Origin of the sequence: Vibrio mediterranei, assembly GCF_900088415.1 — a bacterium.
GTDB lineage: Bacteria > Pseudomonadota > Gammaproteobacteria > Enterobacterales > Vibrionaceae > Vibrio > Vibrio mediterranei.
This window is the reverse complement of the sequence record NZ_FLLQ01000005.1, coordinates 1-230,686: the sequence shown is the minus strand read 5'-3', so window position 1 is coordinate 230,686 and position 230,686 is coordinate 1. Positions and strand designations below refer to the sequence as shown.

The following is a 230,686-nucleotide window of genomic DNA, read 5'->3' as shown; positions in this document are numbered from 1 at the left end:
ATGCCCTAATTGAAGGCTTTATAGTGACTTAGAAGAACTAATAGTTTGCGGTGTATTCCCTGCATATTAAAAGACATTCGTAAAACTCTTAACAGGCATTTGCTGTGACACAACAAGCACCTTGCCATCAGTATAATAATCGTGACTGTCGTTTTTCGCTGTCACAGTAGCAAGCTTAAGATTCTCAGCATTCCATTGAGCGTTTAGTCGAAATACATCTTGCTTAAGCTTGTCACGCTCGGAGTCGACGTCAGGAGCCACGCTGTGCAAGATGGTGATAATACCGCCATATGGTGTGATTGTTAGGCCGTTATCATAGCTAAGTGCACCCACCCATACAGTTTCTCTGGTTTGTTTGTCTATACCTGCATTCCACCATCGAATATGCGAGCGTTTAGTTAGCGTTCCCGGTAATTGAAACGCAAGGTCTTGTGGCTGCCCGTTCCACATCAAATCAGAGACTGGTGGTGTTTTGGTTTTCAGCAAATTGACGTAGTCGGAGAATTCAAGCTCGCTGCGTGAAAATGTTTTATTTTCAATCCACCCTAGCTGCTGCATTAGGTTCTTGGGAGTTTCACCCAAATAGACCACGTTTACGGCTTGAGCTGAGTAAATCGACGACTGACCAGCGAAAACCTTAAAGTTTAGTCCTTTGACATCAACCACTTTGTTTTGAGTGTCGGTAGTGGTGGTGACGACGGTATCGTCGCTGAACCAAAAAAAATGCGAGTAGTTGAGTGCTAACATGCCTACTAGCAAAAAGCTGCTCGCTTTCAGCCAAGCATAACGCCACTGCTTTTTAAGACCAAAATAGAATAGAGCTAAGGACGCTATGCTTAGCCCTAACGTGTATTTGTGTTCTGAGATGAAGGTCGCCATCTCACCTAACACTGGCACATTGTCCACACCAGCGGCTAACAGGTAGCCCCAAACAACAAATTGCCCCACACCTAACAATAAACCTATCAAGGCATACAGAGAAAATTTACGCCAACGAATATGGTTGGTCCCTGCCATAAATGGCACAACCCAAGCGATAGGGCCTAGTAGCCTTGCAAAGGCAATCACCCAGAATGAATTGCGGTTCATAAGAAGGCGACATCGAGCTAGCGGTCTGCGTATTTTTGGCTGCCAGCGAAGGAGCTTCTTTTGTGCGCTAAAACCGTAATGACGACCAATGAAGAAGCTAAGTTGATCACCGAGCAAGCCGCCAATTAGTACCGCGATAACAGCGAGATATCCACCGCTATAAAGTTGATATCCCGCGGCAATCATAAAGGGTTCTCCCGGAACCACGAGGTTAGGGCCAATGACTGCGTCAAAGAAAGAGCCGAGAAACAGTCCCAATGTCTCAAACATAACGATTCCTTACGTCCTTAGTTTTTGCCGTTTTGATTGGATTTGTATGATTGGTTACTGCTGTTGGTAGTGACCGAACTTGTATTCCATCTCGTTGTTGCGCATTTCGCCAAAGAAAAATCGGCGAACATTGGCTTTGAAATAAGTGAATCCCATTTTGAAGAAACCATCTTGCTCAAGGCGGCGTGGGTCAAACTGGAAGCTCAGCGGTAAGAATCTAAAGCGCCATGTCTTAGCGGCTTTTTTGACGTAGTTACAGTCTTCGCATAGCACGATACTTTCATCAAATCCGCCAATTTCCTCATGAGCACGTTTGGTAGAGAAAATACATGCACCCACGGCGGTTGGGAAAAAGAACTGTGTGGTAAATAACCCTGCATTGAAGACTCCGTAACCTGCTTTGTAGGCGGGAGCAAGCTTACGTGAACCCATATAAATGCCCGCAACTTCAAGCTTCTCTTCTTCAAGCTTGGTCATTGCTTTCTCTATAAAGTCTTTGTCTAAGCGGACATCAGCATCTAAGAATAATAGTCGTTCATGTTTGGCTAACTTAGCGCCGGTATTGCGTCCTAAGCTGACACCACGTGTTTCCATTGTGTGAACAGTCAATTCAGGAAGGGCTGGACGATATTTTTCGGCCACTTCACAAGTGCGGTCATCACTGTTGGAGTCAACGACAATCACTTCGAAGTTTTGGTAGGTTTGACAGCTTAAGTCACTGAGTAGGCGAGCGATTCTTTTCTCTTCGTTAAGAGTGATAATAACAATGCTTAGTGGTTTCATAATCCAGTCCCTTTGTTCATTAGGTGTTTGTTGATGATTGGATTATGAAGTGGCTGTGCTTAACCTTTGATGAGAAGGCAATTCATATTCGGTTAATTTTCAGAGGGCTAGTTGAGGTCTGACAAATTTAATTACATATCTTGTTGGAATATCCATAATTCCTCAATCAATACGCTTGGCTTTGCTATAAAAGAATCAACAGACAAAGGAGCTCATGCTGAATGAAGTATTTAAACCTTACATTGACATTTTCCTGTTATCTGGTCTTTTTCTTCTTTTTTATGTTTCGTTTGAGTTCGTTGTAAACAATGGAAGAGCTCATAACTGAAGCTTTTATGAGCTCTAAGGAAGTGAGAGAGATTTTACCTCATCCAACACCCATGGGTTTGCTATCGCCCCTTTGTTTTTGACTTGCTGCCCATGAAGTGTTTGTTTCACCGCCAACTCCACTAATTTGCCTGATTTGGTGCGTGGTACTTCACTAATGGTATAAATTTCAGAAGGAACATGGCGAGGGGAGCAATGTGCTTTTAAACGTTGTTTAATCTGTTGTTTAAGGTTGTCGTCTAATGTCTCAGTATCTTTGAGCTGCACAAACAACACCACGGTTTCGTTACCATCTCGGTTTCTACCAACGGCAATTGAATCGGTCACCTGCTCAAGTTGATTCACTTGCTGATAGATTTCAGCTGTGCCGATCCTTACGCCCCCTGGATTTAGAGTAGCGTCACTTCGACCAAAAAAGGTCATACCGCCAGTAGGACTTTGCATTACATCGTCGCCATGATTCCAAACTCCTGGGAATTCAGCCCAATACGCATGGTGATAGCGTTCGCCCTTATCGCTCCAAAAACCGATAGGCTGATTGGGAAAACTGTTGCGACATACCAGCTCTCCACGCTGTTCAATCACGCTATTACCCTGTTCATTGAATACTTTTACATCCAGCCCTAGTCCCGGTGCTTGGCATTCTCCTCTGTAGACTGGGGACACAGGGTTACCCAAGACAAAACAGCCACAAATATCGGTTCCCCCTGATATAGAAGCCAGATGCAAGTCTGGTTTTATCGCCTCATAGACGAAATCAAACTGTTGCGGATAAAGGACGGAGCCTGTTGAACACAGTGTTTTGAGTTGTGGTAAAGCGAAGTGTTCGTTGGGTTGGTAATGGAGCTTTTGTAAAGTCTCAAGGTACTTTGCAGATGTGCCAAACAGAGTGACCTCAGTTTTATGAGCGAGTTGCCAAAGGGTGTTTACTTTGGGATAGACAGGGCTGCCATCAAATATCACCAATGTTGCCCCCGATGCCAAGGCAGAGACTTGCCAGTTCCACATCATCCAACCACAAGTGGTGTAATAGAACACGCGGTCTTGGGGCTTGATATCACAATGGAGTTGATGTTCTTTCAAGTGGTTGATAGTAGTGCCACCGACAGAATGAACAATACATTTTGGTTTGCCTGTTGTCCCCGAAGAGTAGAGAACGAACAAAGGTGCATTAAACTTAACGCGATGGAAGGCGACTGGCGTAGGCGAAAAACGCCGTGCTAGGGAGTCCCAATCCACGGCATTTTCCATTTGAGTATCGTGCTGGTCAGAATAGCGAATCAGGCAAGCTTGGGTAATCGAAGGCAGAGCGTCGATAAGGCTTTGGTTTTTCTCAATCATTCCGAAAGCCTTGCCATTGAAATGGTAACCGTCGCAGCAGAATAGGATTTTAGGTTCAACTTGCCCAAACCTTTCGATGACACTGTCCACGCCAAAATCGGGAGAGGTGGAAGTCCATATCGCACCTAAACTGGTTGCTGCGAGCATGGCGATAACTGTATGAGGAATATGTGGCAAATAGCCCGCTACGACATCGCCTTCAGCAATACCCAACTCAATAAGCCATTGTTGGACGATGGAGACCTGCTCAATTAACTGCTGCCAAGTAAGGTGAGACGACTGATGATTTTCGTTCTGAAAGTAAATAGCAAGTTCAGAAGGGTGAGCCTTGCCGTAAGCTAGGAGATTTTCGGCATAATTTAATGTCGCATTGGGGAACCAGAGCGTGTCTCTAGCGACGACAGGTTTGTCCCATTTTGGCGAACCTAACTGGCAGCTCGGCGCATGCCTGTCTCCAACTACGCCACAATAATCCCATACTTCATTCCAAAAGGACTCTGGCTGGCTGATGGACCACTGATGCAAATGAGCATAATCACTAAAGCTGAGCCCTTGTTGTTCCAGTACTTGCATAAAGGCTTTGAGATGAGAACCCTCGACTCGCTCGGGAGAAGGCGACCAGAGTGGGATGTGATCCATGTCGTTATTTGGCATGCGCTTCCTTTGTACTTAATGCGATGAATTGTGATTAAGTTTTGGTGCGAATCCTCAATACGTCAAATTGAGGGAGCTGAAAACAATATATTGATAAGTCGAAAGAATTCGTTCAAATGTAAATAAATTGTTACACCGCGATGCGCATTAGAGTCTGATTGAATTATTGTCAGCAAATTTCTCCGCACATAGGCTTAATGTAACAAAGTTGTTAATGGTGACGAGATGACTCAGTACGTATCAAAACCTGTGAACGAGCTCGGTTTTGTGGAGTGGAGCAGCGAGGAAGATCAGATATGGCATGACTTGGTTGTTCGACAGCTCGATTTGGTGAAAGAGAGAGCGTGTAAGGAGTATTTGCACGGCCTAGACTTGTTAGATCTACCCCTTGATCGTGTTCCGCAGCTACCTGAAATTAACCGAGTGCTACATAGAGAAACGGGGTGGCAAGTGGAGCCAGTACCGGCGCTTATTGATTTTGACCGATTTTTCGCGTTATTGGCCGACCGCAAGTTTCCTGTTGCGACGTTTTTGCGGTCGAGAGAAGAGTTTGACTACTTACAAGAGCCCGACTTCTTTCATGAGGTATTTGGTCATTGTGCCATGTTGACCAATCCGCAATTTGCCGAATTTACTCGAATCTACGGCAAGCTAGGCAGTGATGCTGACGCCAAACAGCGAGTATATTTGGCTCGACTGTACTGGTTTACCGTTGAGTTTGGTTTAGTGGAACAAAACGGTCTAACTAAAATTTACGGCGGTGGAATTCTCTCTTCACCGGGAGAAACTCTCTATGCGTTAGATGATGAACGAGCACTGCGCCAAGCTTTCGACTTGGATACCGTGTTAAGAACTCCGTACCGCATTGATATCATGCAGCCGACCTACTTTGTACTGGACGATATTGACCAACTATACCAACTACGATCGGGCGGTCTCACCGAATACGTTAATCGAGCGATGAACGCTGGATTGTTGCCACCACTATTTGAACCAAAGGATAAGACTCATGCTTAATGAACTGCGCTGTGAAGCGTGTAGTAGCGATGCACTGGCATTAACGAAGGAAGAACAGCAACAACTACTGACAGAACTGAACGGCTGGAGCATTATCGAGAGAGATGGCATTCCTCAGTTAGAAAAACAGTTTAGTTTTAAGAACTTTAAGGTGGCTTGGGCCTTTTCTAATAAGATTGCTGAGCTAGCAGAAGATGAGTTTCATCACCCTGCAATTCTTTTGGAGTGGGGGAAGGTAACCGTGACTTGGTGGAGCCACTCAATAAAAGGATTACACCAAAACGATTTTATCTGCGCGGCTAAATGTGATTCGCTGTCGCACTCATAATCCCATCGAATGAATCTAGTGTAGAAGGTATGTTGTGATGCATACCTTCTTGTTCTTATTGCTGCTCTTCACACAAACACAGAAAAAGATGAGGTTTCCTTACAGTTTCTCTAGCTGAAATTACGTACAATAATCAAAGCAGAAGAATATAAATCAAGGGAAGCTATGTTCAAGCGCAGTATTAAATGGATTCTACCATTCGCGATTTTAGGTGTGGCCGCTGGTGGCTTTATGCTAGTGGAGCAAACGGCTCCAGAAATTGAAGACCAAAAACAAGTCGATACCGTCCCAAGAGTTAAAACCCAAATCCTAAAAGCCGAAAATCATCAGGTGCAAATCTCAAGTTTTGGTGAGGTAGTGCCACTTGAGCGTACTGCGTTATCAACACAAGTTTCCGGTGAAGTTACCAGTTGGCATCCGAACTTTGTGGCAGGTGGCGTGGTAAAACGCGGCGAAATTCTTTTCACCATCGAAAAAGATAACTATCAAGCATCGGTGCTGCAAGCCCAAGCACAACTCGCGCAGGCGCAAGCGGCCTTAATTGAAGAGCGTGCTAAGGCGAAAGTTGCCGAAAGACAGGCAAAGAAAATTAAAGATACCCAAGTCTCGGACCTCTATCTGCGTATTCCTCAAGTGCTAAGCGCAGAGGCCAGCGTTAAATCGGCGCAGGCTGCATTGCGCAGAGCCAATCGTGATCTTGCCAACTGTGAAGTTGAAGCGCCTTATGATGCGTTGGTGGTCTCCAGAAGCATCGGTGTTGGTCAGTACATTACTTCGGGCGCACAAGTTGCGGAGCTGAACAACATTGAATCAGCAGAAGTGATGGTACCTATTGCAGGCTTCGACGCGCCTTTCTTACCTGACAATATTGTAGGAGTGAAAGCCGACGTCATTTCTAAAGGTCGCACTAACTCGGTTCGAGATGGTGTGATTATGCGAGATCTAGGAGTGGTAGACAGTGCTACGCGTATGGCAAACCTAGTGATTCGAATCAAGGACCCTTATGCGCTGACAACGGATGCCAAACCATTACCTTTTGGTTCATATGTTGAAGTGGTCTTCAACGGTAAACAGATCCCAAACCTGTTTAAAGTGCCGCAAGAGTTGGTCACTGATGAGCGAGTCTGGATTGTTGATCAAGAAGACAAGCTCGTCCCTAAAAGTGTCCATGTTTTGCGTGAAGAGCAGGCAAACTTCTTTATCGATTCTGGTGTGAAAACAGGCGATGAGCTGGTATTAACTGTGCCCGAGTTCCCGCAAATTGGAATGTCGGTGATTCGCTCGAATAGTAATTCAGAGGTATTGGTGAACCAAGGAGAAGCCAGTGAGTAAGTCCACTCAACGCGGCATTATCGCCCTTTTTGCCAATAACTCGGTAGCCGCCAACCTTTTGATGGCGTTTATCTTGATCATGGGAACCGTCAGTTACTTTCTGATTCAGCGCCAGATGTTTCCAAATTTTGAAATCAACTACATTAATGTGACTGCATCCTACCCAGGGGTTTCTGCTCAGGAAATAGAAGAGACGATCCTAATCAAAGTGGAAGAGTCTCTGAAAGATGTCACCGAGATTAAAAAAGCGGTGACTGACGCTTATCGAGGTGGCGGTGCGGTAACCTTGGAAATTGATACCAAGGCAAACCTAATGGAAGTACTGGATAAGGCAAAGCAGCGAGTCGATGCCATAGCTAGTTTCCCCAAGGCGATGGAGCCGATTAAGGTCACGCAGATAGAGTTTAAGCAAGACGTTATTGGTATGGTGCTGTCAGGCAATACGTCGTTATCAGAGCTGAAAACCATTGCGAAGCAGGTAGAGAAAGAACTATTACAGCTTAATGACGTTTCTTTGGTTGAAGTCAGCTCTCCTCCCGATGAAATCGGTATTGAAATTCACCCAGATGAGCTACGAACCTATGATCTAACGCTTGACGATGTAGTAGCGGCGATTCAAAAATATTCGGCAAATTTCTCCGCAGGACAAGTCAGGACTAGTACGGGTTTAGTGTCGATTCGAATTGAGAACCAGTACTACGATGGTTTTGAATTTCGGCAGATACCCGTCAAAGTCGGCGCCAATGGCTCCAAGGTCTTATTGGGTGATATTGCCAAAATTAAAGACGAGTTTACTGAAGGTCAACACTACTTTAAGTATTCAGGTGAGAACGGTATCTATTTGACGGTTAAGGCAACCAAAACCCAAAATATGGTGCCTGTCGCTGAGACGGTGAAGCGCTTTATTGACGCAAGAAATCAAACGTTGCCTCATGGTATTCAGCTCAACACCTTAATGGATATGACGTTCTATTTGAATGCTCGACTGGATATGATGCTCAAGAACCTATTGCAAGGTGCGGTTTTGGTAGCGGTTTTGCTGACGATTTTCCTGCGATTCCGCTTAGCTATGTGGGTTATGGTTGGTTTACCGGTCTGTTTCTTAGGAGCGGTTATGCTGATGCCGCTGTTTGATGTCAGTATCAATATCATCACACTGTTCGCGTTTATTATGGTGCTCGGTATTGTGGTAGATGACGCCATCGTCATAGGAGAAAGTGTCTACACCGAGGTTGAAAAAGAAGGTGGAGGGGTCACTAATGTCGTGCGTGGCGCTCAGCGTGTCGCAACCCCTGCAACATTTGGGGTCCTGACAACTATTGCTGTGTTTGTTCCGTTCTTATTCTCGACAGGACCAGAGAAGGCTTTTTTCTATGGTCTTTCTATCGTTGTTATTTTCTGTCTGATTTTCAGCTTGATAGAGTCAAAACTCATCCTGCCAGCGCATTTGGCTCATACCAAATTTACTCCGGTCAAAGAGAACAGTTATCGTGCCCGTTTCAATCGCTCATTTTTCCGTTTTGTTAATGGGCCTTACAAGCGCACCGTGTCGTGGTGTGTGGAGTGGCGTTGGTCTGTGATGGCTGGCTTTATCGCAATTTTGGTTATTAGTGCGGCAATGCTGACTTCAGGCCATGTGCGTATGATCCCCAGCCCTAAAGTTCCGTCTGACTTTCCAATGATCAAAATTGAGATGAACAGCAATGCGTCCGATGAACAAACGATTGATGCCTTACTCACCCTTGAAAAAGTGGTGAGTGAGGTCGACAAGGATATAGAGCAAGAGTACGGGCAGCCTGTTATTCGTGACATGATGACGATTAATACTAGTCGCACCGAAGGCATGATCATCCTTCCTCTTGTTGATGAAGACGTGCGTCCAGTCGATGCGTTTGAGCTGTCTCGTCGTTGGCGTGAAAAAATGCCGACGATTGTCGGCCTGAAATCCATTGTTATTAACGATAATGTGGCTGGTGGCGAAGAGGGCGATGAGTTTGGTTATTTGCTGTATGGCCCTGATATGGAAGTGCTGAATGCCGCTGGACGTGAGCTTATTTCAAAGCTTCAGCTCCAAACGGGGTTGTTTGATATCAGCTCCTCGATGGATACGGGCAGTCGCGAAGTACAACTTTCGCTAAAACCTGTGGCTTATGATCTCGGACTGGATCTCGCTAATGTAGCGTCGCAGGTTGGAGGCAGCTTTTATGGTGGAGAGGCGCAGCGAGTACTTCGGAATACTGAAGAAGTCAGGGTAATGGTTCGCTACCCTAAGTTGACCCGAGAAGCGTTCTCTTCACTGCGCTATGCCTTGATTAATACCCCATCAGGCAAAAAAGTGATGTTGGGCGATGTGGTTAATATCACCAGTAAGCCGGGCATCAACCAAATACGACGAGAGAATGGTTTTAGAACGGTTTATATCTATGGTTCTATTGACGAAGCGGTGATTGAACCCGATAGAGCAGTGAAGAATATTGAAAATAATGTGCTTCCGGAACTACGCGCTCAATTCCCTGAAGTGAAAACTGAGTTAGGTGGCACCATTGAGGAACAGCAAAAGCAAAAAGCAGAGCAGATAGTGTTCTTTATCGCAGGGATGATAACGGTTTACATTCTATTGGCTGTGCCATTAAAAAGTTATGCCCAGCCGTTTATCATTATGTCTGTTATTCCGTTTAGCCTAACAGGTGCGATATGGGGGCACTATTTCTATGGCCTTGATATGAGCATGATGTCCACATTTGGTTTGATTGCGGCGGCGGGAGTTGTGATTAATGACTCGTTAGTGATGACTGATTACGTCAACCAAATCAAAGCGCGGTGTGATTGTGCGAAGCAAGCCGTGGTTGAAGCTGGCTGCTCGAGGTTTAGGGCGATAACGCTGACCTCTATCACTACGTTCTTTGGGGTGTTGCCCATCATGTTCGAGACCAGTCTTCAGGCGGCGTTTGTTAAACCTATGGCAGTTGCTTTAGGCTTTGCTGTGATGTACGCCACCGTCGTAACTCTCATTGCCGTTCCGTGCTTATATGTGATTCTTGAGGATATAGGCAAAGCTTTTAGCAAACTGAAACGAGTGTACTTTCCAGTTAAAGATAATCAAAACACAACAGCAGTATGATTGTTGTGATGGTTTTCGATTTTAATTCATTGTAATCATTAAAACTAACCTTTCCCTTTGGTGCTGTATGCCAGAGGGAAAGGGTTGATATTTCCTACCTTACTACTTCCTCTTTTCGATTTACCTATTCGATATTTATATACTAATCACTTTGATGTACTTCTACTCAGCGATTAAAGTTCGCTCTATCAACAGGTGACAAAACACGGTTTTGCTACCGTGAACATATTAGAGGGTTGAAAATGAAGAAGACAATTATCGCGCTTACATTAGCTGCTACAGCATCAAGTGTACTCGTTGGAACCGCCAACGCATGTTCTCGCATCACGCTTGATACGCCATATGGTGTATCTCAAGTTAGAACACTTGATTGGGGACAGAAACTTGGTACGTATGCGATTATGTCACCAGCGGGTGTTGAGGTGGCAACTAAAGCGGTTCCATCGTACAAAACTGCGGCGAAATGGACGGTGAAGTATCCGACATTGAACTTAGAAGAACGTGCCGTGTTTGTCGATACATCGGGTGAAGCTATCAACAATCAAGGTTTATCTGCTTCAACTTTATATATGTACGATTCGCAAGCATTCATCAAGGATTATAAGGACACCGGTGCACCGGCAGTTAACTGGGGTGATGCAGCTGCTTTCATGGCGCAAAACTTTAAAACGGTAGAAGAAGCGGTCGCTGCGTTTGAAGCAAATGAATTCCAGTTTGCTTGGGCCGATGGTATTCATGGTACCCAGCATGGCTTGCATATTTCAGTACAGGACAAATCTGGTGACATTGCTTTGTTTGAGCTCAATGAAGGCGGCAAAATGATGGTGCATCGCGGTTCTGTGAACGACAAACTGCGAGTAATGGCTAACGCCCCTTTGCAGCAATATCACGATGAGAATGCAACAAAAGTAGGTGACTTTAATCATGTCGAAAATGGCCATAACATCGGCTCTACCATCTCATCCCCAGAAAGAATGCTACGAGGCTTGTACAACTCTGCTCATGTTAAGTTTGACCCACAGGCTTCATGGGCACAGACAGAGGGTAAGCTCCAATCCACATTCGATTCAGGGAATCTAGTACCCCAAGACATTATTGACCCAGCAAACGGTGAAACATATGCCAGCTGGATTCAATATACCTACAACTTCGAAAATGGCTCATTCAAGATGCGCAACTTTGATACGTACAGTGAGATTCGCATCGACCTCAATCAGCTTAACGACATCAAAACCGTATCGTGCGCTGATTTAGTAGAACAAGCTGAGCTATCAAATATCGCTACCTTCTCTACGTGTAGTTAACCCTTCTTATCACTCTGGCAATGCCTTGTGAAATCCACGGATGACCTAATTAAAGGGATTTTTGTTTAATTAGGTATAAATATGAAAAACACTATAACTGCCATGGCTCTAAGTTTGATTACTGCGGGCGTTTGGGCAAATGAAGTGACATCGACTCACCAAAAAGATGTCGCTCCAGAAGCTTCGGTTCAAGATATTAACTATGGCGACCCGACGGCTCTATTCTCAATGGTTGGACTGTCTAGATCAAACGATCGTACTCAACTCAACAGTGTGTTTGGTTGGGGACAAGGGCATATGGTCTTCGCTGATTTAGGTATCGGTGACAAGAAAGATATTGAAGGCAAGACAGATATAGATTACCGCGTTCGCTATTTTAAGGTTAACGACGGCCTAGGTTATTCCTTGGATGTCATCGGAAATAGAAATACCACGACGACGCTAGCGGGTGCTATCTACAAGATCGAACTTACCCCTAATATCTCTGTGTTTCCAATGCTCTACGGCGGCTATATGGATAGCAAGCACGACATCGCGGTAGAAGGTAAATCGTCCTTTAAAAACTCGGCGTTAGTTCAAGGCGGTCTTTATGCGATGTATGGGTTTGATGCTGGTCACTGGCTCTATGCCAACCCTAAAGCGACATACATTACTCGCGCCAAAGAGTTTGTTCCACAAATAGAAATTGGCGGCGGCTATATGGTGACTGATTATGCGTCCATTGGTTTCAAAATTGAGCATACCGCGGACAATAAAGTGAGCAAGAAAGACACGGTCAGTTGGCTACAAGCAAGCTATTACTTTTAGTTGAGGTAAACCTGTGGAAGACACACTAGACATTGTTGCCATGTGTGTCATGGATGACCGCAGTTTTATTTTGGCGTTTCTAATCGGTGCGGCCTTTATGATGTTTTGGTTTGAACTTCGCCGCTGGAGTTCAGGCAAGAATAACGCTGAATAGTGTTCTAGCGACGATTAGAACAGGAGGTGCCTTTTAATTAAGGCACCATTTTTAATGACTGCCATGAATTAGCGAACGTTGGTATTGCTTTGGAGTTAGGCCGTAAGCTTTCTTAAACAGTCTTATGTAGTGAGAAATATTGTCATATCCGGCTTCATAGGCAGCATCAGTAACACTCAATTTGTTGAGGCATTGTTTTGAGGACTGCAGTCTAAGTTGAGTGAGGTATTGTTTAGGGCTTAGCTGTGTTGCTGCTTTAAATTTCTGTGAAAAACTCGACTGAGACAATCCCACTTCTTCTGCTACCTGAGCTAACGTCATCTTTAGTCCCATCGGTGAATTCATAATCCTAATCGCTTTACTGATTGGATGAGAGCGATGGTTCGAGATAATACTTTGGCAAGTATTATTGCGCAGCAACTCAAACACCAATTCTTGTCCGGTCAGGTCGATCAGAAAGTCCATGCAGGCTTCTTGTTCTCGAAGGATCTCTTGCATTCGAGTGTGTAGTTTGTCGATTCTTTTGTCGATGGAATTGACTGCGAAACTTTGTGATTCTAATGCTGTTGGTGAATCGACTTCTAGAGTATCAGCAACACGTTGACTGACACCTTCAATCATTTGTTCATCGAATTCATACACCAGTGCTTTGGTGTACTCAGGCATCTTCATGTAGATGTTCGAATTAGGTGGTAACAGAACAAATTGGTCACGGTTGTATTGGAAGCTCTGCGACTGATTGACACTCACCGATTTGGTGCCTTTTAAAATGGTACACAGGCGAGGAGCATCGTAAGAGCGGTACTCATCGTGAAAGTCTTTTGGAAGATCGTAGTAGAGTAAGTTTAAGCTACCGGTAGATAGTGCGTACTCACGTTCTGCCACTCGACTAAAGCTGTTTAGTTTATGCATAAATAATGCGTCTTTCTGTTTTCATCGCCTGAAAGCTAATAGTAGGGAGATGGCAAGAAGGTAACATTGATCTGAGTTAGGAAAGGCGGGAGCTTTTTAAACGCAAAAATGCAGGCAATCGGTTGGCCTGCATTTTTGTGATGTTGCACGTTAAACGTGTCAAATAATTACAGCGCTGAATCTAAGATGGCTACGATTTCTTCGTGGCTTGCTTGTTTAGGGTTGGTGAAACCACAAGCGTCTTTTAGCGCGTTCTCTGCAAGTACATCGAAGTCGTCGCGTTTTACACCAAGCTGTTCAAGACCAGCCGGAATGTTCACATCTTTAGATAGCTGACGAATAGCATCAAGACCTGCATTCGCGGCTTGCTCATCAGTCATGCCATTAGTATCAACACCCATGGCGCGCGCGACGTCAGCTAAGCGTGCAGGTACTACCTTAGCGTTATATTGCTGAACGTGTGGTAGCAAGATTGCGTTACATACACCATGAGGAAGATCGTAGAAGCCACCAAGTTGATGAGCGATAGCGTGAACATAGCCCAGTGAAGCATTGTTAAACGCCATACCTGCCATAAACTGCGCATAAGCCATGTTGTCACGTGCAGTTAGATTGTCACCGTTTTGCACCGCCTCACGAAGGTTTGCTTGCACCATTTCGATAGCTTTGATCGCAACGGCATCCGTGACTGGTGTAGCTGCGATAGACACATAAGCTTCAATCGCGTGCGTAAGTGCGTCCATCCCAGTTGCCGCTGTAAGAGACGCAGGCTTAGCCAGCATCAACTCAGGGTCGTTTACAGAGATAATTGGCGTCACATTCTTGTCTACAATCGCCATTTTGATGTGGCGAGCCTCATCTGTGATGATGCAGAAACGTGTCATTTCAGAAGCAGTGCCTGCCGTTGTATTGATTGAGATCAGCGGTAGCTGAGGCTTCGCTGATACATCAACACCTTCGTAGTCTTTGATTTCTCCGCCGTTAGTCGCAAGCAATGCGATACCTTTTGCGCAATCATGAGGGGAGCCGCCACCGAATGAAATCACACAATCACACTGATTGCCTTTTAGTAGCGCTAAGCCATCGTTCACGTTCTCGATAGTTGGGTTTGGTTTAGTCTCGTCAAACACAACCGCGGCTACGTTTGCACTATCAAGCAAAGTAGTGAGTTTACTTACTGCGCCCAGGTCGTTTAAAACCTTGTCGGTAACGATAAGAGCTTTAGTAAAGCCATGTGATTTGATAGCGTTTACCGCTTCTTCAAGACAGCCGACACCCATTAGGTTTAATGATGGAATATAGAAAGCGTTAGACATGCTCTACCTCGTTCAATGTTTAATAATATTTTTGACCGCACATCTCAAGAAACAGTGGCATTACCGCGGGGGCAGTAATGCACTCGTACTACCACTTTAGAGGTGCTTTTTATCGTTGATTGAAGAGTAACAGTAGGTTTGAATAGCAAACTAGCGCAGATTTTATAGAAATAGTCGAAATTTGATTAGTCTGAATGTTCTGAGAATATTTATATTATAAATTAGTAGGTTAGCGGATTAAAAAGAAGTGCAAAGTCGGTGACTAAGCGACTCTGCACTTCGAGGGGGAGGCGGTAAGGTGATACCGCCGATTTTTCTCTGTTGAAGGTGATTCAACAAATTGAGAAAGGGTTTACATCACGAGTCCGTTATCATTGCGCTAAAGCGACTTTCATCTGTTCGGCGACTTTGTCGACCTTTCCTAGTCCTATGATGACTTGAATACCGTTCTTACCAACTGGAACAACACCTGCGGCACCAAGTTGTTTGAGTTTTTCTTTGTCTACAATACCAGAGTCTTTTACTGATAGGCGTAGGCGAGTAATACAATTGTCTACTTCAGTAATATTGTCACTACCACCTAGGGCTTCAATATACTGGTGAGTTAAGCCTTCGATACCTTGATCACCGCCTACCGCTGTTTCTTGCTCTGGCGCCATGTCTTCACCACGACCTGGCGTTTTTAAGTTGAATTTCAAAATAGCGAAACGGAACACGCAGTAGTAAATGGCGAAGAAAACTAAGCCCTGCACAATAAGCATATACCACTGAACAGCAAGCGGGTTTTGACTAGACAGGACTAGGTCGACAAAACCGGCGGAGAAACCAAATCCTGCGATCCACTGCATACTTGCAGCAATATATAGTGAAATACCAGTCAGTACGGCGTGAAGTAAGTACAGACCTGGAGCTAGGAACATAAAGCTAAACTCTAGTGGCTCAGTAATTCCTGTAAAGAAAGAGGCCATCGCAGCAGCAAGCATGATAGAAAACACGGCTGATTTGTTCTTTTTATCTGCACAGTGGTAAATCGCCAATGCTGCACCAGGAAGACCAAACATCATGATTGGGAAGAAGCCCGCTTGATACATGCCAGTCACACCAACCGTAGCCGTTCCGTTAGCAATAGACTGAGCACCGCCTAAGAAGTTAGGAATGTCATTAATGCCAACGACATCAAACCAGAAAACAGGGTACAGGGCGTGGTGCATGCCAACGGTCAACATTAATCGGTTAAAGAAGCCAAATAGACCTGCGCCTAATGCACCCATAGATTGAAGTTTAACGCCGAACACGATAAGAGCGTCATACACCACAGGCCAGACATATAGAAGCACGAAGGCTAACAGCATACCCGCAATAGAAGTCAGAATAGGGACTAGGCGCTTTCCACTGAAGAATGCCAGCGCTTTAGGTAGCGTTACACCTGAGTAGCGATTGTAGATTTCAGCAGAGACTATACCGACAATAATACCAACAAATTGGTTGGAGATTTTGCCAAAGGCTGCCGGAACTTCGTCAGCACTAATACCTTTAAGTTGCTGCACGGTTTCTGGAGAAAGAAGAGTTGTCAGTACTAAGAAGCAGATAAAACCAGACAATGCAGCAGAGCCATTTTTGTCCTTGCTTAAACCAAATGCAACACCAACGGCAAACAACACTGCCATGTTATCGATGATTGCACCGCCGGACTTAATTAAAAACGCAGCAAGGGTACTGTCTGCTCCCCAACCTGTTGGATCCAACCAATATCCAACCCCCATTAAAATCGCAGCGGCAGGCAGGGTGGCCACTGGAACCATTAATGCCTTACCTACTTTTTGCATATAGCCGAGTATGTTCATTCAAACCTCTTTGTGTTTATTATTCACGGAACTTGCGCCCTGTACTTGCTTGCAACGACAGGGTGTTTATTCGTTTTCTAGTTGCTATTTGAAACTTATTTATCGATGCGAACAAACTAATTTTCGGGTACTATGGATTAAAATTTTTAATAAGTGGAGGCCGTGTTATGGCGAATGAACAAACCTTATTGAGGAATCTGCATACCTTCCATGTCGCAGCAAAAGTACTGAGTTTTACCCTTGCAGCGAAGGAATTGCACTTGACTCAAGGTGCTGTGAGCCATCGAATTAAGGTGCTTGAGAAGTCGCTTGGTTTTAATCTATTCACCCGAGGAACAAGGAAACTTGGGCTTACAGAGGAGGGCGAACGGTTTCATCAAACGCTTTCAAAATCGTTGTACTCCATTTTTGGTGAGATCGAAGAAATTAAATCGACGGATATGAGTGGGGAGATCACGATAGCCAGTTCGCCAAATTTTGCCTCGTCTTGGTTAGTACCAAGACTCAAAGATTTTAATCAGCGCTACCCCAACTTTAATGTAAATATTCTTGTCCACGAAGAGCAACAGAACTTCGAGAACGACCAAGTTGATATCGCGTTTTACTATGGCGATGACAAACCAAAGGACTGCTTCGTTAAACCTCTCTTTGGTGAGCGCTATATTCCTATTTGTTCGCCTGAATACGCTCAACGATTTAAGCTCTTTGAACGTGGCCTAGATGGACTGAAAGAGGTCAATCTTATACATGCATTAGGGTCAAATGTCTGGGAGCGCTGGATTAAATATCACGACTATGATCTCAATATCTTTAGACACTTTTATTGTGTTGGGCATCGAGGGTTAGACCTGACCGGAGCCCTGAACTCACTTGGCTTAGCGATGGGGAGGTATTATTTTGTTAAAGACTATATTGAGAGAGGCGAGTTGGTTTGCCCTTACCCTTCAATGAGCACTAGCCAAACTTATGATTTGGTATGTCTAAATGGTCATGAAGAAAGACCAAAAATCCGGACATTTATTCATTGGATCGATAGCCAACTATAGTGTTGGCTATCGGAACGAAAATTTAGAATGGATGATCAACCATAATCCAGAAGTTAGTGCTTTCTGGAGACTTAGCTAAATCGGCACGAACGACCAATCCGGCCATCAATGCACGAACTGATGCGCCGCCATCGTACTTGAGATCGGTAAGAAGTTCGTTCGCCGTGTAGGCAGAACCTACGCGACCTACCTCAACAAAGCCTACAAGTTGGATCCAGTCTACTCTCAAGAAATTCAACCAAGAGATATCTTTAATAGGGTTATAGGCCAACGTATAACGATATTCTGCAGAGCCATAAATCACGGCTTTGTCGTGGAATCTGTTATTGTCGTAACCACGCATACGAGTAAAGCCACCTAAAGTTGCCCCCTCATTATAAGGTGCATTTCCGTTTACAGACTGAGTGCCATTAGGGTTATCCGTCACTTCCCAAGTAGGTGAATAACCGGTCCAGAAGTTCATCGCGATAATTCGTTGTGATGCCCAATCCGACTTGCCGAGCGAAAAGTATTTGCTCATATCAAGTTCGTTGAACGACCACTGCTTTTTAGACTCAAACCAGCCCCAATCGTGAGAAGTTGCGATGTATTGTCGGCTACCGTAGGAAGGGTTGGGGGCAAAGTCGGTATTATCGTAGAGTATGCCAAACTCCATCGCATGAATCGCGCCGTCGACGTCCCCTTGTTGAAACTCAAAAGATTGGTATCGATTAAATTGGCGAGCTACAAAGATAGTTGAGCCGCTGGTCAACGGATTCCACTCTTTACCTCCGGAAGGCTCTGAGACTAACAAACCGTTGCGGATCTGATAGTCAACGAGTCCTTTGTCTCTGGTTACACCAATAGGAAGTACATACTCCATCTTGATATCAAACCAGTTAGATGCGCCATCCGCTTCCAAATAATCTAGATTAGATGAGCCATTGCTACCGGGACGAGGTGGGGTGTAATAGGCATTACCTGAAGTATAAGCACGTTGTTTTGGGTAATACCCAAACATGCCGTATGCACTCAAGAACACGCGTTCGGTTCCTGGAATCATGTAGTTCCAAACACCTCCAGCTAGTGCATAACTGGTTTCACCTCCAAAGACAGTGCCACCTATGGTCATCTGGTCTTGGTAGATACCTTTTATCATGCCGCCAACACCGACATTAAGCCCCATGGTTTCTGTACTAAACAGGTAAGGTAGTACCATGGATTCTCTAATTCTGTCTGGCGTTTCCTGTCGGTCAATACGCGACTTGACGTTAGTTGGTGTCGCTCCTTGCGCCACCACTGCAGTGAGTGAGCACGATATAGCAGCGATGACACTTATAATACGGCGATATGTCATACGAGTTAGACTTCCTTGTGAGATTTTTCATTCTTATTATGGTGTAACGATAAATAGCCTAACGTTATTTTAGGAGATAGAAAACACTAAGTGGTTATTTTGGCGGCTTTTTAACAATGGTTTTGTAAATTTGGTGGTTATTGGTGCAAATATAGAAAACCCAAGCCATGGCTTGGGTCATAGAGTATAAAGTCACGAGTGAAGATTACGACATATGCGCCTTTAAATATTCCAAAGCCCCAATGACAGACGCCACTTGAGCATCGTTACACTCTTGTGAGGTGACTTTTGGACTGTCTGGATAAACTTCAGTTGTGGTTGAGTACTCACAATCCGTCATGCCGGTGCAAAGGCTGAGCTTTTTCAGTGGGTAATTGATGACGCCATTCTGAACGACTTTAGAACCGATAATATTGCCATTTTGGTCTGGCGGGGCAATATGAGTCACTTTTTCTACATGTTGGATAATCGTCGCTTGAAATTCATCTGCGGGATTCTCGGTATTGCCGACAAGATAGAAACCGTCAGGAACATTGTCCTCGATGTAGTCGAGACCATCGCGTGCCGCTAGTGCAGGTCGAAACTCGCTTTCATCTGTATCCGTTGTTTCATGTAAATCGATATGTGCCCAAACAGTGGTATCTAACGATGCAACCATCGCCATGAGGTTCGCAGACTCTTCTGCTGGTGAATCTGTATAGAAAGAGCGATTAGGGTCGACAGCATTCGGGTTCCAACGATTGATCGTTTCATAACCCCAAGGACTGACACATGGTGCGATAACAATGTTGAACAGAGACTCGTAGTGAGAGGCGTTTTCTCTGGCGAACTGAAGCGCACCGTGGACGCCAGAAGTCTCATAACCATGAACACCACCAGTAACAAGAACCGTTGGCTTCTGTGAATCCCAAGATTTGGTTTTTAATACGAAGAGTGGGAATCGATCAACATCATATGAAAGCGCACCATATTGCTCAATATTGAAGGTATCTTTTAACGCTGCGATCTTTGGGAGTACATCTTCGCTGTACAGACGCTTAACAGTAGTCGATTCGCGCCATTGGATAACGTTTTCCTCAGTCCATTTCTGTCCTGGGGTACCGATAGGGTAGTGAAACTGATTTTTCATGGTTTCCATTCTCGATATTGTTTGTGCTGCAAGGATAGCTTTGCAAGGTTTAACGTGCAACGAGCATGGTGTGAAGATTGTGACAAATCATTTTCGGACCACTGAACTAGCGGTCCAAACGGTTCGTTTGATCGCGTTTAATCGCGGTTTGCTTGTTCAATCGCTGACATGAGTTTGTCAGAAATCAGGGCTTTTTGATTGGTGGTGAAATCAAACATGACGATCGTGGCTGTCCCCGTCGTGGTGACTTTGCCAAGCTTCTTGCTGACCACTTGATATTCCATCTTAAAGCGGTCTTCTTGTACCTCAGTAATTCGAGAGCCGACAAGTAATGTATCGGGGTAGGTGACAGGCAGTTTATAGCGGCAATAGGTTTCCCCAAGTACTGGGCCTATATTCGTGACTGCCATGTCTTCCATTAGATTAATGTGACTGAAGTAGTCGAGTCGCGCGGTTTCAAAGTATCGAAAATACACTGCGTTATTGACGTGATTAAGTGCATCCATTTCGCCCCAAGCGACAGGGATCTCTGTAACGACAGAGTAGTCCTTAAGTAACGATTCCATATTGTTATCCCTTATTAAGTTTGTGCATTTACTCTATTTTGGAATTAACAATAATGCAACGTCAACGGTGCGAAGTTGAGTACCCCGTTTGGGGGTTTATTCAATAGGTAGGGTTGAGAGGCATTTTCGGCACAAACACAGATCGGATTTTTCGATAGAAGACGTATCGCGCTTGTCCAGTTCAAAACACCAACAGGTATCGTGGCCCGCAGAGATGTCACAATAGGCGGCTTCTCCACATTTGGGGCAAACGTGTGTGGTTGCAGAACCTGCTAACTGCTCCATTTTGTCATCGCGTTCTTCTTCTTCCATTAAACGCCATGCAGACAACTCGTCCATGGTACGAAAGCAACCAGAACAAATGCCACCTTCGTTTTTACAGGCGGCTTTACAGGGAGTGGCGATAGCAATAGTTTTAGTCATAGATTTAAATCAATAGGTTGCACAGTTTGTTCTAGAGCGTTAGAATTAAATGGTAATAATTATCATTTGCAAAAATAAATGACGACACTCTTTTTAATTATTGGCGTGATGTTTATTCTCGCCTTAGCTCGCAAGCTTGCATTCTCCAACATAGCGCTCGCTTTGTTAAGTGGATATTTAGTGTTGTGGCTCTATTTGGATAACTCCACCCTAACGGCAATCTGTTTGCTGCTGTTTGCACTGTCACCAATTTTGGTGCGAGTAAAAAGCCGCAATATTAGTTTTATCTTGTTCATTCAAGCTTTAATTTTGCCAGTTGCGATTCATTTTGGGATGACGTCGCTGCCGATTCAGTAACGTTCCCTAATCAATAAAAAAGGCTCCCATTGAGAATGGGAGCCTTGACGATAAGTACATCAGTAAAAATTACTTCACTTGCCAGTTGACCGTTTCTCCGCCACGGATAGGTACAACAATGTCATTACCGAATGGCATGGTTTCTGGCACGTTCCATTCAGATTTCTCTAGCGTGATAGTATCTGTGTTACGTGGTAGTCCATAGAAGTCTGGGCCGTTGTGGCTTGCGAATGCCTCTAAATTCTCTAGCTTGCCTTCTTGCTCGAATACTTCTGCGTATAACTCTACTGCTGCGTGAGCAGTGTATGAGCCAGCACAGCCACAAGCGGCTTCTTTTTTGCCTTTAGCGTGTGGTGCAGAGTCAGTACCTAAGAAGAACTTCTTACTTCCGCTAGTTGCCGCTTCTACTAATGCTTGTTGATGCGTACCGCGTTTTAGAATTGGTAGGCAGTAGAAGTGTGGCTTGATACCACCAACGAGCATATGGTTGCGGTTATACATCAAGTGGTGTGCGGTAATTGTTGCTGCTACGTTGTCGTTGGCATTTTTAACAAACTGAGCTGCATCGGCTGTCGTAATATGTTCAAGAACAATCTTAAGGTTAGGGAAGTCGTTAACGATTGGAGCCAGTACCGTATCGAGGAACTCTTTTTCACGGTCGAAGATGTCAACGTCGTGAGTAGTCACTTCACCGTGAACCAAAAGTAGCATTCCAACTTCTTCCATTGTCTCTAAAACAGAGTAGATGTTCTTTGCTGAAGTTACGCCAGAATCTGAGTTCGTTGTTGCACCAGCTGGGTACAGTTTTGCTGCTACCACACCAGCCGCTTTGGCTTTACGAATTTCTTCTTGAGAGGTGTTGTCGGTTAGGTACAGCGCCATTAGAGGCTCAAACTGCTCAGATGGTTTTTCGGCCATGATGCGCGCTTTATACGCAAGTGCCATTTCAGTGTCAGTGACAGGTGGGATAGTGTTAGGCATGATCAATGCGCGGCCGTTGTAGCGACTGATGTCACGAACGGTATCTTTTAGTACTTCGCCATCGCGAAGGTGAACGTGCCAGTCGTCAGGACGAGTAATAGTCAATGTAGTCATTTGGGCTCCCACCAAGTTAGATTCTTCTTGAAACGGAGCCTAAACGGCCGCGAAAAATGTGAATGCAATCGCTTACGTTTAGGCGACAGGATGATAGAGGAAAACGACTTAGATTTCACTATGTTTCTGGGACAATGTGCAAAAAGGCGTTAACATTGTGCTCTGCAAATGGACATAACAACAAAAAGGGCTCAGTCGTGGCAAAATCTACTCTGCTTTCCCAAATCAATATCTATCCAGTTAAGTCAGTTGGAGGTATTTCTCTTTCCTCTTCATGGGTTGAAAAACAAGGGCTTTGTTTTGACCGTCGTTTTATGGTGGCATTGGCCGATGGTTCAATGGTGACCGCACGCAAATACCCTAACATGGTAAAAGTGTCATCCAGCCTTCTACCGACAGGTATTATCTTCACTTACCCTGGACTGCCTCCTTTAAAGTTGCAATACAGTACATTTAAAATGCAGGATACGGCCGCTACAGTATGGGCGGACAGCTTCTCTGCTTACACGACAACAGATGAAGCGGATGATTGGTTCAGTGAAGTATTGAATCAAAGGGTTGAGCTACTTTTCACTGGCGAGCAATCAAACCGGGTAAGAGAAAAACTGGGTCATAATGTGAGCTTTGCAGACGGCTATCCTTTACTTATCATTAGCTCCGGTTCACTAGCGGAATTGAATAAGCGAAGCAGTGAAGTACATAGTATGGAGCAATTCAGAACCAACTTAGTGGTTGACTCGGACGAGTCATTTATCGAGGACTCATGGAAGAGAATTAAGATCGGTGATGTAGAGTTTGAAGCTGTAAAACCATGTGAGCGTTGCATTCTGACAACAGTTGATGTCGAAAAAGCGGAATTCAGAGCCAGCAAAGAACCGCTAACGACCTTCTCACGCTTCCGTGCCAATGAACGCGGTGGCGTGTTCTTTGGTCAAAACCTTGTGGCAAAGAATGAGGGTATGATTCGCACTGGTGATGCTATCGAAGTACTGGAATACAAAGACAAAGAGTACTACGAGGATCTGGATGCGAATAAACAAGAATTTGTTTGTGTCGAGCGAGAGCATGTCGCGAGGAATTTTGAAACTTTTTGGTTAGAACCTCAGAAAGGTGCAATGCCAAGCTACAAAGCAGGCCAGCATTTACCGATAGAACTCAATATGGATGGTAAAGCGGTCAAGCGCTTGTATACCTTATCATCAAGTCCAAGTCGTCCTGGACGCTTAGCGATATCGGTGAAACGAGTTGATGGTGGAGAAGTATCGAATTGGCTGTTTGATCATTTTCAAGTGGGTGACACCTTGATTGCCGATAAGCCTAACGGTTCATTCCATATTGCCAACTCTGAACATGAGCCGCTGTTATTATTATCTGCAGGAAGTGGCGTAACTCCGATGATGTCGATGCTGCGCGACCTTACCGACCAAAACGATATACGAGATGTGGTGTTCTACCATCAATGTTCGACTTACGCTGATATCCCATTTGCGAATGAGTTGAAAAACCTAGAGAAGCAAAATAAAAATCTCACGGTGATATTGGCACTGACGCAACCATCAGAGGATTGGCAGGGATTAAAAGGACGTTTTAGTTTGTCCCATCTAAAACAAATTGCCGACCTTACTGAGAGACAAGTCTTCGTTTGTGGACCTGACGGCTTTATGCAAAAAGCAAAGAACTTGATGTTGAAGAAAGGACTACCTGAAGATCACTACCACCAAGAGGCTTTTGGGGTCGCTACTGCAACGGAACAAGTGGTTAAAACCGTACAAATTAGTTTAGATGGTACGGTGTTTGAGGGGGACAATCAGCAAACGATTCTAGAGCAAGCAGAAAAAGCCGGTCTTGCAGTTGCTCACAGTTGCCGTGCGGGGTTTTGTGGCGCGTGTAAGGTTACGGTAGAGTCGGGCCTAGTTCATCAGCCTGACGTACCGGCGATTCAAGACAGTGAAATTGCAGAAGGAAAGGTTTTAGCTTGTTGTGCGGTACCACAGACAGATGTGGATATTGTCAGTTAAATAGAGAATTGCGAGGCTGTTTGGTGCCAGTGTCCAACTGGCACCGACTTTCTATTTATTGCCTACTTTGAAGCACTCACTATACGTTGATGCAACGAATCTTTTAGTACCGCTCTATTGTGTTTCAGTTGATGCATTTCGGTATCTTCGATGGGAGAACCGTTCAGTTCTAACACACGAATTTCTTTATCCAGCGCGTTGTAGTTTTTCGTGTCAGCTGCAAAGCCTTCATCGCTTGCCGCAAGGGCATGAATAACGTCTTGATGCTCTGGAAATTCCTTCAGAAGAGAGTGATCTTCGCCTAACATAGCAACCCCTTTTATTGGTGAACAATAGTTTTCGCTTGGGCATTCGCACAAGTGACTCTGGGCGCCAACGGCACTTGTGATCACTAGTGCTGTTATAACAATGGCACATCTTTAAGCTGATTAAAAGTTGAGCGATGGCAAGATCTGATTTCAGAGAGGTAAATCACAGGGTTAAAAAAAGCCAGCAAATAATTGCTGGCTCTATGAAGGAAATCAACTTAGTCGTAGATCGTTGGGATTGGCTCGCGTTTATGTTGTGTTGCTTTATAAATGGCAACGAGGCGATCACTGACTTCTTGAGATACAGGCTTACCTTCGAGGAAATCGTCAATCTGATCATAAGTCAGGTTGAGCGCATCTTCGTCCGCTTTTTGTGGTGCGAGTTCTTCCAGATCTGCAGTCGGTATTTTCTTAACGAGTTGCTCTGGCGCGCCAAGGGTATCTGCTACTTCACGAACTTGGCGTTTGCTCAGGCCAAATAATGGGGCAAGGTCACAAGCACCGTCACCAAATTTGGTGTAGAAACCAGTAATGTTTTCTGCCGAGTGGTCCGTACCTAGCACCAACCCTCCCACGTATCCCGCGATTTCATACTGAGCAACCATGCGAGCACGAGCTTTTACGTTACCTTTTACAAAGTCGACCTTTGCGCTGTCTTCTGGTAGTAGACCTGTGCCTTCTAGAGCTATATGTGAAGCGGCGTGCAAACCGTCAACGCCCGCTTTGATGTTCACAGAAACAGAATGAGTTGGTTCAATGAAAGACAAGGCTAGTTGTGCTTCGTCTTCATCTTTTTGTTCACCATAAGGTAGGCGAACAGCGATAAAACGATAGTCGCTAGAATTACTTTCTTCATTCAGTTCATTCACTGCAAGTTGAGCAAGGCGACCACAAGTTGTTGAGTCAACACCACCACTGATACCCAGGACGATAGATTTGCAGCCAGATTGCTGAAGTTTTGACTTGATAAAAGCAACGCGGCGTTCAATCTCAAAGCGTGGGTCAATAGACGGAAGCACGCGCATCTCGTCTCGAATTAGTTGTTCCATGTGGGATCCCTTTTCCTGCAAGCAAAAAATATTTTCTCGTATGATACCTACGAAAATCGCTGAAAAAAAGTTACAGTTAGGGTCAATCTATGCAGAGAGACGATTTATTGAGATACATATGACAAAAATAGCGATATTTGGTAGCGCTTTTAATCCTCCTAGCTTTGGGCATAAGAGTGTTATTCAATCTCTGAATCATTTTGACAAAGTACTATTAGTTCCTAGTATCTCTCATGCATGGGGAAAAAGTATGCTCGATTACAGCATACGTTGCCAGTTAGTGGACATGTTTATCTCTGACATTGGACAAGCCAATGTTGAACGTTCCAACATTGAAGAGTCTCTTTACGAACCAGGAACCTCTGTGACAACTTTTGCTGTATTGGAGGCGTTAGAAAAAAGATACCCAGAAGCTGAACTAACTTTTGTTGTTGGTCCCGACAATTTCTTCAGCTTTAGCAAGTTTTATAAAGCGCAAGATATTGTTGAGCGGTGGTCCATTCTCGCTTGCCCTGAAAAAGTGAAGATCCGCTCGACGACGATACGATATAGTTTGTCACAAGGTTTGAATGTAGATCACTTAACGACGCTTAGCGTCGCTCAACATTTGGTCGCACATAAGCTATATTGATAAAGATTATAACAAGGACGAAAAATAAAAATGAAAGCAAGGTGGAGTTGTATTGCTTTAGTAGTAGTGGTGAATAGTCCTCTCGCATTCGCATTTTGTGAGAGCAATACGAACAAATCTGTTGTTTTAAAAGCGACGGAGGAAGAGTCGTTTTGCTCGCTTATTTCTAAACCCTTCAACTATATTGGCAACCAAGTTATTACGCTTGGTGGTTTAATAGAAGACGAACCTCCTATCAACTCTCTACAAGATTCTTATTGGGATCAATGGCTTCTTACGCAAGAATCCGAACCTGTGCTAACAGGTAACATAGAAAATAGTTTTGTTGGTATTGGTTTATGGGTACCTGAGGAAATCGCTCGTCATAAAGACGAAATGTCGATGCAAGAATGGCTGATGGCACAAGGGCTTCATTTCGGCGTTGGCTTTGGTGAAAAAGGTAAAGAACCACGTTTACGCTTGGACTACCGTTGGCATCAAGACTATCAAGGCGATATGATGATGCAGGTGGAAGTTCCGTTTTAACCAGTTTTAGAGAAGTAACGCTGTTCTGTGCTCTGTTTATCAGCTCCCACGCTTAGTCATGGAATATAAGTTGCTCGGTAATCCTAACTAAGGGTCTCCCCTCCGATTTAATGAAACCAAACTCTCGTCAGGCTTGGCATAACTCAAGCGATCAAGTCGTTGTGTGACATGGTAACTATCCAAACCAGAAATGGTTACTAAGTCGATACGTTCTAAATCAAGGTAACCGTCAGGCATAATGGCTTGTTCTGACATATGTATAGAAACCACTTCGCCTATGAGCATTTCTGTATTGTTACTTTTAATATGGATATGTTCTTTCAGAACCAAACCCATTTTCAAATTGCTCTCAAGTACAAATGGAGCAGGAAAAGAAGGCTCGTAATAGGGAGTAAGGCCGACAGCAACAAACTCGGATATGTGCTTTGGATATCTTGCGGATGTTTGGTGTGCTTGCTGGAAGAAGCTGGCAGCAACGGCATTGATCGTGAAATGTTTAGTCTCGAGTATATTTTCCAAGGTATGCCTGCGACTATTTCTTGGACGAACAACAAAGCCAAAGAGTGGTGGTTGGGAGCCAAGGTGAATGACAGAGCATACGATAGCGAGATTTTCATTGCCTTGTTGGTCGCAAGTGCCGATCAAATTTGCGCTTTTGTATCCAGCTAACGAGTTGATAAGACGAGTTCGATACCTAGATTCCATGTTATCGATATCTTTCTTTGAAAAGGTGATATTTTTCATAATGCATTGGAGGCTTTCTGCCATTCCCTTCGATATTTTTACGTGCTAAAAGAGGCAGAATTTCAACGATAACTGTATCAATAAATGTCTCTTTCAAAGGTGATAAAACAGCTATCTTACGCGTCAAGTCGGTTGGTCGATCAACCGCGTTTCTTGTGACTTGATAACCGAACGTGACGTGACAGAATACGTTGTCCTTCTTCTTTGACATCAAGTCTTTTTCGCCATGTCCAGAGTCTCTCCCTTGCTGTCTTTGCATTGGATTCCAAATCGATGATGGGGTTGAGGTAGGGGGTGGAAGAGTCGAGATCGTACATAATGGCTTCCATCGCTGTCATCTTCCAAGGCTCAAACAAAAGTGGCACAGGCACTTTAGACAACTCAGGCAGCCACTTGAGAATAAACTTACCCTCAGAGTCGTGCTCTTGAGCTTGTTTCGTGGGGTTGTAGATACGGATCGTATTTACCCCTGTGATGCCGGCCTGCATTTGAAACTGTGGGTAGTGAATACCGGGCTCAAAGTCTAGAAAAAGCTGCGCTAAGTGTGTGACGCCTGCACGCCAGTCTATATTTAGATGATGGGTTAGAAAGCTGACTAGCATGGCGCGCATTCGAAAGTTGAGATACCCTGTCCGGTGCAAGCAGCGCATACTAGCATCGACTAACGGTATGCCTGTTTTACCTTGTTTCCAGGCCTCTAACAGTATTAGATCTCTACTACTGTTGTGTTCCAGCAGTGGCTCATAGGCTTTGTTTAGGCAACGAAACTCCATCTTACACTCCGATTCGAATTTCTGCATAAAATGACAGTGCCAATGTAAACGAGAAGACAGAGCGACTAGACTGCGACGAAAACCAGTAACTTGCCAATGCTGTAATAGGCTTTGGTAAACTTGTCGAAGCGAGATGTTACCCCACGCAAGATAGGGAGAGAGGCGTGAGCACGCCACCCGAGACGCTGTAGGGCTAGATAAGGAACGATAGTATTCACGACCGCGTTGCTGGAAGAAATCATGTAGCGTCTCCCAAGCTAGCGAACTACCGCCAGTCTGCATACCCTTAAGTTTTGATTGCCAGTTTAGTGGTGGAGAAAAAGCATGATCAAGACTAACCGTGTCGAGAGTGGTAAGTGCCTTGTTATGGAGTTGGATATCTAAAATAGGCTCTCTCATTACTTTGTTCCAACGTTTATCCCAGTGAGTTCTGTTGGCAGCTCCTCGTATTACTGCACCGAGTTGGTATTCGTGCCACGGTATGTTGTGTTTTTGAAACCAAGTGGCTATGTTTTTATCTCGTTCAAAAGTACAGTTCAGGCCAAGCTCCTGATGAGAAAATACTGCATTAATATAGAAACGGTTGCTTATAGAGCGAAAGCACTCTAAGGCGTCACCGTGCATGATAGTGACATTGTGAGAGAGAGGGGCAAGCGTAGCGTTCATATCGGTTAGGGACTGCCAAACGAAACGCCAGTGTCGTTCAGAATAATGAGGGTTATCAAGCAGCATGGGTTCAAAAACATATAGAAGTACGGTTGGGAACTTAGACAACAAGGCTTGCTGCAAGGGCTGGTGATCGGTTAAGCGTAAATCACGCTTAAGCCATACAATATTAATGGTCTGCATCATTAACCTCTTTGGTTTCCTGAATCATGTCTACGTAAAGCGAGTACATATTTCTCAGAAGACCAATGGATTAATTCTAATAACGCTATTGAGGCGTCCTACATCAGCTTTACTACTATGTTTGAAGTAAGATCTTTATGAAGCCTAGTGCCAATCACTTAGGATTGTTATATTACTTCCTTAATAGTCAATAGTATTGAATAGTTGTCTGTTATTGAGATGTATCGTCTCTGATGATAGCCGTTCAACCAGAGACGCCAAGAAAAGTAGTAGGAAAAGTTAGAAATAGGTAGGGTGTGCTCTGCGGTCAATTAACGGAGGTCAGTGTTGCCCAATAAGCTTTGAGACAGTAATTGAAGTTGCTCTCTATTTCCTGCGAAAAGATTGTCACAGATAGCCTCTAATTTGATCCCTGATAGTCTTTGCTTTCGAGCTTCTCTTACAAGCAATGCGAGTGCGAGTTCGCCAGAAATTGTCTCACTGTTCGGTTTCCATTGACTTACTGCTAAGCATTCTTGAGTTTGTGATAGTTTTGGAGAAAGCTTCGTCACATCATGACGAATGACTTGAAGCAAGTCCTTGGTGATATCAACACAACTTTCAATAAGAAGCCTATCCAAGAGCGCGGAAGTAAGCGTGCTTACGTTGACCTGACCAGCTTGCTTGGGAAAAGAATCCGTTAGTCTGACAGAGAATTTCACTACACTCACGTGACTTGTTGGCAAGATGGTTAAACTCATCAAACAATCCAGTGGTAGCCAGAATGTATCACCGGCATTAAAGACATATTCATTTTTTCCAAGCTTCAACAACACCTTCCCACTCTCAACTCTGAACAGCTGATTATGTAGTGTCTTTTTACGAGGTGTAATAGTCAGCAAGTCGTAGCTGATGGATTGAAAGTCTATGGCGTGGTTCATGATGGTCTTTGGTAGTTAAACTGCGCGTAGATTACCGTGAGTGAATCCCAAATCCAACCTAAGATCGCACTTTTATGTGCGCTGTGCTGAACAATCATGCAAAAGTGTGGTCTGACCTTAACAAAAATAGACTTAAGTTAGCTGCGGTCTTTAGACACTAAGCGTAGAATAGTGCAGCTTTTAATTTGATGTAACAAACATGACAACACAAAACGACCCATATATTGATATTCGTCCGTACAACGACGAAGAGATTCCTGCAGCGATTGACCGTTTGATTAATGATGCAGAGTTTATAGATGCAATTTTGCAACATCGCTTTTCAAATCATGCCCCTTGGTTCAAAGCTCTAATGAGCCCAATGGTAAAAGTGTACTTGAAGTTTAAGTGGGCGAAACTGGATAGCGTTGAAGCTATTCAATTAGAGGTAAAAAAATACCTAGAGCAAACCTTGGATACGACAACGAAAGGTGTGGTGTACAAAGGTCTCGACAAATTAGACAAAAATACGTCGTACCTATTTGTCTCCAATCACAGAGACATTGCGATGGATCCGGCTCTAGTCAATTATGGTCTGCATGAAGGCAACCATAGAACAGTTCGTATCGCGATTGGTGACAACTTGTTGAAGAAGCCTTGCGCTACAGAACTAATGCGTCTAAACAAGAGCTTCATTGTAAAGCGCTCCTTGAAAGGCCCTCGTGAAATGATGAAGGCGTTGGGCACTTTGTCTTCATACATTAAGCACTCACTGGACACTGGCAATTCCATTTGGATCGCCCAAAAAGAAGGTCGAGCAAAAGACGGTAACGATTTTACTGATCCAGCTATTCTTAAAATGTTCCACGTAGAAGGGCGTAAGCAAAAGATACCTTTTGCTGAGTACATCCGTTCTTTAAAGATTGTTCCTGTTTCGATTTCGTACGAAAACGATCCATGTGACATCGCGAAAGCTAACGAGCTTTACGAGAAAGCGACGCATGGTAACTACGAGAAAGGAGAATTTGAAGATATCGAGAGTATCGTCCAAGGTATTGTAGGCCGTAAAGACAGCGTTCACGTTGTATTTGGTGACGTAATCGATCAAGATTTTGATACGCCAGAAGCGCTTGCGGAAGAGATTGATCGTCAGATTCACGAAAACTACACACTGTTTCCAATTAATAAGTTGGCGGCAGGTTTGGAAGATGAGTTTATCACTGGAACGACTCGCGCGACGCTTCAAGATAAATTGGATGCTTTACCAGAAGGTGCTCACCCGTTCTTAATTGATAGTTATGCGAACCCGGTAAAAAATATCATTAAAGAGCGCGAGAAACTCTCCGCTTAATTTTTGCTGTAGGGCACGAGTTCAAAGTTAAAAAAACCAGTCGTATTGACTGGTTTTTTATTTTCCGAAAAGCCAAGCGGCTAATTGACGCTTAGTGTCTTGAATAGATCGATAAAATTGGAAATTTGTTCCAACCAAAGTTAATGGTGAGAGAAGTGGTTTTGTTCGGACCAACTGATTCATGGAAGTCTTCAGCAAATATACGTTCGCCATTAGCCAAGATAGCAACTAACTGCGTTTGATTGATAGTACGTTTGGCTGAAGAAGTATTGGTTACGGTGACAACCGCCCACCGTTCTCCTGACTCGCTACTCATGAGAACATAGTTATTGATAGAGAAATCACTGCGATTGGGTTGGATGTTATCGCTATTTGGAAACGCCAATTCGGAATAGTGTATCGCTGGCTGGTCGATACTTAGTGTCTCATATTCCATCGACATAACTGGTAAGGTTACAGCAAGGCTCCATATTAGGAGTAGGGCTCGAAACATACTACAAATCTCCTTTCCCGTTAGGTGCTATTTTCTTATAAATCAATTGTTAGGAGTACAGGCTGCTCGCGCCCTCTGGACGTGTCTTAAACCGTTTATGTAGCCACATCCAACCGGGAATATCGCGCTCAATCATTCCTTCTAGTTCCTTGTTTAGTACCTTGGCTGCAGTTTCAGGGTCACGCCTTGGAATTTGCTCGCTCAAATCCTCGCCAATATGCAACGTATAATGATTATCTTGTACGACAGTAACCCCTGAAATTACGGCACAGTTTGTGGCATCAATGAGGACGCTGGGGCCTGCTGTTACAGCAGCTTGCTGCACTGCAAAAAACGGTGCAAATACTGAGTTGTGATGACCATAATCATGGTCTGGCAAATACCAGAGTCGGCATCCCTTTTTAAGCGCTCTAAGCATGGTTCTTACATCTGTTCGGTCAATCATTTGATGGCCACTTCGGGTGCGACCTCTATGTTGGACGAACTCGTAAACCAGGTTTGAATGAGGTCGATAAACGCCAAAACCTTGAGCAAACTGACCGAATATTGAAGCGGTCATTTCTAGATTTAGGTGATGACTGCACACTACCAAGGTTCCTCGCCCCGCCGCCTCTTGTTCTAAAAGGACTTCCCTGTCGACAACGGAAGAGATTCTGCGTAGTCGCCATTCAGGCCAAAACCAAGCCATACCCGTTTCAAACAGTGCGATGCCAGTGCGTTTAAAGGTGTTTCTCAGTATTAAATCGCGTTGTTGAGCTGTGTAATGAGGAAAACAAAGTGCTAGATTTTGGGCGGCAACTTGGGACCGTTTCTTGAGTATTTTCATCGCCAATAATCCGGTTCCAGTGCCTAGTCCGCGCAAAAAGGAGTAAGGAAGGACGTTGACGATGAAAGCGAGAAATCCAAAGGCACACCAGATTCCCCAGTATTTAGGGGCTAGCATACGCACTGAAAATAACGGTCTTGGTACAATATTCATAATTAAAGTATTCGCGTTTAATTGCCAATGATCCCTATTGGTAATTCGGGCAATTTACAATGAATATAAAATCGAGCAGTTCAGTGAAGAAGTGACTCGGAGAAGCGTTGAATGCCGTCAGTATTACTAATACTTCTTGATGAGAGTTCGTTCCATTGATTGGTCGTTATTACTCTATATTTGATACTGATCCGCTATATAATTATAAAGATCTATTGATTGACTTGATGTCATGTAACGTAGTGATTTGTCAGTGGTTGTCTATAATCAAATCAAGTTTGTACATTTAGGTGACCTAATGAACTATCCCGAAGCATTACCCCATGGTGAATTGACTCAAGTATTGGAAAATATTTATTTGGTCACAGGGTCTGTTTCCATGAAAGCGCCACACCCTAAATGGGGACCGTTTAATCTTGTCTTTAGTCGAAATATGATTGTGATTAAACAAGGTGGAGACCTTATTTTAATAAACTCGGTGAGACTGAGTGACGAAGGCATCGCTGAGTTAGATGAGTTGGGCGACGTCAAACACGTCATTCGATTAGCTGCCTTTCATGGCTTTGATGACCCATTTTATAAAGAAACGTTTGGAGCAACCTTGTGGTCAGTGGATGCGCCTTATATACGAGGATTTTCAAGTGAAGAAAGTGCAGAATACTACCGTGCTGATCGAATTCTAAAGTCGGGTGATGATCTTCCTATTAATGGTGCGTCCTATCATGAGTTTTCCACCAGTACCCCCAAGGAAGGCCTGATTCTGCTGCATCGGGATAAAGGTATTTTGGTATCTGGCGACAGTATGCAGAACTGGTCCCGACCTGATGAATATTTCAATTGGTTTGCAAAGTGGGTGATGCCCCATATGGGTTTCATTTCTCCAAATAATTTTGGCCCTGGATGGCTAAAAATGGCTAAACCAACGGCCACTGAGCTAATGGAAAAGGCGATGTTGAACTATGATGCTTTACTACCAGCGCATGGCTTTCCCATTATAGAAAATGCACGTGAAGGATTTGTTTCAGCCGCTGAACGGCTACAGAATTGAATCAAAGCTATTAATATTTACTAACAATTGATTGAATCGGTGTCTTATGATGAGACGTAGCGCACAATAAAGTAGGCTGCCCTCCTTTTGACTTGGGGTCCGCTATGCACAGCAAATATCCATACATTGTTGCATTGAGTATATTGACACTGGCAGGTTGCAGTTCTTCCATTCCTCCAGAAGAGCGCCAAGCGGCCCGCAAAGAGATTAATGCTACATCAGATACACTGATTAATCAGCTCAGTGAACGTTACCCTGACTTACCTGAGCGGCTTGCCTATGCTGATGGTTACGCTGCTGTTTCTATGTCTAATGTAAAGATCCCTGTTTTAGGTGGTGGTACTGGAGTTGGTGCAATCTATGACCAACGAGATGGTTCCGTAACCTATATCAACGTCAACCGATACGAAGTGGGGGCTGGCCTTTCACTAGGTACTACTCAAGCGTTGGCTATCTTCAACGATGTTTCAACATTAAAGGAATATCGCAGTGGATCTTGGGAACCTTCAGTCGGAGCTGAGTGGTTTTTAGGTGAAGATGGCCAGTTTAGCAGTATGAGCTTAGCAGGTAGAGATGAAGACGTACCTATCTATCTTATTTCTAGTTCCGGTGGTGGTGCCGTCGGTAGTGCGAAGGTAGTGTCGGTTTCGGTTAACTACGACCTAACAGAGACAGGGCTTGGAGAAAATCGAGTACCAAATAAAGAGCCTATTACTGCCAGTGATGCGCCACCTAAGAAGTGGGACCGAGCGCTGCCTTTCTATGCTCAGAATGTTATTGATAAAGGGTTTAGCTTGCCAAAGCCATTTGGTATCAGTGTGATTTATGCCGATACATTCCAACAAATGCAGCTTAATGATTTAGAAGTTGGCTTTCGTGGTTCAAACAAAGTACCGATTGACTTCGTGTCGTTTGATAACAATACCAGCCATACACAAACTCCACAGTTAAAGCTAGATGCTTGGGTATTCCCGTTTATGAATGTCTTCGCGACGGTTGGTAAAATCAGTGGTGAAGCTGATATTCAATTTACTATTGATGGGAACGACTTTATCAATCAGGCAGGTATAGATTGTTCCAAACTTGCGAATAAGCCAGTGTGTAATAGAGTAGAAGACAAAGCACTTACAGTGCCCGTTGTCGCCGATCTAAGTGGTACCAATTATACCGTTGGCACTATCCTAGCTTCAGGTTGGAAAGATTACTTCTTCACAGTTCCAATTTCGGTCTCTTATGCGGACATGCGTCGCAGTGATGCTGAAGGGTTTGTTCTTAATATCTCGCCTCGTGTTGGTAAGCAAATTCCACTTAAAGGCACTCAATCCATTGCCATTTATGCTGGGGCAACCTATCTGGATAGCCGTTTAACCATTTCGGGGTCACAACCAATCCCAGGCACCAATGAGTCTATTGATTATAAGGTTGAGCAAGAGAATATTGATAAGTGGCTGGGGTTAGTGGGTGCCAACTATAACTTCAATCGAGATTGGTCTCTTTCTATGGAGTATGGACAGAATGGAAGTAAAAAGCGTCAGTTTATTTCGAGTCTAACCCGACGCTTTTAACTGAGGTTTGCTCATCCAAAGAGGTGACGATGATTAAGCCGGATTGGATTAGATAAACTAATCGACAATCCATAAAATTATTCGTAATTAAATTACTTAAAACATTTGACCTTCGTCACGAAATGAGTAAAATTCGCTCTGTCTTTTGAAATGTTATTACATAAGGTAGAGAAAATGAACGCAGCACTTCTATCAACATTGGACACTGAAAAAACTACAGAAGTAGAAAAAGCATCAAAATCTTCAACTTCTACTCTAGGTGAGATCGCAACTATCCTAACTATGTACCTTGCGACTTCAGCTGTAGTTTTGTTACTTAGCCTAACTTGGGTTATGTAACCAGCCTTTCAAGGATTTGAAAAGTAAGCGATACTCCCTAAAGCAGTTCATGTGAGTATCGCCTAAGCCCTCCTTCTTTAAGAGCTACGGCTCAACCACAACGTACTTACCATTGCTCACCGCAAGAAACCAATTTCCTCTCGAAACAAAGTACTGTTGTCCTCTTTTATTCACTGCTGTTGCCCCTTCAGGGAGCTTTTTCACCATTTGTCCTCGTCGGTAACGCCTCTTTGGTGGCTTCTCTACGATAATGTATTTGTGCTTCTCTTTTTTGTAGTAGTGACCATCAATCAACGCATAGGTAACGCCCGCGATGGCTAGCATAACGGTGGAGTCCGGCATTCTATGTGGCTCATAGTGGCGTACAATGTGAACTTCTTTCTTATGATGTTTGTGCTTTTTCCACGGTTTGTCGAAGTGTTTATGCCAAGGGTCAGCAAAGGTAGGGGAGGAAAAAACGCTCAAGAATAAGATGAGTAATGGCGTTTTTTGGGAGAATTTTTTGTTCATGAATGACCTAAGATATGTGTGTTCTCAGGTCATTGTCTATGTATTCACGATTGTGGAGTTAACCGCCTGTCAGCAGCTGGTAGGTTTTACATGGAGCGACAATAGGTTAACTTGCTTAAATAGTTATCATGAATGTACTAAGTCTGGATGTGATTGATAGTATTGATACAACGCATCAATATCAGGGCTACACATTACGGACATAACTTGTTTTAGTGTTTCTAGAGGCCAGTTCCACCATTGCATCTCAAGCAATTTATTGATCTGATCTTCGCTGAAACGTTTTTTGATCACCGTATTATGACCAACCACAATGGTATAAGGCTCTACGTCTTTGGTGATAACCGAACGAGCGCCAATGACCGCGCCATCGCCGATTTTGACTCCAGGCATAATCATCGCTTCACTGCCAATCCACACATCGTTGCCAACGATAGTATCGCCCGCTTTCTGAAAGCCATCTTTGACATCAGTACCGAAGGTTTCTTGTGAGAATGGGAAGGTAGAAATCCAATCAAGTCGATGCCCTTGGTTGCCCGCGAGCATAAACGTTGCCCCTGACGCAAAAGAGCAAAACTTACCGATGATCAGTTTATCGATATCGGTATAAGCACCGCTTTCCCAAAATTCTCTCGTGGGTTTGTCGCCCAGTAGGTACCGAACTGCAATATCTTCGAAGCTGTTGCCGTGGTAAAAGCCAGAGTAATAGGAGTAGTCGCCAACCTGAATATTAGGGTTAGTAACCTTGTCTTTGATGACTTCACCTTGAAGCCAGTTAGGAAATGTATTCATGTCTTTCGTTCTTTTTGGTAATGACTCACAAAATCTAGCACGACCTTTAGTCGCTTCCAATGAGCTTGTTGTAGAAGTTTGTATTGCCCACTAAGTTACTTATAACAGTAGACGCAATGAAAGGTGCAAATATGAAGGGATTTCATATTAGACAAATGAATTTGGAAGAGGTGCAGTTAGCGGTCGATTGGGCGGCGGAAGAGGGCTGGAATCCAGGGCTCAATGATGCTCAGCAGTACTTCCTTGCTGACCCGTCCGGCTTCTTGCTAGGGAGTTTAGACGGTGAGCCGATAGCGTGTATCTCTGTGATCAAATATGACCACAACTTTGGCTTCTTGGGGTTTTATATCGTCAAACCAGAGTATCGGGGGAAAGGGTATGGAATACAAATTTGGCGTAAAGGAATGGCTTATTTAGAGGGTTGCAATGTTGCTTTGGATGGCGTCGTAGACCAACAGGACAACTACAAGCGCTCTGGATTTGTCTTGTCACACCGTAATATTCGCTATCAAAGCCTAACCGCATCATCGCCATATAATCAAGAGACTATCAAGCCTTTGCATAGTGTAAGTTTGGATTTAGCTCAGCATTACTTGCTCCCCTTTTTCCCGTCACATCGAGAGGCGTTCTATCAATCATGGCTGTTTCAGCCAAACAGTGTGGCTTTATATGTTGGTACACCTTCTGATATTAAAGGTATTGGGGTTATTCGGCAGTGCAAAGATGGGTATAAAATAGGACCGTTATTTGCTGACTCAATGAGTATTGCAAATAGGCTCTATACTGGACTTACTTCGAGTGTTGAGTCAGGCCAACCGGTTTTTCTAGATGTCCCTGAAACCAATAAAGCAGCACTAAAGTTGGCATCAAATCATCAAATGACCGCCTGTTTTGAGACAGCGCGCATGTATACCAAGGGCAGTCCTGATATTGCTCTTAGTAGAACCTTTGGCGTGACTTCTTTTGAAATTGGTTAGCTGCCTGAAAGCTCATGTTAAGCGGTTGGTCGTGCTTCGCTATCAGTCAGATTGTTGACCCATCGATGACTGAATACACGCCAAGTAGCGGGGAAAGCTTTGACGATCTCTTCTGATGTCATCATTAACAATACTACCGGAAACGACCAGTCAAAGAACATCGCTCCCAAAGCGGTGAGTGGTACAGCCCAGACCCACTGGCAAACAAAGTCCATATTCATACAGAATTTGTTGTCTCCGCCGCTACGCAAAATCCCCACAATCAAGGTGATGTTGATGCTGCGCATCAAGATACTCAACGCGACAATTGGGAAGCTTAGTGCCATCAAGTCGATAACTTCTAGCGATAGCGCTCCATAGAGTTTCAATATGGCAGTTTGCATTATTAGTAATAGTCCGCCGAGTACAGCGCCCAGAAGAATGGCGGATTTGAATGCCCAGCGTGCGTAAATGGTGCTGAGTCCAAACTGATTCGCACCCAAACTGTTGCCAATCATGATACCGACAGCGCTAGATAAACCATGAGCCACAGAAAGTCCAATAGACTCTAACGGCGTAATCACAGCCATAGTCGCCAGTTCGGTTTCGCCCATGCGGCCAAGAATCAAGTGGAAGGTAAAGATCCCTGCGCACCAGATAAAGGTTCCGACGACAATAGGGTAAGTAATCGTGAAAAACTTACGAACCAATGAAGGTTTAAAAGCATTGGATATATGCTTAAGGCGGAGTGCTAGTGCTGGGTATCGATAATAGATAAGAGTAATGACGGCAATAAGACGAACACTACGCGCGATCACACTGCCGATGCCTGCGCCAAGTAAACCAAGTTCTGGGGCACCAAAGTGGCCGAAGATGAGTACGTAGTTCAACGCAACGTTCAGGCCAATCTCTATGATGGACAAGTAAAGATTGATTTGCGTTTGTCCAATAGAGCGCAGTGCCGTATCCGCAGCAATGGTTAATCCTGAGAGCAGGGTTGCGACGCCCAGCAGTTGTACATATTGGCTGGAGAGTGCAAGTACCTCGCGACTTGGATTAAACAGTTGAGGGAGTAACTGCGGCGTAAAAAAGCAGATAGAGAAGCAGAGACAGGCAAATATTTGGGTCACAATAGTGCCTAATGCAAGGTTGTTCTTTAGGCCATGCTCGTCTTGTGCGCCCCAATATTGCGCAAGTAAAATCCCCATTCCGGAGCTTAATCCCCAGATAAAAACGATAGAAACCCAAAATATTCTCGCACCAATACCCGCAGCGGCGACTTCCTGAGTACCTAATTGACTGATCATTAAACTATCAACAAACCCCAAGCTGCTCATCAGTAAGCTTTGCAAAGCGATAGGCACGCCAAGCATCAAAACACGTTTGATAAATTCACTAAAGGTTTGTTGTTGCATCACTTTCTCCCTATTGTCTGCCTTATTAAACTAATGAGAATCAACATGGTATGCAATCAGTTACCTTAGATGAGGTGTCGAGTTAGTCGCATTTTTCTTATATGGAAGCGTAAACCAAAGAGGTTTTTTAATAGCTTGAGTCTAAAGAACAAAGGCAGGAGGTAAATATTGCGAGTGATATCGCTATCTTGGTGAAAATCTACTTATGATTGCACCAATATGCAGCGCACCAGAATGAGCATTGAGATTCAATTCAGTGCTGGTTTGATATAAAAGCTTTAATATTCAATTCGTTGAGTCTTCGGGATTGTAATTGTCATATCTGGCACTCTTCTTGAAATGTGAAAGTTAGACATAACTATTCATAATAGGGAGATATCCAACATGAACATGACGTTCAAACTTAAGCTTGCTGCAGTGAGTGCTTCAATGGCTCTTGTATCGGGTATGGCAGTGGCTGAGGAAGAAACGATTAAAGTCGGAGTATTGCACTCATTATCTGGCACCATGGCCATCAGTGAAACCACGCTAAAAGATACCATCTTAATGCTGGTGGAAGAACAAAACAAAAAGGGCGGTTTACTCGGGAAGCAGCTAGAAGCTGTGGTTGTCGATCCTGCTTCCAACTGGCCATTGTTTGCGGAGAAAGCTCGCGAATTAGTGGAAAAAGAAAAAGTGGATGTAGTGTTCGGTGGGTGGACATCGGTCTCTCGTAAGTCGATGTTGCCCGTTTTTGAAGAGTTAAACAGCATCTTATTTTATCCAGTGCAGTACGAAGGCGAAGAGTCTTCGAAGAATGTGTTCTACACTGGTGCCGCGCCAAACCAGCAAGCCGTTCCTGCCGTTGACTACCTGATGACCGAACTGGACGTCGAGCGTTGGGTGCTGGCAGGGACAGACTATGTTTATCCACGCACGACGAATAAGATCTTAGAAGCTTACTTAAAAGACAAAGGTGTCAGTGAGAAAGACATCATGATCAGCTACACGCCATTTGGTCATTCTGATTGGCAGTCGATTGTTTCAGACATTAAGAAGTTTGGCTCTGAGGGTAAAAAAACGGCGGTGGTTTCTACGATTAATGGCGATGCGAATGTCCCCTTTTATAAAGAGTTAGGCGCGCAAGGTGTCTCTTCGGAGGATATTCCCGTAGTCGCATTCTCAGTAGGTGAAGAAGAGCTATCTGGGATGGATACGTCGGCGTTAGTCGGGCATCTGGCAGCCTGGAACTACTTTATGAGTGTCGACACGCAGGCAAATGAAGAATTTGTAGAAACTTGGCAGAAGTTTATCGCGAGTGACAAACGAGTGACGAATGACCCAATGGAAGCACACTACATTGGTTTCAATATGTGGACTCAAGCGGTAACCAATGCGGGTACGACGGATGCAGAACAAGTTCAAGATGCGCTAATTGGTGTTTCGGTGCCAAATCTGTCTGGGGGCTACTCGACTATGCTACCTAATCACCACATTACCAAACCCGTGCTGATCGGTGAGATTCAAGACGACGGGCAGTTTGATATCGTTTGGGAAACTAAGGGTTTAGTGGCTGGTGATGCATGGTCAAACTTTTTGCCAGAATCTGCAAAGCTCTATTCTAGTTGGTCTAAACCATTTTCTTGTGGTGCGTTCAACGTCGAAACTGGTAAGTGCTCAGGAAGCGCAAACTAGTTGCTAGACGGTATGGTGTTTTCACGGTTTCTCGTGAAAGCACCTTTTAGATCTTGTCCTCAATGTATTTCAACAGAGGGCAACGCAAAGGACGCATTTCATGAAAAACATAACTCAATTATTGAAAGTGGTCGTGTTCTTAATTTTGAGTACGAATGTCGCGTTGGCAAACGTAAGTGACCGAGAGTCTTTCACAAAAGTGCTCATAGGAAAAAGCACCCCTCAAAAACAAGCAGCTATGTCTTGGCTCGTGGACCACGAACCCAGCGATGTCGCTAAATCTGTGTTAACTGCTTGGCTACATGGCAATCTGTATTATTTCAATGACAAGTCGAGTGAGCAATACCAACAATTATTTCTATCCAGCGATATCCGCAATGCGGCTCAAGTAGTCAGTGCATGGAGCGATATTACGCTCGCTGTCGAGTCTTCTCGCCAGTTCAAAAAAGTTCGGGTGAACAACAAACTACGAAGCTTAATTCGTTTAGAAATTGCCTCGCTCGGGTTGGATCATGCCGATGCAACGATTCGTTTAAATGCAGTAACAGCATTAGTTGGGCAAACCGACGATGCAGTTATCTCCCGTCTTAGACAAAGAGCCAGTATTGAAACGGAACAAGAGATTGCAAGCCTGTTGCGTCTCGCACTATCCATTGATGACGTGCTAACAGGTAACACCACTGAGCAGCGGATTGCCGCCATTGATGTTCTATCTGACTACAAACAATCGGTAGTGTTATCAACGCTTAATCAAGTGCTGAAAACGGAAACTGACGAACTCGTGCTTACTGAAGCAGAGCGCGCATTAGACCGCTATCAACAAAGTCAAAAATTCTACTCAGGGGTTGAGACGGTATTTTTCGGGCTCAGCTTAGGGTCGGTTTTGGTACTCGCAGGGATCGGGTTAGCCATCACCTTTGGTGTGATGGGTGTGATTAATATGGCGCATGGTGAGCTGATTATGATCGGTGCTTACACCACCTATGTCATGCAGCAGTTAATGCCAAACCAAATTGGTCTAGCGTTGATTCTTTCTATCCCTATGGCGTTTATTGTCTCTGGACTAGTAGGTATTGCCATTGAGCGAAGCGTCATTCGTCATCTTTATGGTCGACCACTAGAAACCTTGCTAGCGACTTTCGGGATCAGTTTGATCCTGCAGCAAGCTGTGCGCTCCATTTTCTCTCCACTTAATCGCTCAGTGAGCACACCTGATTGGATGTCAGGTGCGCTGCAAGTCAACCCAATGTTGTCACTTACCTATAACCGTCTTTACATCATTTTGTTCTGCATCATGGTGTTTATCGGCTTGGTGATGGTGCTTAAGAAAACCCCACTGGGTTTGCAGGTTCGGGCCGTATCACAAAATAGAGCTATGGCGAGAGCAATGGGCATTCGTTCCGAGAGAGTGGATGCATTGACGTTCGGGCTAGGGTCTGGAGTAGCAGGAGTGGCAGGAGTGGCGTTATCCCAGCTCACCAATGTGGGGCCGAATATGGGACAAGCCTACATCATAGACTCGTTTATGGTGGTGGTGTTCGGTGGCGTTGGTAACTTGTGGGGAACGCTCGTTGCGGGATTAAGCCTTGGCCTATTCAATAAGATCCTTGAACCTTGGGCTGGGGCGGTATTGGCCAAAATCTTGGTATTGGTATTCATCATTTTGTTCATTCAAAAACGTCCACGTGGTTTATTTCCACAGCGCGGGCGAGCGGCTGAAGGTTAAGGATAACTGACACTATGCAATCTAAATCTTTCGTTCTATCGGCATTAAGGGGGGATAGGGGTGGTCAGCTTACCATTCTGGCTCTCCTAGTTGCTGTTGTTGTCGTGCCACTGGCGAACACCTTGTTGCCAGTAGGTCACCCACTTCATGTTGAAACCTTCACCATTTCACTTATGGGTAAGTATCTCAGTTACGCCATGTTGGCACTCGCTGTGGACTTAGTCTGGGGTTATCTAGGGATTTTGAGCCTTGGGCACGGGGCTTTTTTTGCTCTAGGTGGTTATGCCATGGGCATGTACTTGATGCGTCAAATTGGTGATCGGGGTGTCTATGGTAATCCTATTTTGCCGGACTTTATGGTGTTTCTAGACTGGCAAGCTCTGCCTTGGTTTTGGCAGGGCTTTGACCAATTCTGGTTTGCTTGTTTGATGGTAGTGTTGGTTCCTGGTGCTTTGGCTTACGTGTTTGGATATCTCGCTTTCCGCTCTCGTGTGTCGGGCGTGTATTTATCCATTATGACCCAAGCTTTGACCTACGCATTAATGCTGGCTTTTTTCCGCAATGAGATGGGATTTGGTGGCAATAATGGTCTCACTGACTTTAAAGATATCTTAGGTTTTAGCTTACAGCAGGATGCCACCAAAATTGCACTATTTATGATTACTGGCATCGCTTTGGTAGTGAGTTATGTGGTCTGTCGAACCATCATTAGTAGCCGATTAGGGCGTGTTTCGATGGCGATTCGTGATACTGAGTCACGAACCCGATTTATGGGCTATGACGTTGATGGTATCAAGCTTTGGATCTTTGTGTTATCGGCAGTCATAGCTGGTGTTGCGGGCGCTTTATATGTCCCACAGGTGGGCATCATTAACCCTGGTGAGTTTGCACCTCTCAACTCCATTGAAGTGGTTGTCTGGGTTGCCATTGGCGGTCGCGCTACCTTGTTCGGTGCCATTGTAGGGGCATTGGTGATCAACTATGCAAAGAGTTGGTTTACGGTCGAGTTTCCAGAAGTGTGGTTGTTTGCGTTGGGTGGGTTGTTTGTCCTCTCAACGATGTATTTCCCTAAAGGTTTGATTGGCTTCTTCTCCGACAAAGTTCAACAAATCCGCAAAAAGGCATCTAACCCGAAAACTAAGGCAGAGGAGGTCACAGTATGACGACGCTGCATCGAGCCCAACAACTGAAAAGCTCAGTTCAAGAATTGACTCGTCGAGACGAAGTGTTCTCTTTTTTAAAACCGGATCATCACCCCCTAATTGATACTCGTCATAACGTCCTTCTGTACGTGGAAGGGGTCAACAAAAGCTTTGACGGGTTTAAGGCCATCAACGATCTCAACCTATATATCAAAGAGGGGGAGTTACGTTGCATCATTGGTCCCAATGGTGCGGGAAAAACCACCATGATGGACATCATCACGGGCAAAACGAAGCCAGACACAGGGCAAGTCTGGTTGGGCTCTAATATTAACTTGTTAAAAATGAACGAGTCTGAAATTGCCAATGCAGGCGTTGGTAGAAAGTTCCAAAAACCGACCGTTATTGAATGTCTAACCGTCTGGCAGAACTTAGAGTTGGCTATGTCCGGCGTTCGCGGGGTTTGGGGGACGTTTGTTGCCAAACTGTCTGGCGAGCAAAAGGACAAGTTAGAGTCAGTCTTGACGCTGATTCATTTGCAAGCTCACTCCACGCTGACGGCTGGTAACTTGTCTCATGGACAAAAGCAATGGTTAGAGATCGGCATGTTGCTGATGCAAAACCCTAAGTTGTTGCTGGTGGATGAGCCTGTAGCAGGCATGACTCATCAAGAAATGGATCGCACCTCGGAGCTATTGAACTCGCTGGCGGGTAAACACTCGGTGGTCGTGGTAGAGCATGATATGGATTTTGTTCGCTCTATTGCCAGCCACGTAACTGTGCTCCATCAAGGACATGTCTTGGCGGAAGGAACCATGGATCAAGTGCAATCTCATCCAGAAGTAAAACAAGTGTATTTAGGGGAATAATATGTTGCAGATCCAGTCAGTGAACCAGTTTTATGGTGAAAGTCATACCTTGTGGGATTTGGATATGTCGATTCCGAAGGGTAAGTGCACCGTGCTGATGGGACGAAATGGCGTGGGTAAAACCACCTTACTTCAGTGTGTTATGGGGCTTGTGAAAGTCTCAAGCGGAGATATTCAATTAAACGGAGAGTCGCTACTTAAGCATGACGCAGAATCTCGACCTCGTATGGGTATTGGTTATGTTCCTCAAGGTCGACAAATCTTTCCCATGTTGACCGTTCAAGAAAACCTTGAAGTTGGTCTGCCGATTCGTGAAAAAGGCGATAGACGCATTCCTGAATTTATCTTCGATTTGTTCCCAGTGTTAAAAGAGATGCTACATCGTCGCGGTGGCGACTTATCGGGTGGTCAGCAGCAACAGCTAGCTATTGGTAGAGCTTTGGTCGTTAATCCAAAACTGTTGATTCTCGATGAACCTACCGAAGGCATACAGCCCAATATCGTCCAGGAGATTGGTGACATCATTAGAATGTTGAATGAAAAGCTTGGCCTAACAGTATTGCTGGTGGAGCAAAAACTGCCTTTTGCCAGAAAAGTTGGAGACCAATTCTGCATTCTGGATCGTGGCAGGCAAGTTGCGGCGGGTGAGATGTCGACCTTAGACGACTCGTTAATCAAGGAGTACCTAACAGTATGAATGCACCAGCGACAAATCAGAAAGAAATGGGTGTCAATCCAAGTACGGCGCTTCAGGGTTCGCTTGGACAAGTAATAGACGCTCACACTCAATTCGGTTGGAAAGCGAGTCTCGACTTAACCTTTATTGATCGCGGCGATAAAACGGTATTAAAACACCGCTCTCAACAAGGTCCACTTGCCATTCAGCGCCCTCTGTATCCAGAGGGCAACCCTTGTCATACTTACTTGCTCCATCCACCCGGAGGAGTCGTTGGTGGAGATACTCTACAGATCAGTGTGCATGCCATTCAAGGTGCCAAATCACTTATTACCACCCCAGGCGCGACCAAATTTTATCGTTCGGAATCTAAATACGCCAAGCAAAAGCAGACATTGCATGTTGCTAGCGGCTCTCGCTTGGAGTGGCTACCGCAAGAGAACATCTTTTTTTCTGATGCACACGTTCGTCTTGATACCGAAATCCATTTGGAGCGTGGTGCACAGTTTTTGGGCTGGGAAATGCACTGTTTTGGGCGGCCTGCACTAAATGAGGGATATAGTGCAGGTCATTTGCTTGGAAAAACAGAGGTTTATCTTGATAAGCAGTTGCTACTGACTGAAGGTTTGAATGTTCGTGGTAATGATAAGTTATTGAAAAATAGAGGCTTATTGAATTATCAAATGATGGGGACGGTTTACATTTCAATTGATGATGAGGATTTTTACCAATTGGTACAGACCTTGCTCAATAACATGCAACAAGAACACAAAGAAGGTGCAGTGTTGATTGCTGCGAGCCAGTTGGAAAATTTACTGGTTATTCGTGCATTGGGAAACTGGAGCGAAGTGATCTTGGCGTGCTTCGAAAAGATCTGGCAGTTGGTTCGCGAGCATTGGACTGGTGACTGTCCTGAGCCTCCAAGAATCTGGGCAACTTGATCGAAATTCAATATTCACAACATAAGGTTATTAAATGGAATTAACCCCAAGAGAGAAGGACAAACTGCTGATTTTTTGCGCCGGAATGTTGGCAAAACAGCGTAAAGAGAAAGGGCTAAAGCTTAATTATCCTGAATCGGTAGCGTTTATTTCAAGTGCGATTTTAGAAGGGGCACGTGAAGGAAAAACTGTCTCAGAACTAATGGATTTCGGACGCACTTTACTCACATCTGACCAAGTTATGGAAGGGGTACCTTCGATGATTCCTGATGTGCAAGTTGAAGCCACGTTCCCTGATGGGACTAAGCTTGTCACCGTCCACGAACCAATTGTTTAGGGGGACTTATGGCAGCGCCTAAAGCAAATTACTCTGGCTTTGTCCCGGGACAAATTGAAACCGCAAAAGGTGATATTGAGCTCAATGCGGGGCGAGATACCGTAACGGTGACCGTCGAAAACCTTGGTGACCGTCCGGTTCAGATAGGTTCTCACTACCATTTCTACGAAGTTAACAATGCACTCAGCTTTGATCGCGAAGCGACGCGAGGATTTCGTTTAAACATTGCCGCCGGTACAGCAACGCGTTTTGAACCCGGACAATCACGCACAGTGGAGCTGGTTGCCTTTGCGGGTAAACGCGAAGTCTACGGATTTCAAGGTAAGGTCATGGGCAGTCTATAAGACGCCTAACTCAAAACAACAAGGAAGAATAATGGCGAGTATTTCTAGGCAAGCCTATGCAGAGATGTTTGGTCCTACGGTGGGTGACCGAGTTCGTTTAGCGGATACTGATCTTTGGTTAGAAGTAGAAAAAGATCTCACGGTATACGGTGATGAAGTTAAGTTTGGCGGTGGCAAAGTCATTCGTGATGGCATGGGGCAAAGTCAATTGCCTAGCAGTCAAACGCCAGACCTCGTTATCACAAACGCACTGATCCTCGACTATTGGGGGATCGTTAAAGCCGATGTGGCGGTGAAAAATGGCCGTATCGCAGCGATTGGTAAAGCGGGAAATCCCGACGTTCAGCCCGGTGTAGATATTATTGTTGGCCCCGGAACCGAAGTGTTAGCAGGAGAAGGTTCAATACTTACTGCTGGAGGCATTGATTCACATATCCACTTTATCTGTCCGCAACAAATCGAAGAAGCGCTTGCATCTGGTGTTACTACTATGATCGGCGGCGGTACCGGGCCGAATACTGGTACTAACGCGACAACTTGTACACCGGGCCCTTGGAATATGCATCGTATGTTGGAGTCCCTTGACCAATTCCCAATGAATTTTGGTTTGCTAGGAAAAGGCAATGCCAGTCAGCCAGAGGCATTACGTGAGCAGGTAGCCGCAGGTGCGGTTGGCTTAAAACTGCATGAAGACTGGGGAACCACACCTGCTTCTATTGACACTTGTTTGAGCGTCGCGGATGAGATGGATGTACAAGTGGCGATTCACACCGACACATTGAATGAATCGGGCTTTGTTGAATCTACGCTTGGGGCGATTGGTGACCGAGTTATTCATACCTATCACACTGAAGGGGCGGGTGGTGGTCATGCACCAGATATCATTAAGGCGGCAGGAAAGTCTAACGTGCTGCCTTCGTCTACCAATCCAACCAGGCCTTATACCGTAAATACAGTGGATGAACATCTGGACATGTTGATGGTGTGCCATCACCTTTCCCCTTCGATCGCAGAAGATGTTGCCTTCGCTGAGTCGCGTATCCGCCGCGAAACGATTGCTGCGGAAGACATTCTTCACGATCTTGGGGCGTTCTCTATGATCGCCTCAGATTCACAAGCGATGGGACGAGTTGGCGAGGTGATTACTCGCACATGGCAGACCGCGCATAAGATGAAAGTACAACGTGGAAGTTTGCCGCAAGATTCAAGCTATAGCGATAACTTCCGACTAAAACGTTATGTCGCCAAATACACCATTAACCCAGCTATTACCCATGGCATGGCTCATGAAATTGGCTCAATTGAAGTGGGTAAGTTGGCTGATTTGGTGCTTTGGAAACCGGCTTTCTTTGGAGTTAAGCCAAGCGTCATTCTCAAAGGAGGCATGATTGCGATGGCTCCAATGGGTGACCCTAACGCCTCTATTCCTACCCCTCAACCTGTTCACTATCGTTCGATGTTTGGTAGTTACGGAAAGGCTTCTCAGCACACGTCGATGTTGTTTGTATCTCAAGCGGCACAAAATGCTGGAATAGCTGAGGAACTCGGATTGGGCAGCCTCATCGGTGTTGCTAAACAGTGTCGCACCATCAGTAAGGCTGACATGAAGCTGAATGATTGGCAGCCAAATATTGAAGTAGACTCCCAGACCTATCAAGTCCGAGCGGATGGCGAATTGTTGGTCTGTGAACCAGCGGATGTACTGCCAATGGCGCAGCGCTACTTCTTATTTTAATAAAAAACAGATAGTTAAGCATTGAGGACAACACAGTGATAGAGCTAGTAGAAATTACCCAACAACCCACGACTCGGCCTCATGCCTTCTTGAGTTTGCCAATTGACAGTCGAATCAAGAGTCGTTTGAAAGTGATTCTCGATGACGGTCGTGATGCAGGATTGTTTTTGCCCAGAGGTCACATTCTGCGTGGTGGTGAGCAATTAAAAAGCCGCTGCGGCTTAGTGGTAGAGGTTAAAGCAGCGCCGGAAAAAGTCTCTTCAATCTATTGTAGTGACCTACATCTGCTAACCCGCGTCGCTTATCACCTAGGCAACCGACATGTCCCACTACAAGTCGAGTTTGGTTGGGTTCGTTACCAACACGACCATGTGCTGGATGAAATGGTAGAAGGGTTAGGTGCAACCGTTTCAGTAGAGCTTGCTCCGTTCGAACCCGAAGGTGGGGCGTACGGTGGCAAGAGTGGCGGCCATCACCATCATCACTAATTAATACCTAATTAAGCCCAATAACAAGAAAAGGAATATTCAATGAAATCAAAGTTCGCCAATTCAGTTTTCAAGACAACAACAGCACTATCGTTTTTAACCCCAGCGTTTGCTTTTGCTCATCCGGGTCACAACTCAATGGCATTCACCAGCGGTTTGCTGCACCCCATCACTGGTGTTGATCACCTTATTATGCTTGTTGCTTTCGGTTTATTGGTTGGCTGTTTAACGGTAAATAAAGCTCAGAAGGTCGGCTTACTTGTGGGAGCATTGATAACTCTTATGGCTGGTTTACTCGCCGGGAAATGGTTTGGTCTAGTCTCTGGTGTCGAGATGGCCATTGTCGCCTCTCTGTTTGTCGTTAGTGCGGCCATCTGGCAAGTATTTAGCGCATCGCAGCAAATGGTGAAGCTGGCTGTCGGTTTGTGTATCGGCATGATGTTCTTTCACGGCTACGCTCACGGCGTTGAAGCGCAAGGCACGCTTGGTCAGTTTTCTATGGGAATGGCGATGGGTGCGACGGTGTTAATGGCTGTCGGAATTCAAATTGGCCATTTAGTCGCTTCACGTTGGATGGCGGTTGGTGTTGCGGCGCTGAGTTCTGCGTTCTTAATGGCATCTTAATGTATGGCCTCGAACGCAGCGGAAGATGACGCGATAGTGTCAGACAAAGGCACACCCAATGCAGAGGTTGTTAGTGGAGATGTCTCTAGTTACCGACTTTTTCAGCTAATAAGCCCATCACTGCCGATTGGCGGGTTTACATACTCGCAAGGATTAGAGTGGGCGGTAGAGGCGTGCTGGGTGACTAATCGTGAGTCAATGGAAACTTGGTTAGCCAACATGCTGTTTAACAGTGTTGCTACGTTGGAACTGCCCATCATTGAACGTTTGTATGCGGCGGTAGAGTCAAAAGATAGCGAACAAATACTGCGACTTACTGAACGCCTCTACAGCAGTCGAGAAACCAAAGAGTTACGGGCAGAAGAGAAGCAACGTGGCCTTGCTTTGAATACGTTACTCAAGCGTCTGGAAGTTGAACTACCAGATATTGAACTCAGTGACTACCCAGCGACACAGCTTCTCGGACTATGCCTCGCTGCGGTGTACTGGAATATCGAGTTAACCGACTTAAAAAAAGGCTACCTATGGAGCTGGGCCGAAAACTTGGTGATGGCTGGCGTTAAACTGGTACCACTAGGTCAGACCGATGGACAGTTGGCACTTATCAATTTATCAAACCATTTTGCTGAAACATTAGCAATTGCACAGGCGACCGAAGAGTGGATGATTGGCAGCTTCACTCCTGCGGTATCCATCGCCAGCAGCCTACACGAAACACAATATACCAGGCTGTTTCGTTCTTAGACGAAACAGCGGAGGAGATAGGAAAGACTATGGAAAGTTACAAACAACCGTTACGAATTGGCATTGGCGGTCCTGTTGGCTCGGGCAAAACAGCGCTACTAGAAGTACTCTGTAAGGCGATTCGCGATAAGTTACATATCGCTGTAGTAACCAATGACATTTATACCCAAGAAGATGCAAAGATCCTGACACGAGCAGAAGCACTGGAACCCGATAGAATTATTGGTGTAGAGACCGGTGGTTGCCCCCACACAGCAATCCGAGAAGACGCGTCGATGAATCTTGCGGCGGTGGAGGAGTTGGCAAAGCGCCACAAAAATCTTGATGTGGTCTTTGTTGAAAGTGGTGGCGATAATTTGAGTGCGACTTTTAGCCCAGAGCTTGCAGACCTTACAATCTACGTTATTGATGTCGCGGAGGGAGAAAAAATTCCCCGTAAAGGCGGCCCTGGTATTACGCGTTCAGATCTATTAGTTATCAATAAGATTGACCTTGCCCCCTATGTTGGAGCTTCACTTGAAGTGATGGAACAAGACACGCAAAGAATGCGTCCTGTGAAGCCTTATGTGTTCACTAACCTTAAAGAGAGCAAGGGGCTAGATACCATCATCGATTTCATTTTAACAGAGGGTATGCTTGAGTTTCATAGTTAAGAATTCGCTCCCTTAACCACGAACCGCAAAACGAAAATCCCGCATTATTGAGAGTTGTGACTTACACTTCTGATAGTTAGCTTCTCTAGCGGGATTTTTATGATACAAGCAAAATTGATGGTCTGGATTACGGCTCTGATTTTTTTTGGTTACGGTGTCTTGTTTACACTCTCTCCCAACACTCTATTCGAACGCGTCACTGATAGCGCTCTATTTTCTTATTCTGCCAGCATTGATGTTCGCGCAACATACGGAGGTATGTCTGTCGCAGTCGGTATCATTCTCATTCTGCTCGTCATAAAAAATGAAACACTGAAAGTGTCGGTGGTCGCTTCCACGCTGTTGGCGGGCTTTATGGCGCTAGCTCGCACGGTTGGTATCGCAATCGAGTCTCAACCCAACGACACCATGCTGCTGTACCTACTTGCAGAATCCTTTTTCACGCTATGGGGAGTATTTATTCTTTGGAAGCTGCCAAAGCGGAGGTTTTACTTTAAATAGTTGCGCATAATAAGGAGAGTCTTAGCTCTCCTTATTATGCTAACTTTCAGTTGGTGGGCGTTAGTTTCAAATGGCAACTGAATCGTTTACCTATTTGATGATCACTGACGCTCAGCTGCAACAAACGCAATCTCAACCAGCAAGTTAGGGTCTGCGAGCTCTACTTTCACACATGCTCGACTTGGTGCAGTGCCTTCAGCAAACCATTCATCCCATACTTCGTTAAATGCATCAAAATTGGCAAAGTCAGTAAGAAAGATGGTGGCGGATAGAATGCGTGATTTATCACTGTTCATCTGCGTTAACATCTGTTCTGCTTGTTCGAAAATCTGTTGTGTCTGACCTTTTACGTCGGCAGAGGTGTCCGCTTCTGCGACTTCCACAAAGTGACCGATTCCATTAAATACAGTGATATCAGACCAACGTTTACTTGGGTTTATTCTATTGATTGTCATGGTTTTTTCTCATATCAAAAAGACGTTGTATTGTACTTTAAAGTTACAAGTAGGCTAAGGTAATTTCCTGCCACTTATTATTTCCAATAATACCGATGACTTGATTTACAAAGGCATCCGGAAGGTTGAAGTCGTTGCCTGTTTGTAACAATGGGACGAGTGTATCGAGAGAGCTTTGATTCGCTTGTAGTTGCTCGTCGAGCGTTTGCCAGAACGCGGGACCTTTAACATAAAACAACGGGTAATATTGCATGTCGTTCTCGATGGATACTTTTTTACCCGCTTCTATCAATCCTACATTTCCAAGGTGCTGAAACTCTTTCGATGCCTTTTCCCAGTTTTTGACGGGCGAAGGCTTGTTGCTCAAGTCGGTAAATTGTAGGGATTTGATAGCGTAATATTCAGCTAACCCCTCTTCAGCCCATACGGGTAATGAGCGAGACCCCATGAAATGAACGGACTCATGGGCTGTCACTTTTGCAAGATGAAACATACTGTCCTTGGCAAAAGCCCCCTTGTCAGTGAGCACATTGCTTAAGAGGATATTGTGTCCAGCCGCGCCTGAAACATTTCGTTGGTTTTTGTCTTTAGAGAAATAGATGAGCTGCCACTGATGTGGTTGTTTGTCATTAAAGACAGTGCTCAGATAATTCAGCTGATGTGTTAAGTTTTGCAACCATGAACCGTTGGATTTTAGTAACGGCAAGGCATTACTTTTCACTACGACGGTAGAAGAACCGATATTCATACGCTCATAAGGCATACCCCAAACCACAAAAAGAGGCGGCTGATCTGAGTTAGGCATTGCGCTGCAGAAGTTGTTTGGGTCGCAAACTTCAATGTCTTGCCCTTGAATGGTGGGCAGTGAGTTCCATTCGCTCAAAAAGTGCCAGCCTTCATTTGGCTCATAGGTATTAACTTGTTGTGCAGGTTCAAATTCGTCCGATGTTTTTACTTCAAATCTGACAATCCAGGAAATTTGGCGACAGGAAATAGGAGAGTCAAAACTGACGGTTGTACTTTGTCCACTGTTTGAGAGGCACTGGATGTCAGGGACATCTGACGAGCTGGTGGTTCGTGGCTTGGAAAGTTGGAATGTTCCAATGTCAGAGGTATCCGTCTGAATCGTAACTTGCTTTGAGTCGGCGTCGTGAGTAGTTATTTGATACTTAACTGCGGCATGAGTAGAGAAGGAGAGCCACGCTAAGGTGACAATAAGTGAGCGTATCATTTTGAAGTCCCATTGTTTTTTTAAATGGGACTATCTAAGGCTATTTTGGTTCAGTCAGATTGACTAAAAGATACAATGTTTAGCGTAATCACTCGCTTCGTTCGCTGTCCAGTCGCCTTTTGGTTTTTCTTTCATGTCTTTACACCACGCTTCGCTGCCGACTTCAGTGCAAGCCATCAGCGGCAAAGTGAGCAAAAACATCAATACGATTTTCTTCATCATTCCCTCGTTTTTCTGAAGATGCCAGATTGAAAGGGATTGTAACTCAAAAAACAAAGGTAAGTCATGCTTGGGTCACTGTGGTTGCAGTAACAATACGTTTGTACCGAACTGTGAAAGATGATTACATTACAAATCACTAGACGACTGGTCTAATTGTTTGTATGGTAGCGGTATGAATGCAAAAACAAACGAATCAAGACAGCATATCCTTGATGTGGGGTATCAGTTAATACTATCGAAAGGCTTTACTGCGGTGGGCTTGTCGGAGTTATTGAAAGCAGCAGATGTACCGAAAGGGTCTTTTTATCATTACTTTAAGTCTAAAGAGCACTTCGGAGAAGTTTTGATTGCCTCTTATTTTGAAGGCTATATGGAACGTATTGAAGCTCTGTTCTGTAGTGAAAACGGCACCGGTTATGAACGTTTAATGAGCTATTTTAATCGCTGGCTTGATGTTGAATCAGGACGCTGCAATGCCCATAAATGCTTAGTAGTTAAATTAGGTGCTGAAGTCTCTGATTTGTCTGAAACCATGCGTTCGGAGCTACTGACTGGAGCGGAGCGAATCGTTGCAGCAATTGCAAAGTGTATTGAGTTAGGTACCGAGGATGGCTCTATTGCTGTTCAAGATAGCTTAAGCACTGCCAGTACCCTCTACCAGCAATGGTTAGGTGCAAGTCTGCTGAGTAAGCTCAGCCAAGACACGGCACAGTTAAGGGTAGCACTATCAATGACCGAGCAGCTGTTAAAGCATAAGTAATTAATTTATAGCCTGTTTATACAACAGGTTTTTTTATCAAACAAAACTAGACGACTGGTCTAATATTAAGAGCAAAGGAACAAAAGGGAATCAAGATGTCACAAGAAAATAACCGAAGAATTGTCTTAGCTTCACGCCCTGTGGGTGCACCAGTAAACGAGAACTTCCGTTTGGAGTCGGCGGTAATTCCTGAGCCAAAAGATGGGGAAATGCTATTGAGAGCGATTTATCTATCTCTTGACCCTTACATGCGAGGTCGAATGAGTGCTGCAGAGTCGTATGCGGATCCGGTTGCCTTAGATGAGGTCATGGTGGGCGCAACGGTTTGTCAGGTTGAGCAATCAAACCATGAAAACTTTGAGCAAGGTGAGTGGGTTTTGGCTTATACAGGGTGGCAAGATTACGCAATCTCTAATGGTGAAGGGCTAGTGAAACTGGGTAAGAATCCAAGTCATCCTTCATTTGCACTTGGTATAATGGGTATGCCTGGTTTTACCGCTTACATGGGCCTTTTGGATATTGGTCAACCTAAAGCGGGTGACACTGTGGTTGTGGCTGCCGCAACTGGGCCAGTTGGTGCAACGGTAGGTCAAATCGCGAAACTTAAAGGTTGCAAAGTCGTCGGTATTGCGGGCGGTGCCGAGAAGTGTCAGCACGCAAAAGAGGTACTGGGTTTTGATGAGTGTTTAGACCATAAATCAGATGACCTGGCGCAGCAACTTGCTGAAGCTTGCGGTGATGGCATCGATGTCTATTTCGAAAACGTTGGTGGTAAAGTATTCGATGCGGTGTTGCCATTGTTAAATACGGGTGCGCGCATCCCTGTATGTGGTTTGATTTCTCAATACAATGTAACGTCATTACCTGAAGGGCCTGATCGCATGTCAATGTTGGTAGCAACTTTGCTGATTAAGCGAATCAAGATGCAAGGCTTCATCATTTTTGATGACTACGCACACCGTTATGATGAGTTTGCATCTCAGATGGGACAATGGCTTGCAGAAGGTAAAATCAAGTATAAAGAACACCTAGTTGATGGTTTTGAAAATACACCAGAAGCTTTTATGGGCTTATTGGAAGGTAAAAACTTCGGTAAACTGGTTATCAAGATGAACGAGTCGAAATAATCGTTCGGCAATCAGATATGGTATCTAGCGCCTCTCATATTAGAGGCGCTATTTCATTGGAGCAAGACAAGGTAAACTAGGCTCAATCAGTAACTGCCACGTTTACGGTATTTTCAATGCACATTGATGCTTCTCGCTCCAGTCGATATTCCACTCTACTATTCAAAGCCTTACTGAAACGAATTGATGTCGATGCTATTACTTGTATTGGGCCGCTATCGCTAACCAATTCAAATTTCCATTTTGATACAGAAAAGCTTCAGCGTTATAAGGACTATTTCGGCTTTAGCAAAGGCTCCGTACCATTACCGTTTCTATTTGTTGCCACTCAAAATGAGCAATTGCAACTGTTCACTCATCCAAATACTTCTATTCGCCCTCTAGGGTTAGTTCATACCTATATAGAGTTTGAGCAGTTTGATGCGCTCGACGGTGAACAAAGTTACGAGTTTCAATTGGAGTTACAAGCAGAGCGAAAAACTGACCGTGGATTGAGTTTTGAATTGCATGGAGCTTTTTATCGCTCAGGGCAGATGATTGCGAGGTATCGATCTGGTTACTTGATGCCGACTAAACGAAAAAACGTGAGATCCAAAAATACTCCTCCTATGCTGTCGACTCCGTTGCCTGAGCTATCCACGTTTACTGTTATTGTCAGCCAAGCACGCGAGTACGCAAAACTATCGGGAGACTATAATCCAATTCATCTAGCTCGATGGTCAGCTAGACTGTTTGGATTTAATAGGCCGATCATTCATGGGATGTATATGGTGGCTAAACTTTTGACAACTGGAGCCGATTCAACCGCTCTTCGTAATGTGGGTTTTGCATTCAAGAAGCCGATTTTAATGCCAACGGAAGTACAAGTGGTTCAAGATAAAGAACAAATCTTATGTATTAACAGCGAAGGAAAATGCTTTATTGAAATGGTGCTTAACAAGACATGTAAATAGTCAATGTTAGTATTGATAGTAGCGACATTAACATACAATAACAGACAATAAACCGAGTAGACTTTTTGTAGCATAGCGTTCCCCATGTTGTATTCGGAAAAACTGGTATGGTACGCCGCATTGTGTTGCTCATTGTTCTTATCGCAACTAGCTTTACTGTGTTTGCGATAGAAAAATCTGTCAAAGAAGAAAATCATAAGGCTGATGAATGGAAAGGTGATGTTGACGTTACGTTTGCGGGTTGGACTGAGCACTTAACGTCTACGGGCAGAAACCAAGATAACTACATCGTTGGTGTTCGATACAAAAGATGGGAAGCATTTACGCTACTAAACAGTTTTGATACGCGTTCGTATATCTTGTCTTACCACCCTCAGTTCGACTGGACGCCTTGGGCAAAAGTTGGCATAAGATTGGGGGGGATTACAGGATACACAAAAGAGCAGAACAGCGTACAGCTTGGTGGTATCACTCCCGTTGTTGCTCCGACTCTAACATTACATTATAAGCATTTGGGATTTGAAACTGCCCTGTTTACAGATGTGTTGGTATTCTCTCTGAAAGTAATGATTTAAGTGGAGCGCTTGCTCCACTTTTTCAGGTGATATTCTTTTTCAGCGCCAGTGGATTTAGCGTGCCGCTTCAAAAGCCAGAGCTTTTTTCTCAACTTGTCTAAAGATCAAAGTAAGAATGCCATTTACCCCAAGATAGAAAAGCCCTGCCACGCTAAAGACGACGAGTGTATCGTAAGTTTGAGCATTGATACGCTGTGCGTAGCCCATGATATCCATGATAGTGATGGTACTGGCCAGCGATGTGCCTTTAAATACTAAGATCACTTCATTCGAGTAAGCAGGGATCGCTCGGCGAATCGCAAACGGAAGCAAGACACGTAGCGTTGCTTTCATATCCATCCCTAGTGCACGACATGCCTGCCATTGACCTGATGGAATCGCATTGAACGCGCCTTTAAATAGTTGAGTACTGTACGCCGCGGTGTTAAGTGCAAGGGCAAGCATGGCACAGAACCAAGGTTGGCTTAGCCATGCCCACAAAAAACTTTCTCTAATGACTTCAAACTGCCCCGGTCCGTAGTAGACCAGAAAGATCTGAACCAATAGCGGTGTACCAGTAAAAAGAGTGATGATACCACGCGTTAGCCAGTGAACTACTGGCGTTCGAAGAATCAAGCTAAGTGTCATCAGCAACGCAAGTAGGCAGCCTACGATTAGTGCTACAACAGTAAGCTGTAGGCTTGTTTGCAAGCCATCGACCATTTGCCAAACATGTTGTTGATTCATGCTGTGACTCCTTTGCTACCGACGGCCATTTCTTTTGAGGAGAACTTTTTATCTAGTACTTTTACTGCTTTTTGAGTAATCAATGTGATGACAAGATAAATCGCCGCTGCGGTCGCATACCAAGTAAACGCTTCATGTGTCGCCGCAGAGGTTAATTGTGCTTGTTTCATTAAGTCTGTAACGCCAATTAGTGAGACTAAAGCAGTATCTTTTAATAGTACGAGCCACTGATTGGTGAGTCCGGGTAGGGCATGCTTAACCGCTTGTGGCAGCACTATTCTAAAGAAAACACGTGCGCGACTTAGGCCTAATGCACTGCCAGCTTCTCGCTGGCCACTGGGTACTGCCTTTAGTGCTCCACGAATGGTTTGTGCTGCATAAGAGGCAAAAATCAACGAGAGTGCGATGACACCTGCTAAGAACGGGCTAACCTCAATGAAATCTCCCGTAATCAAAAACAAGACTTGTGTAGAACCAAAGAAGATAAACAGAACGACTAGAAGTTCTGGCAAGCCACGAATAATGGTGACAATTGCCGTGGTTGGCCAAGAGATGATTTTGTGACGAGACATCTCGCCACCAGCAAAAATGATCGCCAGTACTAAGCCAACCAAAAGGCTGACGAAAGCAAGTTGGATGGTTACCCAACTTGCCTGTACGAGTGACGCTGAGTAACCCGTTAAACCCATATTAATTCCCGAAGTACTTATCGAAAATAGCTTGGTATTCGCCGTTTTCTTTTACTGTTTTAAGTGCTGCATTTAGCTGGTCAACCAATGCTTGGTTGTCTTTGTTTACAGCGATGCCGAAGCCATTACCAAAGTATTTTTGGTTAGTGATTTGGTCACCAACGTAAGCCAGTTTGTCGTCTTTCTTAAACCATTCTGCGACAACTGCCGTGTCACCGAATACAGAATCAATACGACCATTTTGCATATCGATGAACGCATCTTGGTAACTGCCATAAGGTACGGCTGTTACGCCTGGCATTTGCTCTAAAAGGTAGCTTTGGTGTGTTGAACCGTTTTGAACACCTACACGCTTTCCTTCTAATACTGCTTGTGATGCAACCTTACCTGTCATCGCTACGAAAGCCGCTGAGTTGTCGTAATAAGCATTGGTAAAGCTTACCTGCTGCTGACGGGCTTCAGTAATGTCGATACCAGAAATCGCTGCGTCGTAGCGTTTGAACTTAAGTGCAGGAATTAAGCTATCAAAGGCTTGGTTATGGAAGCTACATTTGGCTTCAATCTGTTTACATAGCGCGTTAGCAAGGTCGACATCAAAACCTTGGATCTGGTTATTTTCATCGACATATTCGAATGGTGCGTAAGTCGCTTCCATTGCAAATTTGATTTCTTGTTGTGCCATTGCGCCGGTAGAAGCCAGACCAATCAGTGAAGCAAGTAACATTTTTTTCATAATAATTCTCCATGTCAGATTGCGATGAAAGGCAATCTCCATTGTTATTTAGTGTGTTAAGTAGTCAGCAAATGCTTGAGTAGCAGGTTTTTTAAATGCGTCTTTTGTCCCATGTTCGATGACTCGGCCTTTTTCGAGATAAAGAACATGACTAGCAATTTTCTTAGCAAAATCAACTTCATGTGTAACCACCACTTGGGTGATGCCCGTTTCGCTCAACTCATTGATAATATTGACGATCTGAGTTGTGATCTCAGGATCAAGCGCCGCTGTAGGTTCGTCAAAGAGCAAGACTTCAGGTTTCATCATCAATGCTCTTGCAATAGCAACACGCTGTTGCTGACCACCTGATAGTTGTAGCGGCCACGCATCGGCTTTATCAGCGAGTTGGAGTGTAGAAAGCATTTTTAAGGCTTCTTTTGTGGCTTGCTCTTTCGAGACGCCTGCAACCTTAGTGGGTGCTTCAATTAAGTTCTCCATTACCGTCATATGCGGCCAAAGGTTGTACTGTTGGAAAACCATCCCGACTTGCTTGCGAAGCGCTAGACCTTGTTTTTCAGATACTTGATGATCGAAATCGTAGTTATTATTCGCAATACTGAGCGCACCGCCATCTGCCATTTCCAGCAAATTTAACAAGCGAAGTAGAGAGCTTTTACCAGCACCACTCGGACCTAAGAGAACCAAGGTTTCACCCTTGCCGCAATGAAAGCTGACATCGTGCAAAACTTGAGTCGTGCCGTAGAACTTATTGAGGTTGTTTGCTTGAATACCCATGCTGATTTACTGCATTAAAAATCATTGTGTGAACTATACTATCAGAAGTGTTATTTATGCAATAAAAATGTATAAAAATTTTAATTGTTAAAATTATGTATCGATTTATGGTTGAACAGTAGACATCTCTATTGTGTGGGTCAGGGTGGATCTTAGGGCGAGTGGGTATAAGAAAAGCGCTTGGCTTTCAACCAAACGCCTAGGAATCAAAAGAATATTACTTCAGTTTCAATTGCTGAGTTAACCAGTCAGCACTTGTAGTTTGTTTACCTTGGCAGATAACGTAGTAGGGTGTTCCGGTGAACCAACTTTTCGACGCTACTTCTTCAACAAATATCTGAATGGAGGCTACATCATCCTTAGCGTAGTTCCACTTTCGGGTTAAGTGTTCTGCTGCTTCTTTACCATTATGGCTATCACCGTTACGTATGAAGTCGCAATCAGATTGTCGCATTTGGTTGATCAGATATCGTACATCTTCCTCAGTATTGGCGAAGGCGTTGGAGCCTATCAGTAGTCCACCTATCAGAAGTGAATGAATTAGCTTCATTGATTCCACCATTGCTTAACTGGCGCTGGATTGTGAATTTCCAAACGCTGTCCAATCTCTGGCGAGACCATAGTTACACCACGTTCCTGACTTATCTCTAGAGCTCTGTTCATCGGTTCATGCCAATCGTGCATGGACAAATCAAAAGTGCTGTTGTGAATAGGCATCATGACCTTACCTTTGACGTCGATATGGGCTTGCACGCTTTCTTCAGGGAACATGTGGATTTGTGACCACAACTTGTTGTAGGCACCAGTTTCAATCATAGTAAAATCAAAAGGCCCATATTTCTCGCCAATTTCAGCAAATCCTCCAAAGTAACCAGAGTCTCCAGAAAAGAACACGTTGGCTTGTTGACTGTTAATGACCCAACTACCCCAAAGGGTAGAATCACGGTCCGTTAAGCCACGACCAGAGAAATGCTGAGTCGGTGTCAGAGTATATGTGATACCGTTGACCTCATGCGATTCCCACCATGCAAGTTCGGTAATCTTGTTTTTAGGTACTCCCCATTTGACAAGATAATCACCTACTTTTAGTGGTACAACAAAGTGATTAACTTTATCTACCAGTGCTTTGACTGAGGCTTTGTCTAAGTGGTCGTAATGGTCGTGACTGATGATAACCACATCTATCTGCGGTAAATCTTCTAGGGATATTGGCGTCTTATGAAAGCGTTTAGGCCCAGCCCACTGCACCGGAGATGCTCTATCGCTGAAAACTGGATCTGCCATGACCAACTGGCCATCTAGCTTCATAATAACGCTAGAATGTCCAAGCCGATAAACCACATCTTGTTGCTCACTCAACAATTGTTCTGATGTCATCACATGTACAGGTAAATCGAAGGTCGGAGTTGGGGTATCGCGCTCAGTGGTGAAATAAGACTTCATGATCTTAACGATGTCGCTAAAGCTCGATTGGTATTCCAACTCAGTATTGACGTATTTATCTGGATAACGCTTGGGGTCTTTCTCTGTGTTGCTGCAAGCGGTTAAGGCAGTGGTACTCATTGCTAGAACTCCTATTGAGGCGATTAGTGACTTTCTCATGATATTTCCTATCGCGATTAAAAGACTGGCTGTAATGAGAGCGATAGCTGAAGTCTTTTGTAAACTAACCAGTGTAGTTTACTTTTAAAATGTGAAAAGTAAACTGATTAGTGTAAAATACGGGAAGAAAAATTTGAGTTGTCGAGTAACCCAATGACAGAAAAGAAAAAAACGCGAAGCGAAATGAAGCGCGAGGCTATTATTGAGGCAGCTAAACACGCGTTTCACGAGTTTGGTGTACATAATACTAGTATGGATAAACTCGCGGCGATGGCCGGTGTGTCGAAACGAACGGTATATAATCATTTCGAGTCAAAAGAAGTATTAGTTATGAGTTTGCTATCGGATTTGTGGCGACAATCTATGATGGATGTTGACTTGCAACCTTTGGCGTCGATGGATCTCAAACAGCAGCTAGTCTATTTACTGTCGCATGAGATAGGCATCTTGAACAATCCTGCTTATATTGATTTGTCGAAGGTTGCGTTTGGACATTACTTTTATCGACCAGAGGAACTGAAAGCCCAAGCGGACAAAATGTCGAAGCAAGAAACTGCCTTATACAAATGGTTAGAGCACAAGAATGATCAACAACAACTGACTATTCCAGATATTAGTGTGGCAAGCGTTCAGTTGCATAGCATAATTAAAGGTAGTTGCTTCTGGCCACAATTAATGGGAATGACGGACACGTTGACCGACGAAGTTGCTCAGCAACTTGCGCTATCTACTGCTGAGCTCTTCTTGGCTCGCTATCAGGTATAACGATTGATATATCTAGGAAAAGAACAGCCCTGTTTCTTGGACAAGAAGCTGGGTTGGTTTAGAGTAAATGTGTTGTTCCTTAGCACCCACAAGCTGTACTAGTAGAACCTTATCTGAAGCCAAGCACTGGCGTAGTACTCGCAATACCATAGCCACATCGAGCTTGTGCTTCTCTAGGTTTGAGTTGTGTCTCGAAATAGAAGGCAGATCGATGGTTACAACCAGTCTGTCGCAGTGACTGATAAATCGCGCAAGCTGCTCTTTTATCATTGCTCGATTTCTGTACACCACTTCATTTGAAAGAAGCCAATCACATCCCATATCTTCCGCGTACTCTAACTGTTTTTTGTTGCAGCGATTATTGTCGATGCCGATATGAAAAGCGCGGCACTCATTATATCGGTTAAGTGCGAAATGCAGCAATGAACCGACTGTGACATCAAGACATTGATCGAGTAGCAATTCTGCGTTGATGTTTACAATACCAATTTCATCTTTGTCGATCAGTAGATTGGGAATAATGTCGAGCAAGGTTTCGTGGCAATTGGTAATGATGAGCGGCATTGCACCAACCGCAAGTTGTTGGTTGAGTTGACCAGTGAAGTCGCGTTTCGCAACCGGGCTTTCGAAGTAAGGTCTTTCGGAGCAGTAACTACCCAGAATCGGATAATGGCCAATTTTTCTCATTGAATGAGAATTTTGTTGTAAGCTTAGCCAGTCGTAGGCGGTTTCTAGGAGGGAGTCAGCGTCTTCAAACTGGGCATTATTCATAGGCTTGATAGCTTCCGATACCGTGAATACGGAAAGTTGGCTCTCTAAAGCAGGATGATAACGACGTTTCCAGATTTGTTTGAAGACGTTGAGCATGATGAATTACCTTTCTGGTGGCAGCGCCCTTGCTGCTTGCAATACATGTAGAATGAATCTGTCCTTGTTGGCTTCTACACGATAGGCAGGAGCCATAATGGAAACAGCACCAATTAATTTCGAGCCCTTCATTACTGGCGCACTGATGCCCGTTACCCCGGGGTCGAACTCAGACGTACTGATGGCAAATCCCTGACGGCGAATCTGCTCCAGATCCTTATTCCAATCAGTGACGTTTTCATGTTCACCAAAATGACGCAGTATTTTTTCGCAACGAGATTCTGGTAAATAAGCCAGCATCACTTTAGATGAAGCCCCGCGAAGCAAAGGTTGGCTCTGTCCTCTTACATAGCTGCAGCGAAGTGCTTGCGCACTCTCTTGCAAGCTAACACATAGAGCACGATAGCCAACTGGTACCATGTAAGCTGACATCTCACCAGTCTGCTTTTGTAATCGGAACAATATGCTCTCTATTGCTTCTAGGTTGTGTGTACTCGACTGATAGCTGTGCATCAACATCAGAGCAGCTGGACCAACAATCAGTGTTTTGTCGTGTGGACTCTCTTCAATAAGATTCCACTCTTTAAGCAGCTTTATATGACGGTAAAGACTGCTGAGAGGAACGCCGAGTTGAATGCTTAAATCTTTTGCTGAAACAGGCATATCAGACACGGCAACTTGCATTAAAAGTTGCAGTGGCTTTTCATTAACCTGAGTAGTGGGTTGCTGTGTATTTCCCATATCTGTGTTATCTATTATCAAAACCAATTACGCAATTTATATTCCTACTGAATAAGAAAGGAAACAAAAATCTTGCGGCTCATTCTCATTAGTTGATAAATGCAGGGTCTGGCAAAGAATGGAAGCTTGCCTCACGTTAAGTTAGGTCAAGTACGGGCAAAGAAAGGTCCAGATGAGCCCAATATAGGCACACCACATTCGTCACCTATATATTTTTCAGTAGATGACTATGACCGTTTCTTCTTCCCCAATACTCGGTTTCGCTATCTGGGTGTTACTCCAGCGTGGATTTTATTGTCGAAAATGAAGGCTGGGCCGGAAGTGTAGGCGTTAGTCAGATTCTTCAGGTTGATTGAAGTGGGGCTACATCTATCTTCAAAGCGGGTTGGTCTTTTTAGGTCGATATAAATAAAAAGCCACTTCGAGGGAAGTGGCTTTGATCGTTGTTAAGCTAACTGACGTGTTTTGGATCGCTTAGAATTTGTATGATGCGCCTAGGTATAGAGAACCAACGGTAAACGTATCAGTGTCAAAACCGCCCATATCTACGTTGAACGCATCAGCTTCATACGCTAGGCGTACACCCAAACCATCGATTTGAGCTGGCATATATTCAACACCGATACCATAACGGAAGCCTGTTGCTGAATCACTTTTTGAGTGGTTGCTATATTTAGCTTCAGCATTTACTCGAGACAAACCTACCGTGGCAAACGGTCGAATACCGTTGTCGAATGTGTAACCAAGGTTAGCCGCTAAAGATGCTGCAGAAGGAGTGATTTTTAGACCCTTAAGATCACTATTGCTCAGACTACCGTAATTAGTATAACCACCCTCTAGTGATACGATACGGTTAAATGCATAACCGCCATAGATACGCCATGAACGCTCACCATCAAATGTAGGGAAAATAGATTTATCTTGGTTCTCAAGTTTACTTTCCATTAAACCAAAACCACCACCCACGTAAAAACCTGAGTCAGTTGCGCCTGCAAATGCGCTAGTTGCAAATAGACCTGTTAAAATGAGTGCCACTGCTTTTTTCATTCTGATACCTGTTCAATAGTCTTGTAAATTGTTTCGGGGCGTACTCTAAAGAGTTTCGAATCTGACGTCTGTGTAGGAAATGTCGTGAATTGTGTGGGAACTGTCTGGTTGTGTGGAGCATGAATATCTGTGAACTCCACTTTTCAAAAGCAAACGTTTAACCGCAAAAAAGTGAACTATCTCACTAAAAAATAGGCAGTTGAGGTGGCTTTGTATTAGATTAATCAGTATAAATGCTCTCCATTTCCTTGAGCTCTTCGACGTGGCTCATGTATGTTTATGTAACAAGTGCATACACTTGTCGCCTTTCTGCATGGAGCCGGAGTGAGTAAATGGAAGAATGAGGCTTATCAATGATTCCAAGAGAGGTAACGATGAACTATAAACAACTACCCAAAATCGACCTTCACTGTCACTTAGATGGCAGCGTGCGACCTGAAACCATCATCGAACTTGCCTCTATCCAAGGTGTTGATATTCCCTCTCAGGATATTGAAGTTGTTCGTGACTTGATGATTGCCCCTGAGACGTGCCCAAACTTACTCGAGTATTTAAAGCGTTTTGATCTACCTTTATCTGTGATGCAGACCAAAGAAGCCTTGGAACGTATCGCCTTTGAAGTCTATGAAGATGCGGCACTTGAAAATGTTAAGTATATGGAAGTTCGTTTTGGCCCTCTATTACACAGAGAGCAAGGTCTGAATATTGAAGAAATCATCAGCTCAGTAGTGGCTGGTATGAAACGAGCAGAAAAAGTACACGGCATTAAAGGCAACATTATTCTGTCTTTGCTACGCCATATGCCAACCGATGAGATTAATGATGTTATTGATGTTGGTGCTGCGTACCTAGGTAAAGGAGTAGCCGCATTTGACCTCGCGGGTGGAGAAGAGCTTGGATTCTGTGAGAAATTTGTTCCGTTTGCGAAATATGCAAAAGAGCAGGGTTTGAACGTCACGATTCACGCTGGTGAACAAGGCGAAGGGCAGAACGTTTACGATGCCATTACCATGTTAGGTGCAGAGCGTGTGGGACATGGCATTCATATCGCCACTCATCAACAAGCGTTTGACTTAGTGCATGAAAAACAAGTGGCGTTAGAAACGTGTCCGAGCAGTAATGTACAGACAAAAGCGGTGGAAAGCATGACGGTACACCCGATTGAGGATTTCCGTCAGCGTGGTATTCCAGTCACCATCAATACTGATAATCGCACCGTATCGAATACGACAATGACGAAAGAAGTTCAGTTGGTGATTGAGCAGTTTGGATTGTCCGAAGAAGACTATATGCATATCTATCGCAATAGCGTTAATGCTGCTTTTACTGACGATGCGATTAAGCAACAGCTATTAGCTGTATAGTTGCAGGTTCGAATGTAAAAAGCCCGCTTCATTGAAGCGGGCTTTTTTATTGCTCTGTGTTGTCAGCGATTAAAAATCGATTTCGTAACCTAGACTGAATGTGCGACCACGGCCAGAGAAGTAATACGCATTGTGGTGGCGTATCTGGCTAAAGTAGTTGATGTACTGCTCGTTCAATAGGTTTTCAATACCGACACTGATACGACCGTAACGCTGCATATCGTAGAACATAGACACATCCATCAAGCCATAGCCGTCAAACTGCTGTGCACTACCGGCATCGTTTTTCTCTTTACTTCGAGAGAACATATGGTTGTATTGTAGGCGACCATTCCAACGGTCAGAGAAGCTGTGGTTGACCGCCATCAATAGGCGATCAGGAGACAGGTTCTTAAGATCCATGTCGCTATCCACCGAGCCATCTTGATTGGTATCTACTTGACCTTCTACGTGAGCATACAGTGCCTGAATCTGTGTAGTAGGCAAAATATTGTAGGTCGCGGTAAACTCGTAACCTTTAATATCGGTGCGTTGGCGCACAACATCATAAGTACCGCCGCTGTTTAGGCTTAGGTTCGCACCATCTTTAGCGATAGACATATAAGTACTACCACTAACAAACCATTTGTCATCGCTGTAGCTTAATCCCACTTCGTAGTTATCCGTTACAACAGGTTTCACCGCCGGCATGGTGTTGAAGTCGATAGGTGCACCGCCTACAGGAGCAACGACGGTTGGGCCTCCGATCCAGTTACCACGCAGTACGCGTCCAATGTCTGGCAAGCCGAAGCCTTGGCTAAAGCCAACGAATGAACTGATGTTTGGCGTAAAGTCATAAACAGCGCCAGCATTAAAGACGGCTTGAGAAAAGTTTTGCTCTCCGCCAATAATATCAACCTGACGATGCCCTGCGTTACCATAGCCCCACAAGGTTTGACCATCTGCAACCGTTACTTTGGTATTCTCAAAGCGAACACCACCTGAAAGGCGTAGAGAATCGGTGACTAGCATATCGCCCTGAACAAAGGGAGCTAAGCTCTGGTACATCATATCTGGAGTTACATCTTTACCAGATTGAGTGAGTTTTTGCTTAGTGGTATCTTCCAGACCGTCTAGACCAACGACCCAGCTGTCATCCAAACCTAGAAGATCGGTTTTGACATAACTTAGCTTAAAGCCCTTTTTGGTCGATACGATAGCGCCTTGATCGTATTGTTTGCTTGCGGTGGGCCACCATGATGCTTCACCAAATACCGCTTCAAAGTCTTGGTAAAAGGCTTGGAATTTCAGCTCGCCACCAAAGAAGTCATAGTGGTCATAACCAAAGTTATACAGTTCCGCATAGTTTGACGTAGGATCGCCAGAAGGCGTACCCGGAACTACGGTTCCCGGAATGCCATTTTGCCAGTCGCCAGGAACACTAACGTAGTTCTGGTTGCCTTTTAGTTGGTAGCGACTAGCACTGAAGCTGACGCGTTGATTGCCGCCATCAAAGTTATAGCCGCCTTTAGCGAGAAAGTTTGTGGCATTGGAATCTTGCGTTTCACCTTGGATAGAGTTCATGCCGATTGGGTTGCCATTACCATCGTAATACAACCCTTGTTGCTCCCACGCACCGCCAATAAAGAGATCGTAATCTTCGTCATACTGACTTAGATTGTAATAGACTTTACCACCTGTACCATCTTCCTTTAGGTTTGAGGTTACACGTGTTCCAACGGTCTGCTTCCAATGGTCGCCTGGTTTAGCACTTTTTGTCACGTAGTTAATGATACCGCCAGTGGCGCCGTTACCTTGTACGGCACTTGCCCCTTGAACCACTTCCACACGCTCAAGCATTGAAGAATCTACGGTGTAACCGTTACGGTTACCATTGCGAAGTGGGTTATTTTGCGGAACACCATCAACCATAATAAGTGCAGTACGTCCACGAAGGTTTTCACCTTGGGTAGAGAGCTTTTGTCGACTTGGCGTCATGCCCGGAACTAGGTTGGCGATAACACTGGTTAGGTCATCGGATACCGCAGTTTGTTGTTCCAGTTCTTTTTCTGAAATGACATGAACTGAGCCTGGAATTTTATCTGTATCTTGACTATAGCGGGTCGCAGTAACGACCATATTTTCGTCAGTTTTTTGTTTGTTTGTTGGCTGTGATTCGTTTACTTCTTCTGTCGCAAATGCTTGTCCGATTGACAGAGCGAGAAGCGAAAGGGAGACGACTTTCTTCCCAGTTTGATTTGCCATGTGTCCTGATTACCACTGTGTTTCTCATTAGGGTGGCGATATTAATGCTTTTGATAATAGTTATCAATAACGTTATTATTATTAACGAATGGCGATCTATAACCTATTGATATAATTATCGTGCTACACACATAGGTGAACCAGAAATAGGGTCTTCAATCACCAACGCATCAAGGTCAAAGACTTCTTTTAATAACGATTGGGTAAACACGTCTTTTGGAGTGCCATGGGTTACGAGTTGCCCTTGCTTTAGCACCACCAAATGGTCGCAGTAACGACAGGCTTGGTTTAAATCGTGCAGTACCACAATCACCGTTTTTCCTTGTGCATGCATATCTTGCATCATCCGCATGAGCTCAATTTGATGAGATAGATCCAAATAAGTCGTTGGCTCATCAAGCATCACAATTTCAGTATCCTGAGCGACGATCATTGCGATCCAAGCACGTTGTCTTTGACCTCCAGAGAGCGCATCAATTGGGCTTTGTGCAAGTGTATCTACACCAGTTGCTTGCATTGCATTAGCTACAATCGCTTTATCTTCAGGGGACAATTTGCCCCAGTGAGAGGTATAAGGCGCGCGACCATACTCCACCAGTTTTTGAATCGTGATGCCTTCCGGGCTGGTATGGGTTTGTGGGAGCATAGAAAGACGTCTGGCCAACGACTTAGAGCCGTACTCATCTAAGGGCGTAGAATCAAGTAGGACTCTTCCAGATTTAGGCTTGTTTATCCGAGCTAACGTTTTCAATAACGTGGACTTTCCACATCCATTAGGACCAATAAGCGCAGTAATTTTGCCTTTCGGAATCGTCAAATTCAGATTTTCAATAATAGTGTTGTTGCCATAGGCAACGTTCAATTTCTCGACAGACAGCATTACCAGCCCTTGTAACGTTTGAGTAGGAAGATGAAATAGGGTGCGCCAATGACAGAGGTTAGAACGCCCGCAGGAAGTTCGATCGGCGGCGAGATCCCTCGAGCGATGGTATCGGCAGTAAGGACAAGAAGTGCACCAATCACAGCGGAGCCCATCAGCAAAGCTTTATGATTATGTCCGAACAGTAGCCTAGCGAGATGCGGTGCAAGAAGACCAACAAAGCTTATCGTTCCGGCGATAGACACACTCAAACTGGCAAGCATGACGGCGCAAATCAGCGCTATGGCTTGTACTTTGTTAAGTTCGACACCAAGGGAAATGGCAGATTCATCGCCAAGACCAATAATGTCTAGTCGCCATGCGAGCCACAATGAAAGAGGCAGTAAGATCGCAAGCCCCATCCAGATATAAGGCATCTGCTCCCAGCCTCGTCCCCATAGACTGCCGGTGAGCCAAATCATTGCAGTATTGATCTCGATGGGGTGTACCACTAGCAAATAATCGATGCCGCTAGCAAGAAAGGCACTGATAGCAATTCCAGTGAGTGCCATTCTGGCTGGTGGTAGTTGAACTGAGCGCGCGATGATGATCAGCAATAACCCCACAGATACGCCACCAATCATTGCGGCAACTGGCAGCATCCAAACTGGTGCATTGGGGAATACTGTCAACAAAAGTGTGGCAACAAACCCAGCACCAGCACTTACGCCGATTAAATCTGGTGAGGCGAGAGGGTTGCGGATCACGCCTTGGACCAACGCTCCGGAGATTCCTAATCCAGCGCCAACACCAATGGCGAGGAAGAGGCGTGGAAGTCGATAGTGATTGACAACGAAATCGTACTCGCCACCTTTGAAGGCTGTTACGGTTATTTGCGACAACGATAAGTCAGCGACTCCTACTAACAAACTGAAAACAGACAGTGCGAGGGTCGTCGAGATAAGGACTAGCCAAGTTCTACTCATGAGCTAAACCGACTTTTTACAGAAAGAAAAATGAAAAAGGGTGTACCTATCAGCGCAGTGACGATACCAACCGGCGTTTCCGTGGGAAAGGCTATACCTCTGGCAAGTGCGTCTGAACACATGACTAAGATTGCTCCCAATAATGCGCTAGCGGGAATGAGAGCGAAGAAACTGTGTCCGACAAGTTTGCGTGCAATATGAGGAATTAACAGACCGACAAAGCCAATAGGGCCTGCAATGGAAACACTGATACTGGTTAGTAAAATAATAGCCACGAAAGCCAGTAATCGAATCAAGCTGGTATTTACGCCCAAGCCTGTAGCGACATCGTTACCAAGAACTAGCAGGTTGAGAGGATGAGCAAGCGCCCACGCTAACGCTAACCCCACAACACTAATTGGCAATAACTGGTGTAGGGCAGACCAATCTAAGTTACTAATTGAGCCAATGAGCCAAGATTGCACGCTATAGGCTTGATCGTCAGCAAGAATAATCGTTGCGCGTGTGAGTCCAAGCAGCAAAGCGTTGATAGCGATGCCCGCCAGTACCAGTTTCACAGGGTGTGGACGATCATCAAAAGCGCCACCAAGAAACATAACTAACAGACCACTTAACGCGCTGCCTATCGCACCCATTACCGCGGTTGGCACGGATAAAGATAGGAAGCCAAAGCTACTCAACACGATAAATAGTGCCGCTCCAGAATTGATAGCAAGCACGGATGGTGAAGCGAGGGGGTTACGAGTCAATCCTTGCATGAGAGCGCCTGCAACAGCGAGGTTAGCTCCAATTAATGCACCGCTGAGTACACGAGGCATTCTTAGTGTTGCGATGATTTGATGTTCCATGCTGGCTGAATCAAAGTGTAGCCAGAAGCCCTGCAATGATTGAAAAGATAGGTCAAAGCTAGACCACGCCACTAAAGAGAGATTTAGGCTCAGCAACGTACCAGCAATAAGTGCAAGCCAGAGCTTGCACTGTGTTGATTGAAGCATATTGAATTAGTGCTGTTGATTAATAATATCAGAGAGGTTTTTGGCGATGCCTTCAGCTGCCAAAATACCTCGGTTTAATGACCAGAGCTGTGGAGAAACCTTCACTGCTTGCTCAGTTTTCTCTACTTTTAGCATTTTGCTTAATGGATTTGATTGCCAGTCATCATAAACAGTGTGAGGCTTATAAGGGCCAAGCAGCAGCCAGTCAGGGTTGATTTTTAGTAGTTGCTCAAAGCTGACTTCAATGTAGGCTTTATCGGTTTTTGGCACCGCTGGACCATGTAATCCAAGCGCAGTAATCACCCCCCCTGCATATGAGTTTGGGCCATGAAGCCACATACCTTTATCGGTTACAACAGCAAACTGAAACGACTCATTCGAAGAAAGCTTAGCCTTGTATTGGTCCATGATTTTATGGTGTTTTTCGATACGTGCTGCCATTTCATCGGCTTTATTGACTGCAATGCCAATTTTCATCGCAGACTGTAAATTCTCTTGGTAAGTTTCGCCGCGACTTTTCAACAAGATCGTCGGTGCGATGGCCATAAGATCGTTGTAAATCGTGCTATGACGCTCAGCATCAGCAATGATGAGATCTGGCTTTAATTGTGAGATAGCTTCTAGGCTTGGTTGAGGTCTTACGCCCACTGATTGCCAAGGTTTAATCAGTTCGCGTATCTCCGGAAGAATTCGCTCAATGTTCTTGTCATCAGCTACGCCTACCGGTGAAACACCAACAGCAGCTAACGCGTCCACAAACGAGTATTCAAGTGCGATGACTCGAGTTGGTGTTCCTTTGATGGTGATACTGCCTTGTTGGTCGGTTATGACGCGTTGGCTCTGTGCATGTGCAGATGCACCCATAAGAGCGAACGAAAGTAGAAAAACCGTGCTTAATCCTTTAGCGAGTAGTGATTTCATTGATTGGCTCATTCTGAAAGGGAGAAACAAAAGAGCGCAATCGTATCTCAAACAATAATGGTTATCAATACTATTATCGATAGCCTATGGTGATGAATGAAGTGTCAAACCAAACCAAACGTTATATGGGCTCGGAGATTGAGCCGAGCCCAATACAAGCTAAGTTAAAAAGCGAGATGGTAAGCGTTCTGGGTTTGGTTCAAATCAATAGTCCAGGTTTGCTCTTCTTCACTACTTGTCATCGGCACCCATTGAGCGTAAATCTTGGTCCAATTGTTGTTAACTTGCAATGTGACTTCATCGGTTTCGGCTGGATAAATGGTCGTCACTCGTGAAGTTGGCTCAGCAGCGACATCTCCATTTTCAAAAGTGTGTGCGGCTTGACTATAGATATGCAACGCACCTTTACCTGCGTTGCCTTTGTCAATTGACAGTGTGATGATCTGGCCTACATCGAATGAAAATGTTCTATCTGCCACTAGGTCTGCAGTTCGTTCAATTGGTGTTTCAGTCGGGGTTTCAACGGGTTTTGCCGGAGTGGTGTTCGCAGTATCTTGACCGCCACCGCCACCGCCACCGCCACCGCCACCGCCACCGCCACCGCCACCGCCACCGCCACCACCGCCACATGCAACAATTGAGGCTAGGACAGCGAAAAGAGTGAGAGGTTTTATTGGGTTTATCATAGGACACTCCTTACTGTTCCGAACTTGAGATTACTTGGTTTGCGCTCGCGTATTGGTACCAATCGCTATCTTGTTCGCCAGCACTCGTGACCCAGTTAGGAAAGTTAGGGTAGGCGACAGTAATATCAACCAGTTCCTTTGGGTGGTCCCATTGGTCACGAATATTAATAACCCAAGGCATATTGTTTTCTGATAGAAACGATTGTGCTCCGCCAGAGCGGTCATCATGAAGCCCGAATAAGGTGTTATCCATAAAACTTGTACCACCGAAGGCCTTCATGTGTGTTTGCCAAGTCATCCCTGGTGGTGTTTGAACAAAATCGCCATGATATTCTCCTTCAGAGGCAAATATAAACGGATCATAGGGTGGATAACCAATTAGGTCGCGCGACACAGGATTCGTTAATTCAACAGTAAGTTGATAAGACAAACTAATGTCCTGTTGCATTGCCAGACACGTGCTGTCTGTTTTGAAAAAATGACAACCAAGAGGCAGTCCCCCTAGCGCGGATAACTCTGCTCGTAAGTCTTCGGCTATGATTAAGATAGTTTCGTCGTTGGACGCTTGTTGAACAGTATGGCTGACGCTTTGTCCATTTCTTGTCAATGTAACCGAAGCAAGGTTGTTTGGATCGACGTTAGGTAATTGGAGCGCAAACCCATTAGAGTAGCCAGCACCCATAGCTTGCAGTGTGTAGTCGATGGTGATGTTGGTCAGCTCGCGTTGTCCATTGATTTGCTCGGTAATCTTATAGCTCCACACCACATCATTGAAATCGTAATCCCCCATTAATGGCCAGCGGTCTTCAAAAGCGATAGTGGCCATAGAATCTGAACTGGGATAGACCGAGGTGATAGAAATGTCAGGATCGTTTTCTTGCACAAGTGTTTCATATTTGGAGTCGGTCGTGCCATCATTGTTTACGCCATCAATGGCTTCAAAAGGAGTGACTTCAACGGTAAAGATGAGATCGTTGAAGTCGTTATCGCCAGATGGACGTTTTATATCTTCAAAACTCAATACCAAAAACTCATTTTGAACATCAAGGAAAGCAACGTTATGCCTTCTGTGTTCCATGGTAGTTTCTGGATTCAAAGCTGGGTAACTATAAAAAGGTGTTCCCCAATTCCCAAAGTTAGCAATATTGTTGTAGCTCCCCTCCCAGCCCCAGCCGTTCGGAATCAAGAAGAAGGCGAGTGTTTGATTGGCAGTCAGTTGTACGCCGAGGTCAATCGTATCCCCTTCTTGCATTTCTCCTTCTCCAGGTTTTGAGGCATTGGGAAAGACAATAATGTGGGCATCAATATCGTCTTTATCTGTAGGAGGGTTGTCAGTGTCGAAAACAAAATAGCCAAGGCTGTTTCGATATCCAGCACCTTCGTTAAGGAAGGTAATACGGGCGGTTGCATATTCTGCCCCGTTTAGTTCATCGTCAATATCGATGCTTGAGTATTTATCTGGTGCAATGAAAGCACTGTTGACGACACTACCCTCTGGAAGCATGGAGTAGACATTGGTCAATACGTCTTGAGGTAACGTGTCTGCAACAGAATATAAATTACTCGGCTTTCCCTTAGCTGAATAATTTGATGCGTCCGTGCCAGACTCGAAGGTTAAATCTGCTACAGAAAGAGCATAAACTTGCCATGGTAGGAGTAAACTGGCTAGTGTGATGACGTTCCTTGTTCTCATCGCTTATTCCTCTATTTTTATGTTTAAAGGCGAGTTATTCAGAGGTAAGCAAATTCGATGCCTAGTAATAAGCCTATATATTTCAATGCAATAGAATTGATTCTTGCGAAATTCGCAATGTGAGAACCATCGTGGGAATAGTGAGAACGATGGGACAATGAGAGATTGTGGCGATTATGCAGGTTCGCGGTAAGCAAAATGGCGTTTCTCGGTAGGTTAGACTAAACCTAACTAGGTCAGTGATCAGTTAGGAGAAAAAAATGATAGTCAGAATGGTAACAATGTTGTTGGCCTTCATAGTCGTGCTTCCAGTGCAGGCCGAATGGATGTTAGATGGCAATAACTCGTCATTAAAATTTGTGTCGACCAAGAAAAACAGTGTGAGTGAAGTGCATCACTTTTCCTCAATGACGGGGACCATCAGCGATGATGGTAAAGCTACGGTAGTCATTGACCTATCCAGTGTTGAGACCAATATTCCTATTCGTAACGAACGCATGCAAACAATGTTGTTTAATGTTGCAGAGTTTGCCAAAACGACGATCACCACTGTGGTCGATATGAGTCAACTGGACAACAGCCAAATTGGTGGAGTGTACTCAATTGTTAATGACCTTACCGTGGATCTACATGGCGTGCAGAAAACTTACGCAGCCAAACTAACGGTGATGCGACTGACTGAAAATAAGATTGCCATTGTCTCGACGGATCCTGTGGTTGTGCAAGCATCAGATTTTGGACTAGAAGTGGGCATTGAAAAGTTACGTGAGGTTGCAGGACTGCCATCAATAGCTACATCAGTGCCCATCACTTTTATCATGGTGTACAACCAAAAATAACTGAGATTATCAATTGATAATGAAAAACGCTCCATCTTAGATGGAGCGTTTTTTTTGGGGCTTTAGACCCGGAAGTAAGAGAGTTTGTGATTTAGCTCGTCAGATGCTGCTGCCATAGATTGAGATTGCTCCGCAAGGCTCTGACTCGCCTGGCGTATTTCACTAATAGACATATGGACGATGCTGACATTTTCGTTCACTTCATTCGCAACCGCTCCTTGCTGTTCCGCTGCTGCCGCAATTTGTGCCACCATGTCATAAGTATCGTTGAGCTTAGCGACAGCAGTATCAAGTTTGTCTTGAGTCTGTGAGGCAAGGTCCACGCTCTCTGTCACTTTGGTTTGGTTTGAAGCCATAACAGACAGCACGCTGTCTGTACGTTCGTTGAGTTTGTCGATGGTAGTTTGTACTTGAGCTGTTGACTCTTGGGTTCTACTTGCCAAGTTTCTGACTTCGTCTGCCACCACAGCAAAGCCGCGCCCTTGTTCGCCAGCTCGTGCTGCTTCAATCGCTGCGTTAAGCGCGAGCAAGTTGGTTTGCTCTGAGACCTCATGAATAACATTGACGACATTGCTAATATCATTGACGCCTTGTTTCAACGCTTCCATTAACTGGTAGGTACTGGATATGTCATCGGAGATCCCAGCTATGTTGTTAAGTGTATAACCCATGCTTCGGCTACCTTGAGCAGCAAAGTCTTTGCTTTCCTCTGTGGTTGCTGATGTTCTTTCAGAGTTACCCGCGATATCTTGAATGGTTGATGACATTTCATTCATCGCGGTAGCGAGTTGTTCAAGTTGTTGGCTTTGTGAATCTATGCTCGTTGAGGTTTCTTCACTTGCTGCCGCAATGCTACTGGATAATTGACCAGAGTAGTCCGCTGAACGTTTGGCAGCGCCAATAGTTTCTTTGAGCTTATCCATCATTCGACCCAGTTCGTTACTCAAATAACCTATTTCGTCACGACGCTCTGTTTGCATATCGACAGTGAGATCGCCATCTGCGACTTTATGAACCTGTGCTACGAGTGATTCAATGGGTTTGATGATGTTACGTGCAACAAGCAAGCAAATGACGATGAGCACAAGTGCTGCTACGGAGTCTACGATAAGTTCTTTTATAAGCTGGCTCTGAAACGCTTTATCAATATCAGAGGTTTGAACGCCTGAACCAATAATCCAGTCCCATTCCGGGATATAGTTTACGAATGAAATTTTTTCGGACTCCTCACCGTTCGGGCCTAGCCAGTAGTAGGTAAGAAAACCACTGCCAGTGGTTTTGGCAATGGATGACATTTCTTGCCAAAAGTGATTGCCCCTAGAATCTGTAAGTGTGTTTGTACTAGTGCCATTTAGTTGTGGCTGCGTAGGGTGCATTACAATTGTATTAGAAGCACTCGCTATCCAGAAATAGTTACTGCCGTCGTATCTAATTTGGCTAATTGCATCTATCGCAGCTTGTTGTGCAGCTTGTTTGCCAAGCGTAGATTCGAGCTTTTGATAATGTTTTGCAATCTCGTAGGTGATTTGAACATTTGAGCGAACTCGATCTTTTCTTTGATCGTAGCTAGCATCTTTTTGTATTAATAGATTAAATGTTCCAAGAGAAAATAGAATTAAAACTGCGAAGGCGACAATAGCTTGCAGCTTGGTACGAATAGACAGATTATTCAGTTTCACTGAAGGTTTCCTCTCCAACTTATAATTAGACCAAATTCCATTTGGCTGACGAATGAAAGTAGATTATTAATATTATTTACATGCATCTTAACGAACTAATAGATAGATTTCTCATTAAATATAATGTCTTACGTGTTAGTTGCGTTATTTTTAATCAATGGTGAGTTATATATGTGATGTAAGTTAAATTTTCTGTAGATAAATATAACCGCATGACTTCAGAGGTAAATGCACCTGCTGATAATATTGTTGTTAATTTGGAAGGTATTAAATAGAACAGAATATCATGCTATATGTGGATTATTGATAGAATGAGTCCTTTGCTATTAACCTAAACCTAAGAATATTTGACGTTACATAACATTCAGACTCGACTATTTTATAATTTGTCGAAGTTAATCTTTATAGCGACTATGCTCTTGAGTATCAGAAAATTGCATAATGGCATCACATAGTTCATCTTTCTTAAGTGGTTTGTGCAGAACACAATCGGCGCCAGCATCAATAAACGCTTGTTTTGAATCAGCGAAAACATCAGCGGTCCAACCAAAAATAAGTAAACCAGATCCAAACTGTTCGCGAATGCGCGTACAGGCTTCCACGCCATCCATAACTGGCATGTGATTGTCCATCAGAACAAGGTCGTAATGTTGTTCATTCAGAGCTTCTAATGCTAGAGCGCCATTAGTTACGGTGTTGGTAGTATGTCCCTCTAGTCCCAGCAGTTTGCAAGCAACAATAGCGTTTACACGATTATCTTCGACGATAAGAATATGATGAGGACGAACCGCTGACGGGTAATGCTGTTTATTGCCGACTAGTTTAATATGTTCACCATCGGTCACCGGCAGTTTAATCTCAAACTCAAACCGAGTTCCTTGTCCCAGCTCGCTAGTGGCATCAATGGTGCCCCCCATCTTCTCGACGAGTTGCTTCACAATAGCTAATCCAAGACCTGTTCCACCATATTCTCTTGTTGTTGAGGCATCAGCTTGTACGAAGGGTTCGAAAATTCTCTCCAAAGCACTTGTTTCAATACCAATACCACTATCCTGCACTGAAAACCTGAGTAATGATGGAGTGGTTGGATTATTGGTTATTTCTACTGTAACTCCACCGCGTTCAGTAAACTTAATGGCATTGTTGAGAAGATTGTACAGAACCTGCCTTACACGATTGCGATCGCCTAAAAAAGTCGTATTCGCATCAATATAGCATTCAATATTGAGTCTTATACCTTTCTCCTGACAGACAGCTTGGTAAGTAGAGCGCAGCGGAGCAATGATCTGCTCGATGGTAAAAGGACTACTTTCAAGCTCTATTTTATTCTGCTCCACTTTGGTTAGGTCGAGAATATCATTAAGAATAGATATGAGGTGATTGCCTGATTCTAGGATGAGTGAGAGGTTTTCCTTTTGTTTTTGCTCTTTTGCCTCGGACAGCATGACTTGAACCATCCCAAGGACGCCGTTCATCGGGGTTCTTATTTCATGGCTCATGGTGGCAAGGAATTGGGTTTTAGCGATATTAGCAGAGTCCGCCGCAACTACTGCATTTTCAAGCTTTCTCTGAAGTTTCTTCGTAGCAGTTATATCTCTTTCTACCGCAATAAACTTATCTAATTCACCATGAGAATTGAAAACTGGAGAAATCTCGATATCAACCCAATAGGGCTGCTTAGTTCGTGAAAAATTAAGGATCTCAACTCTTGTAGGTTGGTGCTCTTTGACTGCTTTTCTCAGTTTCTCAATCGCTTTTTCATTGGAACCTTCACCTTGTAATAGTGTGCCTGGCTTAATTCCTAAGATTTCATCCTTACGGAAGCCAGTCATACTTTCGAAAGCTTGGTTGACCCATTCGATACGGCCTTGTTTATCGGTAATCAACACTGCGTCTCTCGTATGTTTCACGACGTTGGCCAATCGAGTAGCTTCACGCTCTTTATTCATCAATAACTCAGCTTGTTGTGCTAACTGAGTTCTAGATTGCTCAAGCTTTTGGAAAGGATTGATAATTAACCTGCGACCAAAAAGATAGACAATAATTGAACTGATTAAGAGTGCGATAATAAGAGCAATAGCAAGACGACTTAGTAGCTCTTCTCGTTGCGCATTTGACGCATTGTTATTAATTGCAAAAACTAATGAAATGTTAGATTTAGCCAACTGAATACTCTCGACTTTCCAGTTGTCTCCTGGAGGTGTTTCTAGCCAGTTTGAACCGGGTTGTGTTAGAGAAAACCAACGAGAGTTATTGCTATTTAGCTTGCTGAAGAAGCTATCATTGTAAAAGGGAAATGCACCTACGACAACGCCTTGAATGTGGTCTTTGACATAAATGGGCTTATAGAACTTTATGATTTTCTGATCGTTTTGTTCTCTTAAGAGATAAACGGTTTCGTTGGTTGAGCTGGACTTAATGAGCTTCAACAATTGGAGACGTTGTTCAATAGGGCCTTCTTGAGGAAGTGTATTAAACACAACGATACCTTCTGAGTTAAACAAGCAAAATTTAACTTCAACATTTGAGAGGTGAAACTGATGAAGATGTTTGAAAACATCCGTGCCGCTTTGGTGTCCATGACTACCGTGTGAGTGGTTAGTGTTATTATGGGCTTGATGCTGATGGCTATTTATTTGTGCACCACCGCTTACGGCTCCAATGATGGCTGGTTCTTCGACAAGATGAGAGATGTGCATATCTGTCGCAATAAAAAATTGATCCATAAAGTTTTTAGCCGCTTGGATTTCAGTCTGTGCACTATTGGACTGTAGCTTAGCAATAGTTTTCTCGGCTTCACGATCGACAACCATCAGCACGACAATCGCAGTGATGCTAAATGTTATCACCATAAATATAATAAGAAGCGCTCGACCGGAATAACCGGCCGCCTTTGAGGCTTTCATCGACACATCTCCCTGAGGCTATAGTAAAACTGTACGAACCATTGGGAAATATCGCTAAGTTGCGAAGCCGCTAATAAGGGGAAGTCTTAATTATAAGAAGAAAGGCTTTACGTAAACGTAAAGCCTTGAGTCGGGTTTTAGCAAGATTCGTCGATACAACATTCATCTTGTAAGAAACTAATCACACCTTCTAAGTGTTCATAGTTGGCAACGCAATAGAGCGTTCTTCCTTCTCTGCGTTGTTGAATAAGGTTCGCCGAAGCTAGGCTTGAGATATGGTGTGACAACGTAGATCCTGGGATATTCAATCGATCTTGAATCTCACCTACAGGCGTCCCTTTGTGTCCAGCTCTCACAACCTGTCTGTATATCGCCAAGCGAGTAACGTGGCCAAGTTCTTTTAGGGCTTTCGCAGCGACTTCAATTTGCATACAACTCTCTCCAAAATCAGTATTTCGATAATAATGGAAATTTATAGCAGTCTCTAGCGATTTTTGATCTTGAACAGCACCTTGTCCAGTATGGGGTAGTGAGAAGGTATGATGATATAGAGGACAAGCCCAAATAACATCGAAGCAAATAGGTCGACAGGTCTATGCATGCCTAACCACAAACGGCTTGCTGCAACGCCAACACCCCATACTATGACCAGTGAAGCGAGTGCATAACGGCCTTGGCTTGCAAAAAGCCCACCAAAAAACAGCACGCATACAGAAACGAAAATCGTGTGGCCTGATGGAAACGAATAGTCAGTCTCTCCAATCCAGTGCTTAGTACGCCATTCACTAACCTGTTCATCCACTTGATGAATCCTGTCATTTTTCTCATCAACGGTGAGGTTGTAGAAACTCTGTGGTGAGTCGATGACATGAAGCTCAGTGAGTGTTTCTGTGTAAGGTCGCGGGCTTTGGGTAAACTCTTTAAGGAAGGTTTTTGCTCCAAAACTAAGAACAAGCAGCAATCCTAGCTGAATCAATAGATGTAGATTGTTAGTTGTGTGACGACGAAGCCATGCACTAAGTCCAACAAGGATAGCTAATGAAATCAGAAAACCTTGATGCCCAGCAGAATAGGTAAGGTTTTGCATCAGCGCTCCAATTGCCTTTGTAACAACGGAAGTGAGGTGACTCGGAAAAAACACCAGCGAAATGATGAATGTTAGGGAAGCAAATGCTGCAAGACAGAGCATGCCTGCGATCTTAGATTCTTTTATGGACGTTAACTTCATATTATAGGCTGGGTCGATTATAAAGGGCGCTATCATAGTAAATTATCAAGCGTTGTAATTCAGGGTTCTGTCATAATGTAATGCAAAGGCATTGTTTTTCACAGGCTTAGAGCGTTTAGGAGAAAAAGTTTCACCGATCCTGCTGCCCAAGTGCTATTTAGTTGAGAAATGCTCCCTAAGCGCCGAACGTCGATTTTGCCCTGGGTTATAGCCGTCCATCGGGACGGTGTGTTCATAGCCTTCAAAAATGAATCGTTGTGGGGGTAGAGCAGGGGAGATTCTGCGTAACTGCGGTGACCTGGGTGTGCCCACTCGTTCATAAACCCAAAGTCCACTGCCTGTTTTCAACTTAACGACTCGACCATCAAATTCGAAAGAAGTTGCGATCAACCTATGGTTGCGCAAGGCTCCATAATCAGTAAAGGTCAAAATTTCGGTGCTTTGTTTGGGAGCCCCAATTTCTATCCAATTCCCGTACACTCGGCTAGGCGAAATATGATTTTGATGGCTAGTGTAGAAAGCAAACCCCAAAGCTGATGCCAGCATAACCGAGATCAACAAAATGACAGTTAATACTAATGAGTCATTGTTGTTAGATGTTCTGCCTAGTTTTGTCATTCAAGCACTTCCTTGTGGGCTTTTTATTGGTATCGGCAACCGTGACGATTACTGAAGAATAAAACGCGCCGTTTTATAAATGTATTGATTGTTTGTAACACATTGTTGTTTGTGAGTTGGCACTTTAAAACTACTTGAGAATGTAAGGCGAAAACAAGCTTTGCACGTCCACCCTTGCTTTCAATCTCGCGGCTAAAAGATAGAGCCCACCAATTTTACGGTGCAAAAATAAAGCGTCAGCAGGCGGCGTGTGCCAATAGTCTTTTTCCATGCTAAGTACCGTACCAGCTTGACTCAAGCGCTGCGCTAAATTACTAGAACCAAAGTCATAGAGGCCATATGCCATTAACGGTTCACAAGCTAAGGTGACGAGGTCAAAGATGGCACTTTTCTGCTCTGGAAGAATGTCTTGATTGAAGAAACCAATCTGCTGCAACGCCGCGTCCAGTCGAGGGGTATCAGCGTCTAAAATCGCACTGAATGCATGGCGATATCCATTGCTAATATTGTCGCCATAGCTTCGAGTAGCACCAAAATCGAGTAACACGATTTTTTGTTGCTCCGAATTAAACATAAAGTTGGCAAAGTTTGGGTCAGTTTGGACCAACTTAAATTCAAATATCTCTCTGAACAGCAATTGCAACAGTAGCCGCATGGCTCGGTCACGCGTGTTTTGGTCTGCATTGATAAGAGACTCGATGGGCACACCTGATACATGAGTCATAGCCAGTACATTATCAGTGGTGAGGTTTCTTTGCACTGCGGGTAAGATAAAATCTGGATCGTCACCTAAATAGTCTCGATAGCGTTCTAGAAGCTCTGCTTCCAATAGATAGTCTGCTTCAGCATGCAGCTGCTTTTTTGCTTCTTCAAGTAAGCCACGATAATCGACGCCTTTCGGGATCAAACCGACGACATTGAGCAGAGTACCTACGTTGTCGACATCACTATCAATGCTTTTTTTGATGCCTGGATATTGAACCTTGATAGCCAATTTAGTGCCATCATCAGAGTGAGCCTGATGAACTTGGCCTATAGAGGCACTGGCTATAGGTTTAAAATTAAACTCAACAAAATTATGTTTCCAGTCGCTCCCTAGCTCTTGAGTTAGCACAGCTGCGAGTTGCTTGGCGGGCATCGGGGAAGCGTCGGATCGTAAGCGAGCAAGAATTTCTGCAAGCTCAGGACTAATGAGGTCGCCTGCGTCCATAGACATGAGCTGTCCTACTTTCATTGCTGCTCCTCGCAAATGCGCTAATTGGTCGGCCACTCGCTTGATATTGCCAGGGGTGAGCAATAAATCCTTTGCGACAGGGCGCTTACCTTGAGCTAATTGTTTTGCGCCTTCCGTCACCATTGCTCCCGTCACACGTGTGGCCAAAGACGCCAACTTTCCTAAGCGACTTATGCGATGAGTGGGTACTCGAGTTGCTTTGTCCGACATATCAAAACCTTGTTAAATCATGTTACTCGTTTATACCAATTGATCTTAGCAATTGATCATTCTCTTGTTTTACGGCAATTTGTGAGGTAAAACCATGCTTTTACGATGATTAACTAACAAGGAAGTCAAAAAAGATGATTAAAGAAAACACCTATTTCGAAGGCTCTGTGAAATCACTGGGTTTTACTCAAGCAGATGGCGACAGCAGTGTTGGTGTGATGGCTGCAGGTGAATACACGTTTGGGACGGCTGCCCCTGAAAAAATGACGGTAGTGAAAGGAGCGTTAACAGTGCGCCTTGCTGGAGAAGAAGAATGGAAGACGTATTCGTCGGGTGAACATTTTAATGTGGCTGGTGACTCTAGTTTTGATCTAAAAGTGGAACAAGCGACTGCATACCTGTGTGAATATCTATAGAGATTTACAATGTAAAGCACCAGTATCGCTGCGTCTGGCTCGATATTAAAATGCGTCAGAAAAAAGAACGCATCGACGATCTCGTCGATGCGTGACACATAGGCAGTGGATTAGGGTGTCAAATTAAAATCTTCAACTCGGATTGGTTAGTAAGTATCGAATACGCCTGAGTTATAATCATTAATCGCCTGTTGAATCTCTTGCATGCTATTCATGACAAAAGGTCCGTAGTGAACGACGGGTTCATTTATTGGCTCACCAACAAAGACTAATACCCCGGACTCGGAACTCGCTGTCATCTCCATTGCTTCTCCTTTTGAAACTAGTGCAAGTTCGCCTTCTTTCAAACTTTTATCCGCAACACTCACAGCTCCTTTGTAAACGTAAAGCATCATATTGTGTTCTGAAGGGACGTTTAGTCTTACCGAATCTCCTCGATTGCTGCGCCAGTCCGCCACTGTTGCAGGGACTCCAGTTTTCGTCAGTGGCCCAGCGAGTAGGGAGCCATTTACCCTGATTTCACCGGAGAGTAGACGAATTAAGCCACTCCCTTGTTGTTCATATTCAGTAATGGTCTCTGGTTGAAAGTCATGGTATTGCGCCGGTGTCATTTTATTTTTGGCTGGCTGATTGATCCAAATTTGAAATCCGTGTAGGTCACCTTCCTCCATGATTGGCATTTCACTATGGATAACACCTCGACCTGCTGCCATCCATTGTGCTCCGCCTGAGCGTAATTCGCCTACGTTGCCCATGTGATCTTTATGCTGAAAGTGACCTTTCATCATATAGGTTAGCGTTTCTATACCTCTATGTGGATGCGGAGGAAAGCCGCCCACATAGTCTTTTTTGTCATCGGACTTAAGCTCATCGATCATTAAAAACGGTGAAAATGCCGCATTATCGAAGCCGTGTACTCGGCGAATTTTTACACCATCACCATCTGATGTGGCATGAGATGGAATGACTTGTTCAATTGTTCTAACCAGTGTCATCGCTGACCTCCTTTGTTGATATCAACTATAGGCGGGTAATGAAACAATCTAGAGGGGGAAAAAATGAAAGAGTCGTTCAATAACTTCGAATGAGTATGCTTTGGTAATATCTATATAGTTTTAAAAATGAAAAGTATATAGTTTTTGTGACGACACCGAGGTTTTAACAGACACGTGCTTTAGATCCGCAATGAAATTTGATTAAGTAAAGTAAATCGCTGGGTTTAATTCGGCGCAATCTACTTTAGAGAGAATCCATCATGATCGTAGGACTGGACATTGGCGGCACTAAAATTGAAGGTGTTGCACTCGATTCTGCTAGTTATCAAACCATTGTGAAGCATCGCGAACCGACAGAGACTGGTTCGTATGAAGGCTTTCTCGCGTCTGTGATGTCAGTAATTAACACAGTATCAGAGAAGGGTGAAATAGAATCTATTGGTATTGGATGTTGTGGCTCAGTCGGTAATGACGGGCTAATGCAAGGCGCGAATGTCACTGTGCTAAATGGCCATGACTTTATCGGTGACATCCAAAGACAAATCGATGTACCAGTTGCCATTGCTAATGACGCTGATTGTTTGGCGCTATCGGAGTTTAAGGATGGGGCAGCCAAAGAGGCTAAGCACTCTTGTGTTGCCGTAATCATAGGTACTGGCTGCGGTTCAGGCGTTATTATCAATAACGGCATTGTCACGGGGCTAAATCGATTAGGTGGCGAAATCGGCCATAATCCACTGCCTAACTACAGTCCAGAAATTGATGGTCAACCGGTTAAATGTTATTGCGGGTCGATGAACTGTGCTGAGTCGTTTGTTTCCGGTACTGGGTTTGGTCGCACCTTCTCAGAAAAGCATTCGCCAGCAGATTCGAAGCAAATCATGGCGTTACATGCATCGGGTGATAGCAGAGCCATTGCGCACTTGGAGCTCTACTGTGACCAGTTAGCAAGGACACTCGCTAACGTGGTGAATTTTGTTGATCCCGAGGTAATAGTACTAGGCGGTGGAATGTCTAATGTCGATGAAATCTATCCTCTTGTCCAAGATAAGCTAGCTCAGTATACATTTACTAAATCGATAAAAACCAAGGTGGTGAAGAGTGTTCATGGAGACTCTTCCGGTGTTCGTGGCGCTGCTTTTTTACATTCGCTGTAATGCTTTGATAGGAAGAATTCGTTGATGACAGAACGCTATTATCTGGTCTTAGACTTTGGAGGCACATCGGTAAAGTGTGCGGTGATGAATCAAGAAGCAAAGATTTTCGAACGCTTCTCTTTGCCAAGTCGAGTGGCGTCTTATGACGTTTGGCTGGACTCTTTAGCTCCGAAGTTGCAACAGCTGAAACAAGATTACGCGATAGCAGGTATAGCTGTCAGCACTTGTGGTGCTGTGAACGTTGAAACGGGCGTGATCGAAGGCTCAAGTGCACTTGATTACATCCATGGTTTTGATGTTAAGTCGCTATACCAAGAACGCTTTGGGCTACCGACAGAGCTTGAGAATGATGGTTGTTGCGCTGCACTAGCAGAAGATTGGTTAGGCGCAGCCAGTGAGTCAAACGACTTTTGTTTATTGGTACTAGGCTCTGGTGTCGGCGGCGCCATTGTCAAATCAGGTCATATCCTAAAAGGACATCATCTTCATGGTGGAGAGTTCGGCTATAGCATTTTGCGTTTTGAACAAGGGAAACCATTAACATACTCTGATTTGGCCTCAACGCGGGGCATCATTGAACAAACCGCTCGCGCTAAAGAGATATCACCAAAAGAGTTAGATGGCCTTAAAGTTTTTGAGCTTTACGAACAAGGTGATGAGGCAGTTATCGCTGCCGTTGAGCAATGGTATTTTGACTTGGCAACCGTACTTATCAATGTCCAATACTCAGTAGATCCGCAATACATCCTTTTAGGCGGTGCTATCAGTCGTAGTTCGGGTTTGATCGACAAGCTTAATCAAAAGCTGGATGCCATATTGGCGCAACACCCTATAGCGAAAGTCCGTCCAAATCCAAAATTGACCCAATTTGGCAACGATGCCAATTTGATTGGGGCATTGAAACATTTTTTGAATACACAAGGTTAGCAACATGACTAAGTACACTTTTCCACAGAACTTTATGTGGGGCGCAGCTGCGTCTGGCATTCAGACAGAAGGCTCTACCAATAAAGCAAACGACTCTATTTGGGATCTTTGGCATCAAAAGAGCCCTGAGCGTTTTTACCGTGGAATTAGCTCAGAGACGGTGACGGATACGTATCACAGATACCAAGAAGATGTTCAGAACATGAAGAAGGTTGGTTTTAACTCGTTCCGAACTTCTATTCAGTGGTCTCGGCTGATCAAAGATTATGAAACGGGCGAAGTGTGTCAGGACGCAGTGGCATTTTATAACAACTACATAGATGAAATGATCGCGAATGGCATCGAGCCAATGATGAACCTATATCACTTCGATATGCCTGCTGAGCTGCAAGAGAAATTCGGTGGTTTTGAATCGAAAAAAGTGGTCGATATGTTTGCCGATTATGCCGAGACAGCGTTCAAACTGTTCGGTCATAAAGTGAAGTACTGGATCACGTTTAATGAGCCTATTGTTCCGGTAGAAGGCGGCTATCTGTATGACTTCCATTATCCATGTAAGAAAGATGGCAAGTTGGCGGTGCAAGTCGCGTTTAATATCATTCTTGCTCATGCAAAAGCAGTTCATCGCTTCAATGCGCTGGAGCTTGAGAACTCAAAGATTGGTATCGTGCTTAACCTGACGCCGTCCTATACGCGCAATGACAGCGAAGAAGACAAGAAAGCGGCATGGTATGCCGACCTACTGTTTAACCGCAGTTTCCTTGACCCTATGGTTAAAAATGAGATTCCGAAAGAGCTTTGTGAAGTTCTGGCGGAACAGGGCGTCACACCGGAAACGACGCCGGAAGAGATAGAACAGATCACGTCAGCAAAAGTTGAGTTCTTAGGTGTGAACTACTACGTTCCACGTCGCGTGAAAGCACGTGAAGCGAGCTATGACTTGGATTACTTTACGCCAGAAGTTTATTTTGAGAACTATGTGAATCCAGAAGGCCGATTCAATCCTTATCGTGATAATAACGAGATTTTACCAACTGCCGTTTATGATATTGCTAAAAATGTTCAGGAAAACTACGGTAATATGCCATGGTATTTAGCTGAAATCGGCATTGCTATGGACGTCGAGTCAGAAGGTGAACCGGGTGAGGATGGACTGATTGACGATTCATTCCGCACAGGGTTGATGAAAGAGCACTTAGTTCAGCTGCACAGAGCGATCCAAGAAGGTTCAAACTGCTTTGGTGTTCATCAGTGGACATTCATTGATAACTGGTCTTGGTTGAACTCGTTTAAGCGTCGATATGGCTTCTATCGTTTGGATTTGGAAACAGGTGATCGAATTCCGAAAAAACACGGTTTGTGGTTCAAAGAACTCGCGACAACAGGCAGCTTTGAAGACTAAGCTCATTGGTAGCAAGTTGATGAAAAACGGTGTCCAATGTGACACCGTTTTTGTTTGTCCGTCGCGACTATTGAACGTAAATGACGGTCGTGTACAATACCAATCGTTTGCTTCGTATAGCCCCAATGATATGGTTTGGGGGTCTCTACCAGCTCCCGCAAAGTGCTGATTACGAAGAGTCAAGATCACATTAGTGTCTTGCTCTTTGTATTGGCGTTCGAAAATTACCTCAAACTATTCCTATACTTAGAGTAAGTGCACCCACAACAATCATAATAGGTGGAATATGAACGCATTTATTCAAGATCTTCCCAAAGTAGAGTTGCACCTCCATATCGAAGGGTCATTAGAGCCAGAGCTTCTATTTAAACTGGCACAAAGAAACGGCATTTCACTCCCTTACTCATCACCTGAGGCGCTGCGAACCGCCTACGACTTTGAAGATTTGCAGTCGTTTCTTGATATCTATTATCAAGGTGCGAATGCTCTTATTACCGAGCAAGATTTTTACGACTTAACATGGTCCTATTTGGAGCGCTGTAAAGTAGATAATGTTATTCATACCGAGATCTTCTTTGACCCTCAAACACATACAGAGAGAGGGATAGCCTTTGAGACTGTGATTAAAGGTATTCACCGTGCACTGCAAGACGGTGAAACGACGCTGGGTATTACCTCACAAATCATTATGTGCTTTTTAAGACATCTTTCTGAAGACTCTGCCATCAAGACGCTCAAACAAGCTTTGCCACACAAAGAGCTGATTGTAGGGGTGGGGTTAGACTCGTCTGAGCAAGGCCATCCACCAGAGAAGTTCGCGCGTGTGTTTAAAATGGCTAAAGAACATGGCTTTTTGACTGTTGCTCATGCTGGAGAAGAGGGGCCAGCTCAGAACATCGTTGATGCTATAGAACTATTAGGCGTAAGCCGGGTTGACCATGGTGTTCGCTGTGTGGAAAGTGACGAACTCGTTGCGCGTCTTATTGAGACGAAAATGCCGTTAACCGTCTGCCCACTATCAAATATCAAGCTGTGTGTATTTGATGATATGTCGCAGCACAATATTGTGAGCCTACTTCGCAAAGGTGTCGCGGTTACTATTAACTCAGACGACCCAGCTTATTTTGGTGGTTATATGACAGACAATTTCAAAGCGGTAAGTGAAGCGCACGATATGACCCACCAAGAACTGGCGCAATTGACAATTAACGCCATTGACGCAAGTTTTATTGATGAGTCAACGAAGCGAGAGTATCGCAGCAGAGTTGCTGATTATGTGGCACGTTTTAGTTAAAGGGATTAATCGGTAGGAAAAGCAAAGTCGTCACTCCCGAAAAAGGTGGCAGCCTCAAAAAAGGAATGACGACTTATACAGTTACTCAATTGTCATTAGGGTAATTGAGTTCCTTATTTTTAGCGCGTTACTCTTTTGGCTTCAATAATAACTAGCACAATAATGCTGTTTTTCTTTACATTTGTGAAACATTTCAACTTCTGTATATCAAATTCGCTCCACTACTCGGATTGAGATCACGAGCCAAGTCTTTTCTCTCATTTACTTTATTCTCGAATGTGAGCAGGCAATCGTATCGGGTTCACACTATGCTTTTAGTGGTCTGTTCTAGTTTCATATGGAATGCAGGGGAACATGATGATGAAATATGGACTGTTGCTGTCGTTACTAATACCAATCAGCAGTTATGCGCTTGACCGTTCTTGGGATGAAATTACGGTTCCTAGTAAAGGCGCTTCCTCATCAATTGGCAGCTACGCCAACGGATGTTTAGCTGGGGGAGAAGAGCTCTCTCTAGATGGCACTGGATATCAGGTCATTCGTGCTCAGCGTAACCGTTATTACGGGCATCAAGATATGATCCGCTACCTAACCGATCTAGCTAGCAAGGTCGATCGGCTGGGCATGGGGCAACTTCTGGTGGGTGATATTGCCATGCCACGAGGGGGGCGATTCACATCAGGACATGCCAGTCATCAAACTGGGCTGGACGCCGATATCTGGTTGCGACTACCCAATGAGCCACTTTCAAAGCAAGAATTGCAAGACCCAGAACCCTATCCGGTGGTCGACATCGACAAGTATCGTTTCAAAAAGGATAAATGGACCAGTAATCACTCACTATTGATTCAGGTTGCGGCGGTTGACGATCGTGTCGCGAGGATTTTCGTTCACCCACTGATTAAAAAGCAGTTGTGTGAAGTATCATGGAAAGAACGAGACTGGCTGCGAAAGGTGCGGCCATGGTGGGGACACTATTATCATTTTCATGTAAGGTTGCATTGTCCGGAAGGGGATGAGCAATGCGTAGCGCAAAATGCGCCTCCACTTGGAGATGGCTGTGGTGCAGAACTCGCTTCGTGGAAACCGTATATTCCCGCGAAAAAAGCTTCGAAGCCCGAGAAAGTGGTAGTGAAGAAAAAGAAAACTCCTCCACCCAAATATAACGAATGTGTTGCGCTGCTTAGTGAGCCATAATGCAGAGTCAGGTTTCTAACTAAGCAGGTTGAAGGGGAGTGATCCCCTTCGGTGCTTGTTCCAGCCAGAAGACGGCTGGACATTAGTGCGTTGGAAACATTTAAATAACAATTAGATACGGTACTCTATCGTTACTTGATTTCCATCGACACGAATGTTGGTAATGTCGCCATCTACGGTAAGGCGAGTATTGAAAAGGCGATCAGTGCTAGACGCAGTCTCGACTGAGCCGCGAAGCGATGGCAGGTGGTACGTCGGATCAATGTGTAGAAGTTTACAAAATCGCTCTATAAAAGTGGTATCTAGTGGCACATTTCCATTAAGGCGGTTGGATAGTTCAAGTTGACTCAAATTCAAACGTTTAGCCACTTCCATTTGCGTGATGTGCATCTTTGCCTTTTGAGACATCCAGACCCGATAAAGCGCTTCGGTATCCTGTTGCGTAAAATTCATTATTTGTTTAACCCCTGCAATGCCGAGAAGGTATGTTCCCTCTTCATTTAATTGCCGCCTATTCAACCTGAGATGCCTAAAACGGTTGTCAATAATGTGCAAGCCAAGTAAATACTGCGTGCGAATAGTGAAAGGATTCTGCAATTTCGCCAGAAAGTGGATGCCGTATCAAAAGTCGAAGCAATAATTCGATCAATCTAATGACATATTTATTAGTGAGGTGGGTCTCATTTCTTACCAGTCGCAGACAAAACTGGACTATTTATTCTAGTATCCCTGAGTATATTCAATTTGTTTGGTGAATGAATTGATGTTGATTGATAAGGGATGGTAATTCGGGCGGTGGTTATGGATGCGTTTTCTCTCGATATGAGAACGCTTAATTTTATCATTATACTTTTTAGTTGTGTCTACTGTATCGGGCTCCTGCTCTATCAGCGTTCACAGCAAAAGGTTGCGGGTTTGACCATGTTTTCATTGGCTTTGTTGGTGATGGGGACGGGACCGCTTTTGATAAGCTTTCGTGGTCTTTTGCCAGAGTTTCTGACAGTCATTACGGCTAACATGCTGATTGCCTGTGCATTTCAAATGATACTGCACAGTCTATGTGAGTTTAGACAAGCTAAGCTGCAATACTCGTATTGGTGTATGACGATGATTCCCTTGGTGTTTTTGTCTTTTGTTTATTTTACCTATTACCAAGCGTCAATTGAGAACCGAATTGTGGCTATAACGAGCTATTTAGCTTTGGTTACTTTAGTGTCGGCGAGGGTTATGTCAGTAGGAAAGCAACAAGACTTACCTCTCGCAGTAAGAACCATGGTGTTGACGTTTGTGCTGTATGGCAGCTTCATGGTTTATCGAAGTTACTACGCCATTTCGGGGGAGGCGATCGCTCAGTTTATGGACGCTGGGTTTGTACACTCGATGGCTTTCTTACTTAGTATTTTTCTCATCGTTTCTATTAGCTTCAGTATGCTGTGGATGATCAACGGTAGACAAGTGAGTGCTATTAACGCGCTTTCTTATTTTGACCCCTTAACTCAGCTTGGTAATAGGCGAGCTCTTGAAGTTTACATTGAAGAAGACTTACCAAAGCAGCTTGCTCAGGGAACCAACGTGAGTGTCATTATGCTTGATATTGATTTCTTCAAGATGATCAATGACAGATACGGGCATATCGCTGGGGACAAAGTGATTCGCAAAGTGTCAGACATTATTCAAGATTCATTAAACGGCAGCAATACAACGTTTCGTTTTGGTGGGGATGAAATTATGGTGGTGCTTTACGATATGGATTTGCATCAAGCGCGTGCATTAGCTGAACAGTTGCGCAGTCGAGTGGAACAGTACGGAAGCATCAAGGGTGAAGATTTTTCCATTAGTTGCAGTTTTGGTGTTGCTCAGCTAGTTGATGATGAATCTTGGGACTCATTGGTTGGGCGAGCAGATAAAGCGCTTTATGAAGCTAAAGAGTCCGGGCGAAACAAGGTGTGCTCATGCACTTTGACGTCTTTGGACATGCGCTATGCGTAGTGGAATATAATTTAAAAAACGCCCCTCATTAGTGAGGGGCGTTTTGCTATTTAGTTTGGGCAACTTCATCCACCAAATAGAGGATGGATTGATAAGGAATACCGCTGTGATGAGACAGGCCAATTTCACAAGTAATACTGTTGCTAAAGCCTCGTGTGCATCCACTTGGAACTTGCTGCTTAAGCGGAGCAACCGCTGCTTCATTAAGCTCTGGAGTGGTAAACCCTTTGTCTCCTGCCCAGCCACAGCATTGAATGTGTTCGGGTAACACCACATCGCTGGCACAAGCCTTAGCGAGATTTAACATTGATTGCTCTAAACCCATACGTCTAGAACTGCAGGTAACATGAAGCATCACAGTTTCGTCTAACGGTGCCAATGCCAAAGTATCTAACAAATAATCGTGGGTAAACTTGACTGGCTCAACAATAGTCATAGGTTTGGTGAATTGCTCAATACTGCGTTTTGCGCATGGACTGGTGTCCATGAGAATAGGGTATGTACCGTTTTCGCTGGCTTCCCATAACGCGTCTTCAAGTTGAAGACTCTTTTGTTTTGCTATATCCACCATGCCTTTACTGTCGTAGGGCATACCACAACATTGGTCACTCAGCTTTTTAGGCGTAACCAATTCAAATCCAGCCTTTGAAATAAGTGACAGCGTCACCTCCTCTAGCGAGCGTTGATCCTTTGCTGCGGGTTGAGTTTGCATATTGCGACTTGCGCACGATGGGAGATATACGACTTTCTTTAATGTTGAATTTGAAGCAGGCTTGTCATCGAGCGCTTTTTCAAGATCGAAGTGACTTCCGTTTGGTGTCTCGGCGAGCCATGCAGGTGTGGCGTCTTTAGTGATTGAGCGCATTCCTTTGGCGATGTTCGCGACTCGCTGCGCCCCAAGGAGATTAGAGGCGACGTGACCGCTTTTAAGGCCAAATCTAGCGATAGTGGTTGTCGCACTAAAGTGAGCAGCTGTCCATTTTGCAATGGGTCGAAACTTCTCATATTTAGGAGCACGTAGTTTCTTCACTAGCTCCCCTGTATTGATACCCACAGGACAGCGATCAGCACATAAACCAGTTGCTGCACAGGTATCCAGGCCTTGGTACTCAAATACTTTTTCTAGCTCACTAGCTTGAGTCGATTCGCCATTGGCTCGGCGACGTTGCAGCTCACGGAATAGGACAATACGTTGTCTAGGAGAAAGGGTGAGGGTACGTGACGGGCATACGGGTTCGCAGAAGCCACACTCGATGCAACGATCAACAATATCGTCGGCCGCGGGCATAGGTTTGAGATTTTCGATGTGCGAATGCGGGTTGTCATTGATGATTACGCCCGGATTCAATAATCCTTGAGGATCGAACAAGGTCTTGATGCGCTGCATTAAGGCATAGCCTTCTTGTCCCCATTCAAGCTCGACGTAAGGCGCCATGTTTCGCCCTGTACCGTGCTCGGCTTTTAATGAACCTTGATACTTGACTGCGACTAAATCAGCCACATCATCCATAAAACCACCGTAGCGTTCGATTTCTGATTGGCTATCGAACCCCTGAGTGAAGACAAAGTGCAAGTTGCCTTCAAGCGCATGGCCAAAGATGATGGCTTCATCGTACTGATATTTGTCAAACAGTTGCTGTAGATCTCGAACTCCTGCGGCTAAATTTTCTACTGGGAATGCCACGTCTTCAATAATGACGGTGGTACCCACTTCGCGCACGGCACCAACAGCAGGGAACATGCCTTTGCGAATACCCCAGAGCGTTGCGACAGTATTCGGGTCAAGGGTAAATGGCACCGACTCAGTAATGGTGTAATCCGAAAGTGATGCCATTACTTTTGTGGTGTGAGCATCTAGTGTGGTTTTATCTGAGGCGTGGACTTCGATAAGCAGAGCGGTTGCTTCTAGGTCGAGTTGCTGAATAAAGCTTGGCATACCAGGTTTGTCGGCTACCGAACGCAGTGCTCTACCATCCATCATCTCCACGGCAGCGACTGGGGTACTCGATAGCGTTGTCACTGCTTGGCTTGCTTCTTCAATGTTAGAGAAGACCAGCAAAGTAGAGGCTTTGAACTCATGTTCTACAACAGTGTTGTAAGTAATTTCAGCAATGAAACCTAATGTACCTTCTGAACCAATCATAAGGTGCTCAAGGACTTCGATAGGATCAGAATAATCGACGAGTGCGTTTAAAGCGTATCCAGTGGTGTTTTTTAATCGGTACTTGTGGGCAATTTTACTAGCCAGTTCGTTATTGGCTTGCGTTTCTTCGGCTAATGTTTTGAGTCCTTCAATCAAACTCGGGTTGGTCTGTATAAAACTCTCAATACTTTGTTGACTCCCCGTATCCAAAATTGAGCCATCTGCGAACACTAATTTCATGCTCTCAACAGTACGATATGAGTTTTGTGCCGTACCACAACACATGCCGCTGGCATTATTAGCTGCAATTCCGCCGATTTTACAGGTATTGATCGACGCTGGATCTGGCCCGATTTTTCGTTGGAAAGGCAGTAGATATTTATTCGCATCAGCGCCAATGACACCAGGTTGCAGTTTTATTTGTGCGCCATCATTGATAATGGTATAACCGCGCCAGTCGTCAGTAAGAGCAATCAATACGGAGTCTGATACCGCTTGCCCTGAAAGGCTAGTCCCTGCCGCACGAAACGTGAAAGGGACGTTATGTTCTTTGCAGCATTGGATAGCAAACACCACCTCTTCGAGATCTTTGAGTCTTAGAACGATCTGAGGAATGAGTCGATAGAAACTGGCATCGGTACCATAAGCCAGACGTTGTGCATCGTCTGTGATGATGCGTTCGCTATCAATTTTGGTGGCGAGTTGCTGTTTTACTACTGAGTAGCGTTGTTCTTTGCTATTGAGTTCTTGTTGTGTCTTAGCGTCTACATGGCTCATTCCAGTGTCCTTTATTCTTATTCGTCTTCCAGCAGTAACACGATCAGCTGGCTTGGTCCGTGTGCGCCATAGGCGAGCGTTTGTTGAATATCTGCAGTTTTCGAAGGGCCAGATATTAATAGCGCGTTTGTCGGCATGTAATGATTCCAGTTGTTCTCTTGCATCACCTGCAAGAAATGACCATACAATGCTGATTTCTTAACGACAGCAATGTGGCTCGGAGGCACTAGCGATAGTGTTCTAGGCTCATGCTCTGTAGGCCAAAGTATCAAAGCACCAGTATCAGCGATACCTCCAAGGGTGTGTGTGATACCTACATCAATATCGTTAAACAGTTCAGATTTCCATTGCTCAATTTCTTTATTGAATGTGGTAACGTTTCGTGTGCTGGTGGCGACTTCAAAATCGTTGATGTATTCACCAGCCGTGCCAATTGCGATGTTCTGAAATTGATATTGCTCCATAACGGATTGTAAAGTAGGGCTTAAGTCCGCTCTTGTCGTGACTCGAACATCGGCGTGGTTTGCTGTCATCATGTCAAAGAAGCGTTGGGCTTTATCATCTGCCGTAATATCTGGGTGACTACCCCAAGGAAAAAACGCCATCTCTTCGGCTGTTTTGGGGGTTCGCTTTGCCTGTTTTAGACGCCCAAGAATGTTATCTTTCGCAAGTCTTGTATTCATGCTCATCTCCTCTGTTACTTCTTAGGCTCGGTCTTATTTTTCTCAACCATAATTTGATGCAGTGTTCTCTTAGCTGGTTTAGGGCTGGTTCGACATTGTGTCCAGGCACCCAGTTTATTTGGAATTAAGCTCTGCATTTTTGTCGCCATAAATGTCCCTGCATGGTAGAGATGGGATGAACTTGCGGCTAAAGCAAACCCTTTCATCGCCGCAGACTCCATTTTGCTGTGTGCTGCGTTCTGTCCGTTGAGTTCTAGGTTATCTTTACTCGCTTTGTTCTTCGCTTCTTTACGCAGGCGCAACAGCATTTCTGGAATAGGGATGCGTACTGGACACACTTCACCACACGCACCACATAGACTTGAAGCCGTCACGAGATCTTTAGTTTTATCGATTCCCAATAGGTGAGGAGAAATGATCTTGCCAATTGGGCCAGGATAAACGGTGCCATAGGCGTGGCCACCAATCTTGGTATAAACAGGGCAGTGATTCATGCATGCTCCACAGCGAATACATTGCAACGTTTTGCGTAGCTCTTCGTCTTGGAAGGCTTGGCTACGGCCGTTGTCGAGCAGAATTAAGTGGACTTCTTGAGGTCCGTCTTTCTCTCCTGCTTTACGAGGAGAGCTGATCATATTGAAGTAGGTCGTAATTGCCTGCCCAGTGGCAGAACGAGTCAACGCGCTATACAAAGGCGGCACGTCTGCGAGGTATTCAACGACTTTTTCGATACCGGTAATCGCGATGTGGACGTTAGGTACTGTGGTAGACATCCTGCCATTGCCTTCATTTTCTACCAAACACAGCGTTCCCGTTTCAGCTACGGCAAAGTTCACGCCCGATAAGCCGATGTCGGCTTCAAAGAACTTTTGTCTCAAGCGAGTACGTCCGGTCTGAATCAAGCTATCAACGTCGGTGGTAGGACTAAACCCCTCAAGATTTGCTTCGAATGTGTCACTGACTTCTTGCTTATTCTTGTGGATAGCCGGCATGATGATGTGCGATGGTTTGTCACCATCAAGTTGCACTATGTACTCGCCCATGTCGCTTTCAAGACATTCGATACCCAGTTTTGCCATCTCATGGTTCATCTCAATCTCTTCACTGACCATAGACTTACCTTTGATGATGCTTTTGGCGTCATGCTCGGAAGCAATAGAGGCGATAATCGCATTAGCTTGCTCTGGATTTTCTGCCCAATGGACTTGGATACCGTTTCGATAACAGTTGAATTCCAGTTGTTCGAGCAGCTCCGGTAACTTACTAAGACAGCGCTGACGAATGGCTTCGGCCAGGTCGCGGGTCTGCTTCTCTTCATCCAAATCAGAGAAGGCTGTTTTACGTTTATCGCGCAGGTAATCCATTGCGCCACGAAAATTAGCTCTAAGCTGCTTATCGGCTAAAGCATCTTTTGCTAGGGCGTGAAACTGTTCAGGAGTCTGGCTCATTATGATTCTCCTTGGGTTCGTTCTAGCAAGAATGAGGCTAAATGGCGGCCTTTGATGGCCTTGCCTTGATATTCAAAAGCGCCGTTAATGTTGAGTAAGCAACCCCAGTCAGCACTGACTAAAGTATCTGATGCTGTTGCTTCTATGTGTCGAGTCTTGTCTTCAACCATCGCTTGGGAAATATTTGGATGTCTGACCGAAAAGCTGCCACCAAAGCCGCAACACTCACTCTCGTAATCTTGCATTCTCAGTTCGACATTGGACAGTTGGCTGAGCAAGTCTGTGGCGGTAACGTGGACGTTCATTTCTCGCCTAGCAGCGCAAGAAGTATGCATGACAACACTCGTTGGTTGACCTTTATCATCTAGCCTCACACGGCAAACATTTACCAAGAATTCAGTGAGTTCAAAGACGCGGTCACAAAAGCTATCCACTTGAGCTTGGTTCTTATCGCCTTTGAATAATCGACGATAATGATGGTGCATCATTCCTCCACAGGAACCGGATAATACGATCACAGGAATCTCTTCTGAGAACAGGTCCATTTGGCTTTGCGCGACTTGCTTAGCTTCATTTTCATAACCTGAGGTATAGGCTGGCTGGCCGCAGCACGTTTGTTTTTCAACAAACTCTACATCGATACCTTGTTGCTTCAGCAATGTCATCGCATCAAGACCCGCTTCAGGGTCAAATACATCGACGAGGCAAGTGGCATAAAAATAAACTTTGCTCGGTTTTGAGGGATAGATTCGCATTGCTTTGCTCCAGCACCAGACCCATTTTTATGGGTTTATATTCTTATATAGACTAGATGTAACATTCTGAAAAATAAGCGCACTTACCTTCTTGAGATAATTCACAACTTCACTCAAAAAACGAGGTAAGTGCGTGGTTAATTGAACCTAAATCAGTTCATCAAGGCATCGGTGAAATGGAAGCCGTAAACCAGAGCCAATCCAATGAGACCGGTAACGACTAAGTAATAGAATGTGGGTATAACCGTCCTACGCAACGTTAGGCCTTCACGTCCCAGTAGTCCTACGGTAGCAGAGGCAGCGACGACGTTATGAATAGCGATCATATTACCGGCTGCTGCTCCTACCGCTTGCAATGCAATCACAGCAGTGGTTGAAATAGTAAGAGTCTGTGCAACTTCGAACTGGAACTGGCTGAACATCATGTTAGACACCGTATTTGAGCCCGCAATGAATGCTCCTAAAGCACCGATTGTGGCACTTAGCGCAGGAAAAGCTTCGCCAACCATGGCAGAGGCTAAGTTAGCCGTGGTCACAGGCATGCTCGCTAGATCGGCACCGTTTACCCCAGAGTTAATGAAGATACGAACCATCGGGATGGTAAACACAAGAACAAAGCCAGCTCCTATAAGCGTTTTGCTCGATTCACCAAAAGCGGTGGCCAGTGGTTTCGCACTGCGTGATTGAATAATGACTGCCAACAAGGCAACGAACACTAGGATTCCGCCCGGTAAATATAGAGGTTGAATAGCGGTGCTAATACCAGTCTCTCCGAGAATATTGCTGAACGATAGACTCACTCTGGTCAGGAAGCCTTTAAACTCAGAGCTGACTCGGCTCGCCACCAAGATGACGGCTAATAGCACATAAGGTAGCCAAGCGACGGCCATTGACATTGGCTTTCCGTTTGATTCGGAAAGATCCATTTTCAATGAACCTAGCCACTCAGTTGGCCATTTATCTTCGCTTTCAAAATCCCATTTTGATTTCGGTACTAGGAAGCCCTTTTTTGCCGCACTGACGACGATGGCTAGGCCGACAAGCCCGCCAATGAGTGATGGGAACTCAGGGCCGAGAAGAATGCCTGTAAGCGCATATGGAATAGTAAACGCAACACCAGCAAATAGTGCAAATGGCAGGATGTCTAGACCTTCTGTCCAGCTGCGATTCTTACCAAAGAAACGGGTTAACATCATTGCCATGAGAACTGGCATGAGGGTTCCAACACAGGCATGAATAATGGCAACGTTAGCCGTAATTTGCTGCAAATACATGTCCCATGAAGCGCCGTGAGAAACCAAAGACTCGGTGATATTGTGGGTATCTAGACCTTTGTTTACACCGACTATGATAGGGGTACCTACCGCGCCAAAAGAGACGGGTGTAGATTGAATCATCATACCCATTAATACCGCAGCTAGCGCAGGGAAGCCAATGGCGACAAGCAGCGGTGCTGCAATTGCTGCAGGGGTTCCAAACCCAGATGCGCCCTCAATGAAGGAGCCAAAGCACCACGCGATGATGATAGCTTGCACTCGACGATCGGGGGAAATGTCGGTGAAACCGTTACGAATTGTGGTGATGGCTCCTGTATGTTTGAGGGTGTTGAGCAAGAAAATTGCACCAAACACTATCCAGAGTACGGAGACGGTAATTCCAAAGCCTTGAAATACCGACGCGAGAACGCGAGTGACCGACATATCCCAAGCAAATAGGGCAATAATTACGGTAAGTCCAAATGCAACAGGCATAGCTTTTTTCGCGGGCCAATTGAGACCGACCAGTAAGATGGCCGCGACAACGATAGGCGAAAATGCCACGAGGGCTAATAGAGTTTCAGACATGGGTTACTTCCTTTTGTCTTAGCTCATCCACTCCAACTATGTGAATGGGCGAAGTTGTCTTTATTATTTTTGTAATAGGGTTGTTAAGGTGGGGTGAATTTATCCCTTTATTTTTTGTTGATATAGAGAAATAATGAAAATGATTATTTCCAAAATTGGCATAATGTGATGCGAGCAGATGACTTAATTCTGTTCTACCAGGTGGTAGAAACAGGTGCTTTTAGCCGAGTGGCAGAGCAAAATAACCTTACAAATTCAGTAGTTAGTAAAAGAATTGCGCGTTTAGAAGAAGAATTGGGTGTCCAATTATTATATCGAACAACGCGTAAATTAACGCTCACTGAGGCTGGTAAAGCACTTGTTCATGGTGCGAAAAATGTGAAGCAAGCCACCCAAGAGGCTATGGAATCAGTTTCAGGGTATGGTGAGAATATTAGTGGTCACATCAAAATGTCCGTGCCGTCTATCTCCGGTGATTTGATCTTAGCCGATGCTGTGGCCGAATTTTGTAACATGCACCCCGGTCTCACCGTTGATATGTCGTTAGATAATCGATTTGTAGACTTGGTGGATGGAGGGTTTGATCTTGTTATTCGTACAGGATATCTAGAGGACTCAAGCCTGATAGCGCGTCATATCTTGGATTCTCAGTGGGTAGTTTGTGCTTCTCCTTCCTACATTGCGAAAAACAGCAAACCTCTCAAGCCTGAAGATCTTACGCAGCACAATTGTTTGCAATACGCTTATCAAACCACCGGAGCTTCAGAGTGGGAGTTTAAGGCAAATAAAGGTAACTATATCGTGCGCGTTTCAGGCTCATTTTCTACTGATAATGCCACTGCACTGCGAAAGGCGGCATTAGGTGGGCATGGTATCGCGTATGTCCCGCGCTGCTTGGTATACCATGACATACGCAATGGTCAGCTGGTGGATATTTTTCCTGACCAAGTGGGTAAGCGTTTGGGAATCTATGCCGTTTACCCTTTTACTCGACAACCGCCAAACAAAGTGAGGCTGTTGATAGAACATATCCGAACCCGTTATTTAGCGATATCTCACTACTTCTGATATCTCACTATTTCTGAGTAAGAGCGAGTATTGACTTAGTGAGAATGTATCATTCTCTGTTTGATCCACAGTTTGGAAAAGTCGCACCAGCCAATGGAGTTGATTTCCACGCCTCGAATACGAGAAGGGATACTCAAAGAAAGATCTTCTGACTTAATAATCGTCAGTACATGGTTTTTGTGTAACCAGGTAAGCAACGCGTCGAGAATCTGCTTTTGCTTTGATGTGTCTGCCTCCGAGCGTGCGGCCGATAGGGTGTGCTTCAAGTGGTCTTGTTGTTTCCAGGTTAGGTTTGTTTGCCAATATGGATAGAGCATAAAAAAAGCGATTAGACTTGTGGTTCTATCTCCTTCTAAGCGAATGCCACCAATGGCTAGGTCTTGTTTAGGTGCTGGATGACCATAGACGACTTGCGTACCGTTTGCCGTAACGTCTTGCTGTTTGAGAGCACTAATGAGTTTGCGTGAAAACCAACGGTTTTCGTTGTTGTTTTCAAAACAAAAGTCGACATGTGTATCACAGGGGATCGGTGAGTCTAGTTGATCGTTAAATAACCTCTCCAAGCTGTGCTGAAATGACGAATTCTGTAGAGCTCTGTTATTGATGAGCAGGAAAAAGTAGCCAATATCAGAGGTTGACGCTGTGTATTGGACTTGCTCATCGCTAAGGAAGAAGAAATTTTCAGCGCATTTCTTATCTTCCGCCCACTCCTTGTGAATCCAAAGTTCGATATGTTCGACCAGAGCCGACTGACCACAAAAGTTCGGATTGCGTTTCAAGCGAAGCAGCTTCTCAGAACTCACATCCACCATAAAGGGACCTGAGCCTATCGGTTTGAAATGACTCTCTGCACGATAGATAAATTGCTTAGGCATAATGGATGCCTCGGCTCTACTCAGCAGCTTAGGTAGATGAGGGTCGGGGTGCTTAAGTGTTATCTGGATTTGGTTAGCAGCATGACTAGTAATGTCAGCGATATGATCGTACAGCGCACGCCAGTAAGGTGAGAGAGTTAGAGCTTTTAGGCTCTCTACTACTTCATTGCTGGTGACTGGAGACTGATCGTGAAAGACGACGCCGCTACGCAGATAAAAGACCCAGCTAGTCTTCTCATCATCGCTTTCCCAGGCGTGGGCGAGGTTACCACTTAACTCAGTTCCTCTGAAATTTACTAGAGTCTGAAACACCTCGTGAATGAGGTGACGTTCAGTACGCTCCATAGTGTGATGAGGGTGCAGCCAACTGAGCTTGCGATGAAAGGGAGCAAAAATGGTATCTTCGCTGGCTGTTGTCGCGTGCGTTAGATACTGCTTGAGGCCACTAGCGACATTGCGATTGTTGAAGCCAATCAGCTTATGCGCCATATCGTAGTTGCCTTCTACGGTCGCTTGTTCTACCTCTTTGTAGCAGGCTTCGATAGGTTCTTGTAGGCAGACGAGTTTGCCCTTCATTCCTCTGCCACGAAGAGGAGTCCAGGATAACCATTGCTTGGTTTCCATTTGATTAAGTAGCGTTCGCGCGTGTCGCTCGCTGCATTGAAAATACTCCGCAATTGTTCCGATAGTAATGCGATGGTCTCCCGGCCCTAATTGCTTAAAAAGGTTTTCGTAGAGCTCAAGTTTACGCCTGTCTGCTGCCATTGATTATTTAGTCTCGTTGTTCCGGTTTTTCTGTGATGGAGTCTTTATGTCGCTCTGAATATGTGGATATCCCCCAAAATGCATCAGTACCAAACAGCTCATTAAGTCGTTCGGCACGCTCTGCTGGAGAGACGTAAAACAGCTTTCCAAGTAAGCTATTATTGTCCTCATATTTATAGGTGGCTTGAAAGTAATTAGCAACGAAAGTGAAAAATGTCATAGTGTAAAGCCTCTGTCGTTTCGGTAGTAAAAGCTTACACTTGGTAGAATTTGAAAAACCGGAACAGATTTTTTCACTGTTCCGGTTTTATACATTAGTGGTTAAGTTAAGGCATTAACGAGCGACAGCACCGCCCAAGGTTAAGTCGCCAGGCCATTGAATAATGGTGTTGCCGCCTAGATAGATATTTCCTTTGACTGTGAGCTTTTCAGGAAAAGTGGTTATTTGCGAACCACCCAGATAAAGGTTGCCTTCAACGACCAAACCATTAGGCAGCTCAGTTAATTTAGTGCGGATGACACTTAGGTCGCCTTTGACATACATACCATTTGGTAATTTGGCTATGGGCGTATCTGTGAGGTTGATGTAGCCACCGGGAATAACACCAGCTGGCCAAGCTTTTAGCTGGCTTCCGAGAAAGTTAGCGTATCCTGTGATTTTGGTTCCTCTTGGCATGAATTCCACTAAACTATCTGAGGCATCTAAGCTACCTTTGATTTCAAGATTATTGGGTAGCATTCTAATAGGTGTCTTGGCGATATTGAGGTTGCCTTTTACGATGAGACCGTCGGGAAGTTTTGTATACGGCTTATTTCTCAGGTCAAGGTTGCCATAATTATCAAGATGGTTAAGTAGCTTATAATGATCGAGATCTTGTGCCACAGAGAAGGTGGTGAACAGAAAGGCTGCCGTAATTACAGCAAAAAAACGAATCATAATAATGAGATACCATACAATCAGAGCGACGTAGGTAGTTTGCAATGGAAATTAAGAGAAAACAATGGAAATCACTGGGCCTTGTGACCGCGATAGTGTGTGCTTTCGCCGTGCCCTCGTCGGCTAAAACCATCACCACGCCAGGAGCAGATGTTGGAGCTGCGGTATTATTATCGGACTCCAAACTCGGTAAGCGAGTCTGTTATTACAACGACAAAGCGTATTCGTTAGGATCGGTGATTAATGTCGAAGGGGTAGTATTGCAATGTGTAGCGGAGCAGGACTTTGAAATGAATGGTCAACTTAAGTGGAAGCAATTAAAAAGCGAGCAATAATGCTCGCTTGATGTTACGTAAGCTCTAGTTACCTAGCTAGAGAACGTGTTTTCAGTTCGAAGATCAGTTTTTCTGCACTGACTTCGAACTTGAATCGAGCTGTGAGCTCTTTTGAGCTTTCTTCAAGTGGTGAAACTTCAAACTCAACGTTCTTACAGACCGCTTGGGCAAGCTCAACATATTTTTGAAGTTCAACTTCTAACTGTGCTTTTGAATCACTGAATAGCTGTACCTCGGCGACGTCGTCGCCTTCTTTGATGATAAAGCCCATTTCACCAGCTACACCACATGCATCGCATACGGTTGGCTCTTCATATGTATTTGACATAACGATACCTCTTACAAAATCTGTGTTTATTCTATATCTGTGGAAATAAGGTATCCAGTAATAAATACCTGATCAAAGGATTAGGTCATTGCGTTAATATACGGTTTTGTAACAGAAATTTTCTAAACGTTAACTATTTTTATCTAATTAAGCGACAAGTGATATATCGAATTACTATAAGTCATTGCTTTTTAATATTTTTTTATTATGCAAGTAATAGTGCATCTTTGTGATCGGGTTCTCATAAATGAGACTTGCGCACTAGTGATGTAGTACAGACTAGTTTATCAATATCAGAGAAGTGTTAGACTTTATAACTTATTAATCAATGGTTTGTTTTTTATAATATTCTCAATGAAACGCATAGTGTTCATGAGTTTAGCTAATAATTCGCCTCAGGTGCCGTAAACTGAGTTTTAACAAATCGATACGTTAATGAATAGAAAACTATACCGAGTACTGCTTTAATTATGGTATAGCATACAGTGAACGCACATAACGATAAGAGAAGAGCTTTAAGATGCCAAAGCGTAGTAAAGAAGATACTGAGATTACGATCCAGAAAATTATGGAAGCGGTCGTTGATCAGATCATCCGACTAGGATACGACAAGATGTCGTACACCACTTTGAGCCAACAGACAGGTATTTCGCGAACCGGTATTAGTCACCATTTTCCAAAGAAAACCGACTTTACGGCAGCGCTTGATGGTCGCATTTTCAAGATGTTCGTGGAACACTTGGAATTTGAAAAAGGAATCACTGGTTTTACTGGCAGTTGGATTGAGTCGTTGAAGAATCCAGAATTCTTGGCGATCTTGAAGCTACTTTTCCATCATATTGTTACTTCTGAAAACTCGCATGAGTTTGCGTCGAAAGGTATAGATAGGCTGTACAAACTAGTAGAGTCTCAATACGGCGAAGGCAGTGATAAAGAACTAGAATGGTTGATTGGTCGTTCATTGATTCAGTTGTCAAAGTAACCAACGCTCGCATAAAAAAACCGCTTGTTCACAAGCGGTTTTTTTATTGCTGATGAAAACCAATAGTTGTCAGTCTAATCAACTTGCTAATACGACCGGAAAGCCAAGTTGCGGATGTCGAGTAATAATGGTTTTGTAGCCATATACTCGCTCAATCATCTCACTATTGATGGCATTTTTTGGAGCACCATCGGCTACCAATTTGCCGTTGTGTAAAATAACGATTCTATCGGAGTACTGAGAGGCGAGATTCAAGTCGTGCAAAACAACTACTACCGCAGTGTTGTGGTTGTCAGCTAGCTCACGGGCGATAGCTAATGTGTTGTGTTGATGCGCAAGGTCAAGTGCAGATGTTGGTTCATCAAGCATTAGGATCTTCTTGTCGCCAGAAAGATGCAATTGAGTTAGAACACGAGCTAGGTGAACTCGCTGCTTTTCGCCACCTGACAGCGAAGGATAGAGGCGATTCGCCAAATGTGCTACGTCGGCCTGTTGCATGTAATGTAAAGCAAGCTTTTTGGTGTCCTTATTAGCCATATCAAGCGGAATGGCTCCAAGTTCGACTACTTCCGAAGCAAGAAAAGGAAAAGATAACGTACTGTGTTGAGGCAATAAGCCCAAATGCTTTGATAGAGTTTTGGGGTTCCATTGTTTTCTTGATTGACCAAAGTAAGCGACATCGGCCTCAGATTCTGTTTCACCACAAAGCAGCTTTAACAAGGTGCTTTTTCCGGCACCATTCGGGCCTAGCAAAGTGGTAACTTCTCCCGAATTCAACTCAATACTTACGTTGTCCAAAATCACCCGCTCACCAAAGCTGACACTGACATCATTAGCAGATATGGCGGGGGATTTTTCTTTGGTTAACATTGAAGACTGTGATATTGCCATCGTATCTACCGTAGTAACACTCATAAGATTTTCCCTTTCTGCTGGAATAGTAAGTAGAGAAAGAAGGGGGCGCCGATAATGGCGGTCACGATCCCTACGGGTAGTTCTGCTGGAGCAACCGCAACCCGAGCAAACATGTCAGCTGCGGTCATCAGTAACGCTCCCAACAAAGCAGACAGTGGTAGTAAAGTGCGATGATCTGGGCCACACAACATGCGTCCTAGATGTGGAATGACTAGCCCGATAAACCCAATCATGCCCGAGACACTCACGGTGACACCCACCCCAACAGCAGTAAGCAAAATCAATTGACGTTTGAGCTTTTGAACTGGGATACCAAGGTGTTTTGCTTCTGATTCCCCAAGAAGTAGAGCATTTAACGACATTGCTTTTTTATAGAAAAAGTAAAATAACCCGATAAGTGTAACGGCTGATAAAGCAATTTTGCCCCAAGTTGCTCCTGCTAATGAGCCCATTGACCATAAGGAAAGATCGCGCAACATTTGATCGTCGGCAACGAAGTTAAGAAAACCGATACCAGCGCCAGAAAGTGCGCTAATAGCCACCCCAGCAAGCAACATAATAGTTACCGACGTTCCAAATTTGCTAGTGCCAAGTTTGTATACGAGTAGAGTTGTCAGTGCGCCACCAAAAAACGCGAAAACAGGCACGACAGCTAAAGCCATAAACTGAGGAAACTCAACACCGATTATTGAAAAACCTACAATCGCAATCGCTCCGCCAAGAGAAGCTCCGGCGGAGACGCCTATAATACCTGGCTCCGCAAGTGGGTTGCGAAACAAACCCTGCATGACCGTCCCACATACCGCTAAAATAGCTCCAACAAACATACAAAGCATGGTTCGAGGTAATCGGATATCGTGAATAATCAAATTGATATGCGGGGCTAGGGTATTGCTTCGACTAGTGAGCGCAATAACGCTGTCCATAATAGTAATATTCATTGGACCAACTGTTATCGAGTAAACAGCAGAAAAGAAGAGTAAAACTGCGAAGCCGCCGAAAACGTAGGTATTAGAGAACCGTCTTAACATAAAAGTTGAATATCTCTTTCAAAGGTCACAGCGTGGCGGCAAACACCACGCTGTTATGGTGATTATGGATAAAGTAGTTCATTAATGCGTTTGGCTTCCGCCAAGCTCTTGAGACCTAATCCACCAACAAGGGCATGGCCATCAATCGTCACGATGTCACCATTTTTCCCAGCTGGAGTTGCGGCTAGCAGAGGGAGCGCTTTTAATACCGCATCACTTCCGCCCATTTTCTCGTAGCTTCTACCGCTCACAAGAATCACATCAGGTTGCATTTCTACCATGGCTTCATTAGATAGCGGTTTGTACGAATCAATTTGGCTAGCCGCTGGATTGATACCTCCTGCAAGCTTAATGATGGCGTCTGGAGTAGTACCATTACCTGCAACGTTAGCCGGGCGTCCTTCGTGAATCAGAAGGAATAGCACTTTTTTCATGTTGGATTGACTAGGCTGGTTACTGTTGAGTGCCTCTACTTGCTGAGCTACTTTTTCTTTTAGTTCACCAACCTTTGCTTCGCTGTTAGTTAGCTTGGCTATCTGGTCTATACGATGATTCAGCCCTTCGATGGTTGAAGACGTATCGACCACCTCAACGTCAACACCCACACGACTTAGCTGGTCGAGCGCTGGTTTTGGTCCCATCTCATCGGAACCAATAACCAGAGTCGGTTCTAGTGCCAATAGTCCCTCCGCAGAAAGAGCGCGATGGTAGCCAACCTTGGGAATAGTGGTTCCCTCTGGCGTAACACTTGTTACATCAACCCCCACGAGTTTAGATTGAGCATCTAGCGCGTAAATCAGCTCAGTTACGGATGCGCCAGCGCTGACGATTTTTTCTGCTGCAGTTGCGCTAGAGAAAACCGCAGGAATAGTGGAAAGTGCGCCAACCAACATCAGGTTTTTAAGCGTTTTGTTCATTGAATAGTCCTTGTTAATTGGTGTGATTCTTAACTTGAGTCATTATTAGTCTGTTGGTTCGTCGGTGAGCAGTTGGGTCGCTGGTATACCGTTCTCTTGCATAAAAGCGAGTAGTTGCACGAGATGTTGAACGTCTGCCGTTTTCTCTGCTCCAATAATGATTGGGCTTTTGCTTGAACTGGATTGTTCGAGTAAAGCCAATTTGAAGTTTTCCCAGTCGATATAGTGTTTACCATCTATAGCCCAATAGGGCTCTTGAGCCAGAATGTTGACCGTAATGGACTGCGTATCTACCTCAGAAACGGCAGAGGACTCGGTAGTGGGTAAGTCGACTTGCAGTGACTCTAAACGAACAGATGCCGTCAACATCAGAAACACCATAACAATGAAGATGATGTCGAGAAGTGGGGTCAAATCAGGATAGAGCGAACTCTGCTGGTGGTTTTGGCTGACTTTAATCATGTGCCGCTCTCGCTGGCAGTTTATCGATATTGTCTACAACGAGTGGATCTTTATCAGAGTGCTGCATTTCCACGCCTTCTAACCATAAGTTAACGTAGTTAAGAGTGTGCTCAAGTTTGGCAACAATTCTGTCAGCCCACAGACCAATGAGTTGTGAACCTGCGATAGCAGGTAGTGCAATGATGAGACCTGCCGCAGTGGTTCTCATTGCCAGCCCAAGACCGTCAGCCAGATCATTCGGGGTGACGTTGCCTGAGGCAGCCGCAATACCTTTGAACATCTCAATTAGACCTAGCACAGTACCAAGAAGGCCAATAAGCGGGCTGATAACACCGATCAATCCTAAAATGCGTAGTCCTGAGTGGAGTTGGTGACGTTTATCTTGCAGCCAAATGGAAGCAGCGTCTTCTCGAAGTGATTTGGCAAATGAGTGGTGTGCGAGGAGCATTGCCACGCCTTTGTAAAGAAGCGGGCGTTTCTGAACTAAATCTTTCGCCAGTGCTTCGATCTCTTTTTCGTTTACCGGAGATGCTTGATTGAGCTCTTGTCGAATAGCACTCTTTCCTACACCGCTACTAATTGCGATTTGAAATAGACGCTCGATGATGATCATTGCGGTTAAGGCAGAGCAGATGATAAGTGGCCATGCCATCAAGCCAAGTTGCTCTTCGAGATAATGCAGTTGTTCCATGATTAATCCAATTTAAAACGAACGGGTATTTGAATTCGATGTGCCATCGCCACACCGTTGACAGTATGTGTAGAGAATTGCCATTGTTTGATAGCGTCGAGCGCAGATTTATCTAAGATAGTCGCGCCAGAAGAGGAGATAAGCACCTGTTTTACTTGTCGACCCTTTTCATCTAGCCAAATTTCGTACGTTGCAACACCTTCAATGCCACGTTTACGGGCAATACGCGGGTAGCGCGGTTGCACTGGTTTTGATAGGAACGCTGGTTCAGTCACCAAAATGGGTTCGCTGCTGACACCACTGTTTACGACCGCTTTAGGCGCACTGTCAGAGCTAGATGGTGCTTTATCTACTTTCTTCTGTTCGGTTTTCTCTGGCTTCAGTGGTTTGGTTTTTTCCTGCTTCACCACCTTTTCGACAGGCTTTTTCTTAGGAGCTGGTTTAGGTTGAGGCTTCTTAACCACTTTCTTCGGTTCAGGTTTCTTAACGGGTTGCGGCTTCTTTTTCACCACCTCTTTCTTAACCACTTCGGGAGCTGTTTCCTTCACTACCGGTTTTTCTTGCGGAGTAGGGTCTGTTTTTTGCTGTTCGGATGGCTTCTCTGTTGGAGATGCTTTTGGAGCGACAAAGTTAAGAGAGACAGATTGAGAAGTGCTTCCAGAAGGCATTGCGAAGACTTGTTGTTCTTTATGAGCCAGCATTAAGCTCATATGTAAGGCAACAGAAACAACGCCAGCAACAACATAGCGGGTAATATTCACAACAACTCCAGCCTATCCCTCAAATCAATTCACAAGTGAGATTATGTATTACAATGAAAATAAGATCAATTATCAATTGCATTATCATTTAAGTCTATTTATGATCATTTGAGTTTTGGATTAGCCCTTTGTTTAACGGGCTTTGAACTCTTTTGAGACTAGCTATGAAAATTGACTTGAATCAATTAAATGATTCTCATTTTGGTATATCGACGCCGGATCCACTCCGTTTTGCATTCAATAAAAAGTCATCTCCTCATGCAGGAGGAATGTCGATGCCAATCGCTGCTGAGCAGCAATCTCAGATTTTTGAGAACATCACGTCTACTTCTGTGTCTAAAGCAAATAAGCGGTGTCTCTATATCCATATCCCGTTTTGTCGGGTTAGGTGTACATTCTGTAATTTTTTTCAAAACGCAGCGAGTCGCCAGCTTGTTGATGACTATTTCGAGGCTCTATTAAAGGAGATTGAAATAAAGTCACGTTTGGCGTGGACGCAATCAGGATTATTTCACGCTGTGTATATCGGCGGTGGAACGCCAACGGATTTGTCGCCAGATCAGGTAGAGATACTTGGCAAAACTATTCGTTCTTCATTTCCATTGTCTACTGATTGCGAAATAACGCTTGAAGGTCGAACCAACCGCTTCACCGATGAGATGTTTGATAAAGCACTTGAAGGAGGCTTCAACCGTTTTTCGTTCGGAATTCAGAGCTTTGACACTAAAGTTCGCCGAAGCGCCAAGCGATTGGATGACCGTGAAGTCGTGCTGGAGCGAGTTGCCGCGTTAAGTGCGAGGGACGAGGCTCCGATAATCATTGACTTGCTTTACGGACTTCCATACCAAACTTTGGATGTGTTTGAGCAAGACTTACAAGACTTTTTGGATACGGGAGCTCATGGTGCGGATCTTTATCAGTTGGTGGTTGGTGGTAGTGCACCGATGCTAAACATGGTCGAGAAAGGAAGAATACCCGCGCCGGCAACAACCCCGGACAAAGCCAGTATGTACGAACGTGGTGTTGCCTTTATGGATAAGCATCATATTAAACAACTGAGTGTTAACCATTGGGCTCGCGACAATCGTGAACGTAGTCAATATAACAGCTTGGCGAAAACTTATGCTGAGGTATTACCTATTGGTTGCGGTGCGGGTGGCAACATTGGTGGCTATGGGTTGATGCATCATCGCTCACTTGATGCGTATATGGACGCAATGAAGAGTGGTCGTTCTACGATTGCGATGATGGTGAAGCAAGGGCCGACTGAGTCCATTAATGCGGCACTCAAAGCGGGCTTCGATAGTGGTGTTGTACGTCGCAGTGCACTACCAAGTTTCAAAGGGCAGGATACGTTCGAGCTGCTTAAACCATTATTCGCTATTTGGAGTAAAAATGGATTGGTGGAGCTAGAACAAGATTATCTGGTGCTGACTCTAGCTGGCAGTTTCTGGGCTGTGACGCTCGCACAGGGCGCCATTGAAGCGATTAATACGTTGAGCCCTCGTAAAAGTATGAACACACATCCGCATGGTCACGGCCATGGTCAAAGTGGTAAAGGACATCCATCGAAGATGGCCTCCTAGCTTGTAAATATTGGAAACCTATCACGGAAAATAAAATGTCAAAAAGTTTAAAACAGCAAGTTGCTGAGATACTGGAACAAGAACCGTCACTATTGCCAGCGGCTATTGCTGAGAAGCTACAAGTGACCGAATGTGATGTTGTTTGTGCACTGCCAGGCGAGATGGTTGCCATTGCAGACGGCAGCGTTGCACAGGAGTTACTCGAATCATTAACAACTTGGGGTCCTGTGACGACAATAGTTCATTCGTTTGGCTCAATCTTTGAAGTAAAAGCCCCGTTCCCTAAAGGTAAAGTTGCTCGAGGTTATTACAACCTGATGGGCAAGGAAGGGGAACTTCATGGACATTTGAAGCTCGACCTAATTACTAAAGTGGCTTTGGTAAGCAAACCTTTTATGGGCAGCGAAAGCCACTATTTTGGTTTCTTCGATGAAACAGGTCATAACGTGTTTAAGATTTACCTAGGGCGTGACAAGAAGCGAGTCCTATTCCCTGAGCAGGTAGAGCAATTTAACGCTCTTAAGCAAAGGTTATCTAGCCAGTAAACGCTCAACCAAAATTCAAATTTAGAATTATAATTATTAGAGAAAGTGAGGAATTCATAATGGATCAACAAGTTAAGCAAGAACGCTTACAAGGTCGACTTGGCCCAGAAATCAAAGAGTTTCGTCAAGAACGTAAAACCATTCAATTGGCAACGGTAGATGAAGAGGGACGACCAAACGTTAGTTATGCGCCTTACGTCCAAAATCAGGATGGATACTTTGTTCTGATCTCTCAGATTGCTCGTCATGCTCGCAACCTTGAGAAAAATCCTGATGTATCTTTAATGATGATTGAAGATGAAAGCGACAGTAAACAGCTTTTTGCACGCAAGCGACTGACGTTTGACGCTGTAGCGTCCATTGTTGAGCGCGATACTGAGCAATGGCAAGCTGTTATTGCTCAAATGCAAGATCGCTTTGGTGAAATCATTGATGGTCTAAGTCAACTACAAGACTTCATTCTATTTAACTTGAAAGCAGAACAAGGTCTTTTCGTTAAAGGCTTTGGGCAAGCATATCAAGTATCTGGCGATGACCTTGTTGATTTTGTACATCTTCAAGAAGGTCATCGTAAAGTCGAAAAATCTGAAGCTTAAGCGACGATACAGTCACTAAGAGTAATATCAGATACACCAAGTGCTCTAAATGAACGTTTGGGGTGAAACGACAGGATGATAGAGGGGCTGAATGACATGCCCCTCGGGATCTTTACAATGAAAGCTCCGCGCGCCATCGCTATGGTCGTGGGGCTCGTCTAATAGCGTGACGCCCCGCGCCTGCATAAATTCGTACCATTCTTGAAGCTCTTCCTTGCTGTTGACGATAAATCCAAAATGGTCGACGCTAGTGGGTGAGCAGACTCGCTGAGCTTTTGCTCTTCCTAATGATAGGTTATCGTTGCCACACGTTAAGTACACCAAGTTTTCATTGGCTCTTCTTAACACTTCCATACCCATGATATCGGTATAAAACGCTTCACACTCTTCAAACTTTTCCACTACTAACGCGATGTGTCTCATACCATTAAATGGAGAAGGTCTTTTCATTCTTTACATCCTTTGTATTCTATTTTTAATCAAATTGTATACAATAAATACATGTGATTTCAAATTCATACCAAGGAGAGGGTAAGATGTATTGCATTATTGTTCGAAATCGGGTGAAACCAGGTAGCGAAGAGCACTACAAATCAGTAATGATGGAAAATGCTAAAGCCTCAGTGACAAACGAGCCTGAGTGTTACCGGTTTGACGTTATTCAAGATAAGGAAGCACCCCAAGATTTCTACCTATACGAAATCTACCAAGACCTGCACGCACTGCAGGTACATAAACAGACATCGCACTATTTAGACAGTCGTAAATTGCTTGCAGATTTGGTGCTCGACACCATGGTGATAAGAGCTGATGTGATTGCGACAAACCCATAAAACAAGGAAATAAAATGAGCTGGAAAGTGTATTTGAGCGGAGAGATTCATACAGATTGGCGTGAGCAAATCATCGCAGGTGCTGCAGAGCTTAAGTTAGATATCGAGTTTTATTCCGCGAATACGGATCATGAATCTAGCGATGCAGCGGGCGATCACCTTAGATCTAACGACGTCCAGTTTTGGCGCGATCATCAATCATCGAAAGTGAATGCGATTCGCACTAAAAACCTAATTAAACAATGCGATATTGGTGTAGTTAGGTTTGGAGACAAGTACCGTCAATGGAATGCTGCGTTTGATGCTGGTATGTTGGCCGCGTTAGATAAACCATTTATCACTTTGCACGACGAAGGGATTATTCATCCTCTTAAAGAGGTAGATGCCGCGGCAATGGCATGGGCTGAGACACCACAACAGATCGTGGAGATTCTGCAGTACGTGACTAACAACTAATGTCAGACAACAAAAAACGCACATTTTTTATTTACATAGTGAAAAAATATGTGCGTTTTTATTGGTCAATCTAGAAGACTGCTGGCTTGTCAGCTGTAATGGCGCGGGCTAGGCTTTTTTAACGAACTTTGCCGTCACCATCATTTCACCAACACCATCCACCTTGCAATCAAGCTGATGGTCTTTACCATCATTGATATTGCGAACAACAGCTTTCGTGCCAATCTTGATGACTAGAGAGCTGCCTTTAACTTTAAGGTCTTTGATCATCGTCACCTTGTCACCAGCTTCCAATACTGCACCATTAGAGTCTTTAACAATGATGGCATCTTCCGGCACTTCATTAGGATTCCATTCGTGAGCACACTCAGGGCAGATGAGTTGGCTTTGGTCCTGATACACATACTCAGATTGACAGTTTGGGCAAGGAGGAAGAGACATAGTTAAATCCTGATTTCAGTATAGTTTGTGAGTATGGTAATAACTCTGCCAGTATGATGCGAGCAGTTTATTAGCCAACGCCAACCACGTTGTCTCTTAGCGTCTTTGAAGGACGCAGTTCGACAATAAGTTGCGCCAGTAACAATAACCCAGTTACCGCTAAACCCACCAATATACCGCCCCAGATACCAGCAAGCTCATAGCGTTCCATTAACCACCATGCGGCTGGTAGACCAAATGCCCAGTATCCTATGGCGGTCATTAGAGTTGGAAGCTTGACGATCTTCATGCCACGAAGCAGGTTAATGGCTAACAACTGCCAAGCATCTACTACGAAGCACAGTGCGACAACCCAAATCAATGAAGATAACATGTCCGTTAATGCATGTTCACCTTCTCCATCCAGTTGGAACAAACTGGCAATCGCGTCCGGCCAAGCAATGAAGACTACCGCTAGTACAGCACTTAGTATCGTCACTAGTGCGAAGCTTCGCTTCGCAACGGCTTTGACTCCAATGAGGTTATCATTGCCGAACTCTTTGCCCACAAGAATGGCCGCAGCCTGAGAAAAACCAAAATTAATATTCCAAGTGAAACTTAAGCATTGCAATAGGATTTGATGCAGGGCAAGAGCAGTTACGCCAATAAACCCTGCCATCAAGGTGCCACCGTATATCAGCCCCATTTCTAGAGCTCCTGCAATAGCAATAGGGATACCCATCGACAATAACGGTAGCATCAAACGCCAGTTGTATTCCTCGAGATGGAGCCAAGGTGCAAACCGATAGTACACTGGACGTTTGAATACCCAAGTCGCATAACCAATTAAGACCAGTGTTGCGGCAAGAGCTGTACCTATACCGAGCCCGGCAATTCCCCAATCCAAAGTAAATGCTAACCAATAGCTGAAAGGGACGTTCAAAATGACGGTAACCAGAGACATAATCATCACAGATTTGGCATCGCCATAGTTACTCGTCAGGCCACGCAAGATAAGCAGCAATAGCGTCGGCAACATGGCCCACTTTAAAGTATCAAGGTAGACCATGGCGACCGTAATCACTTCTTCAGGCTGTTGAGCAACTCTCAGAAAATCTGGGGCGAAAACAAACGCTGTCGTTAGGATGAGAGTCAGAAGCACGGCTAACATCAGAGCGCCTTTTACTGCCAATCGGACTTGTTTTAACCCATACTCAGGGCGAGCTACACTTTGTCCATAAGCAATGGCGATGAGGTTAGCGACACATCCTACGGTTGAACCTGCGATGAGGAAAACGAACGTATAGACTGAGGCTCCAAGACCACCACCCGCAAGATCACTCACACTCAATTGTGCCATCATCCAAACATCAGTAAGGACCAGCGCCATTGAAATTAGCTGAGAAACAATAAGTGGTGCAGCAAGGGATAGAATTTTCTTCATGATAGCCTCAGGTTATGATGAGGTCATTTTATATGCATAACTATGGTGTTCAATTAACATTTGTGTCACTCTGGCATGACTTCAGATCATGTGAGCAATTATGAATCTATATTCGAATATTCCCTATTCACACAATGCACTAAAAGTCTTTGAAACCGTAGCAAGGCATATGAGCTTTACCTCTGCAGCGCAAGAGCTTCACGTTACTCAAAGTGCAGTGAGCCGGCAAGTTAAGCAACTTGAAGATGATCTCAATGCATCATTGGTTATTCGTGGTCATCGCTCAATTCAGCTGACGTTGAAAGGGCAAGCACTGTTTGAAGTTTTGGGACGTAATTATCAGGCCCTTCAGTCGTTGCTTGAGTCTTGGAAAGAAGTCCAGAGTAACAAGATAGTGATTCGCGCAGCGTTAAGTTATGCCACTCGAGCGCTATTACCGAAAATACAGAAGCTAAACGAGCGTTTCCCTGATTATGAAATTGCCGTTATTCCGGTAATTGATGAAGAGGAAAGTTTAAGGAAAGGCGATTATGACCTATTCGTTTTTACCACTCGTGAAAGTGAAGCTTATCAAAACGATCCGGAAATATCCTTTATGCGAGAAGAGTACATGGCACCTGTTTGTACTCAGCAGTTACTCGGTGAAAACCGCGATATTGAACACCTTCTGACGCTACCAAGACTGCATCCAACACTTGATCATATTGATTGGCGAGTGTGGTTGGATAAAATCCAATACAAGAGTAATCAACCGGTGCGAAATTCAACATTTTTTACCTTGGATTTAACCTTGAGTGCTTGCTTGTCAGGCCATGGTGTTGCCGTTACCGATTTACTGCTTGCTTTACCGGAACTGGAACGAGAGTATCTTGTGTGCCCCAAAAATGCGCAGATCCATTTTAGTAGTTGGCGCTATTTCTGCCATAAGAGGACGGGCTCACCGATTGTTGAGGAGTTAGCGCAATGGCTAATGACCGAAACGAAAGAAGAGCTCAGAAAGCTCAATCAGCTTTCTGAGCATTATGGTTGGGGGCCAATTAGCTAGCGTTTTCAGCCATGTTCTTTTTGATGACCTGTTCCAGTTTGTCGTAAGGGACATAGCCTGGAATCAGCTCATCGCCAATGAACATAGCGGGTGTCCCACGTAAGCCCAAGGCAACAAATGTTTTGTAGTTTTTCACTAAAGACTCGTTAATTTTCGTATCACTTGTTAGATACTGTGTTGTATCTGTCTTTTTCGCGATGGCTTCGATAGAGTCTTTGGTATGTATACCAGGTTTCGCGACAAGTAGACGATTCACTTCTACAAACTTTTCGGGTGCTTGCTGCCAAACCTTAATGGCAAATGCTGCGGAGTTCGTATCGAGCCCTTCAATGACTTGCTGCTTGAGCGGGACATAGATATTGATGACTTTTACATCTTTATAGTTAGCAACTAACTTCGTCAGTTCGCCATCCAAGCGCTTGCAATATGGGCAGTTATAGTCGGTAAAATTGACGATGACTGTCGATCCATCTGTATTTCCCAGAACAGTGTGAATTGTCGTATCGTTTAGCCATGATTCACTCTGCTTTTTTGCATTCTCAAGCTGTTTTTGACCTTCGACATATTGTTGAAGACTTAGCTGTAGATCGCCGATGATCTCTGGGTTTTCGGTCAATAGCTGATGAATACTGTCTAACTGTTGTTGTTGCTCAGCGGTTAAAGCAGCATGAGACAGAGTTGGAAGTAGCGCAGCGACACTGATCGCCATTGAAATAAGCGTTTTTTTCATTGTTTTTCCTTATGCCCAGTGAACACTAGGCAAATAAAATTCGTAACCACAGCCCAATCGGCGTGATGATGCCAGTCGAGATACTCTCAATCTGCCCCTTGTTTATGATGACAACGGTCGGTGTGACACTGATGTTCCATTGTTGACTAATTAGCCCGGTTGTATCGTTAATCACCGGAAAATCGTATTCCTTAGCTGTCATATACTGTTGGACGCGTTCATTTGTACCCGACGATAGGGCAATAGATAGCACCTGATGGTCGCTTGCAAACCAATTGATCGTTGGGCTGACAAATTTACAAGCACCACACCACGTCGCCCAAAAATACAGTACAACCGGTTTTTCCTGGCTTTGTTGAATGATATCGACAGGCAAGCCTTGGGTGGTCATCGCTTTTAACGAAGGCGCTTCACCACTGGGCATTGATGTACTGCGATACCAATCCAGAGCCATTGAAACCAATGTCATCAAAATAACAATGCTGATGAGCTCTTTTGACCATTTTTTAAGACGGCTGGACCAAGGTTTTTCTTCGGTCGATTTAGCCTTCATGTGTTTCTCCGCTGGCCATATCGATAGACTGCATAACCACCTCTGACGTCAGAATAACGGGCATTGGGATGCCTTGCGGATATTCTGGACCGTAGACAATATTAAATGGCACTCCAAAGCGTCCATAGCTCTGTAGGTATTGAGTCACGCTGTCGCTTGGCGTTGTCCAGTCTCCACGCATCAGTACGATGTCTGATTGCTGAAGTTTTTCATAAACTGGGTTTTGTAGAATGACTCCAATTTTGTTGGCTTTACAGGTAATGCACCAGTCAGCAGTAACGTCAACAAATACGGTTTTTCCTTGAGCCACGAGCTCTGGTATTTGATCACGATCCAGTTTCTGCCAGTGAAGATCATCAACGATAGGCGTGGACCATTTATCTGCGGTCACACTGCCGATGATCAGTCCACCACCAACGACAAAAATCGATAGCGCAGAGAGAACAGCTACTGCCTTGCGCCCGTATTGTTTGCTAATGAGTACCAGGGTAGCAATGATAATAATGGCTACCAACGCTGCGGTTAAAGCAAAACCAATAAAGGTTGACAGTAGTGTTACTAACCAAAGACTGGTCAATAACATCATTGCACCAAATGCTAGCTTCACTTTGTTCATCCAAGGACCTGGTTTAGGGAAGACATTAACCAAGGATGGGAACAGCGTAAACAACAGCCACGGTAAGCTCATTCCGATGCCGAGTGCCACAAAAATCAACCAAAGCTCGGTATAGCTTGCTCCCAGTGCATACGCAACGGCAGTACCAAGGAAGGGAGCACTACATGGTGTCGCTAGTAACGTTGCAAACATCCCTTGAACGAAATGCCCCCCATAGCTATGGTCACCTTTAGATGCCATCCAGGTGTTGAGGCTGCTTGGGAGTTGTATGTTGAATAAACCAAGCAAATTCGCTGAAAACAATAGGGTAACTATCGCCATAAAGGCAATAAACCAATAATTCTGGAATTGAATACCCCAACCAACCATATGCCCAGCCATCTTCAGAGATGTTAAGGCACCAGCAAGTAGTAGGAATGAGCTGATGATGCCGAACGAGGAAGCAAGAAATGACAATCGAACTTGCTTTGGCGATTGATTCACGCCCGAGATGATACTGTTAAGCTTCATGCCAAGCACTGGAAGTACACAAGGCATGATATTGAGAATCAGACCGCCTATGAGAGCAAATCCTATCATCCAAATGAGGCTTCCACTCTCAGGATAGGCCATCGGTATCGTGGATACTTGTGTTGACGTTTCCGTTAATATCAGCTTATCTGACACGGTAATTTGAATGTTCTTGTCACTGATATCTGCTTCGCCAAGCCAATTGCTAACATCAAATTTGGCATACAGAGTATTGCCTTCGATGGTTATTTTGGGCTGTGCGAAGAACTCATCACTGACTTCGTCTCCATCGACCAAAATCTGTGGTTTTTTCCAAGCCGTTTTGCTGGTGAGCTTAAGTTGAAGCTCTTGTGCTTGCTGATTCCAGTAGCTTGCTTCTACGGATATTTGATTGTCCTTTTTGGGCGTCAAGCTCATGCCTTGACCAAACAGATACGCGGCATCGGAATCTAGTGAGAGAACATTGGGATCAATCTCTAAATCAATTGGGTAATCCGCTATCACACAGATATTGGTGCAGCTTGGCAATCGCAAGTTGGCTTTGAGCGAGATTGGTTTAGACGTATCTGACACGGTGACAATAATCGGGAAGCTGACTTCGTGTTTGTACCCTAAAGTCATCACCCCTAGCTGCTCATAATAAGCAGGTACGGGCCATTGCCAATCTATCGCTTCGACATTCGTCGAAGCACTCCAATCAAATTCCGGAGCGACACCGCCTTCACCGGGGCTACGCCAATAGGTTTTCCATTCTCCATCGAGTTCGACATTAAGAACCATCTCCATCTGTTTGGTTTGTGGATCGAGGTGGCCGGTAGATAGCAGTCGAACCTTCACCGGTGGATGCATTGGATCTTGAATCCATCCCGTAGATTGCGCATGTGACATTGCACTGTAGAGTGCAACGAAGACGATCGCGAACGTTAGCACTAGAGTGCTTAGTGTTTGTCGACAAAGCGACATTAAATGACGGCTACGCGCAGTGCGAGTCGTTAACATTGTGTTTGTATAAGACACAGTAATCTCCAATAAGTAATAAATAGACCTAAGTTGGAGGCGTTTTATTCCCGGAAAGTACAGTGAGTTACGTGAAGCCTGAGCTTAGGAGGATAGGTATCGCTTCGGCGAGTATGGGCTGGCTTAACTTTGCGCTCAGAGAGCAGTGCTAACAAAGCGACCAAAAACAGAAGCGGAGTAAAGGTTTCTAAATGAGCGAAAGATTGTCCAAGCAACTTTTGTGTCAATCGACATGGCTCATCAACAGGGGTGATGTTATGGACGATTTTCTCGATGGAACTCGAGTTGAACAGGGCCGCCTCGCTCATATAGGGTGCGGGTGTTGGTGCGGCTTCCACCAGTTGGCTGTGGTATGCAACGTTCGTTTTTAACGCACAAAACATCACCACCAAAATGGCAGTGAGTAAGAAGAGTGTGCGAAAATTAGATAAAATGGGTCAGTTGTGAAAAAGGTAGTGGTTATTGTATTAGCGGTCGTAACGCTAGTATTAGCTGGTCTTGGTATTGCTTATTATCTGGGCTATCTCAATCAAGATGAGACAGAAGCGATTGTGCCTCGAACACATCCTGATATACAGAATACAAGCGATGATTCGCCTTCTGAAATTGTTGTTGAACAACCCAGTCCGCCTCCTTTACCAGAATATTATTTTGTGGCGAGATCATTCGAGAACGTCCTTACTCAACCCGATCTCGCCTCTGCACCTGATGGTGTGGCGTACTATGGTGAAAAGTTGAAAGTTCTTGAGAGAGAGGGTGAGTGGATACGCATCGCGCCTATTTATCAACTCGAAGAAGGGGCAGAAGAAATATCTCAGTGGGTAAATACAAAGCACCTAGTGACTAAAGAGGTTAACCTGAGTGGCGAGCGTTGGTTAAATGTCTTAACGGACTACATCGAAGGCAGTGACGACTTTATGCTCTATCAAGAAAAATTCTTTGATGCTTCCACTAAACTGGTGAAGCAAAAGCGATGTCGATTGTCTGATTTTGAAGAACTAAGTGGTTGGGTAAAATCGATCAATCATCAAGACAGTGTTTATTTTACCTACTGTGGTGGGATTGAATCGGAGAATAAAGTTTATTTGAATGTCGCGACAGGAGAGTTATTTTAATCTGCTGCGATAAGAATATTACCACCAATAGTTTAATAGTCGTCCTGTTCCCGTTCTGCATTACGGGCCATCTCTTTAGCATACTGTTTGAGGCGCTTAAGAGCGGTGAGGTCGCCTCTTTCGATATGCTCTATGGGCGCGTAACCGTTTAAGTTTTTGGCATTGTTTCTGACATTAATGAAGTTGTTGATGAAATGAGAGCTTTCGAACGCGTTACGCAGTAGGCCATCAATTTCAACCACTAAGTGAACTCGCTCAAGTGTTGAAGGACCAATAGGGACAGTGGCAGGCGTAACTTTTAAGCGAGCATGCTGCTCAGGCGAAATTTCTAAAATGGCTTCTGTCTGTAAATTAGATGCACCCCATCCATCGAGTACGTTTAATGCGTACTTTACTAAGGTCAATTTTTCATTTTGTGACAGTTCCATTGTCATTCCTTTCTATCGTTACTCTTTGACTATAGTTTGCGACATTTATTACCTCAACATGAAGTAAACGGATTCTAATATTCGATTTAGTATTTTTTATTTGTCTTTGAGGCAACATAGGCAGATAATGCAGATCTTGGTGTCATGAGGCTAGTTTTTTGTCTAAGTTCTATTTGCAGTTTATCGTTTCTCTGGTGGTTGCGTTTTTCGCTCCGCTAGGTGTTGCTGCGTCTGAATCGGCAAATCCACAGAACTCATCTTCTGGTATTTCTCTATGGGAAGATCAAGCTTCACTTGGTGTTTCAACCAGACTTGGCCAGACAACCAGACAAAACCCAACTCCTCAAAAGCCGAAATCAAAGTCATTTGGCGACCACGATGCTAAGGCGATACTCACCGTCTGGCGTTGGACTGGCAACAACAATGAGAACCATGAATTAGAAACGCCTACTTATAGTGTGGTGTTCGATTATAGTTGTACTGGCCAACAAGAGTTGCGCAGTGCTGCCGTTAATGAAGCGCTGATAACCCCTTTCTTCCTTAATTATGTCCAAAGCAACCACCGTATCAGTGGTTGGAAAGATGGCAACACGCTCTACGTTTTCCTGAATACCCAATACGCATAGTTCGTTTTCAACCGTAAATCTATCCACCTCTACTCCAATGTAATACATGGAGAATAGTAGGTGTGCTTATCTTTATCTGTATTAAAAGTTCAGCATAACGCTGAGGGAAAACTATGCGTAAAAAGCCTCAACCGAGAGCAGTATTAAACAAATACTCTACTTGGAAATATATCGTTCTTGTCGTGACCTGTGTGGTCTTGACTCTAAGTGCTTTACCGTCTTGGTACGGCGAGAAGCCTGCTATTGAGCTGAAAGTGAGCGAGCACAACGAGCATTTAAACTCGGTATTCAAAATCAATTCCTTACTTCATGATGACGGTATCAAACCAGAGTCGGTCAGCATGGAAAGCAATGTCGCTCAACTTGTATTTGACAATGAAGCGGAGCAAACCAAGGCTCGAAATGCCCTTGGGGAGTGGGTGGGTAAGGATGACAGCATGTCCTACTCTTACACATCAGTCGCACCCGAATGGCTCCAAACGATGGGCTTTACCCCAATTAAACTTGGTTTGGACTTACGAGGTGGCGTTCAATTCTTATTGAACGTTGACGTAGACCAGGCGGTTTCTGAGCAGCGTGATGCAGTGGTCGATGAGATTAAGCAAGACTTGCGTAAAGAACGTATCTTCGGTGTACAAGTACGCCCTGACACTGATACTGATATTCGTGTTACTTCAAAAGACAGCGAAGGTGAGATTGCTGTTCGTAAATTTGTGAATGCTAACTACCCAGAATGGCAAGCGAAGGGAGAAGGGGATGAGCTATCTATTAAGATGAAAGCTCAGAACTATGCAGATTTCCAAAATCTAACCATGCAGCAAAACCTAAAAATCATGCGCCAGCGTATTGAAGAATTAGGTATCACGGAAGCAATGGTTCAGCGTCAAGGCGAATCAGGTATTCGTATCGAACTTCCTGGTGTTCAAGACCCATCATTGGCAAAACGCGTGATTGGTGCTACTGCGAGTTTGGCTTTCCATGAAGTCAGCACTTCATCAAACCCGGTGTCTACGCTTAAAGTGAAAGACGAACAAGGCAAACCGGTTACTTTGGTGAAGAAGCCAGTATTGACGGGTGAGCACATTGTTAATGCTCGCGTAGGTTTTGACCAAATGCATCGCCCTGAGGTTGATATTTCCCTCGACCATGCTGGCGGCAAAATGATGAGCGATTTCTCTGCAACGCACATCGGTAAGCCGATGGCGACGGTCTATCGCGAGTACGGTGTGGATGCACGAGGTGAAACTCAGCGCAATGAAAAAGTCATCAGTGTGGCAACCATTCAATCCCAATTGGGTAGTCAGTTCCGTATTACAGGTTCGGGTAACCTGGAAGAAGCTCAGCAACTAGCTCTGCTACTTCGTGCAGGCTCTTTGACAGCGCCTGTGACCATTGTTGAAGAGCGTACTATTGGCGCATCTCTCGGTGCGGAAAATATCCAAAATGGTTTTGCAGCTTTAGCATTAGGCATGGGACTAACTCTGACCTTTATGGCGCTTTGGTATCGTCGATTAGGTTGGGTAGCCAATGTGGCGTTGGTGCTGAATATGAGCTGTTTATTAGGTCTAATAGCACTGGTGCCTGGTGCCATTTTAACGCTTCCGGGTATTGCTGGTTTAGTACTTACAGTCGGTATGGCGGTAGATACCAATGTACTTATTTTTGAACGTATCAGAGATAAATTGGCGGAAGGGCGTAGCTTTGCTCAAGCAATAGACCAGGGTTTCAACTCTGCAGTGGCAACCATTATGGATGCAAATATCACCACCATGATTACGGCGGTTATTTTATATGCCATTGGTAATGGTCCGATTCAAGGGTTCGCATTAACGCTAGGCCTTGGTCTGCTAACAAGCATGTTCACGGGCATTTTCGCATCGCGTGCAATTATTAATTTGAAGTGGGGACGAGACACTCGTCGTGAGGTGAGGGTTTAATCATGAAAAACTTCTTTAAAACTAATATTCGTTCCATTCGATATTTTACTAACGTGCTTTCCATTGCCTTGGTCGTGATTTCGATTATCGCCGTTGGAATGAGAGGATTGAACTTCGGTTTGGATTTCACCGGTGGTGTTGTATCAGAGGTGCAACTGGCATCAAATACCAGCCAAAATGAACTGAAACAGACACTAGAACCCGTTTTAGGCGATGGCATTACAGTTACCCAATCAGGAGAAGAAGGGCGCTGGACTATTCGTTATGCTGCAGACCAAGGTGCAGCGAAACACAATGAGTTCAAAGAAACGCTGCTAAAGGCATATCCAGGTTCTACCATTGTCAGTGACAGTATTGTTGGTGCTCAGGTTGGTCAAGACCTTTATGACCAGGGCGGTTTGGCGCTGTTAGTTTGTTTGCTTTGTATCTTAGGCTACTTGAGCTTCCGATTCGAATGGCGTTTGGCTAGTGGCGCATTAGCGGCACTTCTGCATGATGTCATTTTAGTGTTGGGCTTTTTTGCGTTGACTCAGATGGAGTTTAACCTCACGGTTTTCGCTGCGATCTTAGCCATCTTGGGTTACTCGCTCAATGACTCGATTATTATTGCCGACCGTATTCGTGAAATCCTGAAGTTGCGTCCAAATGAGCAAACTGCTGATGTAAGTGACCAAGCAGTTATAGCGACGTTTGCGAGAACAATGGTGACTTCTGGTACTACTCTGATTACCGTTGCTGCACTTTGGTTATTGGGCGGTGATGCATTGCAAGGCTTCGCTACGGCAATGTTTATTGGGATTTTCTCCGGCACTTGGTCATCAATTTCAATGGGTACCGTTATCCCAGAATGGTTGCACTTAGAATCGAAACATTACCAACCGATAGAAGTAGATACAGCACCTTAGAAAGTTTTTGCAATTGTATACGAAAAACCGCCAGTATTTGGCGGTTTTTTCTTGGGTTCTCAGTTAAGTTTCTTAACTGAGATACTTACTTTCATCCACCTCATCAATCTGCGTAGGGGCCAGGAATCGCTTCGAGTACGTCATGTATACGCGACTCTTAATAAATAATTGGAATACTTCCATGTCAACGTGCTCTTCCAGAGCCATTTTATGTAAAATATCCAAAGACTCACTGATGGTTTTAGCTTTCTTGTAAGGTCTATCTGCAGCTGTAAGTGCCTCAAAAATATCCGCAACGGCTAAGATACGCTCTGGGATTGACAACTTGTCCCCGGTTAAACGTCTAGGGTAGCCATCTCCTCTCATTGTTTCATGGTGAGTGGTAGCAATTCGTTCCACGTTTTTGAGATCTTCAGGAAAAGGGATACTGCTCAGCATCTTGATACCAGCAATCATATGTTCGTTAATTTTAAAGCGCTCTTCTTGCGTCAATGTTCCTCTTGAAATGGAGAGATTATAGATCTCGCCAAGATTATATAGGTGTTCAGGAACGTTCATATTGATGCCTAGCTTTTCATCTAGCTCGTAGTCTGCAGAGCGAGTGATGATATGCTCAGGTCTATCGCTAAGTAGTGGCTCACAAGCAGGCGACCTCGTTTCTGCAGATAGACGTTGTTCTTCTAACGGTGACAAACCAAGGTAACGGTCAAAGTGGCTGGTCCAGGTTTGTTTGCCTATTTCGACAATGCGAACTTTGTCTTGCTCATTAATAAACTCGTTTCCAACATTTAATTGTGCAATGAAGCTAAACTGCTCTAGGAGTTCTTCTTGACGTTGTTTTAGGTTCTGTTTCGCATCAGTGGCCAAGTTTGGCTGCTCTAACTGAATGTTTAGCGCTGTAATTTCAGCATCGCGCCATAACACTTCAAATCGAGTTCGAATTTCATGAATTCGGTTATAGTTAGTTTCCAATTTGGTTCCTTTATCGACCACATACTCTGGTGTGGTGATTTTTCCGCAATCGTGCAACCAAGCAGCAATGCGAAATTCTTTGCGTTTGGCTTCGTTTTCAAACTCAAATGATTCAAAGATGCCGTCGTTCGATTGCTCTGCAGCGTCGCTAAGGAGGAACGCAAGCTCAGGGACTCGTAAACAGTGTGCGCCTGTGTAAGGCGATTTCTCATCGACGGCACGCGCGATAAGCTGAATGATTGCCTCAATAAATGCATCCTGCGAGCGCTGAAATGCATCTAAAGACTGCGACATATCATAGATAGCATGAGATAACTCATTCACCTCCCGCACAGAACTGTTGAACGCCTTCACTTTATTATATTGGCGGTGTTTAATTCGCTTGGTTTGCAGGAGTAATTTCTTAATCGGACTGGACATCGGAGTGCTGATACGCCACACAAGAGGAATCATGATAACGAGTGCAGCTAAGGTCCAGAGAGAGCTATTGATAATGTACTGGTAGGCACCACCTAGAAGTTTCTTTTCCGGTATGGTGAGTACGAAATATTCTTGGGGTGTGTCGTTAACTTCAGTGATATAAACAAAGTGCTTTTGTCCCTTCATATCGACAGAGGAGATCTTTTCATGGAAGCTTGGATCTTCCAGCATAGATAGCAGCCGATTTGAAGGAATATGGCTAGTGTGGTGTTGGTCGCTATTCAGCCATTTGTCTGCTAACACGGTACGCACTTTCTCCTGATCAAGATAGGTTAGCGCTTGATTAATCAGTTCTATGTACGGCTTAAGTTGCTCATTAGCAATAAAAACGAAGTCAGTTGGAAACGCTGGATGTTTTTTTAATGATTGAGTCTTCAAGTCATAGTTAATTAGTTTTTCGACTTTACTTTTGATTACAGGTGCAACATCAACAATACCTACAATTTTCTGGGTCTGTACATCTTCAAACGCTTCATCATAAGTATCGTAGGCATAAACGGTAATACTTGGGTAATCTTTTCTCAACTGCTCGACAATAGACCAACCACCAAGGAAGCCGACTGTTCTGCCTTTGAGGTCATCCCACGATGCTATATGTGGTGCGCTTTTATGCGTAGCAATGGCGTACTCAAGAGAATATAGGATGTCACTTTCGATACTGTGGTCAGAGACATTACTATCACTAGCAATAGATTGCAGAATATCAATTTTGCCCAGACGAAAGTCGTTAACGAGTTCCTGCCAACTTCGACCATTGATGTACTCAAACTGTAGTCCGGTGGCATCAGAGATTAGCGTGAATAAGTCGATGGCAAGTCCGTCCGGATTGCCAACCACAGTAAAATCGATAGGCTCCCAATCTAATTGATTTGATACTTTGAGCACCGGTGAGTTGATAACAAGATCAAGCTGTGTATTTGTTAGTGGCATTTTATCGATGAAGGGCAGGCTATTTGCCGTGTCTAATATAGTATTGGTGCCAATAATCCGACCCTCACCATCCGTTATGTAAGCATCTGCTCCCTCCAGCGCGACATTATCAGACAAGCTATCTTCAAAGTGTTCATTTAGTGAAGCGAGAGCAATATCGACGCCAATGACAGCGTTGAGGCTCGGTATCTTACGAGAAAATGTCTGGCCAGTGACTCGTAGGTTGTGAAAGAGATAAGGTGTGGTTTTATAGACCTCTTCTTCAGGGGCACGTGTGTACCATCCCCTTTGTGTTGGGTAAAAAATACTGACTTCTTCTTGCTCTCTACTGAGTTCAAAATTATCGAAGTAGAATCGTGTGCGCTTGACCCGCTTTCCGTCGATATCATTGGAATGTTCGATAACCATCCAAGATTCGCCTTCAAGTAGGTTCAATTTATCGGAGATGTATTTAGGTTTCAGGTTGATGAGTTGAAGAAAGTCATCATTATCAAATCCGATATAAATGCTATGGATAAATGGGTTACCGAGAAATGTGGCTCCAAACAGCTCAATTAGTTCCGAAGGACTCTTTTCGCTTAACTGGGTACTCAATAGGTATCCCAGTTGAACCGCAGACTGCTCTCCGACTTGATCGATCTGTTCCAATCGCTGTGAGACCAATGACGAAATCAACTGATAGTTTGCTAAGGCATGGTTGACTTCGCGTTCTTTAGTCAGTGAATAAATGACGGTAGCCGAAATTAAGGCTGTAGCTGTGATAGCGAGAGTAAACAGTAACGCTACAACACGGCGTATGGAGAGTTTGCTAGATGTTTTGTTTTTCTTGGACATGACCACTGACACTTTCTACAACAGAGGGATAGCGTGAGCTTTAATAAGCTGATTCTACTCTATTTGTTTCATTTTATTGGAGTAAATTAACTATAGTAGAAATCATGTGGTTAAGAGGGGAAAAATAAAAAGCCCCGCATGAGCGGGGCTAAAAGCTTTATTGCTGTTTGTCTTTACCGAGAGACAACAACCATATCGAAACGGCTGCGACTCCAACGAATCCCGACAAAATGATGACTGGCATTGCAGCATAACCTAGTACGTGCCAAATCACCGATTCTAATGTACTCATTCAGTGCTCCTTATTGCCAGCCTTCTACACCTTTCATATCAGGCAGTTTGTGTGCGATACCTTTGTGGCAATCAACACAAGTTTTATCGCCAGACGCTAATGCAGTAGAGTGCTGCTGCACGCTTCGTGGGCCTTGCTCGGAAAAGTCCATGTAATCAAATTCATGACAGTTACGACACTCAAGGGAGTCATTAGCTTTGAGTCGAGCCCATTCTCGTTCAGCTAGGTGTCCACGTCGTGCTTGGAACTTCTCAGGAGTATCGATGGTTTTCAACACATAATGTGCAAACAACTCTTTCGAAGCTTGAACCTTACGAACAATTTTGTCTGTCCAGTTGTGAGGAACGTGACAGTCAGAGCAGATTGCACGAACACCAGAGCGGTTCGAATAGTGAATTGTCTCTTGGATTTCAGCAACAATTGGTGCGTGACATCCAGAACAGAATTCTTCAGTATTCGTTGCTTCCATACCCGTGTTGAAAGCACCCCAAAATAGCAGACCGCCGGCGAAACCAAGGAATAGCACAACACCAGCTGCTGCTTTACTTGGTGACTTTAAACGAGTCCAAAACGCTTTAAGAAATTTCATATATAGCCTCTCTTAATACTTCGTGGCTATTCAGTACGCAATGAATCTACGCGCTCAAACTCGTTACCTACTAGCGGTTGTGCATCAACCTGAGGAACGTGGCACTGCAAGCAGAAATAACGACGAGGGGAAACGTCCGCTAAAACAGCATCTTCACGGTTCATATAGTGAGTTACGCTGATTTTAGTCGCACCTGCTTCTTTCGCGTTTTTCCAGCTATGGCAAGCCAAGCATTTGTTTGCGTTAAGCGATACTTCATAGTTGCGAATTTGATGAGGGATCAGTGGAGGCTGATACACGTAATCACTCTCAATCACTTGGTCTTTAGGAATATGTTTGAAGTCATCCGCTGGGCGTGTGTCTTCAAGGTTACTACTACCACGAAGTGAATCTAGACCACCAGTTCCACCCGGGTTATTCAATTCTGCTTGCGCAACACCTGCAATCAGTGCACCAACAGAGAGAATAGCGACAATCAGTTTTTTCATTTTGTTATCTCCGCCTTAAGGCTAATTCTTCGGCGGCCACTTCTATTGAAGCAGCCACGTTTCAATATTGTCTCTGTTAAGCCACTTTCGTGATCTTCACAGGGCACTTCTTGAAGTCTGTCTGTTTAGACAGAGGGTCAGTCGCATCAAGAATCAACTTGTTGATTAGGATACGAGCATCGAAGAATGGTACGAATACCAAACCTTTTGGCGGACGGTTACGGCCACGAGTCTCAACACGTACACGTACTTCACCACGTTTATTAGCCATCACTACTTCATCACCACGGCGAAGGCCACGAGACTTAGCATCTTCAGGGTGGATATAACACACTGCATCTGGCACGGCTTTGTACAGTTCAGGTACACGGCGAGTCATAGTACCTGTATGCCAGTGCTCGAGAACACGGCCAGTACATAGCCATAGGTCGAATTCTTCATCTGGCACTTCTGGTGGCGCTTCATACGGTGCTGAAATAATCAGAGCTTTACCGTCTGGTTTACCATAGAAGTCCCAACCAGAACCTGCTTTCGCATATGGATCTGAGCCTTCTTTGTAACGCCACAATGTTTCTTTGCCATCAACAACCGGCCAACGTAGACCACGAACTTGATGGTAAACATCGTATGGAGCCAAATCGTGACCATGACCACGACCAAATGCCGCGTACTCTTCGAACAGGCCTTTTTGAACGTAGTAGCCGAAGTGGTGAGCATCATCGTTAAGCTCACGAGCTTCTTCGATAGGGTACTTATCAACTTGGCCGTTCTTGAACAGCATGTCGTACATGGTTTTACCGCGGTACTCTGGCGCTTTCGCGAGTAACTCTTCTGGCCAAACTTCTTCCATCTTGAAGCGTTTCGAGAACTCCATTACCTGCCATAGGTCAGACTTAGCTTCTCCAACCGTCTCAACTTGTTGATACCAAGCTTGAGTGCGACGCTCTGCGTTTCCGTAAGCGCCTTCTTTTTCGATCCACATTGCGGTAGGAAGAATCAAATCAGCCGCTTGTGCAGTCGCTGTAGGATAAGGGTCAGAACAAACAATGAAGTTTTCAGGGTTACGGTAACCAGGAAGACGTTCTTCGTTAATATTCGGACCTGCTTGCAGGTTGTTGTTACATTGAATCCAATAGCAGTTCAATACGCCATCGTGTAGCATTCGATCTTGCAACACTGCATGGAAGCCTGGTTTTGGTGGAATAGTCCCTTCTGGAAGCTTCCACTCTTTCTCAGCAATCGCACGGTGCTTAGGATTTGCTACAACCATGTCTGCTGGTAGACGGTGCGCAAAGGTACCAACTTCACGGGCTGTACCACATGCTGATGGCTGGCCTGTTAGTGAGAATGGGCTGTTACCCGGAGTTGCGATCTTACCGGTTAGTAGGTGGATGTTATAAACTAGACCGTTCATCCATACACCACGAGTATGTTGGTTCATACCCATAGTCCAAAGAGACATAACCTTAACGTTTGGATCAGCATATTGCTTAGCAAGCTCAATCAACTTCTCTGGTTCAACACCAGATATTTCAGAAGCTTTTTCTACAGTGTAAGGTGCGACAGAGGCTTTGTATTGTTCAAACGTAATGTCTGACATTTTGCCTGAGTTCGGGTGAGCCGCTGCTTTTTGCAGTGGATCATCGTCACGCAGACCGTAACCGATATCAGTTTCAGCTTGCTTGAAGTTGGTGTGCTTGTTAACAAAGTCCCAGTTTACTGCATCGTTTTGAATGATGTAGTTCGCGATAAAGTTTGCGATAGCAAGGTCAGACTGAGGGTTGAAAATGTAACCGTGGTCAGCAAGCTCAAACGAACGATGGTAGTACGTAGAAAGTACGTTTACACGAACATGTGGGTGGCTTAAGCGACGGTCAGTGATACGAGTCCAAAGAACTGGGTGCATCTCTGCCATGTTCGAACCCCAAAGTACGAACGCGTCCGCATTTTCGAAGTCGTCGTAACAACCCATTGGCTCATCGATACCAAAAGCACGCATGAAACCAACTACCGCTGACGCCATACAGTGACGTGCGTTAGGGTCAATGTTGTTTGAACGGAAGCCCGCTTTCATCATCTTAGCTGCAGCATAACCTTCCATAACGGTCCATTGGCCTGAGCCAAACATACCGATACTTGTTGGGCCTTTCGCTTTTAGTGAAGCTTTCCACTTCTCAGCCATAATATCGAACGCTTGGTCCCAAGAAATTGGAGTGAAGTCGCCGTCTTTATCAAATTTGCCATCTTTCATACGAAGTAGTGGCTGAGTTAGACGGTCATTTCCGTACATAATCTTAGAGAGGAAGTAACCCTTGATACAGTTTAGACCCTTGTTTACTGGCGCCTCTGGGTCACCTTGGGTTGCAACAACTTTACCGTTTTGCGTCCCTACCAGTACAGAACAGCCTGTACCACAGAAACGACAAGGAGCTTTATCCCAGGTAATTTTTGTTTGGTCGGAGCTAGCAATCAGGTTGGTAGCCGATGCAGGAAGGGTAATACCCGCTACCGCTGCCGCTGATGCCGCTGCGTTTGCTTTCACAAACGCACGTCTTGTCATTTTCATACTTCACCCTCTAATTGGGAATGGTTACTTCCAGTGTTATTTTCATCGTCATCTAACCCGTGCTCGATTTGGTGATAAACCAAGGCCGCGTTAAGGACATTCGGTAGGTTGTTGATAGCGTCAATTGTGTCGGTGACGAAACCCTGATTCTCGGTTTCCAGAACAACAATAATCTTGCCGTCCTCGCTGTCTCCGTAGATCTCCGCGTTATCGAATTGTTCGATTTGCGCTTTGATTTCTGCAAGGTGCTCAGCCTTGCAATGTACTACCAAACTAGAAATGTGCACTTCGTTTAGTGACATAAATCTCTTTCTCTTGTTTTATTTTAATTTTGCTTCGAACTAGACATTACTCACCGAGATAGAAGAACTCGGACATACAGAAACACACGCTCCACATCCGTTACAGTCCCCTAACTCTAATTGGGGTAAAGCGACACCGCCCACTCTTAACTTGAAAGTGATAGCCATAGTTTCACAACTATCACCACAACTACGGCACTCGATGTTGTTTTGCGCTAAACATTGGGTGTCGATCTCTGCTTTTGCGTTCCAAGGTGTGGCGTCTCTCTCATTAAATATAGGCTCTGGACAGATTTCTGCACACTTGTAACAAAACGTACATTCATCAATTGAGAAGTTGACCGCAGGATAGCCACCATCACCGCTCTTGATAATTTGCGTTTCACACACGTTAATGCATTTACCACAACGAGTGCATTGGTCGGTGAACGTTGCTAAATCCTTTACCCAAGGGAGCCTAGCTTGTTTAGTATTGATCTGCTTTCTTGTGAAAAAGCGACGCTTGGAAATATCAACCATTCATCTCACCAATAAAAACTGTCTACAGAAAGTCTAGTTCAAAAAATCTGTTAACAATCTTTAATTTACATTCATATAAATTGTAAGTTTGGACATAATTGGATAAATACCTCTTAGGGGTTAAATAGGGGCCATCCTTGTTTTGGATCAATAAATTACCGACAATAGATAGCGATAGTGTGAGTCCGGTTTTCGGTACTTATGAATAGATGGAAACAAGTGAAGTGAGATTAGTGAGTCATGAAGAAGCCGAATAAATCTGTAACCGGCACAATAGCGAAAGCAATGATACTCATCTTGTTGCTTTCCTTAGCAACAACGAACTTTGCTATTTTGACGTTAGCATCTAGTTTAAACGATGCTGAGGCCGTCAACGTTTCCGGTTCGATGCGAATGCAGAGTTATCGATTAGCCTATGATATGCAATCAGATTCGCCACTCTATTATTTACATGTCGAGCAGTTTGAGCGTTCCCTTTATTCTCCTTCAATGAAAGCCCTGCAGTCATGGGATGTACCTGAGAAAATCACGCAGGATTATTACAATCTCATTATCCGTTGGCATGAACTCAAATCTGTACTGTCCAGTGATGATAGAGAACAGTATCTATTGCTAGTCGCTGATTTTGTGGACCGTATAGACTTGTTTGTATTGGAGCTTCAAGAGCATTCCGAAAACAAGTTAATCCGTTTGGCATGGGCTGGCGGAGTTGGTTTAGGCGGAATTCTATTGGTGGCCGTGTATGTTGTATTGTTTGTAAGAAAGCAAATTGTTCGACCTTTGGGGCAGCTAATTTCTGCCAGTGAACAGATTCAGAATCGTTCGTTTGATGTTGAGGTTGATGTTCGTTCTGACAATGAACTCGGGATCTTAGGTAACGCATTTAGAAATATGGCCAAAGATCTTGGCAAGTTATATCGTGGATTAGAACAAGCGGTAAATGAAAAAACCCATAAGCTTCAACATGCACACCAATCACTGCAAGTGCTTTATCAATCGTCACAAGAACTAACAGCAACGCGAATTTCCCATGAGAACTTCCGAGCCATATTAACTTATATCTACAGTGTTGAAGGTATTTCTGCGGTAGAAATCAAAGTTTCTGAGGTGGAAGGTAATCCTTGGATTGCTACGGAAGGTACTTTCAATGGGAAAGCGGAACGGGTAAGGCCATTGCACTTGGATGGTGAAGAACTGGGCCAACTCAGATATCAAGTAGGCTTGCCTTGTCCAGATGAAAAATTAATAGATAACTTCGTTCAAATTTTATCGCGAGCGATTTACTACAACAAAGCTCAACGTCAAACCGAACAGATCATATTAATGGAAGAGCGGGCGACGATTGCCAGAGAGCTTCACGATTCACTCGCTCAGTCACTGTCTTACTTAAAAATTCAGGTTACACTACTAAACCGTTCTATTTCTAAGGAATTAACTGACTCGTCATCAAGTCGCTCTCAACTAGTGTTGAATGACATACGTGAGGGATTGGATAACGCCTACGTTCAGTTGCGAGAATTGCTGACGACTTTCCGACTATCGATTAAAGAAGGGACGTTTGGTGAAGCAATTACTGAGATGCTTCATCAATTGGATGAACAAACTGAGGCTGAGATAGAACTCGATAATCAAATGTCGTCTTTGGAGTTAGGAGCAAACGAACAAGTCCATATCTTACAACTTATTCGTGAGGCCGTACTTAACGCGATGAAGCACGCACAGGCCTCATTTATAAAAGTGACTTGTTTCGAAGATGAAAATGCCCTTGTTACTGTTAAAATAAAAGACGATGGTGTAGGGTTCGACCAAAATATACAGAAATTAGACCATTATGGTATGAGCATTATGAAAGAGCGTGCAGCTCGACTTAATGCAGAACTTGCTATAAATTCCGCCGAAAACGATGGTTGTGAGGTGGTATTAACGTTTCAAAGAAGTAAGGAGCCACTAAGTGAGCGAATGTAAAGTCATGTTAGTCGACGACCACCCTTTAATGAGGCGTGGTATTGGACAGTTACTCAGCTTTGAAGACGATTTTGGGATTGTTGCGGAAGCCAGCAATGGCTCGGATGCAATTGCGTTGGCAAAAGAACATGAACCTGACTTGATCTTACTCGATCTAAATATGAAGGGTATGTCAGGTTTGGATACGCTCAAAGCACTAAGAGAAGATGACTTTCAAGGACACATTGTCATTCTTACCGTCTCTGATATTCCAGCGGATATCGATGCCCTAGTAAAAGAGGGAGCTGATGGGTATCTACTTAAAGATACCGAGCCAGATGAAATCATTGAACTGCTTCGTGGGCTGACATCAGGCAATAAAGCTTTCAGTTCTGCCATCGAGAAGTACCTTGAAGAAAGAGCCAATACCAGTGATGTTTTCGCGACACTGACTGAGCGTGAAATGCAGATTCTTCAAGAGGTAGCGAAAGGGTTTAGAAACAAGCAAATTGCCGATCGACTGTTTATTTCGGAGTCAACGGTTAAAGTGCATATGAAGAGTTTGCTGAGAAAGCTGCAAGTCCCTTCAAGAACTGCAGCCACCATTCTTTACTTAGAGCGCTTTGGTGAAATTAAGTAGCCCTATTAATCCTAATAGGATACGTATCGTCATCCTCGTGAAAACGAGGATCTCTCCTAGCGCGTAGCAAACTGAAATACACTTGTTTTTTGTGCAACCCGCTAATGAAGATTCCCTTTTTCAAGGGAATGACGATAGATTTTCCGGCTTAGTTATAGAGTTTCACCGTTAGATTCAATGACTTTTTGATACCAGTAGAAGCTGTCTTTTTTATAGCGTTTCAGTTCTTTTTCGCTTTCTTCATCACGGTCAACATACACGAACCCATAACGCTTCGCATAGCCGTTTAACCAACTGAACAAGTCCTGATAAGACCAAGTACAGTAACCAATAACTTCACAACCATCGTCAATCGCATCTCCAATTGCTTCTACGTGTGCTTTTAGAAAGTCAATGCGGTAGTCATCATGAACTTTGCCATCTTCCGTTAGTGTGTCATAAGCACCAAGACCGTTTTCGCTAATAAGAATTGGAAGGTTATAGCGTGATGTAATGCGGCGAAGGGCGACGCGCAGTCCCTCAGGATCAATGGCCCAGTTCCAGTCAGTCATTTTTAGATGTTCGTTATCAGCGCGTACGTAGTATTTGTCTGTTGGGATAGCCGCAACATCGGAAACCACAGAGACTTGAGCAGCATTACCTGTTTGAGCGGTCTCAGCCTTATTTTCTGGAGCTACAAACGTAGCGGACTGATAGTAGTTTAGTCCCATGAAGTCGCAGATACCGGCTTTTAGCAGCTCTTTGTCACCATCTTGAAAGTCGATATGAATACCAAGTCGTTCTAGAAGCTTTAGGCCAATCTTTGGATATGCGCCTTTTGCGTAGACATCCATCCAAAGCAAATCTTGGATTTCTTGTGCGTTTTCAGCCGCGATAACATCTTCTGGAGAAGCAGTTTTAGAGTAGGTCGGACTATAAGCGAAGCTCGCTCCGATCTGACCCGGTAGGCCCATTTCCTTAAATCGTTTTACCGCATTAGCATTTGCAAGACTTGCAATGTGGTTAGCATTAATAAAACGCTGATAATCGGAAACTTTTGGTGGATGGATTTTTTGAACATAACCAAGACTAGTAAAGATGTTTTGCTCGTTCATACAAACCCAGTACGGTACTTTTTCACCGTACTCGGTAAACAGGACTTCACAATATTTGGTAAAGTCAGCCAGAATCTTACGGCTTTCCCAACCTTGGTATTCATCTTGTAGGGCTTGAGGAAGATCCCAATGGTAGATTGTTAGGATCGGTGTGATACCACATTCGATAAGTTTATTAATAACGTTGTGATAGAACTCGATGCCTTTAGGATTAATAGTACGGCCATCAGGCATGATGCGAGTCCAAGCGACTGAAAAGCGATAAGCTTTTAAACCCATTTCGCGCATCAACTCAATATCTTCTTCGTACTTATGGTAGAAGTCGATCGCTACTTCCCCCGTGGTGTCTTTGAATGTGTTGCCAGGTACACGAGAGTAGACGTCCCAAATGGAGTCACCTTTACCGTCTAAGTTAGCTGCGCCTTCAATCTGATACGCCGCAGACGCACTGCCCCATAGGAAATTCTCTTGAAATGCCATGATTACTCCAGTTTTAAATACTAATCTCTTTAAAGTGATATTATTAAAACCATATGGTTTTACAAATATGTATGCTCAATATGGTGATTTTGATCACTTTTATTGGCGATTTATGATGGAGTTTAGACTAAATTAAATATGGTTTTGTATCGTTGCTTGTTTCTTGATACAGAAGGAAGTACCCTTGGGGCAAAGAGTAAAGGCAGGTTATTTGCCGATGTATATTGGATAGCATAGGCATTGATAAATGATTAAATATCAGGGCATTTATAGTGAAATGAAGACACGTATTCTTTCTGGAGAGTACTCGTCGGAGGAAAAGCTCCCAGATGGCAGATCGTTGGCCGCGGAGTTTGAATGCAGTGAAATAACCATCAAAAAAGCCATGGACTTCCTAGTGAAAGAAGGGCTGGTAGTACGTAAGCGCGGAGCTGGCTCATTCGTTAAACAAAAGCCTGATGCTGTATCTGACTCTCACTTACTTGGAACCAAAAAACGAGCCCAAGATAAGGGTAAAACTGTTCACACTCGCGTTGTTAAATTCAGTTCGGTGCCCGCAAATGCGTTGATAGCGGAAAAACTAAAATGCAACGTTGGCGATCCAGTTTATGACATAACGCGAATCAGAGTATTAGATGGCGTGCCATCAATCGTTGAGTATATCTATCTGTCCGCCAAAATTGTCCCTAGCTTAGCTATCGAACATGTCAAAGACTCGATATATGGCTACATATCTGACAAACTGAAGCTTACTATTCATAGCGCTAATTTACGCATCACGATTGTCAACGCTAACGTTGAAGAGGCGGACTACCTCAGTGTTCCTATAGGGGAACATCTAGTGAATGTGGCCCAAAATGCCTATCTAGATAACGGACAAATCTTCGAATATTCAGTGGCTAGGCACATTTGCGATAGTTATGAGTTCTCTACGACATATGTAAAGAGTGATACTCAGCTCTAACGTTTCCAATGTGATGCTCTGTCGATTCTTTGGACGTATCTTATCGTTGGTTTTTTGACCTATGCTTATCGTTACCCCTTCATAGAAAGTGTGGATAACAAGGATAAGCATTATGAGCAAACCAATAATTGCCGATAACAAGCCGATCAAGGTTGAGCTAGAGGGTGGACAAGAGCATTACTTTTGCACTTGTGGACGTTCAAAAAACCAACCTTACTGCGACGGTTCACATGCAGGAACGGAGTTCAAACCACAAAGCTTCAGTGCTGATAAATCGAGCGATGCGTATTTGTGTCGTTGCAAGCACTCAGCAAACCTTCCATATTGCGATGGCTCCCACAAACAGTTTAGTGATGAGCAAGTTGGTCAAGAAGGGCCTGGTGTGAGCCAAAAGGCGAGTGATGGGCCCGTTGCGGTGAAAACGAAAGAAGAACCAACAGTCGAACTCATACATCAACTTGCTCGTGAAGGGCTGTCTAAGCTTGGACATCATGGCCCAATGACGTCAATGGGTGTGCCTAGGCATTTGTTACCCCACTGGGATGACATACAAGTTATGGTTGCTCAAATGGCTACGAAACCTCTACTTGAAGACGTTGCCGTTGGGACTGAATTGGTCATTGGACCTAAGGCCAAGAAGCCGCTGAAGCTTAACATTCCTTTATTTGTTTCGGACATGAGTTTTGGTGCTCTGTCAGAAGAAGCAAAGGTATCATTAGCAACGGGGGCGGAGTTAGCCGGTACAGGTATTTGTTCGGGTGAAGGGGGGATGCTGCCAGAGGAGCAAGCGGCAAACTCGCGTTATTTCTATGAGTTGGCGAGCGCAGGGTTTGGCTACGATGAAAGTAAACTCAAATCGGTGCAAGCGTTTCATTTCAAAGGCGGACAAGGGGCGAAAACTGGCACCGGAGGCCATCTTCCCGGTAACAAGAATATCGGCAAAATTTCTCAAGTTAGAGGTATTCCTGAAGGAGAACCCGCTATCTCTCCTCCTACATTTAAAGACCTGAATACGGCTGAAGACTTTAGACGATTCGCTGACAGAATGAGAGAAGTTACAGGAGGTATTCCTATCGGGTTTAAATTGAGTGCAAACCATATTGAAGAGGACATTCAGTTTGCGCTTGATGCCAGTGCGGATTACATCATTCTCGACGGTCGAGGTGGGGGGACGGGTGCGGCTCCGGAAATGTTCCGGGATCATATCAGTGTGCCAACTATTCCAGCCCTAGCCAGAGCGCGGCGTTATCTGGATCAGCAAGGTGCGAGTGGCAGGGTTACGCTGATTATCACTGGTGGTCTTCGTGTACCGATGGATTTCGTTAAAGCACTCGCATTAGGTGCTGATGGGGTCGCGATATCAAATAGTGCAATGCAATCTATCGGCTGTGTCGCTGCGAGAATGTGTAACACCAATAATTGCCCTGCGGGCATCGCAACGCAAAAAGCCGATTTGAGGCAACGACTCAATGTTGAAAAAGCATCCCATCAATTAAAAAACTTCTTTGAGGCGTCGGTGGAACTCATGCAAGTGATGGCGAGAGCCTGTGGTCATGATGATTTGAGTAAGTTCAACAAACACGACCTTGCTACTTGGAATCATAATATGGCACGGCTTTCCGGCATTGCCTATGCTGGATATGAAGAGGGTTCAACCTAGTATCTAACGCCTTATTATTCAGCTGGACGAACTCATCATTTGTCCAGTTGAGTACCACACAGATCGCATACTTATATTTTTACTGTATATAAAAACAGTATCCATGCTAATCTTATACTGTCCAAGATAGTTAGATGAGCACACCATGGCACAACCCATCACTCTTAATCACCAACAACAGCTCGCCGTCGATTTTGGTATGCCAAAATCAGGCAATACGAGTAACCACTCACCGCTACTTATTATTGCTGGCGCGGGAACGGGCAAGACCAATACCTTAGCTCACAAAACGGCTCAGCTATTAGTTCAAGGTATACCGCCAGAGAAAATATTGTTGGTGACGTTTGCTCGCAGGGCGTCTGCTGAGCTCGCTTCTCGCGCGAATCGAATTGCAGAGCAGCAGCTTAATGAGCAGCGTAAACAATATCACCCAGTCAAGCTTGATTGGATGGGGACTTTTCATTCTATCGCCGCAAGATTGTTGCGTGAACATACTGCCCTTATCGGCCTCGAAAGTGATTTCACCATTATGGATAGAAATGACGCAGCGGATATGTTGGATGTGCTGCGGTTTGAGCTTGGCTTTACCAATACCGATAGACGTTTTCCAAAAAAGAAAACCTGTTTAGAAATATATTCTCGTTGCGTGAATAGCCAAACTGCTGTCGAAGAGGTTGTCGCGCAATATTTCCCACATTGTGCAGAGTGGAGCTCTGAGCTCAAGATATTGTTTGCTCAGTATGCAGAGCAGAAAGCGGAACAATTCTGTTTAGATTACGATGATTTGTTACTTTACTGCTTCCATATGGCTCAAGTGCCAGAGATAGCAAATAAAGTGCGAGCTCAATTCGATTACATATTGGTCGATGAATACCAGGATACCAACTTACTTCAGGCAGGCATGCTCAAAGCCTTCTTTCCTGATGGAAGAGGGTTAACCGTAGTCGGTGATGATGCGCAATCCATCTACGGCTTCCGAGCGGCGAGTGTCGACAACATTCTGGAATTTCCACAACAGTTTTCTCCGCCTGCAAAAGTCATTACGCTCACAACCAACTATCGCTCACATCAAGGTATTTTGGATTTATCCAATCAACTACTTAATGAAGGACAAGAAGGTTATAAAGTTGAGCTACATTCGGAGCGAAAACAAGGGCCTAAACCTCAACTTGTCACGGTGGAAGATGATGCTAAGCAAGCGGAATATATCGTTGAATCTATTCTAAGAGCGAGGGAAGAGGGCATTGAGCTGAAACGACAAGCTGTGCTATTTCGCTCTAGCTATCATAGCGACAGATTGGAACTTGAGTTAACGCGCCGTGATATTCCTTATGTTAAACATGGTGGCCTGAAGTTTCTTGAAGCCGCTCATGTTAAAGATCTTCTTTCTATTCTTCGCTGGGCTGATAATCCAAAACACACCATATCTGCTTTTCGAGTGTTGAAATTGCTTGCTGGTATTGGACCGAAAACCGCTAACAATATCATCGAGCATTTAAAGGCGCATCAATATCAGTTCAGTGCGCTGTCTGATTGTAAAGTCCCGATGTCGGCAAGAGTGGAGTTTAAAACGTTAGTCGAATCTCTACTCACGATAAACAGTAACGCTGTACCGTGGGCAGAACAATTGAGCCTTCTTGCAACTCTCTATAGCCCATTATTAGAACTGAATTACGATGACCATTTCGTTCGTTGGGGTGATGTCGAGCAGCTTGTAATGATTTCCGGTCAATACAGTACGCGTGAACGGTTCTTGACTGAGTTGACTCTTGACCCACCGCAGTCGACTGGTGATTTAGCAAGCAACCCTAAAATCGATGATGACTTTTTAATTCTCTCCACGGTACACAGTGCGAAAGGGCAAGAGTGGCAAAATGTTTATGTTCTCAATGTCGCTGATGGCAACTTCCCTAATGAATATGCAGTGGGCGACAAACGAGCGTTAGAAGAAGAAAGACGCCTACTGTATGTAGCCATGACGCGTGCTAAGCAAGAACTGCATCTCATGCAGCCGATGAAATATTGGGTACCTGAGCAACAGAGTTGGGGTGATAAGCATGTGTATGGGGGTAAGAGCCGTTTTATGACGGACTCGTTGTGTGAACACTTAAACCGAGTGCACTATCCGAAAATAGCACCGGATGCTCAGGATAAAAAAATCGCTGCGAAAGCGATTACCGATATCCGTAAAACCGTACTTGGAATGTGGAAGGACTAGGCGATGAAGACTGACTACCACAAACGACTACGACCGGTAATTCGTTATCTAGAAAGTCACTATGACAATCCTACAAATTTGGTACAGGTAGCAGAGAAAGCACATTTGTCACCGTACCATTTCCATCGAATATTCAAAGCAGTGGTAGGAGAGACGCTGAACGACTTTATTCGTCGATTGAGACTAGAACAAGCCGCTAACGAGCTGTTCTATAACAAACCAGACATCACCACGGTGGCATTAGATAGTGGCTTCGCGAGCTCTCAAAGCTTGGCAAAAGCCTTTAAAAAGTACTTTGGAATCACGCCAACGGACATTCGCAATTGCCGTGATATGGAGGAGTACGGCTGCTTGATGCGAAACAGCAAGATTGGACACAAGCTTCGCAATAATGGACACGAGAATAGCGAAGCCGACCTCTATACTGAAGCCGAATCAAAAACATGGAGCACAATGATGGATATTAAAACTTTTGAATCTGGTCAATTAGCTTACGTGCGAGTGACTGGCCCATACGGAGAAAACTATGAGCCTGCAATCGATACACTTTACACATGGGCAGGCCCAAAAGGTCTAGCTGGGAACACCAGTATCTTCGTTTATCATGATAACCCAGAGATCACCCCAGCAGATAAATGCCGAACCGATATTTGTTTGTTGGTTGAGTCAACTGTAGACGTATCTAACGGTGTCGAGTTGATGTCATTTGATGGCGGTAAATACGCTTGTATTCGCAAAACGATTACTGAAAAGTCGCAATATGGACCTGCGTGGGAAGAGCTGATGGGGCAAGTTGTTGAACAGCAGCTTGATAGTGACGATAGGCCCTGTTTCGAACTTTACCATTCCTATAATCTGGAAACGAATACAGCAGATGTGAGTTTCTGTACTGCAATCAAAGCATAACGTCATTTGTAAAAAGGCACGGACAGCAGTGTGAAGAGTTCGTGTCTCCCGTCTTTTTCTTCACTTTCCTCATTGACCTGTCTATAACTTTATAGTTTAAAGTGGTTAATCATCTAGACAGATAGAGGCATTGGATTTGTATCGAATCTCAGAGTTAGCAGCAATGGTCGGCTTGTCACGAACGGCTTTACTTTACTATGAAAAGCAAAAGCTGATTTCAGGTAGACGACTAGAAAACGGCTATCGTGTTTACAGCGATAAAGATGTACAGCGAGTCCGTTTGATTCAGAAGTTGCAGGCAGGTGGATTGACACTTAAAGAGTGTAAGGCCTGCTTAGAAGCTAAGGTGGATCGAGAGCTACTCAAGAACCGACTGCAAGTCCTACAACAAGAAATTGAGCAAAAACAGCAGTCGTTGCAATTACTCGCGGCGTTACTTGGGGAAGGTGACCTTAAAGCTTGGCATGGTGATTTGGACAAACTGGCTCCTGATGCTCACTTGGATTGGTTAATTAAGCAAGGGTTTAGCGAAAAAGACGCCTTGCACTTGAAATGGTTATCAAAAGATATGAACGAACACGACGAATACATGTCCGATTTTATGAAGGTTTTCCAGACATTAGAACGCTGGGGGCCAGGTAGTGAAGAGGACACTGCAAAGGCACTGAATTTACTACCGACGACGCCACGAAATATCCTTGAAATTGGTTGTGGTAAAGGTCTAGCCACAAAAGTACTGGCAGAGCAAAGTAATGCAGTTATCACTGCTGTTGATAATGAGTCGACAGCGCTCGAACGTCTTTCTGAACGTTTTGCTGAGCAAGGATGGCAAGACAGGCTCAAGACAGTTACTGCGAGCATGACCGAGCTACCATTCGACAAACAGAGCTTTGAATTGATCTGGGCAGAAGGAAGCGCTTACATCATGGGAATCGAAAAGGCTCTAATGGATTGGAAACCTTTGTTGAAACAAGAAGGGTATCTGATGGTGAGCGACATGGTATGGAAAACGACATCACCGAGTGACGAATCGAAACAGTTTTGGAGCCATGAATACCCAGACATTCAACTTGTTGAGACACGGTTAGCGCAAATGAAAAAGGCAGGTTATGAAGTGATCGATAACTTCGCGCTGAGTCAATCTGGGTGGATGAACTATTATGGTCCATTGGGTGAACGAGTTGTTGAAATGACGTCCGAAATGTCCAATAGACCCGCATGGAAAGATATTCAACACGAAGTCCATATTTGTACTCAATATTCTGATGAGTTTGGCTACCATTTATTCCTTCTAAAAAAGAGTAATTAATCTTTATTAGCAATAAGCTAATAGCGTATTTTAGTTATCTTCACCACTCTCCCAATAATCTTGCATGTTTTGCTTTAAAACGTGCAAGATTCTTATCTGCCTTTTTATATTTCATTTTTAAAAAATCTACTTATATTGAATCTAACTTTAGTAGTTAACGCATCGATAGGTTTTCCCTATCCTAGAAATAGGATAAGCCCAATGGTGTAAACGGCTGGAGCGCACTATAGTTTGCTTAGTAACGGCAAAGGAGGTGTTTCATGAAAGCGAACCCTTATAGTGATATGGTTTTTAGCTCATTTGGAGTTAAGAGTGTTGTTCGGACGGAGAACTACAACCAAGGCACGTTCGAGCATAACAATCGAAAAAGCGTTGGACGTTTAACTGACGACAACAACGAACGGAAGAGACTTGAAACGGAAGTCTATGGTTACTGGGATTATGATAGTGACTATATTATAGCGGTGTAACTCAAACCTCTACTAATAAATGGATGGTCACATTGTTTATATTTAGGTAGTTAATATTTGATTGAATTCGGTGTAATGAAATATTAATTACTAATAAATCCACAGTTGAAGCTGGGTAATTGCTTGGCTTCGCTTATTTAAAAATAGTGTGCTTGTCGTAATCGTTAAAAGTTATAAATAAAATCGGTGAAATATTATGAAGCAAGAAAATACAACTACTGGCAAATGTCCAGTTATGCATGGAGCAGTTACCTCTTCAGAAGGTTCTAATGTTGCATGGTGGCCCAACGCACTTAACTTAGATATTTTGCATCAGCACGATGCTAAAACGAATCCTCTAGGACAAGCGTTTGATTATCGTGAAGCGGTAAAAACGTTGGATTTTGACGCATTGAAGCAAGACGTAACAGCATTAATGACCGATAGCCAAGAATGGTGGCCGGCTGATTGGGGCCATTACGGTGGTTTAATGATTCGCATGGCATGGCATTCAGCCGGCTCTTATCGAATTGGCGATGGCCGAGGTGGTGCGAGTACGGGTAACCAAAGATTTGCCCCCCTAAACTCTTGGCCAGATAACGCAAACTTAGATAAAGCACGTCGCCTTCTTTGGCCAATTAAGCAAAAGTATGGCAACAAAATTAGCTGGGCTGATCTTATCGTTTATGCGGGTAATATTGCTTACGAATCGATGGGGCTAAAAACCTACGGTTTCGCATTTGGTCGTGAAGATATCTGGTCGCCAGAGAAAGATATTTACTGGGGCGCTGAAAAAGAATGGCTTCAAGACAGTAAAGGTGAAAACAGTCGATATTCTGGTGATAGAGATTTAGAAAACCCATTAGCTGCGGTCATGATGGGCCTTATCTACGTGAACCCTGAAGGTGTTGATGGTCAACCAGATCCACTCAAAACCGCTCAGGATATGCGAGTCACTTTTGCTCGAATGGGAATGAATGACGAAGAAACCGTGGCCCTGACGGCTGGTGGTCATACAGTTGGTAAAGCACACGGTAACGGTAACGCTGCCGAACTTGGCGAATCTCCAGAAGGAGCGGATATCTCTGAGCAAGGTTTAGGTTGGAACAACCATCAGTCTCGTGGTATCGGTCGTAACACTGTAACTAGTGGCATTGAGGGCACTTGGACTACACATCCAACTCAGTGGGATAACGGTTTCTTCGAAATGTTGTTATCACATGAGTGGCAATTGACTAAGAGCCCAGCAGGCGCATGGCAATGGGAACCTGTTGCGATTGATGAGGTAAATAAGCCGGTAGACGTAGAAGATGCAAGCATCCGATACAATCCTATGATGACTGATGCCGATATGGCGCTAAAAGTGGACCCAGAATATCGTAAGATCTCTGAACGCTTTTACAATAATCCAGAGCAGTTCTCCGAGGTGTTTGCTCGCGCTTGGTTTAAGTTACTCCACCGTGATATGGGACCATCATCAGTTTACATTGGTCCAGAAGCGCCAACTGAAGCGCTAATTTGGCAAGATCCTGTTCCTGCGGGCTCAACGGATTATGATATTGAAGACGTAAAAGAAAAAATCTTAGCGTCAGACTTAAGCGCAACGGAAATGATTACAACGGCTTGGGATAGTGCACGTACATATCGCCAGTCAGATAAACGTGGCGGGGCTAATGGGGCTCGAATCCGTCTAGAGCCACAGCGTGGCTGGTTAGGAAATGAACCAGAGAAACTGAATAAGGTTCTGCCAGTTCTTGAGCGTATCGCAGCCGCTACTGGCGCAAGTGTTGCTGATGTGATTGTGTTAGCGGGTAATGTGGGTGTAGAGCAAGCAGCAAAACTTGCTGGGTTCAATGTGAACCTATCGTTCGCTCCAGGTCGAGGTGACGCAACCATAGAACAAACTGACGTCGAATCTTTTGAAGTTCTAGAACCTCTTGCAGATGGTTTCCGAAACTGGCAAAAACAGCATTATGCTGCAACACCGGAAGAGATGTTGTTAGACCGTGCTCAATTGATGGGTCTAACCGCACCAGAGATGACGGTTCTCATCGGTGGGATGCGTGTGTTAGGTACTAACTATAACGGCAGTGCTCACGGTGTCTTCACTGAGCGTGTTGGAGTGTTGAGCAACGACTTCTTCGTTAATCTTACAGACATGAACTATCAGTGGAAGCCAACAGGCCGAAACTCCTATGATATCGTGCATCGTTCTAATGGTGTCGTGAAATGGACTGCGACGCGTGCTGACCTTGTATTCGGTTCTAACTCGATACTAAGAGCGTATGCTGAAGTCTATGCGCAAGATGATAACAAAGAAAAGTTTGTGACTGACTTTGTTGCTGCGTGGACTAAGGTAATGAATGCTGACCGTTTTGATTTGAAATAACCAAGATAATGTGGCCTTGCTAATGTGCAAGGCCACTTTCTTTTTTCACTTGTTCTCTACCCTTAATCATTCCAAAAAATTATCAAAATTATAATATTAGATAATTTCACCTACTTTCCCATTTGCCTTACTCTAGCGTCAGTTGGAAATAACCATATAACGTTGTTGGCTTGTTTTACTGCGCTAACAAGAGTTCTGCCGAGGGGTTACATGAAAGTTTTACACACCATGATTCGAGTAGTGGACTTAGAAAAGTCCATCAAGTTTTATTCTGAAGTGCTTGGCATGAAAATGTTGGATCGTTTCGAAAATGAAGAGTATCGCTATACGCTAGTCTTCGTGGGCTACGAAGGTCAAGATGCAGGTTCGACTATTGAGTTAACTTACAACTGGGATACAGACAACTATGACCAAGGCAACGCTTGGGGACATATTGCGATTGGTTGTGAGGACATTTATGCAGCGTGTGAGCGCATTGAGCAACTTGGTGGCAACATTACTCGCGCTCCGGGTCCTATGAAAGGTGGCGAAACGCACATCGCTTTTGTTAAAGATCCAGACGGCTATTCAATTGAGCTTATTCAAACGAGCAAATAGGGGTATCACAATGACAGATTCAATGTTTCAACCAATTCAGCTTGGTTCATTAACACTAAAAAACCGCATCGTAATGCCACCTATGACTCGCTCTCGTGCGACTCAACCTGGTAACTCTGCTAACGATATGATGGCCGAGTACTACGCACAGCGCGCGTCTGCTGGTTTAATCGTTGCCGAAGGCACACAAATTTCACCAATGGGACAAGGTTATGCTTGGACTCCTGGTATTTATTCAGACGAGCAAATCGCGGGTTGGAAAAAAGTCACTGATGCCGTACACGCAAAAGACGGAGCTATCTTTGCTCAGCTTTGGCACGTTGGTCGTGTCACACATCCAGACAATATTGGTGGCAAGCAGCCTATCTCATCTTCGGCTCTAAAAGCTGAAAACGTAAAAGTATTTGTGGATAATGGCTCGAACGAACCTGGCTTTGTTGATGTGGTCGAGCCTCGTGCGATGACAAAAGAAGATATTCAAGAAGTCGTTGGTCAATACCGTCAAGCAGCACTGAATGCGATCGAGGCTGGTTTTGATGGTATCGAATTGCATGGTGCAAACGGCTATTTAATCAACCAATTTATTGACTCTGAAGCAAACAACCGTGATGACGAATACGGTGGTCCAATCGAAAATCGTCTTCGCTTTTTAGATGAAGTCGTCGCAGCTGTCGTAGATGCGATTGGTGCCGACAAAGTAGGTGTTCGTCTTGCGCCATTTACTTCACTTAACGGCACAGTAGATAAAACGCCAATTGATACTTACACCGCTGCGGCTCGCGTATTGGAAAAACACCACGTAGTCTATATACACATTGCAGAAGTCGATTGGGATGATGCCCCAGACACACCAGCGGAATTTAAAACCGCAGTAAGAGAAGCGTACCAAGGTACGATCATTTACGCTGGTCGCTACAACCAAGAGAAAGCCGAAAAAGCACTGTCTGACGGTATTACTGATATGGTAGGTTTTGGTCGTCCGTTTATCGCCAACCCTGACTTACCGAGTCGACTAGAACACGGTTACCCGCTAGCAGAACATAATCCAAGTACTTTGTTTGGTGGTAACGAAGTGGGTCTATTAGACTACCCAGAGTACCACGCTTAATCGTTGTCTGTTGTATTTAAGCCCAAAGCGCCGAGCAGTGCTTTGGGCTTTTTTACTTTTGTGACAACCAAACGCAGCTTTAGTACAATCCTTTACTTGTTCATTTGCATTAATTTTCGTAGACCTAAGATCGATGAGTTTTACTGACATTCAAAGCAAGCTTGCTGAATTTGCCGCCATCGAACAGGTATTTGAGTACTTTGAGGTTGAGTTTGACAGTAAATTTGTCGAAGAGTATCGCTTACCTCTACTAAAACGGTTCAATGGCTACTTGATTATGCAAAAGCCAGAAGACTGGTTTGCTGCGCGACGAGTCCTTCGCAATGCCTACTGCAAAGTTCAAAGGGGACGACTCGATCCACATACTCGTTCAGCTTGTCGTGGGTGTACTTCCTGCATCAGACGATAATAATTATTTGTATCCCTTCCGAATGTCAAAAAGCTAATGCTTTGATAGTAATGTGTTTTATCTGACTTTGTTATTGATTAAATCAGACTAAATCCACTATTAAACTCTCCTCCATCGATCATATATCGGCTAATCCTTAAGATTCTCATCAACAGTTAATCACTACGAGAATTTATCCGATGAAATCAAAAAACCTTCTTTCCACCCTTGTTATGACAACGCTAATGTCTGGCTTTGTTTCAAACGCGGTCGCTGCTAACGCAAGCGATGGTGTACAAGACATGTCTGACCCTTTAGCAGTGTACACACAAGCGGGAGCAGGGCTGACGGATAAAGGCTTAAACGTAAAAATCGGTCGAGCTTATGACACCGGGAATGACGACACGATGGCGATGAACGTATTGGAGATTAAAGGCTTTGTCGGTAGCTCATTAGGTTGGTCTGGTACTTCAGAACGCGATGATTCTGTCGACTCAGTTCGTTTCCGTAATTTCACCATTAACACGACAAATGGCCTTGGTCGACAAATTGATTTGAATTACAACGTCGAACAAGAAGCATTGAACACCTCTTATAGTTTTATCCAAGCGCTACCTAAATGGGGTGGGTTACAACTTTATCCATTAGCTGGTGTCGGCGTTCAGGTCAAAAACGGCAAGTTTACTGGTGATAAAGTTGAACAGGTATCTTCAGGCCAAGTGAACCCAGACGACCAATACATCGGATATACCTTACCTGGCGTCTATGCCGTTGTTGGTGGCTATAGCAAATATTCAATTACAGACAAGTTGTGGGTTAACTATAACCCAATGTGGGTCACGCCTTTAGCGGGCTCGCAAGCTTGGACGGATGCAGGTTCTGTTTTTACTAATGAGTTTGTAGTTTCTTACCAGTTCACTCCACGTTTTAACGTTCGTTACTTTGCTAACTGGACGCATGATCAATCCTATTTCGATGGTGATCAACGTGTCGAGTTCAACTATCAGTTTTAGTCGAGTCGTTTTGAGAACGTCCACTAAGTAAGTTAAGAAGATTGTTTAAGTAGGCTCCAATGAAACTCGCTAATTCTTTATTTTTACTCTCACTAACGCTAATTGGTACTAGTGCTCAAGCTACATCTTTCACAGATCCAATTGATGGTCAGTTGGACATGGGAGACTACTTAGCGGAAAACGCGTATGGCTTCCTCCCTGTGCCCATTCTGATCACTGAACCTGCGGTGGGGTATGGCGGTGGAATGATGGGAGTATTCTTGCATGAATCTGATGCTCAAAAAAAGAAGCGTAAAGAATTAGCCCTAAAGTCACTTGATGGTGGAGCCAAGCTTCTTACTCCAGCGATTACCGTTGCAGGGGCGTTTGGTACTCAAAATGGTACGTGGGCGGGTTTTATCGGTCATAGGCATACCTGGAACAAAGACAGCATTCGCTATTTAGGCGGCGCCTTTTATGGTGACATTCATATGAATTTCTATGCTCCGTTTGCGAAAGATGACGCATCAGGTTTTGAAATGGGCATGAATGGATATGGTGTTATCCAGAAGTTGCAGTTTCGAGTGGGTAAATCACCCGTCTTACTTGGTGTGAGTCAAAAGTTCGTTTCCCCAGAACTGAGTATTGTGGAGCCAAGCAAAGCGAATCAGGTGGCTAATCGGTGGTTGAATATGACGCCGACGGTATCAGGTCTGGGGGCGATTGCTGAATATGACACCAAAAACAACTTCTTATATCCAACGGCAGGTGGAGATTATAAAGCGGAATACATGGTATTCAGTGAGCACCTTGGTAGTGACTACGACTTTCAAACATTTGCCGCAGAAGGCACACAATATTTCCCCGTTAGTCAAAAATGGAATGTGGCATTGAAGGGTAAGTACAACACTTTATCGACGGATGAGAGGTTGCTGCCTCCTCCGGCGTACCCTGATATCGAGCTTAGAGGTATTGCTAGAAATCGATATCAAGGCACTTCAACAGCTTCAATCGAATCACAGGTCACTTATAGCTTCACAAACCGCTGGTCGAGTTCGGTATTTGCCGGGGTTGGTTCTGCTACCGATGCGACTAATGAGCTATTTAGTGACGGAAATCACTACGCCTACGGAGTGGGCTTTCGTTATTTGATCGCTCGTCGTTACGGCTTAAAAGTAGGAATAGATGTCGCGAAAAGTGAAGAAGACAATGCGCTCTATTTTCAAGTGGGTACCGGACTTTAGGACCCAAATAACACCGTAATTATTATTAAACCAAAGCTTAAAAGGTAAGTATCATGAACATTCATTTTAACACACAAAGCATTGTTTTATCGGAAAGCATGCGTTCACATTGTGTCACCAAAGCGGACCATTTATTCGTAGTGCACCCACAGGCAACGGAGATTTTCGTCTCGATAATCCACCACCGCTCTTATGGGCAATATGATGTTGAGCTTAAAGTTCACACTGAGCATCAATGGTGTTTCGTTAAACACTCTGGTGATGAGTTCTACCATGTCGCGGCTGAAGCATTTTCTGCTATGACGCATAAACTTCAGAAACAAAAAACGAAAGCAAAAAGAGAGCTTAGAGATCATTCATTGGAGGTGGAGCACGATGAGTAGCCATAACTTAACCTATGACCTATTGGAGTGTGGTCGTTGTCGTCAACGTGTCATGCTTACCAGCAAAAGTCGCGGAGAGCTACAATGTTGTGGTTTCCCTATGCGCAATGTCACTTATGATCGACTTGGGCATTACTTGGATTTGTCACTAGCACAAAAATCATCATTGGCTCAATGCTTGAGTACCATCGAAAGTAAACTAGTGCAAAGTGATTCTTCCAATAAAGAACTGACTAATTTGAAAGAGCTAATTAACCGCCAACAGGCTGTAGCAGGCAAGTTCGCGCAACTATTAATGGGTATATCAGATGAGCCGACAAGTTTGTCGAAGTCTTTCATGAACGTCATTGATGACCTCTACCTTTCTTCGTTAAACCTTTATCCTAGCTTTTCTTTGGAAGCAAAAAGTGAAGCAAATATGGAATACGTAAGGCTTTTTGATGAGGCGACAGAGCTCGATAAGGAAACCATCGCGTTGTTAGAAGACACCTTGTATAGAGTAGAAAAAAGCCCTCAGTCCACACCATAATGCTGACTTCAAATAAACAGAAATCACTGACTCACCACGTGTAAAGACAGCTATAACTAATAGCTGTCTTTTTGTTTCCGCAATTAGTCATTCGTAATTTGATTTGAATGGACTATGTTTAATTTAGGCGAATCAGACAGATAGAGCGGAAATAATGGATCTAAATCTCCTTAAAACCTTTGACGCGGTTATTAAGTCGAAAAGTGTGAACGAAGCGGCCGAAGTTCTCAACATCACTGCTCCAGCGGTCAGTCATGCGCTTAATAGGCTTAGAGATGAATATCAAGACCCGCTATTTATTCGTCAGGGAAGAGGCATCGTACCTACTAATTTTGCTATTGAGCTTCACAACGAGATTCAAGAGCCGCTTAGCCTGTTGCTGAATGGGTCCAAATCACGTCAAGACTTTGAACCTGAGTTAAGCCAACGTACCTTTCGCATTTCTAGCCATAAAGACATCGACCTAATCGTTGTCCCCCCTTTGGTTCGCTATAAAAATGTGCATGCACCGAATGTCACCATACAGGCAGACATTGAACATTTGAATGAGCAAGACCGACACGACGACCTGAGGCGTCGTCGTGTGGACGTAATATTAGCGACGGTGCCATTAGAGGATAGGGGCTACAACAATGAGGTACTCTTTGATCAAGAGTTGGTGGTTACCGTAAGTAAAGATCATCCAAGGATACAAAGTGAATTGACGATGGAGGATTTTCTTAGAGAAAGCCATATTACTTGGAAAACTCAACGTCTTAATACCAATACACTGGACTCTGTAGCGATTGACGTCGCGCTTCCGCCACGACAAGTCGCATATTCCACGGGCTCTGGTGCGACGGCGTTGGTTATGGCTGCACAAACAGATTGGCTTGCTGTCAGTGGTCAATGGCAAGCGGAACAGCTTGCAGAGTCTCTCGGACTAAATGTCTTTCCAATACCATTTGAAACTCAGAAAGTTCCGGTTTACATGACGTGGCATCAGTCCCAAAAAAACGACAAAGGACATGAGTGGTTTCGGCAAGCGATAGTGTCATCGCTTGACCTGTAGACAGTAAAGCGACTTTACAAGATCTCAATTAGATAGCGACCTAACAGTGGTCGCTTTTTGGTGTGAATGCTGACGAAAAGTAGTTAGAAAATGACGGCAGTGAGTAAGGCTAGCAATAACACTGCTGACGAATAAAAGGTTAGTGCGAAGCCAAATGAGCGTGCTGGTGCGCCGTGCTTATAGCCAATTGCAAACAGGACTCGGCCTAGAAGGAAAAGAGCTGAGCATATTGGAACCGCAGAAAGCCAAAGGCTGGGCGCCAGTGTACTCCATGCAAAGTAGATGGGCAGTGCTATGACAAGTTGTTCAAGGGTGTTCTGTATGATGCTCTGTAAGATACGTGCTTGTTGTGAGCCTTGAGTGAGGCCACTACCATCAATATCCTCTGCGCTAAAAAAACGATGTTTAGCTAGTCGCCCAATGGATATGAGTAGAAATAACGTTGGTAGAATAAACGAGTAAGACAGAACTTCGAAGCGATTTGTATTGTCATCAAAACTCAATGGGTTTGAATAAATCGCATAGCCTATGGATGCCAATGAAAGGAACAAAGCCAGCCCCATGCCTTTGGCTACGCCTTGCTGTTTGGTTGAAAGTGCCATTAAGTCGCCCTTCTATGTAATTATGAAGGGCTGAAAACAGCCCTCTCTTTGTGATTGAAGTCGTGTTGGGTATATATGTCCCTGAATAATAAAGTTAACCTTCAAATAACCAGTTCTGCCAACTTTGCATTCTTAAAATCACTTTACGGACAATACTGAACATCTCCCATTTAGGTGAATAAACCGCAACATGAGCATCAGTGCCTGAAGGTATTGGCATACCTTGCAAAAGTGACGGGTTGTCCAATTCAACTTTTACTAAGATCCTACCGTTATGAGGTATCTGTTCTGGATACTTCATGATGCCAGATGGAGTGATTGCACCTTGAGCAAATATATCGTTTACCTGTACCACATGGGCTTTATACGCGTGACCTGGAATAGTATTAAAGGTCACTTCTGCCGGATAACCAGCTTTAATATAGCGCGCAGGCGCTTGTTTAAACGCAGCAAATAGTTGTTTGTCTTCTTTATGTACGAACGTTAGATTACCTTGAAATGGAACAATACGGCTTTTCATGCCTGGGCGAAGTGCCACTTGAGTTACGTAGCCATCAGTAGGCGCTTTTACAGTAGTTTTCGCTAAGTTAAATTTCGCTAACTCTAACTGAGATTGATATTTGCTTTGGTTGGCTTTTTGTTCCAACAATTGAGTTTCGATATTGTCGATATTCTCTTGCGATGAAAACCCTTTCTTACCGAGTTTCTGGTAACGAACCAATTCTGATTCATAAAATTCAATGGCAGAAGATGTTCGTTGAATGTCGCTTTCTATACGGCTCACTTTATCTTGGAAAGGCGTTTTATCGATTTGATAAAGTGGATCACCAGCTTTCACCTGTTGGTTGCCTTTCACATAGACATCGGTAATTAACCCCTCTACTTGTGATGTGATAGGAGTCGTGACGCTGTATAAACGAGCCATACGAGAAACTGGTTGATACATCGCCATATAGAGAAAGATCCAACCTACGATAAATAACCCAATAACGCTGGCCGTTGTTAGCGTCCATTTATTTTTAGGCACTTTAAAAGCTTTAAATACAATAACGCAAAGTGCTGCGTAACTCAGGATGATGAGCGTTTCCATTTCGTTACTCCTTGATTGATTTTTCAAGAGCATCAATGCGTTCAACTAATGCTTGATATTGTTTATCGGAATGGGCTGAACGAGCCCCTAACCACTGTTGTTTATCACCGTCATACATGGTTGCCCATACCCAAAGCACAGGCCACATAACATGGAGGAAAAACAAACTAATCCAACCAGCAACATGAATCGCATCGGCATGTGGATGATTACGTTTTTTGGCAATCTCATAAGGAATATCGTGCAAAATGATCAATCCATAGATCAGGATTAGAAGCACAACAAACAAAATCGCCAGTGATGCATAATCTAGAGTGAGGTTCATAGTCTCCCCCTTAGTTTAAAACGTTGTAGCCGCGGCCAACCATGCACTGTTTCATGACACTATCAACATCGTGTTGATATTTGGCTTCACTGTATTGTGCTTCAGCACGGTGGTGGAGTAAGCCACCTACCAGACCAACCCCTGCACCAACTTTGGCGCCTTTAGAACCGTGGCCGCCGGCAATGGCTGTACCTGCTGCGCCTAATGATGCAGTGCGGGCTGTGCCTCCCACAACGTCGCGACCTAAACTATCGACTTGATTGCTTTGAACCTGGGTTGATAGTTGTTGGCATTCGTACATATCAGCGTTGTATTTTTCCATATCGACACCTTTGGTATCGACAATAACGTTAGCGAACGACGTCGCTGAATAGATGGCAGTAAATAAAATGAAAAGGCTGCTTTTGATGTTCATAATGGTCTCTCTAACTGTTTTTTCTAATAGTATTTCTGTCGTTAGAGTTGAACAAATAGCGTTCGTTAATAGTGGATTAAGTGTTATTCAACTAAGAAAAAGGTATTTGATAACATAAGGTTATGTTACCTAGTTTGGAAGTGAAGATGTTTAGATAAAGAAAAAGGCTCATAGCATAACTACTATGAGCCTTTTGATTAATAAGTCGTTTTATTTGTCATCAACGTTGACAAACATAAACGTCAACGCAAATGCCAGTGCAAACACACCAATCACGCCAAGAACCGCTTGAATGAAGTTTTGAGTACCGCTTGCTAGGTATGCAGGCAAACTAAATACTGAAGACAAAATGTAGCTCGTTAGATGCGTGTCGATAGTTACTGAGATCGCACCAACAATACCTGCTGCTAGGCTCGCCATGAACAGTGCTTTAGTGTACTTAGTCAACACACCAAAGAGTGCAGGCTCAGTGATACCAAGAATTGCAGTGATACCAGAACCTACGGTAACAGAAGACTGTTCTTTTGAAACGTTCTTACGCTGTTTATACCATACCGCCATTGTAGCACCCGCGATAGCGAGGTTACCCAAGCACATTATTGGCATAAGCAAGTCTTTTCCATACAGCGCGAAGTTATTCAAGCTGATTGGCGTCATGCTGTGGTGAATACCAAATACGATGGTGATTGGGCGAGTTAAACCAAATACAAAGCCAGTCAGTGTTGGAGAGATTTCTAATAGCGAGCTTACCACCCAACCTGCGCCATTACTTAACCACATGCCAGCTGGGGCAACCAGGGACAATACGATAGTTGAAGTGACCGTGAAGGCGAGTAGGGGAGTGAATACTGGCTTGGCGGATGAAGGGACGAATCGATCAACAAATGGTGTCACTTTTGAAAGTACCCAAACCGCTAAGATAGCAGGTACGATTGCGCCGCCATAGTTAAGCAGTTCGATTGGTACCACACCAAGTACAGTCAGCTCCGGAACGCTACCAGCGTCTTTGAGTAACGCCGCTTTTTCTACTAGTTTAGGCGCAAGCATGGCGGAAGACACAGCCAATGCAATGTATTCGTTTACTTTAAATACTTTAGCGGCAGAAAAAGACACTAACATTGGTAGGAAGAAGAATACAGCGGTAGAAATCGAACGGAAGAAGTACACTGTATCTGAAAATTCTGAAATAACGTTGGTCGCAATTAAACCAGAAAGAAGGCCCATCAACATACCCGCACCAGCAATTGCAGGAACCACAGGGCCAAAAATGCCCGCAACGATGCGCATTGCATTTTGGAACAGCTTACCTTTTTCAGCTTCAATCACTGGTTCATCACTGCTTTTGCTAACACCTGATAGCGCGTTGTACCACTTTTCTACATCTACACCGATGACGACTTGAGTCTGACCTTGAGCAAGAACCACCCCTTTGACCCCAGAAATGGCTTCTAGCTGCTCTTTCTTGGCAAGTGTCTCATCTGCTAACTTGAATCGAAGACGAGTCATGCAGTGAGTAATGTTGATGATGTTATCTTGGCCGCCAAGTGCTTGAACCAATATTTGTAGGTTGTCGCTAAAGCTATTCTTGTTACTCGATGCTTGAGCATTCAAGTTCACTTCATTATTAGTTTCAGTAAGTTGCATCTAAGGAGTCCCTATGTGCTTGCGTTATTTGTTGGGGACATAATATCCATCACTCATATTTACCCCAATCGGAAAAACAGAGACTTCCGTCACATTAAGTGCGGCAAATTGTTAATTTTCAGCAAAATTCGTCGATTGGTTCGTTTTTTTTAGCGAATGTTTAGCAATAACGAACCAGTTACTTTTTGCCGAAAATTAGCGCTTGAAATAAGGTTTTTTTCGCTGTTATATAGAATAAAACCACTGACATAGAGCTATTACGCCGTGAAAGAAAATATCATATCCAACATTGAATGTATAATTACTAAGCCAGACCGACACAATCTAATTACTGTGATTGTAGAAACCGAGAGCGGCGTAACAGGCTATGGATGTGCGACATTCCAACAGCGTCCACTTGCTGTTAAAACTATGGTTGATGAATATATTAAGCCTTTGTTATTAGGTAAGAATGCGAATAATATTGAAGACCTTTGGCAAATGATGATGGTCAATGCCTATTGGCGCAATGGTCCGGTTATTAATAATGCTATTTCTGGTGTTGATATGGCTCTTTGGGATATTAAAGCCAAATTAGCTAATATGCCGTTACATCAATTATTTGGTGGTAAATCTAGAGATGCCATTCAAGTGTATACACATGCAACGAGTGACACAATGGAAGGGCTTTATGAGCAAGTTGAGCAATTCCTAGAGCAGGGTTATAAACACATTCGTTGCCAATTGGGATTTTATGGCGGTGTACCAGAGAATATGCACACCACAGAAAATCCAACTGAAGGCTCATACTACGACCAAGACCAGTATATGGATAACACATTAGAGATGTTCCGTTTACTGCGTGAAAAGTACGGTCGTAAATTCCACATTCTTCATGATGTACATGAACGGCTGTTTCCTAATCAAGCGTTGCAATTTGCCAAGCAAGTTGAACAATATCAACCGTATTTCATTGAAGATATTCTGCCGCCAAATCAAACCGAATGGTTGGATAACCTACGCAGCCAAACCTCGGTATCGCTAGCGTTAGGGGAGCTTTTTAATAACCCAGAAGAGTGGAAGTCAGTCGTTGTTAATCGTCGTATTGATTTCATTCGTTGCCATGTTTCACAGATCGGTGGTATCACTCCTGCGTTGAAATTAGGCCATCTATGCGAAAGCTTCGGTGTTCGTATTGCATGGCACTGTCCACCAGATATGACACCAATTGGAGCAGCGGTGAATACTCACCTAAATGTGCACCTTCACAACGCGGCAATTCAAGAGCATGTGCATTACAAAGAGAACACACGAAAAGTGTTCCCTAATGCAGCTGAGCCTAGAAATGGTTTTCTTTATGCTTCAGAAGACATAGGCATCGGAGTAGAAATCAACCGCGCTGCGGCACTTGATTTCCCAGTAGAATATCGTCCTCATGAGTGGACTCAAAGCCGACTTCCAGATGGCAGTATTCATACTCCTTAAGGTGTAAGTACTATTTAGAAAAATCGACCGCTATAATTAGCGGTCGTTTTGGTCTCGATATTGCAAACTCTCATTATTGAATTTTGTGTGATAAGTGCATTGATAATTTATATCAATAACATCGCTAACAATAAAAGCCTCACCTGATGTTAAAAAACCGCGATTAGTAATATTCATAGCAGCGGTGGTACGTTTACATTGTAAAATGTTGGCATCCTCCGTTGATAAGTTAATTGCTTTATAGTTGGTTAGATAACTGTCAATCTTCAAACCTAACGACAACGCATATTTTTGCAGTGAACTCTCAATAATACTGTCGTTCATTTTCGGAAAAAGATGTACCGGAACGATCGTTTCTTCTATCTGTGTGATTTTATTTTGGATTAAACGTAACCTTTTGATATGCCATAAATAGTCATCTTCTCCAATAGTAAAGACTTGCATCTCATGAATAGTCGGTACCCGTTTATTCAATTGCACTTTCTTATAGGAAATTTGCTCGAAGCTGTTTTCCGTAATTGAATTGTAGATTAAGGGAGAGCCGATAATAGAAGTGTTAACATAATAACCAGAACCCGTTTTTGGTTTAACAATGCCAATGGCTTCCAATTTTGACAGGGCTTTTCTGACAGAAAAACGTGATAGTTGGTACTTATCTACAAGCTCTCTCTCAGATGGCAGCTTATAAGTGATAACGTTATTGCAGATCTTACTTATTAAATCTTGTACCAGTTCTTCGTGTTTTTTCATCTTTATCTAATTCGATAAACCAAAATAATAAAGTTAATAATAGCGGTTATGTTGTCTCACTAGCAACACCTTTACGGTTAACAGATAAGCAAACACTCACAAGTCGCAAAACTGGCATTCCTTTCATAAGAGAATGCCAGTTCGTGTCGAAGTTGTAAGCATGGTGGCCTATAGAAAAAGTAGTGTAGGTTATTCAAAAATTGCTTTTTTTCTATCCTTTAAATGAAACCATACACTTATCAAGATAAACAAAAACGCGAAATAGTAGACGAACGAGGAGAGTGAAGCGATAAAGTCGACACCTTGTTCAACTTGCTCTTGGTTGTAGCCTTGAGAGACCAGTTTGTAGTAGTACGCGTATAGCACACCAATAGAACCATATCCCAAGTTAAACATCAGTCCTTTGAAGCTTAGAACGGTTGCGCGGTTGTGTGATTCAGTTTTTCTATTGAGGTGGTAACTAATAAAGATGTTCATCGTCATGATGATAAAGATCAGTACTAGTGCCGGAATTACGCCGTAAATCGACCAACCTAAACTAATAAAGTAGTAGGTCGCGATAGTCGCTATCCCCATGATCGCGATGAACTTTTTAGGGGCTAGACTTTCGGCAAAGCGACGACTTTGACCTGCAAAGAGTATCTTAAAAATACTCACGCCAGCGCCAATGAATCCAATGTAGATAATAGGAATGTCGATAGCGCGATAATATTGACTATTCATAGTGAGAAACATGCGTGAGGTGTGCTCGAAAAGACTGTAGTAGAGCAATATGAACAACACATAAGGTGTAGACATAACCCACTTACCGGTACTGAGCGTCAAGTTTAAGCTTGCTAACGTTGTTGCTAGCTTATCGCCGCTTTTGGGCATCGGTTTTTTATCTTCTTGCATATTGATTGCTGCGTAAATGGCGACCATGGCTACGATCAAAGTGGCGTAAACCGGAATACGCATAATGTCTTGAGTGCTCTCTGGTGCTGTCCATCCAAACAATTGGTACGCAGACCCCATGACATCGACATCATACATAGCGGCCCCGATCAGCGTAACGAAGATACCCACTGCAGAGGCCACTCGTATTTGAATCTGCAATACATGAGGCCACGCCTCTTCCTTACCTTGTTCTTTCAAGGTGTCGTATGCCAAAGCTTCGTCGGCACCGCTAGCAAGGGCCATAGCTAAGCCACTTAATATCCGGTTAACCAAAAATACCGCGAATACCAAACTCGGATTACCTGTCGGGACAAAAGCTATCATGGCGATCTCAACGAACATGATAATCGAGGATAAGACGACAAGTTTCTTACGACCTAAAGTATCGGCAAAGGCTCCTGATGGTACTTCCGCAAGAACGATGGTTGCAGCCCAAATCACATTGAGCATTGCAAACTGCGACAGTGTTAACCCGTAATCCAGATAGAGCAGGGTGAAAACAGGATAATAAAAACGCGCAAAATAGCTGCTTCGAAACATTAAGAAGTAGCGCACATTGCGAACTTGGAGGATTTCCTTAAGTGTCATGACTTTTTCATTTATTAGACTTTTATAAGGTTATGTATAACCCTTTTTGGTCGAGATGGTAAGGTTTCAGCCGAAAAATCATAGGTTTGTTGCAAAGCGATTTAGCTTTGAATATTTAGAACAGATTAAATATGGTGGCTTTCGCATCAAAAGGACTCTTCTTAGTGTCCTCGTTAGTGACAATAAAATAAAAACCACTAGTCACTCGATTTTCTAGCTAATCAGCATCTATGCTGTATAGATGAGCTGAATGCAATCAATGAGTTAATCATGGATCCATTATCCCAAGGAGTGCTAGGTGCCTCTTTGTCTCAATCATTAAGTAGAAAAAAACAAATAGTCGTTGCTGGTATATTGGGTCTGCTCGCGGGCATGTCCCCTGACTTAGATGTGCTTATTCGTTCGCATGATGATCCTTTGTTGTTCTTAGAGTTTCATCGCCAATTCACACATTCATTGTTTTTCATCCCTATTGGTAGCTTAATTTGTGCGTGGGTGCTACATCCTTTGATTGCGAAAAGACGTGGACTTTCCTTTAAACAAAGTTGGCTTTACTGCACGTTAGGTTATAGCACTCATGCATTATTAGACTCTTGCACTAGTTATGGAACTCAATTGTTGTGGCCGTTTACTAATGAGCGTTATGCATGGAGCACGGTTTCGGTCATTGATCCTATCTATACGCTACCTATTTTGATACTGGTCGTTTTGGCAACGTTTAAGCGTAAAACATGGTTAGCCCGATTGGCTTTTTTGTGGGCTGTTATGTACCCAACGATAGGCATGATTCAAAGAGACCGAGCGGAAGCAGCTGGTTGGCAATTGGCTAACGAAAGACAGCATACCCCGATTAAACTAGAGGCCAAGCCGAGCTTTGCTAACATATTACTGTGGAAAGTAGTCTACGAAACCAGCGATCGATATTATGTCGATGCAGTTAGAGTAGGAAGTACAGTGAAAACATACCCTGGACAATCCGTACCTAAACTTGATGTGAATAGAGATTTTCCTTGGCTCGATCCTAACTCACAACAAGCTATCGATATCGAACGCTTTCGATGGTTTTCTAACGGATATGTTGCACAAGATCCTGATGACAAGACACGAGTCATCGACGTTCGATATTCTATAATTCCGAATCAAGTTAAATCACTTTGGAGCATCAAGCTTTCTCCTTCCGCAGACATGAAATCTCATGTTGAATATCATACTCATAGAGACAGCAGTCCCGAGTCTAGAGAGGAATTTTTTGGGATGTTGTTCGACTGAATTGATTTGTCATCATTTCAGCATAGGCAGCAATTTAACTATAATGCTCACAGCATCAAGCTTTAGAATTGAAAAATTAAAACGCCCTGGTGACACTTAACGCGCACTAGGGCGAAAAATAACTACATGTGTCGAGATAGCTCCTCTAGCATGGTAAAGGTGAGTTATGTGGCTTATTGTCTTGCTCTAATCCAGTTCCAATCCCACTGTTTTAGCCTTCTCCGACTCAAGTTCAGCCATATTTTTCGTTTGCTTGAACGATTCATCAAACAGCACTTTCTTTTCTTCTGCACTTTCAATTTCGTCGGTCACGTCAACCTTCAATATTAAGTTCAAACCAAGTGCAACGAGAGAACCAGTGGTAATTCCCGAACCTAGAATAACTCTCAAGGAATCTGGGAAGTAGGTCAATGTTTCAGGACGAATCGTCACTGTCATTCCGGCGGCGACACCCAGAGCAACAATCAACATATCGCGCTTGGTAAAGTTCAGACGAGACAGAATGTTGATACCGGATGAGATGATCATTGAGAACATAACGATGCCAGCACCGCCTAACACGCTGCTAGGAATAGTAACGACTAGGCCACCTATCTTAGGAATCAATCCTGCACAAACCATAATGACGCCAGTAAAGGCGACCACATGGCGACTTGCAACACCAGTAATCGAGACAATACCAACGTTTTGGCTGAATGAAGAAAACGGTGTAGTACCGACAACGGACGCTAAAGCACTACCCACACCATCACATAAGATACCACTGGAAAGTTTTTTACCCGTGAGCTTCGTTTTGGTGGCATCGCTTAGGGCTAAGAAATCCCCAGTAGATTCCATAATAGTGACCAAGTAAGCGATGGACATACCAATAATGCCAGCTACAGTGAATTCAATGCCAAACGGCAATAGGTCTGGAGTAGCAAAAACGGTCGCTTCTTTTACAGGAGTAAAGTCCACCATGCCCAATGCCAACGCAATCAGATATCCAACAGCAATACCAATAACGATAGATGCCGCACCGAAGATTCCCTTACCAAAGTTAGAAATTGCGATAATCAATAAAAGAACAAAAGTGCCGAGAGCGAGATTTTCTAACCGTCCGTATCCTTCTTGGCCTACAAAGCCTCCCGCGATCCAGTCGATACCGACAGGGAGTATGGTAAGACCGATCAATACAACGACCGTTCCGGACACGACGGGCGGGAACAACTTGCGTATTTGAGGCATAAATTTGGAGCCAATGATCATGACCAAGGAGCCAACCAATGCCGCTCCAAAGATGGCAGCAACACCAGATTCAATGCCAATAGAGATAGAGATAGCAACAAACGTAAAGCTTGTGCCCATAACAACCGGAAGTCTAATGCCTATTACTCCAACGCCTTTACATTGGATGATAGTAACGACTCCCGATACCAGTAACGCTGCATTAACTAAGACAATCATTTCATTAGTCGGAAGGCCAATGGCACTTCCCACAACTAAAGGCACCGCAATGATTGCCCCCATAGCCGCCAGCATATGTTGAAATGCTAATAGTAACGATGTTCCAAATGGCGGTTTATCCTCAACTTCATATGTTAACTTCATACTACGTCCTTCTATTCACCACTTAATAAATTCGTCAGCAATAGAGCAAGTTATGTTCCAAGAGCTTTGACAACCAATTATTACGTTTAGCTTTTTAGAGATTCGTTGGAGTTTTACGATGGTAATAATTAATTTTTGATTGATGGATTTGTGAGCATGCCGATCTCCGAGTTTAGTGGTGATTAACCGTGAATCTCGAAAGGGTAAGAAGGTGTCAAGTTGATAGTTAGTGGCGATAACGAGGTTATCATTTTGATAGCTAAGCCTTGAGCAGGTGGTTAAAACGACGGGTTTAATTCATTTTTACTAACGTCAACGTCGTAAATAGACTAAGATACACGGCCTTTATCTAGCCCAGAGCCCAGAGCCCAGAGAGTAATGACTGACAAAACATCTCCAACAACATTCGCTGACCTAGGTCTGATTCCAACCTTAGTTGAGCGACTAGAGGAGTTGGAATACAGCCAACCGACTCCAATCCAATCTCACACCATTCCTTACCTACTTGAAGGGCGTGATCTTGTTGGTGGTGCGAATACGGGTTCTGGTAAAACCGCCGCGTTTTCGCTGCCGATTCTGCAAAAAATCTGTCAGCAGGACAAACCTAACAGTCGTCGTGGCAACACGGTTTCTCACCTAATTCTTGTTCCTACGCGCGAACTAGCGTCACAGGTGGCGTATAACGTGAAATCGTACTCATATCATCTACGAAATGAGATCAAAACGGTTGCTGTATTTGGTGGTGTATCAGCAAACCCTCAAATGCTAGCGCTTCGAGGTGGCAGCGACATTGTTGTGGCAACACCTGGACGATTACTTGATCTGGTATCAAGTAATGCTATTAAGCTAGACCAAGTGCAAACACTAGTACTAGATGAAGCGGACCGTATGTTGAGCTTGGGCTTTACAGAAGAGCTCAACAAAATCCTTGCTTTGTTACCAGAGAAAAAACAGACGTTACTATTTTCAGCAACCTTCCCTGAGAAAGTGACAAGTCTGGCACAGCATTTACTTAGCGACCCTGTTGAAGTGCAATTGCAAAGTGCTGAAACCAGTACTCTCGTGCAACGTGTGTTTAGCGTGAATAAAGGTCAAAAGACGGCAGTACTCGCGCACTTAATCAAACAGCATCAATGGCGACAAGCGTTAATCTTTGTTAATGCCAAAAATAGCTGTAACCATTTAGCACAAAAGCTATCAAAACGCGGTATCACTGCAGAGGTTTTCCATGGTGATAAAGGGCAGGGTGCTCGTACACGTGTGCTAGAAGGGTTTAAATCTGGCGACATTCAAGTTTTGATCGCAACCGACATCGCAGCTCGTGGCCTTGACATTGAAAAGCTACCGGTCGTGATCAACTTTGACCTGCCGCGCAGTCCCGCCGATTATATGCACCGTATCGGGCGCAGTGGCCGCGCAGGAGAGGTTGGTCTTGGTTTATCTCTTATCGATTACGACGACTACCATCACTTTAAAGTGATAGAAAAGAAAAATAAGTTCCGTCTTGAACGCGAACAAGTTGCGGGATTTGAAGTGGATGATGACCAGAGTGAAGCTTATTTCGCACCCATGAAACCACGAGCAAAACCGGCTGGTACGGGTAAGAAAAAGAAAAAACGCAATCAGTAACGTGGGTGATCTAATGTTCTGATTAAGTTTGAGTGGATATCATGGTGGTTATTGTTTGACCACGATGATATTCACATTTTTCTGAGTATCTTTATTTAGGCTCAGTGATCTCTATTTCATAAATTATGACCAACTAAATGTAGCAAAAAACTCATACTAGTATAATCATACTCTCTTCGAATTATATTCTAACTCCGTAAACGTTTAGTCGTATTTTTTATTTAAACCCAATAATCAAATCCCATAGTAAGATATAAGCACTAATAGCAGGGTCATATCAGATTCTGCCTCTATTCTGCCGTAATAAAGTTGATTTTTCGATTGGCATATATCAATAAAAAGTCAGTGGTTATTTTCTCTACCAGCAAGGTTGTGTTCGTAGTTCATCTGCAAGAACTAGGCTGTTATAGCTATTTCTAGCTGAAGCAGATAGCTCTAGTTTTATTTTAGGGAAGATAAGATTTGAAGTGCATAGTGTGCATGTAACAACTAGGACTTATCGCTGAATCTTCTCATATTGATGCTTTATAAATAAACGTAGTCATTTTATTTAACATTTCTGTATGTTCGAGAGATTAATTAATATTAAATAGCTCATTTGAGTCTTGTTGATGGCTTTTACTCTGTATAGCGTGTGCGACTCTAATCAAAGGAGATCCACATGAAGAGTTTTATTAATAAAGCAATTACGCTAAGTTTGCTGACAGTCAGTCCCTTTTTATTCGCACAACCTGTTGTACTGATTAACACTTTTGCTGTTGATGCCGCTAGCGAAGCAGATGCGTTAGAGTATTGGGAGAGTGCTAGAGACATCCTTGTACAACAACCAGGCTATATCAATACAACACTACACAAAGCGTTAAGTAAAGACGCAACCTACATGTATGTGAATGTTGCAAATTGGGAAAGTAGGCAACATTTCATAGCTGCCATATCAGCAATGAGAAAACAGCTACCGGAAAATCACCTTGATGGTGTTGTCGCTGACCCCAATCTTTACGAAGTTATTCGAAACTAACAGAGAGTCTGCCTAAATGAATCACCTAACACGAATCTTTTTAGCTATTTTTAGCTTTTTATTTTCAATAAATAGTTACGCGGCAGCATACGGAGTATCGATAGCTTGGAAAACACAAGACGCACAAGCCGTATTTGACGTTATGCCTAATCAAAAGAAAGCCTTTGCAAATCTTATTGATGCTGGATTAATACACGATATGTTTGTTTCGAAGAGTTTTATCGGTGACAAGGCTTTTCCTATAATTAAGTTTGTTATGGAAGCCGATAGTGAAGAGGAAGTAAGGAGAGTTATTGGAAATCTTCCTTTTCAATATAAAGAACTAGCTGAAATAACAGAAATTAGAGATATTGGTAGTAAGTGGCTAGACACTGATGTTGCGTTTACAAATTATGCGATTGAGCTGACCTGGAAAGAACCGGAAGATCAAATTTTTGCTGACAAAGTAATCAGTGCTGATTTGCAAAAAGTAGTTGATTGGAGTTCTAAAGGTGTAATTACGTCCGCTTATTTAAAGAACCAAGCGATTGCTAAACCAACCGCTAATCAAAAAGCGATGATTAGACCAATTTATTCTATTGCGGTTTTAGCAAAAGATGAGCAGCATGCTCTCGATATTGCCAATGAACTTAATGCCGTCAAATTAGGTTTTGCAAATGTGAATGTTATTAAACTTGGATTTAAATTGTCGTTATAGCTTTGCGGTAATGTAAATCTACGTGTTATTCTAAGGTGAGTTTATTAACAAAGTTTACTCACCTTATGAATTATCATAAAAGACATGATTTGGTTATTGATCTTGATAATCGAACGCTGACAAAAACATCTAGCGATAAGGTTATTACGCTATCGCCATCAGAGTGCCTGATTTTAAAGCACTTGATGAATAACGGGTCGCAAACGTTAGGACGTGATTACCTGCTAACTCATTGTTGGCCGGGGAGGGTAGTAACAAACAGCTCCCTTAATGTCGCAATTAAAAACATTCGTAACGCCCTACTAGAAGTGGAATCCTGCTGTAAGGTCATTACTGTTCAAAAAGAAGGATATTGCTTAGTTGTCCCAGAACGAAGCGATGTACAAGTCGTAGGTTTCGATGGAAGTCGATCAACAGTAAATGCAGATCAACCCAAACTAGACGCCGTGAATCCTCCTATCGAAGCATCTGATCCCTCACCCTCGATATATCATTCACTGGCCAAGCTGTCGCAGTTTAGCTATCAGTTTGCGCCACTTGGAGCAGGGATTGCTGTAAGTATATTGGTGATAGTACTGTTTTTTCGTATCGGATTCTTTATGGAGAGAACCGCGATAAACGGTATTGATGTATACCATGACAATGCTGCTCTTGATTCACAGCTGATGGCAGATTTATCTTCACTTGCTAAGCCTGGAGTTGAGGCTATCTATATGCACCGTATCGGCATAGAGTGTTTCGATATACAAGTCGTGTTGCTGGACTCGAATGGTTGGCAAGAGATTAGCGGTTCGTATTTTCAACCAACTTTGTGTTCAGAGGAACAAAAACCGTTAGAAGCAACAGAGGCAACACCAGATGAAGTATAAGTTTTGGCTGCCGATCATGGCGACGGTGTTTACCATTTTGGCGTTTGGGATCATTTCTGGTGTGTTGACTAAAGGAGCCCATCGATTTGAAGTTAGCTATGAAGACATAGGTTCAGAGGTTCTAACTCTGGACCTAAAAAATGGTCGCTCCAAAATGCGCTATGTTGGCTACGATGCTGATGGGCAGATTGTACAAACTAAGCAGTTGTTTGGTGTATTTTTGCGATGGGGTAATCATTATTATTTTTATCAAATAGAACAAGATCAAGCCCATGGACAGCAGACTTTCAATGTTAAGAATCTATTTATTCAACAGCGAGGGAACAATAAGACTATCTTGATCTCTGATCAGCGTGGTGTCTATGTCACAAAGAGTGGAAAGATCCTAGCGCTGAAAGGCATTTTCTACGGTAGAACTCTACGTTGACCGTAGTATGACTCTTTTACTAGTTTAACTACCAACATAGCCGCAGATTGAGTGATTGAAATCACAAGAGTCACGCTATAACCGATGACATAAACCATACCAAGCATGACAAATTTCATGCACTAAAGTCGCTATCATCCTAGAACTTTATATTCACGGACTGGTCACAAGGTCGTGTAACAATAATTGGTGTGAATGATGGCGAAAATTTGGTTGGTCTCGGCGGCGTGTGTGGCGCTGCTCGGCGGCGGTGCGTATTTCTATCTACAATCTTCGGATCAGCCGTTAGCTTTTCCTACACTGGCGGTAGAAAAGGGAACTATTGAGAAACAGGCGGTGGCCGTTGGTAATATCGTGCCTGCTCACTCGGTGTCCATCAAATCTCAGATTGATGGAATTGTAGGTGAAATTTATGTCAGCGTCGGTGAAAAAGTCAAACAAGGTCAACCACTCATCAAGGTTCGCCCTAATCCAACACCTCAAGCGTTAACCGATGCTTCAACCGATTTGATGCGCAGTGAAGCAGAGCTTGAATCAGCCAAGCAGAAGCTTGCCAACTTAAAGAGCTTGGTTGAGCAGGACATTATTCCTAAGAACTACGATGAGTACGTAAGCGCTCGTTCGACAGTGAAATCCGCTCAAGCCAATGTGTTGCAGAAGCGTCAGAACCTTGAGCTTATCCGCAGCGGTGAAGCCTCCATCGGTAATGCTCGTCTGACATCCACTATCTACGCGCCGATTGATGGCACGGTTCTTAATCGCAAAGTTGAAGTCGGTGAACCAATAATCTCCACCCAATCCAACCAAGAAGCCACCGCCATGATGTCGCTAGCGGATATGAATAGTTTAATTTTCAAAGGCAGTGTCAGTGAACATGATGCCGCTCAATTGTCTCCAGGAATGCCTGTTGTGTTGACCGTTGCACCGTACCCTGATGTGGAAATTGCCGGAGTACTGTCCAAGGTTGCTATTCAGTCTGAAAACTTAAATTCACCAGCAAGTAACTCATCGGCAAAGAGTTTCGACAATGGATTTGGCGTGGAAGTGGGGCAGTTATCGATTCCTCAAGATGTGGTTCTGCGTTCAGGTTTCTCCTCGACAGCTAAAATTACCCTGAAGAAGTCAGAAAACGTCTTAACTCTACCTGAGCGAGCACTGCAATTTAACGGCGACACACCCAATGTATTGATCCCCGATGCTTCTGAGCAGGGTTTTCACACACAACCAGTGAAACTTGGTCTATCGGATGGCATCAATGTCGAGGTGCTTGATGGAGTTGAGTTGAACGAAGAGATTATCGATAACAGCATGATGGCAGGAGTCACACATGGCTAAGTTATCTTTGTCGAAATTAGGGTGTGCGGTATTAATTACTACCTTGAGCTTACCAAGTTATGCGATTTCTATAGAGCAAGCTTGGCAACAGGCAAAACAAAACGACCCGAATTATGAAAAAGCTAAAATTGGCGTGCAACTGGGTGAAGTGGGAGTTGATGCAAGGCGCAGTTCTCTGCTACCCGGCTTAAGTGCCAATGCCTCTGCTAATTGGAGTGAGTCGACAGACAATTCGAATAGCTACGGGGCAACACTGTCTCAAACTATTTGGGATAGCAGTTTATGGTCAGATTTAGACTTGGCGAACGCGAACTACATCAAAGCACAACTAGAGCTTTCTCGCTCACACAACGAGTTGGCGCAAAGACTGTTGTCTTCATACTTGGACGTAGCAAGTGCGCAGGGAGATCTTCAACTGGCCAAGTCCAAGCTAGAAGAAGGCAATAAGCTGCTGAAGATTATCGAGAAGCGCTATCGTGCCGGTAAAGTAAAATCTGTGGATGTTGAAGAGATTCGGGCAACTCAGGTTTCTGAACAAGCGGGTATTTTGAGCGCGCAAGCTGACTTAGAAGTAAAAAGAGCAACGCTTGCCGAACTTATCAATCAAACGCCAAAAAACGTTGACCAAATTCGTACCGATTCACTTGTAGAGCCACCTATGTTGGTGAACTCACAACAACAATGGCTAAAGCTAGCGAAAGACAGCAGTCCAGAACTGCTGGTGGCAGCGCAGAATGTTAAAGCGAGCGAATTTGCGAGAGATTCTGCTAAAGGTGGCTATTACCCTACATTAAAGGGAGATGTGGGATACAACGGTGGTGACCAACGCAAAGATGGTGAGTTCAGTGCTGGTATTACCCTAAGTGTCCCCATTGACCTCAATGGCTCGACGCGTGCCAAAGTAGATGAAGCATCACTTAATATTCTCAGCGCCAAGCAGGACTTTCGCAAAGTAGAGATCGACATCCATAAACGAGTGGTGCAGCAATTTACTCAAGTGGAAATCAATTGGAATCAAGTGCTGATGGCAGACAAACTGGTGCTATCTCGAGAGAAAGTCCTGCGTAGTAAAGAGAAACTGTACGATGCTGGATTGCTGGAAGTGTCAGAGGTAATCAACGCCCACAACAGCCTGTTTGAAGCCAAAAACAGCTTACAAACCAATCTGTACAATTATTGGCGCCAGCGCATAGGCTTATTGCAAACGGCAGGAAAGCTGGATGATGACACGATCGCACTGATATCTCGAGCTCTTAACTCATGACCAATCTGATGCAGCAAACATGGCAAACTCTGCTGGCGCACCGCATGAAAAGTGCACTCGCAATTATTGCCATTGCTTGGGGCGTTATCTCCGTGGTGGTATTGATTGCACTTGGAGAAGGCTTTTATCGTCACCAGACTCAACAGCTCTCTTTCTTGATGAATAATGTACAGGTTGCATTCCCCTCTAGTACCAGTAAGGCCTGGCAAGGCTTACCTTCTAGACGCCAGATCACGATTTCCCAAGAGCAAGTTGAAAGAATAAAAAACACCGGCTTAGTCGACGCTGTGTCGAGTGTTTACGCCAAATGGGATGCCAGCGTTACCAATGAAAAAGGGCAAAACCTATCGAGCAGTGTAAATGGTATCGACTCGAGCTATTTCTCCCTTATGCAAAGTAAGTTCGAACCCACCTCGCGCCATTTCTCGCCTAGTGATATTGCTAATCACACTCGTGTAGCAGTGTTAGGCGACCAAATTGCCAAGATGGGAGGCCTCTCCATAGGTCATACCGTCAAAGTGAACGGTATTCCTTTTCTAGTGATTGGCGTGCTCAAAGATGAAGATTCCGCCAGCTTTTTCAGTGATAGTCGCACTGTGTACATTCCTCAAACTACTTATCGTGATTTATGGAACGTTAAACCATGGATGCTGTTGATGAAGCCTATCGAGGGCATGGACGCACATTCGTTCAGAAAAAGCGTCGCCGACTTTTATTCGAAGCTGCTTCATTTTGATCCTACAGATAGAGAGGCTATTGATATGCCAGACTTTAGCGAGGGCGCTTCAATGATTAAGGGGATCTTCAGAGGTATCCAGATTTTCTTGGGCGCGAGTGGCGCTATGACCATGGCAGTTGGTGCGCTTGGTGTTGCTAATATTATGTTCCTGTCTGTTACCGAAAGAACCAGAGAAATTGGTGTACGCCTAGCAGTCGGAGCAACGCAAAAATCGATTCTGAATCAGTTTATCCTTGAAGGGCTTATTCTTGTTGCCGTTGGAACGGCGCTAGGGTTGGCGTTCGCCTTTGCCACCGTAATGTTACTTAACTCTATCGCTCTTCCCGAGTGGTTAGGCACACCAATGATAACCGGAGGCTCCATTGCTTGGTCGCTACTGGTGACTCTGATTTTAGCGTTGATGGCCTCTTATTTTCCCGCGAGGCGAGGTTCACGCCTTACTCCGGTTATTGCCTTAAGTGCGAGGGCGTAGCGATGTTGTTACCAATAAGACAAATCTTTCAGGAAATGTCAGCAGAAAAGTTACGTCTGGGTTTAACCATATTGGCGGTGGCTTGGGCAACGCTATGTATTGCTGCCATGCTTGCTGTCGGTGAGGGTATTCGTCAAGGAGTACTGAAAACGGCGCAAAATGGCAATGGCAACTTGATCTACTTAACTGGTGGCATCGCCAGTATCGACCATGGCGCTTTCCACCAAGGTAAGTTTCTTAAGCTAAAAAAAGAGGATGTCCAAGTTATCAAGGCGTTACCTGAAGTAGCCAGTGTCGCTCCTACTGCTCAATGGAATGAAAACATCACGGTTGGCGATAGAGGTTCATGGCAACAGCCGATAGCTGTTCCGACCGATTTTGCGTCGATGACTAACCTAACCCCGTTGCCGGGAGGACGATGGTTGAACCCGCTTGACCAAAAGCAGATGCGCAAAGTGGTTGTGCTTGGCTATTCAATGGCTGCAGATCTGTTTAATCCAACTGACGACTATAACTGGTTTGCGACGGTGACTTTACAAGCGGATCCTGTTGGCAAAAAGGTGAAAATTGGCAGTGAGGAATTTACGGTTGTTGGGGTTTTGGCGAAGAATAGCGGGCGAGTTGAGCAAGGGGATGGCATTAACTATTCGAGCTTTGTACCGCTGGCTACTTGGCAACGGTTTCACACCAATGGAGACATTGGCGGTATAAACGTCGAACCTAAAGCCAATGTAGACCGTAAAAGGTTGGCGCAAATCATTCGCCAAGTCATCGCTCGTAAACACGGAGCAAGCGTCCATGACGAGCAAGTAGTTCAAGTGGAAGACATGTTCCTACGACAAAAAAGTATGCAGCAGTTTCTTATTGGCTTACAAAGCTTCCTCGGCATTATTGGTTTTGTCACTCTTGCGGTGGCGGGTGTTGGGATTGCCAATGTCATGTATGCGACGGTAAAGCGTTCAACTCGCGACATTGGCGTTCGTATGGCGGTGGGGGCAACGCCTACGGCTATCCGTGTTCATTATTTAGTTCAATCTCTTATGACCATGATGATAGGTGGCGCGTTAGGGTTAGGTGTCACTTACGCTCTGATCTCTGCGATTAGCAACATCAGCCTTGAGGGCAATGCGTTCTATGAACAACTCGGAAAGCCTGTTCCTGAATTATCTTGGATTGTGGTCGCGATTGTTATCGTTACCCTAATGATTATCGGTGTCGCATCAGCTTGGTTACCCGCCAACAGAGCGGCCAAAGTCAGCCCGCTGGAGGCATTACAAAGTGAGTAACAATAACGCGAAACAAAGCTTGGCAAATATGCCTCTTGTTGAGCTGACTAATATTTGCAAATACTACGCTAGTGGTGAAATGGAAGTACGTGCATTAGATGGCGTTGACTTAACCATTAACCAAGGTGAATTCCTGTCGATTCTTGGTCCTTCGGGTTCTGGAAAATCGACCTTAATGAACATGCTTGGCTGCCTAGATAAACCTAGCGATGGTGACTATTTATTAGCAGGCCAGAACGTCGCGAGTTTAACTGCTAATGCTCTAGCTGCAATTCGAAACCAGAAGATTGGCTTTGTGTTCCAGAGCTTCAATTTACTTGAATACGCTACCGCACTCGACAATGTAGCGTTACCTCTGGTGTACGGCGGAATTAAAGCCAAAGAGCGTCGCCAGCGTGCGGCAAGACTGCTAGAGCAGGTAGGCTTAGGGGATCGCCTTGACCATAAACCAAACCAACTATCTGGTGGTCAAAAGCAGCGAGTTGCCATTGCTAGAGCCTTGGTAAATGACCCTCAAATTATCCTAGCTGATGAACCCACAGGCGCATTGGACTCGAAGTCAGGCGCTGAGATTGAAGCATTGTTTAATCAACTTCATGAGGAAGGCAGAACACTCATTATCGTTACTCACGACAATGCATTAGCAGAGCGTACTAAACGTATTATTACTATTAAAGATGGTAAGGTGATTTCAGATAGAGCGCCGACTTAGAGCTTCTGCGTAAGATTCCTTCAATGAGTTAACATGCCGACCACTATCTTAGTGGAGGAATACAATTAGTGGCGGCATGCATTCTACTAAGTTAGCGCTGTGCTTAGTTCGTTACTTGATAGCATACGTCTCGAAAATCAACCCACCAATTTCGTTGATGATTTGGTTACGTTTAGACATCGATAGGTCGGTTTGTGTTAGATAAATGCTGATGACCAATGGTTTGCGATTGTCAGCCCAAATAGCACCAGTAAAACCACGCGAACCATTAGCGCCTGCACCAGAGCGGTCTGCGATAGACCATCCTTGCGGTAGAACCGATCGTAGCAATGAATCTGAAACCGTGTTCCCTTGCATCCAAGCCATTAACTGATTTTTCGAGCCTTGATTCAGGGCCCCTTTAAATAGAAGACGATGCAGTGTGGTATTCATCGCATTTGGTGTTGTTGTATCCCGTTTATCGCCTGAAAGTGCCTGATTTAACTCTGGTTCAATGCGGTCTAATCGAGTCACGTCATCTTGGTTCAAACGTAGAAACTCAGTGAGTCCTTGAGGTCCCCCTATGGAATGCAGAACGATATTGGCTGCGGTGTTGTCGCTCGTTTCCATTGTCGCTTCACAAGCTTTGCTGACGGTAATGGAACTGCCCACCATTTTCTCTGTGACTGGTGACCAAGGAATAAGTTTGTCAGACGTTATGGGAGCCAAAGCGTTCTTGTCTAGCTCTCCTGAGTCAGCGTCATGCAACATCTTTGCACATGCCAGAGTTTTAAACGTGCTCATCATAGGAAACCGCTCATTGCCTCGATAGTGCCATTGCTGTTGATTGCTGGAATCCAAAACGGAGACGCCGATGCGTCCTGAGATTCGTTGCTCAATTGATGCTATAGATTCATCGAGCGTTGAGGCAGATGAAAAGAAAGATATAAGTATGAGGCTCAAGAGCAAAACAGGTTTTTTCATGGTTTCAGTTTTTACAGGAAAGCGAATTTACGGTGCGGAGTATTGCTAGGGAAACGGTATTATTCAACCGTCAAAATGCGCACAGTGCTTAATATGTTCAATGAACAACGGTATCTTGTTGGCTACATGCCTTCTTGACGCGTAAAATGCATATAGCACCAAGTCATCAGGTTGATGCTCCATTTCTATCACTTTCAAAGCACCAGAACTCAGTTCACCTTGGCATATGTCTCTAGGGAGAATTGCCAGCCCTATACCAGAGAGCGCGCCTGTTTTAGCGAGATGTCCGCTATTGACCTTAAAAGAAGACTTAACTTTTTGGGTAATTCGTTCACCGCTGTCCGTTTTGAAAACCCACGGTTCGCCATTGATCGCGGTCAGACTGCTAATGCAAGGAATGTGTTGTAAGTCAGTGGTCTTAAAGGGTATAGGGTAACGATCAAGAAGTTCCGGAGCACCGACTACAATACTAGGCCAGCGTTTAATTTCCCTCGCTACCAAATTGGTATCGTCAAGATTCCCACGATGGAATTTTAAAATTACATCGAACCCGTTGAATAAGTCCTCCTTGGGGCTGACGCTGGTATCACAACTAAGCGATATTGAGGGGTGTTTTTCGCAGAAACTTACCACGGCATTAGCCAACACAGGGGAGTCGGGCATCAGTATTCTCAACTGTCCAACGGCCTCTTGAGAATGATACGTAACCTCTTCAAGTGCATCATTAAGCTTATTTAGCAGTGGCTGTGTGAGTAGATATAGGTGCTCCCCAGCACTTGTCGGCGCAATTCTTCTAGTCGTTCTATCGAAGAGTCGGGTATCAAGTCGCTCTTCAAGCAAGCTGATATGGCGACTGAGATTGGAGGTTGGAAGTTGGAGAAACTCCGCGGCACGTTTAAAGCTCATGTTTTCGTACACACAATGAAAGCTCTTTAGCCATTGTTGGTCAATTCTCTCAAGCATGACTTATTGTCCCAAAATGTTGGATTTAGTAACTCAATATCGACACTTTATTGCTAATTATGAGTTTGTACAATGATGAAATCAGTTGGATTACAAAGGTATAAACGCACATGAGTTGGCTTCAAAAGCTATTACATAGAAAAAAACTGGTTAGTAATCGCAAAGCAAACGTACCCGAAGGTTTGTGGAGAAAGTGCCCTCAATGCGGCCACATTCTTTACAACAAAGCGTTGCAACTGAGTTTGGAGGTATGCCCCAAATGTAGTCACCATATGCGAATAACAGCACGTCGGCGTCTCGCTAGTTTCTTAGATACCGAGGAACAGGTTGAAATTGCAAGTCACTATCAACCAGAGGATATCTTGGGTTTTAAAGATAAAAAGCATTACACCGACCGCTTAGCTTCAGCACAAAAAGAAACTGGGGAGAAAGATGCCCTCGTCGCAATGAAGGGACAGCTTATGGGGTTGCCTGTTGTCGCCTGCGCGTTTGAGTTTTCGTTTATGGCTGGTTCTTTGGGGTCGGTAGCAGGCGCTCGGTTTGTTCACGCTGTTAACGTCGCGAGAGATAGCAATTGTGGCCTAGTGTGTTTTTCAGCTTGTGGTGGTGCACGGATGCAAGAATCTTTAATGGCATTGATGCAAATGGCCAAAACCAGTGCCGCTTTGAATCAACTATCAATGGCTGGATTACCTTATATTTCCGTCCTCACTGACCAAACATATGGTGGTGTGTCTGCCAGCATCGCTATGCTAGGTGACATTAATATTGGTGAACCCCAAGCAAGAATTGGCTTCGCTGGACGCAGAGTCATTGAGCAAACCGTACGTGAAGAATTGCCAGAAGACTTTCAGCAAAGTGAGTTTCTTTTGGAGCATGGGGCGTTAGATATGATTGTGGATAGGCGCGATATGAGAAATCGAATCGCTGAGCTTTTATCTAAGATGACCAATAGTCAGCTGGTGGAAGAGAGTGATTAAGCATTTACACTGATTTACTCTCCCTGACGTAGGGTTACATTAGAAGGAGTAGAGTTAAAGCTCAACAGGAGCGTTATTATGAACAAACTCTATTCAATGGTGCTCGCCCTCATCCTGGCTATCATCTTTATTTGGCTTCAAGCGGAGCCTTCATTGATCGCCAATGAAACCTTCATGCAGTGGCGAAGCGCCTTAATCCAAATCACGGGTATCGTTTCAGTACTTCTATTAACTCTAGTAATGTTGCTCGCCTTGAGATTACCACTGATTGAGAATTTTACCCGAGGCTTAGATAAGTCTTATCGCCTACATAAATGGGTAGCAATTTATGCTGTTATCATAGGCGTTATTCACTGGCTACTTGCTATCGTACCAAAACAACTGGTGCGTGCGGGGTATCTTGAACGACCTCAGCGTGGTGCTTCGTCCATCGACCCTGACTCTTTCTATGCTTTAATTCGTCCTTTGCGTGGCAGTGCGGAAACAATGGGCGAGTGGACGTTGTACTTATTTGTCGTTTTAACGGTATTGGCGTTATTTGCTCCTGTTCGCTATAAGTTTTTTAGATGGACTCATAAACTGATGGCGATTGCCTTTATCGCTATTGGCTATCACTCGCTGATTCTTCTCAAACACTCATATTGGGATAACATTATCACACCAATCACTGTGTTCGTTGTTCTTGCGGGCATTACGGCTGCCATTTTGAGTGTGATTGGGTGGATTGGCAAAGACAACAAACATGCTGGCACTATCAGTGAGGTGGTTTATAGCAAAGAAAATCATACGACGCGACTTTCCGTCCATCTTCCAAGTTGGAGAGGTCATTTAGCTGGTCAGTTTGCGTTTGTAAGGATTGGCAGCGAAGAACCTCACCCGTTCACTATCGCTTCAGTAGATAGTAAACAGCGCAATGTAAGCTTTTTAATTAAGGCTCTTGGCGACTTTACTGGCAACATTCATAAGCAAGTTCAAATAGGACAACAGATAGAAGTTGAAGGTCCGTATGGCAAGTTCGATTTTGACGATAGTAAAAAGCAAGTATGGATTGCTGGGGGGATTGGTTGCGCGGCGTTTAAAGCCCGATTGGATGAACTCGCCCAACAACCAGATAGAGGTGGAGTTGTTTTCTATTATTGTACCGAGAGCTCATCGCCTTCTTTGATCATAGAGATGGAAAGTGCAGCCAGAAAAGCAAACGTTGAGTTTCATGTGATCGATAATCGGCTAAAACCTTTTTTGTCTATTGAGCAGATACGCCAAAAACATCCTGATATTGCGCAGCGAAGCATTTGGTTTTGCGGTCCTGTTGGATTTAGGAAGGCGTTGCTGGCTCAACTAAAGGCAATCAGATTCGACACAAAGAATTTTCATTCAGAGTTGTTCAACTTTCGCTGATCTTGTTTAGTTCGGATTCTCTTACAAGGTTCAAAGGTGCTGTTTGATGTGTTCAACCAAAAATAAACTAATGGTTGGTAATTGAACTGGTATAGAAAGACTGCAATATTGAACGACAAAATCCACGAAAAATCAGCCAATAAGCGTTAGGTCGCTTGAATCAGTGAATGGGAGAAGACATATGGAAGTTAAAGAATGGGACACTCCATTCAGTGAAGGAACGATATATATCGTCGATTTATCATGGAATGGAAGGCATTTTTCAGTGACGTATCCAGATGGTAGTGGTTACGAGCTTAAAGGAAGTGAGCGGCATAAAGATTACGCATTGATAGTAAGTGTCTTCCATGAAGAAACTGAAACTCTATACGATGTCATGTTTGAAACGGTAAGTGGGTTTCGCCTATTAGATGAAGGCGGTTTACTCGAACTTTGGGCGGTAGGGGAGAAATTCCCAAATTGTGCTCTTATTAAAGGGCATCAATGGAGTAAAGAAAGTCCAATAACGTTCATTTCAGGCTATGAAGATGAATGGTCTCATTTAATGGCAACCTCCGATGAGTGTGTAGAAATTGTTTCTCATAAGCATCCAGATATCAAACTCGTAGGGAAATCTAGTAAACGGATAGCTACCAGTTAACAAATAGGTCGAAGGAAAACGTAGCTTCTCTGAGAATGGTAAATAAGCTTAATAAAAGAGAATACATAAGTTGCGAATGTTAGGTATTCCAAAACGAGTTCTGTCCATTTTTGTATCAGCAACTTCAGTACAGGCTTACATGAAATATGTTAGGTGAGAACTAGTATGTTGGTTAATAAATGCAGCTTTGTTCATATCAAGAGCATTATGTCTGTATAGAAATGTCAGGTCTGATCTGAAAAATTGATCTTGAACAAGTTATACGAATGCGATTTTATATTTAGGTACTCATATAACAGAAAGTAAAGGTATAAAAATGGCACAAGTAACTTTCCAAGGTAACCCTGTAACTATTGCAGGCTCTATTCCTGTAGCTGGTGATTCTGCACCTGAGTTTTCTCTTGCTGCGTCTGATTTATCGGACCTTACGTTATCAGGCCTTACAGGTAATAACCTGATTCTTAATATCTTCCCAAGCATTGACACGCCTGTGTGTGCGACTAGTGTAAAGCGTTTCAATGAAGAAGCAGCGCAGCTAGAAGATACGCAAGTGATCTGTATTTCAGCTGATTTACCTTTTGCCGCTGGTCGATTCTGTGAAATTGAAGGGGTTGAGAATGTTCAGCACGCATCGACCTTCCGTAGCGCAGATTTTGCAGAAACCTATGGAGTGGCAATTCCAGAAGGTGCTCTACGAGGTTTGACGGCTCGTGCAATCGTATGTGTGAATAAAGAAGGCGTAGTGGTTCACAGTGAGTTAGTTTCAGAGGTAACCAACGAACCAAATTACGATGCTGCAATTGCTGCGGTAAAGCAATAAAACTAAAACAAGCAGTGCGAGCAGAGAAGCGTATTTGTAGTTTACTGCTACTTCATCTCTAGCTGTACGGCATATGTTAATTAAAGCGCCTTGGTTTGTGGGGCGCTTTACTGTTTAGGCAATCTAAACATTACTAATGTAGTGGTGCTGTCGAACCTAACTGCGCATTGTCTTAAAGAATCACTTCGGTATTGCAATTTTTCTAAAGGCTTTCGATGATTTTAGATACCTCCATGTGGATTTGGCTACCACTCTCTTTGGCCATTATCTTTGCTTTTGTTGATAAAACTAGACTTAGTATCGCTCTTGTTATTATCAGCTTGATTGGCGGCTTGATAGAGAACAGGCTTAACATCATCGGCTTGACTACACTGCTTGTTGGCCTTGCCACTGCTTATAAAACCCCGAGTTTGGAACGAAAATGGCAATTAGGAAGTTACCTATTTATTCTGCTCTGGTGCGTGGTTCTTTTCTTACATTTAATACCAGGCTTTGGTAATGCGAAAGTGCTTGATTCTGTTATCGCAGGCCCCCAAAGCATCCCGTTTACTATGTACTTAAACCTTGATAAGCCGTTCATCTTTTTCGGTTTGTTGTTGGCTTACCCTGCAATTTTAGGAAGTAAGGCTACGTTTAATTACAAAGCTATTTTATTTAGCGCAATCCCATTATTTGGCTTGTTACCCTTTGCATGGCAACTCGGTGCGTTGCAGCCAGAGTTTACAATGCCTTATTGGTGGTGGCTATTTTCGTTAAATAACTTACTGCTTACCTGTACAGCAGAAGAAGCCTTCTTCCGTGGTTTTGTACAGCAATCACTAAGTAAACGATTTGGTTGGATTGTGGGCGTAGCTGCGGCGAGTTTGCTATTTGGTATAGCGCACTTTAATGGTGGTTTACTACTGGTTTCTTTTGCAACATTAGCTGGTGTGGGCTACGGCTTGATTTATCATTACAGTTCACGACTTTGGGTTACAGTGTTATTCCACTTCTTATTTAATTTGGCTCATCTATTATTCTTTACTTATCCAATTATGAAATAAAAGTGGCGGAAATTGTTGGTCTACAGTATCAATATTGCAGACCAAATCCATCATCGCTAAACCTTACTTCGCTGTTAACGCCGCACCTTCAAAGCGAATACCAGCCCAGCCATGCTGGATAAAATTACGAATGTTGGCATGGTCACTGCCATCTGGATTCTTTAACACGTCATCACGATAGAACTGGCCGAAGCAAGCTAGTGTTGATGGTTCGTCTAATCCTTGTATCTGAGCAAAAGCAAAAATCTTACAAGAGCCATTGTTTTGTCCTGCCTGATTTTCGGTTTCTCCGTTTACAAAGCTGACTGGGCTAAAGTCAAAATGTTCGTCGATAATCTGCATTGTTTGCTCGAAAGTGACTTCATTAGGCTTAGTCGCCAGTAGCTTTAGAAATTTATCCATTTTACTTTATCCTTGATACTTGTTTAGAGTCGCTACTATAACACCCAGCCAACAGAATGTGACGATATCTATATAGAAAAGTACTAGTTTACGGGGAGTTACGGTTCGTTCTTCGCAGTTTGTATGCCTGATGGCAGAGCTTTTAAAGCAGCCCATTAGTCCTTAAAATAAAAAAGCGAACCGATTAAGGTTCGCTTTTGAGTATCATTTGTGGCATAGAAAACTAGTCTTCGTAGTTATCAATGCTTGGACAAGAGCAAATTAGGTTACGGTCGCCGTACACGTTGTCTACGCGGTTAACCGTTGGCCAGTATTTCCAGCTCTTAGTTGCGCGTGAAGGGAAGCAGCCTAATTCGCGAGAGTATGGGCGATCCCATTCTTCTTTTGAAAGGTCTACTTGTGTGTGAGGCGCGTTAACAAGTGGGTTGTTATCTAGTGGCCAAACACCTTCTTTAACTTGTGTCATCTCGTTGCGGATAGCAATCATTGCGTCACAGAAACGGTCTAGCTCTTCAAGGTCCTCGGACTCTGTTGGCTCTACCATTAGCGTGCCAGCAACCGGGAACGACATCGTTGGTGCGTGGAAACCGTAGTCCATTAGACGCTTAGCGATGTCTTCTTCACTGATGCCTGTCTCTTCTTTAAGTGGACGAATGTCGATAATACATTCGTGCGCTACGCGGCCGTTAGTGCCACGGTAAAGAACAGGGTAGTGAGGAAGTAGACGTTCCATTACATAGTTCGCGTTTAGAATCGCGACTTTAGTTGCGTCAGTTAGACCCGCTTCACCCATCATTGCAATGTATGCCCAAGAGATTGGTAGGATAGAAGCACTGCCTAGATCTGCCGCAGATACCGCGTAATCGCTACCTTCAACACCATTTTCGATGTGGCCTGGAAGGAAAGGTGCTAGGTGTGATTTTACACCGATAGGACCCATGCCTGGACCGCCACCACCGTGTGGGATACAGAAGGTTTTATGAAGGTTCAGGTGAGAAACATCAGAGCCGATGAAACCAGGGTTAGTCAGACCAACCTGCGCGTTCATGTTCGCACCATCTAGATAAACCTGACCGCCAGCTTCGTGAACCATTTCGCACACTTCTTTCACATGCTCTTCGTACACACCGTGTGTAGAAGGGTAGGTGATCATGATGCTTGATAGGTTTTCGCGATGTTTTTCAATCTTCGCAGCTAGGTCGTCAGTGTCGATGTTACCGTTGTCGTCACACTTCACTACTACCACTTTCATTGACACCATAGACGCTGTCGCTGGGTTAGTACCGTGTGCGGAGCTTGGAATCAAACAAACGTTACGGTGACCTTCGCCACGGCTTTCATGATAGCGTTGAATCGCAATCAGACCAGCGTACTCACCAGATGCACCTGAGTTAGGTTGCAGTGAGAACTCATCGTAGCCTGTGATTTCACATAGCTTCTTCTTAAGGTCAGTAGCTAGGGCTGTGTAGCCCGCCGCTTGGTCTATTGGTGCGAATGGGTGAATAGAACCAAACTCTGGCCAAGTTACAGGAATCATTTCAGCTGCCGCGTTTAGCTTCATGGTACAGCTGCCTAGTGGAATCATACCGTGCGTCAGTGAGAAGTCTTTGTTCTCAAGCTGTTTTAGGTAGCGCATCATCTGTGTTTCGCTGTGGTGCGTGTTGAACACAGAGTGAGTTAGGTAGCGAGAAGTACGACGGCAGTTCTCTGGAATAGCAGCAAACTCATTACCAGCGATTTCAGCAGATAGAGTTTCTACTTTCTCTTTAACTTCGAAGACGGCAAATAGGACGTTGATATCTTCAATCGTTGTTGTCTCATCGAAGCTGATACCGATTTGACCATCTAGTTGACGTAGGTTGATGTCAGATGCCACGGCTTTTTGAAGCAGCTTATCTGTGTTCTCACCAGTGTTGACTGTGATGGTGTCGAAGAAGCTGTTGTGAGCCAATTCATAACCAGACTTAGTCAGACCTGCTGCTAGGATAGCTGTCATGTGGTGTGTACGGCGAGCGATAGTTTTAAGGCCTTCTTCACCGTGGTAAACCGCGTAAAACGCAGCCATGTTGGCAAGCAGTGCCTGTGCAGTACAGATGTTCGATGTTGCTTTCTCGCGGCGGATGTGTTGCTCACGAGTTTGCATTGCCATACGAAGTGCTTGGTTACCGTTAGTATCGATAGAAACACCGATAACACGACCTGGCATAGTACGCTTATGCTTATCTTTTGTTGCCATGAACGCTGCGTGTGGACCGCCGTAGCCCATTGGTACACCAAAGCGTTGTGCAGAACCGATAACTACGTCTGCACCCATTTCACCCGCAGGTTTAAGTAGGGCAGAAGCAAGAAGATCGGTGGCTACCGTTACTAGCGTCTTGTTTGCTTGTGCTTTAGCAATGATGTCAGTTAGGTCGCGTACTTCACCTGTTGTGCCAGGGTACTGTACTAATGCACCAAACACATCTTGTTCAGGTAGTGACTCAAGTGAACCAACTTGAACTTCGAATCCGATGAACTCTGCACGAGTTTTCACAACTTCTAACGTTTGTGGGTGTACATCGTCAGCGACAAAGAAGACTTTGCTCTTGCTCTTACCAGCACGCTTACATAGGGTCATCGCTTCTGCCGCTGCAGTTGCTTCATCAAGTAGCGACGCGTTAGCGATTTCCATACCAGTTAGGTCCATGACCATTTGTTGGTAGTTTAGAAGTGACTCAAGGCGGCCTTGAGAGATTTCAGGCTGATAAGGTGTGTAGGCTGTGTACCAGCCTGGGTTTTCCAGAACATTTCGCAGAATCACGTTTGGCGTGAAGGTGTTGTAGTAACCCTGACCGATGAATGTGCGTTTAACTTGGTTCAAATCCGCGAACTTTTTCATTTCAACCAGCATGTCCGCTTCGCTCATTGGAGCGTCTAGCGTCATTGGCGTTTCAAGGCGGATTTGCGCTGGGACAGTCTCTTCAATTAACGTATCTAGGTTGAGTACGTTAATCGCGTCCAGCATCTTTTGTTGGTCAGATTTGTTTGGCCCATTGTGGCGTGCAACAAATTCATTTTGCGTGCTTAGGCTTTGAAGTAATTCAGTCATGATTCCTTTACCTTCTCAAAGATCCTCTGCGAGATCTTTAAAATCGTTGCTCGAATTTTTAACGTCATTCCTACTTTTTACGTCATTCCTGCGCAGGCAGGAATCAACTAAAAGTATGTGCCCAACTAAAATAAGATCCCCGCCTACGCAGGGATGACGACGCTTTTTACTGATGCGTCGATTGACGTTAGGCGACATTAAAACAGACGAGCAACGCCTGTATGTTGCTTACTCGTCTTCGATAGAAGCTTGGTACTCTTCTGCGCTCTTAAGATTTTCCAGCTCAGAGGCGTCAGACATTTTCACCTTAACAATCCAGCCGCCTTCGTACGACTCTTCGTTGATAAGCTCTGGGCTGTCTTCAAGCTCTTCGTTGATTTCAACGATTTCACCTGAAACTGGCGCGTAAATGTCAGAAGCTGCTTTCACTGACTCTACTAGAGAGAAGCTTTCGCCCGCTTCGATTTCGTCTTCTACTTCTGGTAGGTCAACGAATACTACGTCACCTAACATCTCTTGAGCGTGCTCTGAAATACCGATAGTCACAGTACCGTCACCGTTGTCACGTACCCATTCGTGGCTGTCAGAAAACTTCAAAGTGTTATCCATTGCTTTATCTCCAATATTAAGGATGTTTTATTCTTTAAGTGTAAAGTGGGAAGCGAGCGCACAGTGCCTTCACTTCTTTACGAACACGTTGTTCGACTTCTGGGTTACCCTCAGGGTTTTCTACCAGACCGTCAAGAACATCGCCAATCCACTCACCGATGAGTTTGAATTCTTCAGTACCGAAACCACGAGTGGTTCCAGCTGGCGTCCCTAAGCGAATACCAGAAGTAATCATAGGTTTTTCTGTATCGAACGGGATGCCATTTTTGTTACATGTGATCCCCGCACGCTCCAACGCTTCTTCTGTTTTGTTGCCTTTCAGACCCTTAGGTCGTAGGTCAACAAGCATAAGGTGCGTATCTGTACCGCCAGTCACAATGTCACAACCGCGAGTTTGCAATACTTCGGCAAGAACTTTTGCGTTTGCGATCACTGAATCGATATAAGTTGAGAACTGAGGGCCTAAAGCTTCGCCAAATGCCACAGCTTTTGCTGCGATGACGTGCACTAGTGGACCACCTTGAAGACCTGGGAATACCGCAGAGTTGATCTTCTTGATGATGTCTTCGTGGTTAGTCAGGATCATGCCGCCGCGAGGGCCGCGTAGTGTTTTGTGTGTTGTCGTAGTGACAACATGCGCATGTGGTAGTGGGCTAGGGTGAGCACCTGTCGCGATAAGACCTGCGATGTGTGCCATATCAACCATCAGGATTGCGCCGACTTCGTCAGCGATTTCACGGAACTTAGCGAAATCAATAACACGTGGAATGGCACTACCACCTGCAATAATCATTTTTGGTTTGTGTTCAACGGCTAGGGCACGAACGTCGTCGTAGTTGATTTCTAGTGTATCTTTATCAACACCGTATTGAACCGCATTAAACCATTTACCAGACAGTGCTGGACGTGCGCCGTGAGTTAAGTGACCACCTGCATCAAGCGACATGCCCATAATGGTGTCGCCCGGCTGCAAAAGAGCTAATTTAACTGCGCCGTTTGCTTGTGCGCCAGAGTGAGGTTGAACGTTTGCATATTCACACTTAAAAAGGGTTTTCGCACGTTCAATAGCAATAGCTTCGACGGTATCTACGTGTTCACAACCACCGTAGTAGCGACGGTTTGGGTAACCTTCTGCGTATTTGTTTGTTAGGCATGTGCCTTGCGCTTGCATTACCGCTTTAGAAACGATGTTCTCAGAAGCGATAAGCTCAATTTGTTCATTTTGACGGACAAACTCGGCTTGTATTCCGGTGAATACAGCGTCATCTGTAGCAGACAGGTTGGTTGAGAAGAAGCTTTCTAGGCTGTGATTTTGGTAGCTTTTCAAGTACTGAGCATTCATGGCGGTGAACCTTCCATTGTTCAATCAGTGCCTTTTATTACCTATTTTTGGTACTGACTGAGGCTTGTCTTAGTACTGCTTGGACGAAACAAAAGTCCAATGTTGCAGCGCGAGAATGTCCCAAAAAGTAGGACTAAATCATTCAAAAAAACGGCACAGGTTGAGGTTAACAACGCAACGGACCTGTACTCGCTAATGCATCTCTTCATCTAACAAGCCGATAACATACCTCGCTCAGCACCAACAATCAATCAAAAATTTCCTATAGGAAACACAGTTTCCAAAACTGTTACGGAGAGCACGCTTTATTTTTGTACATGGTCTTTAATAAAGACACAGCTTCATGCAACAATGAAAATGAGTCACAGGAAGTTACTGGTAGAAGAGGGAAAGCATGTCAGAAGACATCTATGATGAATACCCATCGCTGACTTTAGCGAAGGAAGGTGATGAGAACATTGAGCCTCTAAAACTAGGCGAAAGAATTAAAGATATTCGCGCCAAACTAGGACTGACGTTAGAAGAAGCGAGTCAAAGAACTGGCCTTGCACGTTCAACGTTAAGTAAGATTGAAAACGAACAGATATCGCCAACGTTTCAAGCCATGCAAAAACTTGCATTGGGCTTGCATATAGATATGCCGCAACTATTTGAACCGCCTAAGAAAAAGGTGGCAACCGGTCGTCGTGATTTTACTCGTCGAGGTGAAGGTAAACCTCACCCAACACCTACCTATGAGCATGAGTTACTTGCCACTCAGCTATCAAACAAAAAGATGATGCCTTTTAAGAGTACTGTGAGGGCTAGAACCTTCGAAGAATATGGTGACTGGGTACGACATGATGGTGAGGAATTTTTGCTGATTCTCTCAGGGGAAGTGAAGTTCTTTTCAGAGTTTTATGAGCCGATGATAATGTCGGCGGGAGATAGTGTGTATTACGACGCAAATATGGGTCATATGCTGATATCCGTCAGTGAAGAAGATGCCCATATTTTGTGGGTGACGGCGAAATAATCGTCAAACGAGATAGTTTCCTATAATAAAGGCAAACGTTTGCTTTTGTGTTTAAAAGTCGTGAACGAGCGTGGTTTTGATGAAAATGTCGTCGAAACCACGCTTTTTTCATGCCTGTTACTCTGTGAATGGAATGTTAAATGTCACATTTTTGAGTGTTCATATCTTGTTAAAGGTGAAAAATGGGCGCATTCTTGTTTATTATAGGAAACAAGGTTTCCAAATGACGAAAATCTAACTTCGTATAGGCGTCAACTATAAGACGTAAGGTGCGATAACTCATGCTCCGCCATTCCTACTGCAAAGCAGATAAATTAGGGATAGCGGAATTTAGACATCCCCGATTTAGGAGCAGGGCTAATTAATGCAGCCCGACCCAATGGAGAATACAATGGCTCAAGAACAAGCAACCCAAGATTTGTTGAAAACACCACTGCATGCATTACACGTGGAAGTGGGGGCGAAGATGGTTCCTTTTGCTGGCTATGATATGCCAGTTCAGTACCCACTTGGTGTGAAGAAAGAGCACTTGCATTGTCGCGATGCGGCTGGCCTGTTCGATGTGTCTCACATGGGACAAGTGCGTCTATACGGAGAAAATGCAGCGAAGATTCTAGAGTCATTGGTGCCAGTTGATATTATCGATTTACCGGAAGGTAAGCAGCGTTATGCTTTCTTTACTAATGAAGAAGGTGGCATCATGGACGACTTGATGGTTGCGAATCTAGGCGACCACTTGTTTGTAGTCGTAAATGCTGCATGTAAAGAACAAGATATCACTCACTTAGAAGCGCACCTTACTGATGGCGTAGAAATGGAAGTGATTGAAGATCGTGCGCTACTTGCGCTTCAAGGGCCAAAAGCCGCTGAAGTATTGGCTCGTGTACAACCTGAAGTAGCAGATATGCTATTTATGGACGTGAGAAAACTCGACATCAATGGTGTTGAGTGCATTGTTAGCCGTTCAGGTTACACTGGTGAAGATGGTTATGAAATTTCAGTTCCATCTGCAAATGCAGAAGCACTGGCGAAAACACTGACAGACTTTGAAGAAGTAGAGTGGATTGGTCTTGGCGCCCGTGACTCACTTCGTCTGGAATGCGGCTTGTGTCTATATGGCCATGATCTGGATACGACGACGACACCAGTTGAAGCGAGCCTGTTATGGGGTATTCAAAAGGTTCGCCGTGCTGATGGTGAGCGTGCTGGTGGCTTCCCTGGTGCAGACATTATCCTTAAGCAAATCGAAACTAAAGATGTAGCACGCAAACGTGTTGGTCTTGTTGGCCAAACCAAAGCGCCGGTTCGTGAAGGTGCGAAACTGTTTGATGCCAATGATAACGAAATCGGCATTGTGACAAGTGGTACTGCCGGCCCTACAGCAGGCAAACCTGTATCAATGGCTTATGTAGCGACTGAATTTGCGGCAATCGGTAGCGAAGTATTTGCTGATGTTCGTGGCAAGAAGCTGGCTATGACAGTAGAGAAAATGCCATTCGTTCCTCAGCGCTACTATCGTGGCTAAGCACAGTTCTGCAACAAAGAACTAGATTATATGAAGCATCGCATTAGCGGTGCTTTTTCGTTTTAGGACATTATTTCTATTAATGATAGAAAAGGGCATAAATTGAAAAAACCGTATGGTGTTAAATAATTAGTGAGATGGCTCCACACAAAAGTCGTATCTTGTTTGCATGTTTTTTGCGGGAGTGATATCAAAAAAGAATGAATCTCAGTTCGTCGATAGTATACAAGGAGTAACTGTCTAGTGATTCTATTGTTACCATTTAAACGGTCAGTTTATACAACGCTCGCTTATACCACGTTAGCGTTTTCTTTTGCACCATCAACCAATGCGCAAGTCGAAGCTGCTCCTTATATTGTCAACGGCAGTACGGCGAATGTCGCCGACTATCCGTCGTTTGTCAGTTTGTATTTGGACGGTCAAGAGTATGGGGTGGGCTATTCTTCCTCTCCTTATTGCGGGGGAACACTTCTTAATTCTGAATATGTTTTGACGGCGGCGCATTGTGTTTATGGCAATCGCGATTCGCAGTTACTTACAATGGCTGCACCTAACTTGCAGTATGAGTCAGATTACGTTAACTCGGAAAAAAGGCGAGTGGTCGAGATATTTTATCCATCCGACTATGTCGATGATATTAATAAATTAGTACCTAACGACATCGCGATCCTTAAACTGGAATCTGCATTAGGGTTGGGTACGGCAATAAACCGTCCAAGTAATGAAAGCTATCGCAATCCTGCGAACGTGTTTACTGCTGTTGGTCATGGTAATACACGTTATGGTCATGATGCGTTTGATGTACTGCAGAAAGTGAATCTAACGTATGTGAACAATACTATTTGTGCAGGCGCTTTCTCGGATGGTAGTTACCTAACTTCGAAGCAAATCTGCTTCACCGGTGATTACAGCAGGGTGACGGACTTGTTGGCAGGCACTTGTCAGGGCGACTCTGGCGGACCTATTTATTGGGATAACAATGGTCAACAAGTTCAGATTGGTATTACAAGCTTTGGGCCTGTACCTTGTGGCGACAAAAATCGTTCAGTAACCGCGGTGTTTACCGAAATAGTGGATTTTTCTGATTGGATTAGTCGTGTCCTTAATGGGCAAGAGGCGGCTAAGCATGTGTCTAACGATACTGCGAGACGTAATTATCTGATCAGTAAAGGTTATAACATTGGTTCATCTGGCAATAGTGGTTCTTCTTCACCAAGTTCCTCTTCGGGTTCCGGAGGTGGTGGAGCGGTGCATTTTTCTTTTGTTGCGTTACTGGTTGGTTTGAGCTGGATGAGACGACGAAAGACCATTCGAGTCTGAGTCTTACTTTCTATACTACCTGCTTAACAACAATTTCTCGAACTCCCTTAATTGAGCCCTATACTTATTTATGAACGACTGCTCCTAAAGCGTCGTCGATAAGGTGGGTTGTAAAGGGAGTTTTTTATGAAATCATGGGTTGCCAACCATCCAGGTTCTGTACTTGCCCTTCTCAGTTCACTGAGTGTTGTGGCATTGCCATCCAATTCGACTGAAATTGATATCGCACCCATGATTGTTGGTGGTGAAGATGCTTCAATCAACGATTTTGACTCTTTTGCTAGCTTATACATTGATTCTACTGATTACGATGGTCGTTACTCAGGTGGAGCCTACTGCGGTGGAACCTTCTTAACGTCGGAATATGTAATGACGGCGGCTCATTGTATTGAAGGTGATATGGGGGCGCTACTTTTTACGTCTGCTGTTGCAATGCTGGAAAGTGAACGAGATTTCTTGAACGCAGATCGACGCCGTGTCACAGAAGTATATATTCATCCAGATTTTGAAAATAACATTACTTTACTACTCCCAAATGATATCGCTATTTTGAAACTGGAATCCGCCGCTTCTTCAGGGAGTAATGTCAATCGTGCTACGACGCAAAGCTATCGAAACGTGAATGAAACCTTTGTTGCTGTAGGACATGGCAACACACGTTCAGGGGTAGATGGTACACCGATTTTGCAAAAGGCGAATTTGTTTTGGGTAAGTAATGCTGATTGTGCTTCAAACTTTCAGAATGGCAATAATTTAACAGATAAGCAGGTTTGTTTCAGTGGCGATGTTAGTCAATCAACTGGGCTGAAAGCGGGGACGTGTCAGGGAGATTCCGGTGGTCCTATTTACTGGAACAATAATGGTAGTTACCAGCAGGTTGGTATTACGAGTTTTGGTCCAGCGACGTGTGGTGACCCTCAATCTTTGGTAACGGCTGCATATACAGAAATAGTGGATTATGCGACGTGGATTGATAGTGTGTTAGCCGGATCGGAAACGCCGTTTATTGTTTCCGATGAACAAGCGCGATTGGACTATCTATCAGTTAATGGTCAGGTCATCTACACTGGTGGCACGACTTCCTCCAACACATCCTCGGGTGGCGGTGGTGGGGCACTGACCTGGTTCACATCGTTGGCGTTACTTGTTATCGCGGGATACAGACGTCGCCTTGGCTGAGTTATGAGTCCTTTCTGATTCGTGTGTAAAGTCGAGTCGTTGTACTCGGCTTTTTCTTAGGTGCAAGTTTAATCACACTTTTTTGTAGCATTAGGCTATTTGGATAGGTAATTAAGTTGCCATTGTCGTGCCTAATTAAGACGTGGAACATTCGTATGTCTTGAATAATGCCAGAAATATCTTCGTCTTTATCAACCACTTTAATTCGGTCACCAACACGATAAGGAAAGACAAAAAAGATCAAGAAACTCGCGGTTATGTTACTCAACATTGACCACTGTGCGACGAGAGCGACACCTAATACCGCAAAAACTGAGGAGAAGAACAGTGATAAGTCGCCGTATCCGACACCCACAGTAATAGAGAATATTGCAATAAATATGAAGGCAAAAGCGATATTGAAAGTTCTCAGGATAAAACTGCTTCTAGCGGCAGATACTTTCTTGGTTTCTGCTAACCGTTTAATCCAACCATTTACCAGCTTAGTAAACAGGTAATAACCAAGAAATAGCACGATCGCAAGTAAGATTTGGACCGAGACGGTATGCGGAATTGAGTTCGCTAGGCGTAGTAAATGTTCCATGGTATTCAGAGCTCGTTAACAAGTCATAAGGAATATGGAGCCCAAAGGGACGGAATACAAGCTAATAGTAAAAAACACAAAAAAGCGCTGCGAGGAGCAGCGCTGAAAATGCCTATTTGGGGGTGGCATAGTGCCAAGTGAGTAGGCTCACTTGGACTTTTAAATGGGTTAGGCTGTCGCCACTTCTTTGCTTTCTTCACGACGCTTTAGGAAAGCGTAAGTGAAGCCAGTTACTGCCGTACCTGCCGCGATAGCCACTAGGTACATAAGCACTGGTGAGATGGCACCTGGAATCAGTAGAACAAACAGACCACCGTGTGGCGCCATTAGTTTCGCACCTACTAACATAGATAGAGCACCTGTTAACGCACCACCAATCATACAAGATGGGATAACACGCATTGGGTCTTTTGCTGCGAATGGAATCGCACCTTCAGAGATGAAGCACATACCCAGTACAAAAGATGCTTTACCCGCTTCACGCTCACCTGCTTCGAACTTGTCTTTAGCTAGGAACGTTGCCAAGCCCATACCTAACGCAGGAACCATACCTGCAGCCATGATTGCTGCCATTGGAGCGTAGGTTTGAGAAGCTAGTAGACCAACACCAAAGGTGTATGCTGCCTTGTTGACTGGACCACCTAGGTCGAAGCACATCATTGCACCAAGGATAATACCCAGCAGTACTGCGTTCGCGCTGCCCATGTTGTTTAGGAAGTCAGTCATTGCTGCCATGATGCCAGCAACTGGACCACCAACAATGTAGATCATGACCAAACCAGTAAACAAACTCGCTAGGAATGGGATGATCAAAATAGGTTTAAGCGCTTCCATTGACTGCGGCAGAGATACTTTATCAGCAATCAACTTTGCTGAGTAACCGGCAATGAAACCTGCTGCGATACCACCAAGGAAACCTGCACCTGTAGAGCTTGCCAGCATACCGCCGATTAAACCCGGAGCAAGACCCGGACGGTCTGCGATTGAGAAAGCAATGAAACCCGCTAATACAGGGATCATCAGAGCAAATGCACTGCCACCACCGATGGTCATAAGTGCAGCCGCTAACGTGCCTTCTTCTTTAAATGCCTCGATACCGAAAACGAACGACAGAGCGATGATCAAACCACCTGCTACAACAACAGGTAGCATGTGAGATACGCCAGTCATAAGGTGCTTATAAACGCCTTTTTTCTCTTCTGTTGCGCCTGCTTGGTTACTTGCACCAGAGTGAGTGTAAGTAGTCGCTGAAGCGAAGGCCTTATCTATTTCTTGTTCAGTTTTCTTAAGTGCTAGACCTGTACTGGTTTTGTACAAAAGCTTGCCGTCAAAGCGATCAAGAGGCACTTCAATATCAGCGGCAATGATGACTAAGTCAGCATCAGCGATCTCTTGAGCAGTCAGCTGGTTTTTGGCGCCTACTGAGCCGCGAGTTTCCACTTTAATTGTGTGACCTAGACGTTTACCGTGTTCCTCTAGTGCCTCTGCTGCCATGAAGGTGTGTGCAACACCTGTTGGACAGGCCGTGATAGCAACGATTTTCTTCGCGCCACCAGTTTGTTCAACTGCAACTGGAGTAACTGATGTACCTTCGCTTAGCTCAGTCGCTTTTTCGATTGCGTTAGCTAGGAACGCTTTTGGATCCGTTGTGCACTCGGAAATGCTCGCTTGGTAGACTTTCTTACCTACTAGGCGCTGTGTATCCACAGGCGCATTTGCGGCAACAATCACCACTTCCGAGTCAGCAATTTGCGCGTCAGTTAGTGTTTGTGTTTCAACAACACTTGAGTGACATTCGATAGTTGCATCGTGTCCAAGTGCTTTAGCCGCTTGATCGAGCAATCCGGCTGCGATAATGCTGTTTGCTACCCCACTAGGGCAGGCTGTAATAATTGAAATTTTCATAGGTTTGACCTTTGTGTCCATAAGTGCCACAAAATCAGAATCAAAGATTCGAATCGATTAGCGGCTCAGCTCTTGTAACAGTATTTGTTGTTGTAGTGATTTAACTTCTTCAATGCTTGGCACTCCAACACCCACTTGACTTACCGCCAAAGCAGACAGTGCAGTTGCAAAGGAGAGTAATTCTTCTTTAGCGAATGATTGCATGTGACCCCAACATAGTCCTGCAACCAGAGTGTCGCCCGCACCAACGGTGCTAACGACATTCATTCTTGGTGGTTTTGCTTGTAGCCATTGGTTGTTTTCAAACCAAAGCACGCCATCGGCACCCATAGAAACAACAATATTGGTAATGCCTTTGTCTGAAATTGACTCTGCTGCTTCTAAACATTGTTCTTGAGTTTCTAAATGACGACCAACGAACTGAGACAGTTCTTCGTCGTTAGGTTTGATTAGCCATGGCTTAGAATCTAGACCTTTGGCGAGCGCTTCGCGGCTGCTATCGAACAGTACGCGTTTGCCTTTTTGCTCTAATCGTTCGATCCAATTTGCACATTGCTCGCTACTAATACCGCGAGGCAAACTCCCCGCGAAGACAAAGTAATCGTGCTCTTGCATCAACTCATCAAGCGTGGCTTCAAATTGACGGATTGCTGCTTCGTCGACTTCTACACCAGGGAAGTTAATGTCGCTCACTGCGCCGTTCTTCTCGACCAGTTTCACGTTGATGCGAGTAGAGCCTGAGACTCGAATAAAATGGTCTTTGGCGCCCATCTGCTCGAAAAGTTGGCAGAACAGCTCTTGGTTGTCGCTGCCCAGGAAACCTGTCACAGTAACGTCTGCGCCTAAATCACTAAGCACTTTCGCTACGTTGACACCTTTCCCCGCAGCATGTAGAGAGCCTTGATTAACCAGACTCACCGAACCTGTGTTTAAGGTATCTAAACTCCCTGTGAGATCTAGGGCAGGGTTAAGTGTAATGGTTACCACTTTATTAGTTTGTGCTGTCATGACGAGCTCCTTAACCTTCACCGAGGCCGGAAGCGATCGCTTTACCAATGGCTTCTAGTGCCTCTGCTGCATCAGGGCCTTCTGCGGAGAACTGCAATTCGTGGCCATGTTTTACACCTAGAGCAATCACTTTCATTAGGCTCTTCGCGTTAACCGCTTTACTTTCACCGTTTAGGTTAGAAACCGTAATGGCTGATTCGAACTTCTTCGCTTCTGCCACTAACATTGCACCTGGACGAGCGTGTAAACCATGCGCATTTTTAATCTTAAATACGGCAACGTTTCCGTCAGTCGCATTGGCACTTGCAACTTCTTCGCCAGTGAAGAAACCAAGCACCTGTTCTGCGGATAGTGATAGCAACTTCTCTTGCTCTTGCTTGAATACCACTTCAGTGATTTTGTCGAGCATAGATTGGTGAGCATTGTTACAAGCTGCGAATGCGATTAGAGCGTGTACTGGAGTACCGTCTAACTCACATTGATTGATAGTTGAAACAAACGCCATACCTGTGCGAGTCACCGCCTTGTCGCTGCTCACTAGCCACAAACCTTTACCTAGGTGAGTAGGGGATTTAGTCACTAGGTCTGCAACGAATTCTGTTCCAGCACCGCCAGTATTTTTTAGCAGACCGCCAGCGACTGCTGCCATTTGAACCATGTCGCTTGCAGGGAAGTTAAGCTGGATAAGTGATGCGTCAAAATCTGCTTCAAGCTGAACATCACCATTAAGTAAGGCGATGATTTCGTTTGCTGACTTCGCTTGCTTAAGCTTTTGTTCAACACCATCAGCAGACAGTACTTTAGTAAGCTGTTTTAGGATGCCTAAGTGCTCATCTGATTTTGCGGCAATACCAATTGCGACGTACGCTGTGTTGCCGTCGCCCCAATCAACACCGTTAGGGAAGTGATGAACCGCAACACCAGTTTGTTTTACAAGGCCGCGTGTGTCTGTTGTGCCGTGTGGAATGGCAATACCGTTGCCCAAGAAGGTAGAGTTTTGACCTTCACGATTAAGCATACCGTCGACATAACCTTCTTGAACTAAGCCCTTTTCTGTTAGATCAGCAGCAATCACTTTGATTGCGCTTAGTTTGTCGTCCGACGATTGATTTAGTTTGATGTTGCTACTGTTTAGTTCAAGCATGTTCGCTCACCCACGTTATTCTTGTTCTCGAATCGACTCTTTGTTTTGCTTTAAGCTTCACTGAATCGATTCAGCAAAATTTTAAAAAAATTCAGCAAAGCGTATTTTCTGTACCGACTTTGCTGCGCTAGTTCCTATGTTTACCGACATTTTTCTTTGACCACGTCACTGTAAATATAGGTCAGTTTTCAAAACTGTGAACTTTGCTGAATCCTTTCAGCTTTTATACTGAACCGATTCAGCTTATAATTCAACTTGTCAGTTAGGTTGGAATTCATTTATATGATCCATCGCACAAAAAGGATCGAGTTATGACTTTAGATGAAATAGCGAAGTTAGCGGGGGTCTCAAAGACCACAGCAAGCTATGTAATCAACGGTAAAGCACAGAAATATCGAATTTCTGAAAAAACCCAAAAAAAGGTAATGGCTGTTGTCGAGCAGCATAATTACCGCCCGGATCATGCGGCATCATCACTCCGTGCTGGTCATAGTCGTTCATTTGGTTTGATCATTCCTGATTTGGAGAACACCAGCTACGCACGCATTGCAAAACTGCTCGAACAAAACTCTCGTAAAGCAGGGTTCCAAATTCTAATCGGTTGCTCAGATGATGATCCTGAAACGGAAAAACTTGTAGCGGATGCTTTAGTTTCTCGTCGAATTGATGCGTTGTTTGTTGCCAGTGCTATTACAGAAGCCAGTGACTTTTATCTTACGATCCAGAATCGTGGAACCCCTGTGATTGCGATTGACCGTTCGTTGGACGATGAACACTTTAGTTGTGTGATTAGTGAAGATTTTGGTGCGGCATTTGAACTCACAAACTCGGTTATCGATACCAGCACTCAATCGGTTGGACTTATCGGAGCACTACCCGAACTGAATATTTCTCGTGAACGTCAATTAGGTTTTGAGTCTGCGGCGAAAGATGCAGGTATCGAGTGTTACGTCACGTATGGTGAGCACTTCAACAACGACGAAGGTAAGCGTCTGTTTAGTGACTGGGTTGAGTCGAACTCTATTCCTGATGCTATTGTCACAACGTCTTATACCTTGCTTGAAGGTGTGTTGGATGTCCTTATCGAAAAACCTGAGTTAATGGGCAAGATTAAACTCGCCACATTTGGTGACAATCGTTTATTGGATTTTCTTCCGACCAAAGTAAATTCGTTACCTCAACAGTTTGAGCTTATTTGCGATAGCGCCTTGGAGCTGGCGTTAAACGCATCTGCGAAGCGTTATAAGCACGGAGTTGAGCTTATTCCAAGAAAACTAAAAACTCGCTAGTAGCATTGATCATCGTAATATCAAGGCGTTGTTACATGTTAGCAATGTCTTGCGAGTATTTTGGTTTACTTTTCAGTAGAACTTAGTGCCAAGGTATTTTTGGAATTATCAGATGAAAGCGGAGACTAAACCAAGTCTTTGTGTCAAAGGTGGCTTGTGACTGTGAAATGACCTAATTCTGCGAAAACGTCTATAGTATATTAATATGAAACTCATACCTTATTATTTGGGTGTAGAAGATGCGATTATTAGCGGAGAGAAATAGATGGTTTTAAGAAACGTCCTAGGACGTGGAGCAAAAAAATTTGGTGTTTATGTTGCCCCTAAGATTATTGAAAACTATGAGACAGCTATCTTAATGCAAGGCCCGTATAACCCAAACGGCACTACTCGGATTGACTCCATACTCGCAACTAATCACTACCGATATGGTCAAGTTGGGTTTGGGGTGAACGGTTGTATAAAGATGATTTATATCGGAATGAGAACGTATGGTGAAGCAGAGATTGGCAGCGTGTTTTGCAGTCGTAATGTTCAAAATATGCTTTCTGCTCCAAGTACGTGGCCCGATCATCTGGCCGTAGCCAAAGCGGAAGTTAAATATTGGCAAGGTATTGCAGACAATCCTAAAGATTGGGAACAGACCATTGGTTCCAACGTTGCAACTATCTTTAATGCACAGAGCAGGGTGGTAATACAAGAGTCGATGGAACAGTTTAGAAATAAACTACTTGGTAAGAATTAGTGGTGTTTTGCGTGAGTCGTGCAGATTTAGCCGTAGTCTTTTAATTAAAAACCCCTTGTTGCCGAGCGCAACAAGGGGTTTTTAATTACTGCTGAGCGCAGTTAATATCGCCTAATGCAGTGCAAATCTCTTTTTCACGCTGAGCATCTTGCTCCATTTTACTGCCAATTTCTTGGTTGTTGCGATATTCATTTGATGGTGCACAACCTGCGATCACTATAAGAGCGCCCATTGCTAATAATGCTTGATACTTTTTCATGTTACCACTCCTAATCCTTGGGTCATTTATATTGTAGTTATAAGCAAACACTATAGATTGAAAGAGATGGCTATACAACCATATGAAATTTGGTTGCTGGTGAATTGAGCGGCAGAGGACAGAACAAAGGGCGCTTTGGTATTAAGCGCCCAGTTAGGTAGGATTAACCTTTCACGGCTCCTGCGGTTAAGCCGTCGATAAGCTTACGAGAGCTGATCACAAACATCACCATTAGCGGTAACACGGCGATGGCGACTCCACTGAAAATTGCGCCGTAAGGAACCAGTCCGGTACTACCTTGCAACGCACGCAGCGCGAGCGGAACGGTGTACATTTCCATATCGTTCATAACAACCAGTGGACCCATGAAGTTATTCCATTGACCAATGAATACCACAAGACCCAGCGTACCCAACGCAGGTTTGATCAATGGCACAACAATGCGCCAGTAAATTCCGAACTCGCTACAACCGTCCATTCTCGCCGCTTCAATCAGCTCTCTTGGAATGGCACTGCCGATATATTGTCTCATCAAGAAGATGCCCATCGCCCCACATGCCATAGGGACATAGAGCGCTTTCGGCGTATTCATCCAACCGAGAATAGACATGATTAAAGCGGTCGGAATCATGCTCAAAAAGGCGGGTAGCATGAGTGTGCCCATAATGAACACGAACAACATCTTTTTGTATCGAAACTCAAACATAGCAAATGCATAGCCAGCAAGTGAACAAAACAGCAGGTTCAAGGCTGTTGTGATAGCAGCAATGTAGAAGCTCCAACCTAAGTTTTTCCAAAAGTAGGGTAAGTAATCAATGAGCGCGGTTAAGTTGTTGCCTAACTCGTCACCAAACCAAAGTGGAGGCGGCACCGACATAATGGCCGTATTATCGTGAGTCGCAAAAACAAACATAAAGTAGAACGGAGCTAACATAACGATCGCACCAAAGGCGACGAAACTGTAGGCGGTGATTTGTCCTGCGGAGAAATTAGTCTTCATCGTTTGCTCCTCGGTTTTTCTCAGAGAACAGTTTGTTGTTGCCCCAAGATAGAGCGGCAATAATCATAAATAGAATCCAAGAGATCGCGGAGGCAGTACCAAAATCACCTTCTTGGAATGCAGTAATGTACATATGCATAGCCGCAGATTTACCGGCTTGGTCTATACCGCCCGTCCCATTGGTGATGATGAAGGGTTCTTCGAAAATTTGCAGACTACCAATGATCGACAGCGTAATCGCGAAGAACATCATCGGTTTAAGCATTGGCAGCGTAATGTAGAAGAACTGCTTTATTCTGCTTGCCCCATCAATGGTGGCAGCTTCATACAGGTCTTTTGGAATAGTTTGCATCGCTGAGAGGTAGAGAATGGTATTCCAACCCACATAACGCCAAAACACCACGAATGAAATCATGCCTTTAGTATATTCGGGCTGATTCCAGTCGATGTTTTGCGTTGGGAAGATCCATGCAAACGGCTCTATACCGCCAATGGAAATAGTACCTATAGAGGTAAGGACCATATTTACTAAGCCATAGTCTCGTGAAAATAGCGTAGTAAAGATCATCGCCACCGCAACGGTCGAAGTAATGTAAGGCAGAAAGTAGACGCCGATGACTCCATTTCTGGCACGCTTAAAACTGGTATGGATGAAGAAAGCCAGAGGTATGGCGACTAAGTGTTGTGGAACGCCTGATGCCAGTGCCATCCAGAATGTGTTGTAGAGCGATTTGTGGAACCAATCGTCGGTAAGCGCAAATTGGTAGTTTTCCCAGCCCACCCATTCCATCGCACTGAGACCAGCCGCTGGCTCCCAATAATGAAAGGAAAGGTAGAGAGAGAACAGCATTGGGAACACACCAAATGCTAAGAAAATAATGAAAAATGGACTAATAAACAGGTAGGGTACCCATTTATGACTCTTGGCTCGCCATTGATGCCAAGTACCAGTATTTTCACTGGGTTTATTGGTAGAGGTTATGCTAACAGACATGTTGGACTTCCTGTAACGATACACGATTAGGCTGCATGTAAAACTTTGCCTTCGGCATTAAATACATGCGTTCGTTTAACATCGAAAAATAGCTCGATGTCTTCACCTTCAAGTCGAGTGAGGGAGTCTGACGAATCGATTTCGGCAAGAATTTTGTTGTCACCTAACTGGCAGTGTAAGTGATACATAGATCCAAGAAGTTCAGCGTGAATCAAACGTACTTTAACGCTGGCAATGTTGTCTGACTCAATGGCTTGCTTATTAAGATACAAATCGCTTGGACGGACACCGTACTCGATGCCTTCATGTGAATTGTGCAAGCAGCGGTCAAGTTCAACAACTTGATTGCTGATATTCAGGCCACGTGAGTGGGGCATAGTCGCGGGAATCATGTTCATTTCAGGGCTGCCGATAAAGGTGGCGACAAAACGACACGATGGGGCGTCGAAAATCTCTTTAGGTGTGCCAATTTGTGCCACATAGCCATCTTTTAAAATTACGACTCGATCGGCAAGACTCATGGCTTCTACTTGATCATGAGTGACGTATAGCGTTGTCGTTTTTAACTTCTGATGCATCGCTTTGATTTCAGCGCGCATGCTGCCTCTTAATTTTGTATCAAGGTTAGACAGTGGTTCATCAAACAGAAAGACAGAGGGAACACGTACCATCGCTCGCCCCATCGCCACGCGCTGTCTTTGTCCACCGGATAAGGCTTTTGGATAACGTTTGAGTAACGGAGTGAGTTCCAAGGAGTCAGCTACGGCAGCAACTTGTTGTTTGATATCATCTTTGCTGCGACCAGCCATTTTAAGAGGAAATGCGATGTTTTGCTCCACCGTCATATGTGGGTAAAGGGCATAGCTTTGAAAAACCATGGCGGTATCACGATCAGTTGGGTGAAGGTCGTTGACTAAGCGGTCTCCGATATAGATTTCGCCCTCAGAAATCTCTTCTAATCCAGCCAACATGCGTAGCGTCGTGGATTTGCCGCAGCCAGATGGTCCCAGAAATACGACAAACTCACCATCGTTAATATGCAGATCAAACTGCTTAACGACTTCAGTTTTGCCGTAGCGCTTTTTTAAGTTCTTAAATGTTACAGAAGCCATAGTTTTCTACTTACCTAAATCGAGCATCACTCCTAGCAATCGCTAGGAGGATGTCTTAAAAATTGATGAAACGGGATTAACGACGAGCGCGGCGCTTAATTTGACGCGCGGCATCTGATAGCGCCTTATCGATCTCTACATTACGAGTCAGTACCGATTGAAGCGCGTCATCGACGATCTGCTCGGCAATAGGGTCATGTCGATGTGCCTTAATTGCAGGGATGTTGGCGGCGGCCAGTTTCCATTGCATGCGAGCTTGAGTTCCACCTAAGTATTCAACAGGCTGTTCCATAAATTCGGAATTTTGCGCTTCGATAAGAGAAGGGAAGATATTAAGCTGCTCGAACACTTCCATTTGAATATCAACACGTTGGCTCATGAACTCAATGAACTTCCATGCTTCATCTTTATGGTCTGCGCGTTTTGGAATTGCCAAGAATGAGCCACCCCAGCTTGCAAATGTATTAGCAGGAAGGTCTGCGGTGCGCCAGACGTTTTCTCCCGGAGAGATCCAGCCGTTAAAGTGCCCACCAAGCCAAGAGCCCATCATCTGGCTGGCAATATCACCGCGACGCAGACCTTCGGTCCACTCCGTACTCCATGCTTTTACCTGCGCATCGAGATGAGCATCACGCACTTGTTTTGCGAGTTTGAAAGCTTCTTTAAAACGATCGGACTCGACCATGATTTTGTTGTCTTGATCGAAGTAGATAGATTCGCCATCTTTTAGACCAGAGCGGATAACGATATCTTTAATGTCCACCGCGTCTGCAACAAGGTAGGAGCCGGTTTTCTCTTTGATTTTCTTGCCAGATTCAATGAATGAGTCCCAGTCACGCAGCAGTTCTTCTTGGGTCACACCAGCTTTGGCCAATACTTCACTGTGATAGAAAATCGCACCCGGGCCGATATCAACCGGTAAGCTTGATTGCTCGCCTTTGTTGTTTTGGCCTAAAGGTACTGTAAATGGTGAGAAAGTATCAGCAAATGTGCCTGCGTTGTAAGGTGGTTGATTAAGATCTTCCAAGCCGCCTGCGTTGGCGAATCGGCCGATATAGCCCACTTCAATTGCCATTACATCGGGTACGTTCGCACCCGTCGACAGTGAGGTTGTCATCGCTGTGTGGTGATCATCGAATGCCAAAGAGGTTAGGTTGATTTTGATGTCTGGATTCTCTTTTTCAAACATCGGGATCGCCATACGAATTGCCTGGTCGTAGTTTGCAAATGCTGCCACATTTAGCGTCGTTTGCGCCCATGCTGTGCCAGACAGTGTTGCTAGCGCGATAGCAGAGACAAGTTTGGAGTATTTTAATGCTGTTTTCATTGCTCTATCTCTTTCTTATTAGGGTAAGTGCTCAGTTTTTGTTCTTTAGTGCTGAGTCACTTTGTGGTTGATGCTAGCGACCAATTTGGTCGCTAGGTCAGGTAAGCGTTAGTTTGTTCTAGAGTGCGACTACCGTCATATCCGTGAAGTGCACAGGGCCTAATTGGTTGTAAAAACCTACACCGCCAGACTGATAGGTGTCAGGCATGGTTTCATCAATAGACGTCAGAACTTGTTTGCCGTTAATCGAGCAAGCAAACAAATTGCCGTTCACCGAAAGGTCGAAGTGATAGCGCTCGTGTGGTTGCCATTGGAATGGCTCTATGGCGATAACGACATCTTTGCCAAACTCTCTGCGTATCAATGAGATCTGATCATCCGTATTGAGTTCGACTCGGTAGTAACGTTCCAATCCTTGGTAGCGAACTATAGGACCAAAAGCTTGTTTTATCTGAGGCTTAAGCGCGATGGATAAAGAGTAGTCGTGCCAATCTTTACTGCCGTATACGTAGAGGCCAGGGTGAGACGCGTCGTTATTGACTAAGCGGTAGATATCTTGATTGTCGAACTTGATGCAGGTATCCATAGTATTGATAAAGCTGCTTTCCCATATTTCATGGATTGGGTTGCTATCAATGCCTATGGTTTGCGATGGTGTGCCTTGCCAGTCCAATGAATGCAGCTTGATATATCCAGCATCGTTTCCTGAGTGAGGGTTACTAATTTGCAGTCCAACGGTGGCAATCATTACGTTATCGAGTTTTGGTAGGGTCCATTGATGAGTTTGTGGTTGCGTTGACAAGGTGAATGGTTCACTAAAAATGCGTTCAACGTTCATTTGGCTGTCGTAAGTTTCGACGTAGAAACTGACACTGGCGTGGTCATAATCGGTTGCACCTGACACGCTCGCTTCGATAGTTTGAGACGGATAGAGTGTAGGACTGCCAACTATGTGGTACGACGATTCGTTTACTTTACTATCAAGTGGCGTATGTGTTGCGGTACTCACTTGCAACGGTACACCACATACCAAATGCGAGAAGTCCAGTCGCAGCGCTTGCTCACTGTTGCTAAGGCGTGCGTTTTGGTTGTAGTTCAAGTCAGGGTTAATAGCAAAACCTTGCAATGACCCTTTAGGCGTAAAGTGGAATCTAGGACGTTTGGGTAGGCGCTCATTATGATGTAATTGATGAGCGATCGCGTAGAGCTTATCGGCTTCTTGAACTGCATCGAAAATATGATCTTGAATATTGGCACTTGGAAGAAGAATTCTATCCGCGACTGGTGTGCGCCAATCAAAGCCATCATCAAGAGCGGCTAAGCCTAATCGAATACCGTTGAGACAACCTACGTTCGCCGCGTTACAGTCGGTATCCCAACCTAATGTATTCACAATTTTCATTGATTCGTGGAAGCTTTCACCCCCGTAAAGAAGAGATAAAATGATTAATCCATGGTTGGGAATTACATGACAAGTGCCGTCAAACTTGTCGTAGCCATAGTGAGTTTTAAGCTGCGAAAATGCCCAATTCCAATCACGTGGATTCTCTTCATGCCAGCCACGAACAGCGTTAATGACTTCAGCAATTTTCGATTCTTTGGGGATATAACTCAAGCCGAGGTCGATGAGAGCGTGCAAGTCGGTTTCAATAAACGCTTGAGACTCCATAACGGCAAGTAGAACTGCGGCGTGAACGGCTTCACCGTCGTGGCTAACCTTAGCTGCTTCAGTTGCCATCTGCGCGGCTTTATCTGGCATTGCAGGGTTGATGAGTGCCCAGCCATCAATAAAAATCTGTGCGCCTATTTGTTCTGCGACGGTTTTTCCGTTGGTTTCTATTGAGCCACTATGCGGTGCTTCAAACCCATTTCTTAAATTGAGCCAAGCAGTGTGCTCGGTCGATTGTCCATAGCCACCCCACCAAAGAATGGTTTTTCCTTCGATTAAATTATCAAGCCAAGATTGACCAAGGTGCTGGCTAGAAAAGTCAGAGCGATACTCATGATCTTCCAAAGCGTGAGTGAACATAAAGGTGCCGGTAATGTCGTCATCACTGACGATAAGAGGATGGTTAACTTGTTCGTTGACGTAGCGGTTTATCTCACCGAATTGGTCAACGATATGCTCGTTAACCCAACCCTCAAAAGGTCGTCCTGCATACACTCCAATTATCTTGCCTAAGATTCCAGCGTACAGCTTTTCGTAATATGTATTATCTAATTTCATTGTTGCTTAAGGTCTCTATATAAATCCGACTGAATATGGACATGACAAACATGCAGCGAGTGAATTTCTAAATTTATGCTAACGAACAATAATGAGATGTTTTGTGATCTAATCCACCATGTCTAATTTACAAAACTAACGGGCATGAAATATTTTTCATCATAAATATATGATTTATATGGTTAAATTGTGAAAAACAAAAAGATATTTCATGGCTTTGTTGTATTTCTAAATATGGTTCATGGTTTCGATATAAATAAAATCTGCAGCAGAAGTAGTGAGACAGATATCACTCAATTAGCGCATTAATTTGTTTAGCCTTGAGTGATTACAAAGCAAGCGTGAAGTGTTGTAAGTCACACAAACCAAAGCAGATGAGATTAAGGAGAAACGATGGCTTTCAAAGATGATTTTATTTGGGGGGCAGCTGCCGCCAGTTATCAAATTGAAGGTAATACCCAAGGTGTTGATGGCTGTGCAGATTCCGTCTGGGACATGTGCTCTCGCCGTGATGGATTCGTAAAGGGCGGAAACACAGGATTTATGGCTTGCGACCACTACAATCGCTATGAAGAAGACGTAAAAATCATGCAGTCAATCGCTCTACAAGCGTATCGATTGAGCATCATGTGGCCAAGGGTGATGCCAGAAGGAACTGGTAAAGTGAATACTCAAGGGTTGGATTTTTACGACCGTTTGGTAGATGAGTTGCTTGCTAAAGGCATTTCACCTTGGGTGACGTTATTTCATTGGGACTATCCGATGGCGCTGTTCCACAAAGGTGGATGGTTAAATGACGACTCTAGCGATTGGTTCGCTGAATATACTCGAGTGATTGTCGACCGTTTGTCTGATCGAGTGGAAAACTGGTTTACGTTAAATGAGCAAGCATGTTTCATTGGGCTTGGCCACCAAACCGGAATGCATGCCCCTGGTCTTGAACTCCCTGCGAAGGAAGTGAATCGTGCGTGGCACAATGCACTACTTGCCCACGGTAAAGCGGTACAAGTGATTCGGTCGAATTCGAAACGTCCAGCTAAGGTCGGGGCAGCACCTTGTTTCCGAACCGCTGTACCTATGACCAACAGCCCAGAAGATATTGCAGCTGCAAAAGCGCATACCTTTAATGTTATTAATAAAGAAATGTTTAACGCGAGCTGGTGGATGGATCCTGCATTCAAAGGTGAATATCCAGAGGATGGATTGGCATTATTTGGCGCTGATGCACCTATTATCAAACCTGGTGATATGGAAACCATTTGTCAGCCTTTGGATTTTGTTGGAATTAATGTCTACAGCTCGGAAATGGTACATGCAGCAGCCGATGGGACACCAGAAGTTGTGGAGTATCCGAATAACTATCCGAAGACCCATTTCGATTGGCCGATTACGCCTGAAGCACTCAAGTGGGGCACTGAATTTTTGTATGAGCGTTATAACAAGCCGATTATTGTCACCGAAAATGGACTTAGCACCAATGATTGGGTCAGTTTAGACGGTAGAGTGCATGATACGACTCGCATCGACTTCTTGCATCGTTACTTATTAGGTTTGAAAGAAGCGGCCGCGAATGGTGTCGACATCATGGGATACTTCCAATGGTCAATACTCGATAACTTTGAATGGGCGGAAGGTTACAAGCAGCGCTTCGGCCTGGTCCACGTTGATTATGAAACGATGAAGAGAACGCCCAAGGACTCTGCACTTTGGTATAAGTCAGTGATCGAATCAAATGGCGCGTCATTAGGAGAGACGCGTGCGTTGCAAGGCTGGATGAAACCGAGCGACTTTAACCGAAATACTTGTTAACGCTCTCGGTTTGACCCTGCCGTTTCGAGTAAGTTATAAAGCGTCTATGTTTAGGCGCTTTTTTTATGGGCGCTGATGTTGGTAGAACCATGAAAAAAGAAAAGGAAAGCAAAGTTACCTTAACCGAGGTAGCAAAACGAGCGGGTGTCTCTCCAAGTACTGTTTCTCGTTACTTAAATCGAACCAGCTTCATTGCTAAAGATAAAGTGCGTGCTATCGAAGAAGCGATGTTTGAGTCTGGGTTCAAGAGTAAACCTCGAAAATCGCAACCTATTACCAAGCGCAGTATGTCGATTGGGGTTGTCGCTGCATCATTTGATAGTCCACATATCGCAAGAATATTAAAGGGTATGGACAGTACTGTGCTCAACCACTCATACCAGATCATTGTTGAAACGAGCCATTGGAATAAAGCCCGCGAAACTGAAATCCTCAAACAGTTTAAGCAGCGAAATGCCGATGCTATTGTGTTAATTGGTAGCTACCTCAATGATGCTGAAGTAAAAACGATCCTTGGCAAAACGCCGGTGTTACTACTGGGAAGTCCGGTCTATCTAGCTCCTACAGATAGCATTACCGGTATTCCTCAAGTCTTAGTCGATAATGAGCTTGGTGGGTACTTAGCGACCAATCATTTGATTCAGTTAGGTCATACCAGAATCCTTCATCTTCGCGGAGCCATCGGTAATAACGATTCTGACGAGCGGGTAGTCGGGTATAAACGCAGTTTGGAAAAAGCGGGAATCGAGGTGCTGGATGAGTTGATTGTTGAAGGTGAATTTAAGTCAGAGCAGTCGCTTGAAGTGGTTAAAGAGACAATAGAGCAAGGGATTGAATTTACGGCTATCTTCGCGTCTAATGATGAAAGCGCTTATGGAGCAATTCAGGCATTACATCAAAAAGGCTATTCTGTTCCGGATGACATTTCACTCATAGGTTTTGATGATCTGCCATTTTCCAGCTACCTAATTCCACAACTCACCACGGTTAAACAGCCACTCGAAATCATGGGATCTATTGCGATACGTTATGCTCTTGATTTGATTAGTGGAATTAAGCCAAACTACCAAGTCCCTCCTGTGGAGGTAATTGTCCGAAATAGTACACAAAGGAATGCGGTGAAATCGGCCATATGAAAGAGAAAAAAGCCACCATATACGACGTTGCAAGAAAAGCTGGCGTTTCGCCAAGCACCGTCTCACGTTATTTAAATCGAACGACCTTCATCGCTAAAGACAAAGTCGACACCATCGAAAAGGCTATCTTTGACCTTGGTTTTAAACCTAAAGGTCGTAAAGCCCAGCCTAAGACAAAGCGAAACATGAAGATCGGTGTTGTTGCACCTTCATTTGATACCCCTTATGTAAGCCGTATCCTATATGGCATGGATCGTAGAATGCGTAACCACAGTTACGATATTATTATCGAAACCACGAACTGGGAACAAAGCCGTGAACGTCACGAGCTTCAAGATCTGGTTTCACGGCAAGTGGATGGCATTATCGTTGTCGGTGGTGATTTGGCAGAAGAAGATATCGCAGCACTAACAGGGAAGATCCCGACATTATTGATGTGTCGTAGAGGTAAAGGAATTTTGCCTCTCATAAACGTTGATAATGAAATGGGGGGATATCTTGCCACTAACCATTTGGTTCAGCTAGGTCATAAGAAAATCATGCATTTGACGGGACCAAGTGGCAATATTGATTCTGAGAACCGTATTGCTGGTTATTTGCGCTCGCTGAAAAATGCAGGGTTAGTGGCAGAACCCGGTATGGTTATCGACGGTCACTTTGAATCAAGAAATGCTTTCCAAAACCTTACGACTGCATTAAAGGGCGGTGCCAAGCCCACTGCAATATTTGCAGCTAATGATCATAGTGCGTTTGGCGTAATTCAAGCATTGCATCAGTACGGTTTACGAGTCCCTGAAGATGTTTCGGTAATTGGTTTTGATGACCTTCCTATTGATGAATACTACATTCCTCGTATAACTACAGTACGCCAACCATTTGCAGAAATGGGTGAGATCGGTGTCAGATATCTACTCGATCTTATCAGTGGCAATAAACCAAATTACGACATCCCCCCTGTGCAAGTTATCATTCGAGACAGCACTCAAGCACACAGCTAATTGGTGCGCCCTTAGTGGATCTGGGCGCATTTTCGTTACCTTCTAAACGTTGCTATTGTCCTTTTAGTTATTAAATGAAAATATATTTTTTTGCGATCTTGATCGATGAAGTAAATTTTTATTAATGCAAAAGTAAACTAGGCTGTATGACATGCTAGTGACCATTTTGCGTCACTCAGTTTTTTATTCAGGCCTACTTTGTTGTGATTCAGAGCGTTGTCGAGTCGTTGTCGCAAAGTAACACCATGAGTTAGTTTGGATTTAGACAGAAGGGAACAAATATGGTTTTTAGGAAAAACCGACAAGCAGTTTGGCTCGTTATGGCAATAGGTACCGCTCCGCTGGCAAACGCAGAGCTGTTTGATTACATGGCAACAACTGACCCCGTCAAAGATCAGCCAAGTGAACAAGGCTGGATTGCAGATCATAGCCAAAGTGGTAGTGGTGCGCTATCAACAGTAGATGGGGTAACAGCATGGGTCGCACAAGGTGAAGGCGGACGAGCACAGTGGAAAACGGTGTTATCTGACGCGTTAAAGAGTCAAGCAACGAACTACGGCTGGAGGTTATCGACTGAAATGCGCGTGGTTAGTGGCGGCATGATCACCAACTATTACGCCGATGGCAGTCAGCGTGTGTTGCCAATATTATCCATAAACAGTGCTGGTGAGCTGGTGGTGGAGTTTGAAGGTCGAAGTGGTACTACTGTACTGGCGACAGGCGCGGCGGCAACGGACTACCATAAGTACGAATTGGTCTTTCACCCGGGGGATAACCCTAATGCGAGCTTTTACTTCGATGGACAGCTAATTCTCGATCAGATATCTCCTTCACCAACGTCACAAAATATGTTGGTGTGGGGTAATGGCTCAACCTATACCGATGGTGTCTCAGCATACAAGAATATAGAGTTCGAAGTGCAAGGCGATGTGATTTTCAACGGCCCCGATCGCATACCATCTCTGGTTGCGAGCACAGAAACACCTGGTGTGGTGACAGCCTTTGCAGAGAAACGAGTGGGGGGAGGGGACCCAGGTTCAACAGCCAACACCAATGATATTATTACTCGCGTCTCTACCGACTCAGGGGTGACATGGAATACTGAATTGAACTTAACCGAGCAGATCAACGCTAACGACGACTATGATTTCTCTGATCCTCGTCCTATTTACGATTCAGCGTCTGACAGTGTTATTGTTTCTTATGTCCGTTGGCCGACTGACGCCGCGCAGAATGGCGATAAGATCAAGTCATGGATGCCAAGTGGGGTCTTCTACAGTACCTACGATATTGCTACTTCAAATTGGCTGGCTCCGGTGGATGTGACTCATCAAGTTAAAGAGCACAGCTATCAAATTGCAGGTTGGGGAGGTTCAGAGCTCTACAGTAAATCAGCTACTCTAAACAGTAATCAGGACTGGCAGTTGAATGCTACACTACGAATCTTTGACGGTGCTGCTAACCGAATACAGGCGGCAGATGGAGCTCGTACTTTTGTGGTGACATTTGCTGTAGATCCGTCAGGACAGCTTACCGCGCAATTAAATGGTGAGTCTTCGCCTGTTATTGTCGCGCTAAGTAGTGGTGATGTGTATGGTTTTCATCAATACCAAATTGCCTATTCAGCCCTGAGTAATCAAGCGTCTCTATTGGTCGATGGCAATACTCTGGCTAGTTGGTCAGGTGAAACGTCGAGTAGCAGTCTTGTAGAGTTTGGTAACGCAGATAGCAGTGTTGATGGCCGAATTCATCTACAGGATATCGCTCTTGAACAATCAGGCGTGACTTTGGTTAGCCTAGATGCGGCTTATTTAGCTCAACAAAATCCAGCGAGTACCACGACTGACCTAGAACAATTAGGTTGGAGCAAACAGAAGTCTGGCAATACCATGAGCTTTTACGGACACGCCAGTGTGAACCCTGGGCCCGGTCACGGGATCCAGCTTGAACGACAGCAAGCGATTGCTGGTAGTCATAATGGACGCCTAATATATCCCGCTATTACACTAGACCGATACTTCTTAAACGTCATGTCTGTGTACAGTGACGACGGTGGTCAAAACTGGCAAACAGGGGCAAGCTTACCACTTCCCTATCGTTGGAAGAGTGCGAGCAGTTTGGAAACGCTTGAGCCGAGTGAATCGGATCTCGTTGAACTAGATAATGGTCATTTGCTCTTGACTGCACGCCTTGATTTTAACAAGACCGTAAGTGGTGTTAATTACGGTCCGCGTCAACAGTTCTTGAGTGAAGATGGCGGTAAAACATGGGCGATGCTCAGCGGTAACAATGCCGATGTTTTCCCAGGTATAAGCTCTGGAACCGTCGATGCTTCAATTACTCGCTTCGAAGAAGCGGATGGTAGTCGATATCTGCTGTTCACTAATCCTCAAGGTAGTCCGTCTGGAGCGAGCAATCGTCAAGACTTAGGTTTATGGTTTAGTTTTGACGAGGGCAACAGCTGGAAAGGGCCAATTCAATTGGTCGAAGGAGCATCGGCTTATTCAGATATTTATCAACTTGATGCTGAAACAGCAATTGTGATTGTCGAAACCAATAGTTCCAATATGCGTATACTGCGAGTGCCTGTCACTTTGCTAAAACAAAAGGCGTTGGCGCTGCCTTAAAAAGCGCGTAAACAAAAGCCAGACCTGTTGTCTGGCTTTTTTCATTTGGGTTATTCGCTTAGTGATTTACCTTGGGTTTTAATCACTTCTTGATACCAATGGAAGCTTTTTTTACGCTTACGTTCTAGAGTGCCGTTGCCGTCATCATGACGGTCGACATAAATGAAACCGTAACGCTTACTCATTTCTGCGGTGGAGTTCGCTACAAGATCGATAGGACCCCAACTAGTGAATCCCATTAGTTCAACACCATCTTCAATCGCTTCTCTCGCTTGTACTAAATGGTCATTTAGGTATTTGATGCGGTAGTCATCTTCAATGTTGCCATTCGCGTCAATTTCGTCTCTTGCTCCTAACCCGTTTTCGACAATAAACAACGGCTTTTGGTATCGGTCGTGCAAGAAGTTAAGCAAAATGCGCAGTCCTTTCGGATCGATCAACCAACCCCACTGGCTTTTCTCCAAATATGGGTTCGGTACACTGTCAACGATGTTACCTACTTCTTTTTGCTTTGGATCGGCACTTGCACAGCCGCTGGCGTAATAGCTAAACGAAATGAAGTCGACTGACGCTTGTGCGATGGTCTCTAGATCTCCATCGTGAATATCGAGTTCAATTTGGTTTTCACGGAAGTAACGCAACATGTAGCCTGGGTATTGACCACGAGTTTGTACATCTCCGAAGAAGAGCCATTTGTTATTTTCGTGCATCGCAGCGATCACGTCATCAGGATTGCACGTGTACGGGTAGTTTAACGCGCCTAACAGCATGTTACCGATCTTGCCATTTGGAACGATCTTTTGGCACAGTTTTACCGCCTTGGCATTGGCGACCAGCTGATGATGGATAGCCTGATAGATTTCTTGTTCTGTAGCATCTTCTTGCAAACCTACACCCGTAAAAGGTGCGTGCAATGACATGTTGATTTCGTTGAATGTCAGCCACAGTTTCACTTTGTCTTTGTAACGTTCAAACACCGTTGTAACGTAACGTTCAAACATCTCAATCAGTTTTCGATTACCCCAGCCGCCGTAGTTTTCTACTAGAGCATAAGGCATCTCGTAGTGAGACAAGGTCACGAATGGTGTCATGTTGTACTTCGCTAACTCATCAAATAGACGGTCGTAATAAGCGAGTCCCGCTTCGTTTGGCTGTGTGTCGTCACCATTTGGAAAAATGCGAGTCCAAGCGATAGAAAGTCTCAAGCAGTTAAAGCCTATCTCATCAAAAAGCGCAATGTCTTCTGGATAACGGTTGTAGAAGTCAATAGCAAGATCTTTGATACCAGGAGTACGTTCATCGCGAGTTTGATGAGGACTCAAAATGCCTGAAGGCAGCATGTCTGAGGTCGAGAGTCCTTTGCCATCAAGGTTATAAGAACCTTCAACTTGGTTGGCAGCAATTGCACCACCCCACAGAAAGTTATCCGGAAATTGAGTCATATGAAACCTCTAAGCTTATTTGCTTTATTGATTTGGATTTGTCGCTAATGAGCTTGCTGCAAGCAACAATCTGTAAGTAAAACTACTATAGACTTAGTATTGATTAATATGAGGAATGAAAAAAGAGTGAATGTTTTTGTATAATCTTCCTCAATATGTGTTTATTAGCGAATTTTAGTGCTCAATAGAGGTGGCGGGATTTAAATGAGGAAGAAAATGTATCGTAATTTTCCTGATTGTGCTTCGAAATCAGCACGCTTCTATAATTGAGGGATGAAATGAAAGACCAACGCGCACTGCATTATTATGAACGTTTACTGCCTCTAGGAACCAAATGTGATGTGTTTATTTCTCTGTCTGAGGTGGCAGAAAAACTTTGTACTACGACTCGTCACAGCCGCACCTTGTTGCAAGAGCTTCAACAGCGACAATGGCTTACTTGGCAGCCCAAAGTTGGGCGAAATCAGCGCTCGGTAATACACCTTGCTTTTGAACGTGCCGAAATTCGCCAAGTATTAGCTCGAGTGCAGATTGAAGCTGGATACTATGAAAATGCGATGACGTTCCTCGAAGATGACCAACAGCAGTTTGCCGCTTTACTGCGCCAAACTTCAGGCGCGATCGTTCGTGAAGATCAGCTGCATATTCAACTAACGTATCAACGCGTATTCGATGAGCTGTTGCCTCACACTCCATTGAGAAACAGCGAGCGATTCTTAGTAAGGCAGGTTTATGCTTGTTTGACAGGGTGTGACAAAGAAGGGCAGTTAACCCCTCAGCTCTCTCACGCGTGGACCAGCAATGAAGATGCTACCATTTGGCGCTTTTATATTCGCCCGCAACTTAAGTTTCATTCCGGTGAGGTTATCACCGCCGCACTCATCAAAGAGCTGTTTGAGCAGTTGCGCGGGCTTCCAGAATACCGCGTAGAACTGTCGCATGTGGTGGCTATCTCCTTTACAAAGCAAAGTGTGACGTTTGAACTTAGTAGTCCAGATCTAGGCTTTGCAGCATTGCTCTCTGACTTGCGCTATTCTATTCAACCTCCTAAGCAAATCAGTTACCCCATAGTAGCAACCATAGACGGCTCTGGAGCTTTCCAAGTCGTTGAGCAATCGGACGAGCGTTTAAGGTTACAAGCGAACGACTTTTATTTTGGTCTGCGTTCTTTGACCGACACTGTGACGATTTGGCAATTAGCCAATACACCAAGCGAACGCATTCAGTTAGGTCACTATGATCAGCCTAATCTTCTAGATCGGCCTGACTATTTAATAGAAAACCGCAGTGATGTTCAGGAAAGTACCCAGACCAGAATCGAAAATGGTTGCCTGTATATGTTGTTCAATACAGCCAGTCAGCAACAGTTAACCCTCGCACAGCGGCGTTGGTTGGCGAGTGTGATCTCACCTGAAACGATATTACAGCATGATCAATTGTCAGAACTGTTAATGGCGTCGATTCCAGCTCACAACTTTCTACCTAGTTGGACACAGATTAAACCTTGTCAACCAGAGCCGGCATCGCTTCCAAGTTGTCTGGATATAGCAGTCTACGACCATCTGGTAATAAAAGATTGTGCTCAGGTGATGAAACATACTTTGAATCAAATGGGTATAGACTGCACCATCAATGTCTACTCGTTAGAAGAAATGCATAAGTTGTCGCAACACCGTCAGCTCAGTGAACCTTTAGTGATTGCCAGTTTTAATGTAGATGACAACTTGCCGATTTCTGTGTATCGATGGTTGATGTCAGATTCTATCTTACACCAAGGTTTATCGGACGATGCATCTGCGTGGCTAAGGGCAGAAATGATCAGCCTTCGTGAAAGTAGTCAAGTAACTCAGTATTTAGCGAAGCTAGAGTCTATTGCCACAACGATGCATTATCAGAATTGGCTCACGCCGCTGTATCACCACAGACAGACACTGCGTTGGAAAGGGGTGTTGCAGGGAGTATCCATTACGGATTGGTCGTGGCCAGATTTTAGAAATGTTTGGATAGAAGATGAGTTAGAGCAATAGAGAAGATGTCATGGAGCTTATAAAAAGGGAGTGCTCCATGACGTATTCGTTATTTCAGAGGGTCATTGTCGGGTAAGGCACTGTGGAGCCAAATAGCGAGTCGTTTTTTGATGTGAGGTCCATCTTCTTTGTCTTCCGGGAGAGGGACGATTTGTTTTACTTCTACGAGAAAGTGATAGAGAGCTTTTGCTTTCGTTGCTGGTGTCGCTGATAGGTCTTGAACCGGGTAACCTTGCATTGCCGCCATCTTACAGCCGACCTCCAACGCTTTTTTGAACAATTTCTCTTCATTTTGAATCTTGATTGTTTTTGTCATAAGTCTTCCTGAAAGCCAGTGTTATGGATCTAGTATATAGCACTCATACAAGAGTATGCCTTAGAAACGGAGCGATATCCCTGTTTTTGATAAGGTGGTTTGAATATTGCAGTTATCTTCTAGTGAGACGGTTTTGTTGATAAGGAGTTCATTTATTTAGCCATATTGCGAATTTGTCTCAATGTGAGAGTCAAATCAGGAATGACTATTTATTATCAAGGAGATGAAGATGAAGATGAAGATAGCACTACGTTCGTTCGTAGCTTTTCTAGCTTTAGCCTTTTCGACTTATAGCTTTGCTTTACCCGATGCAGTTTGCGGTAACGGTAAAGCAGTCGGAAACCCTCATTGTAACAGCTCTTCGGCAGCACCCATTGGCGATTTTGCCTCCGGTTGGTTGGGTGCAGGGATGCTTGTTGTCGCTGGTGGGGTAGGTTTGATATTGAGAAGACGGAATCAAGGCTTTGACAATCATTAACCAAAAAACCACAAACTTAAAGTGGTGGCGAGGTGCCTTAAATGGCACTTCGTTTCTTATTCTTTCGATGTTGTCGGTTGCCAATGGGCTAACCAACAACTTCATTGCTTGGTCAGCAGACGCGGGTCCGTTTCCATTAACTCCAATCATTCTGTTAGCGCTCTTTTCAATTGTTGTTGTTCACACTTCTGAAAAAACGACGCCTCACTCTCTCTTTGTGCCTAATGCTATTTTGGTCATCTGTGTTCTAGTTCCCAGTTCATTGTTTTCATGGGTAGGCATATTGTTTGCGGCGCTAGCCTACAGAAAACAAACGGGAAGTTTCAATGGTGAGGTCATGTTACTGATGATGTTGGCGTTGAACTTTTTGTGGCGTGATAGCCTGTTCAAAATAACCAGTGGTTTTATATTAAACGCCGAGACTTGGCTAATTGGTGTGACATTATCTCCTTTTTTCCCCGAGTTATCAGTCTATAAAAACCACTTACTACTTAGTGAAGCCCATAACCTCTCGATTGGGGTGGGTTGTTCAGTATTCTGTAACTTGTCGTTGGTGATTCTGGGTTGGATGTCTATTTACTATTTACTAGGGTATCGCAAAATGAACGTTTTGTGGTTTGTATGTATTCTAGCCGTTTTGATTGTTACCAATATCGTTCGTATTGGCTTGATGTCGATTGATTATCAGACTTATGTAGTTGTTCATGAAGGCGTGGGTGCTACCGTCTACAACACTTTTTTAATCTTGGTCTCCGCTTCGCCTCTGATATTGTCGTTTTTCAATATTAAGGGCGACGTATGAAAACAGTATTGTTTACAGGTTTATTGTTTGTCGTGCTAGCGACCGTCAGCCTCTCATTAAAAATACAACGTTACGCCGTGGAAGTGTCTACGCCAAAGAATGTTTTACTGGAACAGCAACTACTTGAAGTGACGCAGGAAAACGGCTGGGAAGTTAAACTCAAAGTCCCCTTAAATACCAATCAAGCGAGCTTTGTTTACGTACTTCAAAGCTCTTCCTGTCCAAAGGATGTGTTGGTCAGCATCCTCGGCAAGGATGCTAGTGATAAGTATCAGCTGTCCCAATATATGGGGAGTGATGAGGTTGTCTTTCTAATCAATGGCAATAAAGTCGACTATTTATTTAGTCCGCTTTTGTACGCAATGACGGCAGTGACGAACGTACTAAGAATGTTTTCGACTAAGATACAGTTGCCACTTCCTCTCTCTGTTTATGGGCCAATCGATACCGAAGCTTGTCGTTTATACTAGCTCTGTTTGATTCGTTTCTTTAGGTTCTGCATGAACGTTTTGAAGTGCGGCATAAAATCTGCGAACAGTGGGTGCTTACGATCTTGCATCATCAAGGGTCCCAATAGACGAATACTGACTCCAAGACGAGTAGCTGCTTGCTCATCCAGTCCACTCGACTGCTTCATTTTTTCGACGATGGCAAACATATCTTCTCTATCCTCGATTTCAAACGTCATGGTTTGGAGCTCGCGTTCCGCTTTAGTATTAGTTTCTTCGATAGTGATTCGATAAGTGTTGTGTTTACTATTGAGTGAATTCATAGTGCGCTCCTGTAGGGGGGATTATTTTCTAAAGTCTAGCTTTTTAAGAAGGTTTCGATTTTAGGTTTCACTGTCATTGACATAACGACCATGATCGTTAGGCCAACAGGTAGTGCGGCAATAAAGCCCTTGAACCATTCATTGGTGAATACTGTCATATCAGCAAATCCAATGTTGTTGGCTGCGGTAACGAAAGCCAATAGCGATTCCATTACGACCGCCATACTTATCCCAATGATGAGGTTACGAAATGTCGCGCTTATTGACGGTAGCAGTCGATTGGCGAGCTTAGTAAGTAAAGTCATCATCACCATCCCGAAAGGCATCATTACGATAGCGGCTAGGGCAAATGAAGATAACCAATCGCTGTAAAAGGTTTCACTTAAGCCGACATTCATGTAAGTCATCACACCTGTTAGAGTTCCTCCAATCATTGTCATCAAACTGACAATGACAAGCACCTTATATAGGATAGGGGTGCTTGCGTCATTGGTGACAGGGGAAGCAGTCATTGTTTGTGTCGTCATTTAGGTTCTCCGGTCTTGAAATTGCGTAGAATTAAGTTGATAATGTCAACTATAAATATAATGGTTGATAATGTCAACTATATTTTTAAGGATCACTATGTCTGAAAACACCTCACTTGAATCGATTTTCCGCCTCGTCCATACGCTGAAGCGTCAAATGAGTGAACAAATTGAAAGCCTTGATTGCGATGTAGCACCGATGCATATCAGAGTAATGAAGATCATTACTAAGCGAGCACCTTGTACATCAATTGATATTGCAAACCTGCTAAGCAGAGATAAAGCGCAGGTTACAAGGCTTATTAATACTTTGATTTCAGAAGGGTTGTTGGAGAAAGCTCCAAACCCTGAAGACAAGCGAAGCCACTTCCTGATATTGACGCCCGCAGGTGAAACCATCATGAGTAAAGTGGCTGAGATTGATAAAGCGATGTTGCTTCAAATGACGGCGGGTATTGATAAGCAAGACTTGGCCAAGTTTGCTGCCGTTGCGGATGCGATGACGGATAACCTAACAAACTAGCGTAGCAGTCCTGATAGTGTGGGTTACCTAAACGGTCCGCAATATAGGAAAAATTGGAAAATTGCTGCAATCTGATTAGAATGCGCGGTTCAATTTGATCGTTAACCAGAGCGACTTACTATGCTTCGTGATTACACCTTTAACTGTCTTGTGACCATGCCTCGTCATGAACTGGAAGAATTCAGCCTTCGAATGATTAGCCGAATGGTGCCAGAAGATGTTATGAGTGAGCTGTTTACCTTTGAACAAGAAGAAGTGGACAGCGAAGAGCGCATGATGTCGGCTCGTCTTGACGCAACGTTGCGAATGACGGCAATTGCTCTGAGCGAGATTCAACAGGCATTTGATGATTCTGAAAATGCAAAACAGAACAGTGAGCGAATGACACGACTTGTTTTGTGGCATTTCTATGCCATCTCATTCAATTTAGAGCAAGCAATTACCCTAGAGGTGCACTGTGAACAGGTCGAAAAACTGCTGATTGATCCGCCACAAGATGCGTTTGGCTGGGTCAAAATACTCACTGAGCTGCTGCACACGTACGCGAAGATAAACGCTGAACAGAATCCGCAACAAGACGCCGAATAATTGCTGGCATTTAGAGTTTAGTTATATATATGCATTGAGAAGGTGGCCGCGCCTTCTCAATGCATAGCTAGGTAGAGCTATCGCTCAGAATCGAATGATTACCTCGTTAAAAACTGACTGTTTTGTCCGCCATTAATACCCAATTTGCCAAATCATCCATTGTGGCGAGTTCACAGCCTTCAATAACATCAAGTCCTGATAATCCGCGCGCCTGAATACAAGAGCCGCAGAATTTGACCTCACTATCTTGGGCAATCACTATCTCTAGCATTTGTTGTATGTTGTAGCCTTCGTTCGGGGATTGTCTTGGTAAGACTGCAGTGACAGCATCGGAAAGCAAAAATAGATTCACCTTAACGTTCTGACTGTCTTGCTCATTGAGTTGAATGGCGAGTCGCAAGGCATTAAAGAGCTTCTCGGAACCATAAGGTGCATCATTGACGATAATCAGGATCTGCTGCATTTGAATTTACCCTCTCGCAAAAAATAACCGTAAGAAGGGTAACATTGCCCCACAAATTAAAGGGTTAATGGGATCACGTTATAGGTTCTGTTCGCAAGCTTAGACTGCCACTGTCTTAATATAGTCTCGAGGTGATAAACCAAATTTTCCTTTGAAGCGTTGGCTGAATCGACCCTCGGATTGATATCCACACGATTGGGCTAATAGTGCGACGTTATAAGAGCCGTTTTGGATTAAAAACAGAGCATGGTTTAAACGCACTTCTGCCAGCACTTCTCGATACTGTGTACCTTCTTGTTTTAAGCGACGAATCAGAGTAGCACGACTCATAGCGAAATGTTGTGCGACGGTTTCTAGGGCATGTTCTTCGCTTGGGGAATGAGAAAGATAGCGACTCAGTTTTTGACTAAATCGAGTCTCTGAGTCAGAGAACAACTGATGCAACGCGCCGTATTCCGCTAATTGTTGGTAAAGCCCCATCACCCAGAAAGTCTGGGTTACGTTACTCATGTGGTGTTGTTCAAATGAAAACAAAGCATTGAGTATGTCTTGTAATGCGTTTGTCGCTTCTAAGATTGGTAGGTCGTCTTCTTGGCTACGATTTCTGCTTGTCTCTAACATGGATTGTGTAGGTAAGCAGTGGAAACTGAATACTCTGGAAAGAAATCGTCCTTTCTGTGGTAGGTTTTCAAAGCTGAGTGATGCGGAGGCTTCGCAAAGCAGCAATTGAGAGTGCGACACATCCATGGCATTGTCTTTCCAAAAAAGTCGCTTACTGCCAGAAATGATTTGAATAATACTAGGGGAATGAATCCGCACATTTCTGAGTCGTTGAAGTTGTTCGGCTCGAAATAACGTTACTTGGTATGGATGGTTCATCATTCCCCCTTGAATAAGTTAGCGTGTATAAGTAGCAGTCAGTTTTGCTTTGCCTATCGCCATATTATTAAGCGTAAAGCCGATAACCGCAGATGGTGTGTCCTGATTAAGATCGAGCTTCTCTGTTGGCAACGCCCAGACGGTAAATTGGTAACGATGCATACCATCGGCCTTTGGTGGGCAAGCACCACCAAATCCAACACTACCATAATCGATTCGAGACTCTTGCCCCCCTAGTTTTTTGATGTCCACACCTCGCGGTAACTCGGTCACAGAAGCTGGAATATTAAAGGCGATCCAATGCCAGAAACCACTGCCGGTTGGGGCATCTGGGTCATAGGCGGTGATTGCAAAGCTCTTTGTTCCCTCTGGAACGTCGCTCCATGTCAGTTGCGGTGACTGGTTGCCACCATCACAACCCCAACTGTTATATTCAAAGGTTTTAGCCATTGGATGGCCTTCTTGAATATCATTACTTTTTAATTCAAAGGCGTGTGCTGATCCCATGGCTAACAGGCTTAGCGCTAATACTGACTGAGTAAATACTTTCATTGTGGTGTCCCTTTGTGTGAGTTCGAAGTTAAGTGTATTCCTTCATTCACACTTCAGGCTGTCAAAAAGTATCAAAGTTAACGGTAATTAATAATTTTATGATACTTAATGATAAAGGCAAACACCTCAATAGAGGTTTAAATGAATTGGGGTGCCACTTTTGTTGTATAGGAAAGATATTGTTGTAGTAGGTAGACCCCTAACTCTGAACGGTGACTAGATATTGACGCGCACCAAAAACAGCACGAATAACGTTTCTATGGCATAATCCTGTGCCATCAAAGTACGCTTTTTATTATCTGACAAACCAAGTAGAACCCTATCAATGACAACAGAATCTACCGTCATTATCGGATTACACAATCCGAAGAGCCCAACGAATGTCGGTGCCGTAATGCGAGCAGCAGGGTGCTATAACGCAACCCAAGTTCGTTATAACGGAACCCGTTATAGCCGAGCTGTGAGATTTCAAACGGACACGCAAAACACCCATGAACGGATTGAGCTGGTTGAGATGAATGACTTAACGGCTGACGTCGCAGATAACGTTTCAGTTGTTTGTGTCGAGTTCGCCGTCGGCGCGACGTCGCTTCCTTCATTTAATCATCCAGACAATGCCGTTTATGTATTTGGCCCTGAAGATGGCTCATTACCACAAGAACTAGTAGATAAAGCCGACCATGTGGTTTATGTGCCTACCCATGGCTGCATGAATCTTGCGGCAACCGTCAATGTTGTCTTGTATGACCGTTTGGCCAAGTCGTTAGGACCGATCGACGATCATCAACAAGTTATTAGCAATCGAGATAATAAGAATCGTCTAAAGGTGAAAACAGTCGCCGTGTGACGACTTTAAAACCTCAAGTAGTTGAGTAAAGCCCACTTTCTAAGGTGGGTTTTGTTTTCACTAATCCTATGTGAGAAACAATTACCTTCCAATCTGTTAGCTTAGGTGTTATACATATATATAACACCATTTCAGTCAAGGGGCGCTAATGACGCATTGGCATGATCGTCAACCGATTTTCCGTCAGTTGGCTGATCAAATTACTCAACAAATACTCCAAGGTATATGGCAAGAAGGCGAGCCGTTACCGTCTGTTCGTAATGTCTCTGCAGACATGAAGATTAACCATTTAACGGTAATGAAAGGTTATCAGTTGTTGGTAGATGAAGGGCTAGTAGAAAAGAAGCGTGGCCAAGGCATGTTTGTGGCGATAGGGGCTAAAAACAAATTATTGGCTGATGAAAAAGCCCGTTTTCTTGAGCAGCAAATCCCTCAAATTGCTGTAACTTTGCAGCGTCTGGATATGTCATTAGACGAGTTTGTCCAGCAAATTAAACCCCATATTAAAGGTGACCAATGAGCGCTTTAGTCAGTGTGCAAAATGCATCCAAGCAATATAGTAAGCAAAGTGAAGGCTTGCACGATATCAGTTTTGAGTTACAGGCTGGTCAGGTACTAGGTTTGCTTGGACACAACGGTGCAGGTAAATCGACACTCATTAACGCCTTACTCGGCGCACACGATTACAACGGAACCATCCGTATCAACGGATTCGAACCGATAACTCAGCGTGACAAGATCATGCAAAGCTTGTCGTACATTTCGGATGTTAATGTGCTTCCTGGGTGGATGACCGTGGCGCAGTTATTGGATTACACCGAAGGGGTGCACACAGGGTTTGACCGCAGTAAAGCGGATGAACTACTGCGCCAAACTGACATCAAACCACGTGCTCGAATCAAAGCTTTGTCTAAAGGTATGAAAGTGCAATTGCACCTAGCGGTAGTCATTGCGACCAATACCCAAATACTGATTTTAGATGAACCAACATTAGGACTCGACTTGGTTTATCGAGATACTTTCTACCGCCACCTTCTAGAGTGGTTCCATGATGGTGATCGAGTACTAATTATCGCCAGCCACGAGGTGAGTGAAATCGAGCATCTACTTACCGATGTGTTGATTCTTAAACAAGGGCGTACAGTGCTACAAAGCTCAATGGAAGCCATCAGCGAAGATTACTTCATTCTGGATGCTAGCGATGAATATCGCGCTGAAATTGAAGCTATGAAGCCGCTCTCTTCTCAGAAAGGACTGGGCAGCACCAAGTGGTTGCTGCACTCACACTTTTCAGAACAGGCAGAAACGCTAGGGGCGGTATACGGCGTGAAATTGGCAGACTTATTTTTGGCTTTGCAAAAGGAGGCGGTGTAATGCGTTCTATTATGGCAATGCTACGTAAAGAGTGGATAGAGAACCCGCTTGTAACGCGAGTTCCGTTATTCCTATTTGCTTGTGGTTTACTTTTGTTTATTAGCTTAATGAGCAGTTCGACCTTGCAGCACAATATGTTCTTTCACATGAACTTTAGTGGTGACGTGAGTGACATCCATAAAGAAATGGCTAACGACGTCAACATGCTGATTGCAGGTGGTGCGGGGCTTTTATCAATACTGCTGGGTACTCAGTATTTTCCACGAACACTGCGTAAAGAACGTACTGAAGGCAGCATTATGTTTTGGCGTAGTATGCCAGTCAGTGATGTGAAAACGCACCTAGTTAAGTTAGCCTTTGGATTGCTAGTGATTCCACTGGTGTGTTCAATACTGGTGTTTTTTGCCGATTTTCTGTTGTGGTTGCTCAATACTTCAACCGATCATCAATTGGCATTGTTACATAAACAGTCTTCTTTACTAGCAGTTATGTTTAGTTGGGTAGGCTTCTACTTGAGAATGGTGATAGCCGGTGTACTCTTGCTCCCATTGGCCCTTAGCGCTATGGCAATATCGCAAAAAGTAAACTCTCCATTATTGATTATGCTTATTGCAATCTATGTACTGCGATGGATGCCGATAGCCATGTTTGGATTTTACGGTGTCGACCAGTTCTTTTCGGACATTTTCTATCTGCCATTACATGCGATCTTGGCACCAAATCCGTTGAGTGCGATTCCAGCCGCCGGTTGGATGAATGTTAGTGTGTACGCAATTATCGGGTTCGCTGCTTGGACATTGAGTTTGAGGTTTAGTAAAACCGTTAGCTAATCGATATCACTCTAACTGACAGCCGTCTCCTGCTTGAACAAGGGACGGCTGTTTTGTATTGAGGTTAAATAGATTGTCCAGCCATCACAATGGCAACAACTCCTAAGCTTGCTCCAAGGCCACGGTTGACCCACAAGAAGTATTTAGGCGATGTCAGTAGCTTATTGAGTGCTGAACCACAGTATGCCCAAATGCACATAGACGACACTCCAATTGCAATGAAAATAGCCATAATCACCGCGTCATCCGATAGAACTCTGTTTTGACCAGGCAGAAACTGCGTCAGTAGAGTTAAAGACGCAACCCAAGCCTTGGGGTTCAGAATTTGAACCAGCGTACCACTGAAAAAGCCAGTTTGTTTGTCCGTCTCACTATCGCTGAGTTTGAGCGTTGAAATCGACCAAGCAAGATAAAGTAGGTAACAGGTCCCTAGTACTTTTAGCGCTGTATATAACATTGGTTCGGAGTTCAAAAGGTTAGTCAGTCCGAGACTTGAGCCAACAAGAATAATCGATACGCCTAAAGCACTGCCTGCGATGAAAGGTAAGACAGCAACAAAGCCATACCGACTCGACAAACTAAGTAGCGCGATATTACCAGCGCCAGGTGCTATCGATATAGAAAATGAAAAAACGATAAACGCAAAGAGCAATTGTGCACTCATAAAATCCCCTGATAGTGTAATGTTGCAGTCACTATTTAGCTTATCGAAACCACTAGAAATAGAATTGCCATTTACGTTAATATCGAACCCATATTGAGCAGAAAATTTCCAAATTAACTATGAATAAGAAAGAAAGCGCTACATATGAGTTGGATGATATAGATATTGCCATACTGAGGATCATTCAACGTGAAGGTCGAATTAGTAATAATAAACTTGCTGAACGAGTGAATTTGAGTGAAACGCCATGTTGGAGGCGTTGGAAACGACTTGAAGAAGCGGGTTATATCGACAACTACACAACGGTTCTCAATCGACAGAAACTCAACCTACAAGTGTCAGGCTTTACATTGGTAACGCTAGGTAATCATGATGTTGAAAGTACAGAGCCGTTTGAAGAGTTTGTGGGTTTGGTAGAGTGGGTGGTTATGTGCAGCTGCATTGCTGGCAGCGCCGATTACATTGTCCAAATAGTTGCCCAAAGCCTTGAGCAATACTACGACAGGCTTAGCGAGTTGCGACGTGTCAAAGGTGTCACGGCGCTACAGTCGAATATGTCGATAAAAGAAATAAAGAGTACCTCCCACTTACCGATTGGCTGAACACAAGCAGTTTCATACTTAAACGTTGACTATTGCCACTTATTTTCTAGAGAAAACTATCAGTAGGTTACTTGGTGGAAATTTCCTACTCGTTGATAAAAATATAAGCAATTTTCGCCTATATGCCTCATTTTATTACCTTGGTCTAGAATTATTCACTAATTGATTTTTCATCGTGAATTAAGATCACGATATCGAAAATCTATACAAAAAGTATCTGTATATCATGTGATTAATTTCTTACTTCAATCATATAATTCTAACGGAACTCAATGCGTTGCTGTATCTAAATGCTGAGTGAATCCGGTAATGAAATTGAATAAATAAGAGGTAATATGATGAAGCAAAAAACGCTCTATCTTGCTGTGGCTCTAGGTTTAGGCAGTATTGCGAGTGCAGCATCAGCGAATGAGATGGTGAACCCGGAAGCTGGTGTTGTAGTTGGTTATTGGCATAACTGGTGTGATGGCGCTGGCTATAAAGGTGGTAATTCGCCTTGTATTACGTTGGATGATGTTGACCCTATGTACAACGTTGTCAACGTTTCATTTATGAAGGTGCTTAACACCAGCGAAGGCCGTATTCCCACTTTTAAACTAGACCCCGCTATTGGCCTTTCTGAACCGGAATTTATCGCACAAATTGAGAAGCTTAATCAGCAAAACCGAGCAGTGTTGATCGCGTTAGGTGGTGCTGATGCTCATGTCGAATTAAAGACAGGTGATGAACAAGCATTCGCACAAGAGATCATTCGACTGACTGACAAGTTTGGATTTGATGGTTTGGACATTGACTTAGAACAGTCGGCGGTAACCGCTTCTGACAACCAAACTGTCATTCCTGCTGCGCTACGTATTGTAAAAGAGCACTACCAGCAGCAAGGTAAGAACTTCCTAATTACGATGGCCCCTGAATTTCCTTACTTAACGGAAGGTGGCAAATATGTTCCTTATATCAACGGACTAGAAGGCTACTACGATTGGATAAACCCACAGTTTTATAACCAAGGTGGGGATGGTATATGGGTGGATGGCGTTGGTTGGATTGCTCAGAACAACGACGCTTTAAAACAAGAGTTTATTTATTACATCTCGGATTCTCTTGCTAACGGAACACGAGGTTTCCACAAGATTCCACACGATAAATTGGTATTTGGTATTCCTGCCAATATTGACGCTGCGGCGACTGGTTTTGTCCAAGATCCTCAAGAACTCTATAACGCGTTTAACCAACTAAAGGCTCAAGGTCAGGCGCTGAGAGGTGTGATGACATGGTCAGTAAACTGGGACATGGGCACCAACGCTTCAGGTCAGGCTTACGGTGAACAGTTTATTAACGACTACGGTGCGTTTGTACATGGTCAGACACCGCCACCACCAAGTGAAGGTAAGCCTGTATTTAGTGGTGTATCTGATGTTCGTGTTCGTCATGGTAATGCGTTCGACCCTTATGCAGGTGTGACAGCAAAAGACAAAGAAGATGGAGACTTAACCAATAGCATTTCTGTTGAAGGCTCGGTCGACACTAACACCATCGGTACTTATGTATTGATTTATAGTGTGACAGACAGTGATGGCAACGAGACCAAACAGAGCCGTAATGTGGAAGTGTACAGCTTAGCTCCTGAGTTTGAAGGCGTCGCCGACGTCACCATCAAATTGGGCGACAGCTTTGATCCAATGCAAGGGGTAAAAGCCATTGACGCAGAAGATGGTGACTTAACCTCTCAAGTGCATGTAGAAGGCAGTGTGGATGTAAACAAACTAGGTAAATACGACTTAGTTTACCGAGTAACAGACAGTGCTAATCAAACCACTACGGCAAATCGTGTAGTAACGGTCGCTGATGGCAGTTCTTGTGCTAACGCATGGGATGTTAGCGCTACCTACTCTAAAGGGGATCTCGTTTCTCATAATGGTTCAACGTGGCGTGCTGAATGGTGGACTCGTGGTGATGAGCCAGGCACTACCGGAGAGTGGGGAGCATGGAGAAAAGTGGATGATAATGGTTGCGGAACGCCAGCGCCAGGTTTTGACTTCACTATCGATGGGTTGAGCTCTCAGTACACTTTGATTGGTGGTAGTGTTACTTTAAACCCAGTCATAAAAACCAGTGAATCTGCTTCTGTCGCCGTTACAGTCGAAGATAGCTCTAGCGCTAAGATATACGAGCAAACCCAGCAGGTGAATGGCGAAGCGACGTTAACCGTGACATTGTCAGCTATTGAAGCCGGTAACTTTGTATTCAGAGCCACCGCGACAGACGGTGACGGTAACTCGGAGTTGGTGACTCATGGATTTAAAGTGGTGGATGAATCAGTAACACCTCCTCCGGGAGAACATCCTGCTTACGATCCTAACGCGACCTATGCCGAAGGGGATATCGTCACTGGCTCTGATGGCGGCTTATACCAATGTAAACCATGGCCTTATACAGGTTGGTGCTCAAACCCATCGTATGCACCGGGTGAAACAGTGCATTGGTCAGATGCTTGGGACAAACTCTAATAATTAACTTCTGAGTTCCAAAGATAAGCCTCTCTGAGTATCAGAGGGGCTTTTTTGTTGGAGGAGAGTATGCTTTGCTCGGAAATGTGTTCTTTTACGTGATTCGTAGACTAAACAGCACTATTTTTGAAAGCGGCTGAATACGTCATCAATTGAACATGATACATCGAGTGGATTTTCTTGCCCTTGCACTAACATCATAGCGGAGCTAATTTCGGCTAGCGTACTGTTTCTCGAACTAGCAACCCTCTCTGGAGTCGACATACCAGCATGTGGCCAACCAGCATAGCCACCTTCTCGCCAGTTATCATTCGCACCACCTTCACTGCCACTTGGTAATCGAAAGTCATCCTCTTCGGCTTTATCGATGACGACCATAACTAAGTCTTGTTCCCTTGGGTAGTAACCTGGGTCCATACCCAATAAGCGTTCTATTTTTAGGTGTGACAGGCCTATGCCAAAGCTATCAAATGTACTGCGGTCTGTAACCCAGAAAACACCGTCTTTTCTTCCGAGTGTCCTGTTGGATTTCACATACTGCTCAAAGATATTCCTAGGGAACACGCAGACTGGAATACTAAGCTTATAGTTTGTCATCGGCACGAGAGCGGTAGAGGTTTTGTCGATAACGGCTAAAGCATTACACAGTCGAGTTGGTGTAACTAGGTTTTTAGACTGCTGTAATAACTGTCGAGATAATAATAAAGGTGATGGAAACATGGTATGACCCCTGTAAATAACTAGTAGTGAAAATGACAGCTCATACTTCGATAGTGTGTTTGAGAATTAGTATGGCACAAATTTCATATCGCGTTGCGTTTTATAGAACGGTTTTCACAACGAGCAATCTATAGGGCGTTAACGAAGTATGGTCAGAAAAAGTTACTTGAAATGTTGCTGTGAAAGGCCGAAGGCGCGAAGTTCTGGTTACATGTACTGGCAGTGCTTTAACAAGAATCAATGGGGTCGGGTCTTACTTTTCCTACCATTAGTTTGGGTATTTCAAAGAATTGTCGTCGGACAATGAACTTTGTGAGCAATTTGTCATTACTGAGGGAACCTGACGGGATAAATACCAGCCGATTCTGTCATGCCTTTTATATTCTAGTAGCCATATAGTTAGACTGCCTCACACATCGATATTCATCGATTGGGATTGCTTGATTCTC

General features: G+C 44.2%; 228 protein-coding genes and 1 riboswitch. Of the genes, 115 read left to right on the top strand and 113 right to left on the bottom strand.

Annotated elements, in window-relative coordinates; genetic code table 11:
* Positions 1 to 66: 66 nt before the first annotated feature.
* The 3 genes from VME0621_RS15995 to VME0621_RS15985 all read right to left on the bottom strand — a co-directional run bounded on the left by VME0621_RS15995 (position 67) and on the right by VME0621_RS15985 (position 4,464).
* Positions 67 to 1,359 carry an LssY C-terminal domain-containing protein gene (locus tag VME0621_RS15995; protein ID WP_062458487.1) on the bottom strand — a complete coding sequence of 431 codons (1,293 nt, stop codon included), beginning with the start codon at positions 1,357 to 1,359 and terminating at the stop codon, positions 67 to 69.
* A 54-nt stretch (positions 1,360 to 1,413) separates the two neighbouring features.
* Entirely contained in the window at positions 1,414 to 2,142 is a 729-nt protein-coding gene (locus VME0621_RS15990; protein ID WP_062458485.1) for a glycosyltransferase family 2 protein, read from the bottom strand.
* 342 nt (positions 2,143 to 2,484) lie between these two features.
* Positions 2,485 to 4,464: an acetoacetate--CoA ligase gene (locus VME0621_RS15985; RefSeq protein WP_062458481.1), complete on the bottom strand. Its 1,980-nt coding sequence runs from the start codon at positions 4,462 to 4,464 to the stop codon at positions 2,485 to 2,487.
* Between the two features lie 225 nt (positions 4,465 to 4,689).
* Between VME0621_RS15985 and phhA the strand changes: the two genes are divergently transcribed.
* From phhA to VME0621_RS26645, 7 genes are all read left to right on the top strand, one after another.
* A complete protein-coding gene (gene phhA / locus VME0621_RS15980) occupies positions 4,690 to 5,481 on the top strand; it encodes a phenylalanine 4-monooxygenase (RefSeq protein WP_062458479.1) in 792 nt (263 codons plus the stop codon).
* Positions 5,474 to 5,809 carry a 4a-hydroxytetrahydrobiopterin dehydratase gene (locus tag VME0621_RS15975; protein WP_062458476.1) on the top strand — a complete coding sequence of 112 codons (336 nt, stop codon included), beginning with the start codon at positions 5,474 to 5,476 and terminating at the stop codon, positions 5,807 to 5,809. Before phhA ends, VME0621_RS15975 begins: the two co-directional genes overlap by 8 nt.
* A 165-nt stretch (positions 5,810 to 5,974) precedes the next feature.
* On the top strand, positions 5,975 to 7,141 hold the full coding sequence (locus VME0621_RS15970) for an efflux RND transporter periplasmic adaptor subunit (protein WP_062458473.1): 1,167 nt from the start codon (positions 5,975 to 5,977) through the stop codon (positions 7,139 to 7,141).
* Entirely contained in the window at positions 7,134 to 10,262 is a 3,129-nt protein-coding gene (locus VME0621_RS15965; protein ID WP_062458469.1) for an efflux RND transporter permease subunit, read from the top strand. Before VME0621_RS15970 ends, VME0621_RS15965 begins: the two co-directional genes overlap by 8 nt.
* Positions 10,263 to 10,504: 242 nt before the next feature.
* Positions 10,505 to 11,566, top strand: coding sequence for a linear amide C-N hydrolase (locus VME0621_RS15960; RefSeq protein ID WP_062458466.1), 1,062 nt, complete (start codon positions 10,505 to 10,507; stop codon positions 11,564 to 11,566).
* Positions 11,567 to 11,647: 81 nt separating this feature from the next.
* Positions 11,648 to 12,373 (top strand): hypothetical protein, encoded by a 726-nt coding sequence (locus VME0621_RS15955; RefSeq protein ID WP_065311705.1) that lies wholly within the window; start codon positions 11,648 to 11,650, stop codon positions 12,371 to 12,373.
* A 13-nt stretch (positions 12,374 to 12,386) separates the two neighbouring features.
* On the top strand, positions 12,387 to 12,527 hold the full coding sequence (locus tag VME0621_RS26645; protein WP_006070900.1) for a hypothetical protein: 141 nt from the start codon (positions 12,387 to 12,389) through the stop codon (positions 12,525 to 12,527).
* A gap of 51 nt (positions 12,528 to 12,578) precedes the next feature.
* Here VME0621_RS26645 and VME0621_RS15950 read toward each other — a convergent pair whose 3' ends face one another.
* From VME0621_RS15950 to nagE, 3 genes are all read right to left on the bottom strand, one after another.
* Positions 12,579 to 13,439 carry a helix-turn-helix domain-containing protein gene (locus tag VME0621_RS15950; RefSeq protein WP_062458464.1) on the bottom strand — a complete coding sequence of 287 codons (861 nt, stop codon included), beginning with the start codon at positions 13,437 to 13,439 and terminating at the stop codon, positions 12,579 to 12,581.
* A 167-nt stretch (positions 13,440 to 13,606) separates the two neighbouring features.
* Entirely contained in the window at positions 13,607 to 14,755 is a 1,149-nt protein-coding gene (gene yiaY / locus VME0621_RS15945) for an L-threonine dehydrogenase (RefSeq protein ID WP_062458461.1), read from the bottom strand.
* A gap of 371 nt (positions 14,756 to 15,126) precedes the next feature.
* Positions 15,127 to 16,599, bottom strand: coding sequence for an N-acetylglucosamine-specific PTS transporter subunit IIBC (gene nagE / locus VME0621_RS15940; RefSeq protein WP_031494588.1), 1,473 nt, complete (start codon positions 16,597 to 16,599; stop codon positions 15,127 to 15,129).
* A gap of 167 nt (positions 16,600 to 16,766) precedes the next feature.
* On the opposite strand from nagE, the gene VME0621_RS15935 reads away from it, so the two are divergent.
* Positions 16,767 to 17,645 carry a LysR substrate-binding domain-containing protein gene (locus VME0621_RS15935; protein WP_006070908.1) on the top strand — a complete coding sequence of 293 codons (879 nt, stop codon included), beginning with the start codon at positions 16,767 to 16,769 and terminating at the stop codon, positions 17,643 to 17,645.
* A gap of 22 nt (positions 17,646 to 17,667) precedes the next feature.
* Here the strand turns inward: VME0621_RS15935 and VME0621_RS15930 are convergent, their stop codons facing one another.
* The 4 genes from VME0621_RS15930 to VME0621_RS15915 all read right to left on the bottom strand — a co-directional run bounded on the left by VME0621_RS15930 (position 17,668) and on the right by VME0621_RS15915 (position 21,081).
* Positions 17,668 to 18,981, bottom strand: coding sequence for a BamA/TamA family outer membrane protein (locus VME0621_RS15930; protein WP_174522827.1), 1,314 nt, complete (start codon positions 18,979 to 18,981; stop codon positions 17,668 to 17,670).
* Positions 18,982 to 19,186: 205 nt separating this feature from the next.
* Positions 19,187 to 20,110 (bottom strand): M14 family metallopeptidase, encoded by a 924-nt coding sequence (locus VME0621_RS15925; RefSeq protein WP_062458458.1) that lies wholly within the window; start codon positions 20,108 to 20,110, stop codon positions 19,187 to 19,189.
* A gap of 137 nt (positions 20,111 to 20,247) precedes the next feature.
* Positions 20,248 to 20,676, bottom strand: a complete 429-nt coding sequence (locus VME0621_RS15920; protein WP_038227218.1) for an acyl-CoA thioesterase — start codon at positions 20,674 to 20,676, stop codon at positions 20,248 to 20,250.
* Between the two features lie 96 nt (positions 20,677 to 20,772).
* On the bottom strand, positions 20,773 to 21,081 hold the full coding sequence (locus VME0621_RS15915) for a DUF1289 domain-containing protein (protein ID WP_031495200.1): 309 nt from the start codon (positions 21,079 to 21,081) through the stop codon (positions 20,773 to 20,775).
* A gap of 96 nt (positions 21,082 to 21,177) precedes the next feature.
* On the opposite strand from VME0621_RS15915, the gene VME0621_RS15910 reads away from it, so the two are divergent.
* On the top strand, positions 21,178 to 21,456 hold the full coding sequence (locus tag VME0621_RS15910; RefSeq protein ID WP_006070915.1) for a hypothetical protein: 279 nt from the start codon (positions 21,178 to 21,180) through the stop codon (positions 21,454 to 21,456).
* Positions 21,457 to 21,525: 69 nt separating this feature from the next.
* Here VME0621_RS15910 and pyrC read toward each other — a convergent pair whose 3' ends face one another.
* Positions 21,526 to 22,551, bottom strand: coding sequence for a dihydroorotase (gene pyrC, locus VME0621_RS15905; protein WP_038227217.1), 1,026 nt, complete (start codon positions 22,549 to 22,551; stop codon positions 21,526 to 21,528).
* Between the two features lie 134 nt (positions 22,552 to 22,685).
* Between pyrC and VME0621_RS15900 the strand changes: the two genes are divergently transcribed.
* A complete protein-coding gene (locus VME0621_RS15900) occupies positions 22,686 to 24,569 on the top strand; it encodes an MOSC N-terminal beta barrel domain-containing protein (RefSeq protein ID WP_370736776.1) in 1,884 nt (627 codons plus the stop codon).
* A 62-nt stretch (positions 24,570 to 24,631) separates the two neighbouring features.
* On the opposite strand, the gene VME0621_RS15895 is transcribed toward VME0621_RS15900, so the two are convergent.
* Complete coding sequence (locus VME0621_RS15895; protein WP_006070919.1) at positions 24,632 to 24,877, bottom strand: HP1242/YdcH family protein; 246 nt, start codon at positions 24,875 to 24,877, stop codon at positions 24,632 to 24,634.
* Positions 24,878 to 25,095: 218 nt separating this feature from the next.
* Positions 25,096 to 25,926, bottom strand: a complete 831-nt coding sequence (nadE, locus tag VME0621_RS15890; protein WP_062458455.1) for an NAD(+) synthase — start codon at positions 25,924 to 25,926, stop codon at positions 25,096 to 25,098.
* Between the two features lie 118 nt (positions 25,927 to 26,044).
* Between nadE and VME0621_RS15885 the strand changes: the two genes are divergently transcribed.
* Both VME0621_RS15885 and VME0621_RS15880 read left to right on the top strand, forming a co-directional pair.
* Entirely contained in the window at positions 26,045 to 26,557 is a 513-nt protein-coding gene (locus tag VME0621_RS15885; protein ID WP_038222203.1) for a nicotinate-nicotinamide nucleotide adenylyltransferase, read from the top strand.
* 30 nt (positions 26,558 to 26,587) lie between these two features.
* Complete coding sequence (locus VME0621_RS15880; protein ID WP_006070923.1) at positions 26,588 to 27,082, top strand: hypothetical protein; 495 nt, start codon at positions 26,588 to 26,590, stop codon at positions 27,080 to 27,082.
* An 87-nt stretch (positions 27,083 to 27,169) separates the two neighbouring features.
* Here VME0621_RS15880 and VME0621_RS15875 read toward each other — a convergent pair whose 3' ends face one another.
* The 3 genes from VME0621_RS15875 to VME0621_RS15865 all read right to left on the bottom strand — a co-directional run bounded on the left by VME0621_RS15875 (position 27,170) and on the right by VME0621_RS15865 (position 30,368).
* Entirely contained in the window at positions 27,170 to 27,826 is a 657-nt protein-coding gene (locus VME0621_RS15875; protein WP_062458452.1) for a flavin reductase family protein, read from the bottom strand.
* A 140-nt stretch (positions 27,827 to 27,966) separates the two neighbouring features.
* The gene (locus tag VME0621_RS15870; protein WP_062458449.1) at positions 27,967 to 29,448 is read right to left on the bottom strand and encodes a cryptochrome/deoxyribodipyrimidine photo-lyase family protein; all 1,482 of its coding nucleotides are present in this window, start codon (positions 29,446 to 29,448) and stop codon (positions 27,967 to 27,969) included.
* A gap of 311 nt (positions 29,449 to 29,759) precedes the next feature.
* The gene (locus VME0621_RS15865; protein ID WP_038227213.1) at positions 29,760 to 30,368 is read right to left on the bottom strand and encodes a hypothetical protein; all 609 of its coding nucleotides are present in this window, start codon (positions 30,366 to 30,368) and stop codon (positions 29,760 to 29,762) included.
* Between the two features lie 199 nt (positions 30,369 to 30,567).
* Between VME0621_RS15865 and VME0621_RS15860 the strand changes: the two genes are divergently transcribed.
* Positions 30,568 to 31,698 carry a 1-acyl-sn-glycerol-3-phosphate acyltransferase gene (locus VME0621_RS15860; protein WP_006070949.1) on the top strand — a complete coding sequence of 377 codons (1,131 nt, stop codon included), beginning with the start codon at positions 30,568 to 30,570 and terminating at the stop codon, positions 31,696 to 31,698.
* 91 nt (positions 31,699 to 31,789) lie between these two features.
* Here VME0621_RS15860 and VME0621_RS15855 read toward each other — a convergent pair whose 3' ends face one another.
* Both VME0621_RS15855 and lpxL read right to left on the bottom strand, forming a co-directional pair.
* The gene (locus VME0621_RS15855; RefSeq protein WP_065311704.1) at positions 31,790 to 32,191 is read right to left on the bottom strand and encodes a hypothetical protein; all 402 of its coding nucleotides are present in this window, start codon (positions 32,189 to 32,191) and stop codon (positions 31,790 to 31,792) included.
* Positions 32,192 to 32,240: 49 nt separating this feature from the next.
* Positions 32,241 to 33,170, bottom strand: coding sequence for an LpxL/LpxP family Kdo(2)-lipid IV(A) lauroyl/palmitoleoyl acyltransferase (gene lpxL / locus VME0621_RS15850; protein ID WP_062458446.1), 930 nt, complete (start codon positions 33,168 to 33,170; stop codon positions 32,241 to 32,243).
* 298 nt (positions 33,171 to 33,468) lie between these two features.
* Between lpxL and VME0621_RS15845 the strand changes: the two genes are divergently transcribed.
* From VME0621_RS15845 to VME0621_RS26640, 3 genes are all read left to right on the top strand, one after another.
* Positions 33,469 to 34,218, top strand: a complete 750-nt coding sequence (locus VME0621_RS15845) for an MBL fold metallo-hydrolase (protein WP_062458443.1) — start codon at positions 33,469 to 33,471, stop codon at positions 34,216 to 34,218.
* Positions 34,219 to 34,322: 104 nt separating this feature from the next.
* A complete protein-coding gene (locus tag VME0621_RS15840) occupies positions 34,323 to 35,783 on the top strand; it encodes a lipid-binding SYLF domain-containing protein (RefSeq protein ID WP_062458440.1) in 1,461 nt (486 codons plus the stop codon).
* A gap of 174 nt (positions 35,784 to 35,957) precedes the next feature.
* Positions 35,958 to 36,122 carry a hypothetical protein gene (locus tag VME0621_RS26640; protein ID WP_156020246.1) on the top strand — a complete coding sequence of 55 codons (165 nt, stop codon included), beginning with the start codon at positions 35,958 to 35,960 and terminating at the stop codon, positions 36,120 to 36,122.
* Positions 36,123 to 36,206: 84 nt separating this feature from the next.
* Here the strand turns inward: VME0621_RS26640 and VME0621_RS15835 are convergent, their stop codons facing one another.
* Complete coding sequence (locus VME0621_RS15835) at positions 36,207 to 36,632, bottom strand: DUF6515 family protein (protein ID WP_062458438.1); 426 nt, start codon at positions 36,630 to 36,632, stop codon at positions 36,207 to 36,209.
* Positions 36,633 to 36,758: 126 nt separating this feature from the next.
* The gene (locus tag VME0621_RS15830; protein ID WP_062458436.1) at positions 36,759 to 37,424 is read right to left on the bottom strand and encodes a CatB-related O-acetyltransferase; all 666 of its coding nucleotides are present in this window, start codon (positions 37,422 to 37,424) and stop codon (positions 36,759 to 36,761) included.
* 131 nt (positions 37,425 to 37,555) lie between these two features.
* Here VME0621_RS15830 and VME0621_RS15825 point away from each other — a divergent pair, with 131 nt between their 5' ends.
* Positions 37,556 to 38,401 carry a GNAT family N-acetyltransferase gene (locus tag VME0621_RS15825; RefSeq protein WP_231892955.1) on the top strand — a complete coding sequence of 282 codons (846 nt, stop codon included), beginning with the start codon at positions 37,556 to 37,558 and terminating at the stop codon, positions 38,399 to 38,401.
* A gap of 17 nt (positions 38,402 to 38,418) precedes the next feature.
* On the opposite strand, the gene VME0621_RS15820 is transcribed toward VME0621_RS15825, so the two are convergent.
* Entirely contained in the window at positions 38,419 to 39,795 is a 1,377-nt protein-coding gene (locus VME0621_RS15820) for an MATE family efflux transporter (RefSeq protein WP_062458423.1), read from the bottom strand.
* A 384-nt stretch (positions 39,796 to 40,179) separates the two neighbouring features.
* Between VME0621_RS15820 and urtA the strand changes: the two genes are divergently transcribed.
* From urtA to VME0621_RS15750, 14 genes are all read left to right on the top strand, one after another.
* On the top strand, positions 40,180 to 41,469 hold the full coding sequence (gene urtA, locus VME0621_RS15815) for an urea ABC transporter substrate-binding protein (RefSeq protein ID WP_062458420.1): 1,290 nt from the start codon (positions 40,180 to 40,182) through the stop codon (positions 41,467 to 41,469).
* A 100-nt stretch (positions 41,470 to 41,569) separates the two neighbouring features.
* On the top strand, positions 41,570 to 43,195 hold the full coding sequence (urtB, locus tag VME0621_RS15810) for an urea ABC transporter permease subunit UrtB (RefSeq protein ID WP_062458416.1): 1,626 nt from the start codon (positions 41,570 to 41,572) through the stop codon (positions 43,193 to 43,195).
* 14 nt (positions 43,196 to 43,209) lie between these two features.
* Complete coding sequence (gene urtC, locus VME0621_RS15805) at positions 43,210 to 44,358, top strand: urea ABC transporter permease subunit UrtC (RefSeq protein WP_062458413.1); 1,149 nt, start codon at positions 43,210 to 43,212, stop codon at positions 44,356 to 44,358.
* The gene (gene urtD, locus VME0621_RS15800) at positions 44,355 to 45,206 is read left to right on the top strand and encodes an urea ABC transporter ATP-binding protein UrtD (protein ID WP_006074655.1); all 852 of its coding nucleotides are present in this window, start codon (positions 44,355 to 44,357) and stop codon (positions 45,204 to 45,206) included. The genes urtC and urtD overlap by 4 nt, the downstream gene beginning before the upstream one ends.
* Position 45,207: 1 nt before the next feature.
* Positions 45,208 to 45,903 carry an urea ABC transporter ATP-binding subunit UrtE gene (urtE, locus tag VME0621_RS15795; protein ID WP_062458410.1) on the top strand — a complete coding sequence of 232 codons (696 nt, stop codon included), beginning with the start codon at positions 45,208 to 45,210 and terminating at the stop codon, positions 45,901 to 45,903.
* A complete protein-coding gene (locus VME0621_RS15790) occupies positions 45,900 to 46,823 on the top strand; it encodes an urease accessory protein UreD (RefSeq protein ID WP_172427845.1) in 924 nt (307 codons plus the stop codon). The genes urtE and VME0621_RS15790 overlap by 4 nt, the downstream gene beginning before the upstream one ends.
* Positions 46,824 to 46,857: 34 nt before the next feature.
* A complete protein-coding gene (ureA, locus tag VME0621_RS15785) occupies positions 46,858 to 47,160 on the top strand; it encodes an urease subunit gamma (RefSeq protein WP_006074658.1) in 303 nt (100 codons plus the stop codon).
* 8 nt (positions 47,161 to 47,168) lie between these two features.
* Positions 47,169 to 47,504, top strand: coding sequence for an urease subunit beta (locus VME0621_RS15780; RefSeq protein WP_038227201.1), 336 nt, complete (start codon positions 47,169 to 47,171; stop codon positions 47,502 to 47,504).
* Between the two features lie 31 nt (positions 47,505 to 47,535).
* Complete coding sequence (gene ureC / locus VME0621_RS15775) at positions 47,536 to 49,239, top strand: urease subunit alpha (protein WP_062458408.1); 1,704 nt, start codon at positions 47,536 to 47,538, stop codon at positions 49,237 to 49,239.
* 35 nt (positions 49,240 to 49,274) lie between these two features.
* Positions 49,275 to 49,727, top strand: a complete 453-nt coding sequence (gene ureE / locus VME0621_RS15770; RefSeq protein WP_038227199.1) for an urease accessory protein UreE — start codon at positions 49,275 to 49,277, stop codon at positions 49,725 to 49,727.
* Between the two features lie 42 nt (positions 49,728 to 49,769).
* Complete coding sequence (locus VME0621_RS15765) at positions 49,770 to 50,351, top strand: HupE/UreJ family protein (RefSeq protein WP_062458406.1); 582 nt, start codon at positions 49,770 to 49,772, stop codon at positions 50,349 to 50,351.
* 3 nt (positions 50,352 to 50,354) lie between these two features.
* Positions 50,355 to 51,095, top strand: coding sequence for an urease accessory protein UreF (locus tag VME0621_RS15760; RefSeq protein ID WP_231892954.1), 741 nt, complete (start codon positions 50,355 to 50,357; stop codon positions 51,093 to 51,095).
* A gap of 29 nt (positions 51,096 to 51,124) precedes the next feature.
* Positions 51,125 to 51,748: an urease accessory protein UreG gene (ureG, locus tag VME0621_RS15755; protein ID WP_006074664.1), complete on the top strand. Its 624-nt coding sequence runs from the start codon at positions 51,125 to 51,127 to the stop codon at positions 51,746 to 51,748.
* A gap of 99 nt (positions 51,749 to 51,847) precedes the next feature.
* Positions 51,848 to 52,249 (top strand): DUF4345 domain-containing protein, encoded by a 402-nt coding sequence (locus VME0621_RS15750; RefSeq protein WP_062458403.1) that lies wholly within the window; start codon positions 51,848 to 51,850, stop codon positions 52,247 to 52,249.
* 101 nt (positions 52,250 to 52,350) lie between these two features.
* Here the strand turns inward: VME0621_RS15750 and VME0621_RS15745 are convergent, their stop codons facing one another.
* From VME0621_RS15745 to VME0621_RS26195, 3 genes are all read right to left on the bottom strand, one after another.
* A complete protein-coding gene (locus VME0621_RS15745; RefSeq protein WP_006074666.1) occupies positions 52,351 to 52,704 on the bottom strand; it encodes a RidA family protein in 354 nt (117 codons plus the stop codon).
* A gap of 43 nt (positions 52,705 to 52,747) precedes the next feature.
* Positions 52,748 to 53,935, bottom strand: a complete 1,188-nt coding sequence (locus VME0621_RS15740; RefSeq protein WP_062458401.1) for a hypothetical protein — start codon at positions 53,933 to 53,935, stop codon at positions 52,748 to 52,750.
* Between the two features lie 63 nt (positions 53,936 to 53,998).
* Positions 53,999 to 54,154, bottom strand: coding sequence for a DUF3012 domain-containing protein (locus VME0621_RS26195; protein WP_006074668.1), 156 nt, complete (start codon positions 54,152 to 54,154; stop codon positions 53,999 to 54,001).
* A gap of 175 nt (positions 54,155 to 54,329) precedes the next feature.
* Here VME0621_RS26195 and VME0621_RS15735 point away from each other — a divergent pair, with 175 nt between their 5' ends.
* The 4 genes from VME0621_RS15735 (at position 54,330) to VME0621_RS26840 (ending at position 57,572) form a co-directional block, all read left to right on the top strand.
* Positions 54,330 to 54,917 carry a TetR/AcrR family transcriptional regulator gene (locus tag VME0621_RS15735; RefSeq protein WP_062458399.1) on the top strand — a complete coding sequence of 196 codons (588 nt, stop codon included), beginning with the start codon at positions 54,330 to 54,332 and terminating at the stop codon, positions 54,915 to 54,917.
* Positions 54,918 to 55,012: 95 nt separating this feature from the next.
* Positions 55,013 to 56,044, top strand: a complete 1,032-nt coding sequence (gene curA, locus VME0621_RS15730) for an NADPH-dependent curcumin/dihydrocurcumin reductase (RefSeq protein ID WP_062458396.1) — start codon at positions 55,013 to 55,015, stop codon at positions 56,042 to 56,044.
* A 116-nt stretch (positions 56,045 to 56,160) separates the two neighbouring features.
* Positions 56,161 to 56,997 carry a MaoC family dehydratase gene (locus tag VME0621_RS15725; RefSeq protein WP_062458393.1) on the top strand — a complete coding sequence of 279 codons (837 nt, stop codon included), beginning with the start codon at positions 56,161 to 56,163 and terminating at the stop codon, positions 56,995 to 56,997.
* A gap of 107 nt (positions 56,998 to 57,104) precedes the next feature.
* Positions 57,105 to 57,572: a hypothetical protein gene (locus tag VME0621_RS26840; RefSeq protein WP_197498262.1), complete on the top strand. Its 468-nt coding sequence runs from the start codon at positions 57,105 to 57,107 to the stop codon at positions 57,570 to 57,572.
* A 54-nt stretch (positions 57,573 to 57,626) separates the two neighbouring features.
* On the opposite strand, the gene artM is transcribed toward VME0621_RS26840, so the two are convergent.
* The 6 genes from artM to VME0621_RS15690 form a co-directional block, all read right to left on the bottom strand.
* Positions 57,627 to 58,298 carry an arginine ABC transporter permease ArtM gene (gene artM, locus VME0621_RS15715; RefSeq protein WP_062458390.1) on the bottom strand — a complete coding sequence of 224 codons (672 nt, stop codon included), beginning with the start codon at positions 58,296 to 58,298 and terminating at the stop codon, positions 57,627 to 57,629.
* Positions 58,295 to 58,987: an arginine ABC transporter permease ArtQ gene (gene artQ, locus VME0621_RS15710; RefSeq protein WP_038227185.1), complete on the bottom strand. Its 693-nt coding sequence runs from the start codon at positions 58,985 to 58,987 to the stop codon at positions 58,295 to 58,297. The genes artM and artQ overlap by 4 nt, the downstream gene beginning before the upstream one ends.
* A 1-nt stretch (position 58,988) precedes the next feature.
* Entirely contained in the window at positions 58,989 to 59,720 is a 732-nt protein-coding gene (locus tag VME0621_RS15705) for an arginine ABC transporter substrate-binding protein (protein WP_062458387.1), read from the bottom strand.
* A 48-nt stretch (positions 59,721 to 59,768) separates the two neighbouring features.
* A complete protein-coding gene (artP, locus tag VME0621_RS15700; RefSeq protein WP_062458384.1) occupies positions 59,769 to 60,497 on the bottom strand; it encodes an arginine ABC transporter ATP-binding protein ArtP in 729 nt (242 codons plus the stop codon).
* Positions 60,498 to 60,714: 217 nt separating this feature from the next.
* Positions 60,715 to 61,047 carry a DUF5329 family protein gene (locus tag VME0621_RS15695; protein WP_062458380.1) on the bottom strand — a complete coding sequence of 111 codons (333 nt, stop codon included), beginning with the start codon at positions 61,045 to 61,047 and terminating at the stop codon, positions 60,715 to 60,717.
* Positions 61,044 to 62,099, bottom strand: a complete 1,056-nt coding sequence (locus VME0621_RS15690; RefSeq protein ID WP_231892953.1) for an MBL fold metallo-hydrolase — start codon at positions 62,097 to 62,099, stop codon at positions 61,044 to 61,046. Before VME0621_RS15690 ends, VME0621_RS15695 begins: the two co-directional genes overlap by 4 nt.
* Positions 62,100 to 62,252: 153 nt before the next feature.
* Between VME0621_RS15690 and VME0621_RS15685 the strand changes: the two genes are divergently transcribed.
* Positions 62,253 to 62,864 (top strand): TetR/AcrR family transcriptional regulator, encoded by a 612-nt coding sequence (locus tag VME0621_RS15685; protein ID WP_038227180.1) that lies wholly within the window; start codon positions 62,253 to 62,255, stop codon positions 62,862 to 62,864.
* A 12-nt stretch (positions 62,865 to 62,876) separates the two neighbouring features.
* Here the strand turns inward: VME0621_RS15685 and VME0621_RS15680 are convergent, their stop codons facing one another.
* Positions 62,877 to 63,731, bottom strand: coding sequence for a hypothetical protein (locus VME0621_RS15680; RefSeq protein ID WP_062458374.1), 855 nt, complete (start codon positions 63,729 to 63,731; stop codon positions 62,877 to 62,879).
* A gap of 6 nt (positions 63,732 to 63,737) precedes the next feature.
* On the bottom strand, positions 63,738 to 64,472 hold the full coding sequence (locus tag VME0621_RS15675; protein ID WP_062458371.1) for an IclR family transcriptional regulator: 735 nt from the start codon (positions 64,470 to 64,472) through the stop codon (positions 63,738 to 63,740).
* Between the two features lie 99 nt (positions 64,473 to 64,571).
* Between VME0621_RS15675 and VME0621_RS26635 the strand changes: the two genes are divergently transcribed.
* Positions 64,572 to 64,799 (top strand): hypothetical protein, encoded by a 228-nt coding sequence (locus VME0621_RS26635; protein WP_146159005.1) that lies wholly within the window; start codon positions 64,572 to 64,574, stop codon positions 64,797 to 64,799.
* 147 nt (positions 64,800 to 64,946) lie between these two features.
* Here the strand turns inward: VME0621_RS26635 and VME0621_RS15670 are convergent, their stop codons facing one another.
* Complete coding sequence (locus VME0621_RS15670) at positions 64,947 to 65,519, bottom strand: porin family protein (RefSeq protein WP_062458368.1); 573 nt, start codon at positions 65,517 to 65,519, stop codon at positions 64,947 to 64,949.
* A gap of 374 nt (positions 65,520 to 65,893) precedes the next feature.
* On the opposite strand from VME0621_RS15670, the gene add reads away from it, so the two are divergent.
* On the top strand, positions 65,894 to 66,883 hold the full coding sequence (gene add, locus VME0621_RS15665) for an adenosine deaminase (protein WP_062458756.1): 990 nt from the start codon (positions 65,894 to 65,896) through the stop codon (positions 66,881 to 66,883).
* 69 nt (positions 66,884 to 66,952) lie between these two features.
* Here the strand turns inward: add and VME0621_RS15660 are convergent, their stop codons facing one another.
* The 7 genes from VME0621_RS15660 to VME0621_RS15630 all read right to left on the bottom strand — a co-directional run bounded on the left by VME0621_RS15660 (position 66,953) and on the right by VME0621_RS15630 (position 75,267).
* On the bottom strand, positions 66,953 to 69,127 hold the full coding sequence (locus VME0621_RS15660) for a TonB-dependent receptor (protein ID WP_062458365.1): 2,175 nt from the start codon (positions 69,125 to 69,127) through the stop codon (positions 66,953 to 66,955).
* A 115-nt stretch (positions 69,128 to 69,242) separates the two neighbouring features.
* Entirely contained in the window at positions 69,243 to 70,007 is a 765-nt protein-coding gene (gene fecE, locus VME0621_RS15655) for a Fe(3+) dicitrate ABC transporter ATP-binding protein FecE (RefSeq protein ID WP_062458361.1), read from the bottom strand.
* The gene (locus tag VME0621_RS15650) at positions 70,007 to 70,972 is read right to left on the bottom strand and encodes an iron chelate uptake ABC transporter family permease subunit (protein WP_062458358.1); all 966 of its coding nucleotides are present in this window, start codon (positions 70,970 to 70,972) and stop codon (positions 70,007 to 70,009) included. Before VME0621_RS15650 ends, fecE begins: the two co-directional genes overlap by 1 nt.
* Complete coding sequence (locus VME0621_RS15645) at positions 70,969 to 71,967, bottom strand: FecCD family ABC transporter permease (RefSeq protein ID WP_062458355.1); 999 nt, start codon at positions 71,965 to 71,967, stop codon at positions 70,969 to 70,971. Before VME0621_RS15645 ends, VME0621_RS15650 begins: the two co-directional genes overlap by 4 nt.
* Before the next feature lie 6 nt (positions 71,968 to 71,973).
* On the bottom strand, positions 71,974 to 72,957 hold the full coding sequence (locus VME0621_RS15640; protein WP_370736775.1) for a Fe(3+) dicitrate ABC transporter substrate-binding protein: 984 nt from the start codon (positions 72,955 to 72,957) through the stop codon (positions 71,974 to 71,976).
* A gap of 95 nt (positions 72,958 to 73,052) precedes the next feature.
* Positions 73,053 to 73,574, bottom strand: a complete 522-nt coding sequence (locus VME0621_RS26835) for a hypothetical protein (protein WP_197498261.1) — start codon at positions 73,572 to 73,574, stop codon at positions 73,053 to 73,055.
* A 10-nt stretch (positions 73,575 to 73,584) separates the two neighbouring features.
* Positions 73,585 to 75,267 carry an LruC domain-containing protein gene (locus tag VME0621_RS15630; RefSeq protein WP_062458346.1) on the bottom strand — a complete coding sequence of 561 codons (1,683 nt, stop codon included), beginning with the start codon at positions 75,265 to 75,267 and terminating at the stop codon, positions 73,585 to 73,587.
* A 260-nt stretch (positions 75,268 to 75,527) separates the two neighbouring features.
* Between VME0621_RS15630 and VME0621_RS15625 the strand changes: the two genes are divergently transcribed.
* A complete protein-coding gene (locus tag VME0621_RS15625) occupies positions 75,528 to 76,106 on the top strand; it encodes a YceI family protein (RefSeq protein WP_062458343.1) in 579 nt (192 codons plus the stop codon).
* A gap of 62 nt (positions 76,107 to 76,168) precedes the next feature.
* Here VME0621_RS15625 and VME0621_RS15620 read toward each other — a convergent pair whose 3' ends face one another.
* The 6 genes from VME0621_RS15620 to VME0621_RS15595 all read right to left on the bottom strand — a co-directional run bounded on the left by VME0621_RS15620 (position 76,169) and on the right by VME0621_RS15595 (position 83,981).
* Positions 76,169 to 77,785 carry a methyl-accepting chemotaxis protein gene (locus VME0621_RS15620; protein WP_062458340.1) on the bottom strand — a complete coding sequence of 539 codons (1,617 nt, stop codon included), beginning with the start codon at positions 77,783 to 77,785 and terminating at the stop codon, positions 76,169 to 76,171.
* 395 nt (positions 77,786 to 78,180) lie between these two features.
* Positions 78,181 to 80,691, bottom strand: coding sequence for a PAS domain-containing hybrid sensor histidine kinase/response regulator (locus VME0621_RS15615; protein ID WP_062458337.1), 2,511 nt, complete (start codon positions 80,689 to 80,691; stop codon positions 78,181 to 78,183).
* 137 nt (positions 80,692 to 80,828) lie between these two features.
* The gene (locus VME0621_RS15610) at positions 80,829 to 81,122 is read right to left on the bottom strand and encodes an ArsR/SmtB family transcription factor (protein ID WP_006074618.1); all 294 of its coding nucleotides are present in this window, start codon (positions 81,120 to 81,122) and stop codon (positions 80,829 to 80,831) included.
* Between the two features lie 53 nt (positions 81,123 to 81,175).
* On the bottom strand, positions 81,176 to 81,919 hold the full coding sequence (locus tag VME0621_RS15605; RefSeq protein WP_062458336.1) for a phosphatase PAP2 family protein: 744 nt from the start codon (positions 81,917 to 81,919) through the stop codon (positions 81,176 to 81,178).
* Positions 81,920 to 82,072: 153 nt separating this feature from the next.
* Positions 82,073 to 82,465 (bottom strand): DUF2850 domain-containing protein, encoded by a 393-nt coding sequence (locus tag VME0621_RS15600; RefSeq protein WP_370736774.1) that lies wholly within the window; start codon positions 82,463 to 82,465, stop codon positions 82,073 to 82,075.
* Between the two features lie 202 nt (positions 82,466 to 82,667).
* Positions 82,668 to 83,981 carry an ABC1 kinase family protein gene (locus tag VME0621_RS15595; protein WP_062458329.1) on the bottom strand — a complete coding sequence of 438 codons (1,314 nt, stop codon included), beginning with the start codon at positions 83,979 to 83,981 and terminating at the stop codon, positions 82,668 to 82,670.
* Positions 83,982 to 84,115: 134 nt separating this feature from the next.
* Here VME0621_RS15595 and ppnP point away from each other — a divergent pair, with 134 nt between their 5' ends.
* Positions 84,116 to 84,397: a pyrimidine/purine nucleoside phosphorylase gene (gene ppnP, locus VME0621_RS15590; RefSeq protein ID WP_006074622.1), complete on the top strand. Its 282-nt coding sequence runs from the start codon at positions 84,116 to 84,118 to the stop codon at positions 84,395 to 84,397.
* A gap of 146 nt (positions 84,398 to 84,543) precedes the next feature.
* Here the strand turns inward: ppnP and VME0621_RS15585 are convergent, their stop codons facing one another.
* Positions 84,544 to 85,392, bottom strand: a complete 849-nt coding sequence (locus VME0621_RS15585; RefSeq protein WP_006074623.1) for a pirin family protein — start codon at positions 85,390 to 85,392, stop codon at positions 84,544 to 84,546.
* A 260-nt stretch (positions 85,393 to 85,652) separates the two neighbouring features.
* Here VME0621_RS15585 and VME0621_RS15580 point away from each other — a divergent pair, with 260 nt between their 5' ends.
* The 5 genes from VME0621_RS15580 to mepA all read left to right on the top strand — a co-directional run bounded on the left by VME0621_RS15580 (position 85,653) and on the right by mepA (position 91,369).
* A complete protein-coding gene (locus VME0621_RS15580) occupies positions 85,653 to 86,549 on the top strand; it encodes an ROK family protein (protein WP_062458326.1) in 897 nt (298 codons plus the stop codon).
* A 24-nt stretch (positions 86,550 to 86,573) separates the two neighbouring features.
* Complete coding sequence (locus VME0621_RS15575) at positions 86,574 to 87,476, top strand: ROK family protein (RefSeq protein WP_062458323.1); 903 nt, start codon at positions 86,574 to 86,576, stop codon at positions 87,474 to 87,476.
* A 4-nt stretch (positions 87,477 to 87,480) separates the two neighbouring features.
* Entirely contained in the window at positions 87,481 to 88,878 is a 1,398-nt protein-coding gene (locus VME0621_RS15570; RefSeq protein WP_062458320.1) for a glycoside hydrolase family 1 protein, read from the top strand.
* 92 nt (positions 88,879 to 88,970) lie between these two features.
* A riboswitch (purine riboswitch) is annotated at positions 88,971 to 89,070 on the top strand.
* A 94-nt stretch (positions 89,071 to 89,164) separates the two neighbouring features.
* The gene (locus VME0621_RS15565; protein WP_038227164.1) at positions 89,165 to 90,172 is read left to right on the top strand and encodes an adenosine deaminase; all 1,008 of its coding nucleotides are present in this window, start codon (positions 89,165 to 89,167) and stop codon (positions 90,170 to 90,172) included.
* 360 nt (positions 90,173 to 90,532) lie between these two features.
* Positions 90,533 to 91,369 (top strand): penicillin-insensitive murein endopeptidase, encoded by an 837-nt coding sequence (gene mepA, locus VME0621_RS15560; protein ID WP_062458752.1) that lies wholly within the window; start codon positions 90,533 to 90,535, stop codon positions 91,367 to 91,369.
* A 111-nt stretch (positions 91,370 to 91,480) separates the two neighbouring features.
* Here the strand turns inward: mepA and VME0621_RS15555 are convergent, their stop codons facing one another.
* On the bottom strand, positions 91,481 to 91,822 hold the full coding sequence (locus VME0621_RS15555) for a helix-turn-helix domain-containing protein (protein WP_062458317.1): 342 nt from the start codon (positions 91,820 to 91,822) through the stop codon (positions 91,481 to 91,483).
* Between the two features lie 468 nt (positions 91,823 to 92,290).
* Between VME0621_RS15555 and VME0621_RS15550 the strand changes: the two genes are divergently transcribed.
* Positions 92,291 to 93,358 (top strand): GGDEF domain-containing protein, encoded by a 1,068-nt coding sequence (locus VME0621_RS15550; RefSeq protein ID WP_231892960.1) that lies wholly within the window; start codon positions 92,291 to 92,293, stop codon positions 93,356 to 93,358.
* A gap of 46 nt (positions 93,359 to 93,404) precedes the next feature.
* On the opposite strand, the gene VME0621_RS15545 is transcribed toward VME0621_RS15550, so the two are convergent.
* From VME0621_RS15545 to VME0621_RS15525, 5 genes are all read right to left on the bottom strand, one after another.
* Complete coding sequence (locus VME0621_RS15545; RefSeq protein ID WP_062458314.1) at positions 93,405 to 96,278, bottom strand: FAD-binding and (Fe-S)-binding domain-containing protein; 2,874 nt, start codon at positions 96,276 to 96,278, stop codon at positions 93,405 to 93,407.
* 17 nt (positions 96,279 to 96,295) lie between these two features.
* Entirely contained in the window at positions 96,296 to 96,961 is a 666-nt protein-coding gene (locus tag VME0621_RS15540) for a LutC/YkgG family protein (RefSeq protein WP_062458311.1), read from the bottom strand.
* Positions 96,962 to 96,975: 14 nt separating this feature from the next.
* Positions 96,976 to 98,409, bottom strand: coding sequence for a LutB/LldF family L-lactate oxidation iron-sulfur protein (locus VME0621_RS15535; protein WP_062458308.1), 1,434 nt, complete (start codon positions 98,407 to 98,409; stop codon positions 96,976 to 96,978).
* On the bottom strand, positions 98,409 to 99,164 hold the full coding sequence (locus tag VME0621_RS15530; protein WP_062458305.1) for a (Fe-S)-binding protein: 756 nt from the start codon (positions 99,162 to 99,164) through the stop codon (positions 98,409 to 98,411). The genes VME0621_RS15535 and VME0621_RS15530 overlap by 1 nt, the downstream gene beginning before the upstream one ends.
* A 152-nt stretch (positions 99,165 to 99,316) precedes the next feature.
* Positions 99,317 to 101,008 carry an L-lactate permease gene (locus VME0621_RS15525; RefSeq protein WP_062458302.1) on the bottom strand — a complete coding sequence of 564 codons (1,692 nt, stop codon included), beginning with the start codon at positions 101,006 to 101,008 and terminating at the stop codon, positions 99,317 to 99,319.
* 168 nt (positions 101,009 to 101,176) lie between these two features.
* Between VME0621_RS15525 and VME0621_RS15520 the strand changes: the two genes are divergently transcribed.
* Positions 101,177 to 102,076 (top strand): LysR family transcriptional regulator, encoded by a 900-nt coding sequence (locus VME0621_RS15520; RefSeq protein WP_006074638.1) that lies wholly within the window; start codon positions 101,177 to 101,179, stop codon positions 102,074 to 102,076.
* A gap of 35 nt (positions 102,077 to 102,111) precedes the next feature.
* Here the strand turns inward: VME0621_RS15520 and VME0621_RS15515 are convergent, their stop codons facing one another.
* The 3 genes from VME0621_RS15515 to VME0621_RS15505 all read right to left on the bottom strand — a co-directional run bounded on the left by VME0621_RS15515 (position 102,112) and on the right by VME0621_RS15505 (position 104,653).
* A complete protein-coding gene (locus VME0621_RS15515) occupies positions 102,112 to 103,716 on the bottom strand; it encodes an SgrR family transcriptional regulator (protein ID WP_062458299.1) in 1,605 nt (534 codons plus the stop codon).
* 7 nt (positions 103,717 to 103,723) lie between these two features.
* Positions 103,724 to 103,936 carry a hypothetical protein gene (locus VME0621_RS15510; RefSeq protein ID WP_038227156.1) on the bottom strand — a complete coding sequence of 71 codons (213 nt, stop codon included), beginning with the start codon at positions 103,934 to 103,936 and terminating at the stop codon, positions 103,724 to 103,726.
* Positions 103,937 to 104,050: 114 nt separating this feature from the next.
* Positions 104,051 to 104,653, bottom strand: coding sequence for a hypothetical protein (locus tag VME0621_RS15505; protein ID WP_062458296.1), 603 nt, complete (start codon positions 104,651 to 104,653; stop codon positions 104,051 to 104,053).
* Positions 104,654 to 104,697: 44 nt separating this feature from the next.
* Here VME0621_RS15505 and VME0621_RS15500 point away from each other — a divergent pair, with 44 nt between their 5' ends.
* Entirely contained in the window at positions 104,698 to 104,988 is a 291-nt protein-coding gene (locus tag VME0621_RS15500; protein WP_038227154.1) for a YnjH family protein, read from the top strand.
* A 28-nt stretch (positions 104,989 to 105,016) separates the two neighbouring features.
* Here VME0621_RS15500 and VME0621_RS15495 read toward each other — a convergent pair whose 3' ends face one another.
* On the bottom strand, positions 105,017 to 105,316 hold the full coding sequence (locus VME0621_RS15495; RefSeq protein WP_006074643.1) for a YfcZ/YiiS family protein: 300 nt from the start codon (positions 105,314 to 105,316) through the stop codon (positions 105,017 to 105,019).
* 520 nt (positions 105,317 to 105,836) lie between these two features.
* Between VME0621_RS15495 and VME0621_RS15490 the strand changes: the two genes are divergently transcribed.
* A complete protein-coding gene (locus VME0621_RS15490) occupies positions 105,837 to 106,298 on the top strand; it encodes a TetR/AcrR family transcriptional regulator (protein ID WP_038227153.1) in 462 nt (153 codons plus the stop codon).
* Between the two features lie 78 nt (positions 106,299 to 106,376).
* On the opposite strand, the gene VME0621_RS15485 is transcribed toward VME0621_RS15490, so the two are convergent.
* From VME0621_RS15485 to VME0621_RS15460, 6 genes are all read right to left on the bottom strand, one after another.
* Positions 106,377 to 107,168, bottom strand: coding sequence for a heme ABC transporter ATP-binding protein (locus tag VME0621_RS15485; RefSeq protein WP_062458750.1), 792 nt, complete (start codon positions 107,166 to 107,168; stop codon positions 106,377 to 106,379).
* Positions 107,169 to 107,209: 41 nt separating this feature from the next.
* Complete coding sequence (locus VME0621_RS15480; protein ID WP_062458292.1) at positions 107,210 to 108,244, bottom strand: FecCD family ABC transporter permease; 1,035 nt, start codon at positions 108,242 to 108,244, stop codon at positions 107,210 to 107,212.
* A 62-nt stretch (positions 108,245 to 108,306) separates the two neighbouring features.
* Positions 108,307 to 109,161, bottom strand: coding sequence for a heme/hemin ABC transporter substrate-binding protein (locus VME0621_RS15475; RefSeq protein WP_038227151.1), 855 nt, complete (start codon positions 109,159 to 109,161; stop codon positions 108,307 to 108,309).
* Between the two features lie 45 nt (positions 109,162 to 109,206).
* On the bottom strand, positions 109,207 to 109,623 hold the full coding sequence (locus VME0621_RS15470; protein WP_006075200.1) for an ExbD/TolR family protein: 417 nt from the start codon (positions 109,621 to 109,623) through the stop codon (positions 109,207 to 109,209).
* A complete protein-coding gene (locus tag VME0621_RS15465; RefSeq protein ID WP_038227150.1) occupies positions 109,616 to 110,314 on the bottom strand; it encodes a MotA/TolQ/ExbB proton channel family protein in 699 nt (232 codons plus the stop codon). The genes VME0621_RS15470 and VME0621_RS15465 overlap by 8 nt, the downstream gene beginning before the upstream one ends.
* A gap of 2 nt (positions 110,315 to 110,316) precedes the next feature.
* Positions 110,317 to 111,075: an energy transducer TonB gene (locus tag VME0621_RS15460; protein ID WP_062458291.1), complete on the bottom strand. Its 759-nt coding sequence runs from the start codon at positions 111,073 to 111,075 to the stop codon at positions 110,317 to 110,319.
* A 164-nt stretch (positions 111,076 to 111,239) separates the two neighbouring features.
* On the opposite strand from VME0621_RS15460, the gene hutW reads away from it, so the two are divergent.
* Genes hutW through hutZ form a run of 3 tightly spaced genes read left to right on the top strand, consistent with a single transcriptional unit; the run spans position 111,240 to position 113,802 of the window.
* Positions 111,240 to 112,661 (top strand): heme anaerobic degradation radical SAM methyltransferase ChuW/HutW, encoded by a 1,422-nt coding sequence (gene hutW / locus VME0621_RS15455; protein WP_006075204.1) that lies wholly within the window; start codon positions 111,240 to 111,242, stop codon positions 112,659 to 112,661.
* A 35-nt stretch (positions 112,662 to 112,696) separates the two neighbouring features.
* The gene (hutX, locus tag VME0621_RS15450; protein WP_006075205.1) at positions 112,697 to 113,206 is read left to right on the top strand and encodes a heme utilization cystosolic carrier protein HutX; all 510 of its coding nucleotides are present in this window, start codon (positions 112,697 to 112,699) and stop codon (positions 113,204 to 113,206) included.
* A gap of 59 nt (positions 113,207 to 113,265) precedes the next feature.
* Complete coding sequence (hutZ, locus tag VME0621_RS15445; RefSeq protein ID WP_062458288.1) at positions 113,266 to 113,802, top strand: heme utilization protein HutZ; 537 nt, start codon at positions 113,266 to 113,268, stop codon at positions 113,800 to 113,802.
* 45 nt (positions 113,803 to 113,847) lie between these two features.
* On the opposite strand, the gene VME0621_RS15440 is transcribed toward hutZ, so the two are convergent.
* On the bottom strand, positions 113,848 to 114,252 hold the full coding sequence (locus VME0621_RS15440) for a VOC family protein (RefSeq protein WP_065311703.1): 405 nt from the start codon (positions 114,250 to 114,252) through the stop codon (positions 113,848 to 113,850).
* An 86-nt stretch (positions 114,253 to 114,338) separates the two neighbouring features.
* On the opposite strand from VME0621_RS15440, the gene VME0621_RS15435 reads away from it, so the two are divergent.
* Together VME0621_RS15435 and VME0621_RS15430 are read left to right on the top strand one after the other, a co-directional pair.
* Entirely contained in the window at positions 114,339 to 114,635 is a 297-nt protein-coding gene (locus VME0621_RS15435) for a putative quinol monooxygenase (RefSeq protein WP_031495897.1), read from the top strand.
* Positions 114,636 to 114,649: 14 nt separating this feature from the next.
* Positions 114,650 to 115,090 carry a YtoQ family protein gene (locus VME0621_RS15430; RefSeq protein ID WP_065311702.1) on the top strand — a complete coding sequence of 147 codons (441 nt, stop codon included), beginning with the start codon at positions 114,650 to 114,652 and terminating at the stop codon, positions 115,088 to 115,090.
* A gap of 108 nt (positions 115,091 to 115,198) precedes the next feature.
* Here the strand turns inward: VME0621_RS15430 and VME0621_RS15425 are convergent, their stop codons facing one another.
* Positions 115,199 to 115,531, bottom strand: a complete 333-nt coding sequence (locus tag VME0621_RS15425) for a zinc ribbon domain-containing protein YjdM (protein ID WP_006075210.1) — start codon at positions 115,529 to 115,531, stop codon at positions 115,199 to 115,201.
* 70 nt (positions 115,532 to 115,601) lie between these two features.
* Positions 115,602 to 116,954, bottom strand: coding sequence for an MATE family efflux transporter (locus VME0621_RS15420; RefSeq protein WP_062462019.1), 1,353 nt, complete (start codon positions 116,952 to 116,954; stop codon positions 115,602 to 115,604).
* Positions 116,955 to 117,054: 100 nt separating this feature from the next.
* Here VME0621_RS15420 and VME0621_RS15415 point away from each other — a divergent pair, with 100 nt between their 5' ends.
* A complete protein-coding gene (locus tag VME0621_RS15415; RefSeq protein WP_062462021.1) occupies positions 117,055 to 117,999 on the top strand; it encodes a LysR family transcriptional regulator in 945 nt (314 codons plus the stop codon).
* Here VME0621_RS15415 and VME0621_RS15410 read toward each other — a convergent pair.
* The 4 genes from VME0621_RS15410 to VME0621_RS15395 all read right to left on the bottom strand — a co-directional run bounded on the left by VME0621_RS15410 (position 117,992) and on the right by VME0621_RS15395 (position 121,808).
* A complete protein-coding gene (locus VME0621_RS15410) occupies positions 117,992 to 118,729 on the bottom strand; it encodes a DsbA family protein (RefSeq protein WP_062462024.1) in 738 nt (245 codons plus the stop codon). The two genes, VME0621_RS15415 and VME0621_RS15410, sit on opposite strands and share 8 nt — an antisense overlap.
* 25 nt (positions 118,730 to 118,754) lie before the next feature.
* Complete coding sequence (locus VME0621_RS15405; protein ID WP_062462029.1) at positions 118,755 to 119,282, bottom strand: protein disulfide oxidoreductase; 528 nt, start codon at positions 119,280 to 119,282, stop codon at positions 118,755 to 118,757.
* Positions 119,272 to 121,371, bottom strand: coding sequence for a protein-disulfide reductase DsbD family protein (locus VME0621_RS15400; protein WP_082795560.1), 2,100 nt, complete (start codon positions 121,369 to 121,371; stop codon positions 119,272 to 119,274). The genes VME0621_RS15405 and VME0621_RS15400 overlap by 11 nt, the downstream gene beginning before the upstream one ends.
* A gap of 98 nt (positions 121,372 to 121,469) precedes the next feature.
* On the bottom strand, positions 121,470 to 121,808 hold the full coding sequence (locus tag VME0621_RS15395) for a hypothetical protein (protein ID WP_062462039.1): 339 nt from the start codon (positions 121,806 to 121,808) through the stop codon (positions 121,470 to 121,472).
* Positions 121,809 to 121,868: 60 nt separating this feature from the next.
* On the opposite strand from VME0621_RS15395, the gene VME0621_RS15390 reads away from it, so the two are divergent.
* Positions 121,869 to 122,540: an SH3 domain-containing protein gene (locus VME0621_RS15390; RefSeq protein ID WP_006069389.1), complete on the top strand. Its 672-nt coding sequence runs from the start codon at positions 121,869 to 121,871 to the stop codon at positions 122,538 to 122,540.
* A 32-nt stretch (positions 122,541 to 122,572) separates the two neighbouring features.
* Here VME0621_RS15390 and VME0621_RS15385 read toward each other — a convergent pair whose 3' ends face one another.
* The gene (locus VME0621_RS15385; protein ID WP_006069390.1) at positions 122,573 to 122,968 is read right to left on the bottom strand and encodes a hypothetical protein; all 396 of its coding nucleotides are present in this window, start codon (positions 122,966 to 122,968) and stop codon (positions 122,573 to 122,575) included.
* Between the two features lie 158 nt (positions 122,969 to 123,126).
* Between VME0621_RS15385 and VME0621_RS15380 the strand changes: the two genes are divergently transcribed.
* From VME0621_RS15380 to secF, 3 genes are all read left to right on the top strand, one after another.
* A complete protein-coding gene (locus VME0621_RS15380) occupies positions 123,127 to 123,594 on the top strand; it encodes a hypothetical protein (RefSeq protein ID WP_006069391.1) in 468 nt (155 codons plus the stop codon).
* Positions 123,595 to 123,707: 113 nt separating this feature from the next.
* Positions 123,708 to 125,531 (top strand): protein translocase subunit SecD, encoded by a 1,824-nt coding sequence (gene secD / locus VME0621_RS15375; protein ID WP_062462041.1) that lies wholly within the window; start codon positions 123,708 to 123,710, stop codon positions 125,529 to 125,531.
* A gap of 2 nt (positions 125,532 to 125,533) precedes the next feature.
* A complete protein-coding gene (gene secF / locus VME0621_RS15370; RefSeq protein WP_062462044.1) occupies positions 125,534 to 126,436 on the top strand; it encodes a protein translocase subunit SecF in 903 nt (300 codons plus the stop codon).
* A 72-nt stretch (positions 126,437 to 126,508) separates the two neighbouring features.
* Here the strand turns inward: secF and VME0621_RS15365 are convergent, their stop codons facing one another.
* The 7 genes from VME0621_RS15365 to napF all read right to left on the bottom strand — a co-directional run bounded on the left by VME0621_RS15365 (position 126,509) and on the right by napF (position 134,408).
* Entirely contained in the window at positions 126,509 to 129,652 is a 3,144-nt protein-coding gene (locus tag VME0621_RS15365) for an HD domain-containing phosphohydrolase (RefSeq protein WP_062462046.1), read from the bottom strand.
* Positions 129,653 to 129,809: 157 nt separating this feature from the next.
* Positions 129,810 to 129,944 (bottom strand): TIGR02808 family protein, encoded by a 135-nt coding sequence (locus VME0621_RS15360; protein ID WP_006069395.1) that lies wholly within the window; start codon positions 129,942 to 129,944, stop codon positions 129,810 to 129,812.
* A gap of 10 nt (positions 129,945 to 129,954) precedes the next feature.
* Positions 129,955 to 130,533 (bottom strand): NapC/NirT family cytochrome c, encoded by a 579-nt coding sequence (locus VME0621_RS15355; protein WP_006069396.1) that lies wholly within the window; start codon positions 130,531 to 130,533, stop codon positions 129,955 to 129,957.
* A gap of 26 nt (positions 130,534 to 130,559) precedes the next feature.
* Positions 130,560 to 131,021, bottom strand: coding sequence for a nitrate reductase cytochrome c-type subunit (locus tag VME0621_RS15350; RefSeq protein WP_006069397.1), 462 nt, complete (start codon positions 131,019 to 131,021; stop codon positions 130,560 to 130,562).
* A 76-nt stretch (positions 131,022 to 131,097) separates the two neighbouring features.
* Positions 131,098 to 133,587, bottom strand: coding sequence for a periplasmic nitrate reductase subunit alpha (napA, locus tag VME0621_RS15345; RefSeq protein ID WP_062462048.1), 2,490 nt, complete (start codon positions 133,585 to 133,587; stop codon positions 131,098 to 131,100).
* Positions 133,584 to 133,889 (bottom strand): chaperone NapD, encoded by a 306-nt coding sequence (locus VME0621_RS15340; RefSeq protein WP_006069399.1) that lies wholly within the window; start codon positions 133,887 to 133,889, stop codon positions 133,584 to 133,586. The genes napA and VME0621_RS15340 overlap by 4 nt, the downstream gene beginning before the upstream one ends.
* A 39-nt stretch (positions 133,890 to 133,928) precedes the next feature.
* Positions 133,929 to 134,408 (bottom strand): ferredoxin-type protein NapF, encoded by a 480-nt coding sequence (gene napF, locus VME0621_RS15335; RefSeq protein WP_062462051.1) that lies wholly within the window; start codon positions 134,406 to 134,408, stop codon positions 133,929 to 133,931.
* A gap of 240 nt (positions 134,409 to 134,648) precedes the next feature.
* Between napF and narQ the strand changes: the two genes are divergently transcribed.
* Together narQ and VME0621_RS15325 are read left to right on the top strand one after the other, a co-directional pair.
* Positions 134,649 to 136,373, top strand: a complete 1,725-nt coding sequence (gene narQ / locus VME0621_RS15330; RefSeq protein WP_006069401.1) for a nitrate/nitrite two-component system sensor histidine kinase NarQ — start codon at positions 134,649 to 134,651, stop codon at positions 136,371 to 136,373.
* A complete protein-coding gene (locus VME0621_RS15325; RefSeq protein ID WP_062462054.1) occupies positions 136,360 to 136,992 on the top strand; it encodes a response regulator in 633 nt (210 codons plus the stop codon). The genes narQ and VME0621_RS15325 overlap by 14 nt, the downstream gene beginning before the upstream one ends.
* 152 nt (positions 136,993 to 137,144) lie before the next feature.
* Here VME0621_RS15325 and VME0621_RS15320 read toward each other — a convergent pair whose 3' ends face one another.
* On the bottom strand, positions 137,145 to 138,566 hold the full coding sequence (locus VME0621_RS15320) for a glycoside hydrolase family 1 protein (protein WP_038227121.1): 1,422 nt from the start codon (positions 138,564 to 138,566) through the stop codon (positions 137,145 to 137,147).
* Positions 138,567 to 138,813: 247 nt separating this feature from the next.
* Between VME0621_RS15320 and VME0621_RS15315 the strand changes: the two genes are divergently transcribed.
* The 15 genes from VME0621_RS15315 (at position 138,814) to VME0621_RS15245 (ending at position 154,753) form a co-directional block, all read left to right on the top strand.
* Positions 138,814 to 139,530, top strand: a complete 717-nt coding sequence (locus tag VME0621_RS15315) for a GntR family transcriptional regulator (protein ID WP_006069404.1) — start codon at positions 138,814 to 138,816, stop codon at positions 139,528 to 139,530.
* 112 nt (positions 139,531 to 139,642) lie between these two features.
* Complete coding sequence (locus VME0621_RS15310) at positions 139,643 to 141,190, top strand: glutamate synthase-related protein (protein ID WP_062462057.1); 1,548 nt, start codon at positions 139,643 to 139,645, stop codon at positions 141,188 to 141,190.
* Between the two features lie 145 nt (positions 141,191 to 141,335).
* Entirely contained in the window at positions 141,336 to 143,408 is a 2,073-nt protein-coding gene (locus VME0621_RS15305; protein ID WP_062462060.1) for an ATP-dependent helicase, read from the top strand.
* Positions 143,409 to 143,411: 3 nt separating this feature from the next.
* Positions 143,412 to 144,314, top strand: a complete 903-nt coding sequence (locus VME0621_RS15300; RefSeq protein WP_006069407.1) for an AraC family transcriptional regulator — start codon at positions 143,412 to 143,414, stop codon at positions 144,312 to 144,314.
* Positions 144,315 to 144,450: 136 nt separating this feature from the next.
* Complete coding sequence (locus tag VME0621_RS15295) at positions 144,451 to 145,623, top strand: MerR family transcriptional regulator (protein ID WP_062462062.1); 1,173 nt, start codon at positions 144,451 to 144,453, stop codon at positions 145,621 to 145,623.
* A gap of 260 nt (positions 145,624 to 145,883) precedes the next feature.
* Positions 145,884 to 146,093, top strand: a complete 210-nt coding sequence (locus tag VME0621_RS15290; RefSeq protein ID WP_062462065.1) for a hypothetical protein — start codon at positions 145,884 to 145,886, stop codon at positions 146,091 to 146,093.
* Positions 146,094 to 146,289: 196 nt separating this feature from the next.
* On the top strand, positions 146,290 to 148,461 hold the full coding sequence (katG, locus tag VME0621_RS15285) for a catalase/peroxidase HPI (protein ID WP_062462068.1): 2,172 nt from the start codon (positions 146,290 to 146,292) through the stop codon (positions 148,459 to 148,461).
* Between the two features lie 210 nt (positions 148,462 to 148,671).
* Positions 148,672 to 149,058 (top strand): lactoylglutathione lyase, encoded by a 387-nt coding sequence (gloA, locus tag VME0621_RS15280; protein ID WP_006069411.1) that lies wholly within the window; start codon positions 148,672 to 148,674, stop codon positions 149,056 to 149,058.
* Between the two features lie 10 nt (positions 149,059 to 149,068).
* Positions 149,069 to 150,166 (top strand): alkene reductase, encoded by a 1,098-nt coding sequence (locus VME0621_RS15275; protein WP_062462071.1) that lies wholly within the window; start codon positions 149,069 to 149,071, stop codon positions 150,164 to 150,166.
* 133 nt (positions 150,167 to 150,299) lie between these two features.
* Positions 150,300 to 150,575 (top strand): nitrogenase-stabilizing/protective protein NifW, encoded by a 276-nt coding sequence (locus tag VME0621_RS15270; RefSeq protein ID WP_062462074.1) that lies wholly within the window; start codon positions 150,300 to 150,302, stop codon positions 150,573 to 150,575.
* Positions 150,576 to 150,754: 179 nt separating this feature from the next.
* Positions 150,755 to 151,567 (top strand): hypothetical protein, encoded by an 813-nt coding sequence (locus VME0621_RS15265; RefSeq protein WP_062462077.1) that lies wholly within the window; start codon positions 150,755 to 150,757, stop codon positions 151,565 to 151,567.
* 59 nt (positions 151,568 to 151,626) lie between these two features.
* Positions 151,627 to 152,790, top strand: coding sequence for a BamA/TamA family outer membrane protein (locus tag VME0621_RS15260; protein ID WP_038227111.1), 1,164 nt, complete (start codon positions 151,627 to 151,629; stop codon positions 152,788 to 152,790).
* Between the two features lie 53 nt (positions 152,791 to 152,843).
* Positions 152,844 to 153,173 (top strand): HPF/RaiA family ribosome-associated protein, encoded by a 330-nt coding sequence (locus VME0621_RS15255; protein WP_062462080.1) that lies wholly within the window; start codon positions 152,844 to 152,846, stop codon positions 153,171 to 153,173.
* Positions 153,166 to 153,702, top strand: a complete 537-nt coding sequence (locus VME0621_RS15250) for a hypothetical protein (RefSeq protein ID WP_062462083.1) — start codon at positions 153,166 to 153,168, stop codon at positions 153,700 to 153,702. The genes VME0621_RS15255 and VME0621_RS15250 overlap by 8 nt, the downstream gene beginning before the upstream one ends.
* 154 nt (positions 153,703 to 153,856) lie before the next feature.
* Complete coding sequence (locus tag VME0621_RS15245) at positions 153,857 to 154,753, top strand: LysR substrate-binding domain-containing protein (protein WP_062462087.1); 897 nt, start codon at positions 153,857 to 153,859, stop codon at positions 154,751 to 154,753.
* Positions 154,754 to 154,836: 83 nt separating this feature from the next.
* On the opposite strand, the gene VME0621_RS15240 is transcribed toward VME0621_RS15245, so the two are convergent.
* The 5 genes from VME0621_RS15240 to VME0621_RS15220 form a co-directional block, all read right to left on the bottom strand.
* Positions 154,837 to 155,355: an MAPEG family protein gene (locus tag VME0621_RS15240; protein ID WP_006069419.1), complete on the bottom strand. Its 519-nt coding sequence runs from the start codon at positions 155,353 to 155,355 to the stop codon at positions 154,837 to 154,839.
* Positions 155,356 to 155,449: 94 nt separating this feature from the next.
* Positions 155,450 to 156,445 (bottom strand): HlyD family secretion protein, encoded by a 996-nt coding sequence (locus VME0621_RS15235; protein WP_006069420.1) that lies wholly within the window; start codon positions 156,443 to 156,445, stop codon positions 155,450 to 155,452.
* 4 nt (positions 156,446 to 156,449) lie between these two features.
* On the bottom strand, positions 156,450 to 156,770 hold the full coding sequence (locus VME0621_RS15230) for a DUF3302 domain-containing protein (protein WP_038227107.1): 321 nt from the start codon (positions 156,768 to 156,770) through the stop codon (positions 156,450 to 156,452).
* A gap of 10 nt (positions 156,771 to 156,780) precedes the next feature.
* Positions 156,781 to 157,185 (bottom strand): glycine zipper family protein, encoded by a 405-nt coding sequence (locus VME0621_RS15225; RefSeq protein WP_062462090.1) that lies wholly within the window; start codon positions 157,183 to 157,185, stop codon positions 156,781 to 156,783.
* A gap of 210 nt (positions 157,186 to 157,395) precedes the next feature.
* Positions 157,396 to 158,829 carry a PTS transporter subunit EIIC gene (locus VME0621_RS15220; RefSeq protein WP_062462093.1) on the bottom strand — a complete coding sequence of 478 codons (1,434 nt, stop codon included), beginning with the start codon at positions 158,827 to 158,829 and terminating at the stop codon, positions 157,396 to 157,398.
* Between the two features lie 264 nt (positions 158,830 to 159,093).
* Here VME0621_RS15220 and VME0621_RS15215 point away from each other — a divergent pair, with 264 nt between their 5' ends.
* Positions 159,094 to 160,293, top strand: coding sequence for an enolase C-terminal domain-like protein (locus VME0621_RS15215; RefSeq protein ID WP_006069427.1), 1,200 nt, complete (start codon positions 159,094 to 159,096; stop codon positions 160,291 to 160,293).
* Between the two features lie 36 nt (positions 160,294 to 160,329).
* On the opposite strand, the gene VME0621_RS15210 is transcribed toward VME0621_RS15215, so the two are convergent.
* Together VME0621_RS15210 and VME0621_RS15205 are read right to left on the bottom strand one after the other, a co-directional pair.
* On the bottom strand, positions 160,330 to 161,043 hold the full coding sequence (locus tag VME0621_RS15210) for a GntR family transcriptional regulator (protein WP_006069428.1): 714 nt from the start codon (positions 161,041 to 161,043) through the stop codon (positions 160,330 to 160,332).
* Positions 161,044 to 161,232: 189 nt separating this feature from the next.
* Complete coding sequence (locus VME0621_RS15205) at positions 161,233 to 162,567, bottom strand: MFS transporter (RefSeq protein WP_062462096.1); 1,335 nt, start codon at positions 162,565 to 162,567, stop codon at positions 161,233 to 161,235.
* Between the two features lie 270 nt (positions 162,568 to 162,837).
* On the opposite strand from VME0621_RS15205, the gene VME0621_RS15200 reads away from it, so the two are divergent.
* Positions 162,838 to 163,836 carry a metal-dependent hydrolase gene (locus VME0621_RS15200; protein ID WP_062462099.1) on the top strand — a complete coding sequence of 333 codons (999 nt, stop codon included), beginning with the start codon at positions 162,838 to 162,840 and terminating at the stop codon, positions 163,834 to 163,836.
* A 186-nt stretch (positions 163,837 to 164,022) separates the two neighbouring features.
* On the opposite strand, the gene VME0621_RS15195 is transcribed toward VME0621_RS15200, so the two are convergent.
* Complete coding sequence (locus tag VME0621_RS15195) at positions 164,023 to 165,426, bottom strand: uracil-xanthine permease family protein (RefSeq protein ID WP_062462102.1); 1,404 nt, start codon at positions 165,424 to 165,426, stop codon at positions 164,023 to 164,025.
* Between the two features lie 378 nt (positions 165,427 to 165,804).
* Between VME0621_RS15195 and VME0621_RS15190 the strand changes: the two genes are divergently transcribed.
* The 5 genes from VME0621_RS15190 (at position 165,805) to VME0621_RS15170 (ending at position 170,066) form a co-directional block, all read left to right on the top strand.
* A complete protein-coding gene (locus VME0621_RS15190) occupies positions 165,805 to 167,055 on the top strand; it encodes a DEAD/DEAH box helicase (protein WP_062462105.1) in 1,251 nt (416 codons plus the stop codon).
* Between the two features lie 661 nt (positions 167,056 to 167,716).
* Complete coding sequence (locus tag VME0621_RS15185) at positions 167,717 to 168,073, top strand: antibiotic biosynthesis monooxygenase family protein (protein WP_062462108.1); 357 nt, start codon at positions 167,717 to 167,719, stop codon at positions 168,071 to 168,073.
* Positions 168,074 to 168,089: 16 nt separating this feature from the next.
* Complete coding sequence (locus VME0621_RS15180) at positions 168,090 to 168,770, top strand: hypothetical protein (RefSeq protein ID WP_038227099.1); 681 nt, start codon at positions 168,090 to 168,092, stop codon at positions 168,768 to 168,770.
* 65 nt (positions 168,771 to 168,835) lie between these two features.
* On the top strand, positions 168,836 to 169,639 hold the full coding sequence (locus VME0621_RS15175; protein ID WP_062462111.1) for a winged helix-turn-helix domain-containing protein: 804 nt from the start codon (positions 168,836 to 168,838) through the stop codon (positions 169,637 to 169,639).
* Positions 169,629 to 170,066 (top strand): hypothetical protein, encoded by a 438-nt coding sequence (locus VME0621_RS15170; protein ID WP_062462114.1) that lies wholly within the window; start codon positions 169,629 to 169,631, stop codon positions 170,064 to 170,066. The genes VME0621_RS15175 and VME0621_RS15170 overlap by 11 nt, the downstream gene beginning before the upstream one ends.
* Here the strand turns inward: VME0621_RS15170 and VME0621_RS26630 are convergent.
* Positions 170,045 to 170,185, bottom strand: coding sequence for a hypothetical protein (locus VME0621_RS26630; RefSeq protein WP_156750274.1), 141 nt, complete (start codon positions 170,183 to 170,185; stop codon positions 170,045 to 170,047). The genes VME0621_RS15170 and VME0621_RS26630 overlap by 22 nt on opposite strands.
* A 79-nt stretch (positions 170,186 to 170,264) precedes the next feature.
* Here VME0621_RS26630 and VME0621_RS15165 point away from each other — a divergent pair, with 79 nt between their 5' ends.
* The 5 genes from VME0621_RS15165 to VME0621_RS15145 are packed head-to-tail and all read left to right on the top strand — an operon-like array spanning position 170,265 to position 175,874.
* On the top strand, positions 170,265 to 171,401 hold the full coding sequence (locus tag VME0621_RS15165; RefSeq protein ID WP_062462116.1) for an efflux RND transporter periplasmic adaptor subunit: 1,137 nt from the start codon (positions 170,265 to 170,267) through the stop codon (positions 171,399 to 171,401).
* Complete coding sequence (locus tag VME0621_RS15160) at positions 171,394 to 172,665, top strand: TolC family protein (protein ID WP_062462119.1); 1,272 nt, start codon at positions 171,394 to 171,396, stop codon at positions 172,663 to 172,665. Before VME0621_RS15165 ends, VME0621_RS15160 begins: the two co-directional genes overlap by 8 nt.
* Complete coding sequence (locus tag VME0621_RS15155; protein WP_062462123.1) at positions 172,662 to 173,876, top strand: ABC transporter permease; 1,215 nt, start codon at positions 172,662 to 172,664, stop codon at positions 173,874 to 173,876. Before VME0621_RS15160 ends, VME0621_RS15155 begins: the two co-directional genes overlap by 4 nt.
* 2 nt (positions 173,877 to 173,878) lie before the next feature.
* Positions 173,879 to 175,162: an ABC transporter permease gene (locus VME0621_RS15150; RefSeq protein ID WP_062462126.1), complete on the top strand. Its 1,284-nt coding sequence runs from the start codon at positions 173,879 to 173,881 to the stop codon at positions 175,160 to 175,162.
* A gap of 19 nt (positions 175,163 to 175,181) precedes the next feature.
* On the top strand, positions 175,182 to 175,874 hold the full coding sequence (locus tag VME0621_RS15145; protein WP_031493825.1) for an ABC transporter ATP-binding protein: 693 nt from the start codon (positions 175,182 to 175,184) through the stop codon (positions 175,872 to 175,874).
* 111 nt (positions 175,875 to 175,985) lie between these two features.
* Here the strand turns inward: VME0621_RS15145 and bla are convergent, their stop codons facing one another.
* Complete coding sequence (bla, locus tag VME0621_RS15140) at positions 175,986 to 176,837, bottom strand: class A beta-lactamase (protein WP_062462129.1); 852 nt, start codon at positions 176,835 to 176,837, stop codon at positions 175,986 to 175,988.
* A 63-nt stretch (positions 176,838 to 176,900) separates the two neighbouring features.
* Positions 176,901 to 177,800, bottom strand: a complete 900-nt coding sequence (locus VME0621_RS15135; protein WP_062462132.1) for a LysR family transcriptional regulator — start codon at positions 177,798 to 177,800, stop codon at positions 176,901 to 176,903.
* Between the two features lie 110 nt (positions 177,801 to 177,910).
* On the opposite strand from VME0621_RS15135, the gene accD reads away from it, so the two are divergent.
* From accD to VME0621_RS15110, 5 genes are all read left to right on the top strand, one after another.
* On the top strand, positions 177,911 to 178,780 hold the full coding sequence (accD, locus tag VME0621_RS15130) for an acetyl-CoA carboxylase, carboxyltransferase subunit beta (protein ID WP_062462135.1): 870 nt from the start codon (positions 177,911 to 177,913) through the stop codon (positions 178,778 to 178,780).
* A 78-nt stretch (positions 178,781 to 178,858) separates the two neighbouring features.
* On the top strand, positions 178,859 to 180,178 hold the full coding sequence (locus tag VME0621_RS15125) for a ferredoxin reductase family protein (protein ID WP_062462137.1): 1,320 nt from the start codon (positions 178,859 to 178,861) through the stop codon (positions 180,176 to 180,178).
* A gap of 181 nt (positions 180,179 to 180,359) precedes the next feature.
* Complete coding sequence (locus VME0621_RS15120) at positions 180,360 to 180,818, top strand: hypothetical protein (protein WP_062462140.1); 459 nt, start codon at positions 180,360 to 180,362, stop codon at positions 180,816 to 180,818.
* Positions 180,819 to 181,134: 316 nt separating this feature from the next.
* A complete protein-coding gene (gene tpx / locus VME0621_RS15115) occupies positions 181,135 to 181,638 on the top strand; it encodes a thiol peroxidase (RefSeq protein WP_062462144.1) in 504 nt (167 codons plus the stop codon).
* Between the two features lie 215 nt (positions 181,639 to 181,853).
* Positions 181,854 to 182,681: a CPBP family intramembrane glutamic endopeptidase gene (locus tag VME0621_RS15110; RefSeq protein ID WP_062462147.1), complete on the top strand. Its 828-nt coding sequence runs from the start codon at positions 181,854 to 181,856 to the stop codon at positions 182,679 to 182,681.
* Between the two features lie 63 nt (positions 182,682 to 182,744).
* Here VME0621_RS15110 and VME0621_RS15105 read toward each other — a convergent pair whose 3' ends face one another.
* From VME0621_RS15105 to VME0621_RS15090, 4 genes are all read right to left on the bottom strand, one after another.
* Positions 182,745 to 183,083 (bottom strand): HopJ type III effector protein, encoded by a 339-nt coding sequence (locus VME0621_RS15105; RefSeq protein WP_062462150.1) that lies wholly within the window; start codon positions 183,081 to 183,083, stop codon positions 182,745 to 182,747.
* Between the two features lie 223 nt (positions 183,084 to 183,306).
* Positions 183,307 to 186,171, bottom strand: coding sequence for an aminomethyl-transferring glycine dehydrogenase (gcvP, locus tag VME0621_RS15100; protein ID WP_062462153.1), 2,865 nt, complete (start codon positions 186,169 to 186,171; stop codon positions 183,307 to 183,309).
* Positions 186,172 to 186,399: 228 nt separating this feature from the next.
* Positions 186,400 to 186,780 carry a glycine cleavage system protein GcvH gene (gene gcvH / locus VME0621_RS15095; protein ID WP_006069462.1) on the bottom strand — a complete coding sequence of 127 codons (381 nt, stop codon included), beginning with the start codon at positions 186,778 to 186,780 and terminating at the stop codon, positions 186,400 to 186,402.
* Positions 186,781 to 186,814: 34 nt separating this feature from the next.
* The gene (locus tag VME0621_RS15090) at positions 186,815 to 188,122 is read right to left on the bottom strand and encodes a serine hydroxymethyltransferase (protein ID WP_062462156.1); all 1,308 of its coding nucleotides are present in this window, start codon (positions 188,120 to 188,122) and stop codon (positions 186,815 to 186,817) included.
* Between the two features lie 394 nt (positions 188,123 to 188,516).
* On the opposite strand from VME0621_RS15090, the gene VME0621_RS15085 reads away from it, so the two are divergent.
* The 4 genes from VME0621_RS15085 (at position 188,517) to VME0621_RS15070 (ending at position 193,161) form a co-directional block, all read left to right on the top strand.
* Positions 188,517 to 189,137, top strand: a complete 621-nt coding sequence (locus tag VME0621_RS15085) for a helix-turn-helix domain-containing protein (RefSeq protein WP_006069464.1) — start codon at positions 188,517 to 188,519, stop codon at positions 189,135 to 189,137.
* Positions 189,138 to 189,528: 391 nt separating this feature from the next.
* Positions 189,529 to 190,662: a glycine cleavage system aminomethyltransferase GcvT gene (gene gcvT / locus VME0621_RS15080; protein WP_062462159.1), complete on the top strand. Its 1,134-nt coding sequence runs from the start codon at positions 189,529 to 189,531 to the stop codon at positions 190,660 to 190,662.
* Positions 190,663 to 190,905: 243 nt separating this feature from the next.
* Positions 190,906 to 191,982 carry a S1 family peptidase gene (locus VME0621_RS15075; RefSeq protein WP_062462161.1) on the top strand — a complete coding sequence of 359 codons (1,077 nt, stop codon included), beginning with the start codon at positions 190,906 to 190,908 and terminating at the stop codon, positions 191,980 to 191,982.
* Between the two features lie 126 nt (positions 191,983 to 192,108).
* Positions 192,109 to 193,161: a S1 family peptidase gene (locus VME0621_RS15070; RefSeq protein ID WP_062462164.1), complete on the top strand. Its 1,053-nt coding sequence runs from the start codon at positions 192,109 to 192,111 to the stop codon at positions 193,159 to 193,161.
* A 1-nt stretch (position 193,162) separates the two neighbouring features.
* Here VME0621_RS15070 and VME0621_RS15065 read toward each other — a convergent pair whose 3' ends face one another.
* The 4 genes from VME0621_RS15065 to fruB form a co-directional block, all read right to left on the bottom strand.
* Complete coding sequence (locus VME0621_RS15065; protein ID WP_062462166.1) at positions 193,163 to 193,744, bottom strand: mechanosensitive ion channel family protein; 582 nt, start codon at positions 193,742 to 193,744, stop codon at positions 193,163 to 193,165.
* Positions 193,745 to 193,912: 168 nt separating this feature from the next.
* Complete coding sequence (gene fruA, locus VME0621_RS15060; RefSeq protein ID WP_062462169.1) at positions 193,913 to 195,649, bottom strand: PTS fructose transporter subunit IIBC; 1,737 nt, start codon at positions 195,647 to 195,649, stop codon at positions 193,913 to 193,915.
* A 57-nt stretch (positions 195,650 to 195,706) separates the two neighbouring features.
* Positions 195,707 to 196,657, bottom strand: coding sequence for a 1-phosphofructokinase (pfkB, locus tag VME0621_RS15055; RefSeq protein WP_031495977.1), 951 nt, complete (start codon positions 196,655 to 196,657; stop codon positions 195,707 to 195,709).
* A 10-nt stretch (positions 196,658 to 196,667) separates the two neighbouring features.
* Positions 196,668 to 197,801 carry a fused PTS fructose transporter subunit IIA/HPr protein gene (gene fruB, locus VME0621_RS15050; protein WP_062462172.1) on the bottom strand — a complete coding sequence of 378 codons (1,134 nt, stop codon included), beginning with the start codon at positions 197,799 to 197,801 and terminating at the stop codon, positions 196,668 to 196,670.
* A gap of 311 nt (positions 197,802 to 198,112) precedes the next feature.
* Between fruB and cra the strand changes: the two genes are divergently transcribed.
* Together cra and VME0621_RS15040 are read left to right on the top strand one after the other, a co-directional pair.
* On the top strand, positions 198,113 to 199,090 hold the full coding sequence (gene cra / locus VME0621_RS15045) for a catabolite repressor/activator (RefSeq protein WP_062462175.1): 978 nt from the start codon (positions 198,113 to 198,115) through the stop codon (positions 199,088 to 199,090).
* Between the two features lie 265 nt (positions 199,091 to 199,355).
* Positions 199,356 to 199,835: a hypothetical protein gene (locus VME0621_RS15040; RefSeq protein WP_038227076.1), complete on the top strand. Its 480-nt coding sequence runs from the start codon at positions 199,356 to 199,358 to the stop codon at positions 199,833 to 199,835.
* Positions 199,836 to 199,920: 85 nt separating this feature from the next.
* On the opposite strand, the gene VME0621_RS26625 is transcribed toward VME0621_RS15040, so the two are convergent.
* From VME0621_RS26625 to VME0621_RS15015, 6 genes are all read right to left on the bottom strand, one after another.
* On the bottom strand, positions 199,921 to 200,094 hold the full coding sequence (locus VME0621_RS26625; RefSeq protein WP_156750273.1) for a hypothetical protein: 174 nt from the start codon (positions 200,092 to 200,094) through the stop codon (positions 199,921 to 199,923).
* Positions 200,095 to 200,257: 163 nt separating this feature from the next.
* Complete coding sequence (locus VME0621_RS15035) at positions 200,258 to 201,094, bottom strand: carbohydrate ABC transporter permease (RefSeq protein ID WP_006069476.1); 837 nt, start codon at positions 201,092 to 201,094, stop codon at positions 200,258 to 200,260.
* Positions 201,084 to 202,088 (bottom strand): carbohydrate ABC transporter permease, encoded by a 1,005-nt coding sequence (locus VME0621_RS15030; RefSeq protein ID WP_006069477.1) that lies wholly within the window; start codon positions 202,086 to 202,088, stop codon positions 201,084 to 201,086. Before VME0621_RS15030 ends, VME0621_RS15035 begins: the two co-directional genes overlap by 11 nt.
* 26 nt (positions 202,089 to 202,114) lie before the next feature.
* Positions 202,115 to 203,200 (bottom strand): ABC transporter ATP-binding protein, encoded by a 1,086-nt coding sequence (locus VME0621_RS15025; protein WP_006069478.1) that lies wholly within the window; start codon positions 203,198 to 203,200, stop codon positions 202,115 to 202,117.
* 76 nt (positions 203,201 to 203,276) lie between these two features.
* Positions 203,277 to 204,527: an ABC transporter substrate-binding protein gene (locus tag VME0621_RS15020; protein WP_006069479.1), complete on the bottom strand. Its 1,251-nt coding sequence runs from the start codon at positions 204,525 to 204,527 to the stop codon at positions 203,277 to 203,279.
* Positions 204,528 to 204,645: 118 nt separating this feature from the next.
* Positions 204,646 to 206,754, bottom strand: coding sequence for an ADP-ribosylglycohydrolase family protein (locus VME0621_RS15015; protein ID WP_062462178.1), 2,109 nt, complete (start codon positions 206,752 to 206,754; stop codon positions 204,646 to 204,648).
* A gap of 393 nt (positions 206,755 to 207,147) precedes the next feature.
* Between VME0621_RS15015 and VME0621_RS15010 the strand changes: the two genes are divergently transcribed.
* From VME0621_RS15010 to VME0621_RS14995, 4 genes are all read left to right on the top strand, one after another.
* Entirely contained in the window at positions 207,148 to 208,563 is a 1,416-nt protein-coding gene (locus VME0621_RS15010) for a GH1 family beta-glucosidase (protein ID WP_062462181.1), read from the top strand.
* An 89-nt stretch (positions 208,564 to 208,652) separates the two neighbouring features.
* Positions 208,653 to 209,699 carry a substrate-binding domain-containing protein gene (locus tag VME0621_RS15005; RefSeq protein WP_038221737.1) on the top strand — a complete coding sequence of 349 codons (1,047 nt, stop codon included), beginning with the start codon at positions 208,653 to 208,655 and terminating at the stop codon, positions 209,697 to 209,699.
* Complete coding sequence (locus VME0621_RS15000) at positions 209,696 to 210,697, top strand: LacI family DNA-binding transcriptional regulator (RefSeq protein ID WP_062462187.1); 1,002 nt, start codon at positions 209,696 to 209,698, stop codon at positions 210,695 to 210,697. Before VME0621_RS15005 ends, VME0621_RS15000 begins: the two co-directional genes overlap by 4 nt.
* Before the next feature lie 281 nt (positions 210,698 to 210,978).
* Positions 210,979 to 213,324 (top strand): exo-alpha-sialidase, encoded by a 2,346-nt coding sequence (locus VME0621_RS14995; protein ID WP_062462190.1) that lies wholly within the window; start codon positions 210,979 to 210,981, stop codon positions 213,322 to 213,324.
* A 50-nt stretch (positions 213,325 to 213,374) separates the two neighbouring features.
* On the opposite strand, the gene VME0621_RS14990 is transcribed toward VME0621_RS14995, so the two are convergent.
* Positions 213,375 to 214,766, bottom strand: coding sequence for a glycoside hydrolase family 1 protein (locus tag VME0621_RS14990; RefSeq protein WP_062462193.1), 1,392 nt, complete (start codon positions 214,764 to 214,766; stop codon positions 213,375 to 213,377).
* 278 nt (positions 214,767 to 215,044) lie between these two features.
* Between VME0621_RS14990 and VME0621_RS14985 the strand changes: the two genes are divergently transcribed.
* A complete protein-coding gene (locus tag VME0621_RS14985; RefSeq protein WP_062462196.1) occupies positions 215,045 to 216,793 on the top strand; it encodes an SgrR family transcriptional regulator in 1,749 nt (582 codons plus the stop codon).
* Positions 216,794 to 216,842: 49 nt separating this feature from the next.
* Here VME0621_RS14985 and VME0621_RS14980 read toward each other — a convergent pair whose 3' ends face one another.
* Positions 216,843 to 217,109, bottom strand: a complete 267-nt coding sequence (locus VME0621_RS14980) for a DUF5062 family protein (RefSeq protein WP_062462198.1) — start codon at positions 217,107 to 217,109, stop codon at positions 216,843 to 216,845.
* Positions 217,110 to 217,338: 229 nt separating this feature from the next.
* Between VME0621_RS14980 and VME0621_RS14975 the strand changes: the two genes are divergently transcribed.
* From VME0621_RS14975 to VME0621_RS14965, 3 genes are read left to right on the top strand one after another with little or no spacing between them, the layout of a single operon-like run.
* Positions 217,339 to 217,587: a hypothetical protein gene (locus tag VME0621_RS14975; RefSeq protein WP_231892951.1), complete on the top strand. Its 249-nt coding sequence runs from the start codon at positions 217,339 to 217,341 to the stop codon at positions 217,585 to 217,587.
* A complete protein-coding gene (locus VME0621_RS14970; RefSeq protein ID WP_062462201.1) occupies positions 217,574 to 218,389 on the top strand; it encodes a hypothetical protein in 816 nt (271 codons plus the stop codon). Before VME0621_RS14975 ends, VME0621_RS14970 begins: the two co-directional genes overlap by 14 nt.
* Complete coding sequence (locus tag VME0621_RS14965; RefSeq protein WP_062462204.1) at positions 218,386 to 218,859, top strand: hypothetical protein; 474 nt, start codon at positions 218,386 to 218,388, stop codon at positions 218,857 to 218,859. Before VME0621_RS14970 ends, VME0621_RS14965 begins: the two co-directional genes overlap by 4 nt.
* On the opposite strand, the gene VME0621_RS14960 is transcribed toward VME0621_RS14965, so the two are convergent.
* On the bottom strand, positions 218,856 to 219,161 hold the full coding sequence (locus VME0621_RS14960; RefSeq protein WP_062462207.1) for a DUF3861 domain-containing protein: 306 nt from the start codon (positions 219,159 to 219,161) through the stop codon (positions 218,856 to 218,858). The genes VME0621_RS14965 and VME0621_RS14960 overlap by 4 nt on opposite strands.
* A gap of 35 nt (positions 219,162 to 219,196) precedes the next feature.
* Positions 219,197 to 219,688, bottom strand: coding sequence for a DUF2798 domain-containing protein (locus tag VME0621_RS14955; protein ID WP_062462210.1), 492 nt, complete (start codon positions 219,686 to 219,688; stop codon positions 219,197 to 219,199).
* A gap of 97 nt (positions 219,689 to 219,785) precedes the next feature.
* On the opposite strand from VME0621_RS14955, the gene VME0621_RS14950 reads away from it, so the two are divergent.
* On the top strand, positions 219,786 to 220,211 hold the full coding sequence (locus tag VME0621_RS14950; protein WP_006069491.1) for a MarR family winged helix-turn-helix transcriptional regulator: 426 nt from the start codon (positions 219,786 to 219,788) through the stop codon (positions 220,209 to 220,211).
* 120 nt (positions 220,212 to 220,331) lie between these two features.
* Entirely contained in the window at positions 220,332 to 220,799 is a 468-nt protein-coding gene (locus tag VME0621_RS14945; RefSeq protein WP_006069492.1) for a hypothetical protein, read from the top strand.
* A 106-nt stretch (positions 220,800 to 220,905) separates the two neighbouring features.
* Here VME0621_RS14945 and VME0621_RS14940 read toward each other — a convergent pair whose 3' ends face one another.
* The 3 genes from VME0621_RS14940 to VME0621_RS14930 form a co-directional block, all read right to left on the bottom strand.
* On the bottom strand, positions 220,906 to 221,262 hold the full coding sequence (locus VME0621_RS14940) for a DsrE/DsrF/TusD sulfur relay family protein (protein WP_006069493.1): 357 nt from the start codon (positions 221,260 to 221,262) through the stop codon (positions 220,906 to 220,908).
* A gap of 99 nt (positions 221,263 to 221,361) precedes the next feature.
* Complete coding sequence (locus VME0621_RS14935) at positions 221,362 to 222,141, bottom strand: helix-turn-helix transcriptional regulator (protein WP_062462214.1); 780 nt, start codon at positions 222,139 to 222,141, stop codon at positions 221,362 to 221,364.
* An 18-nt stretch (positions 222,142 to 222,159) separates the two neighbouring features.
* Positions 222,160 to 222,693 (bottom strand): YbhB/YbcL family Raf kinase inhibitor-like protein, encoded by a 534-nt coding sequence (locus VME0621_RS14930; protein WP_062462218.1) that lies wholly within the window; start codon positions 222,691 to 222,693, stop codon positions 222,160 to 222,162.
* Between the two features lie 325 nt (positions 222,694 to 223,018).
* Here VME0621_RS14930 and VME0621_RS14925 point away from each other — a divergent pair, with 325 nt between their 5' ends.
* The 4 genes from VME0621_RS14925 (at position 223,019) to VME0621_RS14910 (ending at position 225,744) form a co-directional block, all read left to right on the top strand.
* Positions 223,019 to 223,540, top strand: coding sequence for an RNA methyltransferase (locus tag VME0621_RS14925; RefSeq protein ID WP_006069496.1), 522 nt, complete (start codon positions 223,019 to 223,021; stop codon positions 223,538 to 223,540).
* Between the two features lie 148 nt (positions 223,541 to 223,688).
* Entirely contained in the window at positions 223,689 to 224,060 is a 372-nt protein-coding gene (locus VME0621_RS14920; protein WP_006069497.1) for a GntR family transcriptional regulator, read from the top strand.
* Positions 224,057 to 224,914 carry an ABC transporter ATP-binding protein gene (locus VME0621_RS14915; RefSeq protein WP_062462221.1) on the top strand — a complete coding sequence of 286 codons (858 nt, stop codon included), beginning with the start codon at positions 224,057 to 224,059 and terminating at the stop codon, positions 224,912 to 224,914. Before VME0621_RS14920 ends, VME0621_RS14915 begins: the two co-directional genes overlap by 4 nt.
* On the top strand, positions 224,914 to 225,744 hold the full coding sequence (locus VME0621_RS14910) for a hypothetical protein (protein ID WP_062462224.1): 831 nt from the start codon (positions 224,914 to 224,916) through the stop codon (positions 225,742 to 225,744). Before VME0621_RS14915 ends, VME0621_RS14910 begins: the two co-directional genes overlap by 1 nt.
* A gap of 64 nt (positions 225,745 to 225,808) precedes the next feature.
* Here the strand turns inward: VME0621_RS14910 and VME0621_RS14905 are convergent, their stop codons facing one another.
* Positions 225,809 to 226,408: a LysE family translocator gene (locus tag VME0621_RS14905; RefSeq protein WP_062462227.1), complete on the bottom strand. Its 600-nt coding sequence runs from the start codon at positions 226,406 to 226,408 to the stop codon at positions 225,809 to 225,811.
* Positions 226,409 to 226,527: 119 nt separating this feature from the next.
* Between VME0621_RS14905 and VME0621_RS14900 the strand changes: the two genes are divergently transcribed.
* Positions 226,528 to 227,010, top strand: coding sequence for an Lrp/AsnC family transcriptional regulator (locus VME0621_RS14900; protein ID WP_031494763.1), 483 nt, complete (start codon positions 226,528 to 226,530; stop codon positions 227,008 to 227,010).
* A 335-nt stretch (positions 227,011 to 227,345) separates the two neighbouring features.
* Positions 227,346 to 229,517: an immunoglobulin-like domain-containing protein gene (locus VME0621_RS14895; protein WP_062462229.1), complete on the top strand. Its 2,172-nt coding sequence runs from the start codon at positions 227,346 to 227,348 to the stop codon at positions 229,515 to 229,517.
* A 120-nt stretch (positions 229,518 to 229,637) separates the two neighbouring features.
* On the opposite strand, the gene VME0621_RS14890 is transcribed toward VME0621_RS14895, so the two are convergent.
* Positions 229,638 to 230,237, bottom strand: coding sequence for a hypothetical protein (locus VME0621_RS14890; RefSeq protein ID WP_062462230.1), 600 nt, complete (start codon positions 230,235 to 230,237; stop codon positions 229,638 to 229,640).
* Positions 230,238 to 230,686: the final 449 nt, after the last annotated feature.

Coding starts and splice junctions, on each gene's coding strand:
- VME0621_RS15995 (WP_062458487.1), bottom strand. CDS start 1,359: ATGTTTGAGACATTGGGACTGTTTCTCGGCTCTTTCTTTGACGCAGTC.
- VME0621_RS15990 (WP_062458485.1), bottom strand. CDS start 2,142: ATGAAACCACTAAGCATTGTTATTATCACTCTTAACGAAGAGAAAAGA.
- VME0621_RS15985 (WP_062458481.1), bottom strand. CDS start 4,464: ATGCCAAATAACGACATGGATCACATCCCACTCTGGTCGCCTTCTCCC.
- phhA (WP_062458479.1), top strand. CDS start 4,690: ATGACTCAGTACGTATCAAAACCTGTGAACGAGCTCGGTTTTGTGGAG.
- VME0621_RS15975 (WP_062458476.1), top strand. CDS start 5,474: ATGCTTAATGAACTGCGCTGTGAAGCGTGTAGTAGCGATGCACTGGCA.
- VME0621_RS15970 (WP_062458473.1), top strand. CDS start 5,975: ATGTTCAAGCGCAGTATTAAATGGATTCTACCATTCGCGATTTTAGGT.
- VME0621_RS15960 (WP_062458466.1), top strand. CDS start 10,505: ATGAAGAAGACAATTATCGCGCTTACATTAGCTGCTACAGCATCAAGT.
- VME0621_RS15955 (WP_065311705.1), top strand. CDS start 11,648: ATGAAAAACACTATAACTGCCATGGCTCTAAGTTTGATTACTGCGGGC.
- VME0621_RS15950 (WP_062458464.1), bottom strand. CDS start 13,439: ATGCATAAACTAAACAGCTTTAGTCGAGTGGCAGAACGTGAGTACGCA.
- yiaY (WP_062458461.1), bottom strand. CDS start 14,755: ATGTCTAACGCTTTCTATATTCCATCATTAAACCTAATGGGTGTCGGC.
- nagE (WP_031494588.1), bottom strand. CDS start 16,599: ATGAACATACTCGGCTATATGCAAAAAGTAGGTAAGGCATTAATGGTT.
- VME0621_RS15935 (WP_006070908.1), top strand. CDS start 16,767: ATGGCGAATGAACAAACCTTATTGAGGAATCTGCATACCTTCCATGTC.
- VME0621_RS15930 (WP_174522827.1), bottom strand. CDS start 18,981: ATGACATATCGCCGTATTATAAGTGTCATCGCTGCTATATCGTGCTCA.
- VME0621_RS15925 (WP_062458458.1), bottom strand. CDS start 20,110: ATGAAAAATCAGTTTCACTACCCTATCGGTACCCCAGGACAGAAATGG.
- VME0621_RS15920 (WP_038227218.1), bottom strand. CDS start 20,676: ATGGAATCGTTACTTAAGGACTACTCTGTCGTTACAGAGATCCCTGTC.
- VME0621_RS15910 (WP_006070915.1), top strand. CDS start 21,178: ATGACGACACTCTTTTTAATTATTGGCGTGATGTTTATTCTCGCCTTA.
- pyrC (WP_038227217.1), bottom strand. CDS start 22,551: ATGACTACATTGACTATTACTCGTCCTGACGACTGGCACGTTCACCTT.
- VME0621_RS15900 (WP_370736776.1), top strand. CDS start 22,686: ATGTGCAAAAAGGCGTTAACATTGTGCTCTGCAAATGGACATAACAAC.
- VME0621_RS15895 (WP_006070919.1), bottom strand. CDS start 24,877: ATGTTAGGCGAAGATCACTCTCTTCTGAAGGAATTTCCAGAGCATCAA.
- nadE (WP_062458455.1), bottom strand. CDS start 25,926: ATGGAACAACTAATTCGAGACGAGATGCGCGTGCTTCCGTCTATTGAC.
- VME0621_RS15885 (WP_038222203.1), top strand. CDS start 26,045: ATGACAAAAATAGCGATATTTGGTAGCGCTTTTAATCCTCCTAGCTTT.
- VME0621_RS15880 (WP_006070923.1), top strand. CDS start 26,588: ATGAAAGCAAGGTGGAGTTGTATTGCTTTAGTAGTAGTGGTGAATAGT.
- VME0621_RS15875 (WP_062458452.1), bottom strand. CDS start 27,826: ATGAAAAATATCACCTTTTCAAAGAAAGATATCGATAACATGGAATCT.
- VME0621_RS15870 (WP_062458449.1), bottom strand. CDS start 29,448: ATGCAGACCATTAATATTGTATGGCTTAAGCGTGATTTACGCTTAACC.
- VME0621_RS15865 (WP_038227213.1), bottom strand. CDS start 30,368: ATGAACCACGCCATAGACTTTCAATCCATCAGCTACGACTTGCTGACT.
- VME0621_RS15860 (WP_006070949.1), top strand. CDS start 30,568: ATGACAACACAAAACGACCCATATATTGATATTCGTCCGTACAACGAC.
- VME0621_RS15855 (WP_065311704.1), bottom strand. CDS start 32,191: ATGTTTCGAGCCCTACTCCTAATATGGAGCCTTGCTGTAACCTTACCA.
- lpxL (WP_062458446.1), bottom strand. CDS start 33,170: ATGAATATTGTACCAAGACCGTTATTTTCAGTGCGTATGCTAGCCCCT.
- VME0621_RS15845 (WP_062458443.1), top strand. CDS start 33,469: ATGAACTATCCCGAAGCATTACCCCATGGTGAATTGACTCAAGTATTG.
- VME0621_RS15840 (WP_062458440.1), top strand. CDS start 34,323: ATGCACAGCAAATATCCATACATTGTTGCATTGAGTATATTGACACTG.
- VME0621_RS26640 (WP_156020246.1), top strand. CDS start 35,958: ATGAACGCAGCACTTCTATCAACATTGGACACTGAAAAAACTACAGAA.
- VME0621_RS15835 (WP_062458438.1), bottom strand. CDS start 36,632: ATGAACAAAAAATTCTCCCAAAAAACGCCATTACTCATCTTATTCTTG.
- VME0621_RS15830 (WP_062458436.1), bottom strand. CDS start 37,424: ATGAATACATTTCCTAACTGGCTTCAAGGTGAAGTCATCAAAGACAAG.
- VME0621_RS15825 (WP_231892955.1), top strand. CDS start 37,556: ATGAAGGGATTTCATATTAGACAAATGAATTTGGAAGAGGTGCAGTTA.
- VME0621_RS15820 (WP_062458423.1), bottom strand. CDS start 39,795: ATGCAACAACAAACCTTTAGTGAATTTATCAAACGTGTTTTGATGCTT.
- urtA (WP_062458420.1), top strand. CDS start 40,180: ATGAACATGACGTTCAAACTTAAGCTTGCTGCAGTGAGTGCTTCAATG.
- urtB (WP_062458416.1), top strand. CDS start 41,570: ATGAAAAACATAACTCAATTATTGAAAGTGGTCGTGTTCTTAATTTTG.
- urtC (WP_062458413.1), top strand. CDS start 43,210: ATGCAATCTAAATCTTTCGTTCTATCGGCATTAAGGGGGGATAGGGGT.
- urtD (WP_006074655.1), top strand. CDS start 44,355: ATGACGACGCTGCATCGAGCCCAACAACTGAAAAGCTCAGTTCAAGAA.
- urtE (WP_062458410.1), top strand. CDS start 45,208: ATGTTGCAGATCCAGTCAGTGAACCAGTTTTATGGTGAAAGTCATACC.
- VME0621_RS15790 (WP_172427845.1), top strand. CDS start 45,900: ATGAATGCACCAGCGACAAATCAGAAAGAAATGGGTGTCAATCCAAGT.
- ureA (WP_006074658.1), top strand. CDS start 46,858: ATGGAATTAACCCCAAGAGAGAAGGACAAACTGCTGATTTTTTGCGCC.
- VME0621_RS15780 (WP_038227201.1), top strand. CDS start 47,169: ATGGCAGCGCCTAAAGCAAATTACTCTGGCTTTGTCCCGGGACAAATT.
- ureC (WP_062458408.1), top strand. CDS start 47,536: ATGGCGAGTATTTCTAGGCAAGCCTATGCAGAGATGTTTGGTCCTACG.
- VME0621_RS15765 (WP_062458406.1), top strand. CDS start 49,770: ATGAAATCAAAGTTCGCCAATTCAGTTTTCAAGACAACAACAGCACTA.
- VME0621_RS15760 (WP_231892954.1), top strand. CDS start 50,355: ATGGCCTCGAACGCAGCGGAAGATGACGCGATAGTGTCAGACAAAGGC.
- ureG (WP_006074664.1), top strand. CDS start 51,125: ATGGAAAGTTACAAACAACCGTTACGAATTGGCATTGGCGGTCCTGTT.
- VME0621_RS15750 (WP_062458403.1), top strand. CDS start 51,848: ATGATACAAGCAAAATTGATGGTCTGGATTACGGCTCTGATTTTTTTT.
- VME0621_RS15745 (WP_006074666.1), bottom strand. CDS start 52,704: ATGACAATCAATAGAATAAACCCAAGTAAACGTTGGTCTGATATCACT.
- VME0621_RS15740 (WP_062458401.1), bottom strand. CDS start 53,935: ATGATACGCTCACTTATTGTCACCTTAGCGTGGCTCTCCTTCTCTACT.
- VME0621_RS26195 (WP_006074668.1), bottom strand. CDS start 54,154: ATGAAGAAAATCGTATTGATGTTTTTGCTCACTTTGCCGCTGATGGCT.
- VME0621_RS15735 (WP_062458399.1), top strand. CDS start 54,330: ATGAATGCAAAAACAAACGAATCAAGACAGCATATCCTTGATGTGGGG.
- curA (WP_062458396.1), top strand. CDS start 55,013: ATGTCACAAGAAAATAACCGAAGAATTGTCTTAGCTTCACGCCCTGTG.
- VME0621_RS15725 (WP_062458393.1), top strand. CDS start 56,161: ATGCACATTGATGCTTCTCGCTCCAGTCGATATTCCACTCTACTATTC.
- VME0621_RS26840 (WP_197498262.1), top strand. CDS start 57,105: ATGGTACGCCGCATTGTGTTGCTCATTGTTCTTATCGCAACTAGCTTT.
- artM (WP_062458390.1), bottom strand. CDS start 58,298: ATGAATCAACAACATGTTTGGCAAATGGTCGATGGCTTGCAAACAAGC.
- artQ (WP_038227185.1), bottom strand. CDS start 58,987: ATGGGTTTAACGGGTTACTCAGCGTCACTCGTACAGGCAAGTTGGGTA.
- VME0621_RS15705 (WP_062458387.1), bottom strand. CDS start 59,720: ATGAAAAAAATGTTACTTGCTTCACTGATTGGTCTGGCTTCTACCGGC.
- artP (WP_062458384.1), bottom strand. CDS start 60,497: ATGGGTATTCAAGCAAACAACCTCAATAAGTTCTACGGCACGACTCAA.
- VME0621_RS15695 (WP_062458380.1), bottom strand. CDS start 61,047: ATGAAGCTAATTCATTCACTTCTGATAGGTGGACTACTGATAGGCTCC.
- VME0621_RS15690 (WP_231892953.1), bottom strand. CDS start 62,099: ATGAGAAAGTCACTAATCGCCTCAATAGGAGTTCTAGCAATGAGTACC.
- VME0621_RS15685 (WP_038227180.1), top strand. CDS start 62,253: ATGACAGAAAAGAAAAAAACGCGAAGCGAAATGAAGCGCGAGGCTATT.
- VME0621_RS15680 (WP_062458374.1), bottom strand. CDS start 63,731: ATGCTCAACGTCTTCAAACAAATCTGGAAACGTCGTTATCATCCTGCT.
- VME0621_RS15675 (WP_062458371.1), bottom strand. CDS start 64,472: ATGGGAAATACACAGCAACCCACTACTCAGGTTAATGAAAAGCCACTG.
- VME0621_RS26635 (WP_146159005.1), top strand. CDS start 64,572: ATGCAGGGTCTGGCAAAGAATGGAAGCTTGCCTCACGTTAAGTTAGGT.
- VME0621_RS15670 (WP_062458368.1), bottom strand. CDS start 65,519: ATGAAAAAAGCAGTGGCACTCATTTTAACAGGTCTATTTGCAACTAGC.
- add (WP_062458756.1), top strand. CDS start 65,894: ATGAACTATAAACAACTACCCAAAATCGACCTTCACTGTCACTTAGAT.
- VME0621_RS15660 (WP_062458365.1), bottom strand. CDS start 69,127: ATGGCAAATCAAACTGGGAAGAAAGTCGTCTCCCTTTCGCTTCTCGCT.
- fecE (WP_062458361.1), bottom strand. CDS start 70,007: ATGCTGTCTGTCGAGAAATTGAACGTTGCCTATGGCAACAACACTATT.
- VME0621_RS15650 (WP_062458358.1), bottom strand. CDS start 70,972: ATGAGTAGAACTTGGCTAGTCCTTATCTCGACGACCCTCGCACTGTCT.
- VME0621_RS15645 (WP_062458355.1), bottom strand. CDS start 71,967: ATGCTTCAATCAACACAGTGCAAGCTCTGGCTTGCACTTATTGCTGGT.
- VME0621_RS26835 (WP_197498261.1), bottom strand. CDS start 73,574: ATGATAAACCCAATAAAACCTCTCACTCTTTTCGCTGTCCTAGCCTCA.
- VME0621_RS15630 (WP_062458346.1), bottom strand. CDS start 75,267: ATGAGAACAAGGAACGTCATCACACTAGCCAGTTTACTCCTACCATGG.
- VME0621_RS15625 (WP_062458343.1), top strand. CDS start 75,528: ATGATAGTCAGAATGGTAACAATGTTGTTGGCCTTCATAGTCGTGCTT.
- VME0621_RS15615 (WP_062458337.1), bottom strand. CDS start 80,691: ATGAAAGCCTCAAAGGCGGCCGGTTATTCCGGTCGAGCGCTTCTTATT.
- VME0621_RS15610 (WP_006074618.1), bottom strand. CDS start 81,122: ATGCAAATTGAAGTCGCTGCGAAAGCCCTAAAAGAACTTGGCCACGTT.
- VME0621_RS15605 (WP_062458336.1), bottom strand. CDS start 81,919: ATGAAGTTAACGTCCATAAAAGAATCTAAGATCGCAGGCATGCTCTGT.
- VME0621_RS15600 (WP_370736774.1), bottom strand. CDS start 82,465: ATGCTGGCATCAGCTTTGGGGTTTGCTTTCTACACTAGCCATCAAAAT.
- VME0621_RS15595 (WP_062458329.1), bottom strand. CDS start 83,981: ATGTCGGACAAAGCAACTCGAGTACCCACTCATCGCATAAGTCGCTTA.
- ppnP (WP_006074622.1), top strand. CDS start 84,116: ATGATTAAAGAAAACACCTATTTCGAAGGCTCTGTGAAATCACTGGGT.
- VME0621_RS15585 (WP_006074623.1), bottom strand. CDS start 85,392: ATGACACTGGTTAGAACAATTGAACAAGTCATTCCATCTCATGCCACA.
- VME0621_RS15580 (WP_062458326.1), top strand. CDS start 85,653: ATGATCGTAGGACTGGACATTGGCGGCACTAAAATTGAAGGTGTTGCA.
- VME0621_RS15575 (WP_062458323.1), top strand. CDS start 86,574: ATGACAGAACGCTATTATCTGGTCTTAGACTTTGGAGGCACATCGGTA.
- VME0621_RS15570 (WP_062458320.1), top strand. CDS start 87,481: ATGACTAAGTACACTTTTCCACAGAACTTTATGTGGGGCGCAGCTGCG.
- VME0621_RS15565 (WP_038227164.1), top strand. CDS start 89,165: ATGAACGCATTTATTCAAGATCTTCCCAAAGTAGAGTTGCACCTCCAT.
- mepA (WP_062458752.1), top strand. CDS start 90,533: ATGAAATATGGACTGTTGCTGTCGTTACTAATACCAATCAGCAGTTAT.
- VME0621_RS15555 (WP_062458317.1), bottom strand. CDS start 91,822: ATGAATTTTACGCAACAGGATACCGAAGCGCTTTATCGGGTCTGGATG.
- VME0621_RS15550 (WP_231892960.1), top strand. CDS start 92,291: ATGTTTTCATTGGCTTTGTTGGTGATGGGGACGGGACCGCTTTTGATA.
- VME0621_RS15545 (WP_062458314.1), bottom strand. CDS start 96,278: ATGAGCCATGTAGACGCTAAGACACAACAAGAACTCAATAGCAAAGAA.
- VME0621_RS15540 (WP_062458311.1), bottom strand. CDS start 96,961: ATGAATACAAGACTTGCGAAAGATAACATTCTTGGGCGTCTAAAACAG.
- VME0621_RS15535 (WP_062458308.1), bottom strand. CDS start 98,409: ATGAGCCAGACTCCTGAACAGTTTCACGCCCTAGCAAAAGATGCTTTA.
- VME0621_RS15530 (WP_062458305.1), bottom strand. CDS start 99,164: ATGCGAATCTATCCCTCAAAACCGAGCAAAGTTTATTTTTATGCCACT.
- VME0621_RS15525 (WP_062458302.1), bottom strand. CDS start 101,008: ATGTCTGAAACTCTATTAGCCCTCGTGGCATTTTCGCCTATCGTTGTC.
- VME0621_RS15520 (WP_006074638.1), top strand. CDS start 101,177: ATGCGAGCAGATGACTTAATTCTGTTCTACCAGGTGGTAGAAACAGGT.
- VME0621_RS15515 (WP_062458299.1), bottom strand. CDS start 103,716: ATGGCAGCAGACAGGCGTAAACTTGAGCTCTACGAAAACCTTTTTAAG.
- VME0621_RS15510 (WP_038227156.1), bottom strand. CDS start 103,936: ATGACATTTTTCACTTTCGTTGCTAATTACTTTCAAGCCACCTATAAA.
- VME0621_RS15505 (WP_062458296.1), bottom strand. CDS start 104,653: ATGATTCGTTTTTTTGCTGTAATTACGGCAGCCTTTCTGTTCACCACC.
- VME0621_RS15500 (WP_038227154.1), top strand. CDS start 104,698: ATGGAAATTAAGAGAAAACAATGGAAATCACTGGGCCTTGTGACCGCG.
- VME0621_RS15495 (WP_006074643.1), bottom strand. CDS start 105,316: ATGTCAAATACATATGAAGAGCCAACCGTATGCGATGCATGTGGTGTA.
- VME0621_RS15490 (WP_038227153.1), top strand. CDS start 105,837: ATGCCAAAGCGTAGTAAAGAAGATACTGAGATTACGATCCAGAAAATT.
- VME0621_RS15485 (WP_062458750.1), bottom strand. CDS start 107,168: ATGTTAACCAAAGAAAAATCCCCCGCCATATCTGCTAATGATGTCAGT.
- VME0621_RS15480 (WP_062458292.1), bottom strand. CDS start 108,244: ATGTTAAGACGGTTCTCTAATACCTACGTTTTCGGCGGCTTCGCAGTT.
- VME0621_RS15475 (WP_038227151.1), bottom strand. CDS start 109,161: ATGAACAAAACGCTTAAAAACCTGATGTTGGTTGGCGCACTTTCCACT.
- VME0621_RS15470 (WP_006075200.1), bottom strand. CDS start 109,623: ATGATTAAAGTCAGCCAAAACCACCAGCAGAGTTCGCTCTATCCTGAT.
- VME0621_RS15465 (WP_038227150.1), bottom strand. CDS start 110,314: ATGGAACAACTGCATTATCTCGAAGAGCAACTTGGCTTGATGGCATGG.
- hutW (WP_006075204.1), top strand. CDS start 111,240: ATGAAAATTGACTTGAATCAATTAAATGATTCTCATTTTGGTATATCG.
- hutX (WP_006075205.1), top strand. CDS start 112,697: ATGTCAAAAAGTTTAAAACAGCAAGTTGCTGAGATACTGGAACAAGAA.
- hutZ (WP_062458288.1), top strand. CDS start 113,266: ATGGATCAACAAGTTAAGCAAGAACGCTTACAAGGTCGACTTGGCCCA.
- VME0621_RS15440 (WP_065311703.1), bottom strand. CDS start 114,252: ATGAAAAGACCTTCTCCATTTAATGGTATGAGACACATCGCGTTAGTA.
- VME0621_RS15435 (WP_031495897.1), top strand. CDS start 114,339: ATGTATTGCATTATTGTTCGAAATCGGGTGAAACCAGGTAGCGAAGAG.
- VME0621_RS15430 (WP_065311702.1), top strand. CDS start 114,650: ATGAGCTGGAAAGTGTATTTGAGCGGAGAGATTCATACAGATTGGCGT.
- VME0621_RS15425 (WP_006075210.1), bottom strand. CDS start 115,531: ATGTCTCTTCCTCCTTGCCCAAACTGTCAATCTGAGTATGTGTATCAG.
- VME0621_RS15420 (WP_062462019.1), bottom strand. CDS start 116,954: ATGAAGAAAATTCTATCCCTTGCTGCACCACTTATTGTTTCTCAGCTA.
- VME0621_RS15415 (WP_062462021.1), top strand. CDS start 117,055: ATGAATCTATATTCGAATATTCCCTATTCACACAATGCACTAAAAGTC.
- VME0621_RS15410 (WP_062462024.1), bottom strand. CDS start 118,729: ATGAAAAAAACGCTTATTTCAATGGCGATCAGTGTCGCTGCGCTACTT.
- VME0621_RS15405 (WP_062462029.1), bottom strand. CDS start 119,282: ATGAAGGCTAAATCGACCGAAGAAAAACCTTGGTCCAGCCGTCTTAAA.
- VME0621_RS15400 (WP_082795560.1), bottom strand. CDS start 121,371: ATGTCGCTTTGTCGACAAACACTAAGCACTCTAGTGCTAACGTTCGCG.
- VME0621_RS15395 (WP_062462039.1), bottom strand. CDS start 121,808: ATGTTTTGTGCGTTAAAAACGAACGTTGCATACCACAGCCAACTGGTG.
- VME0621_RS15385 (WP_006069390.1), bottom strand. CDS start 122,968: ATGGAACTGTCACAAAATGAAAAATTGACCTTAGTAAAGTACGCATTA.
- secD (WP_062462041.1), top strand. CDS start 123,708: ATGCGTAAAAAGCCTCAACCGAGAGCAGTATTAAACAAATACTCTACT.
- secF (WP_062462044.1), top strand. CDS start 125,534: ATGAAAAACTTCTTTAAAACTAATATTCGTTCCATTCGATATTTTACT.
- VME0621_RS15365 (WP_062462046.1), bottom strand. CDS start 129,652: ATGTCCAAGAAAAACAAAACATCTAGCAAACTCTCCATACGCCGTGTT.
- VME0621_RS15360 (WP_006069395.1), bottom strand. CDS start 129,944: ATGAGTACATTAGAATCGGTGATTTGGCACGTACTAGGTTATGCTGCA.
- VME0621_RS15355 (WP_006069396.1), bottom strand. CDS start 130,533: ATGAAATTTCTTAAAGCGTTTTGGACTCGTTTAAAGTCACCAAGTAAA.
- VME0621_RS15350 (WP_006069397.1), bottom strand. CDS start 131,021: ATGAAAAAACTGATTGTCGCTATTCTCTCTGTTGGTGCACTGATTGCA.
- napA (WP_062462048.1), bottom strand. CDS start 133,587: ATGAAAATGACAAGACGTGCGTTTGTGAAAGCAAACGCAGCGGCATCA.
- VME0621_RS15340 (WP_006069399.1), bottom strand. CDS start 133,889: ATGTCACTAAACGAAGTGCACATTTCTAGTTTGGTAGTACATTGCAAG.
- napF (WP_062462051.1), bottom strand. CDS start 134,408: ATGGTTGATATTTCCAAGCGTCGCTTTTTCACAAGAAAGCAGATCAAT.
- narQ (WP_006069401.1), top strand. CDS start 134,649: ATGAAGAAGCCGAATAAATCTGTAACCGGCACAATAGCGAAAGCAATG.
- VME0621_RS15320 (WP_038227121.1), bottom strand. CDS start 138,566: ATGGCATTTCAAGAGAATTTCCTATGGGGCAGTGCGTCTGCGGCGTAT.
- VME0621_RS15315 (WP_006069404.1), top strand. CDS start 138,814: ATGATTAAATATCAGGGCATTTATAGTGAAATGAAGACACGTATTCTT.
- VME0621_RS15310 (WP_062462057.1), top strand. CDS start 139,643: ATGAGCAAACCAATAATTGCCGATAACAAGCCGATCAAGGTTGAGCTA.
- VME0621_RS15305 (WP_062462060.1), top strand. CDS start 141,336: ATGGCACAACCCATCACTCTTAATCACCAACAACAGCTCGCCGTCGAT.
- VME0621_RS15300 (WP_006069407.1), top strand. CDS start 143,412: ATGAAGACTGACTACCACAAACGACTACGACCGGTAATTCGTTATCTA.
- VME0621_RS15290 (WP_062462065.1), top strand. CDS start 145,884: ATGAAAGCGAACCCTTATAGTGATATGGTTTTTAGCTCATTTGGAGTT.
- katG (WP_062462068.1), top strand. CDS start 146,290: ATGAAGCAAGAAAATACAACTACTGGCAAATGTCCAGTTATGCATGGA.
- gloA (WP_006069411.1), top strand. CDS start 148,672: ATGAAAGTTTTACACACCATGATTCGAGTAGTGGACTTAGAAAAGTCC.
- VME0621_RS15275 (WP_062462071.1), top strand. CDS start 149,069: ATGACAGATTCAATGTTTCAACCAATTCAGCTTGGTTCATTAACACTA.
- VME0621_RS15270 (WP_062462074.1), top strand. CDS start 150,300: ATGAGTTTTACTGACATTCAAAGCAAGCTTGCTGAATTTGCCGCCATC.
- VME0621_RS15265 (WP_062462077.1), top strand. CDS start 150,755: ATGAAATCAAAAAACCTTCTTTCCACCCTTGTTATGACAACGCTAATG.
- VME0621_RS15260 (WP_038227111.1), top strand. CDS start 151,627: ATGAAACTCGCTAATTCTTTATTTTTACTCTCACTAACGCTAATTGGT.
- VME0621_RS15255 (WP_062462080.1), top strand. CDS start 152,844: ATGAACATTCATTTTAACACACAAAGCATTGTTTTATCGGAAAGCATG.
- VME0621_RS15250 (WP_062462083.1), top strand. CDS start 153,166: ATGAGTAGCCATAACTTAACCTATGACCTATTGGAGTGTGGTCGTTGT.
- VME0621_RS15245 (WP_062462087.1), top strand. CDS start 153,857: ATGGATCTAAATCTCCTTAAAACCTTTGACGCGGTTATTAAGTCGAAA.
- VME0621_RS15240 (WP_006069419.1), bottom strand. CDS start 155,355: ATGGCACTTTCAACCAAACAGCAAGGCGTAGCCAAAGGCATGGGGCTG.
- VME0621_RS15235 (WP_006069420.1), bottom strand. CDS start 156,445: ATGGAAACGCTCATCATCCTGAGTTACGCAGCACTTTGCGTTATTGTA.
- VME0621_RS15230 (WP_038227107.1), bottom strand. CDS start 156,770: ATGAACCTCACTCTAGATTATGCATCACTGGCGATTTTGTTTGTTGTG.
- VME0621_RS15225 (WP_062462090.1), bottom strand. CDS start 157,185: ATGAACATCAAAAGCAGCCTTTTCATTTTATTTACTGCCATCTATTCA.
- VME0621_RS15220 (WP_062462093.1), bottom strand. CDS start 158,829: ATGCAACTTACTGAAACTAATAATGAAGTGAACTTGAATGCTCAAGCA.
- VME0621_RS15210 (WP_006069428.1), bottom strand. CDS start 161,043: ATGAAAAAACACGAAGAACTGGTACAAGATTTAATAAGTAAGATCTGC.
- VME0621_RS15205 (WP_062462096.1), bottom strand. CDS start 162,567: ATGACACTTAAGGAAATCCTCCAAGTTCGCAATGTGCGCTACTTCTTA.
- VME0621_RS15200 (WP_062462099.1), top strand. CDS start 162,838: ATGGATCCATTATCCCAAGGAGTGCTAGGTGCCTCTTTGTCTCAATCA.
- VME0621_RS15195 (WP_062462102.1), bottom strand. CDS start 165,426: ATGAAGTTAACATATGAAGTTGAGGATAAACCGCCATTTGGAACATCG.
- VME0621_RS15190 (WP_062462105.1), top strand. CDS start 165,805: ATGACTGACAAAACATCTCCAACAACATTCGCTGACCTAGGTCTGATT.
- VME0621_RS15185 (WP_062462108.1), top strand. CDS start 167,717: ATGAAGAGTTTTATTAATAAAGCAATTACGCTAAGTTTGCTGACAGTC.
- VME0621_RS15180 (WP_038227099.1), top strand. CDS start 168,090: ATGAATCACCTAACACGAATCTTTTTAGCTATTTTTAGCTTTTTATTT.
- VME0621_RS15175 (WP_062462111.1), top strand. CDS start 168,836: ATGAATTATCATAAAAGACATGATTTGGTTATTGATCTTGATAATCGA.
- VME0621_RS15170 (WP_062462114.1), top strand. CDS start 169,629: ATGAAGTATAAGTTTTGGCTGCCGATCATGGCGACGGTGTTTACCATT.
- VME0621_RS26630 (WP_156750274.1), bottom strand. CDS start 170,185: ATGAAATTTGTCATGCTTGGTATGGTTTATGTCATCGGTTATAGCGTG.
- VME0621_RS15165 (WP_062462116.1), top strand. CDS start 170,265: ATGGCGAAAATTTGGTTGGTCTCGGCGGCGTGTGTGGCGCTGCTCGGC.
- VME0621_RS15160 (WP_062462119.1), top strand. CDS start 171,394: ATGGCTAAGTTATCTTTGTCGAAATTAGGGTGTGCGGTATTAATTACT.
- VME0621_RS15155 (WP_062462123.1), top strand. CDS start 172,662: ATGACCAATCTGATGCAGCAAACATGGCAAACTCTGCTGGCGCACCGC.
- VME0621_RS15150 (WP_062462126.1), top strand. CDS start 173,879: ATGTTGTTACCAATAAGACAAATCTTTCAGGAAATGTCAGCAGAAAAG.
- bla (WP_062462129.1), bottom strand. CDS start 176,837: ATGAAAAAACCTGTTTTGCTCTTGAGCCTCATACTTATATCTTTCTTT.
- VME0621_RS15135 (WP_062462132.1), bottom strand. CDS start 177,800: ATGCTTGAGAGAATTGACCAACAATGGCTAAAGAGCTTTCATTGTGTG.
- accD (WP_062462135.1), top strand. CDS start 177,911: ATGAGTTGGCTTCAAAAGCTATTACATAGAAAAAAACTGGTTAGTAAT.
- VME0621_RS15125 (WP_062462137.1), top strand. CDS start 178,859: ATGAACAAACTCTATTCAATGGTGCTCGCCCTCATCCTGGCTATCATC.
- VME0621_RS15120 (WP_062462140.1), top strand. CDS start 180,360: ATGGAAGTTAAAGAATGGGACACTCCATTCAGTGAAGGAACGATATAT.
- tpx (WP_062462144.1), top strand. CDS start 181,135: ATGGCACAAGTAACTTTCCAAGGTAACCCTGTAACTATTGCAGGCTCT.
- VME0621_RS15110 (WP_062462147.1), top strand. CDS start 181,854: ATGATTTTAGATACCTCCATGTGGATTTGGCTACCACTCTCTTTGGCC.
- VME0621_RS15105 (WP_062462150.1), bottom strand. CDS start 183,083: ATGGATAAATTTCTAAAGCTACTGGCGACTAAGCCTAATGAAGTCACT.
- gcvP (WP_062462153.1), bottom strand. CDS start 186,171: ATGACTGAATTACTTCAAAGCCTAAGCACGCAAAATGAATTTGTTGCA.
- gcvH (WP_006069462.1), bottom strand. CDS start 186,780: ATGGATAACACTTTGAAGTTTTCTGACAGCCACGAATGGGTACGTGAC.
- VME0621_RS15090 (WP_062462156.1), bottom strand. CDS start 188,122: ATGAATGCTCAGTACTTGAAAAGCTACCAAAATCACAGCCTAGAAAGC.
- VME0621_RS15085 (WP_006069464.1), top strand. CDS start 188,517: ATGTCAGAAGACATCTATGATGAATACCCATCGCTGACTTTAGCGAAG.
- gcvT (WP_062462159.1), top strand. CDS start 189,529: ATGGCTCAAGAACAAGCAACCCAAGATTTGTTGAAAACACCACTGCAT.
- VME0621_RS15070 (WP_062462164.1), top strand. CDS start 192,109: ATGAAATCATGGGTTGCCAACCATCCAGGTTCTGTACTTGCCCTTCTC.
- VME0621_RS15065 (WP_062462166.1), bottom strand. CDS start 193,744: ATGGAACATTTACTACGCCTAGCGAACTCAATTCCGCATACCGTCTCG.
- fruA (WP_062462169.1), bottom strand. CDS start 195,649: ATGAAAATTTCAATTATTACAGCCTGCCCTAGTGGGGTAGCAAACAGC.
- pfkB (WP_031495977.1), bottom strand. CDS start 196,657: ATGACAGCACAAACTAATAAAGTGGTAACCATTACACTTAACCCTGCC.
- fruB (WP_062462172.1), bottom strand. CDS start 197,801: ATGCTTGAACTAAACAGTAGCAACATCAAACTAAATCAATCGTCGGAC.
- cra (WP_062462175.1), top strand. CDS start 198,113: ATGACTTTAGATGAAATAGCGAAGTTAGCGGGGGTCTCAAAGACCACA.
- VME0621_RS15040 (WP_038227076.1), top strand. CDS start 199,356: ATGGTTTTAAGAAACGTCCTAGGACGTGGAGCAAAAAAATTTGGTGTT.
- VME0621_RS26625 (WP_156750273.1), bottom strand. CDS start 200,094: ATGAAAAAGTATCAAGCATTATTAGCAATGGGCGCTCTTATAGTGATC.
- VME0621_RS15035 (WP_006069476.1), bottom strand. CDS start 201,094: ATGAAGACTAATTTCTCCGCAGGACAAATCACCGCCTACAGTTTCGTC.
- VME0621_RS15030 (WP_006069477.1), bottom strand. CDS start 202,088: ATGTCTGTTAGCATAACCTCTACCAATAAACCCAGTGAAAATACTGGT.
- VME0621_RS15025 (WP_006069478.1), bottom strand. CDS start 203,200: ATGGCTTCTGTAACATTTAAGAACTTAAAAAAGCGCTACGGCAAAACT.
- VME0621_RS15020 (WP_006069479.1), bottom strand. CDS start 204,527: ATGAAAACAGCATTAAAATACTCCAAACTTGTCTCTGCTATCGCGCTA.
- VME0621_RS15015 (WP_062462178.1), bottom strand. CDS start 206,754: ATGAAATTAGATAATACATATTACGAAAAGCTGTACGCTGGAATCTTA.
- VME0621_RS15010 (WP_062462181.1), top strand. CDS start 207,148: ATGGCTTTCAAAGATGATTTTATTTGGGGGGCAGCTGCCGCCAGTTAT.
- VME0621_RS15005 (WP_038221737.1), top strand. CDS start 208,653: ATGAAAAAAGAAAAGGAAAGCAAAGTTACCTTAACCGAGGTAGCAAAA.
- VME0621_RS15000 (WP_062462187.1), top strand. CDS start 209,696: ATGAAAGAGAAAAAAGCCACCATATACGACGTTGCAAGAAAAGCTGGC.
- VME0621_RS14995 (WP_062462190.1), top strand. CDS start 210,979: ATGGTTTTTAGGAAAAACCGACAAGCAGTTTGGCTCGTTATGGCAATA.
- VME0621_RS14990 (WP_062462193.1), bottom strand. CDS start 214,766: ATGACTCAATTTCCGGATAACTTTCTGTGGGGTGGTGCAATTGCTGCC.
- VME0621_RS14985 (WP_062462196.1), top strand. CDS start 215,045: ATGAAAGACCAACGCGCACTGCATTATTATGAACGTTTACTGCCTCTA.
- VME0621_RS14980 (WP_062462198.1), bottom strand. CDS start 217,109: ATGACAAAAACAATCAAGATTCAAAATGAAGAGAAATTGTTCAAAAAA.
- VME0621_RS14975 (WP_231892951.1), top strand. CDS start 217,339: ATGAAGATGAAGATAGCACTACGTTCGTTCGTAGCTTTTCTAGCTTTA.
- VME0621_RS14965 (WP_062462204.1), top strand. CDS start 218,386: ATGAAAACAGTATTGTTTACAGGTTTATTGTTTGTCGTGCTAGCGACC.
- VME0621_RS14960 (WP_062462207.1), bottom strand. CDS start 219,161: ATGAATTCACTCAATAGTAAACACAACACTTATCGAATCACTATCGAA.
- VME0621_RS14955 (WP_062462210.1), bottom strand. CDS start 219,688: ATGACGACACAAACAATGACTGCTTCCCCTGTCACCAATGACGCAAGC.
- VME0621_RS14950 (WP_006069491.1), top strand. CDS start 219,786: ATGTCTGAAAACACCTCACTTGAATCGATTTTCCGCCTCGTCCATACG.
- VME0621_RS14945 (WP_006069492.1), top strand. CDS start 220,332: ATGCTTCGTGATTACACCTTTAACTGTCTTGTGACCATGCCTCGTCAT.
- VME0621_RS14940 (WP_006069493.1), bottom strand. CDS start 221,262: ATGCAGCAGATCCTGATTATCGTCAATGATGCACCTTATGGTTCCGAG.
- VME0621_RS14935 (WP_062462214.1), bottom strand. CDS start 222,141: ATGAACCATCCATACCAAGTAACGTTATTTCGAGCCGAACAACTTCAA.
- VME0621_RS14930 (WP_062462218.1), bottom strand. CDS start 222,693: ATGAAAGTATTTACTCAGTCAGTATTAGCGCTAAGCCTGTTAGCCATG.
- VME0621_RS14925 (WP_006069496.1), top strand. CDS start 223,019: ATGACAACAGAATCTACCGTCATTATCGGATTACACAATCCGAAGAGC.
- VME0621_RS14920 (WP_006069497.1), top strand. CDS start 223,689: ATGACGCATTGGCATGATCGTCAACCGATTTTCCGTCAGTTGGCTGAT.
- VME0621_RS14915 (WP_062462221.1), top strand. CDS start 224,057: ATGAGCGCTTTAGTCAGTGTGCAAAATGCATCCAAGCAATATAGTAAG.
- VME0621_RS14910 (WP_062462224.1), top strand. CDS start 224,914: ATGCGTTCTATTATGGCAATGCTACGTAAAGAGTGGATAGAGAACCCG.
- VME0621_RS14905 (WP_062462227.1), bottom strand. CDS start 226,408: ATGAGTGCACAATTGCTCTTTGCGTTTATCGTTTTTTCATTTTCTATA.
- VME0621_RS14900 (WP_031494763.1), top strand. CDS start 226,528: ATGAATAAGAAAGAAAGCGCTACATATGAGTTGGATGATATAGATATT.
- VME0621_RS14895 (WP_062462229.1), top strand. CDS start 227,346: ATGATGAAGCAAAAAACGCTCTATCTTGCTGTGGCTCTAGGTTTAGGC.
- VME0621_RS14890 (WP_062462230.1), bottom strand. CDS start 230,237: ATGTTTCCATCACCTTTATTATTATCTCGACAGTTATTACAGCAGTCT.